This is a genomic window from Alphaproteobacteria bacterium, from assembly GCA_016699735.1.
Classification (GTDB): Bacteria; Pseudomonadota; Alphaproteobacteria; order Micavibrionales; family Micavibrionaceae; genus JAGNKE01.
On sequence record CP065008.1, the window covers coordinates 2,180,068 to 2,410,753 of the forward strand.

The window sequence follows — 230,686 nt, forward strand, 5'->3', positions numbered from 1 at the left end:
AGCAAGCCTTGCAATAGGGACACGGTAAGGCGAACAGGAAACATAATCAAGCCCGACCTTCTCGCAGAACGCGATGGAGGATGGATCGCCGCCATGCTCACCGCAAATCCCGAGCTTAAGGGTAGGATTGGTCTTGCGCCCGCGTTCCTTGGCAATCTCAACCAGAGCACCGACACCCTGAATGTCGATGGACACGAACGGATCACGCTCGAAAATCCCCTTCTCGGTATAGGCGGGCAGGAAGTTCGCAGCATCGTCCCGGCTCATGCCGAGCGTCGTTTGCGTCAGATCATTGGTTCCAAAGCTGAAGAAGTCCGCGCACTCGGCGATCTGATCCGCCGTCAGAGCCGCACGCGGCAGTTCGATCATCGTCCCGGTGATATACTTGACCTTACCCTTTTTCTCGGCAAAGACCGCGTCTGCCGCCTGATCGACGACCTTCCGCATCAACTCCAGTTCCTTGCGCGTGGACACCAGCGGAATCATGATTTCAGGAATCACACTCTCGCCGCCCTTGGAGACATTAAGGGCCGCTTCAAAAATCGCCCGGGCCTGCATCTCGTAGATTTCGGGATAGGTCACGCCCAGACGGCACCCGCGGTGCCCCAGCATCGGGTTTGTCTCTTTAAGTTCCGAAAGCCGCTTCATGACATCGTCCAGATCAAGCTTCGCAGCCTTGGCGAAAGCGGTGACATCGGCCTCCTCGTGCGGCAGGAACTCGTGCAAAGGCGGATCGAGCAGGCGAATGGTGATCGGTAGCCCCTTCATGATGGTAAAAAGCTTCTCGAAATCGCCGCGCTGGGCGGGAAGTAGCTTCCCAAGAGCAGCACGACGGCTGGCTTCATCCGCAGCAAAAATCATCTCCCGCACGTTCTGGATACGGTCAGCCTCAAAGAACATATGCTCGGTCCGGCACAACCCGATCCCCTCCGCCCCGAAATCGCGGGCCGTCTGAGCATCCAGAGGCGTTTCCGCGTTAGCCCGGACAGCCATGCGTCTTTGATCGTCCGCCCAATCCATCACAACTTTAAAATCATTGGACAATTCGGGTTGGATCGTTTTGACGGCGCCGAGAATCACCTCCCCGGTTGATCCGTCGATGGTGATCGTATCCCCCTCGCGGATTTCGATGTCGCCCTTGCGGATGATCCGGCTGTGCACATCGATATAAAGCTCACCTGCCCCGGCGACGCAGGGCTTGCCCATCCCGCGAGCGACAACCGCGGCGTGGGAGGTCATGCCTCCACGGGACGTGACAATCCCCTGCGCGGCGTGCATTCCATGAATATCTTCCGGGCTGGTCTCCTGACGGCAGAGAATGACCTTCCCGCCCTCATGCGCCTGATGCACGGCATCGTCAGCCAGAAACACAACGCGCCCCGAAGCCGCGCCGGGCGAAGCCGGCAGTCCGCGGGTAATGACCTTTTTCTCCGCCTTGGGATCAAGCGTGGGATGAAGCAGTTGATCAAGGGATTCCGGATCGATACGCAGCAAAGCCTCATTCTGGGTAATCAGCCCTTCCTTGACCATATCGGCAGCAATTTTCAAAGCCGCCGCAGCCGTGCGCTTGCCCGTCCGGGTCTGCAGCATATAAAGAATCCCGCTCTGCACGGTGAACTCGATATCCTGAATGTCGCGGTAATGTTTTTCCAGCTTCTCCCGCAGAACGCAGAGCTGTTTGAACACGTCGGGCATCGTCTCTTCCATGGAGGGCAGTGTGCTGCCTTCCTTCTCGCGCCCCTGTTTGGTCAGGGATTGCGGCGTACGGATCCCCGCCACCACATCCTCGCCCTGCGCGTTGACCAGATATTCACCGTAAAAGTAATTCTCGCCCGTGGACGGATCGCGGGTAAACGCAACCCCCGTGGCGCAATCATCGCCCATATTCCCGAACACCATGGCCTGCACGTTGACGGCCGTGCCCCAATCCTCGGGAATATCGTGAATTTTCCGGTACGTCACCGCCCGCGGCACCATCCATGACTGGAACACGGCGCCGATCGCACCCCACAGCTGCTCATGCGGATCGGACGGGAACGGCTTGCCGAGTTCTTCCTGGACCAGCGCCTTGTATTGTTTGACGATCTCTTTCCAGCCCTTGGCCGTAATCGCGGTATCCTGCGAAATGTTATTATCCCGCTTGTAGGTATCGAGGATATCCTCAAAATCATGGTGATCAAGGTCCAGAACGACGTTGCTGAACATCTGGATGAACCGGCGATAGGAATCCCACGCAAACCGCTCGTTGCCCGATTTCTTGGCCAGACCCTCGACCGTGGTATCATTCAGGCCGAGGTTCAAAACCGTATCCATCATCCCGGGCATGGACACCCGCGCTCCCGAGCGTACAGAGACCAGCAACGGGTTGTTGACATCTCCAAAGCTCATGCCAACCGACTGTTCGACGATTTTCAGGGCATCCTCGACCTGTTTTTTCAGGGCTTCGGGGTATTTTTGGCCATGGGTGTAATAATAGGTGCAGACCTCGGTGGTAATGGTGAATCCCGCAGGAACCGGCAAGCCCAAAGACGCCATTTCAGCCAGATTGCAGCCCTTGCCGCCCAGCAGGTTTCGCATTGAGCGGTCACCCTCGTTCTTATCCTTGCCGAAGCTGTAAACCCACTTGGTCATAAATTACTCTCCATAATACAGTCAGGAATTGCGGACAGGGTTTACCATACTTCCCCTGCAAAAATAAAGGTTTAAATTCGATTCTTCGTCTAAAAAATCCCTTAAAAAAGCGCTTTGGTCATCATCAGGCACAGATTTTCGTCAATCGGCCGAAAGTCGCCGCAGGCGACCTGTTTCCGGTCATAGCTGACCCCACTGCCGTCCGGGATATACCCCATGCGGACATAAAGCCGCTGCGCCGCCCCGAAACGGCTATCCAGCCCAACCCCTATGCCCATCTCACGGAACCCCTTCTCCCGGGCCATGTTCTCGCAATATTCGATCATGGCCCGCCCGACCCCGCGCCGCCGATACTCACGCAAAACGTTAAGATCCTGAATTTCCGGGAGTCCCGCCTTCCGAAAAAACGCATATTTCGGCTGCCAGTTGAGCAGGCAGAACCCGACGACAGCGGCATTTTCTCGCAGAAACGCGAGTAAAACCTCCATTTCTCCTTGTAGCTGCCGCTCTAGACACCTTTGGTAGTAGTCTTTCTCTATTGAGAGTCCGGCATCTTCCAAAACGCACCAAAAATCTGCAAGGCCTTTATCCCCCCTCACAGGGCAGACAAAAACGCATGAATCTTGCGGTTTCAGAGTATTCATTCTATTCTTGGCTCAAAATCAACAGGCTGACCCTAACCTGCTAGAGTTTACGATCATGAGCAAGAAATATATCCAAATGGCATTAGCATCCGCGATTCTGGCAGTGATTAGCCCGAATCCCTCATACGCCCAAGATCAGGCGGCTGAAAAAAAAGTTATGCAAACGCATAGCTACTCCATACCCGAAGATTTGAAACAGCAGATGATAGAAAATATTAAAAAAAACCGGGGGGAAAAAGAGGAGGGACAATCAACAACTTCCGATATTAATGAGCCTGAAAATAAACAAATTGATATAGAGAGCCCTTCAGACAGCAGCGGCAAAAAGACACCGAGTGCTGAGGAAAAAATATGGAAAAAGTACAAAGGGTTGGCATCAGGCCTGGACGAGGAGGAACAACCCACGGAGCAGTCTGAAGAGGATATTGAAGAAGATGACGAAACTCTAGCCGCTCAGGAGGATTCGGGGGCAGCAGATATGTCCTCAATTCTTCAAAACTACAAAAACAGCAACAATACGCAAATGCAGACCCGAAGCTTCTCCATTCCTGAGGCCATAGAAAAACACAAGGAAAAACCTGAAAAGAGTAGTGATCCTGAAACAGGGAAAGTACAGGAAGGGAATACCGAAGAAAAATCGGAAATCAAAAAACAAAAAAAAATAAGCGCAGAAAAAATGCCGAAAAATAAACAAAAAAAAGAAACAAAAATAACTATTAAGACTAACGATTAGGGACATCAGTCCAGGCATAAAACCCTTTGATAAGGGAAACCTCCATTATGTCCCTTGCTCCTTTTCCAAAAAACTGATTAAAGACCTTATGCCAAAACTGAGCACACACAGGGAACAACGCCAGGAACAACCCGGTCCGCTGGAGCGTCTCTCCGCTGCTCTGGGTTCCGATATGCGGCTGGTCAATGAGCGGATTCTCAAATGCATGGAATCCGACGTCCCCCTCATCCCCCAACTTGCGCGTTACCTGATCGCCGCGGGTGGCAAACGCATACGCCCCCTCCTGACCCTGGCGGGCGCAGCGATTTATAACGCCCCGATGACCAAAACATACCCTCTCGCCGCCGCGGTCGAATTCATCCACACCGCCACGCTGCTGCATGACGATGTGGTCGATGAAAGCGCGGAACGCCGTGGACAAAAAGCCGCCAATCTGATTTTCGGAAACAAGGCCAGCGTTCTGGTCGGCGACTATCTGTTTTCTAAATCCTTCCAGTTGATGGTCGAATGCGGCTCTCTGGAGGTTCTGTCCATCCTCTCTGACGCCGCCGCTATCATTGCCCAGGGCGAGGTCAAACAGCTCTCGACCGCAAACAATATCGAAACCTCGATGCCAGCCTATCTCGACGTGGTGCAATCAAAAACAGCCGCCCTCTTCGCTGCCTCCTGCCGGATCGGCCCCGCGATAGCAGAAGCAGGGGAAGTACATGAAAAGGCCATGCGCGAGTACGGCATGAACATCGGCATAGCCTTCCAGATCGTGGACGATATGCTCGACTATGTTGCCGATCCCCGAGTGTTGGGAAAGGACATCGGCGATGACTTCAAAGAGGGCAAGATGACCGCCCCGGTGATTTATGCGCTCGAAAACGCTGATGGCCGTGAGCGCGCCTTCTGGCAGAGAACGGTGGGAGAGAAAATTATCGCCGAAGGAGACTTCGAAGCGGCTCGCGAGTTGATGAATCGGCACGACGCATTGAAAAAAAGTGCAGATTTGGCCGCCCGCTATGTCAAGGCTGCCAAAAAATCCCTTGAGACCACACCCGAGCATGATCTCAAGAGCACACTGTCAGACCTGGCAGGATTCATCCTGACTCGGACGCACTAAATCCTTCAAGTGCCAAAAATAAAATGAATAAGCGACCCGTAAAAAAGTGCGCCTAGCCCAAGAATGTTTAGGCCGTAGGCAATCTGCGCGGGCATCTCACCCCTGACCATAAAAAAATACATGACAAGAAAAACCGGAACCGTTTCGATGAAATACACTTTCATGCCATAGATGTCAGTCTCGGGAAACAGGACGGCAATCACCGTAATAAGAACAATCTGCATGATGGAAATCGCCTTATACCAACCATCCGCGATATGGCAGAACATGATGCTGCCGCGCAGGAAGACCCATAAAAGCGCGGGAATGGAAAACCACACCAGAACGAAAAGCGCCGTGATATAGACGCCCTTGTCCATGAAGGCATAGCGCAAGAAGTCGCCCTTATCCAGCGCCACACCGAGAATCGAAACCACGTAGATCAGGGAAAGAATCGGGATGAACCGCCGGATCAGGATATCGTAAAAATCGATGGGCAGAATGTGGTCCGGCGTATCGCGCTCAAGACGGATGACATGCTTGGCTTTTGTGGACATGCCGCATCACCCCTATTTCTTCTTTTTACGCTGGCAAGGATAAGCATCTATCAACGCCATTTCCACCCCCGGCGCGGCGATGAAGTTGCGGTGCAGCTTTTTATGCTCTGCAAAATAAAGCAAGACGACAAGATGAATCTCGTTAAGAGATACGCTTTCAGGAAGGCAGAAACTCTTCGGCCCTGCAGAATCTAAGGTTCTCATAAAATTATGATAGTCGATCACGGCAGAGATATAAGCCTGACAGGCAATCTTCCCGCCCGGAACCAACTCCTCGCCCTGCTTGTCGAGGGCACAGACTTTGAGAAAATATTCGCCGGAAAATCGCGCGGCATAAGCATGACTGGAAAAAAAGCACATAACCGCAAAAAACAGGCACAGGAATAAACAGCGCAACCGGAAAATATCAGGCCGGGACTTATTCATCAGCCTTGGTTTTAAGCTTCTGGAGGATGGCAAAGGGCGAATCCTCTTCCTTCCGTTTGGCTTCGAACGCAATAATACGGGCGGGGCGATCCTTGCCATCATGTACGTGATCCTTATGGCCATCCCTGTCCTTAAATCTCTTCTTCTTGGCACGCTTGTCCCTGGAAAAATGATCCGGTCCGGAATCATCCCGCCATTTATCCTTTTTGTCACCAGAAAACTTTTTCCCCCCGCCGGGTTTTTTAAATTCCTCTCCGCCTGACTCCGGCTCCGGCCCCGCCGCCTCGGAACCTTTTACAAAATTCTTGCGTCGCAGATGCCCGTGAGCAGGTCTCCCGCCTTCAAACGCCTTGCCCTTCTTCAAACGGAACACAGCAAGCTCGGGTTTGACCTCCGCCACCTTCTCGGCCTTAATTTCAGTCGTCGCAGGAGCGGACGCATCAGTTTCGGCCGGAGCGGCAACACTGACCTCAGATACGGGCGACGCTTCGGCTTTGGCCACCTCCGCCTCAGCAGCGGCGGCAGCTTTAGCCGCAATCTTCTCGGGATCCTCGGCGGGATCATAAATTTTCATGTGGCCCATCGCTTCGAGAATTTTATAAAGCCCCTCGATCGAACAGCCCAGCCACTCGGCCATCTCATGACGGGCGCTGAATTTCCCCTTTGTCGCATGATCGTAGATCGCATTAATCACGCGATCCAGCATATCGATACGCACGATCCGCCCGCCATAGACCGGATACCCGATCGAGCGGAAGAAATCACGGTCCGCGCTGGCCTCGTCAATATCTCTGGATACGATCCCGTCCGCCGGAACCGGCGCGGGCAAAGGCCGCTCCCGGTAAAGCGACCACAACAGCCCGCGCAGCCGCACGGCGGCGGGCTTATTCAGAAGGGGCATAAAAACCAGCAAAGGCCCAAGCCTGATCTTCTTAGACCGCAACACGCCGCGCTGCTCCGCATCGAGCTTGCCGATACTCTCTTCGAGTTCCTCCCGGGGCACAACCCCCAGCGAATCGAAAAGAGCCTTACTGATAGCCTGTACGGGATCGGAATCGTTCGCCGACACCTGCGCCCCCAGAACCACGAGTGGCTCCAGAACGCTGGCGATATGCGTATTCAGCCAATGCTGTAAACTGGTCAGAAGTTCGCCCGCATCAACCCCCGCCGTTTTCTCGTTCGCTAAAATCTCGACCGCAGGCCGCAGGGCATGATCGCCCTTGACCAGCTTGGCGACAGGCTCCCCCGGCAGGGGATTTTCCGGTTTCGATTGCCAGAGGATCGTTCCGTCCGCAGAAAGAGAGAACTGGCTCGGTTTGGAGTTAAGCATCAGCAGAGAATCCTAGATTTGGGCAGTATTAATGCAGTTTATCCTTGGACACGGCAAGGCTTTTTGTATAAATTCGTGCCGGACTGGTTAATTTAGGCATACTCTATCAGGGATTTCCTCGATGAAAAGATATCTTCTCGCTTCCGCTATTATCATAACATTCGTTCCGTTCAAGGCTCAGGCCGTACAAATCGACGCCGCAGGCGCAGATCATCTGAAAAAGGTCTTCACGAACCTGCTGAACGACCAGAAGGAAATCAACGAAGCCTTCGGAACCGTAGACGTCATCTACACGGGCGAAGTCGCCGTAGAGCCGAAGGGCGAATATTACGCCGTCACCCTGCCGAAGGTGGAAATCAAACTCGATGAAAGCCTCGCCGCGCAGGTGCCTCCGCCGGCCCCGCAAGACCCCGCTCAGGCGCAGCAAACCCCTCCGCCCGCACCTGGGGCCAACGGATTCGTCCTTGACCTCGGCCAGACCGCGATCAATGCCATCCCCGATGAAAAGCCCGGCAACTGGAAAATGACCGTCGCCCTGCCCGCCACCCTATCGATGAAAATCGCCGACGAAATGGCCATCAATATCAATATCGGCCAGCAGAACACGGCGGGCCTCTTCAACGAAAGCTACGGCTACTTCACGAAGATGGACGCTCTCTACAAGGATCTGAAATTCAACGTTGTGTCCGCAGGACAGACTCATGATTTCGCCATTCCCGAACTCTCGATGAAATCGAATCTTGAGGATGAAGGCGGCTACCTGACCGGCCCCACGACCATACGAGCTTCAGGACTAGCTTTCGACATCCCTGAAGAACACGCCAGCATTAAGCTTGGCGCGTTGCAGGTCGACGCGGGACTAAAAAAATACAAGGCGCTGCCCTCCGGCGAATACAAAGCCAAAATGATCGCTTACGGCCAGAAACTGAAAACCATGATCGACAATCCCTCCGCACCGCCCAGCGGCGCCCAGATCGAGGAAATCGTCAACAGCGTCCTCGGCTTCAGCGACTTCGAGGGTATGGATGTCCGCTACAGTCTTGAAAATCTGGACATCGCCGCCAACCCGCCACAGGATGACTTCAAACCCGGCGAAGACCTCAAAGGCCTGAAAATCGCTGGCGCTTTCCTCGGCTTCGGTCTGGATCAGATCAAATCCGAAAGCGGGACGGTCAGCTTCAACTTTGGTTATAACGATGTCGCGGTGGACCCCATCCCGCCCGGATACGAGGGCATCATCCCCAACGCGGTCAATCTGGGCTTTACCGCCAACAAAATCCCGATGCAGTCGCTCTGGACCAACGGCATGAACTCGGTGAAGGCAATCAGCGCGAACCCCGAAATGGGCGCGATGGCCGGCATGGGCCTCCTTATGCAGCTTCCCATGATGCTGACAAATGCCGGAACCGAAATCACCGTGAAGGACAACTTCGTCCGCGGCCCTGAATACAAGGCTGCTCTGGACGGAACCGTAAAGGCGGATGCTTCGGCGGCGATGCAGTTCATCTCCAGCTTCAAGGGCCAGTTCGACGGCCTCGACGAGTTGCTGACGAAGGTTCAGGCGAATGCCAACAACCCGAACTTCCCGAACGCCTACGAGTTCAATGACATCGCCATGACTCTCCAATCCATGAAGGATATGGGTCAGGCCGGAACGGGCGCGGACGGAAAATCCAGCTACGCTTTTGACATTCAGGTCGGCGCGGACGGCAAGGCCACCATCAACGGCAAGGACATCCCGATGGGAGGAATGGGCGGCGCCCCGATGGGTGGCCCCGGTATGCCTCCTCCCGGAATGGAACAGCCTGCTGCACCTCCGGCCCAGTCTCCTGACAACCAGACTCCGGCAGCGGGCGATGAGGGCCAGCCTCTGCCCTACTAAGGCAAGCTTAAATTAAGGAATTAGACAGCGGGAGAAGAAGATTTTCCCGCTGTTTCTTTATCGGGCCTTTGAGGACTGAGCAAAAACCCGATAAGGCTGTTGAGCCGCAGCATCCCCTCCACCGTAAGAACGATGCGCTTATCCGAAAGCCGGACCCACCCCTCCTCGACCGAAAGTGCCAAATTCCCCGGATGGATCAATTCAAGCGGATGCACCAAGAATCGGCTTTGAAAATCATGAAAGCCGATCCCCTGATTCAAACGGAACCCGACCATCAGCGCCTCTTCCCTCTGCGCCTCGGAAGAAATGTCCTCGAAAGGATGCGATCCGTATCCGGCCTCACCCACACGCTGTAACCAGACCTCCGGCGCGGCATGATCGCGGGACGCAACCTTCTGCCCGTTGAGCACGAACCGTCCATGCGCCCCCGGCCCGATCCCGATATAATCCTGATAGGTCCAATAGACCAAATTATGCCGACATTCCTGCCCCGGCGCGGCATGATTGGACACCTCATAGGCCGGAACCCCCGCCCGCCGCATCATCTCCTGAGTCAGCAGATAAAGCTCCGCACCTTCAACCTCGTCGGGCACAGAAAATTCCCCCCTTCTGTGCCGCATGAAAAACGGGGTGTTCCGTTCAATGGTCAACTGATAAAGCGACAAATGCCCCCGCGCCAGACTCAATCCGCGCTCAAGCTCCCGCGCCCATGAATCTGGCGTCTGCCCCGGCCGCGCATAGATAAGGTCAAAACTCATCCGCTCGAAACACGACTGGGCAATCTCGATCGCCTGCAAGGCTTCCGCCGCATTATGCTCCCGCCCCAGAAACTTGAGCGACTCATCATCCAGAGCCTGAATGCCCAGAGAAACTCTATTGACCCCCGCCGACCGGAAATCCTTAAACTTCTGAATCTCTACGGAAGTCGGGTTGGCTTCAAGAGTGACCTCAAGATCATCGGCGCAACGCCAACTCCTCTTGATACCCGAAACAATCCGCTCCACGGTTTTTGGTTTCATCAATGAGGGCGTACCGCCCCCGAAAAAGATGGACACCACCTCACGGCCCGGAATCAGCCCGCTATAATACGAAATTGCCCGCTCATAAGCGCCGGCCCAGTCTTCATCGTCGATCCCCTCACGCACATGCGAATTGAAATCGCAGTAAGGGCACTTCGACGCACAAAACGGCCAGTGGATGTAGACGGCCAGGGATTGATTGCTGTTCATATGAAAAGGCCGTGGAGAGATCTACGACACGTTAAAAGAAGCTGAGTTCATAGGCGCGGCCTGAACCGCAACCCCGGCAACACCCATGGTATTATGCATAGCCTCGAAAATAATCGAGAGTGAAAACAAAGCCCCTCCGACCAGAAGCCTGATCGCCCCATGGTGAAGCGGGGTCTGCAGTGGGTTTTCGACATGGTCCTTAATCTTGAGGACACCCAAAACGCCTAGGACCAGTCCCATAAGATAGCTGATAGCCGTAAGCAAGCCGGGAAGAAGTGAAATAGACGTCGTAATGTTGCGAGCGATCGTGCTGAAATTGGCATTTCCAGCAAAGCACACCGTCGCATGCCCATACACCAGATAAAATGTAAAGACTCCAAATAATGCCTTCGCTTTTTTCCACCAGTTTATGTCCACAGCAACCTTCCCCTATCCTCAAGGCAGGTAAATTCTGGTTCGCCTCATATTCCATTGTATAGGCTTAAAGGCCATAGACAGTCAAATATATCGCCCATATGACAATATAACTTATTAAATAGTCTGAGCTGTGGCCCATAGAGAGTTCAGCCCATGCTTCCGACCAGCTTCTCAAACGCCCGCGCCCGATGACTGATCCGGTGCTTCTGCTCCGGATCCATCTCGGCAAAGGTCTGCGAATACCCCTGGGGAACAAAAATCGGGTCATAACCGAACCCTTTTTCGCCCCGCGGTGGCCAGATGATGGTCCCGTCCACCCGCCCCTCAAAGGTGCGCGAAGTCCCGTCCGGCCAGGCCAGCGCCAGCACACAGACAAAGCAAGCCGAACGATCCGGGGACTCGCCGAGTTCCCGTTGAACGCGTTCCATGGCAAGGGAGAAGTCTTTTGTTGGTCCGGCCCACCGCGCCGAATAAATTCCCGGCGCCCCACCGAGGGCGGAAACGGAAAGGCCGCTGTCGTCGGCCAGAGCCACCATTCCGCTCTGCCGCGCCGCCTCCCGCGCCTTAATGAGGGCATTTTCCTCGAACGTCGCCCCCGTTTCCTCGGGTTCGCTCAGCCCAAGTTCGGCAGAAGTCTTGACGCCCTGAACATAAGGCCCAAGCAGTTCCAGAATCTCCCGCGCCTTCCCGCTATTATGCGTAGCCACCAGCAACGGCGCGTCGGGCAGAAGCGTCCGCATAAAACCTAAATCCCCAGAACCTTGCGCTGCATCTCGGAGAGTTCCGCGCACCCACCCTGCGCCAGCCGCAGTAATCCCATAAACTGCTCCTCGGAAAACGGATCCTTCTCCGCCGTGCATTGGATTTCCACCAGAGCGCCTTTTCCGGTAATGACGAAATTCGCATCCGTCTCTGCATTCGAATCCTCGGCATAGTCGAGATCAAGAACACTCTGCCCCTCGAAAATCCCGCACGAAATCGCGGCAACAGTATCAGTGATGGGAATTTCTTTGATCATGCCAACCGTGAGCATATGCGAAAACGCCTGATGCATCGCCGCGAAACCGCCGGTAATTGCCGCCGTCCGCGTCCCGCCATCCGCTTGAATGACGTCGCAATCCACACGCACCTGACACTCGCCCATCGCCTCCAGCTTGACCACGGAACGAAGAGACCGCCCGATCAGCCTTTGAATCTCCTGCGTCCGCCCGCTCTGCTTGCCCCGCGCGGCCTCGCGGTCCATACGCTCGTTGGTCGAGCGTGGCAGCATCCCGTATTCGGCCGTCACCCAGCCGCGCCCGGAATTCTTCATCCACGGCGGAGTTTTCGTCTCGACGGTCGCCAGACAAAGAACGTGCGTATCCCCGAATTTGACCAGACACGACCCCTCCGCGTGCTTCGAAACACCCAGAGTCATCTCCACATCCCGCAACTGGTTGGGCTTGCGCCCCGAAGGTCTGTCCATAGCTTTGCATCCCGAAAAACAAAAATAAAACAACGCGAAGCGCACTCTACCCTGCCGGGGGGAATTGTCAATTTAAGGAACCGCAATTATTATAGGCAGATGATTACGGAATTAAACGAACGCTCCCGCGAAATCTTCCGCTTTATCGTGGACACTTATCTCGAAACCGGACAGCCCGTAGCCTCCCGCACGATTTCCCGTGTGGCGGGCATCGCCCTCTCCCCCGCCAGCATCCGCAACACGATGGCGGACCTTGAGGATATGGGTCTGCTTTACGCGCCCCACACCTCGGCGGGCCGCATCCCGACCCAGCACGGCCTGCGTTTTTATATCGACGGCCTCATGGAAATCGGGGGGCTTACGGCGGGTGAACGCAAGAAAATTGAAACCTCCTGCGCCTCCGCAGGCAATACGGTGAACGAGGTTCTCGAACAGGCCACCAACCTTCTTTCCGGCCTGAGTTCGTGCGCCAGCCTCGTCGTCGCCCCGAAAGCGAATACGGCAATCAGGCAAATCCAGTTCATGCCTCTCGATCCCCGCAGGGTTCTGGTGATTATCGTCATGGAAAACGGCATGGTCGAAAACCGCATCATGGACGTTCCAGAAAATGTTCCCCCCGCAAGCCTGATCGCCGCGTCGAATTACCTCAACAGCCGACTGGCCGGAAAAACCCTTCTCCAGACCCAAAAGGAGGTCACGGAGGAAATCCGGCAAAATCAGACTCATCTTGATGCGCTCACCGCCGATCTGGTGCAAAGGGGCATCGCCCTCCCGATCCAGAACATTAAAGCCAAGGGAACCGGCTACATGATCGTGCGTGGGCAGTCGCACCTGCTGGAAGATGTGAAGGCCTTGGAGGATTTACACCGGGCCCGCACCCTGCTCGGCTATCTGGAGGAGCAGGAAATGATGCTCAGCCTGCTGGAAAGCATGGGCAACGCGGAGGGCGTTAAAATTTTCATCGGAAGCGAAAACAAGATTTTCGATCAGTCCGGCTGGTCCTTGATCATCGCGCCTTACAAATCGGTCAATCAGAAGATCATCGGTGCGATCGGCGTCATCGGCCCGACCCGCCTGGATTACGACCGGATTATCCCGATGGTCGATTACACGTCCAGAATTATCAACCGCCTGCTGGGCGACTCTTGATTTAAATTAGAAAACTCTAAATTAATGCATTAAAATCGCCGGATTGAGATATAACTTTTGCCTGTTGGCCCTTTCCGCGATAAAGTAGCAAAGGTTTTTACTCGTTGGGTTCATGCTATGTCATTTAAACGCTTACCTCTTTTCACACTATTTCTGGGTTTTGGATGTATCGCTTGTCTGGCCTCTGCGCCGTCTTGGGCACAATATGACCCAAACGCTGACAAGCCGTTAGAAGAGGACAAGGGACCGGGCCTGAATCTGGTTGACCGCGGCCTCTATACCCTCCAGTTGTTGCGCGTCCCCGGGGGGAAACCCGGCGATTTTACTATTCGGGCGACAAACCCGGGCACAGTCTCGGGATGTGTAACCCTTACGGACCCTGATATTAAAGTCAAATTCCTGATGAACAAGGTGGATGTCACGCTCGAGGCCGATCAGACGTTCGAGCTAAAGGACGATGAGCCTCGTTACGGCGCTTATAGCTGCGATACCGAAACCCATACCTCGTACTTTGACGTCACCCTCAACCGCGATGAATTGATCGACCACAATTCCAAGTTTATCGGCCTGAAAAGCAAGGAATTCGGAATGTATTCCAGCGACAAGATCGACGTCTCGCAGGAAAAAATCGAACTCTTGACCCAATACCCCTGGGGATCGGAACTCATCACCTTCTGGTTCTATCCCGCAAACACCGTGATATTGCACGCTCCCGCTGCAAAATCGGGGCACGATGTCAGCGCCCTGATTGATGGCTTTGCCGAAAGCAAGGGTCTGGTGCCGCTTTCAAAAACCCTGAAGGGGCATGAGCTGCCCTACTGGGCCACCAACATGAAATATTACACAGACCCCAGAGGCGCGATCCTGAACCAACTCTCAACCCCCGGCGAAAACGCGAAGGTCGGTTCTGTGACCGCCCACCGCACGGTTTACGGTTCGGACGGTGCGGGCGATCAACCTTACGCGCTCGACATCCTCGGCAGAACCCCGGGAACCACCGACTGAAAGTTGACTTCTTAAGCGTATCCGGCTATCTGCTCCAGAACCTAGGGACTCGGAGATGAACGAGACATTGAAAAATCAACCTGAAGAATTATCCCCCGGCGAATCTGACCCGGCGGAGAGCCAGCCATCCGCCCCGCAGGAAAACCCCGCCTCCCAACCCCCGCACGTCCAGAGCTTCACCCCGCATAAAAGCGAGGAGAAGATGCGGATAGAGATGCTGGAAAGAGAAGTTGAAAAAGCCAAGGACCAGACCCTACGCGCCATGGCCGAAACCGAGAATATGCGTAAGCGCGCCGCACGGGAACGCGAGGACGCCTCCAAATTCGCCGTCACTGGCTTCGCCCGAGACCTCCTGAGCGTCGCGGACAATCTGCGCCGCGCCATCGAAGCGATAACGGGACAAACCGACCAGGCCGACCCCCGCATGAAAACCCTCCTGAGCGGCATCGAAGCCACCGAACGCGAACTGCTGTCCGTCTTCGAACGCAACGGCATCAAAAAACTGGAACCCCTGCACCAGCCTTTCAACCCGAATCACCATGAAGTCATCTTTGAGGCTCCGGTGGAAGGCTTGCCGCCGGGGATCATCTTTCAACTGGTCCAGCCCGGCTACCTGCTTCACGACCGCCTCCTCCGCCCCGCCCGTGTCGGCGTGGTTAAGGAAAACACAGGAGGACAAAAACCGGACGACTTACCCCCCGAACCCGGCCAGAACATTGATACCCAAGTCTGAAAAGTTACACCGCCGTCATAAAATTTTTGACTTCGGTTATGGCATTTTTCTGCGTTATGATATATTCATTACGCCGCGAAGAACGGAACGTAAACCTTTGGAAATCCTGCGGTGCCATGACGGGCCGCTGAGTTTTCGCTAACGAAAGAGGTATCAAATGAGCAAAATCATCGGAATTGACTTGGGAACCACGAACTCCTGCGTAGCCATTATGGATGGCAAGGAGCCGCGGGTCATTGAAAACGCCGAAGGGATGCGGACAACGCCGTCCATGGTCGCCTTCAGCAAGGACGGCGAACGCCTCGTCGGCCAGCCCGCAAAGCGTCAGGCGGTCACGAACCCCGAAAACACGCTGTACGCCATCAAGCGCCTGATCGGCCGCCGTTTTAACGACCCGCAAGTCAAGGATATGCGGAGCAAGGCACCCTTCAAAATCATCGAGGGCGACAACGGCGATGCCTGGGTCGAAATCAACGGCCAGAAGTACGCCCCCTCGCAAATCTCGGCCATGGTCCTCCAGAAAATGAAGGAAACGGCGGAGGCCTTCCTGGGCGAAACCGTGACCCGCGCCGTCATCACCGTCCCGGCCTATTTCAACGACTCCCAGCGTCAGGCCACCAAAGACGCCGGCCGCATCGCCGGTCTTGAAGTCGAGCGCATCATCAACGAACCCACAGCTGCCGCCCTCGCCTACGGCCTTGATAAAAAAACCGCGGGCACGATCGTCGTCTACGACCTCGGCGGCGGAACCTTCGACGTCTCCGTCCTTGAAATCGGCGATGGCGTATTCGAGGTGAAAGCAACCAACGGTGACACATTCCTCGGCGGCGAAGACTTCGATCTGAGAATCATCGACTATCTGGCCGACGAATTCAAAAAGGAGCAGGGCATTGACCTCCGCAACGACAAGCTGGCCCTCCAGCGTCTGAAGGAGGCGGCGGAGAAAGCCAAGATCGAACTCTCCAGCACGACCCAGACCGAGATCAACCTGCCCTTCATCACGGCGGACGCATCCGGCCCCAAACACCTCCAGATCGCGCTGACCCGCGCCAAGATGGAAAACATCGTGGCCGACCTCGTCAAACGCACCGTAGAACCGCTAAAGGCCGCTCTCAAGGATTCGGGCCTGAAAGCGTCCGAAATTGATGACGTCGTTCTCGTCGGCGGCATGACCCGGATGCCCAAGATCATCGAAACCGTGAAGGAGTTCTTCGGCAAGGAACCCCACAAGGGCGTTAACCCGGACGAAGTCGTCGCCGACGGCGCGGCCATTCAGGGCGGCGTCCTCAAGGGCGACGTCAAGGATGTCCTGCTGCTCGATGTCACCCCGCTCTCACTGGGAATCGAAACCCTGGGTGGAGCCTTCACCCGCATGATCGAGCGCAACACGACGATCCCGACCAAGAAATCCCAGACCTTCTCGACCGCCGAGGACAGCCAGAATGCCGTCACCATCCGCGTCTTCCAGGGCGAACGCAGCATGGCCGCGGACAACAAGCTGCTCGGCCAGTTCGACTTGATCGGCATTCCCCCCGCGCCCCGTGGAATCCCGCAAATTGAGGTCACCTTCGACATTGACGCGAACGGAATCGTCCACGTCACCGCGAAGGATAAAGCGACCAACAAGGAACAGCAGATCCGCATTCAGGCCTCGGGCGGTCTTTCCGACGCCGACATCGAAAAAATGGTCAAGGACGCCGAAGCCAACGCCGAAACCGATAAGAAGAAACGCGCCCTCGTCGAGGCCAAAAACCACGCCGAAAGCGCCATCCACTCCGCCGAAGCCAGCCTTAAGGAATTCGGCGGCGACGTCCCGTCATCGGACAAATCCGCGATTGAAAAGGCGATCGAATCCCTCAAATCCGCCCTTGAGGATGAAAACCCCGAAGAGATCAAGTCCAAAACCGACGCCCTGGCGCAGGCCAGCATGAAGCTCGGGGAGATCGCCTACCGCAAGGCGCAGGAAAAGGAAGCCGGCATGGCCCCGCAAGGAGCGCCGGAATCCCCGGCGGCGGACGTGGACGAAGAGGACAAAACCATCGACGCCGACTTCACCGACCTCGAAATCGAGGAAGAGGACGACGACCGCAAAAAGTCTGCTTAAAAAATCTTAAGCCAGAAGCGCCGGACAGGATAACTTTGCGTTTCCCCTCATCGGTGCTTTTGGCGTACTGTCCTCGGGGACAAGAAGGATAAGGACCGGATAATCCGATGTCGGACAAGGATTTTTACAAAATTCTGGGCGTGGAAAAAAACGCCGGCGCGGAGGACATCAAAAAATCCTACCGCAAACTCGCCATGCAGTATCACCCCGACCGCAACAAGGACAACCCGAAGGCCGAGGAAAAGTTCAAGGAAGTCAATCAGGCCTATGATGTTCTGAAAGATGAACAAAAACGCGCCGCCTACGACCGCTACGGCATGAGCGCCTTCGACGGCAGCATGGGCGCAGCCTCTCCCGGCGCGGGCGGAGATTTCAGCGGCTTCGGGGGCGCCTTCTCGGATATCTTCGAGGATATGTTCGGCGACATCATGGGCGGTCGCCGCAAAACAGGCCCGACCCGCGGCTCGGATGTCCAATACACCCTCGAAATCACACTTGAGGAAGCCTTCCTCGGCAAGGAAGCCAAATTAAAAATCCCCCTGCAGGACACCTGCGAAACCTGCGACGGCAAGGGTTCAGAATCCGGTCATTCAAGTCAGGCCTGCCCCGCCTGTAACGGACAGGGCCGCCTGCGCCAGCAACAGGGCTTCTTCACCATCGAACGCACTTGCCCCACCTGTCAGGGTGCGGGTAGCGTTATCACCAACCCCTGCAAGAAATGCGCGGGTCAGGGCACAGTCCGCAAGGAAAAGAACCTCAACGTCAAAATTCCGGCGGGCGTGGAAACCGGCCGCCGCATCCGCCTGACCGGAGAGGGCGAAGCAGGCCAGCGCGGCGGACCGCGGGGCGATCTTTACGTGCTCCTCAATGTCAAACCGCACAAGCTCTTCCGCCGCGAAGGAGCGAATCTTTACTGCCGCGTCCCGATCACGGTCACCCGTGCGGCGCTGGGCGGCGAAGTGGACGTCCCGACCATCGAGGGCAAACGCGCCAACGTCAAGGTGCCGCCGGGAACCCAGACCGGCCAGCAATTCCGCATCAAGGGCAAGGGCATGAGCGTCCTGCGCTCCGACGCACGCGGCGATATGTATATCGAAATCTTCGTGGAGACCCCCGTGAACCTGAGCAAAAAGCAGCAGGATATTCTCAAACAGCTTGATGAATCGATGGACGATGGCGCCACCAAGGGCAAGAACTCCCCCGAATCGAGCGGATTTTTCAAAAAAATGCGCGAATTCTGGGGCGATCTCAGCGATTGACGGATCAAGAGAACGGAAAAACCATGAGTAAATCTAAGGAAGAGAAAACACTTAAAATCGGCGTGGCGGGTTGCACAGGCCGCGTGGGAAAACTGGTCGTGCAGGAACTCCTCTCCGACCGCTGGAGCGGTCTGGGCGTTGAACTCTCCGGCGGCAGCATCCAGAGCGAAAGAGCGCAGAAATTCGACTTTTTCATCACCCGCGAGCCAAAGGAACTCTTTGAAGCCTCCGATGTCGTCATTGACTTCACCAGCCCCGCCGGAGCGCGCATCCACGCGGAAATCGCAGCGGAACTGAAAAAGCCGCTGGTCATCGGCGCGACGGGTATGGACGAGGAGGACGAAAGAGCGTTGCAAGTCGCCGCCGAAAACGCCCCCATCCTCTACAGCGCGAACATGAGCATCGGCACCAACATCCTTCTCGCGTACGTCGAGCAGGCTGCAGCGCGTCTGGGCATCGAATGGGACATCGAGATTTTCGAAACCCACCACAAGCTGAAGGTCGATGCCCCCTCCGGCACGGCGATCATGCTCGGAAGAGCCGCCGCCAAGGGCCGCGGGGAACGGCTGGAATCAATCGCCGCTTACGCCCGCCATGGCAAAACCGGCATTCGCGCCCCCGGCGCCATCGGCTTTGCCGTTGCCCGCGGCGGCGATATTGTCGGCGAACACAAGGTCACCTTTTTCGGCGAGGGCGAACGCATTGAATTCGGGCACATCGCCACCGACCGTTCCCTCTTTGCCCGTGGCGCCATCCGCGCGGCGCAGTGGCTCTCAGGCCAAAAGCCGGGCCTCTATTCCATGCGCGACGTCCTCGATCTTTAGGATAAAACCCGCCAGCAGTGTTTTTTACATAGATTTTACAAATCCCTGACGCGCCTTTGACCCATCTCACTTGAAAATCCTGTTCAATCAAGAAATGCAGGTTTTTCAAAAGGAGATTGCGCGATGAAAATAACGTTTACGATTATAAAAAGGGCTGTCGGGTTCTGTGCGGCTCTAATGATGCTGACAGCTATAAACGCGCAAAACGCACACGCCGATAACCCGTCAGTCCAGATCACATCACAACTGAGCCATTCATACATCATGACGGGGCAAAACCAGAAAGTCTACCTGAAGGTCGGATTGCGGGGAACAAAGCCTGACTCTGCGAAAATGCAAAGACCGCCGATCAATCTTGCGCTTGTGCTCGACAAATCCGGCTCCATGTCCGGCCAGAAAATAGAGGACGTCAAGCAGGCTGCGAAAGCGATGATCGACCGTTTGCAGTCTGGGGATACGATCTCGATCGTCATATATGACGATCGATCACAGGTTCTGGTGCCAACAACGCATTTGGAAAACGCAGAATTGATACGGCAAAGAATAGACTCGATTACGGCCAATGGCGGCACCGCTCTTTACGATGGGGTTACGGATGGCGCTCATGAACTCATGAATTATGTGTCGGATAATCAGATCAATCGGGTGATCCTGCTCTCCGATGGACTGGCAAATGTCGGCCCGCAATCGACAGAAGAACTGGGGCGGCTGGGTTTGGACCTAATACAGCAAGGCATCTCCGTCAGCACCATCGGCATCGGCGAAGGCTATAATGAGGATCTGATGTCAACGCTGGCCGCAAAATCCGATGGGTTTCACCGCTTTCTGGCGAATACGGCAGACCTGTACAGCACACTGGACTGGGAAATGGGCAAAATATCCTCTGCTGTCGCAAACGATGTCACGGTCAAACTGAAATTCGCGCGGGGTGTCCGTCCGCTCTCAGTGGGGCGGGAGGGCGTAATCAATGGTCAGGAGGTTACAGTCAAAATCAATCAGGTCTATAGCGACCATGAGATTTACGTGCTGACCGAGGCTGAAATTATGCCCGACATCGGCCAGCACATCGTTAGCCCTATCGCTGACGTCAATCTTCTATATTTTGATATGGCATCCAAAAACAATATAGATAACTGGCAATATGTAAGCACAAAAGTCACGAATGACCAGAATCTGGTGAATACTACGCTAAACCGCGACGTCCTGATCGCCGTCAATGAACAAAATGCGGCCGCCATTCAGAAAACCGCCATCGACCTTCGCGATCAAGGCAAAGTCCATGACGCGAAGGCGCTGCTGGATGAAATGGCCGAAACCCTCAAAAAGGCTGGGGAGTTATTGGCCTCCCCGCGCCTGACGAAATACTCGGAGGCCATCGAAGACAGCGCACAAAAGATCGAAGACGACGCACAATGGAACGAAAACAGGAAGCAAAACACCTCAACCATGTTCTCTGTAAGTTTTAATGTCACGTAGCCCCACCGACGAGCAAGATACGGCCTTGGCAGAGGCCGTATCTTTTTTATACTGTAGCAAGATATGAAAAAACGCCATCTCTTCGCCCTGATATTAATTCTCATCGTGCCGATGCTCACCATGGCCCGGATATGGGACGACCTCATAAAAAACGAGCAGGCCGCCATAACCTGCCGCTACGAACAGAGCCTGCTTCTACAGCAATGCAATACCGCACCTCAAATAACCTATGACAAAGAAGATCTGCCCCTGCCCGACTATCAAAAACATCTGGTCTGGGTAGGTTTATCGCTGTCCTTTTTTATCCTGGGCGCTTACTTCTTCTGGGAGTTTCTGAAAATCCTCGGCATCACCAGTCGCAAAGTCTCCTTCGTCAGCCACGTCTCACATGAACTGAAAACGCCACTGACCAACCTGCGCCTCTATATCGACCTTCTGAAAAATCAGACCGCCGAGCAACCGGAGACGCAAAAAAAACTCGCCGTTCTCGATCAGGAATGTCTGCGGCTCACGCAGCTTGTCGATAACCTCTTGCTCTTTTCGGGAGGAGATCGCCTTCACATCACCCTGAAGGATCAGGACATCGACGAAATAATTGAATCCCTCCGCGTCCGTCACGCCGATGCCTTTGCTGCAAAGAACCTCAAATTGATGACTGAATCCCAACGTGTGCGGGCCATGGTGGATCGTAGTGTTCTGGAGCAGATTTTGGTCAATCTCCTGAGCAACGCCCTCAAATACGTCCCCGCAGGCGGTACAATAAAACTGTCCGCCCGCAAGGAAGACAAAAAACTTCTGATACGCGTTGAGGATGACGGGCCGGGTATCCCCGCCGCGCTACGAAAAAAAATCTTCGTGCCGTTCGAACGCGGGGACGGATCGAATTCCCAAGAAGCCGCCGGAATGGGCATCGGCCTGCCGCTGGCCCGCAATCTGGCGCGAGCGCATGGCGGCGATCTCATTTTATTGGAAACGCCCAAAGGCGCAGCGTTTGAGGTGCGGTTATGAAAGTTCTTGTGGCCGAAGACGATCCAAATATCCTGAGCGCCCTTTGCGAAATCTTCGAACAGGAAGGCTTTGAGCCGATCAGGGCAAAAGACGGCGCGCAGGCTCTGGCCCTTTTCACGGAGAAAAAACCGGACTTCCTGTGCCTCGACATCATGATGCCGAACCTGAACGGCTACGATCTTTGCCGCAAAATCCGCGCGCTCCCCTCCGATGTTCCGATCATTTTCATGAGCGCCAAGGGGCAAGAAATCGATAAGGTTCTGGGCCTCGAACTCGGAGCGGACGATTACATCGTCAAACCCTTCGGGGTGCATGAGGTCATAGCCCGGATTCGCGCTGTGGCCCGCCGAACTCTGAAAAGCGCAAACCGTAATCCCGACCAAGGCGGATTTTCTATGAAAGACCTCACGGTCTATCCACTCCAACTCAGAGCCTTCCGCGATGGTGAACCTATTGATCTCAGCCTGCGCGAGGTTAAAATTCTCCAACTACTTTATGAAAATAAAGGCAAGGTCATAGACCGGGATGCGCTGCTCGATGCCTGCTGGGGCGAGCACATCATGCCCGAAAGCCGCACAGTGGATCAGCATATCGCCGTACTGAGAAAAAACATTGAACGCGATCCCAAAAATCCGCAGATCATAAAAACCGTCCACGGCGCGGGTTATAGATACGAAGCGGAATAACAAAGCGAACTATGCGGCTTGCTCACCTCGCCCCGCAGAAAGCCTCTCGGCTTCAAGAGCCAGGATCAGCTTCTTGCGCGGACTGCCCCATGCATAATTGTCGATGATGCCCGTGCCGCGAATCACCCGGTGGCACGGGATCAGCAGTGAAACCGGATTAGCCCCCACGGCATTCCCCACCGCCCGCGAAGCCTTCTCGGTGCAAACCGTTTTTGCGATGTCCAGATATGTGACTGTCTCCCCATTCGGAATCCGCAAGAGCGCCTGCCACACCTGCAACTGGAAATTCGTCCCGTAAAGGTCGAGCTTAAGCTGACCGCGATCCTGCCCCTTGCCGCGCCAGATCGCAAACACCTGCGCCCCCTCTCCCTCGACCGAATCATCGTCATGAACGAAGACAGCCTTCGGCCAGAACGCCTGCATCCTCTGCACCGGAATATCCCGCTTCTCCTCTATCAGGAAACCCAGCCAGCAAACCCCAAGCTGAGTCTTGGCAATCAGGATTTCCCCAAGAACACTCGGATGGAACCCATAGATAATCTCCAGCCCCAGCCCCCGGTTCTTAACCTGCCCCGGCGTCATCCCCTCGCAGGAAACGAACAGATCGTGCATCCGCCCCGTCCCCGAAAGCCCGCTCTCAAGCGCCGAGTCAAGCAAAGGCCGCCCCTCCTGCAGCAACCCCCGGGCGTGACGGACATTCATATACTGCACCAGCCGTTTAGGGCTGATCCCGACGGCCTTCTTGAACATCTTCTGAAAATGCGTCGCCTCATACCCGGCCCGGCCCGCGAGAAACTCCAGATCGGGCTGCTCCTTGGAGTGCGCGACCAGATAGTCGATCGTCTCAGCCACAACGGAAAGATTGAAATCGTTCATACTCACACAATTACGGTAAACCGCCCGAAAAACCAACCCGTTTCTTGGCAGGAACCATCTGCTAAGATGCTCGGATGAAAGAACACGACATTCACGAATTTTTCCGGCGCCTGAAGAAAGCCAACCCGCAGCCGAAAAGCGATCTGGAATATACCAACACCTTTACCCTTCTGGTCGCCGTTGTCCTCTCCGCACAAGCCACCGATGCCGGCGTCAACAAGGCCACCCGCGAACTGTTTAATATCGCCGACACGCCGGAGAAAATACTCCGCCTCGGACTTGAAAAACTCAAAGAACACGTCAAAACCATCGGCCTCTATAACACCAAGGCCAAAAACATCATCGCCCTCTCGGAAATCCTCATCCGTGACCACGCGGGAAAAATCCCGGACTCGCGGGAGGAATTAATGAAACTCCCCGGTGTCGGAAGAAAGACCGCGAATGTCGTATTGAATGTGGCTTATAAACAACCGACCATGGCGGTCGATACCCACATCTTCCGTGTCTCGAACCGCACGGGCCTCGCCCCCGGGAAAACCCCGGAAGCGGTAGAGGACGCCCTGATAAAATCCGTCCCCGCCGAATTCGCCCTCAATGCCCATCACTGGCTGATCCTGCATGGCCGCTACACTTGCAAGGCCCGCAAGCCGGACTGTGCATCCTGCCATGTCAGAGACCTCTGCGCCTTCAAGGAAAAAACCGGATAATCACCCGGAATCCAGAGCCGCAAAATGAAGCGGCCGATCCAGCAGCGCCGGAACGCAATCACCCCAGGCAACGCTGTCAACCTCGGGATCCCGCGCCCGCACTTCGGAATAAAGGACGTTCTGCGGCGCTTGATCCTCCCCGAGACTCAGATAGATATCCAGCACACAAGAGGCTGTGCGGTATTGCCAGACGACCACCGGATGATCGCTGCGGATTGATTCAGGCGCCTGAAACAGGGTCTCGACCAGTTCCGCCGGCGCCCCGTTCAAAACGGTATTATCCCTCCGCGCCATATCCCGAAGCTCGGATAGGGAATAAGAATAGGCATTCTCAATGGAATCCACTTTCGGCCCGACCGCACCGGAGTAAAAAACTGTACCGGAAAAACACACAATCACAAGGATCGCGATAACGCCCAGAAATCCGACGTTCAGAAGGTTATTCCCCCCAAACATAGGGACGGAGGGCCGACGAAAAAAAGAAAAGCCGAGGCTCTCACCCCGGCTCCCTTGATCCTGTTCAGTGAATCCCACAACGAAGTTCCTTTTCGCTAAACCGCACTTCCCTTCTGGAAGCGTTCGCCCCTAAGGGCAATCACTCGGCCGATATTACTTCGCACTCGTTCTTGCGAACATCCCGCCTTCGAGATTGGCCGGCTCCTTCCGCTCACGCTTGGAGATAATCTCCTTCGCTTTCGCCATCGCTGACGCGTCCGTGCCGGCCCTGTACTTTTCCAGGCGTACATTATCCGTCGCAGCTTTCAGCGGTGTGACTTTCCCGTCCAGAACGGCCCCGGCTTCGATCTCCAGTTCGCGGTAGGCGATGGACCCCGTAATCGCGCCGCTCGCCTTGATCGTCAGACGTCCGTTAACGGTGATATCGCCTTCGAAACGTCCGGCGATGGTCGCTTCCTCGATCTCGACGGTGCCGTAGAACGTGCCGCTTTCCGCAATCTCAAGAACCTTCGCGCCTTTCAGGGCCGCTTCGACGGTCCCTTCGACGACAAGATGATCGCAAGCCTCGATCTCGCCCGACATATTGATGCCCCGCCCGATCGTCAGCGTCCGGTCAGCCGCCGAAAGTGAGGGTGCTTCGTAAGCCTGTGGGGGAACATAGGCGCCGGGGTAAACACCCGGAACCCGGCCACCCGGCTGGAACGGACGCTGAAACGCACCGGTTCCAAGATCGCTGGGGCGAGCTTGAATCTCGACATCGCTTACATAGCTGCTCGGCCCGTAAATCGGCGAAGACACGGTCTCGCGCTGGCCTTCGCCCGCGCTCTCATCCTCGTCGGTCACGTCATCGGAATCGTCAAGCTCAAGCTCATCCTGCTCAATCTCTCTCTCCTCCGCCTTATTTTTAACAATCTCCCGGCTATTCTTCTTAGTGATGACAGAACCGCGAACCTCACGGCTTCTGGTATCTTGCGAAGCTCCCTGGCCCTGAGACTTCTGCTCTCCCTCTTGTATCTCTGACCTCACGCGATGAAACATTTGAACGTACCTTTCCACGATTAACAGTTGACTATGACAGGCACGCGAATGCGCCCACCACGAAAAAAACTCGAAACGAAAATGTTAGAATAGACAAATAAGTAACACGGGTTTTTGACACCCGCAAGAGTCGATTCCAACTTTTCCCCAAGCAAAATGATATCGTTTTGATTTTTCAGTTTTTTATTTTTTTGCCCTGATTCTTTTGCACGAAAAATACAAAAATACGAAAAATAAAGCGCAGAAAAAACGGCGAAAAATCCTTCAACTTTATACCATTCAAGAAAAGTGTAAGAGAAAGCACACTGCTCGGACTCGGTTCCCATCATCGGACAGGCTCTTGGAAAATAACGCTCAGCGGAGACGACCGGACTCACACACAGCTTTCCATGAATCCTGTTCTCAATCGCCACTGTGCGGCCCCCTCTTTTAAAGCGCTTGCGTTTTTAAAAGCTTATTCTAATGAACAAGGGAACACCGAAACAAACACTATTTATTCTGCGAAGCGATAGAATGACTATTATTATTTAAATACAACAGCTTATCCATGAAAATGATCGTAGATTTTCTGCGCCACGGCCCGTGAAATCCCCTCCACTTTCATCAGATCCTCAATCCCCGCCGCGGCCACGGCCTTGGCTGATCCGAAATACATCAACAGCGTCTTCTTCCGCCGCGCCCCGATCCCCGGCACATCGTCCAGAGGAGAAGCCACCATCTGCTTCTGTCGCTTGCCCCGATGCCCCGCAATCGCAAACCGGTGCGCCTCATCCCGTAACCGCTGCAAAAAATGCAGTACGGGATCGTTAACCGGAAGCTGAAACGGCGTCCGCCCTTCAATATAAAACTTTTCCCGTCCGGCGTTCCGGTCCGGCCCCTTGGAGATAGCCACAAGAACAACTTCGCCCAGCACCCCGCACTCCTCCAGCACCTCGCGGCACACATTATATTGCCCCTGCCCCCCATCGATCAGCAGAAGATCAGGCCACGATGTGCGTCCATTCTCTTCTTGTTCCTTGAGCGCCCGCTTGAACCGTCGCGTCAGAACCTCGCGCATCATCCCGTAATCGTCGGCCGCATCGGCCTGCTTGATGTTAAATCGGCGGTAAGCATTTTTCTGAAACCCCTCCGGTCCGGCCACGATCATCGCCCCCACCATGTTCGTTCCGGAAATATGACTGTTATCGTAAACCTCGATCCGCTCCGGCGGCTCCGCCATCCCGAACAAATCAGCCACCCCCGCCAGCATCCGCGCCTGCCCAGCCTGCGAAAGCAAATGCCGCGTCAGAGCCTCCCGTGCATTCCCCAGCGCAAAATCAATCACCTTCCGCCGCTTTCCGCGCAAGGGAAGATTGATCGAAACCTTATACCCGCTCTGCGCGGCCAGCGCCTCCTCGATCACCCCCTTGCGTGGAATTTCATGACTGACCAGAACATTCTTAGGCACTGGCTTGCCCTGATAAAACTGGGCAAGGAACGCGGCCAGAATATCCTCAGGCTTTTCCTCTGAATCATGGCGCGGAAAATAGGACCGATTTCCAAAACTCTGCCCGCCCCTGAAGAAAAACACCTGAACGCAGCTCTTCCCCCCCTCATGATGTAAGGCTAGAACATCCAGTTCCGCCTCACCCACATCCCCAAACTCCTGACTCACCTGTACACTCGTCAGCGCTCGAATACGGTCACGGATCGCAGCAGCGCGTTCGTAATCCATCGCCGCGCTGGCCTCTGTCATCACCGTCTGCATCCGCTCCTGAATCTGCCGGCTCTTCCCGCTCAGGAAGTCCCGCGCACCCTGCACCTGCTCACCGTAATCCTCCCGGTTCACCAGCCCGACACACGGCGCGGTGCAGCGCTTGATATGATATTGCAGGCACGGCCGCTCCCGCTGCGCGAACGTACTGTCGCTGCAATTCCGCAACAGGAACGCCCGCTGCAGGATCGCCAGCGTCCGGTTGACGTCCGCCGCTCCGGCAAACGGCCCGAAATAACTGCCTTTTATGTTTTTAGCGCCTCGGTGCTTCTGCACCTGCGCGAATTCATGGTCCTCACGGATCAGGATAAACGGAAAGGATTTATCGTCGCGCAGCAAAATATTATAGCGCGGCTGAAGCGACTTAATCAGGCTGGATTCCAACAGCAGCGCTTCCGCCTCCGTATGCGTGGCGATGAACTCCATCTTTTGCGTCTGCGCGATCATCCGCTGCAAGCGGATCGGCTGCTTGGCAAAATTCAGGTACGAAGCCACCCGCTTTTTCAGAGCCTTGGCTTTACCGATATATAAAACCTCGCCGTCCCCCGCGATCATTCGGTAAACCCCCGGCGTCAGCGAGAGCGTCTTCACCGCCTCCGCGATAATCCTTAATCCGGCTTCGATCGAAGGCTTGGGGCTCTGTTCGCTCATGACGGGGTGATTCGCATAAAAATTATCTAAATACGCCGATCGCACTCTGATGCGAAGACTAGCACACACACAAGGCCCGGAGCCAGACGGCGAAAAGGCGCAGAGATAAATTTGCCTTTTTTAAAATATTAGTTGCAATATATCAAGTATCTCAACAAAAGGAGAAAGCCATGCCCCTTATAGAAATCAGAAATCATAGGACACAGGGAATAATCTGCGCGGGAGAGTTTCCCTCAATGATTGAATGTTTGGAAAAATTGTGCAGGGAAAAATTCGACCTTTCCGGCGCCGATCTGTCCGGCCACAACCTCTCGAACGCTAATCTGGACGGCCTCGTGATGCAGAGCGCACAACTGAAGGGAGCAAACCTCACGGGCGCAAACCTCTCGGAAGCCGATCTGAAACAATCCGACCTCCGCGACGCCACTCTCTGTGATACGTGCTTTTGCGAATCGAACCTCACCGCGTGCGATTTTTCCGGCGCCCGCTTCGGCGCAACCGACATCGCGCAGGCCATACTCTCCGGGGCAGTATTCTCGACATTGTCTGCGCTGGATCTGGACTTCCAGAGCGCACAGACGATGAGTGACTGCGCCTTCATCCAGCCCGACGGAACCGCCCTGCCCTTCGGCACCCCTCCGATTGTAATAAAGGGCGTGACACATACCCCCGTAATCATCATAGGGCAGACCGTAAAAATCGGCCATCTGACCGCCCCGCTGGAAAAAACGATCCCGCTGATGCAGGCGCTGTTTACTGATACCGTAGGACGGAACGCAAGAACAAAAGGCACGGATTTTTTTGCCTTTTTTGACAATCATGGATAAGATAATGTAATAATAATGCAACCATTTATTTCGTGTGGGTATTGACTCCGTGCGCACTTTATCGCATGGAAGGGGAGTACAACTGATGTATGTATATTTTGCGCCCGGCAGGCGTTTTGCCGTGTATTTTGAGGTTGCAAGGGAATTGGGGGCATACCCCCTTTTTTCTCTAAATACTTGCAAGGGCGAAAGAATAATTGATATTCCATATATTCAAATAATTGTGACACCGGGAAGATTATTAAGGGACAAAACGGGTGAGGAACATGAAACAGGAACTGGAGGATCTGATCCGCCTTCTGGCCGAACTGCAGAAAATTGACGCCGAATTTCCGTTGCAATACGCGGTCTGCCTCTGCGAAATCGCAAGGGCGGAGGGTCTATCCCTGACCCAGCTTTCAGCAAAGACCGGAATGCCCCTCTCCACCGTCTCGCGGATCGTCGGTGCCCTGTCAAAATACCGCCAGAAGGGCAAGCCCTACGGCCTCGTCAAGGTCACGGTCGCGCCAACCGAGCGCCGAAGAAAGGAAATCAGCCTGACCGCCCGGGGCCGCTCCGTCATCGAAAACCTCTCAAAAACCTTGGAATCCTTCCGCACCCGCCCTCCTTCCTGAGAAAGCCATAAGGCCAAGACATTGCATCCACTGCGCTTCTGTGCTTAATTTGGCGGACCATTCAAGCGGGCCTGTGGCGGAATGGTAGACGCTGCGGACTTAAAATCCGTTGTCCTTCGGACGTGAGGGTTCAAGTCCCTCCAGGCCCACCAAACATATATATTTCTGAAAAAATTATGGGCGCTCGAAGTGATTGACAAGAACGACATAAAATTTTCTTGGAAAAGTGGGGCAGAATATACTTTTATGCTGCCTAATGGTTATCTCACTTATAAGAACGCTATCTGGACAAAAAAAGATCAAGTGTTAATTGACGGTAAGCCTATAAAAACAAACAGGGCATCGACAAAGAAGACGACTTCTCACCAATTTGAACAAAATAACAACTCGTACAAAATTTTATTTGAGAAAAGCGGCTTAATATCAAATCATTCATGGAAATGCTCCCTTTATGTCAACGAACAGCACATAAGGTCATTAAGAGTTTTTCTTAAAGGGGGTAATAAGTACATAGGTATCATCAGTATTATTTCAGGTATTTTTTTTGGAGTCCTAACCTCTAAATTTCCGGATCATACATTGGCAATCATCGCTGCACTTATAGTCGTAATAATAATACTTCAAAAAAATAAAGCACACATAACCTATGAAGTAATAGAAGAATAGCTTGACCATCCGCGCATTTTTTTCATAACACACAAAGTGCTATTTCAACTTCCTCCCACCACCCGCACACACCCCTTGATCTCGGGGATCTCCGGCCAGCAAACCTCATCCCCGCGCCGCACCGCGCCCTTCGGATGCTGCTGGGGCGGATGCACCGAATACATCTCAGCCGGACATTCCCGCCCGAAAATACATTCATGCCTCTCGCGCACACTCACATTCTCCAATACAATCTCCGGCACATAATCACTTTTCGCGTTCGTATTTTTCAGATAAAGCGCATACCCGCTGGACTTCACCCCGTATTCGAACCGCACGTTCGTCAGCGTGATACGCTCCACCGGATGTTGCGGGTCGGCAAAGAACCCCGTATTGTTCGCCACGATCACGGAATCGCTGATATCAAAACTTTTGACGCCCATATAATCCTGCAGCGCGTCCCCGTGAAATTCCCCCTTCTCGTAAGGCCAGTTATTCCACCCGCCAATAAGCTTCACCCGCTCCAGCGTCACGACCGGCAGCCGCCCGTCATCGTTCCCGACGATTAAGGCATCCAGCCCGTGTCCGCCCCCCGCGTCGATCACCGCGTCACGCCCGGTAATCGCTTCCGCGTTCTTGATCCTTAAAATCGCGCGCTTCCCCCCATCCTCCAAAGCGGGCTTGTCCGACTGCGCCGTGCCCGTAAACACCACGTGCCCCCCGTTAAGGATCAGCGCATACCCCGAAAAATCAGACAGCGTGATGACGGCGGACTCCCCCTGCAGATTGATCCGCTCCGCCCCCGCCCCGCTCAGGGTGATTGTTCGGTAGCCCTCAACCGTCCCCGCATAAACCGGAACGCTGAACAAACAGAAAAAAACAAGAAGCAATCGCGGCATCGTTTCAGCCTGTAAGGGATAACGTGGACTTTTAAGGGCCGGAAGGCCCGCCAGTGGGCGGAGCAAGACTCCTGCGGGCCAGATCAAGATCGGGGCGTTCGATAAGCTGCCCGCCGAGAATCGTGGCATCGGAAGCATCGGCAACAGAAATACCGTTATTATTCAGGGTCGCAACCTCGCCCGCAAGCTTATCCTGCGAGCCATAATTCCCGATCACGACAACGCTCCGCCCCTTGTCCTGCAGATAATCGTCCAGACCCTTTCCGGCATTCGTAACAGCCGGAATGTCCTGATAAGTAAGATCCCAGACATGATATGAACCCCGCTGGACAAGAATGGAACGGCTGGAACTCAGATCGGCCCGCGACCCCAGCAAATCGCCGCCCGCCGTATCGTCCATCCGCTCGATCAAATCCCCGACCGTCATCGCCCCGACCGAGTTGAGCAAAAGCCCCTCCCGCCCCAGATCGTTGGCAATCACGGGAACACCCTTCGATGTGGCAGTGGTAATAAGGGAATGCATCGCACCGTAAACCTCGACATCCAAAGCCTTCTGTTCGGGCGGATAGGACTCATCCGTGGTTCCCGCCAAAACCGCCTGAATGGTATTTTCCGACCGCTCGATGATGGCGTCATGCACTTCCGGCGATATCCGCCCATCCGCCAGCAGCCCTCCGGCGATCTCCATATATTCTTGTGAATTCGAAATCCGCGAAAGCTTCGTGAAATCTCCGGCGCTCAGCGTCCCGGCGGCCACCTGATCAATCAGGGGCTGCAAGCGCGGCGAAAACTCGACGGAGACCGCCTGCACCCGCCCCGGATTCTGACGGATCGTCTCTTCCATCAACCCGAACGTGGACGTGATGGAGCCATGCTCCTCCCCGAACACGATATCATTGCCCCCGGCAACCTTTTGATTGATATAGGTCTGCGGTTCCACCCCTTGGCCCCTTTTCTTCTCCGGCTATTATATAACCCCTGCCCCATTCTGACAAACTTTTAGGCGTATATTATCATCGAAACAAAAAAATCCTTCTGCTATGGTCATTTAAACCCTGCTGGACAATTCAAAAAGGACCATAAAATGAAAAGAATGCTCCTGACCTTTGTATTAACAATAACCACACTACCCCTTCTGAATCATAAGGCGCACGCCGAAGACCCGGTCCCGCCTCTGGCGATCAAAAGAGCGCCCGACAAAAATGGCCACTGCATCGACGTCTATGCCGAATACCCCGAAAAATTTATGGGCCTGCCCGCCGCGCATCCCACGCTCACCGGGCCTTATTTCGACGGTTTCTATATCGCGGCCAACATCGCTTCGGTCAAAAGTGACACAGCCCCCGGCCAACTCAATTCCTTCTTTTGCCTGTCCGAAAAGGCGTTGGAATACACCTACCTCACGCTCCGCTACGGAACGAGGCAGGCGGACGGAAACTGGAGCCCGGATTCAATAATCATGGAATATAACCGCCTGAACGAAGTCCTCGCCGAAAGCGATGCCGCAGCAAAGGCGCAATAGAAAAAACGCTGACAGCACTTTTAATATACGCTTGAATGCCTGTGAAACCCCTCCTCTACACCCTCGCTCTATCGCTGCTCGCCGTCCTTGCGCTGGTACCGGACCTGTTCCCCCTGCCCACCCCATACGCCGACAAGATGCTCCACGTCCTGATCTGTACCCTCATCCTGATCTGGGCATTTTTTACCTTCAAATCCCGCAAATCCATCGCCATCGTCTGCGGCGCACTCGCCAGCGGCGGCATAGGTCTGGAGTTCATACAAAGCTTCATCCCCGGCCGCGAAGTCTCCCTCGACGACATGGCGGCGAACCTCGCCGGAATTTTCAGCGGTCTCTTAATAGGTTATCTTCTCAAAAGCGGCGTGGAGGCGGGAAAGCGCGACCTCAATCAATAATCATACCGCAGCGACAACATCACCCGGTTATTATCGTAATCGTTCGCGTCATTCTCGAACTTGCGGTTAAGATAATCATACTTCACCCCCGTGCTGATATTGGCCGTCGGCTTGTAAACCACGCTCAGACCCGCACGGTAAAGGCGATTGTCGTTATTCCCCGTCCCCTCATAGGTGTTATCCGTAAACCCCGCCATCCCCTCCAGCAGGATATTCTCGCGCAGAGAATGAGCAATCGAAACATCCGCGCTGGTCTGCACGATGGAAGACGCCCCCGCCTGTGTCGTTTCCACAAGCTGCCGGTCCACGCCCGCCTCGATGGAGGTCAGCTCCGTAACATTCCACAGCAGCGACCCGCCGTAATTCGCCGCGCCCACATCATCGAACCCGCTCTCGAAATTTTGCCTTATATAGCCCGCATAAACATCCCCGCGCAGCTTGCCCGTGAAATTCACCGCCACCCCGGCCCGCGCATTATAGGATTCGGAATCCCGGAAATCCGCGCTATCCTGATCGTACCGCCGCCGATCATAACCGAAGGCCGCAAACGCCTCGTAATTATCGCTGATCCCGTACGCCAGCCGCACATCGAATTCATCCTGCGCCCGGTCGCGGGTGCTGTTATCAATCACCGTAGCCCCGACCGAGGAATCCTCAAACGTGTAATCCCGGTGCGTCGCCGAGGCATTCACCCGCAGGATATTCAACTCCCGCGCAAACCCGACGAACACCGTCTTCACATTATATTCCGTAGGCTCATCCCCGCCGGGATCCTCAAGCTGATCGCGCTCCTGATGCTTCTTTTCATATTTCGCCAGCGCCTTGATATACGTCTCATAATCAAGGTCGTACTGCCCCGACACATAAAAGGCAAAATCGTCATAGTTCTCGGAAGAAAAATCCGCATAGCGCCCGAAACTGCCCTGCGCCCCCGCCTCGATCCCGTGCAGCCCCCAGTCTGAATTGATCCGCACCTCTGGCCGCGCCACGGTAATCGCGTCGTGGTCCGCATCCGGCTCACGGAAGATATTGTCGTCATAGGTTTGCATAAGGGTAAAAGAAGGCCGCACGATAAATGTCCCCAGCCGTCCTCCCTCCGGCGTATAGTGCGGGCTGGTGCGGTATTTCACGTTGCTGACGAGGTTCTTGTTATAAGCACGCGCCACCGGGGGCACGGATATTGCACCCAGCACGGCGAGGCCGGAAACGGCGGCGGCAAGCGTTGTTTTTTTCATACAGCTAAATGTTGCAACTAACTGGAAACACAGAAAAAAATGGAAAGCAACACAGAGGACTCTACCCCCAACCTATACCAAACCTCAACTCTTGTCCACACCCCACCCACTTGTACCGATTGAACGAAAGACAGATATCCCCATGAGCGAACCGGCCCGGAAAATGGAATTTCCCCTTGCGGGGGGGCAGTCAGATTGTATAGTACCCCTGTCAGCAACAGAGGGTTCTGTTCACGGCTGGCCTTATGATGATCAAGGCCGGAAAGCTAAGGATTTTGATGATATGGAACGCAGACGGCTCGACAGGCGCAACAGCTCGGACGATATCCAAATCCCCAATATCCTGGAGATTCTGAAAATCCTCTACCGCCGCCGCTGGATCCTCCTGATCCTCATGGCACTCCCCATGATCGCAACCCTCTTTTACCTGAAGCAGAAGCCGGACGTCTATCAGGCCACGGCCTCCGTCGTTCTGGAAACGCAGGAAATCAACCTCACCGACTTCAACGACATCCTGTCCGAGATGAAATTCGACAATCTGACCGTGCCCACGCAGGTGCAGGTCATCTCCTCCCCCGGCCTGATCCGTCAGACAATAGAGACTCTGGGCGTGCAGGAGGACGAAAAGGGCAGACTCTATATTCCCGGCGAATCCGTAACGCCCCCGCCCGCAACCGACGCAGATGCCAGCACGGGGCGCTACCACCTCATAAAGAACTTTCTCGGCAATATGGAGGTCAAGCAGCAAGGCACCTCCCGCGTGATCGAGATTTCCTTCCGCTCCTTCGACCCGCAGCTGGCCGCCGAAATCGCCAATACCCATACGAAACAATATGTCTTCTCAAGGGAGCAGGACAAAAAACGCATCGCCGAAAAACTCGACAAATGGCTGACCGATGAAATCCGTGACCTCAAGGAGGAAAGCCTCAAGAAATCCCGCGCCGTCCAGCAATTCCGCGCCGAGAACGGCATGATTCAGGGCAAGAACTCGCAGGAGCTGATTTACGAGCAGATTTCCGATCTTGCGGGGCAGCTCGCGGAAATCGACAACCGCGTCCTCGATCTTCAGGCCCGCAACGAAATGGTCCAAAGCGGCAGCACCCACGGTATTACGGACATCGTGGAATCCCGTCTCGTGCAGGATTTGAAATCCCGCGCCAGCGCCGCAGCGCAAAAACTGCAATCCTTGCGCGCCGAACTCGGCTCCAATCACCCCGAAGTCATCGCCGCCCGCCATGAAGTCTCCCAGATCAATGGCGATATCGCCCGCGAAGTGGCGAACATCAAAAAATCCATCGAAAACGAATTGATGACGGTCACCAAGCAAAAATCCCTGCTCGAAGCCAATCTCGTCAAACTCCAGAAACAGGCGGACGAGCTTCAGGAAAAACTGATCACCCTTCAGGCGCTCCAGATGGAGGAGCAATCCAGCAGCAAGCTTCTCGACAATTTCCTCGCCCGGTCCGAGGAAATCAAATCCCAGATCGACTTCACCCGCCCGGACGTCTCGATCGTCTCGCTGGCGGATATCCCCGGCGACCCCGTAGGATCGAAAAAACTCCTGATCATGCTGGCCGTCACCGCCTTCTCCGGTTTTTTTGCGATGGCAGTGATTATGTTCCTTGAAGTTGGGCATCAGGGCATCAAGACCCGTGAAGATATCTACAAACTCTCCGGTTTTGAGCTTCTGGGAACCCTGCCCCGCGCCCGTCTGCCGATCTCCGACGTCCTGAAAAAAGACCGCTCGCATTACGTCGAAGAGATTAAACGCATCTTCATCCACCTGAACGCGCAGGAAAACGGCAAGACCATCCTCTTCACCTCCGCCCGACGCGGCGAGGGAAAAACGACTGTCGCCGCCTCCATCGCCTATTATATGAACAATATCGGCCTGAAAACCCTGCTCATCGACGCCGATACGCTGGCCCCGGTGATTGCCGGAGTCGCGATGGTCCGCGAACATCCCGGCTTCTTCGAATTGATGGCGGGTAAAAAATCGCTCCAGGACGTCATCGTCAAAGACAAGCACGGCCTCTCGATTATCCCGTGCGGCGAACCCAACCCCTATATCTCCGACCTATTGCTGGCCGGGAAACTCGAAAAGCCCCTCGAAATCCTGAAAGATCAATACGACTGCATTATTTTTGATGGCTGCCCGGTGCTGGGGGTTTCCGATGCGGAAATTCTGGCCGGAATGGTCGATCAGGTCGTGGTAGTCCTTGAATCGGGCAAGACCCCGCGGGAGGAATTCGTAAAAGCCGCCGAAATCCTCCGCAGTCTGGCCCGCAATATGCCCAACGTAATTCTGAATAAGATCAAATTATCCGATATGCAGGCTCATTAATTGCTGCTCTATGCGTTAATATAGGGATTCGCAAGGGTCCTTGCTTCTGGTCTATAGTCATCATCTGTTCGAATTTTGAGGCAACGCCATGCTGAAAAAACCTGTCCGCATCTATATAGTCTTGTCCGCCATAGCCCTGCTTCTCGGCGTCACTTTCTCCGCCAGCGCCGAAGACGGGAACGGCTACATGGACCGGATGCTGAAGGCCATGTCCGGGCAGGAAGCAGCGGAACCCGCACCGGACTTGACCGCTCAGGATTCATGGGTGGACGAAGCCTCGCAGCGGGAAATAGACTCCGCAAGCGGTCACGCGGCTTTGCCGCCCCCCGCGCCCCTTCTGCCGGAAACCGCTAACTCCAGCTCCGAAGAACCTCTTGAACCGCTCTCCGCCCTCGAAAGCCCGGAACCTATGATTATCGCCGCCCACGACGATGATCTTTTCCAACGCGCTCCGCAGGATATCCAGCCCTCTTCGGGCAGTACGATCATCGCCACCCCGACAGGCACAACTGAACCCGCAGCCGCTGAGCCGACGGAAGAAACTGTCTTGCCCGCCCCGTCTGGCTCTGACGGAACACTCAATGTCGGCGACCTGCTTCGCATCACCGTGTTTGGCGTCGAGGAACTGACGAACACCTACCGCATCGACGCCAAAGGCATCCTGACCGTCCCCCTCGTCGGCGAATTGCAGGCAAAGGGAAAAACCCGCGAAGAACTCCAGAGCGAAATCGCCCAAAGCCTGATCGAAGGCGGCTACTACAACAGCCCCAGCGTGACGGTCGAAATCATGGAACTCTCGCCCTTCTATATCCTCGGCGAAGTGAAAAACCCCGGCCGCTACCCCTACGAACCCGAACTCGACATCTTCAAGGCTATAGCGATCGCCGGCGGCTATACCCCCCGTGCCGCAAAGGACAAAGTCATCATCATCCGCAACATCGGCGGACGCAAGACCGAGATCGAAGCCACAGAGTCCACGGAAATCTTGCCAGGGGACTCGATAAAGGTTAAACAGAGATTCTTCTGAGTAACGATGATTCGTCTGCGTAAAGTCTGCATCTCGAGTGTTGGAATAAGAGTATTCTGCTATGCTTTTGGCACCGGAAATCGCGCCCTCGCGCAGAAAATCCGCACTGCGTCTCATATGGGTGCGCCGTAATTTTGTTACAGGCATAACGCTGTTAGTCATTTTGCTCGGTAGCTTGATCGCCTCTTTCCATCCCGTGCGCTACACCGCTACGGCAACCTTGTCCTTAACGCCTTCGAAGAGCGTTGCTGAATGGCTTGCGCCGAAAAAAATAACGAATATGATTATTTCCATAGTTCATTCCGATAATTTTCTGCTGCCCTTGATCGAAAAGCATCAATGGCATCAACGCGCCGCCTTCAATCCATCCCTCAACCCGCAGGAAACAACATACTCCCGTATTCTTCAAACCTTTGAGCAAGCCAAAGCCGCGCCTCTGAACCTAAAAATCGCCGAAAAGATAAAAAGAGACACAGCCATTAAGGTAAAGCAGGACTTCACGGTGCAAATCGCCTTCACCTCGGCAACCCCGGACCTCGCTCCGAAAGTGGCGAACGCCATGACGGAAAAGCTTGCCGCTCAAGAATTGCTTCTAGGTTCCATGAAAATTCGGCAATTAGCAGCGCAACCGGAATCCTTTTCCGAGCCCCAGATATCCGCAACGCTTGGATTTTCCGGCCTCTTGGGAATCTTCACTGGCATTGCTCTTGCATATCTTATGGCTCTGACACAAACAAAAAAACAGGAAGCGGCGTATGTACGGTGATTTAACCTATTCGGATTACACGGTGGAACTTGAGGCCAAAAGGCGTCCGCTGGTCCGCGAAGTCGTAAGTATGCTGATCCTTTTCTCCGACCTGATCGCCATCAGCGCAGCCTTTCTCTTTTCCATGCTGGCCTCACCCCTGTTCAGGAACGTCCTTTTTCCGGGTGAGAAATTAGTAAACTTTTCGGATTACGCCCAAATCCACGATTCCTTCTTCGTATGGATGTGCCCGCTGGCCCTCCTGATGTTTTTCATCAAGGGCCATTATACCCAGCGCGTCCCGTGGTGGAGTCAGGTCCAGCACGTCCTCGTGATCTCCTTCTTCAGCCTCGTAATCGACGGCTTTATGCGCTTGGCCATGCACGTCACGCTCTCATTACCTCTGGTTCTCATCAGTTGGGTTTTGGTGTTCGCTTTTATTCTGATCGGCCGACAGTTAGTCTTCCGTCTAGCCAAAAACAAGGATATCTGGGACATACCCACCGTCCTGATCGGCGATACCGACACGGTCACCGACACGCTGTTCGCCTTTGCCAACGACGATTATACGGGTTATCAGGTCCACACCATCTTCCTGCGCGACGGTAAGGCGAAAGATTTCGATCTCTCAAGCGTCCCCGCAAAATACGGTAAAATAAGGGTCATTCGTAATTCTCTCTACTACACCAATTACATCGAAAACAACCTTGACCATTTCTACGTGGTCGCCCTCGAGACTTTCCGGGGCGAGGAACGCGATACCCTGATCAACAACCTCAACCGCCTCAATGCCCTTTATGCCGTAGTTCCGCCGATCTCACGCCTGAGCCTCTATGAAATGGAGCCGCGCTACTTCTTCGGCCACGACGTCATGCTCCTGCACAGCAAGCAGGCGATTTTCGCCCCTCTGGGCCGTTCCCTGAAACGGGCGATGGATATCGCCGTGTCCGGCACGGCCTTGCTCCTGCTCTCGCCTGTCATCCTCGGCGTTTCGGCGATGCTTAAGATCGAAGGCCAAGGCGGATCGCTCTTCTACGGCGGCTACCGCATCGGCCGCTACGGCCAGCGCTTCCGCTGCTGGAAATTCCGCTCGATGGAACCGGACTCCGACCACCTGCTCGAGAAAGTTCTCGCCGAAGACCCCGCCACCAGCAACGAATGGGAAAAATATAGAAAACTCAAGAACGACCCCCGCGTGACCACGCGCACCGCAAAGCTGATCCGCAAGACCAGCATCGACGAACTGCCGCAGCTCTGGAATGTGTTTGTGGGTGACATGAGCCTCGTCGGCCCGCGCCCGATTCTGGAAAACGAGATCGGCTATTTCGGCCATTCCCTCAATGAATATCTCCAGGTCCGCCCCGGCATCACGGGCCTGTGGCAGGTCAGCGGCCGCAACGAGACCACCTTCGAACGCCGCGTCTACTGGGATGGATGGTATGTGCGGAATTGGTCGATTTGGGGCGACATTGTGATTATGCTGAAAACGCTCAAAGTCGTCCTCACCGGCCACGGCGCTTACTAAAGCGGACCCGCCTAAATTTTATACAAACGCCGTTGGTTTTCCTCGGCCTCGGGCAATCGCCCGTAAGGACCGACAGTAATATTCTCCTTAAGGATTTTCGCCGGATTCCCGGCCACGATGCACCCGGCAGGCACATCCTTCGTCACCACGCTCCCCGCCCCGACAATGCACCCATCGCCGATGGTGACTCCCGGCATGATGATGCTCCGCGCCCCGATGAAGCAATTCTCCCCGATCCGCGTATCCAGATAAAGCCCCCGCGTCATGTCATGGCACAAGACCGCCACATCGAACGCGATATACGTCCGCGCCCCGACATGAAGCCCTTTGGGATTCGTCCGGTCGAACTTGACCGACAGCGAAAACGTGCAGGTCGGATGCAGATCCATCCCCCAGAATTTCGTATACATCAGCTTCTTCCCCTGCACGAGGAAACGGCGGATCGGCAGAATTTTATTCAATGAAGGCATCGGAAAACCTCTCGTGGAAAAAATTACGCCGCCAGCTTGTCCTTACGGTCAGTATTCGCCGGTTCCATATCGTACCCGGTGATAAACTTCCGCACCGCTCGCACATATTCCGCCGGGTCGATATTCACCGTCTTGCGGGGCCGCGACCGCGCCTCTTCAACGGCTCTCAACAGATCGTTCTCATCCTTGGCAACGGAGATCAATCCCATCGCCTCGAACGCCCCCGTGATATCTTTCTGATGATCGTCGTAATGTTCCTTGAATTCCGGCTTGCGCGCCATCGCGACAACGTGCGCCCCGGCCTTCAACGCCCCTAGGATCGACCCCGACCCGCCGTGACAGATAACAACATCCGCATTCTCCATCCGCCGGTTCAACTCCTCGAACGGACAGCTCACAAAACACTCCATACCTTCGAAGTTCGTGGTACTCTCGCCCACTTGCGCCGCAACTTGTTCTTGAATCTTCTTATCTTGTAACAACTTTTCAACCCCCCGCACCATCCGGTCGAACGGCATAATCGTCCCGACGGTAATAAGTATCCCCTCCCGCTTTCTCTTGTCTTTCAGGTCTTGAACGATAAACGGCGAACAATACTGCGCCCCCGGCATTTTCTCGACCATCCCCGGCCACTGCACGAGAGTCAGTCCCGCAAACCGTGCCGCCAGCTTCCCGAACAGCGAGACCTCCGTCACCCTTGCAATCGACTCGATATAAATAATCTTCCGCCGGAAAATCCAGCCCCAGACAATCGTGGCAAAGGCCGCGCCCGCCCCGGTGCTGATGATGATATCCGGCCGCTCCCGGAAAAAATGCACGGTCGAGGACAGGGAATTTGTGATCCCGCTCTTGAGAAACGGCCACAACCCTTCCGTCTTGCGCTGCCCAAACGCGAAATGCGGCACGAACAGGGCGCGGTGTTCTGCGGTTAGGCTTTCTCCCAGCGATGTCTTCTCGGTCAGGAAATAATAGGACGGAAATTCCTCCCGCAGTGGAGAAAGCTGCATGAGCTGCCGCAAATGCCCCCCGCCCGAAGCCGCGAAACAGACCTTCTCCGTCCGGCGGTAACGCACATCCTTAGCCGCCGCCAGAGCCTCTTTCAATCCGGCCCTGTAAGCGTCCAGAATATTCCCCCTCTTGAAAAGATCAAGGCTCCCCTCAGCCTGCAACGCCGCAATATTGCTTTTGTATTTCTCCTGATGCGTCAGAAGATTTTCCAGCCCCGCCGCGATATCCGCGTCGTTGAACGGATCGCACGCATACCCGATCAGGCTCGGATCGAAATACCCCGTAATCGCCTGATTTTTGTTGAACAGCAGCGGCAGCCCGCAAAACAGCGCCTCTGCAAAAACAAGCCCATACGTCTCCTCCTTGGAGGGCAGGACGAAAGCGGCATAATTTCGCAAGACATCCCTGAGTTTGCCATTAGCCACCGGCCCGCAAAGGCGGATGAAATCCTCCGCTTTATGTTGCCGGATATACCGTGCCAGCTTGAGCATCACCGCCGGCGACCCGCGCCCATAAATATCCAGCGTTGCCCCCGGTCTCTTGGCCCGCAGGGTTTTCATCGCCGCGACCATTCCCGGAAAATTCTTCCGCTCCCAGACATCCAGATGAAACACACTCACCAGCCGATCCTCCGAAACCACCGGAGAAGCGCTATAGGAGTCAAACCCCGGCACGACCGGAAGAGTCCGGCATTTATGCTTGCTCATCCCGACGGTTTTTTCGAACGGCTCAATGGCCCATGGCGCATAGGGGAAAAACAGCACGGCCTCGCGCGCAATCTGCCGATAACGCTCCCGCAACCCTTTCTTGCGCTTGAGGATACGGACATCCGTTCCCCCCTGAATATCGCAGATCAGCGGACACCCGTGCATTCGGGCGAGTTCGTGCCCGATCACGCCCTCGACCGTGAACTTGTGCGCCTCGATCAGGTCCGGCACGATCCCCCGCCTCTGCAAATCGGCGGCAATCCAGACCGCCAGCTCCGGCAGCCGCTTCTCCCACAAAATCCCCTTGGGCAAAGCCCCATAGGCAATCGCGATCCGGTCCCCACCGAATTCAACCGCCGAAATCCCCGACCATCCGTTCACCCTGTTGATCGAATAAACGACGTGCCGGTATTCCGGCGTCCCCTCGACCAGGTTAATGACCGCCCGAGTCTTATTTGCGTCCAGTGCGTCGGGAAAATCGGCGGAAATATGAACGATGGTCTTTCGCGGCGCGGGGTTTGCATACAGATCGGCCATGACACTTTTCCTCAGTTTAGACTATAAACGCTCTTGAATTCGGCTAGAATGCTACGCAAGACTTCAAAAGATTTCAACCGGACCGATACTGCAAATACTATGCCCGCACTGAATAAGCAAATTCTTCTCAAACGCTTCGTGGCTGTTTTTGTGGCCATGAACGTCTTTTTCCTTCTCTCGACTTTTCGGATCCGGGAATACACCTCGACGGCAATAGACTGGCAGATTCTGGTCAAGCTCGCCCTCTGGTTCACGGGCTTCGGCCTGGGCGTCCTTCTTTACCGCAAATGGGCCGGCAAGGTTCTGGGCATCGACAATATCCTTCTCGTCGTGATGCTCCTGCAAATTCTGGCCGCCTGCCTCTACGCCCCGCAGATGATCTACGCCCTGTCCTGTTTCTTTTCTCTTGTCTCTATTTTCATGATCCTTTTCCTCGCCTCCAGCTATCTGGACGAGGAGGAAATCCTCTATTCCGTTTTCCTGACCATCACCCTGATCTGCATCATTTCAATCATCGCCTACTACACCGTGCCCTCCTTCGCCCGCATGGGCGAATGGGTCGAGGGCGCATCCGAACGCACCCCCGGCAACCGCCTGTCCGGCGTCACCGGCAACCCGAACAGCATGGGCCTGATGGCCGCCTTCACCCTGATCATCGGCATCCACTACGCCCGCAAATACGCTTCCCGCAATCTTCTCATTTATATCGCCTGTATGCTCCTGAACCTGACCGCCCTGCTGATGAGCAACAGCCGGACCTCTCTCGCCGCGATGCTGGTCTCCCTGACCGCGGCCTATTTCCTGAACTTCACCCCTCACCGGATTCTGGCGGCTTCAACCCTGGCCTGCCTCGCCCTTGCCTTTTTCTTTCTCGTCGATCTGGAGACACTGATGGGAATGCTCTCCCGCTCCGGCAACGCCGAAGAAATCACGACCGCAACAGGCCGCACCCATATCTGGGAAACCGCCCTCCGCCTGATACAGGAAAGACCCCTGACGGGATGGGGCTACACAAGCTCGAAGGAGATTTTGCCCCTCCACGCACACGAAATCGGGCATGCGCCGCAAAGCACGCATAACCTCTATCTCCAGATGCTTTTTTCGATGGGCATTCCCGGCCTTGCCACCTTCTTGGCCATGTTCATCATGAAATTTTATTATGCGATGAAATTCAACGACTTCTTCAAGGTCACGATCCTGATCTTCCTGCTCCTGCACGGCCTCACGGAATCGACCATCTTCGTCGGCATGGCGGGTTCGACCACAATCATGTTCGGCCTCGCTTACTGCCTGAATTATCGGCGGGAAGAACCGAAAACCCAAAACCTTCCGGCCTGATTACGCGGCCTTCTTGTCAAGAAACAGACGCACATCTTCAAGCCGCCGATGCATCTGCGCGATCCTTTGCTTCGAAACAGCCTCATCGCTCAACCGCGCCTTCGCTCCATCCTTCAGCATCTCAAGCTCCCGCACCGCACGGTTCATGGCAAAACTCGGCAATCCGGCACGAATCCATCCGGCCAGAACCTTGTCCAGAAACGGCCCGAGTTTATGGTTGAGAAAATCATCCTTCCTGTTGCGGATGAACGCCGGAACCACAACCTTATAAATCTTCTTCAGCATCCGCTTCGCGCCGCCACCGCGAGAATCTTGTGCCTGCGCTTGAACGGCTTCACTTTTCTGCCCCACTTCCTCCAGCCTGATTTCCTTGTCCTTGCTGCTGGTCAGCGTACGGAAAGTATCCGAAGGGCCAAGCGCGGAGAAATGATGGAAATCGGGAACCATATCCAATGACCCCGCCCAGTCGTTCCATTTAAACAGGTTGATCCGCGCCGAAGTGGTCACGGCTACCCACGGCACACGGTACGAATCCGCGACGATCGCCGCGTGCATGGCTTCCGCGATGACAAGACTCGCCCCGCTGATCGTCCGCATGATTGCTGTGATATCGCCCAGCGGATCGACATATTCAATTCCCGCCCGTTCGCAGGCAATGCGCCAGAGAGGGCTGGACGCCGACTCCCAGTGCGGCACGAAAACAACCCGACCGTGCTTCGGCCCCGCCGGAAAACATTCCGGCGTCAGAATCCCGGGATCGGTGATCGCCGTGCTTTCGGGCAAACCCAAAAGCTTCGCAGTCAGCTTCCCGCGCACGAAAAAAATATTGAAAGCCTTGGTGTCGATGCGCTCAATCTTGCGGCTGTACCCGCACCCCGACCCGCAGACAATCACTTGCTCCGCATCCCCCGTATCCTCGCCCAGCACCGTCCCGATCCCGAACATCAGGATCTTGTCTTTGCGGTCCATCAATTCGCCGAAATACCGCCGCCAGAGATACTTGTTCAGCATATCCCCGAAATTCGGCACCGCGTCATACATAAACACTTTCATAACTCACTCATCCTCCATCCGGCATGATTCATGCAGCCGGATGCCTGTATGCAAGAACCAATGCCACAGAAAAACGCTTTGTGCTACGCTCAAAATGCGCTAAGCCCATAAGCTCAATAAAATACTTAGGTAAAATGCTCTCCCACCCGCGATTCAAGAAATATGCCCTGAACGCCGTCTTTCTGGCCGAGCAGGTCTTTTTCTCCGGCGCCAATTTCCTGCTCATGATCGTCCTGACCCGTTTCTACTCCGAAGTGGAAGTCTCCGCCTACGGCATCGGCCTGTCGGCCTCGCTGGTCATGCAAGGACTCCTGCGGAACTGCTACATGGTTCAGAATTCGGTCCTCCCACCCGCCATCGTCCGCAACCGCGCCGCCAAGGTCATGGGCCAACACCTCATCATCTGGCTGACCATAGCGGCCGTGGAAGTATTTCTCCTCGTCGCCCTCCTGGAGGACGGAACCGATGCCCGCGCCGTCTCCATCATGGCCGCGACCCTGTCAACCACGCTGATCTACGGTCATCTCAGCTTCGACCGCATCATGATGATCAAACACGAAAAATACCTCTCCCCCATGATCGCCGCCGGAATTTTTGCCGCCCTCGTCGCCGCCCTGTTCGCGTTGAACGGGCAGGGCTACGGCATTTCATTTTTTACCGCCATGATGCTTCTCTCGCTGTTTGCGGCGGCAAAAATTCTCTATTCCGTTATCGCCCTGGCCCGCCCGGATTTCCTCTGGGGCTGGCGCTTGGCGAAAAAAAATCTCAGGAAATACTTTTTCCCCTCCACCATGGGCTCTCTCGGCTATACCGGCTATAACCACATCCCGCTTTTTATTCTGGGCCTCCTGCCCTCGCAGGTTCCCGCCGCCATCTTCACCGCCATGCGCGGCCTGACCCAGCCGCTCCAGATGCTGATCCGCAGCATCGACATCGTGGACAAGAATTTCTTTCAGACAAAGACCATAATGACCGAACGCGATGTGCGCGACAAACTCTTCCGCCAGACCGCGCTGTACGGCCTGTTCGGCTCCGTATTCATCGTTCTGGTGGTCCTCTTAGGCGAACCGCTGATCCACCTCGCCTACGGGGAGAAATATTCCGGCGCCGGTCCGGTCCTGACCGCCTTTTCCCTCTGGGCCTTGCTGCTGACCATCTCCTTCCCGCTGGAAACGGTCATCGTGCGTAAAGGCCGCCTCAACCGCTATAACAACACCCGCCTGATCGCCGGAGCCGCAGGCACGGCTTTTGCATTATATTTATGTCCGGCGTATGGTGCTCTGGGCGGCATATGGTCATGCATCATCGGCTCCGTCGTCTCCACGGGTCTGACGGTCTGGCTCCTGCGCGACGTGATGTTTTTAAAAACGGAAATAAACACGAACGAATGAGTACAATACAAAAGCCGGAATTCTCTGTCATCGTCGCGGCCTACAACGCCGCCGAGACGCTGGAACGCTGCATCAAATCCATACAGGCGCAAACCCGGCAGGATTTCGAGATCGTCATCTGCGACGATAAATCGCAGGATAATACCCTCGCTCTGGCCAGAAACCTGGCGCAGCGGGACTCCCGTATCATAATAGTTGAAAAATCCGAAAATTCCGGCCCCGGCGGGGCACGTAACACCGCGCTGGATCAGGCCGTAGGGGAATGGATCGTCATTGTGGATTCAGACGACACTATTTCCCCCCAACGCCTCGAAAAAATGAAGGACGCCGCCGAAAAAAACGCCGTTGATATCGTCTTCGACAATCTGGTCTACCACCCCATGGGTAATGCCGGTGACTACCCCTACCTCCCCGACACGCTCACCATCTTCGGCCCCCTGCTGTTCGAAACCTACGCGGCCAGCAGCACGGTGAGCAACCCCTTACCCAACCTCGGCTTCCTGAAACCCATGATCCGCCGCACCCTGCTGGAACAAAACACCATCCGCTACGATGAAACCCTTCGTATCGGCGAAGACAGTGTCCTGATCTTCAACCTCTTCGCCGGAGGAGCAAAATCATGGTTGATGCGCGAACCCTTCTACCACTATTATAAGAACAAGAACTCCATATCCGCCGTCTTCGATGCCGAAAAAATCCGCAAGATGGCCGAATCGCTCAAAATCTTCCTCACAAAAAACGGCAGAATCCTCAAGCCTCAGGACAGGTCCGCCGTCGAAAGCCTCGAAAAAGACCTCAGATTACGCCTGAAGGCCCGCGAGGTGTTCGGTGACATGAGCTTCGCCAGCCTGCGCGAAACCTGCGCCCTCGCCTACAAGGACAGGGAGATCAGAACCTACCTCTACCGCGAACTTCGCCAACAGATTAAAAAGATCATTTCAAAATAAAACTATCTTTTTGGTCTTCTTTCAGGCAGGTTTGGACAACTCTTAACGAAAGCGGCCAGCGTTTTTGATGATTACTGATGTTCACCCGGATGAAAGGCCGCAATCTTTTATCTTGGAAATAGAAAAGCACTGTAAAGGCTATTCAGGATCGAGCCTGTCGAAAAGCCTGTTCCAACTCTTCAGCACTTTAGCGCTCTTTTTCTCCGTTCTGACCTTCGCCTTCCTCTTGCTGCAAAAATCATGGATTTTGGCCGTCCCTTTCATCGTGATCGCTGCGGGCCTTCTCACACGGATATTCATTTTCCAGCACGATTGTGGACACGGCTCCTTCTTCACCTCAAAAAGCGCGAATAATTGGACCGGCAGAGCCTTAAGCCTCCTGACCTTCACCCCCTACGATTTCTGGCGCCGCGCTCACAATATGCACCACGCAACCTCCGGCGACCTCGACCGACGCAGTATCGGCGGCATCGACACGATAACGGTCAGGGAATACAAGGCCATGTCAAAAAAGATGCAGGCCGCCTACCGCATATACCGTAACCCTCTCATACTTGTTCTTCTGGGAACCCCGTTTTACATCATGATCGCCCAGCGCATCCCTTTTAACTTTCAGACCCATTTCTATGCAGATTACAAAACGCTCTCAAACGCCTCGATTTTTAAAAGCATCATGCTGACGAACGCAGCTTTGCTGGGCGTATACGCTTCAATCGGGATCGCTCTCGGATTCAACGCAGTCTTGGCAATTTATCTCCCGGTTCTGATCCTGACCTCATGGATCGGCGGCTGGCTCTTCTACGTTCAGCACCAGTTCGAGGATACTTACTGGCAAAAGCATGAAAACTGGTCATCAAGGGAATCGGCTCTTCACGGCAGCTCCTATTACGAGATGCCCAAAATTCTCCAGTGGTTCACGGGCAATATCGGGCTCCACCATATTCACCACCTCTGCGCCAAAATCCCGAACTATCGGCTGCAGGACTGTATGGACGCCCGCCCGGAGCTAAAACAGATCAACCGTATTACCCTTAAAGACAGCCTGAATTGCCTGCGTCTCAGACTTTGGGACGAAGAGTCCCAGCGCCTCATCGGCTTCGATAAGATTTGAACTCTAGGCACCCTTGCGCTGCGCCAGAACCAAATCAACCAACCCTTGCACCTGTGCCGCTGCTTCTTCGAGTTGATCCTGATGGATCGATCTTAATACGAGACTGACCCCGAAATTCCCGTCCTGAAAATGCGGATAGCTCCCGATCTCCACCTCCGGCCAGCGCCCTTGGATTTCCGCCAGCCCCTCCGCGATCCGGCTCTCCGGCAGATCGCACGTGATTGTTTCCGACAGCACCAGCGCCCCGCCCTTGAGATTCGCCAGAACATGATCGAGCATCGCCTGCATGATCCTCGGCACCCCCGCCATGACATAAACATTCCCGAGCGCAAATCCCGGCGCCCCGGAGACGGGATTGGGGATAAGCCGTGCCCCGGCGGGCACCAGAGCCATCTTCAGCCGCGCAGGGGTCAAATTCTGCTCCCCGTAATGCGCTTTCAGCATCTCGAAAGCCTCCAGATCCTGCGCCAGCGGCGCTTTGAAAGCCTTCGCCATACATTCGGCGGTGATATCGTCATGCGTCGGTCCGATTCCGCCCGTCGTAAAAACATAGTCACATTGGCCGCTCAGAGTCACAACCGCCTCAACCACCCGCCCCTCGATATCCGGCACGACCCGCACTTCCGAGAGCGTAATCCCCCGTTCCCCAAGCTTCACGGCGATCCAGTTGATATTCTTGTCCTGCGTCCGCCCCGAGAGGATTTCATTGCCGATCACAAGAAGCGCGGCGGTATATTTCGTTTTGCTGGTGTTTTCGCTCGCAGGATTCATAGGCTTGCATCTTTACAGTTTTTGCACCAAGTTATATTTATCATGGCAAAAGCGCGGAAAACAGCGAGTATTCCCGCACAGGCGGAAAAATGAAACAAGCAATGGAAAACACCTTCACGCCCGAGGGCATCGAACTCCACACGGAAAGGGATTTCGAGGGAATGCGCCGCGCCGGACGTCTGGCCGCAGAAGTGCTGGACATGATCACCGACCACGTAAAACCGGGAATTTCCACCGAGGAACTGGACACCCTCTGCCACGACCATATCATTTCGAACGGCGGCATACCCGCCCCCCTGAATTATCAGGGCGCCGGCCCCTACCCCTTCCCGAAATCCATCTGCACCTCGGTCAACCATGTCGTCTGTCACGGCATACCCGGCGACAAAAGACTTAAGGAAGGCGACATTATCAACATCGACGTCACCGTTATCTTGGATGGCTGGCACGGCGATACCTCGCGGATGTATCTGGTCGGCACCAAAATCCCCGTCAAGGCCCGCCGCCTGGTAGATATCACCTACGACGCCATGATGGCCGGAATCACGACGATCAAACCCGGCAACCGTCTTGGCGATATCGGCGCGGCGATTCAGTCGATGGTGGAGGCTCAGAGATTTTCCGTAGTGCGCGACTATTGCGGCCATGGCCTCGGCCGCGTCTTCCACGCGCCCCCTTCGGTCATGCATTACGGTCAGGCGGGAACCGGAACGATCCTGCGCCCTGGAATGATTTTCACCGTGGAACCCATGATCAACGCCGGAAACTGGCAGACGACGCTTCAGAAGGATGGCTGGACGGCGGTCACCAAGGATTTCTCCCTCTCCGCCCAATTCGAACACTCCATAGGTGTAACAGAAACAGGGTGCGAAATTTTCACCCTGTCCCCCCGCGGCTTCACGAAGCCGCCCTATAACAACTGACTTAGGAAACTTTGCGGACTTTGGCCGGGCTATTGCACGCACTGAGAACAAAACGCTCGTCCCAGTCGGCTTTCTCGCTCACCAGATACTGCTCCATCAGCAGCGATGCTGCGGATGCGAAAGCTTTAATCGACTCTTCTCTGTTTAATTCGGACATTTCCCTGACCCACACGTAAGAGGAACAAACAACCTATCACTATCGTATAGGTAAAAAATGAATAAAATCTTACGAAATCTGTTTGCATAAGGCCAACCCATCCCGCATAGTGCTTTTAAGGGATTATTGCCAAAAAAAGACAGTAAAACAGGACGTTAAGAACTCATGCAAAACGCCCTTAAAAGCGAGGAAAAAGACCCGGAACCTCATTATACCGGCCATCGACAGCGCCTGCGCGAACGTTTCCTGAAATCCGGCCCCGACGCCTTGGCGGACTATGAACTGCTCGAACTCCTGCTCTTCCAGGCCATACCGCGCCGCGACGTAAAACCCCTCGCCAAGAGCCTTTTACAGGCCTTCGGGTCGCTTCCGGCGCTCCTGAATGCCTCAATAGCCGATCTCGTTAAAATCAATGGAATCAGCGAGAACACGGCCATTTCCATCAAGACGGTGACCGCCCTCTCCCACCGGATGCTCAAACAGGATTTGACCGGAAAGCCGATCCTGAATTCCTGGTCGAAACTCCTCGATTACTGCCGCTCGACAATGGCCCACGAAATCCGCGAACATTTCAGGATTATTTTCCTAAACAAGAAAAACGAACTGCTGGCCGACGAAATCCAGCAGACCGGAACCGTCGACCATACCCCCGCCTACCCCCGGGAAATCATGAAACGCGCCCTGGAAATCGGCGCCACCGCCCTCATTCTGGTCCACAACCACCCCAGCGGCGACCCCAAGCCCTCGCAGGCAGATATTGACATGACGCGGGAAATCGTTCAGGCTGCAAAAACATTTAACATAACGGTGCATGATCATATCATCATCGCCCGTAAAGGCCATACCAGCCTCAAAAACGAAGGCTTGATGACCTGAAGAATACGATTCTTTTAGTTTTATTATTGTATTATTAATAGGGTAAGATCGGACCATGGGTCGCACGCTTTATACGCATTTCGGACTGCTGATGATGGCACTGCTTGCACTGACAGGCTGCCAGAGCACCAAGCGCAACTTCACCCCCCTCGAATACGTCCACTACAAAACCAAGCCGCAGCTTGAAATGCGCCTCGCCAAGCAGGACATGAAAATCGGCGACCCCGTCTATATCCGCGCCTTCAAATCCGAAATGCAGATGGAAGTCTGGCTGCAGGACGAGCAGACCGGCCAATACGACCTCTTCCGCACCTACCCGATCTGCCGCGCCTCCGGCAAACTCGGACCGAAACAGAAGGAAGGCGACTTGCAAGCACCCGAGGGCTTCTACGAAGTCACGGAAAAACAGCTCAACCCGAACAGCAAGTTTTTCCTCTCCTTCGATCTCGGTTACCCGAACGCCTACGACCGTTCATTGGGCCGCACCGGAAAGGCTCTGATGGTCCACGGCAACTGCGTCTCGAAGGGCTGCTTCGCCATGACCGACAACCACATCGGCGAGATTTACCTGCTCGTTGAGGAAAGCCTGAAAAAGAACGGCGGCTCAGTGCCGGTCCATATTTTCCCCTTCGAGATGACGGAGGAAAAAATGGCCATGCGCCTCTACTCCGAATGGTACCCCTTCTGGGTCAACATGAAGCAGGGCTATGATGCATTCGAAGTCGCGAAGATCCCCCCGGATGTCCGCGTGGAAAAAAAGCAGTACGCCTTCGCGACGGACGCCCTGCCCCCGATCGGCAAGAGCTTCGCCCTCGCGCAGAAATAAAACTCTGAGCATATGCAATTCAGGAAAAATATGCCCCTGCGCGCCCTTCTTGTTCTTTTTTTCCTCGTCGTCTCGGGCCTAGTTCACGCCGCCGCTGTCCCCGAATCCCTGTCGCAGGCCGCCCTGAAGCAAACCGAAACCGAAGTCACCTACGACGGACGCTATTTCAAAATCCCCTACCCCGGCGGCGATGTTCCCGCCCATCTCGGCGTCTGCACCGATGTCATCATCCGCGCCTACCGCGCCCTGAACATCGACCTGCAAAAGGAAGTCCATGAGGACATGAAGAGGAATTTCAGCCTCTACCCCAAACTCTGGGGTCTGAAATCGACCGACACCAACATCGACCACCGCCGCGTCCCGAACTTACAGGTTTTCTTCACCCGCCACGGCCAATCCCTGCCCGTAAGCCAAAACCCGGACGACTATAAAACCGGCGACCTCGTGACCTGGAACCTGAAGACCGTCGGCACCCTCCCCCATATCGGCATCGTGACGGACAAACGCTCCGCCGATACCCTCCGCCCCCTCATCGTCCATAATATCGGGGCTGGAACCGTGCTTGAAGATATGCTTTTCTCCTATACAATCACCGGGCACTACCGCTACGCCCCCGAAGGAGAGTGAGGCAAGAGAACATGATCCCCCGTTACACCCGCAAGGAAATGGCCGCAATCTTCGAGCCGGAAAACCGCTTCAGGATCTGGCTGGAAATCGAAACCCACGCCACTGACAAAATGGCGCAAATGGGCATCGTCCCCAAAAGCGCGGCCAGGGCGCTGCGCGAAAAGGGCAACTTCGATATCAAACGCATCGACGAGATCGAGGCCGAAGTCAAGCACGACGTCATCGCCTTCCTGACCTCCGTTGCCGAATTCGTCGGCCCCGAAAGCCGCTACGTTCATCAGGGCATGACCAGTTCCGACGTGGTCGATACCTGCTTCTCCAAGCAACTGACGCAGGCCGCCGATATCCTGCTCGATGATCTCGACAAGCTGCTCACCGCCTTGAAACGCCGGGCACAGGAACACAAACACACGCTCTGCATCGGCCGTTCCCACGGCATCCACGCCGAGCCGACCACCTTCGGCCTGAAACTCGCGGGCCACTACGCCGCCTTCAGCCGCGCAAAACAGCGCCTCGAAACCGCCCGCGAGGAAATCGCGATCTGCACCATCTCCGGCGCGGTCGGCACCTACGCCACCGTCTCCCCGGAGATCGAGGAATACGTCGCCAAAAAAATGGGCCTCAAACCCGAAACCGTGGCCACGCAGGTCATCCCCCGCGACCGCCACGCCATGTTCTTCGCCACGCTGGGCGTAATCGCCAGCTCCGTCGAAAACCTCGCCACCGAAATCCGCCACCTCCAGAGAACCGAAGTCAGAGAAGCGGAGGAATTTTTCTCACCGGGCCAGAAGGGCTCGTCGGCCATGCCGCACAAGCGCAACCCGATCCTCACCGAAAACCTGACGGGCCTCGCCCGCCTCGTGCGCTCGATGGTCGTTCCGGCGATGGAAAACGTCGCCCTCTGGCACGAACGCGATATCTCCCACTCGTCCGTGGAACGCAACATCGGCCCCGACGCCTGCGTGACCCTCGACTTCGCTCTCGCACGGCTGACAGGTGTAATCGACAAGCTTCTGGTCTACCCCGAAACCATGAAGGACAACCTGGAAAAAACCGGCGGCCTCGTCTTCTCCCAGCGCGTCCTTCTCGCCCTGACCCAATCGGGCATCAGCCGCGAAGACGCCTATCGCATCGTCCAGCGCAACGCCATGAAGGTCTGGGAAAGCCGCGGCAAACAAACCCTCCTCGCCCTGCTCGAAAAAGACAAGGACGTCACCGCAAAACTTGACAAAAAAGCCCTGAAGTCTATCTTCGACTACACTCATTACACCGCGCACGTGGATAAAATCCTCAAACGCGCTTTGACCTGAACAAACGGAGGAAGCTATGAAAGGCGATAAAAAAATTCTTGAACTGCTGAACGATGCCTTGAAAAAGGAACTGACGGCGGTCAACCAGTATTTCCTCCACGCCCGGATGCTCGACAACTGGGGCATCACCAAGCTCGGCAAGCATGAATACAAGGAGTCGATCGAGGAAATGCACCACGCCGATGCCCTGATCCAGCGCATCTTGTTTCTCGAAGGTCTGCCGAACCTTCAGGCGCTCGGCAAGCTTTTCATCGGCGAAAACGTCAAGGAAGTTCTGGAATGCGACCTCAAGCTTGAGATAGACGGCGTAAAAACCTACCGCGAAGCCGTCGCCTACGCCGAAAAAGCCCAGGATTTCGTCTCACGCGACCTGTTCGCCAAAATCCTGGCAGACGAGGAAGGCCACGTCGATTACCTCGAAACCCAGCTCGAAATGATTAAAAACATGGGTCTGCAGAACTACATCCAGCTCAACTCCGAAAGCCCGCTGGACGCAGAAAAAAACTAAACGCCAAAAACCCGAACAAAACTTAGTTTTGGGATACGATGAAATCTACGGCATAGTCGATATAGATTCTGCCTTGCGCGTTGATAGTATTATCTTCATTTAGAAGCAATATGGCAGGATATCCTTTCACGGGTTCAGCACCCAACTTACGCAAGACCAGATTGATATTTTGGCCCGTCTTCTTTTGAGCACGTAAAACCTTAAAGGGTAGAATCGGAAGAGTTTTGAGGTAACCCCTCAAAGCCAAGGGGTCAGTATCATCAGAAATTGAAATGATGCTATCGGGAACAGTATTTTCAAGATCCGAAAACTCAGCAAGCAATTTTCGTGACGCTTTTTTATCCTTGGACCTCCAAATAAGGACAACTCTTCTCGTCCCTTTGGTCTTCTCGATAACATCAAGGATTTTTGTTAAAGGAACATCATAAACTTTTGTATCCTCTGCCTGTACACCAAGCGAAAAGCTTGTAAATACAAGACAAACCAATAAGATAGCTATTTTTTTCAACATCAAGATATCCCCCTAGAAACATGATAACACAACAAAAACACAAAATTTATCAAAAAAACTGGAAAGTGAGAATGATTTTCATTACACTATGCCAGCAATCACTTAAAACAGACTCGAAAAAGACTATACAAATGTTCATCTGCCTGTGCCGTAACATTAAATGTTCAGAAGTTATACGTGAAGTTGAAAAAAGACCTTCTCTTTTTGAACCGGAAAAAACACATATTAGCTTGGAGTTTGCTGAGGAAATTCATATGAAATGCTCCGGTGGAGTCGGGTTGGGCTGCGGATTATGCTTGGACTCGGTCAAAGAACTGATCGACGAACATCTAAGCGCCTCATGTAAATCCGGTACCAAAATAAAGCAACGCGCCAGAGCTTGATTTTTCCTGCTTCTCCTGCAATAAAAAAATGATATGCTGGCCACATTACAAACCTGAACGGTATAGTCTTGACCGCAGCAACAGCCACAAAAAAGGAGTGCAGACATGAAAAAAACAGGTTGTTTCAAAATTTTCTCTCTAACGATCGGGAGCATGATATTAATGAGTAGTATAACGTCACAAACAGCCAAGGCCGCAGATTCTAAGGAAACACTGCAGCTTGAACTCTCCACAGGAGGGTCAGTAGTTATAGAGCTAATGCCCGACATAGCCCCCAAGCACGTGGAAAGAATCAAGGCACTTGCAACTGAGGGGTTTTACGACAATATCGTATTTCACAGGGTAATAAGCGGTTTTATGGCGCAGACTGGCGACCCGACAGGCACTGGCACAGGCGGTTCCAAATATGAGAATCTTCCGGCTGAATTCAGCAACTATACGTACAAGCGCGGAACGGTGGGTATGGCCCGTACAGCCAGCCCGGATAGCGCGAATTCCCAGTTCTTTATCTGCTTCAACGACACAGGCTGCACAAGCCTGACGGGGCAGTATACAGTTTGGGGGCAAGTCACCTCCGGCATGGAATATGTTGACGCCATTGCCCTCGGCGAACCTCCGGCCTCACCCGACAAGATTGTGAAAATGAGCGTAGGTTCTCCAACCGCGCCAGCAGAGGCTGCCCCCGCTTCAGGCAGCGAGAACCCGGCACATTAAGAAAAATTTACCTTTATAGAATAGATAACGGCGGATTATAGGTCCGCCGTTTCTATTATGACATCACAGGACAAAGGATAATTAAATTTAGTCGTCGTCCTCCAAAACAAGCCCAAGATGTTGGTCAAGAATGTTTTCGGGAGCTTCAATTTCCTTGGCTTTTTGACGGGTTTGCGTTTGAGATTTTAATTGAGCTTTAAGGGCAAGCTTCTCCGACTCACCTTTCTCAAGCTCCACGATCTGAGCAGATTCGATGAGTTTATTGAGATAATCGTTGAGCTTTTTCAAGTCGCTCAGCGGATCCGGTGTATCCAGCCTCAAAAGACCAAGACCGGACGAAAAAAACAAAATCAGCCAGGAGTTATTGAGTTTCATAAGATTGATAAGAGCCTGCACGCGCCGTCCCGTAAGATAATCTTTCATGGCCGTCTCGTCACGGGAACGTGCGATATAGGAATTATCCCACCCATGCTGTTCAGGCCTGTACTCCGACACAAAATTAAGCTCTTCCACAACCTGAACCATACCGCCGCTGGCAACAGCAAGCGCTCCGGGAAGAACGGTTTTAAGGGTGATCTCAATACTGGTAAGTCGTCGCGGATAACGCCCCCCGGCGGCATCATGCTCCGCAGTAAAAAGATAGACTTTATAGTCTTTGTAGAGGCCGCTGATCTCGGGTGAATCAAGCATACTATTGCTGCGATAGCGCAGCCCCTTGCTTTTGGCAAAGGCCTTCCAAACCTGCTTCTGTTTATACAGGACAAAAAGGGACCAGAACCAGAAAACAAGCAAAAAAACAGTAACCGCGATCCATATAACCAAATAATAATTCAAACCTGCCTCCGGCCGATCTTATAATTATGCAAACATTAACCAGCGCATCATATTACCCTGATCGCTCGTACAAGGCCACAAGCTCCTGATCAAAAAAGCAAAAAACAGGCGGAAACTTGTTCCGCCTGTCTAGGTACGCTAAGAGCTTACTGAAGTTTAATGATACCGGATTTCTCCGTCCTGAGGTGTGTTAAAGCTGAAATGGGTCATATTCTGCGCCGCGGCAAGCCGTGGGCTGGTGGCGGCTTCTTTTCCGCCTTTATCGGCCATCTGGCCGGCCAGGATGCTCATCTGCGTCAGAAGGTCTTCGGCATGGGAGACCAGAGCCTCCGTTTTGGCCGTGCTGATGAGGTCCGTGTCGGCGTGCTGGGCAATCTTGGATTTGATGATATCCTCGTGCGCGTCCAGCGTGTCGATCTTCTGTTCCAGCTTGTGGATCGCATCGCCGAAATACCCGGCCTGCTTGTCCACGATTTCCACTTTCCGCTCAAGCGTTTGCACGACGGTGCTGAACGCATTGGCCTGATCGCCCACATTGGCCACCTTGGCCTCGATCTGGTTGATCGCGTGCGTCACGCGTCCGGTTTCGGCGTCCACGACTTCCATTTTCTTCTCCAGCTTATGGATCGCATCGCTGAAAAATCCGGTTTGCTTGCGGACAACGTCAAAACCACAACGCAGTCTTTCAAATCCTGCGCCGAGCACTATGCTGGTTCCCACGGCGGCAACCGCCGAGAACACAGCCATCATGACCGCGATGGCCACGACTGTTTCTACTTCCAAAGACATGATTAACACCTTTCTCGTTAAAGTAAGTACAGGGAAAAAGCCGGGCGTGCGAAGAGTGTAAGCAAATTGGACTTGGCAAACTCGGCCCCTGAAGGGGGGTTCCGGGACGGGCGGTAAAGACCCGCTATATTTTTATGTTAAATAATATACGATACGTTGTCGAGGATTATCGTTTCGAAATTGCCTAAACTTTTAGCCATCCCGCGGAAAACTAAAAAGGCGAAGAAAATAATAAAGGGCGCCGAAAAAATCAGCGCCCTCAAAGATGAAACGCTGACAATCCTTACTGAGGATCGTCGAAATAAATCGCGTTCAGCTCCCGCTCACCCTGCGAAAGCGGCGTCAACACTTCGCGTTTGGGCGCCAGGATCGGCGGCTCGGCTTCAATCGGCGCGGAAGCGGCGGAACTCTGGACGGCGGCGCTTTCCAGCTCTTGCTCAATATCTGAGGAAGAAGGTGAAGGCGCATCGCTGGCGGTGATCGAAACGGCCTCAAAATCATCCCCGCCCTGCCCGTGCGCGGGCAGATCCTGCGGCGCGGCGGTGGCGATGATCGAAGGCGGCTGCTCACGGAAGGAGGACGGCGCGATCGGTTCGGCAGAACTGAAAGACTCCGGAGCCTCCTCGCCCGCGTGCGGTTCCGTATGCTGAAGCGCGGCGACCTCATGATTGGCCGATTCCGGTGCCTTTGCAGCTTCATGGCTTCTGGCTTCTGCGGCCTTCGCCTCCTGATGAGCCTTCTTCGGTTTTGGCGCATAGCCCTTGTCTTTCGATCCGCTCAACTGCTTCTCAAGATGGTCGGCGGAGGTCAGGTTAAGCTCCTTCTCCGGCAGCATCTTGGCCCGCACGTAAGCAATACCGCTTCCGGCGGTGCGCTCCAGCGTATAGGGCACCCGCCCCGAATATTCGACAGTCTCCCACCCGTCTCCGCAAGCGGACAGCGTAAGGGAACAGGCAACGGCAAACAGGGCACGGCGCTTGGAAAAAGCCATGGGCAACCTTCCTTTCTGAGAAAACCACAAAGACGCAGAAAAGTCTGAAAGCAGTAAGTTTTGGGATGCCCACACTCTAAAGTCCCGCCATGAAAAGATCAAGACGGCTGAATCAAAAAAAATTGCAAGGAGAATGTGCGGGAAAAATATTAAGGCTGAGCAGCCTCTTCGCCCGCCGCCGTCTCAATCGTCGCTGGCTCCTGCGGGGAAGAAGCGTCCGGCTCAGGCTCATCAGTAACGCGCAGAGTCTCATCGGGATCCGCCCGATCAACAAACGCCAGCCGCGTGATCGGCTCCCGCTCCGTCGCCTGCGCCAGATCCATGGTCTGTACGGCACTGGCCTCCTGCGCGGGATCAGGCTCCGGCGAGGTCGCGCACCCCGGCAAAAACCCCAGACAGGCAACGGCGACGACAAGACGTAACCGCGAAAACGGATAAAAAACGGACATAACCGTGACTCCTGGCAAAGACTTGGTAAAAACTGATACGCAGTGAACAGAAACGACCCTTCGGTCAAAAACAAACAGAAAAAGAGGATAAACCGGGTGAAGAAACAAGCAACCCCTACATGATATCAGAAAACGAGAAAAACTTCACGTAGGGACTGAAAAAAGAATACAGACAGGCTTCAGAGCGGTGACAGGAAATTCCGGCGCATGGCCCGCAATTCCTGCCACACCGTGTCCTCCTGCCGGAGGAAAAGCTCGTTATAGGCTGACCCGGCAATCCCCTGCCAGGCGGAAGGATAACGGCACGCTTGTTCGCTCGACCGCTGATGCTGGAGCCTCAAGGTATACTCAAGCTTAACCGCGTCGATAGCGCCTCCCCCCATATTCAGCCCGTCGACATCGACCCCCAGCCGACTCCGGTCCCACTCATAGGCAATGACCTCGCCCCGGTCGAACCGATCACCCAGCGAACAGGTTTTTACAGGTTTGGACTCTTCGAAACGCGGAACAGCCGCCCCCGGCACATCCAGCCCCTGCAGCGCTACGGCCTGCAGCGCCGGCGCTCCCTCGTAACCAGAATATACAGCCAAATCATAGACTTGCGGCTGTTCGACAAAGTAAGTGGCCGGAGAAACAACCCCGCGCTCCTCGTAACTGGAATAGCTCACAACGGGGGGCGGAGCGACCAGCGGCGCACTGGCTTTGCTCGTAACGCACCCGGTCAGAAAAGGAAAAACAAGGATGACCAAAAGCGGTCCGGCGTTCTGGATCTCTCTAACGCCTCGATGAAAAACACGGAACCCATGCCTCATCCACAACGGCTTCATAAGAGTATTCTAACATAAACCTGAGGCTTTCTGCGAGTTTTCCCTGAAATATTCGTTGCTGCAGCGCATAAATCAAGTCTCTCTACAAACAAATCAGGACATCAATCGTAAAACAAAAAAACCACGGCCATAATCGGAATCCCCAAAATTGCTACAACGAAAGCCCACATAAAATAAGGATTCGAAAAAAAACCCATATCTTGCGGCAAAATACCGAAAAGAACAAAAATGACCTTGTAGATATGACTGGAAAGTAACGTGAGAAGAAAAAAAACACCTACATTCGCGGCCAAAAGCTTACCGCGCACATCCTTCCAGAAAGCCGTCATAATATAGACTGTCCCAAAGGCAAGAGCGCCAGGCCCAACCAGCTTTATGCTGTCATAATGCCCTGCGAGAATAAAACAAGTAGTGCCAATAATCGTGCAAGCAGCAATAAAATACCACCGCAAGGCTTTCAAAAAGGCTTCTGACATAAGAATTCCTCAAGTAACTTCAATGCTCACTACTCTACATTCAGCACACCGAAACCGCCAGAAGTAAAATAAAAAAAGCGGCCAGAAAGACCGCTTTTTTAAAGTAAAAGAAGCAAAAACTACTTCTTTTTCTTTGCGGTTTTCTTAGCCGTTTTGGCTTTCGCTGCCGCTTTTTTTGCAGGTTTCTTTGCAGGTTTCTTTGCAGTTTTTTTAGCTGGTTTTTTTGCAGCCATGTTGGTCTCTCCCTTGGGATTGCAGTGTTAGAAAAGTTAGTAAGAATGTGCGAACGCACTTCGTGTATACTACTGCAAAACATCCAAATAAAAAACATTAAAAATGGCCTGTGGGATTTTTTTTACTGCACTTGTCCACAGATAAAAGACAAAAAAACGCGAAAAAACGCCAAAATAGGGTGCGTTGTAAAAACTGAAAGTTAGATTTGTACATCAAGCCAAACAATTCCATGCGACTCAGAAAAATCCCTCCGAGTGAATCGAAGCGGTTTCTGAGAGATGCTTAATAAAACTCAGCATAGTCTTCACTCAAGCTTGATCAGACCGCAAAAAGAACTACATGGACAACAAACCAACCCTAAAGCTGTCTGCTCGAGAAGAAGCGCCAAAAATTATGAGAGTAGCCCATCAGCCCTATAAACAAGAACCTCACAAGACGCTGAGAACAACGGCTTTAAGCGAAAACAGAAGCAGCGCAAACCCTGCCAAGACAAGCAGGAAACTGGCAAGAGCATAGGCCCGCCCCTGCAACGTTTTGGCAAGATAGACAGGCCGCGGATTCTTAGCGAGGTAAACCCACTGCGCGATCGAAAACTCCTTGACCTCCTCGGGGCAGCGCAAAGAAAAAAGATACGCTCCTGTAAAAAGAAAAGAGAAGGCGATCATAAGCAGATGAACGATAACAGGAGTAATCCCGGCGGCAGAAAACTGAATGGCAGCCTGAGGATCGGCGGACGTCGCCTTGACCGCGGACAAAAGAAGGAAACACCCAGCAAGACCAAATATGGAGACAGGCATGAGCCGGAGTGAACCTATCCAGCGCAGGTTTTTCCAGTTCAGGCCACCGGGAACGATCATGCTCTCGGACTGATCGAGCGTGACCGGATGATCGGAAAAATGCGCCAGGTCAAATTTCGTTTTTTCGTCGATACGCGCTCTCTCCCAAGACGTCCCTCCCAAACGGGCACTGGCGAAATTGACACCGGAAAGATCTGTATCGGTAAGAATACTGCCGCTAAAATCCGCACCGATAAGCTTTGCCCCGCTAAGGTCAACTCCGCCGAGGCTGCAGCGGCGAAACACGGTCTCGCCATTCCCCTTGGCACTGCGAAGGCTGCTCCTTTCGTCGAACGAGACGGAATCGAATTCCGCGCCAGCAATATTCGAGCCGCTCAGATCGGCACCTGCAAAGCGGGTGCCGCTGAAACGTGAACCGAAAAGATAAGCATCCGAAAGCTTGGCGCCAGACAAAAGCGTAGGAAAACCGTTATCTGCACTACTGAAATCCACGCGGGAAAGATCAAAGCAGCTAAGATCCATATAACTGAGGTCGGCAGACCGCAAGTCGATACGCCCATCAACGAGACGGGCTGCTGCGCCGTTCTTAAAGGCGGACGCCCGATAGGCCTCCCATGCGCTCTTTCCTGATTTCAAGGCATCGAAGGCTTCGGAACTCGGCATGGCACTCCCCCACTCTACACAGCAGGACGACAAAGGGATCCGCCGCCCGTTATTTGATACATATATAATGAATACAAACAGCCTACCGCAGTAAATGGAACACTGCCAGTAATTTTTTTCTGGCAAATCAGAAAAAAGCGAGACCGATGGTCAAAAGAAAAAGCCCGCGATAACCACCTGAAGGCGGTTAAAATGATAAAGAGTAGGAGCTACTAAAAGCCGCAAATGGCTCTTTTTCATAGAAATCAGTTGATGGGAGGGGTATGCTGACCCCAGTTACGGGAGTATCACTATGAAATTCATCCTACATTTTACCGCACTCTCTCTTCTGCTTGCCTGCATATCGCGACCGTCTTGGGCAGAAGAAAGCAAGGGCGGGACTAAGATAATGCCCAAGATAGAAGTAAGACTTTCGGCCGAGATGGAGAAAAAGGAAAAAGTCTTTGCGGATTTGCGTCAAGAACTCACGCAAGAGCAAGACGCCCTGATAACGGAGATGGAGCAGACCTTTATGTCTACTGTAGAGCCGGAACTGAAAACCTTACAACTGGCTAATGACATAGCGGCGTGCGATCTCTCTGCAAATGAGAAGGAGATAGCCGGAGCCAAACTGACGGCGTTTAAGAAGCAGAATGAAAACGTCCAGGATAAAATGTGGGATATGTTTGATAGACAATACTACAAGAGGGTTGATTTTATCGATCACAACATTCTCAAACAGCACCTCGCTTTAAAATTAAAAATCGCATCGACGACGGCAGCGCAGCTAATTCGACTGCAAGCGGCTCAGACGAAAAGATCAGAACAATGCGAGAAAGGTATGAATCTATTGGACACTATAAATGTAGGGCAGGAATAAAATGGTGCACATAAGAACAATACCCCTCTTGATCACGACGCTGACTTTTCTAGTCCTATCTGTGAGTTTTTCCTGCGCACAGGATGCTTTGCCGAACACAGGACCAGAACCTGTTGTAGAGGATAATCCGCAACTGTTGACGGACGAAATGCAGTCATCGGAGGCCGAATACAGAAAACTGCGTGACTCCCTCACTGACAAGCAAAAAAAACTTCTTGAAACAATGGAAGAGGCCTATCTTGAGGCTCTGGCGCCGGAAATGGAGATCGCTCGCCTGGGGCTCCAATTAAAATCATGCAAATTCTCAAAGGACGAAAAATCTGAGGCAGCCAGTATCTTCGCTGCCTACAAGCTTCAAAAAGAAAATGAGCATCAAACGATGGTCTCAGAGGTGGCAAAGAAATATAAAAAGAAAATTAATTTTTTGGACCCAGAAATACTAAGCACGCACATTGCAACATTGCTCTTTTTCGGCAAACGCGTTTCGATTGATACGCTGAAAGAAGAAATCGCTATGCTAAAAAAGCAGAATTCAGAATCCGTCTGCGGAGCAGGAAAAGACACGCTCCGTTCATTTTCCCAATAGATTTGGAAAAGTGTAACTTTACTGCCTGTGCGCTTCCGCGAGATACCCATCAATTTTGGAAGCCTGATCCGGCTTGGCGACCTTGAGGATGTCCGCAATAACATCATCGGCGCCGGAAGAATAGGAATAAGAGGTCATCGCGCCTTGAGCTTCGGCAGGAATGCCCGGCCGCAAGGGAGGAACATTCTCTTTCGCCAGACCGTATTCCCCCAAGGTTCGCAAAAATCGATAATTGGCTGAATCACTTCTGCCCGCAGGAATTTTGGCATCAGGGAATCTCAAGGCATTAGCGATCACTGAAAACTCGCGGTGTTCCAGCATTTTGGCCAATGTGACCAGTTTTCGGACCTGCTCGTCGCTAAGCTGGTAAGCAGCATTTGTTCCGCCCGCACCACCCTCCGCCGATGGATCAAAGGTCTCCTGAGCCGCCGCTGGAAAAAATCCCCCCGGAATAATAGCACAGCAAAAAAACAGCCCCAAAAAGAAGCAGCGCAGGTTCATTTATCCCCCCAAAAAAGAAAAAGCAAAGCAAACTATAACATAAAACCGTCACAGGACTAAGTCCCCGCACCTCCGGTTTTTTCCGCCAACCGGCCAGTTGTACGAAAGAGCGCCTCAGGAATTACAAGGACTTACGCGCCCCGCCCCAGCCCTTTCTTAGTCCACTCGCCGCCACCGGACTTAGTTCCCTTAGTCCGCACCGGCCAAAAAATAACGGCTCAGGCCTCCCCCTGCTTCACACTGCGCGTGAACACCCTCGCCCGCCGCACCTTCGCGATCCGGTCGGGATGCGCGGCGTAATAACCGACAACCTCCCCCCGCCGCTTGACGATCACGCCCTTATACTCCCCCTCCTCCAGCAACCGCATATATTGGGAGAGATGCGTCTTGAAATCATGAACGGTCGTAAAGATGAGATCGTTTTTATAGGTGGCGGGCATGAAGGGATTATAGGAATATAATCACACATAGTCAAGCTTTTTCGCTTCCCCCCGACAATAAAACAGTGACGAAAGCACGCAAAATGTATTACATTGTAATACAGAATGACACGCAAGGAGACGCATAACATGGCCAGACTCGAAAACAGGGACGACACGATGCAGTTCAGGCTCTCCGCCCATGAAAAGCGGATCATCCGCAAGGCCGCGAGCAGCAAACACCAGCCGGAATCCAGCTACGCCCGCGAAAGCGTCCTGAAACAGGCGCAGATGGATCTGGCCGATAAGACGGATTACGAAATTCCGGCCAAGGACATGAAAAACTTTCTCGCCGCCCTCGACAAACCCGCAATCAGCAAGACAAAGCTGAAAGCCCTCCTCGCGGATAAAACGATTCTGGACTGACGAAGTGACGGAAAAACTGGCCGTTGGCCCGCTCCTGAAATCCTCAAAACTCGACGCCTTCAATTCGGGGAAACCCGTCCTCGACGACTGGCTGAAAAAATACGCGTGGCAAAATCAGGCGGGCGACACCGCCAAAACCTATATCGTGGAGAAGGACGGGCGCGTGGTGGGGTATTACTCTCTGGCCGCCGCCAGTATCAAAGTGGAGGAATCGACGGCCCGCATCGCCAGGGGCCAACCGCCACACCGCCCCGTTCCGGTCATCAAGCTCGCCCGTCTCGCCGTGGATGAGCGGATGCAAGGGCAAGGGCTGGGAAAGGCGCTGTTGAAAGACGCCCTGCTCCGGTGCATCGCCGCCGCCGATGAAATCGCGGCCCGCGCCGTGGTGGTGGACGCGCTGGACGATGACGTGCGGAAATTCTATTTGAAATACGGCTTCGAATCCGGCCCGGACAAGGAAAACACGCTCATGATCCTGATGAAGGACTTAAGAAAGGCGTATGAGGAGTCGTAAGCGCCGCACCGTTCGCCCTCCTTGTCACCCCCTCGAAAGCGGGGGTCCAGAAAAAAAGAAAACACAGAGACTTTTGCCTGTTGGCATCGAAGCAGCAACGGGCACAGACCCCTTTGCGCCTAAGCGATTCGACAAGCCAGAACCTCAGTAGCCGCCTTTGAATCGCAAAGACGCGAAGCGTTCCGAGCATAAGGCAACAGCGTCTCTAAAGTTCGTGTCCACAAAAAAATGGATTCCGGCCTTCGCCGGAATGACGGTGGCAAGATAAGGCATAACCATACGCAGGGTTTAGACACTGTGGAAAAGGGCGAGACATTTTCCCAAAATATAGCTTTCATGCATAAGAATCGCTCTATACTAAAAAAGTTCTTTATTTGTTCTCAATATTCAACGATGATCCTTTCATGAAAAAACTGAAAGAATTGGAGAATTTATATGACGTTCTCGATTACCGGAACGCCTTGGCCGTTCTGCAGGCAACCAACGCGCCGGACTTTTCCGAACTGATTGAAGCCTTTCTCGCCTTCAGGCTGAGTTTGGAGGATATCCAGAAAAGCGGCGGAAACGAATCCAACATACCGAAGAAGTTCTCCGCCCTTCTCTCTAAGAAGGGATGCAGAGAAACAAGCATTTCTGGTGATCTTCTGGTGAAATTGAAATCCAAGAGATCGTCAGGAAAAGGGTATGAGCAACAAGAAGTACTGATTGAAAACTTCTTGGATGGCCATAAGATCGATTTTATAAAGGGGCGTATTGCCTTCGATCTTGAATGGAACAGCAAGGATCAGACATTCGACAGAGATCTGTACGCCTTCGCAGCCTTCTATCAGGCCAATATCATCGACGCCGCCGTTCTGGTCACCAGAAGTGAAAGTATGAATGAGATTTTTAAATCGCTGGGCATAATGGGTAAATACGGAGCAAGCACGACATGGATGGGAAAGTTGGAATACAGGATTAATGCCAATCGCAGCGGGGGCTGCCCGGTTCTGGCCTTGGGAATAACGCCAAAGCTTATCAAAGACTGGCCAAATAAATAACATAAGGAATTGAAAATGTTTGAGAGCCTGCAAGGACAAAAGTTTGGAACACTTCTGGTCGACCCGCCGTGGCAATTTGCCAATCGGACAGGAAAGGTTGCCCCCGAGCACAAAAGGCTCAACAGATACAGCACCATGAATCTTAGCGAAATCTGCGCTATGCCTGTGAAAACGATCACCGCAGAAAAAGCGCATCTCTACCTGTGGGTTCCCAATGCCCTGCTCAAAGAAGGCTTGCAGGTGATGGACTCGTGGGGCTTTGAATACAAAACTAACATCATCTGGCAGAAGGTCAGAAAGGACGGAGAGCCGGACGGGCGCGGCGTGGGTTTTTATTTCCGCAACACTACCGAGATTTTGCTGTTCGGAATCAAGGGCAAAAACGCCCGGACGCTCAAGCCCGGAAGGTCGCAGGTTAATGTTATTAAAAGCAGAAAACGCGAACACTCTCGTAAACCGGACGAGCAATACAAAATTATAGAACAATGCAGTTGGGGTCCGTATCTGGAGTTATTCGCCAGAGGTCCAAGAGAAGGCTGGCACGTCTGGGGCAACCAGAGCGATGATTACTTCCCGACATGGAAAACATACGCCAACCACTCGCAAAAGGATCAGGAAGAAACGGCAACGGTTTTTTAACCGAAGATCTCTACTCCCCCTCACCCATCTCCTTGATCTCGTCATCCATCCTCTTCAACTCCTCTTCCATCACTGGGGACAGCTTAATCTCCTCCGCAGACTTCTCCATCAGGGTCGGCGGCGCTGGTTCGAACATCAGAGCCAGCGGGTTGAAAAAAATAGACGCCGCAAAAACCGCCCACGTCACGGCCCGCACGGGCAGGCTTTTCTGCGTCATGCCCCACATAAACGCGCCGAATAGTGCCCCGGCGCAAAGCATGATCGGCAACCCGATTTGCAAAAGATCGAGCCGCTCCGCCATGCCCATCAGAACGCCCGGCTCCCGCGTGATAAAATACGGGTCCATGGCCGTCGGCATATGCGGCAAAAAGACAAAAGCCAGCAACATATAAACCCCGAACCCCAGCACGCCGGTCATAAAAACATTCAAAAATAGCGCTTGCAGGCTCCGCGCGGAAAAGGGCGGCGCCTCATTAGCAGCCATAATCGTTTGTCCGTTCGCCTTCATGCGGGATCGCAGAAAGAAAGCCCCCGGCAGCACGCCGAGGATCAGCGCCGCCAGATCGGTGGCCACGCCCGGCTTGTCCCCAAAGATCGACCCAAAGAGCGGGTCAAAGTTAACCCCCGCGAAGTAAAACCCCCACGCCAGCGCAAACGGCCCGGCCATGATCGCGTAAAAATACAGCGTGGCCTTGAGAAAAGCTTTCGTCAGATCGTTCATTAGAGGACTCCCATTTCTATCTCTTCCAGCTTCTTGACCTCATCGCGCAGCTTCGCGGCCTGCTCGAATTCAAGATCCCCGGCGAAGGCCAGCATCTTTTTCTTCAGCGCCTCGATATGCTTCCGCAGTTTCGCAGGTTCGTGGAACCATTCCTCGCGCTCGTCCTCGTGCAGGCCGCGCGAGACCACCACACGGTCCGCCTGCTCATAGACGGAGTCCAGAATACTGCCGATATTCTTGCGGATGCTCTCGGGCGTGATCCCGTGCGCTTCGTTATAGATGCGCTGCTTCTCGCGGCGGCGATTGGTTTCATCAATCGCGTAGCGCATCGAGTCGGTGATTTTATCGGCGTACAGGACCGCCTTCCCCTCGAGGTGCCGCGCCGCCCGCCCGATGGTTTGAACCAGCGAGGTGCGCGAGCGCAGATACCCTTCCTTGTCGGCATCCAAAATCATCACCCGCATACATTCGGGAATGTCCAGCCCCTCGCGCAGCAGGTTGATCCCGACCAGAATGTCGAACTCCCCGCGCCGCAAGCCCTGAATGATCTCGATCCGCTCCAGCGTCTCGATATCCGAATGCATATAGCGCACCTTGAGCCCGTTTTCGGTCAGGTATTCGGTGAGGTCTTCGGCCATTTTCTTGGTCAGAACGGTGACCAGCAGCCGCCCGCCCTTGGCAACGATCACCCGCGCCTCGAACATCAGGTCGTCCACCTGCGTCGCTGTAGGCCGCACCTCCACCTCCGGGTCGATCAGCCCGGTAGGCCGCACCACCTGCTCCGCCGTAATCCCCCCCGCCTGTGTAATCTCCCACTCCCCCGGCGTGGCGGAGACATAGACCGTCTGCGGGCGCAACCTGTTCCACTCCTCGAATTGCAGGGGCCGGTTATCAATCGCGGCGGGCAGCCGGAACCCGTAATCGACCAGCGTCGTCTTCCGCGCCCGGTCGCCGTTATACATTGCCCGCAGCTGCGGGATCATCGCGTGGCTTTCATCCAGAAAAATCAGCGCGTCCTCCGGCAGATATTCGATCAGCGTCGGCGGCGGATCGCCCGCCTTCCGCCCCGTCATGTAGCGCGAATAATTCTCGATCCCCTTGCACACGCCCGTCGCGGCCAGCATCTCGAGATCGAACTTCGTGCGCTGCTCCAGCCGCTGCGCCTCCAGCAATTTTCCCTCGGCATAAAACTTCGCAAGCTGCGCCTTCAGATCGACTTTGATTTGTGAAATCGCCTGCTGCATCGTCGGCCCCGGTGTGATGTGGTGCGAATTCGCGAAAATCCGCACCCCTTCGAGGTCTTCGAATTTCTGGCCCGTCAGCGGATCGAACTCCGTGACGGCCTCCAGCTCGTCCCCGAACAGGGAGAACCGCCACGCCCGGTCCTCGAAGTGCGCCGGAAAAATCTCCACCGTATCCCCGCGCACGCGGAAAGACCCGCGCTCGAACGCGATGTCGTTGCGCGAATATTGCAGCTCCACCAGCCGCTTGATCAGTTCGCCTCGGTCGATCCGGTCGCCCACCGAAAGACCGAACGCCATCGCCATGTAATCCTCTTTCGACCCGATGCCGTAAATGCACGAGACGGAGGCGACGATGATGCAGTCCCGCCGTTCGAACAGCGCCCGCGTCGCCGCGTGGCGCATCCGGTCGATCTGCTCGTTGATGCTGGAGTCCTTCTCGATATAGGTATCCGTGCGCGGAACGTAAGCCTCCGGCTGGTAGTAATCGTAATAGGAGACGAAATATTCCACGGCATTGTCGGGGAAGAAACTTTTGAATTCCCCGTAAAGCTGCGCCGCCAGAGTTTTATTGGGGGCTAAAATCAGAGCAGGCCGTCCGAGTTTTTGAATAACGTGCGCCATGGTGAAGGTCTTGCCCGATCCGGTAACGCCCAGCAGCGTGATATCCGAAAGCCCGCTCCCGACCGCCTCCACGATCCTGCGAATGGCTTCGGGCTGATCCCCCGCCGGTTCGAACGGCGAGTCGATCCGGTACGGCTGCGAAAGATCGAATGCGGCAGGGCCGAGCAACGGGCGTTCGTTATTGGGGATCAGGGCTTTCATGGGACATCAACCGATATTGGGTTCCCTGTTTCAGGATCAAATTCACCCACGCTGGATTCGTACGCAACATCAACGCCTTTGACTTTAAAAAGCCGCGTGTTCAACAAATCAGCTTTTTCAGGATTAAAAAGAGCAATATTTAAGTGTTCTTGGTCATTCGAGTTTGAGAAAATGCTTTTATAGGCAACGCCGTCATACCCAAGGTCCTTAAATTTCTTTGCCATGACCTGAGTTAAGATATACTCGCGGTTGTCATCCTCCTCAAGGACCGGAGTACAGAACGCCTGACACACACGAAACCAAACAACTTCTTTGTCATCAGTGCTAGTTTTTAGCCCTTCAAACATTTTATCCAATTCATTCGGCTTAAATGTATCTGAGCATTTTACAATTTTGACTTGCTCTTTGACTTTAAACTCTGAACAACAAACATATGATCCAATAGACGGTCGCACTTCGCTGATTGCAATTTTCTCTGACCCAGCCAGATAGAGACATGAAGTTCCTTTAGGATTTATGCGGTTTTCCTTGCCCCCGCTTTTTAAAGGGAACATCCGATCCCTTTTATACACTCGAGCCGGACGCCTCACATCACGGAACAATAAGTATTGTTCATCAACATAATCATTAAATAATTGTGCACGCCATAAAACTTGTGAGGAATCTATCGTAAATGTCTTTTCTTTTGCTATTTCCGCAAGAATTTCTAAAAAATATAAAGTCTCCTTACTATGAACGAAACGCCTGTCTGATAATTTATCAGCCCTAAATTTTCCATATACTTCCATCATTTTAAAACTTTCTTTCAACGACTATTAAAGAACTAAAGAAGTTCTTAGAGATTTTCATTTTGGGAATCATGGCTTTTATGCCTAAAAATCTAATATTTTCAGCCCCTTAAAACAATAAAAAAGCGGCGAAAGCCAAGATCGACGCCTTTTTTCTTGCCTCCCCCGCCGGACCTCAATATTATGTCCAAAAATTTTGATCAGGGGCTGATGTTATGAGTAAATCCGAATTCCGCAATCCCGACACCGATGCCATCGACGCGCAAATGGGCCACGACACCCGCAGCGGTCTGCGTCGCAATTTTGAAACCTCAGCGATCGCACTCGGCAATGCCACCCTCTATGTCGTGCGCGGCGTCGCCAAAACGGCGGCCCTGACCTTTGCCATTGCCGTCGGCGGCGCCACCGCCATCATCGCCGGCAACCGCCTCGGCGCCATTGACGACGCCACCGAAGTCCAGATGTTCATGGACAAGTGGGGCATCACCGGAGTCACCCCCGAGCAATTCATCCAGAAGCTGGAGGAAAGCGGCTTCATGGCCCCGCCTGCAGAACAGGAACAAGAGCAGGAGCAGCAGGCTCCGCAGCCTTCGATCAACGCTGCACCGACCGTGGAAGCGTGAGTCGTTTTAAGAGAAGTATAAAACAAATTTCGGCCTTCGCCGGAATCAGAGCAGCGCTTTTGTTAAGATACGAAATTCCCTAAGAGGCAGAAGAAGGAAATAAAAATTTTCTGAAATTTGACAATATTTCGTCGCTATTAACCGACGTTGCAACACCCGTTTCCCTGTATGACTGTTGCGGTGTGGAATCATCAGTCCCATTCATACCCCTATACACCACAAGATCAGAGACCATCTGATAAATCAAACGCCGTTGCTGCACAGAAAGTGTCTGAGATTTTTGTGCAATCAAAGACAGGTATTCTTCCGAGAGATTGCCTGAAACAGAGATTTTTCCTGAAAGATTATCGTAGGAAATCCCTCCAGGATAAATTTTACGGCCAATATCTGTTTGCAGCAAAAAATGCGTACGCAGAGACCGATACAGAACATCCCACTCGCCCTTTAAAACTTGAGCTCTTTTCAGTAAAGGAGTCAAATCCGAAGTCGAGTAAATATCCCGGCCGCTCATTTTCTCTAGAATTGTTAAGAACCGCGCATCAATAAACCAACCCCTGCTGCTGGGGTCAACGCCCTCTACCTGACTCCATCGCAGGAGCAAAGCCTCAATGTCGGTATTGGTCCTTTCGGCATTCAGAAGCAGATCGTCCGCAGACAGGGCAGAAAGAGCGCCGACTGCCTTTTTAAGTACTGGATCTCCATACATCTCTGCGTGTAGATCCGCTATCCCGCCAAACCCCTTAAGATTGGGAAAGCTCTTATAAGAACTCAATATTTCTCGGGAGTCCGGAACGCTGGACAAGATGCTCTCCAATGTTGGGAATGGGGTATCTTCAGGTTGCTCAAACGTCATATGAAGAAGAACTGTCGGCATACGGCTCACTGCAACAGCTGGAATGTACGAGGTAAAGTAACTGAGCATATATAACGGGGTCGACTTCTTGGTTACAGGATCGACATAATTCGTTTTCATATTAACAAAAACAGGGTTTACATCGCTCAAAATCAAATATTTAACCTTTTTAGACAGGTTGAATATTTCGCTCCGGCTGAATTTCTGGTTGCCGTTCTTGTCCCATAAAAGTCTAAGTTTTGCAAAGGCGGCGTCTCTGTAATCAAGAATATAATCGTTGTTGGAGTCCAGAGCGATAAGCGCACTCCAGGGCTTTTGATCCTTGACTCCAAGAAGCTCATCGCTGTTATCGGGAAAATTGTTATTATTCAAATCATGGAAAAGGATCATTCCCTTTTCGTTGACCCACGAGGTTTTTTCTCCATCACCATCGCCATCAAGATCAAACATAAATCGCACCGCGGAAGCGGGCGTAATCATTTCTACGGGAGGCTTATCCCGCGAAAGAGCAAGAACATAGGCACTTGGCGCAGGTTTGGGTAAAGGAGTATAGTAACCTGAGAAAAAGAAAAGATTGATATTAAAAATCCCGTCCACGACATACGCCCGCAGAACCAGAAACGGATACCGGCAGGCATAAAGAGTGCCGCGGATGCTGTACTCTACCGCCCCTTCGCCCATGTCCTGTTGCGGCCAGACTTCAGAGGGAAGCCAGTCACTCCGCCGATAGTCGGGCAGCCAAAAAAACACACCAACGGTCAGGGCGACCATAAAAGGAATGATCAACCGCAAGGATTTTCTGAATTTAGGTTTTCGGACACTCACAACGTCGCTCATGACAATCGAAATCATAATGGCATATAAAATGACGAAGCAAGAGGCCTTTTTATTGACGGCATCCTTGTCTCGCCCATTCCCGCTTCGTTTTTACAGAGATAAGTTAAAATCCCCTAGAAACCCGCGCCTTGGAGTGATATGAAAATCTCATGACAAAAGACATCGACACCGACATCGCCATGAACTGCCGCACCTGGGCCTTCGAGGAGGCCAAGGGCGTCCTCAAGCGCCTGCGGGCCATCGGCAAGGGCGAGGTCAAAACGCCCGCCAAGGGCCATGTCGTGTTCGAGACGGGCTACGGCCCCTCTGGCCTTCCGCATATCGGCACATTCGGCGAGGTCTGCCGCACCACGATGGTCATGCGCGCCTTCCAGCGCCTTTCGGATATTCCGACCAAGCTGATCTGTTTTTCCGACGACATGGACGGTCTGCGGAAAGTCCCCACCAACGTCCCCAATCAGGAGAGATTGAGGGACGCGCTCGGGATGCCGCTGACCAGCGTCCCCAACCCGTTCGAGGGTACGCCCTATAAAAGCTTCGGCGAGAACAACAACGCCAAGCTGCGTGAATTTCTCGACGGTTTCGGATTTGAATATGAATTTTTGAGTTCGACGGAAGATTGCTACAAGCCAGGAAAATTCGACCCGACGCTTAAGCTGATGCTCCAGAAATATAAGGAAATCAGGGAGGCCGTCCTGCCCCTGCTCGGCGAGGAACGCGCCGCCACCTATTCGCCCATCTTCCCCATCGTGCAGAAAAAGGGCACGGATGAGCCGCACCCCGTCATCCTCCACAATGCGGGCCTGAAGGGCATCGACGATCTGGAGAACGGCGTGGCCACCTTCGAGGTTCTGGACGACAGCGAGTTCGAGCGCACGGGATACAAGGCGGGCGAAACCGTCACGCAATCCATCTTCAAGGGCGGCTGCAAGGCGCAATGGCGCGCCGACTGGGCGTTAAGATGGTACGCGCTTGATGTCGATTACGAGATGGCCGGCAAAGACCTCGTCACCGCCGCCGATGTCGCCGCGAATATCGTAAAAATTCTGGGCGGACGCGGCCCCGCCGGATTCCGCTACGAACTCTTCCTCGACGAAAAGGGCGAAAAGATTTCCAAATCCAAGGGCAACGGCCTCTCGATGGAGGAATGGCTGACTTACGCCCCGCATGAGTCGCTGGCCTATTATATGTTTCAGCGCCCCACCAGCGCGAAGAAACTCTATTTCGACATCATCCCGAAGGCGGTCGATGAATATATCCTCGACGTCGAAAAACTGGCGGGACAGGACGCGGCCAAAAAACTCGACAACCCCGCCTGGTACATTCATGACGGCAAAATCCCCGAAGGCCAGCACAGCCCGATTTCCTTCGCGCTTCTTCTCAATCTCGTGAACGGCGCGCACAGCGATGATCCGAAGGTGATCTGGAATTTCATCCGCCGCTACGCCCCCGACGCCAGCCCTGAAAAATCGCTTCTGCTCGACCGCCTCGTGAAATACGCGATCCAGTATTACCGCGACTTCGTCCTGCCGGAGAAAAAATACCGCGAACCGGATGCCCGCGAACACGCCGCACTCTCCGCCCTCGCCGCCGCCCTTAAAACGATGGATCAGGGCTTGCCCGCCGAGGATTACATGACCGCGGTGTTTTCAGCCGGAAAGGATAACGGTTACGAAAAGGAAAACCTGCGCGAATGGTTCCAGGCGCTCTATCAGGTGCTTCTGGGCCAGGATCAGGGGCCGCGCTTCGGCTCCTTCATTGCCCTCTACGGCACGCAGGAAACCGTGGCCTTGATCGAGGACGCCCTGCACCGCAAGGCGGATTAGTCTTAATGCATCCCCGTTTTCACGGGGATGCTTGGATTGATGAGCATTGAACAACGATAGCACCCCCTCTCCCTCCATCCCTCTCCCCCTGAAAAAAGGGGGAGAGGGAAAGGGCGTAAGCCCAAGGGAGAGGGGGAACGCCATTCAGAAAAAATTCAGAGTAAAGACAGACAATCTTCGCGCGGAACGCTTCGCGTCTTGGCGATGAAAAGCCAAAAGTACTGCTCGGGGCCATGAATCGCGAAGCCGCAAAGCGGCCAGCGCCCGCCTTTATGCTTGCGTAAAATTCAGGATTAAGATACCTGATCCCCGCGTACGCGGGGATGCTACGGGAGGTGGGAGGGACAGATTTGTGCGCCGCACAAGGATTTCCGCCAATTTTCAGCAAATTTAGCTAAAATTTTAAATAAATCTTAACCACCCGTAAACTATCATAAAATGTAAGCTGGTCTCTCCAGTAAAGGATTTTCAGGGGTGCCAGCCCAGTGTGTGGGGAAACCTTATGTTCAGTATCGACAGCGCCAGACCGGCACCCGAAACCTTGCTGCAATACCTCGAATCGTTCGAGGAGTTCTGCAGGGGCGGCCTGAATATGACCCCCCAATCCTTCCGCGAGATCAACCACGAGCTGAGCATCGGCGCCGTCATGCATATCGGCAAGCACCGTTTCAAGGTTTCGGATAACAATATGCATCTCTACTGGCAGGGTCTGGACGAGCGTGAGCACGATCTCGGCCCCGTCCATAACGCGAATATCATCCGGGATTATCCGGGCTTCCATAAATCCCGCACCCATGCGCTCGGCCATGAGGATGTCGTCTCTGACTCCATCGAAAAGGTCAAGGGCCGCCGCGGCACCTATACGGTGGTGACCCTCAAGGACGGCACGGAGGGCATCGGCCCGAACTATAACCTCGCCCTGCGGAACGCCGCTTTGAAGCTGGTTTTAAAATCCGCTTTCAACCGCGCCAGCCTGTTCTCCTACTGGACCCGCTTCTGGGGTAACGCCTGAAAATCTAGGTCGTTTATGCATCCCCGTTTTCACGGGGATACCTGATTGATGAGCATTGCCCCCCCTCTCCCTCCATCCCTCTCCCCCTGAAAAAAGGGGGAGAGGGAAAGGGCGTAAGCCCAAGGGAGAGGGGGAACGCCATTCAGAAAAAATGCAGAGTAAAGACAGACAATCTTCGCGCGGAACGCTTCGCGTCTTTGCGATGAAAGGCCAAGAGCGCAGCGTGTGTCATTTGAATCGCGAAGTCGCAAAGCGGCCTGCGCCCGCCTTTATGCTTGCGTAAAATTCAGGATTAAGATACCTGATCCCCGCATACGCGGGGATGCTTAACTTGTAAGCATTTAAAAGCAACGGCATCAGTAAAAAACTATAGAGAACGCAGGGAAAAACAAAGATTTTCGCGCCTAAAGTCTCTGTTTTCCTCTGTTTGTCCCTGTAGTAAAAAATGGATTCCGGCCTTCGCCGGAATGACAAACAAAGGGACGTAAGCTCGGAAGGCTTGGAGTCTTCGCGTCTTTGCGATGAAAAATGCGGAAAGGAGAATCCAAAAGAGTTTATTTCACCCCAGAAACATCAAACCCCGCTTCGGGAAAACCGAACTTCTCCTGATCGTACAACGCATCGCCCTTATTCAGCACAGCCCCCTCGCGCCAGTGCGTGACCACGCTCGAAAGCGCGGGCCGCGGACGGTCTTCAGGCACCGCGCCGGGCGTGCCGAGATGGATGAACCCCGCGATATGGTCCCGCGCATCCAGCCCGAGATAGGATTTGAATGCCGGATGAAAGGCCGGCCATTCGGTGATCCACTGCGCCCCATAGCCGCTGGCGTGCGCGGCCAGCGAAAGCGTCATCCCCACCGCCCCGGCGGAAAGAATTTGCTCCCATAAAGGTTTATTCCCCTTCCGCATCCGTGAGACGACGGCCACCACGACCGGAGAGCGGGAAAAACGGGTCTCCTCGATTTGCAGGCGGTCTTCCCCCGCATCGGGGTTTTCGGATTGGAAAATTTCGCGCAGCTTCGCCCCCGCCTGTACGCTCCCCTCGCCTTCAAAAACAATGAAGTACCACGGAACCAGCTTGCCGTGATCGGGCACACGCACTGCCACCGTCAGAATGCGCTCCAACTCCTCCGGAGAGGGTCCGGGAAACTGCATATTTTTGGCGGACGCGCTGCTGCGCCTCAGAAGATACTCCAGAACCTCATTGGATTTTTTTCCGCAAATGACGGACATGAATACTCCTGCCTGAAATGTAAACAGGAGACACTATAGCGCGGGAGTCAGAAAAGGAAAATTCGGAAATCAGGGACCGTTCGGAGCTTCCAGCGTATCGTAGTCCAGGCCGTCATCGCTGGTCAGCGGCGCACCCCCGGCTTTCACATCTTTCATCATCTGCCCGGCAACTTCAGGGGAGAGACGGGTCATCGTGCCGTCAGGATTCGGAAAAACGCCGTTAGACAGCATCATAAGCAACTTACGCTTTGTCTCTTCAGGATCGGCAGGACCGCTCATAACAATAACCTCTATAAAAGTCTTCCAGAACGCAAAGTTTCGCAAAGGAAGGTTAATAAACATATAATACGAAACTTGGGGGCGATTTGTCCAAAAAAACGTGCTATAGGCAGAAAATGAGCGCTCTTCCGGCCACATCTGAATCAAAAAAAGTCGCACTTCCTGACGTCCCTGCCCTCTGCGTGAACAGTCGCCTAGCCGCCCTGCTGACCACGGACGGAGAGATCAAAACCCTGCCGCTCGACCAGGCCCGCCTGCTTCTGCATAAAAAGCCCGTGATGGTCTGCCACGCGCCGTTCACGAAGGCGCGGCTGGAACTGGATGAATTTCTGGCCTTCGATGTTTTGGAATTGTTTGCCTTTGTCCACCCGGCACGTTTTTGCGTCCCCACGCCCGCCGGACTGGCGAAGGCGCTCTTCCTTCCTGCACCGGAAAATTTCGAGGACGCCCCCGCGATATTGATGGACATCGCCCTCGCCCTTTTAAAAGATTTGAAGAACGACCCTTACGCCGAAAAAACCGACCCGCTCGCGATTGCCGGAGTGATGGGACTAAGGGGAAAAGGCTGGCCGTGGACGCCCTATATTTTTTCCGCGCTGGGCGAAACATACGATCCGGCGATTGAACCCCCCTCCCGCGCCGCGCTCAATGTCTGGAAGCATCTGCCGGAATGGGCGGAGGATGCGCCGCCCCCGCCGCCCGCACATGAAGGAGTCAGCGCGGAAGAAACCACCGAGCGCCTGCGCGAACTTCTCGCCCGCGGCGACGGCAGGACGGAAGCCCGCCCGCAGCAGCTCTCCTACGCGCAGGAAATCGCCCACGCCTTCGCCCCTGTGAGCGATATGGACAGCCCGAAGATCGTCCTCGCCGAAGCGGGAACGGGCGTCGGAAAAACGCTGGGCTATCTCGCCCCCGCCAGCGTCTGGGCGGAAAAGAACGACGCGAGCGTCTGGATCTCCACCTACACCAAAAACCTGCAGCGCCAGATCGACACGGAACTCGACCGCCTCTACCCCCACCCGGAGGTCAAGAACGCCTATGTCACCGTCCGCAAGGGCCGTGAGAATTATCTCTGCCTGCTTAATCTTGAGGACTCGGCGGCAGGGGCGGCAACGTCCCACTCCCCGCGCCACACGCTGGCCGCCGGTTTAATGGCCCGCTGGACGGCGGCCACGAAGGACGGGGATTTAAGCGGCCCCGATTTCCCCGGCTGGCTGACGGGCTTGCTGGAATCGCAAGGCACTTACGGACTGGCCGACAGACGGGGCGAATGTATCTTCTCCGCCTGCGACCATTATCACCGCTGCTTCGTCGAACGCTCAATCCGCAAATCCAAACGCGCCCGCATCGTCGTGGCCAATCATGCTCTGGTGATGATCCAGTCCGCCCTCTCCATGCCCGGTGAGGATTTGCCGACGCGCTATGTCTTCGATGAAGGGCATCATCTGTTCGACGCCGCTGACAGCGCCTTCGCCGCGCATCTGACGGCACGGGAAATGAATGATCTGCGCCGCTGGATTCTGGGCACAGAAGGCGGACGCAAAAGCCGCGCACGGGGTTTGAAGCGCCGCATCGAGGATTTGATCGCCGGGGACGCCACCGCCGAAACAATCCTGCACGCCATCCTCCATCAGGCCCGCTGCCTTGCCGCGCAGGGCTGGAGCAAGCGCCTGAACGATAAAGCGCCCGACGGCCCCGGAGAAAATTTTCTCGCCGAAGTCTACCGTCAGGTTTATGCGCGGGCCGAAGGACGCGACGGCCCCTACGCGCTGGAGACCGGACTTCATCCCGCAGACCCCGATCTGATCGAGGCGGCAAAAAAACTCAAATCCGCTTTGCAGAAATTGCAAAAGCCGATGAGCGAAATGACGCGCCTGATTGCCAAAAAACTCGAACAGGACGAAGGCTATATGGATGCCGATACGCGCAAGCGCCTCGACGCCCTCGCCCGCTCGCTCGAACGCAGAACGCAACTGACGCTCAAGGGCTGGATCGGGCTGCTGACCGCCATAGAAACAGACAAGCCTTCGCCCGGATTCGTGGACTGGCTGGAAATCGAGCGCATTGATGGCCGCGCTTTTGATGTTGGCGCTTATCGCCACCACACTGACCCGATGTTGCCCTTCGCCGCCAGCCTGCGGCCCCATCTGCACGGCATGGCTGTCACCTCCGCGACCCTGCGCGACGGCAGCGCCGACGACGGCGACAACTGGCAGACCGCGCAGGAACGCACAGGCGCAAATTTTCTGGCGAAGGATCACCGTCACGCCGCCTTCGCCTCCCCGTTCGATTACCAATCGCAGACGCGCATTTTTATCGTCAATGACGTCCGCAAGGACGACCCCGCGCAGGTCGCCGGAGCTTATCGTGCACTCTTCAAGGCCAGCGGCGGCGGCGGACTGGGACTCTTCACCTCGATCCAGCGCCTGCGCGCCGTGCATAAAAAAATCGTCACCGATCTGGAGGATGCCGGTATCCCCCTCTATGCCCAGCACGTGGACGCGATTGACACCGGAACGCTGGTCGATATGTTCCGCGACGATCCCCATTCCTGCCTGCTCGGAACCGATGCCGTGCGCGACGGGGTGGACGTGCCCGGCGACTCCCTGCGCCTGATCGTTTTCGACCGCGTACCGTGGCCGCGCCCGACGATTTTGCACAAGGCCCGCCGTGAACAGTTCGGCAAGAAACGCTATGACGACATGATTACGCGCCTGAAAATAAAGCAGGCCTATGGCCGCCTGATCCGCCGCGAGACGGATAAGGGCGTGTTCGTTATCCTCGACCCGATGCTGCCCTCGCGCCTGCTCGGCGCCTTTCCGCAAGGCGTGGAGGTCAAAAAGGCGGGACTGGCCGAAATTGTTGAGAATATTCGCGGTTTTCTCTAGGATAAGCCGCGAAAGCCAGAGAAAAGACCATGGGCAGTAGTAGGAAAAGAATCAATCCCGAAGCCATACTGAGTGGCAACGGCAAGCAGACGCTGCAATACGCGACGCTCGACCGGATGCTGACCGACCACGGCTTCATCGAAGCCCGTCATACCAGTGGCGACCACACGCATTACAAGCACGAAGGCTCCGGCATCACAGTCGGCATCATCATGGGGCCGAACACGGTTGTCTACCAGAAAGCCGCCGCGCAGGCCTGTATGGATGTGGCGGCATGGGAAGCCGGACAGCAAAGCGAACGGCAGGCCCGCGTCACTGAACGGTTTTCATCCGTCGCTAAAGCCACACAGGCGGGCGCCCCGCCCGCCGAGGAGTTATTCCCGCCGGAAAAATACGAAGTCTCCGCCCCCGAAGGTCACGACGACATCAGGATCGTGCGCCTGAAGGACCGCCCGCAAATCGGAACCATCGCGGCCCCGCGCATGACCCCGCCCGAAGCACAGGCGATTGCGGCGGAACTCGATAGCCAGCAGGCCGAGTTCGAGCCGCTGCTTCGTGAGATGGTCTCGCGCTTCGAATTCAGCCTGAAAGAGGACGGCACCGCCCGCACACTCACCCTCTCGCATGACTATGACCCGGATGAAGAGCACATCATTCTCGGCCCCTACGACCCGGAAAAAGACAGTCCTCTGGAGGAGCTCCGGCAGAACAGAACCGATCTCAACTCTTACGACGCGGACGCTCTCGAATGGGTCAAGGCACGAACCTCTTTCTCCAAGACGGCGCCAAAGAAACTCCCTGACGGGCGTCTGGAATGGACGCTGCCCTTATCGCATTTCATTTCTCACGAGCAACAGGACGTCAAGCTGGTGACCACGCCGGGTGGACGGATAGCCTCCGCCGACATCTACCGCTTTCTGCAACAGATTCTGGAATTCGAGCGCGGAAGCGAGCGGGAATCGCGCCGCCTGAAAACCATTCTGGCGCAAACCTGGGGCTTGAACCTCAATCTCTCCAAGACCGAACCGCAACGCCTGATCGCCAGTCACCCCTTTGAAAAGCAACCGCTCTTTGAGATTCCGATGGTCTATCAGACCCCGTCTGTCAGCAAGCTCTACGAAGACTTCATGAGATCGACAGACGATCAGCAGGCCATCGTCTTTACCGACAATATGTTCGAAATCACCGCCGAGTGGGAGGACAGCAAGAAACGCATTGTCGAAAGTATTCATGCATTCAGAAGCAGGCTGGAGGAAGCCAAGAAGAAGTATGATGGGCTGGTCTCGCTCTTGCCGGAAATGCGGATGTCTCCGGGCAAGCAAGCACCCAGAAAGGGCGATATTGGCTACAATATGATCCACCACCCCGGACTGGGCGCACCCGTGCGGATTGAATATCTCAGCCAGGGATTGATACAGGATCCCAAAAGCCCCACCGGGCAGAGCCTGATGATCTACCCCAGCCCGCAGGATATCAGCAAACTGGAGAACCTCATGGCCGAGAAGGGACTTCTTGCCCGAGAGTCCGATAAACCCGCGCAATTCGCGCCCTGGGCGGACGGATTCGGCCCCGGCAACGGCCCCGGCCAGGGCTAGAGCCGCCTGTGGACAGCCTTATCCGAAAACTTTGGAATATTGGCAAAACCCGCACTATAATGCCCTTTGCGTTTTTGCATAATGAAGGTTACGGAGCGAAGCAGCGCTGAGATGAAACCCTTTGTCCATGAAGTCGCCGATCTCGACCCGCTGCAGGCTTTCGCGGCGATCCGCACCCTGCCCTACAGCCTGCTGCTCGACAGCGCCGATGCCAACCACCCCGGCAGCCGCTATTCCTTTGTCATGGGCTATCCGATCGAGACGATCGAAACCAAGAACGGAAATACCATCGTCACGAACTGGGATCAGCGCCTCACACTTCCCGGCGACCCGTTCGCCATCCTGCGCGAACGCATGGAATCATGGATTCAAAAGGTCAAAACCATTGCCAACCTCCCGCCCTTTCAGGGCGGCGCCGCCGGATATTTCGGATACGACCTCGGCCGCCTGATCGAGGAGTTGCCCGAGCAGGCAAAGGATAACCCCGCGATCCCTGACATGGCGGTGGGAATCTACGATCAGGTCTACGCCTTCGACCACAAGCAGAACAAGGGCTGGATCATCACCCATGCCAAGGGCGAAAAGGACGCGCAGCGCAAGCGCGAATTCTTTCTCGCCCAACTCACGAAGGAACAGCCCGATCCGGCCTACACGCCCGCTGCGCTCAACTGGACCTCCAACATCCATCAGGACGATTACCTGAAAAAAGTCGGCAAGGTGATCGACTACATCTATGCCGGAGATATTTTTCAGGCGAACATTTCCCAGAGGTTCAAGGCGACCCTGCCGGAAAATTTCGACGCCTTCGGCCATTACATCGTGCTGCGCGAGGTCAACCCCGCCCCCTTCGCCGCCTATATGAATGTGGGCGATATAAAAATTTCTTCCGCCTCGCCGGAACGATTTCTGAACCTCAACGCCCGCCGCGAAGTGGTCACCATGCCCATCAAGGGCACCCGCCCCCATGTCACCGACCCGCAGCAGGATCGCGCCTACCGCGAAGATTTATTGAACAGCGAAAAGGACCGCGCCGAAAACATCATGATTGTGGATTTGCTCCGCAACGATCTCTCCAAGGTCTGTCAGCCGGACTCGATCTCGGCGCACAATCTCTGCCAGCTTGAAACCTTCGCCAGCGTCCACCATCTCGTCTCGACCGTGCGCGGCGCATTGAAAAAGGACAAGGACGCGCTTGACCTTCTGCGCGCCTGTTTCCCCGGCGGCTCGATCACCGGCGCTCCGAAAATCCGCGCCATGGAAATTATCGAGGAGATCGAACCCACGCGGCGCGGCCCCTATTGCGGCTCGATAGCCTATATCGGCTTCGACGGCCAGATGGACAGCAGCATCCTGATCCGCACGCTGGTCTATGAGGGCAACACCGTGACCTTCCAGACCGGCGGCGGCATCGTGGCGGACTCGGACCCCGCCGCCGAGTATCAGGAAACGCTGGACAAGGCCCGCGCCCTTTTCCGCAGCTTCGAGGCGGGCCTGCAAAGCCATAAAGCCGCTCCGCCCCCCGCCGCCAAGACCGGATAGTCCTAAAAAACCGGAAAAACACTATGAAATCTGTGGGTTACCCCAAAGAACACTTCCTTTTGCAAAGGCCAATCGTTAATATCCGCCCATGATTTTGGTCATCGACAATTACGACTCCTTTGTCTACAACCTCGCCCGCTATGTCGAGCGGCTCGGCGGCAGCTATGAGGTGCGCCGCAACGATTGCGTAACGCTCGAAGAGGTCAAGGCGATGCGCCCCGAGACGATCATCCTCTCTCCCGGCCCGTGCGCCCCGGAGCAGGCCGGAATCTGCGTTGAGACCGTAAAAAAATTCGCAGCCACAATCCCCATCCTCGGCGTGTGTCTGGGCCATCAGGCGATCGGTGAAGCCTTCGGAGGCAAGACCACCCGCGCCGAAAAACCCGTCCACGGCAAAGCCACGCAGATCGAACATGACGGAACGGGATTATTCAGGGATCAGCCTAGCCCGATGAAGATCGGACGCTATCATTCCCTCGTCACGCAACTGCCGGAAAACACCCCCCTGATCGTCACCGCCCGCGCCCCCAACGGCGAAATCATGGCGATGCGGCACAAGGAGTATCCGACCTTCGGCGTACAGTTCCATCCCGAATCCGTCCTGACCCCCACGGGCATCGACCTGCTCTATAATTTCGTCATCATCGCCGATGAGTGGAACCGCAGCCGCAAGGCCATCACCCCGCAGGCTCTGGCGGGGTAAGGGCGCAGGAATATGAAGCTCTCCGACATTCAGCGTGTGACGGTCTATCTCGGCTCCTCCGGCCGCTGCCGCCCCGTCTTCAAGGACGCCGCCGCCGAACTCGGCCAGCTCATCGGGAAGGAAAAGAAGACGCTTGTGTATGGGGGCATGGATTCCGGCCTCATGGGCATCGTGGCAAATAACGCGCTGGCCGCCAAGGCGCGGGTCATTGGTGTGATTCCGAAAAACCTTCAGGACAGCGAACGCATCCACCCCAGCCTGAACGAAACCATCCTCGTCCCCGATCTCTGGGAACGAAAATTGAAGATGTTCCGCCGCGCCGACGCGGTGATCGTCCTCCCCGGCGGCTTCGGCACGCTGGATGAGATGATGGAGGTGCTGCACTGGGCCGACCTCGGGCTGCACCGCAAACCGATGGTCGTAGTCAATGTCGAGGGCTACTGGGATGATCTGATCGACTATCTGCAGACCCTGCCCGATTACAACAAGGACTTCCTGCGCGTAACGGATTCCGTTTCGAAAGTGTTCAACGTTCTCAAAAGCTGGACACCGCCCAAAACCGCCCCCGCGGAAAATGCGGAAACCTTCCCGCATTTCGAGGAAGAGATTCTGAAGGCCTCAAAGACGCATCTGGTCTTTGACACGGCAACGGTCAGGGACACGTATATTCTGGCCACCGCGCTGGGCCTCAAGCAGCTCGACAAGCACGAACGCGCTATCGGCCTTCTCAACCAACAGGAAAAATTCTCAAAGCTTCTGGAATGGATCGACCGCGCCGGACAGGAGCATTTCATCTCCGACCGCTGCACACAGCTTTTCAGTGTAGAAAAAACCTCGGCGGAATTAAAAAAGAAACTCGCGGCGCACAAACACATCAGGATTGATCTGAACACGGAAAAATGGGGACCGAGCGAGACGAAGAGCCATATCGAGCTGCGCCGTAAGAACGGCAACCCGCCTAAAGAAAAAACCTAGATAGTATGCTCTTGGGTTTTATCGATCCCGAACGCCATCTTGTTCTGGATATTTCCGATGATATGCTGCGAAACTTCCTCGCTCACGATTTTCTGGATGCTCATTTGCAGCGCGAAACGCTCCGTCTGCGGGAAATTCATCGACTGGAAGATTTCGATCAGTTCGCCTTTCAGCGCCTGAACCGCCAGTTCGTCCTGTCTTTCGCGGATACGGTCATGAATGGCCTTTTTAAGAGCGCCCTCCTGCACGAAATCGTCCAGATCGGCATAACGGGCACGCAGGTTGTTCAGCCCGATCTGCGTCATCATATCCGCCAGATCGGTAAAATCCTTTGAGGTATAGAGCGCCAGAACCTCGTCGCCGCGCTGCTCGACCAGCCCCACATAAAGCTCCCCCATCGCCTTCCGGTCGTTCGGGTTACTGCTGAGTTGCCGGGCCAGTTGATGGATGCTTTCGTTCCCCGGCGTACAGGCGAACAGCTTTTCGTAGTGTTCCACGCGCTCACGGCGATAAGCCTGGACCCGCTGCTGGATCGAGAAACTGCCGCGCTCGGCGCGTTCCCCGGGAACTTCCTGTTTTTTAAAAGTGTACCCCTGCCCCAGAAGGCGGGAGATTTCACTCGTCACCAGATCGTTGGCCAGTGTGGGATCGCAGGGATCGCCCGAAACGGCGGGAGCACGGCTGCGGTTCGTCAGATCGAAAATGCGGTCGTTGGGAAGAAGAGGAGCAGTGGAACCGCCCTGAATTAAAACGAGGGGCTGCGGACCTTGGATAAGTGCCTGCTCCCTTTCCTGAGGCAATTCTGGCGGCGAACTGCACGAGGTCAGCCAGATCACAGCCAGCAACCCGGCCCCTGCTTGTTGTAAACGCCCCATAGGAAACACCCCCTGCAATTCTGTTTTCTTCCCTCCAGTCCAGCAGAATCGGTAAATTATGTCAATATTAAAGAGCTTTAGGCGGCAGAAGCGGCGGAAATCTTGGCTTCAACAAGCTTGATCTGGGATTTGATGCGCCGTTGATCGGCCTTGTCCTTGGCCAGCCCGAGATCCTCGCGGAGGTCTTTGAGCTGCTGCGTCAGCTTGGGAGAGTCCAGTTCCTCGACGGGAATGGCTTCCTCGGCAAGGATACTGCACTTGGCGGCAGTCACATCGGCAAATCCGCCCGCGATGAAGATTTTACGCGCCGTACCCTTGTCGTCCTTGTAAAGCTTGACGACACCCGGAGAAAGCGAGGCCACCAGCGAGCAATGCCCGGCCATCACGCCGAACACGCCCTCGTCACCGGGGATGACCGCCATATGGACATCCTCGGACACCAGCTTCTTTTCGGGCGACACCAGGTCGAAATGGATTGTTCTGCTCATGCGATCTGCCTTATTTCTTATTGGGGTTCTTGAATGTTGCGGAAAGCCCTTCGGGCTTATAACCCTTGCAGCGGACTTTATCTTTTTCCTGAGCTTCTAACGCACGCGTCATTTCGTCAAAATCGGGAAGCTCCTCGTAAAACCCCATCGTATGGTGGCTGCCCCAGTTGGAGACGCCCTCACTATTTTTTGGGCCCGGACAGTACATATCAAGATGGTACAAGCGGTCATTCGGCCCGATATGCCCCATCTCCCTGTCGATTTTCGTGGTTGCATCGTAACTGCCAAGAGAAATTTCATAAAGGAAAACGCCCTCGGTATCCGTGAAGAGATAACGGTAATATCTTTTGTCTTCGCCTTCAGGAGTTGCGTATTTCAGGGCGTACCCCTTCTTATCCTTATAAGTCAGAATTTTTGCTAGCCTGTACCCCTTATCAAGATGCGGGCTGTCTTTAAAAGTATCCCATTGAGCGAGAACTTTATCGACGGTAGCATCCGCAGCATACGCCCGCTGAACCGAAACAAACGTAACGACAAAAACCAACGCAAATAAGACTGTTAGATGTCTCATGACGGCTCCCGCCTCAACTTTAAGCCGCTTCCTGCGCCATTTTTGTGGCCTTCTCGACGACCTGCTCAATCGGGCCGACCATGTAGAACGCCGCCTCCGGCAGATGATCGTATTCCCCCGCGACGATGGCCTTGAAGCCCTTGATCGTGTCTTCGAGGGAGACGAAGGCACCCGGCGTTCCGGTGAACACCTCAGCGACGTGGAACGGCTGCGAGAGGAAACGCTGGATCTTCCGCGCCCGGGCAACCGTCAGCTTGTCATCTTCGGAAAGCTCGTCCATCCCCAGAATGGCGATGATGTCCTGCAGGTTTTTATAAGATTGCAGCGTCTTCTGCACCGAAGTCGCCACGCCGTAATGATCTTCGCCGATCACGCGGGGATCGAGAATCCGCGAGGTGGAGTCGAGCGGGTCAACCGCCGGATAAATCCCCTGCTCCGCGATCTTCCGTGACAAAACCGTGGTCGCGTCAAGGTGCGAGAAGGTCGTCGCCGGCGCCGGGTCGGTCAGATCGTCCGCCGGAACGTAAACCGCCTGAACCGAGGTAATGGAGCCCTTGTTCGTGGAGGTGATGCGTTCCTGCATCGCGCCCATCTCGGTCGAAAGCGTCGGCTGATAACCCACCGCCGAAGGAATACGGCCCAAAAGCGCCGACACCTCGGACCCCGCCTGTGTAAACCGGAAGATGTTATCAAGGAAGAACAGAACGTCCTGCCCCTCGGCATCGCGGAAATATTCCGCCATCGTCAGAGCGGACAGCGCCACCCGCGCACGCGCACCGGGAGGCTCGTTCATCTGGCCGTACACCAGCGCAACTTTTGAATTTTTATAATCGCCGACCTTGATAACGCCGGATTCGATCATCTCGTGGTAAAGGTCGTTCCCCTCCCGGGTCCGCTCACCGACGCCGCCGAACACCGACACGCCCCCGTGCCCCTTGGCGATGTTGTTGATCAGTTCCATGATCGTCACCGTCTTGCCGACCCCGGCGCCGCCGAACAGGCCGATCTTTCCGCCCTTCGCATAGGGGCAGAGCAGGTCGATAACTTTAATGCCGGTCACAAGAATTTCGGTCTCCGTCGCCTGATCCTTGAAGGCGGGCGCTTCGCGGTGGATCGGCCAGTATTCCTTGGTCGTAACCTCTTCGCCTTCGTCAATCGGCTGTCCGATGACATCGAAAATCCGGCCCAGCGTTTCGGGACCGACCGGAACAGCAATCGGCGCACCCGTGTCGATGACCTTCGAGCCGCGCACGAGTCCGTCGGTCATGTCCATAGCAATAGCGCGGACGGTGTTTTCGCCCAGATGCTGCGCGACCTCCAGAACCAACTCCTTGCCGTTATTATCGGTATGCAGCGCGTTCAAAATTTCGGGAACCTCGCCCTCTTCGAACTGAACGTCCACGACCGCGCCGAGCACCTGCAGGATTTTCCCTGTGGCTTTGGCTTCGACCGCTTTGACGTTCTTTTCCGTTTTTGCTTTGGCTTTTGTGTCTTTGGCCATTTTTTTCTCCATACTCACATTGAACTGTTAAAAATCTGAATTACTGTTTCGACGGCTCGGGCGTTTCCGGTTTCACAATCAGGGCCGGATCGATGATCAGAGGCTTATAATTCTCAAACGCCGATTCTTCGGGGGCAACGAAGGACGCTTTCGCCTCCTTCAACTGCTCCTGAAACTCGGGAACCTCCATTAATTTTGCCAGCACATCCTCTGCCAGTTTTCGCCCGGCCACGCTGTCGCTCGGATAATGAACACCCGCAATCTCGCGCCGCGTCCCGATCGCCCACGCATGGGCCATGTAAATATCCTTATGCTTCTCATCAAGCATGGCAAGGATAAGGCCAACGATGTGGGATTGTCCGCCATGACCGGACGGATACGCAGGATGGCCCGGATTCGGGATCACAGTTTTCAAATCCGGCGCAAGAAAATCCGGCCTGACCCGAAGGAATTCTTTTTTGTAACTAATAATGAAAACCCCAGCATCGACCACAACCTTGGTTATAAGTTCCTCGGCTTCAGGATTTTTCTCCGAGGAGAAAAGCCCTACCTCTTCATAAGAAACCAGAGGGGTCGGCATATCGTTTTCAAAAACGATAATCTTGATGGTCTCAGGTGTGCGAAGATTCGCTGCAAAATTTTTCAACGTCTCAAGCTCGGCAGAGGTTTCAGGACTATCGTTAGCGGGAAACGTAGGGACTTCAAATGCAGTATCCTTGGGCAGAAAAGCCGGCCCCATATGAAGAAAACGCAGCACTTCAGGATCCCAACTGGAATCTGGATAAATCGCCTGAGCAGTACCTTCAGGGATTTTCGGCAAGAGCTTAACGGCCTCAGGCTCCAGAGCAGGAGGAGCTCCCTTCGCAACCTGCGGCGAAAAAAACAAGACCGCGGTTACAGCCAAAGTCGAAAAAAGCAGAACCAGACGGCCCGTCATGAATCGTATTTTGTCCAAAATTTTTCCCCTTGGATCATACATAGGATCACACCGCCTCCGCCCCGGAGATGATCTCGATCAGCTCCTTGGTGATGTAAGCCTGACGCGCCCGGTTGTATTGAAGCGTGAGGTCATTGATGCGCTCACCGGCATTTCGTGTCGCGTTATCCATAGCGGTCATCCGCGCCGCCTGCTCCCCGGCGGAACTGTCCAGCATCGCGCCATAAATCTGAATGCTCAGATTACGCGGCAGAAGTTTGCTCAGGATCATATCCTCGTCCGGCTCGAAACTGTAGGGCGAAAGCAACGAAGCCGCAACCGGCTCCTCAGCCTTGACGGCTTTTCCTTTAGCCGTACTCTTGGCGCCCTGCTGCCGGGCCTTAAAGGGGATAAGCTGCTGCGTCACCGGAGTCTGCGTAAGAATCGATTTGAACTCGTTATAGATCACGCTGCAGACATCGAACTGTCCGGCCTCGAACCGCGCCAGAATAAAATCCGATATTTTCTGCGCGACGGCAAATTCAACGGTATTCTTCCCGAACACATCGCGGAAACTCTCGACGATCAGGCTGCCATACTCGCGGCGGATCATGTCGCGCCCCTTGCGCCCCACGCAAACGATCGAGACGTCCTTGTTCTCGGACCGCAAGGCCGCAATTCTCAGCTTGAGCTCCTTCACGGCATAGGCGTTGAACCCGCCGCACAAACCGCGATCCGCCGTAACGAGAACCAGCAGATGCCGCTTGTCGGAACCCGTTCCGGCCAGAAGTTTCGGGCTGGCCGGGGTAATCGTGACATTCGAGGCCAGACGAGCAAGCATCTCGGACATGGAACGGGCGTAAGGCTGGCTGGCCTCGGCCTGTTCCTGTGCGCGGCGCAGCTTGCTGGCCGCCACCATCTTCATGGCGGACGTGATCTTCCGGGTGGATTTCACCGATTTGATACGGTCCCTGTAATCGCGTAAGCTCGGCATTGCTTCTTAATTCCTCTTAACGCAACAGCGCTTATTTTAACGGGCCGAAGCCCCGACCCTCATCAACACGCAAAATTATGCGGCTTCCTTTTTACCGATAAAATTCTTGGTAAAGTCAGCAAGAAAGGCCTTGAGCTTCTCTTCGTTCTTTTCTTCGATTTTTTTCTCGGAGCGGATTGACTCAAGAATGTCAGGGGAGCTTGCGCGCATCTGCTCAAGCAGACGGCTCTCATATTCCTCGACTTTACCCATATCGACCGTATCGAGGTAACCGCGTGTTCCGGCGTAAATAACCACAACCTGCTCTTCAACGGGCATCGGGCGGTACTGAGGCTGCTTCAGAAGGAGCGTCAAACGCGCTCCCCGCGCCAGAAGCCTCTGCGTACTGGCATCGAGGTCGGACGCGAACTGCGCGAAGGCCTCCATCTCGCGGTACTGCGCGAGTTCAAGCTTGATCGTTCCCGCAACCTGCTTCATCGCACGGATCTGCGCCGCCGAACCCACCCGCGAAACGGACGCGCCGACGTCAATCGCGGGGCGGATACCTTTAAAGAACAGACCCGTCTCGAGGAAGATCTGCCCGTCGGTAATCGAAATGACGTTCGTCGGGATGTAGGCGGAAATGTCCCCGGCCTGCGTCTCGATGATCGGCAGCGCGGTCAGGGAACCGCCGCCATGATCGTCGTTCAGCTTCGCCGCACGCTCCAGCAGACGGGAGTGAATGTAGAACACGTCCCCCGGATAAGCTTCGCGGCCCGGCGGACGGCGCAGCAAGAGAGACATCTGGCGGTAAGCCACCGCCTGCTTGGACAGATCGTCGTAAATGGCCAGCGCGTGCATCCCGTTGTCGCGGAAATATTCGCCCATCGTGCATCCGGCGTAAGGCGCCAGGAACTGCAGCGGCGCGGGATCGGAAGCGGTAGCCGCAACGACGATGGAATATTCCATCGCGCCTTGCTCTTCCAGCTCCTTCACGAGCTGCGCGACCGTCGAGCGTTTCTGCCCGATAGAAACATAGATACAGTAAAGTTTTTCTTTTTCGTTCTTGGACTTGTTGACCGACTTCTGGTTGATAATGGTGTCTACAGCCACGGCGGTCTTCCCGGTCTGACGGTCGCCGATGATCAACTCCCGCTGCCCGCGCCCGATGGGAACCAGCGCGTCGATAGCCTTCAGGCCCGTCTGCATCGGCTCGGAAACCGATTTACGCGGAATGATGCCTGGCGCCTTGACTTCGATCCGGCTCGTGGAGGACGCCTTGATCGGCCCCTTGCCGTCCAGCGGATTGCCCAGCGGATCGACGACGCGGCCCAGAAGTTCCTTCCCGGTCGGGATTTCGACGATTTTCTTGGTCCGGCGCACGATATCGCCTTCCTTAATTTCCCGGTCACTGCCGAAAATAACGACCCCGACATTGTCGGATTCAAGGTTCAGCGCCATACCCACAACGCCCTTCTGGAATTCGACCATCTCCCCGGCCTGAACATTATCAAGGCCGTAGACCCGCGCAACCCCGTCCCCGACGGACAGGACTTTGCCGATCTCGGCGACGTCGGCCTGAGCCTCGAAGTCGGCGATTTGTTCTTTCAACAGTTTGGTGATTTCTGAAGCGCGAAGTTCCATTACACTACCTCTTTCAAGTTTTGTTCTGCATTCTGATTGGCGCTCCGGGTCAAGGACGCACCAAGGGATTCAAGTTTCCGGCGGACGGAATCGTCGATCATCACCGACCCGATCGTTACGACCATCCCCCCGATGATCGAGGGATCGACCGACGTCTCAAGCTTCACGTTCTTGCCGAGCGCCGTGGAAATTTTGGTCTGAAAACCGTTTTTCTGCTCTTCGGACAACGGCTTGGCCGTCTCGATACGGACGGCAACCTCACCGCTTCTCTCGGTTTTGAGTTCAAAAAACCTCGCAATCACGCCGTCGAGAAGACCGATCCGACCATTGCGGATGAGGACGTTAATAAAATTGCGTGTCAGAGGAGAAAACCCGCCCTGATCGGCGATGCCGTCCATAATTTTTGTCTGCTGGCTTTTGGGGATCAGAGGGGAAGCCACAAAACGCCGAAAATCCTGCGAATCTTTCGCCATTTCGGCGATTTGACCGAGATCACCGGAAACAACCTCAAGAGACTTCTTTTCTTCGGCCAGGTCCAGCAGGGCGGACGCATAGCGGAAGAGGATGGCGGATTCACCTGCACCGGACTTGGCCAATTCTTTCGTATCCCTATATTACCAGCGGTTTTGCACAATTTTTTTACGAGGGGAGAATTAGCATAAGCAACCCGCCCTGACAAGCCCCCCGGCAGAGCCAAAAGGTTAATTATTTAAGCAGAAAAGCAAATTCACGGCATGATCATCGAAAGCAGGGCCGGATCGATGATTTTCCACCCCCAGAAAGGGTACTGCTGCGGAGATAAAGCCATCGCTGCTCCCCGGAACAGGATCAGATGCGCGGTATAGATTTCCAGCGTCCGCCGCCCGGTGAACATCAGCAGATACCGCAACGGTCCCAGCGCCCGGGTCAGTTTCGGATAGGTCGCAGGCTTAAAGCGCCAGAGGACCATAGCAACCAGACCGAACCCGACAAACAGAGCCAGCGCCTGACTGGCCTCAGGAATATTAAGGGTCAATCCCTGAGAAAACAGGAACAGGAAAAACGACAGGAATACGAACAGATAGAGATACCGTTTATCCATCGACATTTTATCTGGAAAACGCCTCATCTGACCAAAGATGACAAAGAAAAGGATAATCGAGCCATATTCGAACATCAGGGAACTCGGAAGCGTTCCCAAGAGCAGTAGGAAAAATATCCCGCGCATATGCTCCGGGCTTTCCAGCGCCTTGCGGGCCACAGCGTCGCGCACGTAACGCGCCGCGATAATGGTGAACAGGATATTGAGGGGGAAAATAGTCCCCCCCGACACCATGGCGCTGAGCGTCACCAGTCCGGCGCAAACCCACAAGCGTTTGGGGATCGCTGTTGTTTGGGCATACCCGATCAGGAAAAACCAGATCGGGATGCAAAAACGCCCCAGAACCCGGAACCAGACAACCTCGACATTGTTCGTCCCCGGAACATACGGAAAGAAAAAATGCCCCGTATGGTCGATGATCATAAGGATCAGCGCCAATGTCTTGAGCAGGTCGTAAGAGGTGATTTCCGGGGGAAGGGCTTTAGCTTGGGACATACTATGCCAGATCATTGCAACTGCTCAGACTATATCTTGCTAAACTGCCCTCGAACAGGGTCAATAACGAAGAAACGGGTGAAACAGTTTCTCCTCAAAAGAACCAGGAAATAAGACCCGGTGGCGCCCAGTGCCAGTCCAAAAACGCATAAGTGTCGGGATAAAGCGCCATACAAATTCCCCGGAAGATCAGGATATGCAGCACGTAGATTTCCATCGTCCGCCGCCCCATGATATGGATGAGGAAGGTACCGGGGCGCGTCAAGACCCTCGTCAGGGCAGGATAGTCGGCAGCCTTGAAACGCTCAAGCAAGGCCGAAATTGCAAACAGACCGACAAACAGCACACCCACCTGCGCCAGAGTCAGGCTAGGCATAAAAACCCCCTGCAGAATCCCAAAGAAAAACACACTCGAATAGGCAAAAAGTTTGGTATGCCAAGGCTTCAACCTCTCCTTCAGGACTGCGCGGTTGCGGGCAATAAACCCCTGCAGGACGAACATGATCCCCAGAGTCCCGTACTCGAACAGCAACCCCGTTGGTACCGCAGCAAACAGAAGCAGCAGAAACCAGCCCCTGAGATTCTGGGAACTTTGTGTGGCCCGGATGGCACAGCCATGACGGGTTTTGCGGATCAGCGCGATGGTAAAAAGAATATCAAGCGGAAAGACATATTGCCCCGCCACCAGCGCGGAAAGAGTCACGATCGCCCCTCCGAGGAGGATTTTTGGAGAAACGGCATCCGTCCGGGCATAGCCGATCAAAAAGAACCAGATCGGCACACACAGCCGCCCCAGAACCCGGAACCACATTTCATCCGGGTAAAAATGATGGCCGACATGGTCGGTGATCATCAGGATCAGGGCCAGAGCCTTGAGCAAATCGTAAGACGTCAAATGGCTGGTTCGCTGAATCATGAATGCGTTGCTCTTCACAGGGTATCGACTTTCAATTCCTAAAAAAAAATCTTACACTACACATCCGCTTAATATAATCTTGCGTTAGGACAAACAAACGTGAAAAAAGACAGTTTATCGCCCCTTCTGTATATCATCATCCTGATCGAGGGCTATATTGTTCTGTCCACCGAGCTTCTGGCGATACGGCAAACAATTCCATTCGTAGGCACGGGAACCGACACGGTATCAATCATAATCGCCGCAGTACTCATGCCACTGGCGATCGGCTATTATACAGGCGGAAGATTCCGCCCCTGCAAGATATACGGAAATTATATCTCCTTGCGAAAAAAGCTGACATTCAATCTTATACTCTCGACGGTTATTCTCCTGCCCGGAATGTCTCTGGTCTTCATGGAATGGTTTTTCCAGAATTTGCTGGTAGACATCGGAATTACATCTCGCATAGTGCAAACATCTCTTTACGCAACTTTTTTTGTAGCAATTCCCGTTTACTTTCTGGGTCAGACCATCCCGCTTGTCAGCAATTACTTCACGAAAACAAAACTTTCGGAAATCACAGGACGAATGCTCTTTTTCTCGACCTTGGGTTCGTTTTTGGGGGCGGTGTTTTCCACTCTGGTCCTGATGGCCACGATTGGAGTCCACCACACGGTTTCATTAACCTTCGTCCTTCTGTCCATCGTCGTTATCCTTCTGCAACGACGCAAACTGTCCGAGCCGGTTTTTTTATCACTCAGCCTGACAGTGATCGGACTCTTTCTGAATTCCAACCATGTGATGAGCGACAAAAGCATCGTCTATAACAACCAGTACCAGATGGCCCAAATTCTTCATAAAGGCGAAGAAAGGCATCTGCTTCTGAATTCAAACTGGTCTTCAATGTACGACGATTACGGACGCAAATACCCCTACATTGAGTTTGCAGAACGTCAGGGCATAGATCCTATAAGAAACTCCGAGACTCCAAGAGACATCCTCGTCATAGGGGCGGGAGCGTTTACTCTTGGATTTGAAGACGAAAACAACAACTACATTTACATCGATATCGACCCGGATCTTCTAAAAACAGCCGAAAAATATATCCTCAAGGACAAGCTGAAAAAAAATAAGACGTTTCTGGTCGAGGAAGCTAGAGCTTTCCTCACGCGCAGTAAAAGGGAAGGAAAGAAATTCGACGTCATTTTTCTTGATGCCTATCTCGGAGGAGCGAGTATTCCAGAACATCTGGTCACGCAGGAGTTCTTCATTCAAATCAAGGATAGCATGAAGAACGGCGGAATACTGATAACAAACTTCATCGCGTCTCCGAATTTCGCAGACAGGATGTCACGCTCGATTGATAACACGATCCGGTCGGTCATGCCGCATGTATCAAGGGTTGTCATGAATGAAAAACTTTTACCATTTAACGATGATGCCAATATCATGGCCAACGTGTCATATATTTACCGTCATCAGGAGGATTATGATCTTGGCGTGATTTACACTGACGACAAGAACACGGTTTATATGGATAAGCCCCAGAATATGCTCAACGCATTCGGCAAGAAATAATGACAGAAAAGCCACTTGTGAATACGTTTTTTGCGCCCCTCCAGGCGCTGAAAAAAAATATGACTGCCTACGATCTTCTGGCCCTGAACGTCGCCATCATGATCTTCGGCCATACTTGTTATTACTTTATCAATGACATCATGTGGTTAAGAATTCCCGACCGCTCTCTTGTCTGCATATGGCTCATCCCCGTCGGCTACAATCTCGGACGCCGCCCGGGAAAGACAATGTGGTTTGGAGCCGCGCTGTTGACCGCTTCAAACTACATATTATTTGAAAAAATAGACGTTAATTTTTTATGGACGATTATGCTAGTCCGTGTGCTGACAGAACCCTTGATTACTCAACTGCTGAAAAACAAAACCTTGTTTTGGGGCGTAAACATACTTTTTCTTATTTTGTCACCCATTACCAACGTCTTCTTTGAATATGGCACACTGGCGTTTATCATGGCCATGGCCGCCTGGGTCAGAAAGAACGAGGCGTTTATCGAGAATAAATTTATAAAACCCTCTGAATACTTTATCTTTGCCTTGTTTGCACACTTGATATTCACACACGTCGTTTTTCAATTTTCCTACCTGGAAACTTTTCTGACGAGCCTAGGATCAGCGGTTACATTCTGGCTTCTGTATGACATGAGAACGCTGTTGTTGAATTCTCTAAGACGCAGACCCAAGGATGTTATCGAAAAATTCTGCTACTTTCTCGGGCACAAAAGTCTTGAAATATATATCGTACACGTCTTTGCTTTCCAGCTGATCTATTACTTCCTGGTGATGAAACATTGAGTCAGAAAAGCTTGCCGACCTTCGCCTTTTCTTCAGAGTAAATCAGGAAGGGAAACCTTTTTGCAATACCTCGGAATATCCCGCGTTCATTGATCCAGTTTGCGTAAGCAACATACTCAGGATACTGCGAAAGATGATTTTCCTCCGTACGCGCCCGGAGATAATAGATAAAGCAAATTCCGAAAAACATGACCATCAACTGCAGGCTGCCTAAAGGTCCGCCTAGACTTAAAAAGGGAACGTAGACAAAAAGGCGGTTGAGCATTTTTGAGACATACTGGGGATGCTTCGTAAAGCGAAAGGGACCGGAAGTCAGAACCCCACGGTAGGTCAGGTTGGAGAAACGGATTCCGAACGTTAGAGTGGCCAGCGCCTCCGTGCACATAAAGACAATGCTAAGCACGCCCCAAACCACGAGAAGAAGAGGAAAATCAGACAGCCATGTATGCCATTCGGGATTGGCAAAAAAATCATCAAAAAAAACCTTGATCATCAGGACTTCCCAGAACGGATAATAACAGGCCAGACAGACGAGCCAGCCAACGAGCGTTGGGTCCAGTGAGCGGATATGGCTGTCGAGAACCCTGAAGGTCATAAAATATCCGATAAGGCCGAAAAGAATGTCCATAGCCCCCAGAAAGAAATAGATCAGCATGATAAACTTAAGGATGCCGTACCATGTAAAGTCAGAGGAAACTGTAAGATTGGCGTCAATAAACTCACCGTGGCCTTTCATAAGAAAAGCGATATATATTGAGAAATAGGAGAGCATCACAGGCACATAAAACGCACGAAGGCCGATCGATTTCAGATGATGGACAATGATTTTGGGATCAACCTCATCTCTGCGGCCCATAAGCAAGGCTCCAAAATGCCAAAACCCGTCCTTTGGCCTGTCCAGACGGTGGTCAAATTCGGAAAAATATATCGGGCCGCCGATTACATAGATCATAAGCAGAGGAAAAAAATAAGACAGGGCCGGGTTGAAAAATTCGTCGTGCCAATAAAGCGGGACAAAAAGATAAAAAAGCAGAATCAGAGCCAGAGAACTATAATAGCCAAGAAGTTTGGTCTTAAGCCTCTCCGTATCCTTGGCGATGGGAGTATCAAGGAAACCAACTCCCGGCCTCTTATGCACCTTGAGGATAAAAATCTCACCCAGGAGTATAGGAATCAACGCAGCGGTGATGCCGACAACCGAAAGGGTAAAGACATCCGATTCAGGCAAAACAGCAAATGTAATATTGGCTGCGGCAATAAAGAAAACACCGCCGATAAAATTCACCAAAAAACTTGAGGCTGAGGGGGGAATCTTGGCTGTCGTCATGATCTTGTCTGAAAAGGAAGCTTGAAAATCCTAGAGCTATCACAAAAACCCCTGCGGGTCGATATCCACATAAACGCGGATATTCGCGGGGATTTTATGCCCACCGACCCACTCGGCGATGGTTTTCTGGATATTGAGCGCCCGGTCCGCCCGCACCAGCAGGCGGTAGCGGTACTTCCCGCGCAACCGCGCCAGCGGCGCCGCAGCCGGACCGAGCGTTTGAATACGCTGCCCCTTCTCGTTCATACCCTGCGGCGCGGTCTTGCCCAGCGCCCGTGCCAGTTCAATCACCTGCCCCTCCTCGCGCCCCGCCACGATAATTCCGGCCAGCCGCGAGAACGGCGGCATATGCGCCTCCGCCCGTTCCGCCGCCTCGACAAGCAGAAATTCGTCGCGCTTACCCTCCGCCAGCGCCTTCATGATCCGGTGTTCCGGCATCCAGCTTTGCAGAAACACACGACCTTTTTTCTGTTCACGCCCCGCCCGCCCCGCAACCTGATGGAGAAGCTGATACGTGCGCTCCGCCGCGCGCAGATCGCCGCCGTTCAGCCCCAGATCGGCATCGACAACGCCCACCAGCGTCAGGCCGGGAAAGTGATGACCCTTGGCAATGATCTGCGTCCCCACGATGATATCCACCTGATGATCGCGGATCGCGGCGAGTTTCTTTTGTAAATCCTCGTTGCTCTCGGTTGTGTCGCTGGCCAGAACGATCGTCCGCGCATCGCGGAACATATGCGTGACTTCCTCGTAAATCCGCTCGACGCCGGGACCGCAAGCCACGAGCGAGTCCGCCTCCCCGCACTCCGGGCAGGTCTTCGGGACCGGGGCGTGATGGCCGCAATGATGACAGTGCAGCCGCCCGCTCTTTTTATGCTCGACCAGCCACGCCGTGCAGCGCGGGCACTCAAACCGATGTCCGCACGTCCGGCACAGTGTCAGCGGCGCGTAACCCCTGCGGTTGAGAAACAGCAGAACCTGCTCCCCCTGCGCCAGCGTCTCTTTCATCGCCTGTAAAAGAGTTGGAGAAAGAAAACATCCCCGCTCCGGCTGATCCTCTTTCAAATCCACCACTTTGATCTCCGGCAAACTCGCCCCTCCATAACGCGCAGGGAGATGCAGAACGCCATAGCGCCCGGTCCCCTCCGGCGGCGCCCATGTATTATGGGCGGTCTCAAGGGAGGGCGTGGCGGACACCAGCACGACCGGAATCTTCGCCAGATGCGCCCGCACCACCGCCATGTCGCGGGCATGATAAATCACCCCGTCCTCCTGCTTGTAGGCCGGATCGTGTTCTTCATCGACGACGATCAGGCCGAGATCGGCATAGGGCAAAAACAGCGCCGACCGCGCCCCGACGACGACCTGCGTTTCCCCCTCCGCCACCCCGCGCCACGCCAGCCGCCGCTGCGCCGGAGTCAGATGCGAGTGCCAGAGCGCCGGATCGCATCCGAAGCGCGAACGGAACCGATCGAGAAACGCATTCGAAAGCGCAATCTCCGGCAAGAGAATGAGAACCTGTTGCCCTTTGCGTAAACATTCCGCCACCGCCTCGAAATAGGTTTCGGTCTTACCCGCCCCCGTCACACCATCCAGCAATGTTGCTTTAAAAGCGCCTGCGCCGATCTGGGATTTTAGAATCTCCGCAGCGCCCTTCTGCGCCGCCGAGAGGTCCGGCCCCGGACGGTCGATCCCCGGATGCGTGCAAGGGTAAGGGCGCAACAGCTCGACCTCATCCAGAAGTTTCTTTTCAGCCAGCCCTTTGACGACAGAAGCCGAAGCCCCCGTCATGGCTTCGATCTCCGCCGCCCGCCGCACCTGCCCGTCCTGCATCAGCATAAGAATTTTTTTTCGCGCATCGCTCAGTCCCTTCGCATCGGGATTGGCATACGCGGACAACCGGTAGCCCGTCGCGGGCTTCGGCGGCGCAAACGCCCCCGGTGCACTCAGACTCATTTTAAGAACGGAACCCTTGGGCGAAAGCGTATAGGCGGCCACCCAGTCGATAAAATCGCGGTGGATCTCCGGCATCGGCGGAAGATTCAGCCGCTCGATGACCGGCTTGAGTTTTTCAGTAGCAACCTCACCCGTCCCCGCCCCCCAGACCACGCCCGTAATCTCGCGCTGGCCCAGCGGCACGGTAACATAATCTCCGGCCTGCACCCGCACATTCGCAGGAACGAGATAGTCGTAAGCTTTATCGACAGGATAGGGAACCAGAACGGAAACAGTCCGGCTCATGCGGCCCGCTCGCCTTTTTTGCCCAGGGCCAGATCACGCGCCGCAAACGCGCAGCCCCACGCCAGCGTATACCCCGCGCCGCCCTGCCCGTAATTATGGATGACGGGAACCGCGCAGGACTTCTCGTCGCGCTCCACCCGCACCTGCGGACGCATGGGCCGCAGCCCAACACGGACATTCACGATCTCGGGATTTTTCAGCAAGGGATCGAGCGTCGCCGCCCACCCGAGAATCTCGCGGGTAAGTTCATCATTCGGAGTCAAATCCCACTCCCCGACCTCCGCCGACCCGCCGATCAGGATTTCATCGATGCGCGGATAGAAATAATTCTTCCCCTCAAACGAAGCGAAATGGAAGTTCACGCCGGGATTCTTGATGATGACCACCTGCCCGCGCATCGGGTAAATCGTTTCATCATTCACAAACTGCCGCGCATAAACCCCCGTCGCATTGACGATCAGATCGTAATCCCTCTCAAGCTCGGAAAAACCTTTAATTTCGCGCAGAGTGAAGATGCCGCCCGCCGCCTCGAATTTTTTCTTGAGAAAGCCGTAATACCGCCCCACGTGCATCAGCAAAAGTTTGGCTTGCACCCCTTTCAGATACCCGAGCGGGCATTCATCCGGCCCGATCACCCGCGCCTCGCGCAGTCGCATATACATCTCAGGAATTTCAAAATGTGGATCGAGCGTGCATTTTTTCCAGTTCACCCAGATAATCCCGGCCCCCGGATCATCCATCAGCGAAACCAGAATCTCGTCATTTCGCAGATACCAGGCACGGCTGCGCGGACTGTCTTCAACAGCATAGGGATAGGAAGTCGCCGCCGCCGCATAGGACGTCATCTTTTCGAAGGGATCCCGCGAGAAAATATGAACCGCGCAACCCGCCTCCTGCAGCGCCAGCCCCGTGGTTAACCCTGTAATTCCGCCCCCGATGATTGCTATTTTCATAACCCTATTGCCCTCAACGCATAAAGTGACTAAACTGCCCTGATAAGAAAAAAGTTTTACCAGAGCCAGCATGATAAGTGAACGCTTCAGGAACATAAAGCAGAGTTTGAGTGATGCGTTCACACGCCTGATGCACGGCGGTCCACCGCAGAAGCCGCCCGCGGTCTATTACGATGTGGACCGGCAGGACTTGAAGGCTTTCGTCACCAACGACTCCATCGAAAATTGGGGCAAAAGAATGCCCAGCCTGACCATGGCCCGCTACTGGGACGCCTGCGCGGACAGAATCCTGGGCGGCACGAAAATGATGACCGAAAAGGAAGAACTCCACAAAGCGGCCGATGCGGTCAACGCCATGGCGCATATCGCGCAGATCATCCGTGAAACCGGAAACTTCGAGCCGTTCATCCGCCTTCCGGCGCAGGAAATCGACCTGCTCGCGGAATGCGAAACGCCCCTGCACATCCTCAAGCACCGCACCTACAGACCCGGCGACAAAAGAAACCACCCGGACACGCCTGGCAATATAGACACGCTTTACTTCAAGGCTGTGCCTTTGTTTGCGCCCTATGGAGGCAAGAACATGGTCATGATCCCCAGAGAGCACCTCGAAGCCGTTGTCGAACCGCTTCTTGAGGATTTGGGCATTGACGCAAAAACCCGCAACACAGCCGCCGTCGGCTGGGAGAAACTCGGAGAACTTCTGACCGACGTCAACCGCTACGATTTCACGGCCATCGACGCCAGCGGCCCGTATATGCTCAGAACGCATATGATCGGTCTGGCCATCGCGCTGAGCAAGGCCGGAGAGGGCGAAGGCCCGGTCCAGGTTCCTGAAAACACCATACATGGCCTTGAATACACGCTGCATCATCTGAGTTATTCGATCAACAGACTCAGGAACAGTTCGTCTCTTCATGCCAACGGCTCGGATAACGCCAAGGCTCTTGAAATTCTTCAAGCTGCCCAACGAAACATACAGCAGGAGTTTGCCCCCTGGTTCGAAAAACCCGGCCAGCAACCCGGCGACTCTTACGCAATGGATTGATAAGGAAAAGAAACATGAAACTCATACCGGATTCTTTAAAGAAAGCCTTCTCAAAATTGTGGGGACAAGACGAAACTCCGTCCTTCCCCGCGACCGTGGATATCGATCGCAAAGACCTGACCCTCTGCGTGATCGATGAATTCGACACGGCAAAAAGAAGCAACGCATTCATCGCCCGCCGCTGGGGTGAAATCGCGGAATTCGTCGAGGATGGCCTCTCCTCCGCCCGTCCCATGAACGAGCAGGAAGCCGGATTCGTGGGCGCCATCCTCAGCGTCGAGCAGGCGATGCACATGGCCGGGACATTTGATCCGAAAATCAGGGTTTCCCGCGCAGCTGTGGAAACGCTGGTCCGCGACGCGGGCATAGCATATGTGGCCAAGAATAGCCTCATGGCTCGGACGGGCGACCTGCCCCTCGGCCCGCCCGATATCGAAAATCTTCCGCCTGCATCAAGAGACATTCTGGCCGTAACCTTTGCCATTTCACCTGAAAAACAGGCGCTTCTGGACAAGCAGGACCGTCTGGCCATGTTCGTGTTGAAGACCCGTGACGCACTCGGCCCCTATGTGCCGGAAGCCGGAATCGATAACCGCCCCGCCGCCGAATTCTGAAACTTCAACCTTGAAAACCGCCCCCGATCCGCTTACCAATAGGCAAGGTCACACACGCCTTTGAGGGAGACAGCGTATGAAATTTTTCGTGGACACCGCGGATATCAACGACATCAGGGATTTGGCCTCCACAGGCCTGCTCGACGGCGTGACCACCAACCCCTCCCTCATCGCCAAGTCGGGCAAAAAGTTTATCCCCCTCATTAAGGAAATCTGCGAGATCGTCTCCGGCCCCGTCAGCGCCGAAGTCGCCGCCACCGATTACGAGACGATGCGAAAGGAGGCCGAAGTTCTGCGGAAAATTGCCGACAATATCGCGGTCAAAGTCCCCCTCACCCCGGCGGGCCTCAAGGTCTGCAAGGAACTGACCGATACCGGAACGATGGTCAACGTCACCCTGTGTTTTTCCGCCGCGCAGGCCATCCTCGCCGCCAAAGCCGGAGCGACCTTTATTTCCCCGTTCGTGGGACGGCTGGATGATGTCGGCGCGACGGGCCTCGACCTGATCGCGGAGATTTGCACGATCTATAATAACTACCCCGACTTCCACACGCAGGTTCTGGTCGCCTCCGTCCGCAACCCGCTGCACATCACCGAAAGCGCGAAAATGGGCGCGGATGTCTGCACCTGCCCGCCCGCCGTGATCCGCCAGCTTTACAACCACCCGCTGACGGATAAAGGCCTCGCCGCATTTGTTGAGGATTGGAAAAAGACCGGGCAGAGTATCTTGTGAGGCAATTTGACAGATTGATGCGCTCGTCTAATATCCTTCTATGAAAAAATATCACCGCGCCTTCTACAAATCGCCGTTCCTGATTCTCTTTCAGGATCGCCCTCATTATGCCTACGCGCTTTTTAATGCCGCGCAACAAGCCCTCGCTCTGGGGCACAAAACCATCAGCGTGATCGAGTTCGGCGTGGCGGGCGGGAACGGCCTCGTGTGCATCGAGCGGCACACAGAAAGGCTCAGCCGCCTGCTCGGCATCAATTTCGAGATTTACGGATTCGACACGGCAACGGGCCTTCCCCCGCTGCAGGATTATCGGGATGTCATGCACCAATGGAAAACAGGCCTTTTCACCATGGACATCGACCTGCTGAAATCGCGGCTGAAAAAATCAAAGCTGGTGATTGGAAATGTGAGCGATACGCTCAGCACGTTTTACAAGGACTATTCCCCCGCTCCCGTGGGCGCGATTTTCTTTGACGTGGACCTGTACTCCTCCACCAAGGCGGCGCTTAAAATTTTTGAGACCGATCCCTCGAATCTCATCCCGCGTGTTCGGTGCTATTTTGATGATATCCTGGGCAACGAACTATCGTTGACGAATGAGTATATGGGCGAGAGGCTGGCGGTGGATGAATATAATGCGGCGAACCCAAACCGGAAAATTACGCCGGCGTACCACCTTCACGCACGGCCCTATCGCAAGAAGTGGCATCTGAAATCCTTCGTTCACCACTGTTACGACCATCCGCGCTATTCGGATTTTATCGCCAGAGCGGATCAGGCCATGCCCCTGCGGAAAGCATGATGGAATTGCAGAATACTAATGCACGCTCCCGCCCGTCGTCTCCGACAGGCGCGAGAGGTCCGAATCCGTAAACCGCACCCCCTGCCCCTCCAGCGCCGCGAGCAAATTGAGCATCCGCACGCAGCGGGGCTGCGCGAAATTATCGTCCTCGAATTTGTTGAGATCGCCGCAATCGCGTTCGGATTCATGTTTGATCCGAGCGTTCGTCCATTGGATGAGCAGGATCATCTCGGGGCCGCGCCCCTCCCGTATCGCCCGCTTTAAAAGCTCACGCTTCAAGTCCTTGGAGGACCGTATACTCATTCTCCGCCACACATTCCTTCCGAATATTAGTATACCTGAATTTTCGGCAAAATGGAAAAAAGACTTTTGTGAAAAACACCGGAAAACAAGTGCCGGACAGGGTTTTCCTGTGGTACCATGAGGGGATGAAAGAAACCAAAAATACGCTTACGGCCCCCCCGAAAATCAGCGCGGATGAAATCCTCCGCTACCTGAAGGAACACCCTGATTTTCTTCAGAAAAACCCCGAGGCGTGTGATCTCCTGATCCCCCCCGCGCAGGTGCAGGGCCGCGGCCTCGCCGACTTCCAGACCTATATGATCGAGCGCCTGAAGGCCGACAAGCAGGAATTCGAAAAAAACACCAAGGAATTCATCGAGAACGCCCGCTCCAACATGAACAACCAGCAGCGGATTCATAAATCCGTGCTGTGCCTTTTGGAGGCCAACAGTTTTGAGGATTTCATCCAGACCATCACGCTGGATATCACCTCGATTCTCGACGTCGACATTTCCGTTCTGGTCGTAGAAACCAGCAGCCGTGAAATCCCCCACGTCCATCAAAACGGCATTAGAATCGTCCCCGAGGGCACCATCGACCGCTGGATGAAGGGCAAAAATGTGATGCTGCAGGAGGATATCTCCGGCATCGAGGCAATTTACGGCGGCGGCGCGACCCTCGTGCGCTCCCAGATTCTGCTGCGCGTCGATATCTCCATGGACACGCCCCCCGCCATCATCGCCTTCGGCAGCCGCGACCCGCATTTGTTTCAGGAGGGACAGGCCACCGACCAGATTTGTTTTCTGGCGCGGGTCATCGAGCGCTGCTTCCGCATATGGCTGAACATCTGATTATCAAACCGCAAATCCTCGCCCTCTGCGCCGCCGACCTTGCGGAAAAACTCAACCAATGGGGCGAATGGCTGCGCGTCGAAAAGAATCTCTCGCGCCACACGCTGCGCGCCTATGGCGGCGATGTCGGGCATTTTGTGTCCTTCCTGTTCGAACATCTGGGAAAGAATCCCGGCCTGAACGACCTCTCGGAAATTTCGCTGCGCGATTTCCGTTCCTGGATGTCACGCAAGGCGATGGAGGGCGCCTCGAACGCCTCCCGCGCCCGTTCGCTCTCGGGCATCAAGAATTTTTTGAGCTGGCTCGACAAACAGGGAGTCATGCACAACGCCGCGATTAAAACCGTCCGCACCCCCAAACAGGCGCACAAACTCCCCCGCCCCCTGCATGAGCAGCAGGCCCGCGCGGTGATCGAAAACGCAGGGCTCGCCGAAAAACAGGACTGGATCGGCGCCCGCAACATGGCGCTCTTTATGCTGCTTTACGGCTGCGGCCTGCGGATCGACGAGGCGCTGTCTTTAAACACCGAACATCTGCCCCGCGACGGCCTCCTGCGCGTCATCGGTAAAGGCCGGAAGGAAAGGCAGGTGCCCGTCCTGCCTTTGGTGGATAAGACCCTGCGGAATTATATCGCTGCCCGCCCGGTCCCGGCGGAAAAGGGCGAAGCCATTTTCATCGGCGCCAGAGGCGGCCGCCTCAATCAGGGCGTTGCACAAAGGGCCATGCGCGAGGTGCGCGGCCTGCTCGGCCTGCCGGAGAACGCGACCCCGCACGCCCTGCGGCACAGCTTCGCCACACATCTTCTGCAGAACGGCGCGAATTTAAGGGAAATACAGGAACTGCTCGGCCATGCATCCTTGAGCACAACGCAGCGCTACACGGAAATCAACGCGGAAGAAATGCTGAAAATCTACAAGGCCGCGCACCCGCGGGCGTAAGAGACTTCACAAGGAACGACCGGAGCACCCTAGCCGAGGGTATTGTGCGCGTGTTCGTGCTCCTCGCCGTCGCCGGCCAGATCCCACTGACCTGAAGATCCAGGGGGACGAGCCGCACCGCCCTGCGAAGACAATCCAAAATCCCGCCCGCCGGGACGAAAAGAGTCGTACTCGCATCCCTCATCCCCGGTGCGGACTCCCGTGCCCGCCGTTCCGGTCACAAGCTCGGCATTGCCCAGCCCGCCGCCAGAAGAAACAGGAACGGGAAGACTCCGGTCGGGATTGTATCCGCCGTTACCTTTTTCGCCTCCGGCAACCGGAGGCTTACCATCGAGGATGTCAGCCGTCTCGTCAGCATTCCTCCCGAACCAGTCGCCGAAATCGCCCACCAAACGCCTGGGGCCAGTACCGCTGCTCTTACCGACAGCAGCCGGAGCCTCCGCAGGAGTCCCGGCACCGATTTTATCTGATTTTTCCGGCGTACTCTTAGACCAATAACCAAACTCTCTCATGGAAAGACTCCCGGAAAAAACTCAGCCGATATCCTGGCTGAGATGCCAGTCGTCCCATGTGCCGGGCTCTTGGGCAGTGGTCGAAGGTTGCGCCGTTCTGGAAGCGGTGGATGGCTGTACATGGGTGATCGGAATCTCCACAGCGACTTCGGTGCCGCCCGTAACTTCAATTCTTTGAGCATCCGCCTGCGGAGCCGCCTCGCCGCCCTGCTGCATCTGGGCACCTGTCCCTTCCCAGTCCGCGAGGAAAGATTTGCCGCCTTCAACGGGCCACTTAGAACGATCATCAAAATTATTACCGGACATAAACATCACTCCTTTTTACCAGTGCGTTTCGTAATTACTTGTCTTTCAAGAATAAAACCTCCCACTCTAAAACGCCAGAAATCTTTGAAAACAAACGGTATTTTGAAAGAATATTGCTTTATTCTCCCTAAACTGTTTGCAGCACAGGAAAAACCCGTGTTAAATTAAAGGCATTGAATATGAGGTTGGGGGATAAAGTGAATAAACAGGATTATTGGTCCGCGCTGGGACGGGCCTTTTCCTTCGCTATGATCATGAACGGCACGGACGTGGACGCGCAAACCGCCCCGCCGCCGCCGCAACCTGTGCCTCTGGACAACTACCTCAACGGCGTCACGCAGAACAAGGGGATCAAGGCCGGAACCTTCAGCGACGCGGACCGCCAGAAACTGGAGGCGCTGCGAACCGAATACCCGAACGTCCAGTTCGTCAAGCTTGGCCAGTTGGAAAAGTACCTGACCGTATCCGCCAACCATGCCGCCTTCAACCCCGCGCGGCAGGAGTTGACCATGACCCTGCTCAACATCGCCGAATACCGCAACAGCCTGCGGAATATTTATATCACCCCGTTCGCCTCCTGGCCCACGCACACGGTCATCGCCTTCAACGGCACGAAACCCTCGGCGGACGATATCTGCGCCTTCGTCCCCAACAACGATGTCGCGGAAGCAAAATCCATCAGAATGATCCGCGACGCCGTCGGCAAGGATTTCAGGATCGACTGGGACAAGGCAAAGCAGACTCCGGCCTCCGGCACGCCGGAGGAACACCTCGTTTCGCAGCAGATCATCCCCACCAAACTGCCCACGCAGCTTTTCGATGCCCGCAAGCTGACCTGCGTCGTGGTGGATATGCCGGACTCCAGCGCGATGCGCCGCCTCGCCGAAGCCCCCGACGGCGCATGGGTGACGGTCATGAAGAACGGCCAGCTCGTGCACGATCCGGTGCCGCAGCCCGCCAGCGCCCCGGCCTTCAAAACTCAGCACACATTTTATAGACTCAAGCCATTCAAAAAAATGTGCTTCATCCGCTTGAGAATAAAACCATCCGGTTTGAATGATAAGCTCAGTATTCACATGATCCCCGTTCTATTCCAGCCTCGCGCTTTAGCCCATTTTTTATAGATGCTTTTTAGTGTTTCTTTATTAACCCCGATGAGTTTTTGGACGTCCTCATCTGAAATTCGAATACCATTTATCATTTCATTGAGTGAGTTATTGATAAGAACACACTCATCGGAAGAGTCCGAGGAATCATCAATATGTGGCCATTGATCCAAAATATGATTGCTCGATTCTTCAGAGACGCCCAAACGTGTCCTCGCTCCCCTACCAAGAAGCGGGCGAACTACTTGTATAACCTTTTTAACGAGGTCCACTTCTTCATCAGAAAGGCTATTTTTTATCATAAAAAAATAATTAAATATTATATGCAGACTACATATGTATCTGCCGCTTATGCACCGCGAGCGCGGCCTCTTTCACCACTTCGCTCAGCGTCGGGTGCGAATGGCAGGTCCGGGCGATATCCTCCGCCGTGCCCTGAAATTCCATGACGCTCACGACCTCGGCCATCAGCTCGCCGACATTCGGCCCGATCATATGCGCGCCCAGAACGCGGTCGGTCTTGGAGCAGGAGAGAATTTTCACAAACCCCTCGGTCATGCCCATCGCCCGCGCCCGCCCGTTCGCCATGAAGGGAAACTTCCCGGCCTTGTATTCGACGCCCGCCGCCTTGAGCTGCTCCTCGGTCTGGCCCACGTTGGCGACCTCCGGCCATGTGTAGACCACGCCCGGAACCAAATTATAGTCGATATGCCCGCTCTGCCCCGCGAGAATTTCGGCGAGGATCACGCCCTCATCCTCCGCCTTGTGCGCCAGCATCGGCCCCGCTATGACATCGCCGATGGCGAAGATGCCCTTCACGTTCGTTTCAAAATGCGAATCCACCGCAATCCGCCCGCGCTCGTCACGCGCAACGCCGACCGCATCCAGCCCCAGCCCGTCGGTATAAGCCTTGCGCCCGATCGCCATAAGAACGACTTCAGCCGAAAGCGTTTCCGCCTTCCCGCCAGCGGAAGGCTCGACAGTCAGATCGACGCCCTTCTTGGAGGTCTTCGCACCCGTAACCTTGGAAGACAGCTTGAACTCGATCCCCTGCTTCTTGAAGATCTTGAGCGCCTCCTTGCGGATGTCCATGTCCATACCGGGCAGGATATTGTCGAGATATTCGACCACCGTGACCGAAGCGCCCAAACGCCGCCACACGGTGCCAAGCTCCAGCCCGATCACGCCGCCGCCAATGACGATCAGCGATTTCGGCACAGCGGGAAGTTCCAGCGCACCTGTGGAGGAGACGATCTGTTTTTCATCAATCTGTATGCCCGGAAGCGTAATGACATCCGACCCCGTCGCGATGATGATATTCTTCGCGCCGTAAGTCTCCTGGCCCACGCGCACTTTCCCCGGCGCGGTGATTTCGCCCGTGCCCTCAATCCGCGTGATCTTGTTCTTCTTGAACAGATAGTCGATCCCCTTGACGTTCGTGTCCACCACCCCGTCCTTGAATTTCATCATGGTCTTGAGATCCAACTCCAGCTTGCCGGTCTTGATGCCGATGCCGGAAAAATGCACGGCGGCATCCTCGAATTTTTCCGAGGAATGAAGCAAAGCCTTGGAGGGGATGCACCCGACATTCAGGCAGGTTCCGCCCAGCGTCTTGCGCTTCTCCACGCACGCCACGCTCATGCCCAGCTGAGCGCAGCGGATCGCCGCCACATAACCGCCCGGCCCCGCGCCGATCACGATGACATCGAATGAATTGGACATGACTTAAACCTCCGCCAAGGGGTGAAATTTCGTGCCCGTGTTATAGAACAGCGGCGCGGGAATGAAAAGCCCGTCTTCGTGGAAAATTGACTATGGAAAATTAAGGATTAGGCGGATCGAAAGTCCCGTGTTGCTCTTTCCCGTCCTGATCGGCCGTCATCAGAATAATCATCCGTTGCTGCTCGCCCATCGCGTTGTCGATCCCGCGGTAGACCTGAAAGAAAAATTCATCCGGCCCGTCCACCAGACCCTTGAGCTTGTCGCGGAAAAAATCGATGCTCCGGCGCTCCTCGACTTCATCAAGAGCGTGTTCGTCCACCTCAAGCTTGGCCAGTTCCTCCGGCGGCAATGTCTCGGCATAATCAAGATAGCCCCGAATATAATCCGCCGCCCGCACGGAAACCTTCTGCTGATCGACCGTGAACGCGATCATCGGGTCCGCCCGCAGTCCGCTCAGCCCGATATGAAGAGTATTCTGCTCGCCCGCTCCGGGCCCGGTCGCCACGCCCCGGAAAGTTGCCGGAAGGTAAATTTCGTTGCCACCAGCTTGAGGAACGCCAGCATTATCATAAAGTAAAATCGCCGACCCTCCGCCGTTGCCGAGATCAACACGGTCATGCGTCGTGAAGGGCGAAGGCCGGAACGTGCGCTTGTCGAAGACGATTTTGGTAATGTTATTCGTTATATCTCTCCCCTGCCTACAGCCTGATATCAAGGTCTTCCTGCGGCTCCACCCGTTCATACGGATCGATGCCCCCGGCCTCGAACACATCCCGGATCGTCGTTTGGGGAGCGATGGATTGTCCGCCAAACTTCATCAGCCAATAATAATGGTCGTGCTTGATCGGCTCAAACGGGAACGCGGTATCCTGAGGTATTGGAACCGGATAATAGCGCAGCGGACGCCCGGTGATGGCGGCACCGATCCCCATCATCTCCTGCACGGTTTCGCATACATAAATCTGGTCCATTTCGCCGCGCCGCTCAAGAAGATCGATCAGGGCGCCATGGGGGTATATCTGTCCTGCCGTCGTCTGCCGCGGTCGGTTCTGGATAATCATATGGACATTCTCCATACCCGGAACGCCCGCGTCCTTAAGCGCAAGAACGCCCGCGATTTCCTGCAGCCCGCCGATCCCGTTCGCCTGCGCCACCACGATTTTCGGCATCCGGTAATTCAGGGCAAGCTTGTGGAGTTCAAGAAGCTGTTCGATCCGCACGAAAATATCCGGCGCCACGACCGCGTGCCCCTCACCCCTGAAGGCAGTCATTTCCCGGATCGGCCAGCCCTCCGTTTTCATGGCGTAGGGATCCTGGACACCCTGCACGGACGTATCAAACCCCTCACGGTTCAACTGCAGTCCTCCGAAGACGTGCCAACCCATCGGGTTCTGCGCCCCCATCCCGCTCATAAGCCCGTAACCGTTCAAGCCCCAGTTCACTGCGGCGCTGTAGGCATCCTCGTTATCATCAGGATGGGCAGAACTCGCCGAGAGCAGAAACGTGACCATCGGCTGGTCGGTCTCCGGCAAGGGCTTATAGGGACTGCTGGCATATTCGCTGACCGGAACATGGCACAAGCTCATATTCTGGATAAAGCGGGCCGCGCTATCGACTTTTTGCGCCCGGTTGTAAAGGCGGTGCGGATCCTGCGTCACCATCGCCGCCCTTTTGAGATGGTCGAAGATAACCTCGACTTCGGGGCGCTCCTTGCCCGGCGGCGAATAGATGACCATCGGATGCCCGTTCACAAACGGATCGCGCAGTTGCTTCGCCACATAAATGCTTGAGGGCAGGAAAACGCGGGACATCCAGAAATTCTCGCCCTCCGCCAGCGGCACTTGCGGGAAAAAGAAGGCGGGCGTACTCCGGATCGTGCGCCGCACCTGATCGAAGCTGGCGACGGGTTTAGGGACAACATCAAGCTTTAAGTCCTGCTTTTTCAGCGCATCGGGCAAAGGACTGCCTTTGGGAAGCGGCCAGGGACAGAGCACAGACATATTTTTGACCGCTCCGAAATCATTCATCAGGTTCAGCGGTTTCTTGGGAACTTTTCCAGCCCGGGCCAGAAGCATGACGGCCCCGGAAATCGCCAACCCTTCTGCAATCCACGGATCGCAATCCTCTTCAATCTCCGCAACGGTTTTAAGCGAACCTTCCGGCTTCTGGAAATGCCGTTGCGTTTTGTGCATATGGTAATCCGGCCTCGGATCGAAGACGATCTCCATCTTCGCCTTGTTCTTGAAGGCATAATAGACAGGATCATCGGGATTTTTCTGCGCCAAAGGAGCCACAAGGATCACGCAGTTATCCGTCAGTCGCAAGTCAACAGGGCCATTCATTTCTGAAAACGCCTGTCTCAACTTGTGGTACCCGTCCTCCTTGCGCCCCATGCGCTGCGCCACGGGCTTGGTCTCCGACCCCGGAAATTCGGAAAACGGATGCGTCAGATGCCGGACCGGCATCATGGTCATCGTATCACGGATACGCTCATCCGCTAGGCTTTCTCCGCCATCCGCCACCATGATAAAAGCCGTTTCCCGTGTCAATCCGATCTTGGCCAGTTCAGAGTCCAAAGACGGCTCCGCCAGCTTGTCCTTGAGGGTGGCCTTGAGTTTATCCAGCGCATTGCCGCCGAAGCTCCATGTCAATTCGGGCGCGTGCTGGCTATGCCCGAGAAGCTCATTGGAATGCCGCACAGTCATATCCAGCCTGTGCCTCCCGACCGTGCGCTGGATATCCTCCTCTTTCTCTTCACTGCTCGTTTCGAAGAAAAGACTTTGATAAAGCGGGGGAAGAATGGAGAGATCACGGCCCAAGTGATAGCCCAGCGCCATGACCTTAGCGATCCCGCCCTTGGGCGCCTCGCTGACCACCAGCCGCCCCTTGATGCCCTTCCGGAGAAGCTCGTCGTTCAGCCAGTCCACGCCTTCCTCGTATTGAAGGTCCAGCATTTCTAGCAACGGCGTAAATCGCTCGGTCGAGTTGTCGATAAAAACCGCATGGCCGGATTTAAACTGGCCCTCCATCATCATCCTGAGCGCCTGTACGCTCTGCGCCAGCGAAACCATATCCCCCTTGGCGTGGAGAAACAGGTTGTTCGACCGCTGATGCAGCTTGCCAAAATCCTCGGGATGCCTGAAATGCGGATCGGCCCCGGCGACCGCAACGTTGGTGATCGACGACAGCGAACACCCGCGCATGAACGAGTCCTTGGCTATCACAAGATTCGTATGCAGCGGATGCACGGACGTATGGGCCTGAAGGATCAGGGAATCCTGGCCGAGTTTTTGTTCCTCCGGGGTGATGTAATACAGCTCAGGCTTCGAATCGAGATTGCGGTCATAGGTTCTCTCGTAGGAACCCGGATAAAAGGCATGAATCTGCTCAATCCATTGCAACCCATGACGCGTGTCAGGATCAAGATGAAGCTTATGGCCGCTCAGCAGACGGGCAAGAGTCCCCTCGATTTCCTCAAGAGACCTGTGTATACGCGAAAAACTGTCAGCAGACGCCCACATCCCAAACCGTTATTATATCCCGCATTTTACGCTGTTCAGCTTAATATTCTTTACCATATTTTTTGTTAGGGAGAAAAGAAAAAGTTCCTTCTCGGTAAAATTTGGCAAAAAAACACAAATAACGCTGTATTTACAAAGCATTAAACCGTATCGTAGCCCATAGTTAAAGACAACGAGTCATCAACCCCGCCATGCCCGCCAACCCCTTCAAAAAAATGGAAAAAGCTCTGGAGATCGAGAGCAAAAGCACCCACCCCGTGCATAAGGTCGGCGCACTGCTCTGTGGGCAGGATATCGGCAAATCGAACTTCGAGCGCGGCCACGCGAATTTCTGGCCCACCCCCCTCGCGGAAAAATTCGCCCCCGACGAAAAGCTCGGCAACGCCAGCACGACCGTCCACGCCGAAATCGCCGTGATCCTCAACGCCCCCGGCACGGAGGGCGCGGACCTTTACGTCACCGACCTGCCCTGCCCCAACTGCGCGAAATCCATCGCGGAGGCGCGTATCGGCACGGTCTATATTGACTCCCACGCGCATGAAACCCCGCTCGGCAAAAAGATGGAGCCGTATTTCAACGGCATCTCGCGCCCACTCCTCGAATATGCGGGCGTGAACCTGCTGGAAATGAACCGGGAAAAGCGCACGATCCAGCCGTGGGTCGAGATTTCCGAAAGCGCGGTCATCCCCGTCGAAAAACCCGTGGAGATGACCCTGATCGGCCCGAAGGACATGACGGCAGAGAAATTCGAAAAGCTCATCGCCCACGCGCACGAGCGTTACGGGGACGAGCCGTTTGTTGTGGGATTCGCACACACGCGCCTCGGCTCCCGCGCCGCGCTGACCGTCCGCCCGCACCGCGCCATCGGGCTGGATGAAGAGCGGGAGGCCGCCCTCGCCCCGCTGCTGGAGAAATACAGCCTGACCCTCCAGCCGCTCGACCGCGCTTTGATTACGGCGGCGCGTTACGGCCTGACCATCGAGCCGGAATTTTTATACTCCGCCCACGTGCCGACTGCCCGCGAATTCGTGAACCTCATCGGCGCGAACATCACGCGCATCCGCATCGGCGATGAAACCAAGGGCCGCGATGAATGGAGCCTGAAGGCTTTGGGGCAGGTGCGGGAGAGAGGGATTTTGGAGGTTGGATGAGCAGGCGCTGGAATATTAAATGTATAACCCTGTATTATAACGAAAATAAATAAGAGGTAATAAAAAATGTATTTTAAGCGGATCCAGATTGAAAATTATGGCCCGTTAAAGGATTTGGATATTAACTTCCCTTTTTATAACACTGGAAAACCAAAGCCATTAATCATTGTCGGTAAAAATGGGAGCGGAAAAAGCATTTTTTTATCCCACTTAGTAAACGCACTTACGTTAACAAAAGCAAAAATTTACCCTAGTACAGAAGTTGAGGATGGAAAGGTTTATAAGTTAAGAAGTGCTAATTATATTACTACTGGTCAGAATTATGCTTTTATGAAGCTTCACATAAGTGATGGACTAGAATTTTACGAATGGGTATTGCGTCACTCTAAAAAAGATTTTGAAGATATTTACCAATTTACACCTGCAAGAAGAGAATGGACGCAAATTCCAGATGCACAAAACTCAATAATAGAAAATAACTTTGAACAAAAATCTGATGAACTTAAAAAATTTGTCGATGAAAATTGCAGTCTTTACTTTCCACCGAATAGATTTGAAGAACCAAGCTGGCTCAATGAGTTCAACTTGTTAAGTAAACCAGAGCATACTGATAAAAACAGGATAGTGGGTAAATCGAGTAGAAACATTATTTGTCACTCTCCATTAAAAGCAAACATGAATTGGCTTTTTGATCTCGTGCTGGACAGAGAGCTTTATGAAAAACAGATAATTAACATCCCTCTTCCGAATGAAAATGAAATAACTATACAGATGCCTGTTTTTCAAGGATACCTAGGTCCATCACATACAGTATATGAAGAGGCGCTTAAATTACTTCGTGTAATACTTAAAGATGAAAATCTGCGTTTTGGCGTAGGTAATCGTCAATCACGAGTTATGTCCATAATGAAGGAAAAAAAGACCTATGTTCCACACATATTTCAACTTTCTACAGGGGAAACTGCATTACTAAACCTTTTTCTTTCTATTTTAAGAGACTTTGATCTCAGTGGTGGCGCTCTGACAAGTTTAGAAAATATTACCGGAACAGTTATTATCGATGAAATTGACGCTCACTTGCACACTCAGCTTCAATACGAAGTCCTACCACAGCTTATATCTTTATTTCCTCAAGTTCAGTTCATAATAACCACGCATTCGCCTCTTTTCTTGCTAGGTTTAGAAAACACGTTTGGAGAAGACGGTTTTGAAATTCTAGAATTGCCTAACGGCAATACCATTAGCACCGAAAGATTTTCAGAGTTTGAAGATGCATATCAAACATTTATAAAAACAGAAAAATTTCAGAATAGTCTTGAAGCAGAAATCTTGAAATCACAGAAACCTATTGTTTTTGTAGAGGGCAACCACGACATTCAATACATTAGTAAAGCCGCGGAGCTTTTAGAAAAAAACAACCTATTATCTAAAATTCATATAAAAGATGGAGGTGGCTATAAAAACCTTGATAAGATTTGGGGTGATAACAAGTGGTCTGATTCACAGCTAGTAAACAAAAAAATAGTATTACTTTATGATTGCGATACGAATAAAACTGATGAAGACCGAAACAATATTTACAAAAGAATTATACCAATAATAAGCTCAAATCCCATAAGTAAAGGAATAGAAAACTTATTCCCAGAAGCGGCGATAGATAAAGCGGAAACCCATAAACCTGATTTTATTGATATAGAAGAAGAGACACAAAGAAGAGAAAGAGGACGAGTAATTGCTATCCCTAGAAGGAAAAGTATTAATAAAGATGAGAAAGCAAATATATGTAACTGGCTATGCGAAAACGGTGATGAAAGCGACTTTTCAAACTTTATAAAAGTTTTTGAAATTATTGAAGAAGCCTTATCTTTATCAGATACAGATAGCGTTTAGACTGAACAAGGCACAAGGAGCGCAGTGTACAGAACGTACATAAGCGGCGAAGCAGCGCCGTTCAGGCTAAACGATCGAAGCTCTAGACATCCAACAACAAACGCTGCGGATCCTCGATCGCCTGCTTGATGCGGACCAGCGAGCCGACAGCCTCGCGGCCGTCCACGATGCGGTGGTCGTAGGATTGCGCCAGATACATCATCGGCTTGGCCACGATTTCGCCTGTCTTGGGACAGACCACGGGCCGCTTCTGGATCGCGTGCATCCCGAGAATCCCCGACTGCGGCGTATTCAAAATCGGCGTGGAGAGCAGCGAGCCGAACACGCCCCCATTGGTGATCGTGTAGGTGCCGCCCACCATCTCATCAAGGCTCAGTTTTCCATCCCGCGCACGGGTGCCCAGATCGGCGATTTTCGCCTCGATCTGCGCCATGCTCAAGCTGTCGGCATCGCGCAGAACAGGAACCACGAGTCCCTGCGGCGTGGAAACGGCAACGCCGATATCGTAGTAATTTTTATAAATGATCTCGTCGCCCGAAATCTCGGAATTGAGCGCCGGAAAATCTTTCAGCGCCTGAATCGCGGCCTTCACGAAGAACGACATGAAGCCCAGCTTCACCCCGTGCTTCTTCTCGAACGCGTCCTTGTACTCGTTGCGGAGATCCATGACCGGACCCATATCGACCTCGTTGAACGTGGTCAGCATGGCGGCCGTGTTCTGCGCCTCCTTCAAACGGCGGGCGATCACCTGCCGCAACTTGGTCATCTTGACTTTTTCCTCGCGGGGTCCAGCCTCTCTGGCCTTGACCGGAGCGGCGGGCGCAGGAGCGGCAGCAGGAGCCTTCGCAGCAGGAGCGGCAGCCTTTGCGCCGCCCTTGAGAAAAGCCTCGACGTCTTCCTTGGTCAGGCGCCCGTCCTTGCCGGAAGCGGGAACCTGCGAAGCGTCGATATTGTTATCGGCCAGAAGTTTCCGCACGGCGGGAGAGGTTTTCGCATCCTCGTCCGCAGCCGCGACTTTCGCAGGTGCGGGCGCAGCCTTGACCGCCTTCGGCGCGCTGCCCTTGTCATTCGCCACCGCCCCGGCTTCGAATTCGCCCAGAACCGCGCCAACGCCAACGCTCTGCCCCGCAGCGGCCATGATCTTGACGATCACACCATCGGCGGGTGCGGGCACCTCCAGCGTCACCTTGTCGGTCTCCAGTTCCACGATCGGCTCGTCGGCCTTCACCGCCTCGCCCTCTTTTTTCAGCCACTGCGCCACAGTGGCTTCGGAAACGGATTCACCCAGGGTCGGCACGAGAATTTTTGTCATTTCTAAATGTCTCTTCGTTTGATCATCGGAAAGGGCGCGAACACCCCGCAATCTTAGACCTTTTAATTACTCCCTGATGGGTCGAAACGCAAGGGCTAGAGTTATGAAATCGGGAGAAACATACAGGAGTCACAGGGGTATTCTGAAAAATATAATAATAAAGTAACGGCCCGTCCCCGTCATTCCGGCGAAGGCCGGAATCCACCCCTGCCGCCTTTCTGGATCCCCGCATACGCGGGGATGCCTTCAGGGCACGAGCGACACCCTCACAGCATTCCCGCGCTAGCGGGAATCCAAATGTATTGAGACATCAGACAAACAGGGCAAGACGGAGAACGAAGGCGCGGAACCCTTGGCGGCTTTGCGATTCAAAGCGACCAGCAAAGATGTGGCTTTTGAATCGCGAAGACTCCAAGACGCGAAGCGGTCTGTGCTGTCCTTGTTATTCCGGCGAAGGCCGGAATCCATTTACAAAATAACGACAGAGATAAACAGAGGAAAACAAAGACTATTAGTGCAAACATCTCTGTTTATCTCTGTAGTAATAAAATTGGAGAAAAAACTTAAGGAATTTTTATATTTTTCACGGGAACTGCACAACCTCAACATAGACCAAACGTTCCCCCTCCTTCACACATAAACTCACCGAACATGTCCTTACAGAACCCTCGAAGCAAACCGTTTCAGAACCCGTAAATACGCCCTTGCGAAAATAACAGGTGTATCCGGTCTGATCTGTCGCAAAAAATCCCCCTATCCTCGTTCCTTCCTCTTTGATAACGATGACATCATTTTTCTGCAAAATCTCGTAGTCCTTCAAAGAGGACTTGCTAAGCTGGAAAGGGTCATCCAGTAAAGTCCTCCAGTTTCCGGCTGCTCCATCAAAAGCTGGGGTGCTGACCCAAACCCTCTCCATTTTAAACTTCTCTATGCCTACATGATCCTTGACCAGAACTCTGGCAGTTTCATCAAGCCGCTTGGCGGCATAAGAATCTCCATAGGTTTCAATGTAAATAACCCAAATGACAGAATAAACAGCGCAAAAGAGAAAAAAGACAAATCCCAAACCAAGGATCCACGCGCATATCTTGACAAGCAAAGATAAAAGGTGAAAGACGGGCCTAAGCCCTTTGCAATAAAGCGGAACTTCTTGAGCGTTTTCATGCATAAGGACCACGCACATTTTTAAACTCTAAAAATGCTGCCACCCGACAGCTTTAAGCGGCACCTCTTCATCCGCCGCATCAAGAACACGCACCCCTGAGATTTTGGAGGAAAAACGCCCCACAACCTGCGGCACATAACCAAGTTTTTTCAATCCGGCGATCAGCGGCTTCACCTGATCTTGCGCCGCCGCTAAAACCAGCTCGTAATCATCCCCGCCCGCCAGCGCCTGCTCGGGCTTGAGGAACCCTGTATCAAGCGCGGTCGCAACCTCCTTGGAAAACGCCAACCCACCCTTGCCGAGATGAATCTCCGCCCCCACGCCGGAGACAGTACAGACATGGCCAAGATCGGCCAGAAACCCGTCGGAAATATCCACCGCCGCCCGCGCATGCTTGCGAACCAGAGAAGCCGCCTTGATGCGCGGCTCCGGCACCCGGTGCCGCCCCACCGCCTTGGGATAGGCCTTCTCCTGCCCCTTCCAAAGCGCCTCCAGCCCCAGCGCGGCATCGCCGATGGCCCCCGTGAGGATGACGGCATCCCCGTCCCTCGCCCCGCTGCGCCGCACAGCCTGACCCGCCGGAACCAGCCCCAGCGCCGTAATGGAAATCGACAGCGCCCCGTGGATCGAGGACGTATCCCCGCCCGAACAGAACACGCCGAATTCCTTCTGATCCTTGAGCAACGCCCCGGTGAACGCCTTCAGCCAGTCCGCCTGCGGCCGTTGCGGATAGGCGATGTTAAGCTGATAGGAAAGCGGCTCCGCCCCGCAGGCCGCAAGGTCCGAAAGACTGACCCGCAGCGCCTTGCGCGCGATATTTTCCGGCGCTTCGTCCTTCATGAAATGCGTCCCGGCATTCAGCGTGTCGCTGCTCACCACCAACTCGTAACCTTCAGGAATTTTCAGCACCGCCGCATCGTCCTGCAGCCCCGCGCATTCCTCACGCCCCATGGTGAGCGCCACGAAATAATCAGCGATAATCTCGAACTCATGCATGGGATTTACCCCTCCCGCCCACGAAACTGGAAATGATTGACCGGCCCGTGCCCGTGCCCGACATTGAGCGCCTCGGAATGGCGCAACGCCTCGGTGATATAGGCTTTAGCAAGCTTCGCCGCCTCCGGTAATTCATGCCCCAGCGCGACAAAGCAGGTCAAAGCGGCGGAAAGTGTACAGCCCGTCCCGTGCGTGTTGTTCGTCACGATGCGCGGCACGGAAAAGGTTTTAACCTGCTGATCCGAATACAGAACATCGGTGGCCTGCGAGTCGCTGAACGCATGGCCGCCCTTGAGCAGCACGGCTTGACAGCCCAGCCCGCATACATTCGCCGCAAGTTCCTCAAGGTCGTCGGAATTCACCAGCTTCTCTCCGGTCAGTTTCTCCGCCTCGGGAATATTCGGTGTCAACACATCACACAGCGGGATCAGCTTGTCCTTCATGATATCGACGGCGTGATTGGAAATCAACGCATCGCCGCTGGTCGCCACCATGACGGGGTCAAGCACCACAAAGCGCGGCTTGATATCCTCCAGCAATTCCGCAAGCATCGTGATCGTTCGCGCATTGCCCACCATCCCGATCTTGAGCGCATCCACATCGATATCCTCGAAGATCGCACGGATCTGGGCCTCGACAAAATCCGCCTCCAGATGAAAAACATCCAGAACGTGCCGCGTATTCTGAACCGTGAGGGACGTGAGCGCCGCCATGCCATAACAGCCCAGCGCCGTGAAGGTCTTGAGATCGGCCTGAATACCCGCCCCGCCCGACGGGTCCGACCCCGCGATGGACAGGACGTTCGGAATCATGACGCCCGCCGCGCTTCGACGTCCTGCCGCGCCTTCGCAACGGCGGTGACAAACGCCCGCGCCGCTTCCTCGGGATCGACGGCCTCGGAAATCGCCCGCATCATGGCCACGCCCTGCGCCCCGGCATGGATAGCCTCGCCTGCCCGCTCCGGCGTAATCCCGCCGATGGCAACGACCGGAACGGGAGAATTTTTGATCAGCGCCGAAAACCGCTCCGCCCCCAGCACGACCTTGCCCTTGTCGGTCTTGGACGCAAAGAACGGCCCGGTCCCGGCATAATTGACGATTTTGGGGTTAAGATCCTTGAAATGCTGTTCGGCATAGGAACTCATACCGATAATCGCATCCGGCCCCAGAAACTCCCGCGCCTCCTTCGGCGTATCGTCCTCATGCCCCAGATGCACCCCCGCCGCCCCGCACTGCATGGCGATCTCGGGATAATCGTTGACCAGAAACGGCACGCCGAAATCGTCGGCCAGCGCCTTCAGCCGGACCGCCTGCGCGAACACGGGCTCGAACCCGTCCTCCTTGTTGCGGAGTTGCAGCAGCGTGATCCCGCCCTTCAGGGCAGAAAGCACAACGGAATCAAGGCTGCGCCCGCCACAGCTGTGCGGATCGGCAACGAAATAGACGGAGAGGTCACAATTCTGGGCCATGTCACTGATAATAATAAAATTTCCAAAGAAAAGCGAGTCAGACTCCGATAAAGAAAAAGTCCATAGTCGAAAACTACTTTGTAAGCCATTTCAAATAGGGATTGTTATGGAGCCTCTTATCGTGCTTGACATATTTGTAGGCAACAAAAACCCCAAAAAGAAGAAGAAAAAAGCCCAACAGAAACCTCTGCCAAAAATACTGAATGTGTGAAACAACCTCTTCATCGGAATAGTATTGGGGGCAAGCCAACGGATCGGGATAAAGATTATTGTCCTTGCCCAACCGTGCCCGCACAAGATAAGGCTTTTTCTGATCGAGAAACATATCTTTTAAGTGAACAAGACTGATTTTTCCTGTTTCAGGCATCTCCCCTCTGTAAAGATTTTTGACTTTGAAAGTAGTCACGATAAAACCCATGACGGTGGTTTCTCGACTGATAATCTCCCCCTCAAAAATATATTCGAGGTTCGATACATATTCGGCGAGCTCCTTTTCATTCGGGTGATAATGTGGGTTGCGAATACGGCACCCATAGTCATAGTCCCTCGCAAAAACCACGCCCGGATATATCAATATTAAGGCAAGAACAGAAAAAACAAAAAAACTCCGGGCAAAGGAAAAAACCACAAAGCTGCCCCCACATGACAAAGAGTATCTTCGCCAAATAAGTAAAGAGATATATTTCATAAAAAGCATAACAAAAACAAACCAATAGATGGCAACATAAAATAGTCACAATAGATATTGGTAGCAAAAAAACGAAGAACAGAAAAGAGCCGCAAGAGCTGTGCAGAGAATTATCCGCGCAAAGCCTCGTCCACCAGCCTAGCCTGCTCCGCGACATGGCGGTTATGCAGTCCGGTCGCCGGTGCCGCCGAAGCCTCCCGCCCGACATAGCGCGGACGCAGGCATTTGTGTTTCATTTTCGCCAGAGTCTGCTCGATATAAGGCTCCACAAAGCTCCACCCCCCCTGATTTTTCGGTTCTTCCTGACACCAGACGACTTCCGCGTTCTTGAACGGAGAAAGCTCGGCCCCCAAGGCATTGAACGGGAACGGATAGAGCTGCTCCAGGCGAAGAATGGCGATATCGTTGATTTTGCGCTCACGTCGCTCCTGCAACAGATCATAGTAAACCTTCCCGGTGCAAACCACGACGCGCCGGATTTTCTCAGGTTTGGCCAAAATGTCGCGGTCGTCGTCCCACAGCACACGGTGAAACGAACTGCCCACGCTGAATTCGGACAGCTTCGAGACGGCCAGCTTGTGGCGCAGCAGCGATTTGGGCGTCATAATGACCAAAGGCTTGCGGAAATCGCGGTGCATCTGCCGCCGCAGGATGTGGAAATAATTCGCCGGAGTCGTGCAGTTGGCAATCTGCCAGTTATCCTCGGCGCAATTCTGCAGGAATCGCTCGGGACGGGCGGAGGAATGCTCCGGCCCCTGCCCCTCGTAGCCATGCGGCAGCAGCATGACAAGGCCGGACATCCGCAGCCATTTGCTCTCTCCCGAGCAGATGAACTGGTCGATGATAACCTGCGCCCCGTTGACGAAATCGCCGAACTGCGCTTCCCAGAGGACAAGGGTCTTCGGATCGGCCAGCGAATACCCGTACTCGAACCCCAGCACGGCCATCTCGGAGAGCGGACTGTCGTAAATCTCGCATTTCGATTGCTTCGGCTTGATATGCTTGAGCGGGATATGCTTGTTCTCGGTGGACTGGTCGTACCAGATCGCATGGCGGTGCGAGAACGTGCCCCGCCCCACATCCTGTCCCGTCAGACGGACATTCAAGCCCTCATTCAGAAGGGTTCCAAACGCCAAAGCTTCCGCCGTCGCCCAGTCAACGCCCTCGCCGCTGCTCAGCATCTGTTTCTTCGCATCCAGAACGCGCTGCAGCTTGGTGTTGATCTCAAACCCCGGCGGCACGTCGGTCAGGATTTTTCCGACTTTTTGAATATCGGCAAGGGGGACTTCGGTTTTACCGCGCCGATCCTCGCCGTGCGCGACAGTCAGACCCGACCACGCCCCCTCAAGAAAGTCCGCACTGTTGGGTTTATAGGTGGCGGAGGCTTTAAAATCCCGCTCAAGCTGCGCGTTGAAATCATCGACGAATTTTTTACCTTCTTCGGCCGTGATGACTCTCTCCTCAACCAGTTGCCGCGCATAGATCGAACGCGTGGTTTCCTGCTTGGCGATTTTCTTGTACATCAGCGGCTGCGTGAAGGCCGGCTCGTCGCCCTCGTTATGCCCGAAGCGCCGATAGCAGACGATGTCGATGACGACATCCTTCTTGAACTCCTGCCGGAATTCGATGGCCAGACGGGACACATGGACCACCGCCTCGGGATCGTCGCCATTGACATGGAAGATCGGTGCCTCGAGCATCTTGGCCACATCCGTAGGATAAGGCCCGGAGCGTCCGTAAGCCGGAGTCGTCGTAAAGCCGATCTGGTTGTTGATAACGATATGGATCGTCCCGCCCACGCGGTAGCCCGGAAGCTCGGAGATCATAAGAGTTTCAGCGGTAATGCCCTGCCCCGCGAACGCCGCATCGCCGTGAAGAAGCAAGGGAAGAACCTGCATCCGCTCTTTATCGCCGCGCTGTTTCTGCTTGGCGCGCACCTTCCCGATCACAACCGGGTTGACGAATTCGAGGTGCGAGGGATTGGCGGTCAGCGACAGGTGAATGACATTCCCGTCGAAATCACGATCATTGGAAGTCCCCAGATGATATTTGACGTCCCCGGACCCCAGAACATCGTTAGGAACGGAGGAGTTGCCCTGAAATTCGGAGAAAATGGCAGTGAAGGGCTTGGTCATCACGTTAGCCAGCACGTTCAGCCGCCCGCGGTGCGCCATGCCCAGGCAGATTTCCTTTAGGCCGAGCTGCCCGCCGCGTTTCATGATCTGCTCAATCGCCGGGATGAGAGCCTCGCCCCCATCCAGCCCGAATCGCTTCGTCCCAGTATGCTTTTTATGCAGGAACTGCTCGAACGCTTCCGCCGCCGTGAGGCGTTGCAGGATCGCCCGCTTGCCGTTCACGGTGAACTCGGTCTTGTTATAATGCTCGCGGTTTTCAATCCGCTCCTGAATCCACTCCCGCTCATGGATATTGCCCAGATGCAGGTACTCCACACCGATCGTTCCGCAGTAAATCTGCTTGAGCGCATCCAGAATTTCGCGCAGCGTCGCGCTCTCCAGTCCCAGCATCCCGTCGAGGAAGATCGCGCGGTCGTAATCCTGCGAAGTAAAACCGAAATAGGACGGATCCAGTTCAGGACTGACGGTTTTCTCCTTGAGTCCCAACGGATCGAGATCCGCCAGCATATGCCCCCTAAAACGGTAAGAACGGATCAGCATCAGCGCACGAATGGAATCCAGCGCCGCCTGCCGCGCTTGCTCGGGGTTAACCCCCTTCGCAGCCTGCCCTTTCTTCGAACCCGTTGCGATATTCAGATAATCGTTTGCCGGTTGGTCGGGCACGGCACCAAACGCCCGCAACTGCTTGACATTTTCCTTCGGTGTCCAGCTAGCGCCGGACAACTCCAGAAGCAGATCGGCTTCCGTATCGTTCAGACCCTTGAAGAAGCTCCGCCAGCTTTCGTCAACGCGTGAGGGATTATTGAGATACTCCCCGTAAAGATGCGCGATATATTCCGCGTTCATCCCGGTCAGAAACGTCATATCCTGCTGCTTGGCCTGTGTCATGGAAACTCCCGCCGTGCCTGTTGAAAATCCTTCATTAGGACATAGCGCACCCCGCCCGCGAGGGCAAGCCGCTTTAGCGTATATCCGTCATTAGGGAAAAACTTATTCGACCTTTTTCAGGGCCGCCTGAATCAGGCCGATGGCGGTGTCCTCGGCGGCGCTGACATTCATCGGATGATTTTTATCGTCATTGGCGAACGAACCGACGACCTTTTCCATTACCCGTCCGAAGAATCCCTTTTTCTCGCGCACTTCGCCGAACTCGCCGTAAGCCTGCGCGACGGAGCTGGCAACCTCGATCAGCATTTTCTTGTAGCTTTTGAACTCCTGCGCGGACACCACCGGCTTGAGAACGCGCAGCGCCTTCTCGCAATCCGGCGCCACGTTGAACGCCCCCTGCGACCATCTCATCCAGTGATCCTTGCGGCGAAGAATTTCGCGGGCGACCTCGCTGACCAGCGGCGAGGCTTCATGCAGCCTGGCAATCTGCTTGATGCAGGCTTCCAGCGCCTCCATTTCGCGCTCATCATCCACCTCGCCCTCTTCGTCCTCCGTATGGCTGACATTGATCCCCACCCGGTAAGGCAGGCTGATCAGAAGTTCAGCATCTTCAGGCGTAAAGGCGGCGAGTTGCGACATGAAAAGAGTCTCCCGTTGTTTTTTTTGACCGAAGATCATCGGACCAATATCCTCTAGATATAAGTAATATTCAGCGCCCCGGCGATCGAACGCAGCGCCCGCCGCTCATGGGCACTGATATTCAGGAACTGGTCCCAGGTCTTGACGGAAATTTTCTTCTGTGCCGCCAGCTTTTTGTCTTTTTTGTAATCCATAAACAGCTTGAGCTTGGCGATCATACCCAAATTCTGCTGCTCACGGAACGCCATGGCCACCGACTCGCCGATCTCAATCAGATGCTGCTTGAAGGCGTTGACTTCCTTCTGATCGACGACGGAGGAAAGAACGTCGATGGCCTTGTGACAATCATCCTCGACCTTTTCGAGCGTCCCGGACCATTCCGGCCACTTGTTGCGCTTGCTGATCGTCTCGCTGATAATATATTGCACGGTTTCGGAACCGAATACTTCCTGCGCGTAGCCGCTCAGGATGCTGGACAGCGCCTGCATCTCCTGCTCATCCGATTCGTTGCCCCCCGTATCGTCGCTCTTGCTCACGCGCAAGCCAACGCGGTAGGGAAGGCTGACCACCATATCGCGGTCGTCGGGGTCCATTTGGTTAAGAAAACTCATGCCGCAAAGCAATCCTCTTAAGATTGATTTTCAGCGCTAAGGATACACTGAAAAGACAGGGATATCCAAACAGTTTTTAAGGGCACAAAACACCAATAATAATTGCAGTCCATGCTCATACCTCCGAGGGAGAAGACAAGGCTTTAATTCCATAATGTATTTAAAGAAAATTTAAATCAAATTGAGGATAATGAAAGCATGAGAAGCCTCCTTTACAAAATCCCCTTATATCTGATGCTCTGCGCGGCCGTAAGTCCGGCGTTCAGTGAAGATCGTCCGGCGGCGCGACAGCCTCTGGCCGGACGGATGGAAAGCAACTGGAAACTCGGCAGCGAGCGCTCTCTGCTGATGAACGAATTCTGGATCCCGGTTGTCCAGAATGTGGAGGACGGCTCGGTCGTCTACGCCGACCTGCGGATGATGGCCGACGATCAGGAGAACCGCGAGTTCAACATCGGTATTGGCTACCGGAAAATGATACTGGAAACCTTGATCGGACGGGGAATCGCCGGAACCCATATATGGCTTGACCGCCGCTACACCGAACGCGGCTCCGCCTTTAATCAGGTCACGGCAGGCGCCGAATGGTACGCGGATGATTGGGAGCTTAAACTGAACGCCTACCTGCCGCTCAACGACAGCCATAGCTATGGTGAGGGCACATCGGGCGCAACTGGCAGCGGCTCCTTTGCCGGAACCCAGATCATCTTCCAGGGAGGTGGGCAGGGCATCATCGAAGAAGCCCTTGCGGGCGTGGATATCGAACTTGGCTATAAGCTGCCCCTGCCTGAAGGCATAACCGACAGCACAAGAATTTACGGCGGGCTTTATCACTTTGAAGGCGACGAATCCAATGACGTCAGCGGCTGGCGCACCCGCATTGCAAGCGACATCACCTCCGACATCCAGCTCGGCGCCCGCTTTCAGAGCGACGATGAACGCGGCTCGCAGGGCTTTCTGGAAGCCGCAGTACGCCTCCCCTTCGGCCATAAGAAAAGCTATCAGACAGAAGGCTTGCGCGCCCGCCTCGACGAAAGCCCGGAACGCGATGTCGATATCGTAACCAACGAAGCCGTCAGCGGTAGCGGCAACGGAGGCACCATACCTCTGCTGAATACGGCCACGGGAACAATCCAAACAGTGATTCACGTCGATAACACCGCAGCCGGCGGGGGCGACGGATCAGCAGAAAATCCTTTTAATACCCTGGCCGCCGCACAGGCCGTCGCAAGTATGAATGACCTGATTTACGTTCATCGCGGCGACGGCACGTCAACAGGACAAAATGCTGGAATCACGATTGACGATGACGGACAGATGCTGATCGGTGAAGGCTCAGCCATCACTTCTTCCGACGGACTCTTTACAATCGCAGGGGGCGGCTCCCTCCCCGCTGTCATCATCCCGGCGGGCACCGCCCCCGTGATCTCCAACACCAATCCCAATAGCGACGGCGTGACCGTCACCGCCGATAACGTCTATCTCACCGGTTTCACGGTAGACGGCGCGGCCCGTGACGGTATCGTGGTCGAAGGCGATGCGGCCAGCGCACAGAACGTCACGATCTCAAACGTCACCGCCACCAACAACCGCATGGGGATTTATATCCACGGCACAAACGGCGGCGACGTCTCGGCGATGATCGAACAATCCGTGACAACAGCAAACAGCCAGCACGGCATCGCCGTTTATGACGACACCGCCGGAACCTTCGAGGTCGATCTTGGCGGCGGGAGCTTGGGCAGCGCCGGATTGAACGTCCTTGCCGGAAACACGCTCGAAGACCTCGCCGTCGAGTATGACGGCCGCGCCCTCTCCGCTCAGAACAACTGGTGGGGACAGGCCGGCGGCCCCGATCTCGACGATCCCTCCGACGGCTTCCGCCCGCAGATTTACTACGGCGCCCCGATAAACGATGATCTGGCCGCAAACTGGGACTTCGATACCGAATGGACCACGAATGCCACCGCCTACGACCGCTCCGCCAACGCCAATAATGGAACGCTCAACAACCTCTCCCTCGCCGATCAGGTCGCAGGCCAGAACGGTGAAGCGCTCGACTTTACCCCCGGCCCGCAAACGGAAATTCTGGTCTCCGACTCCGCGTCTCTTGATATCAGCGGAACACAAATAACTCTGGCCGCATGGGTTCGTCCTCAAAATCTCTCCTCTGGGACCGATGAGGTGCTTTTCGGCAAGGCTTGGACGAATGGCGCTTTTGTGTCCCCTTATTATCAATACGGGTTTGAGATCGACACCAACGGCGGCGATTCATTTGACTTTATTTTCGGAGATACAGGGAGCGGCTTTCACTATCTTCAAATGACCAATCTGCCTGCCGTTCAGGATGTATGGCAGCATGTCGCCTTCACTTATGACGGCGCGAATGTGCGCGGCTACATCAACGGCGTTCAAAGGCAGGTTTGGGCTGAAACGGGCTCGATACAAGCTCGCAGCGACCTTTTGAGAATTGGCTCGGACTTCCAATCCAACCAGCATCTCGACAGCCAGCTTGACGATGTGAGGATATATGACCGCACCCTTACCGCCGCGGAAATCTTCGGCCTCTACCAGATGGATACGACCAGCACAACCGACGTGTCAGGATCGCTGAGCGCCGCACCTTAACTGCCAAGCTTGCGGTCACCCGCTTTTTTTTCATAGAGTGGAATCTGAAAAACGACAGACTCCGATATGAAAAAAGCCCTATTGCCCCTGATGATTTTTACGCTGGCCCTGACACCGCTCAAGGTCGCGCTGGCCTGTGTTGATAATTTTCTATGGTCGCCAAAGCGTTTTTGGACCATCGATTATCAGTTAGAGTTAATCCAGAAATCAATCGCCACAACACCGGCCCAGCTTTATGAAGAACAATATAAGCACTTAGAGGTGAGCGAAGATTTAACTCAAGAAAAAGAAAAATTAGCGATGAAAGAACTGCTGACTGGCGATGTCCAGAAGGCAGTGACAATGTTTTTGGATTTGGAAAACTCTAACCCCGAATACGCATTTGCCGCTTCCCTCGGAACGGCGTATGAGCTGAGCGGAGACAATCAAAATGCCCTGAAATGGATAAAAGAGGGCGTGAAAAAAAACCCGGCTTCACATTACGGAACCGAGTGGCTGCACGTGGCTATCCTTGAAGCCAAAATCAATCTGGAGAAAGATCCCGGCTATTATGCGGAAAAATCTGTTCTGGATATGCCCAAAAGGCTTCCCGCAGACCCAGACGATATCTTTGCCAACTTCAACGGCCAGAATTTTAATCGTATGCAGGTTGAAACGGCGTTGGCCTACCAGCTTTATGAGCGTACACTCTTTGTGAAACCTGAAGATGTCGTTGTTGCGGACCTCTTGTATAGCCTGTCCAGAATCTCAGGGAATAAAAACGATTTTAAGTCCGCCTTCGCTTTTCTCCGCCTCGCGAAAGAATACGGTTTCAAGGATGAAAAACGGTGGAAGGACTCGCTGAGTTGCTTCAAGGAAAAACAATACGCCATAGAAACGCTGCAGCCCCTGATAATGACGGGACTGGCAGGCACCCTTTTCCTGCTGACGATCTTGTTCGTCTGGAAAGACCGCAGAAAGCGGGGGGCTTAATTAAGCCGCCATCGCCTTCACGACCGCATCGCCGAGGCCCGCAGGGCTGTTGGAGACCACGAACCCGGCCGCGCGCATCGCATCCATCTTCGCGGCGGCGGTATCGTCGCCCCCGGAAATGATCGCACCCGCATGGCCCATGCGCTTGCCCGGAGGGGCGGTCGCACCGGCGATGAATCCGGCAATCGGCTTTTTCTTCTTGAGCGACTTGTAGTATTCGCAGGCATCCAGCTCCGCCGTTCCGCCGATCTCGCCGATCATCAGGATGGCTTCCGTTTCCTTGTCCTTCATGAACATCTCAAGGCAGTCCACGAAATTCGTGCCGTTCACCGGATCGCCGCCGATACCGATGCAGGTCGTCTGACCCAAGCCCACCGCCCCCGTCTGCGCGACCGCTTCGTAAGTGAGCGTGCCGGAGCGGGAGACGATCCCGACCTTGCCGCGCTTGTGGATATGGCCGGGCATGATCCCGATCTTGCACTCGCCGGGCGTAATCACGCCGGGGCAGTTCGGCCCGATCAGGCGGGTGTTGGAACCCGACAGCGCCCGCTTGACCTTCACCATATCAAGAACCGGAATACCCTCGGTGATGCAGACCACCAGTTCGATCTCCGCGTCGATCGCTTCAAGGATCGCGTCAGCAGCGAACGGCGGCGGAACGTAGATCACGGAGGCGTTGCATTTGGTTTTCGCCTTGGCTTGCGCCACGGTATCGAAGACCGGCAGGCCCAGATGCTTCGAGCCGCCCTTACCGGGCGTGACGCCGCCGACCATCCGCGTGCCGTAGGCAATCGCCTGCTCGGAATGGAACGTCCCCTGCGCGCCGGTGAAGCCCTGACAGATGACCTTGGTTTTTTTACTGACGAGTACTGACATTTTCTTGGTTCTCCTTAAAAATAACAAAAACTTTTACCGCAGAGTCGCAGAGGGCGCAGAGTTATTTCGCGCCCAAAGCCATCCGCTTAATCCCGTCTTTGATGAGTACGGAATTAAAATTCATAATCAGTCCGAGCTTCATGCCGGATAATTTCATGTAACTGAGAATCTGCGCCTCATGGATGGGCAATATTTTCTCAACCGCCTTAAGTTCCAGAATAACTTCATTCTCAACGATAAAATCTGCCCGGAAAACGGTGTCTATTTTCAAGCCTTTATACTCGACAGGAATCGGCTTTTGCCTTTCAAAGTTCAATCCCATGCTTTTCATTTCAACTGCCAGCGCTTCCTCGTAGATGCTTTCCAGAAGACCAGGGCCGAAATATTTGTGGACCTCAATGGCAGCCTCAATAATTTTATGAGTTAGCCGAGCACCAAGATCAGGAAACTGAGTTATGTCTGTCATTGCATTTTTTTCATTTTTTAACGCAGAGGCCCACAATCGATAGCTTCTTCACCACGCAAACCTCTATCCTGACCACAAGTTCTGTTATTTAAAAACAGTGAAATAGCGTAAAAACAGCAGAGCAAAAATAACGCTCCGAGTGCTATAGGTAAAGAGGCTTGCACACAATAGCTATGACTCCATCTCTCTGAGAACTTAATAGCATTAAACTTACAACCACCGTATGAGAGTAAATATATACCTAGGTAAAAAGAACACGCTATAGCTACTAAGAGGATTAGGTTTTTTAGCCGTTCTCTAAATTTTGAGCTTTTAACATTTTCACTTTTACTGACTTCCTGAATTGAAAGAGGAACATTTTGTTTTCTAAATGCTCGTAAAAGTTTAAAAACAAAAGCAATCAAGACAGGAACTAGAGAATACATAACAGCAAAATGAGGTGGATAAAGTCTATGACTAGAATTCAAAAAACCACCCGCCAAACTAAATACGCAAGCCGTAGCCAAGAGCACACCTAAGCCAAAGTGCCATCTTTTTTTGCCAAAAAAGAGAAAGTAGGTAGCGATTGCAGAGAGAATAAAATAAACGCTATGAGTTACACTACAATGATATAAAAAAACCAGAATATCATTCTCGCCATGAAAAGCAGTTACTGCATCAGGAAAATCTGCAGAAGGATCATGCTCGACAGGCACAGGCTTAGGAGTCACCGGAAAAGGCGAGCCTAAAGGAGCATTTGGGATATCATCAAAAATCCCGCTATCCGCAATTTTGAAACTATCGCTGCTGCTGTTGCCCATAACTTGCTTCTAATTTCACTTTACCTCTGCGTTCTCTGCGCCTCTGCGGTTAAAAAACTGGATCCCCGCATACGCGGGGATGACAGAAGCATCAAGCCGCCAGCGCCTTCTTCGTGGCGTCCACCACCTTCTGCGCGGCATCGGCCAGATTGTTCGCCGGAATGATATCGAGGCCGGACTTGGAGAGAATCTCCTTGCCCTTCTCGACGTTCGTGCCTTCAAGGCGCACCACCAGCGGCACCGAAAGCTTCACTTCCTTCGCCGCCGCGATGATCCCCTCCGCGATGATGTCGCACTTCATGATCCCGCCGAAGATGTTGACCAGGACGCCCTTCACGTTTTTATCCGAAAGGATGATCTTGAACGCCGCCGTCACCCGCGCCTTGTCCGCGCCGCCGCCGACATCGAGGAAGTTCGCGGGCCGCCCGCCGTAAAGCTGGATGATATCCATCGTGGACATGGCAAGACCGGCCCCGTTAACCATGCAGCCGATATTCCCGTCAAGCGCGACGTAGGAAATCTCGTGCTTGTGCGCCTCGCGCTCCTTCTCGTCTTCCTCGCTCTCATCGCGCATGGCGGAGACTTCGGGCTGACGGAACAGGGCGTTGTCATCGAAATTCATCTTCGCATCCAGCGCCATGACCTCGTTGCCGGCGAGAATCATCGGGTTGATCTCAAGAATCGAGCAGTCCAGCGCAACAAACGCCTTATAAAGATTGCCGAAGAATTTGACCGCGCTCTTTTGTGCCTCGCCCGACAGGCCCAGCGCAAACGCCATCTTGCGCGCATGAAAGCCGGAGAAGCCCGAAGCCGGGTCGATGGCGACCTTCACGATCTTCTCGGGGCTGTTATGCGCCACTTCCTCGATATCCATGCCGCCCTCGGTGGAGACGATGAATGTAACGCGACTCGTCGCCCGGTCGAGCAGGACCGAACAGTAATACTCCTTATTAATGTCCACCCCGTCGGTGACATAAAGACGCTGGACCTCCTTGCCTTCCGGCCCGGTCTGCTTGGTGACCAGAACCTGCCCCAGCATGGCTTCCGCCGCCGCCTTGACTTCATCGAGGGTCTTGCACAGCCGAACCCCGCCCTTCCCGGTCGGATTGTTCTTGAACTTACCGGCCCCGCGCCCGCCCGCATGGATTTGCGATTTGACCACATAAAGCGGCCCCGGCAGGGTCTTCGCGGCGGCTACAGCCTCCGCAACGGTCATGGCGGCAACCCCGTGGGGCACGGTGACGCCGAATTTTTTCAACAGTTCTTTGGCCTGGTATTCATGGATATTCATAGGAATGTTCTCCGTTTGGATCCGAGGGGTGCCGGATGCACCCAAAAAGTGTAATGTCGAATCAGGTTTTAACACCCCCTCGGACTTTTGAAAACCGTCAAAATGAGGGTTTTTTGCCCCCTCCCCCTCGAAAATCGGGAAAAACCAGCCTCGGCGCACTTAAATTTTGACAAACAATTAGCGCATACCCTAAAATGTCTCCTAAGTGTGTAAATCCGCCTTGCGTGCCGATAGGGTGATAAGCCAGCACAGGTGCGGCGGAAAATCGGGTTTAATCTTGTAAAGCCGTAAGCCAAGAAACGGCGGGAAACATAGAGGAAAATAACATGGCAGGCTCCAATAAACCTCCGGCATATGGTACGCGCGAACAGGTGGAGAGGGACAATCAGGTTTGGGATCGCACTTATAACCCCCAATCGGAACAGCCAAGAGGCACCGAAGCCGAAACGCAGCCGGATTTTGTCGATGTTGACACCGCCAAAAACGCGGCCATGAAGGACGCGGACCCTGTCGCTCATAGCGAGGGTAGACTTGAGGACGCCTCTTTATCGGCGTTGAGAATTTTCTCTGTCGGCGGCTTGGTCGCCTCTCTGGGCCGCGACAATTTACAGCCCCAGACCCGCACCGAAGCCACTCATGACCCGACCGAAACCGGAATCTACGGTCACGCTTCCAACAGCGATGTTGAAAAGCAGATGGAGATTGCAAACGAATCCATGAAGCTGGATTCCCAAGGTGTCCCGCTCTCCGATGGAAAAATCGCAACCATTTATTCGCAAATCCGCGCCGATCATCTCGCAGAAGAGAAGAAGAGAAAGGATGAGGAAGAAAGGTTCATGGCATATGTCGCTGCTGAGGCTGCAGCCGATGCCATAGATGAGATGTTTGACTTCTGGGACGACGATGACGACTGGTACGAACCCACCATGACCGACGCGGAATGGGAAGATGCTCTTACTCAACTGAATGCAGATAATGCGGATTTCAACATAGGAGCCCAGCAAGCTCGTGACGCAATCGACACCTATCTGAACGACACCGCACCGGCCAACCTCGCGGCTTTGCAGCAAGCCGATGCCGGTTTCCACGACCAGGCAACGCTGGGCGACTTGCACGCGCAAGCTGACGCAGCCCCAGGGACTCCTGATGCAAGCGCAGCAACCGCTGCTATTGCCGCACGCACAAACGCGGCAGGACTTGACGCAGACGGACACGCAGCTCCGCAGGGGAGCATGACCTTCAAAATAGAGGATGCAATCAACAGCACCTCTCAGGCTATGCAGCTGAACAGAAATGTGAATGGCCAGTTCCAGACATATGTCAACGATATGGTTTCGCAAGCAAATGCCATGCGCGACCGCACGATGACCATGAGCGGATCTGAAGCTAAGAGCATGATGACCGACAGTCTCAGGCAAGAAAAGTCGATGATTCAGCGTATGTCCGGGGATGACGCTAAAGCGGCTTTGGTTGCCCGCACGACTGGACAACTCGAACGCGCCGTTGCTTCAGGAGACCAGGCCGAGATTGACAAATGGCGGACTCGCTTGGATAACGCAAATAACATGACGGGTGACCAGGCAAGACAGGCGCTAGTCAGGGAAGCAGACAGTAGGATTGACCGAGTTCGGGGAATGGACAATGATGAGGCCCAGAAGGCGGTCCGTGCACAGGCACAGACTCTTGTAACAAGTGCCGAACAGCTTCAGTCTCAAGCCAACACTCTTAACGCGAATATTACAGCATCGACCGAACTCGCTGGCAAATTACAGACCATGCAGACGGAATATAGCAGATGGCTTGAAGAAGCCAGCCGCGACGGGCTGAGCCATGAAGAACTGGTGGAACAACAGCGCAAGAGAGAGGAAATTATCACAACAAACAACGAACTTGCAGTGTTGAACGGAAAGAATCTGTCCGATCTTCAGGAGGCAGAACGGCGTCTTCAGGCCGCATCGGCAAATTTCGAACTGAACGGCAGTAGGTCACTGGCGGCACGACAAGCACTGGCGAACACAATTCAGCAAGCACAATCTGCCGCTCTGAATGCCCAAGTTGCAAGCGATCAGGCTGCTGAAGCCGTTGATCATAATGCGGATGTCACCGCCGCCGCCGCCGCTCCGGGAATGAGTCCGAGAGATGCTGCGCGAATGGCAGCAGCGGCAGGATCCAGCGCATCCGACATGGGAGTTAGCCATGAGCAAAGACGCGGATTCTTTGATCAGTACGTAGCTTTGACTGAAGATCAAAAGCGTGACCCGGCCGCTCTGGCACATATCCAGCAAAACTTGGGTTTAACGGACACTCAGTTAGCCTTCCTAGCGCAAAGAGCTGAATCTAGGGGCGGATTTACTCCGCAAAAAAGAGCCTTTATTGAAGAGTTCAACAAGCTGCCCCCTGCACAAAAGCAGGATCCAGCCACTCTGCAAGCACTAGGACAGAGGGCCGGATTATCAGCTGCGGAACTTGATCATATGACTCAGCGTATTAATGAACGTTTCCAGCAAGGTTGGAACGGTCAAGGTGATTGGCAGTGGGGCAGAGGTAGAGGCCGACCAGCGGACAGCGCCCAAGCCCCCGCCAACCCATCAATCAATAATGCGGCTTTGGCTGCTTCACCACCAGCCAACAACCTTACGACCAATGCTCCGAATATAACTGCAGATGACGCTCTTGCTATGAGCCTTGCACCTCCTAAATTTGACTGGTCAACCGGCGGTGCATCCCCATCAGTACCTTTGTTTGGGTTTACCCCCTTCAATGTAACTTACGTACCGGTGACTCCGATTGCGGACCCCGGCTTTTCGAACGACCCGAAAATGAGCACTGATAATGGAGTAACGGCCGGAAACTACGACTGTTTCTGCACCAGCGAAGCCTTCACGAACTATAACCCAACCCCAAAGGATACAGGCGGCGTAACACCGAGCTACAGCAAGCCTTGGTATTCCTCGGCTTGGGATGCGACCACGGGATTTGTCTCAAACATCTGGGCCAGCTTGGACAACAAACCTGCAACGCCAGCCTCTACCGACCCACTCGCGCAGGCAAACCCGACAATGCTCGCCGCGAACAGCCCCAACACCACAAAGGCGGTTCCGGGAGCTTCTGCGGGCGCGGGCGGAGGCGGCTTGGCGTAAAATTGACACAGGCCTTGGAATCTGTGTAATATAGGGAAAAATGAAGGCGCACCGTAAAAAACCGCGCCGCATTGGGATAAGATAATAGGGTGATGACTATGGCGAATGACGTCCAAAATCCAACGGTAACCGCTGCACCGCAGCCCGTAACGCCATCTGGTGACACGGGCTCTGTCCCGGCAACGCCCCCTGAAAGTCAGCCCATAGCACCCCAGGATCCTCTGGCTATAGAGGCACAGCAACCATCAACAGCCGCCGCCGCCGATCCCAACGCCATAGAAAGCGACATTGTAAAACGCCGGAGGGAAGAAGAGCGGCGCAATATGTTGCGAAACCAACAGCAACAAGAGCAAAACGGCGGCCTAATCCTTCTTCTAGCCATGCTGTTCGGAGCACTCGAAAACGGCAATGAAGGTCTGAAGGACGAGAACACCTCAAGCAGCTTTGCGAAATGGCTCGGCCTCGACGTCGGTACGTTCCGGCAAACCGTATCGGATGTGAGTTCGGGACGCCTCTCCGCCCAAGACGCCGCCTCCAGAACATATGGCTCGGTCAATCCGGCTAACGTCGATTATTCGAGGGCACCGAGCGTCCCCGTAGCCGACCTGCTCCGCACCAATCGCGGCCCGACCCTCCTGAACCCGGACCTCGTTCAGGCGATGCAGAAAAATACCACGATCAACAATTACGTGCAGATGACCTTCGCCGCCGCCCAAAGACACGGGCTGGACGGCAACCTTCTGGCCAACCAGCTCTGGCAGGAATCAAGATTTAACCCCAACGCCACCTCCGGCGCAGGCGCCAAGGGCATCGGTCAATTCATGCCCTTCCACCAGGGCAAATGGGGATTGAATACCGAAGCCGATTTCCGCGACCCAACCAAATCCATCGAGGCCTCCGCCCGCTTCATGCGCCACCTGACCGACCGCGTCGGCAGCCAGCAACTCGCACTCGTCGCCTACAACGGGGGCGAAAAAGCCGTTGAATGGGTCTCCAGCCGCACCCCCGGATCGAGGATCACCGTCGAGGATTGGATGAATTTCGCCGGCCAGCAGCGAGCGCAATTAGGGGTCGGCAGCGCGAATCTCTGGCGTAACCAGACATTCGATTACGTGACTAAAATAGACTCCAACTACTGGAGCCGCGATTTAATCGCCAAGGCGGAAAGACAGGGTCAAACAACGACTCTAGCCGCCGCCGGCTTCCCCAACGGCGTCGATCAAACCACGCGGCCCCCAAGCGCTGGACGTGACGGCCTGACCCCCGTCTACACGGCGACGCAGGGTGCCGGCGGCACCGATCAGGTGGCCCTCGCCGCCAGAACTGAAACCCCAGCACCGGGTATCACCCCCAACCCGACGACGGTCAGACCCACATAAACCGCCATATTTCGGGATTGATCGGGTTAAGACTCTGTTCATATTTTTTACATAAAATATCTGTACCCTTGCGCGGACGCCCGCGCCCTGTATGATCGTTTTTCACAACCCGAAAAAACCCGATGAAAGCCGCACAGATTTTCGCACTCGCGTTCCTTTCGCTATCGTTCGTTTTGCCCCTTCCGTCCCACGCCATCGAACGGAAGCCGCCCCTGCACATCAAGGTCAAAGGCGCGAAAACACAAAAAGCCCCCGCCTCCGGCACCTCTTGCCCGCTCATCATCATGGGCAGAAGCCTCAATTCAAAATACGGCATCAAGGTGAACCTGATCCGTCAGGACCGCAACGCCGTTCATCTGGCCACCGCCCTGCGCGGTCATTTCCTCAAAAAAGGCCGCGACCCGCAATTCATCTCCGCCCTTTATGACGCCAGCGTCCAGACCGGAACGGACTTCGAATTGCTGATCCTCAAGGCCATGATGGAAAGCAATCTCGGCCAGCTCAACTTCGCCGAAAGCTCGACCGCCCGCGGCACGTTTCAATATATTGAGTCCACCTGGCTCAACCTCATCCATAAATACGGCGCAAAGGCGGGCTACCCCGATTACGCGGAAGCGATTAAATTGAACGGTTCCGGCCTGCCCTCTTTCGAGGCCGGAAGGGAGCGCCTGAAAACCGAAATCCTCGATTTACGCTTCGATCCTTACGTCTCCGCCCTGATCAAAAGCTATCAGATTGCAGAGGAAAGCGGCGAAATCAAAAAATTCAGGAAAAACCGCGCCATTACCCTGACCGATCATTACATCGTGCATATGCTCGGCCTCGGCCTCGCCGAAAAACTCTATAGCCTGAAAAATGGACGCTCGAAGAAAAAACTCGCCGACCCGGATAACCCGGACTTTCTGGCCGCCGCCGAAAACAACCGCGTATTTTTCTACGATGAGGACGGAGAAGCCCTGAACGCCGCGCAGGTCTTCGAACAGTATGAGAACCGCGTAATGGCCGCCCGCCTGCGTCTGGCTAAAATCATGGCGGATTACGGAAGCGCGAACGGCTGCGGCCGTTTTGAGCCCGTCCCGCCCTACGAACCCGCCACGCAAAGCGAAGCCGCCAAAGAGGCCGCCCAAAAAGACCTGCATCTTTCATTTATGCTCGACCCGTTGACGCCGCAAGAAACCGCCGCGCCGCCGGAATCAAAGCCGCAGGAGAACATCTGCAGACCGGAACAGGAACTCGCCCTGCTCAGCCTGCCCGAAAGCGCCGCCGGAGAAATAACAGGAGAAATGACAGGCGAAGAGGTGCCGCCCTTTACTCCGCCGCCATCCGGCCTTTGAACAGATGCTCGACCCCGGCCCGCTCCTCGCGCAATTCCTTTTCGGTCGCGTCGATCCGCGCCTGTGAGAATTTCTTGATCGAAAGCCCCTGCACGATCTCATAAGCCCCGTCTTTACACGTCACGGGATAACCGAAAATCACGCCCGGCTTGATGCCGTACGATCCGTCTGAGGGCACCGCCATCGAAACCCAGTCGCCGCGGGGAGTCCCCAGCGCCCAGCTTTTCATATGGTCGATCGCCGCCGCCGCCGCCGAAGCCGCCGAGGAGGCGCCCCGCGCCTTGATGATCGCCGCCCCGCGCTGCTGCACTTCGGGGATGAAAGCATTCGCGTACCAGTCCTTATCCACCAGCGTCAGCGCGCTTTTGCCGTCCACTTTGGCGTGGTGCAGGTCGGGATACTGCGTCGAGCTGTGATTGCCCCAGATAATGACCTTCTTGATTTTAGTGGTATGGATGCCCGTCTTCTCCGAAAGCTTGCTGATCGCCCGGTTATGATCGAGCCGCACCATGGCCGTAAAGCACGACGCCTTCAGGTCCGGCGCGTTCTGCTGCGCGATCAGCGCGTTGGTATTGGCCGGATTGCCGACAACCAGAACCTTGACATTGCGCTTGGCGTGTTCGTTCAGTGCCTTGCCCTGCGGCGCGAAAATCGCCCCGTTCGCCTCCAGCAAATCCTTGCGCTCCATCCCCGGCCCACGCGGCCGCGCCCCGACCAGTAAAGCATAATCGACGTCCTTGAAGGCCACGTTGACGTTATCGGTGGCGACAACCCCCTCCAGCAGCGGGAACGCGCAATCCTTGAGTTCCATGATAACACCCTCCAGCGCAGGCAGCGCGGGCGTGATCTCCAGCAGATGCAGGATGACGGGCTGGTCCTTGCCCAGCATCTCCCCCGACGCGATACGGAACAAAAGAGCGTAGCCGATCTGTCCGGCTGCGCCTGTAACGGCAACTCTGACGGGAGCTTTCATGGGAAAAACCTTTCGTGAAATAAGAGAATAGTGAAAACTTCAACGGGAAGAATCCTAGCCGTTCCCCGCGATTCGGGCAAGGGTGGATAAGGACCAACAAATAGCGAGAAACTTGCAAACAAAGTCTCTCAAATCTCTAAAACCTAAATCGTTATTGAAAACGTACGGCCAGGCCCATTTGTCTCAAAAATAACTTTTTCCAAAAAATCCCTGCCCAAAAATCCGTCTCTCCAGCCCAAACCGAAATCAAATTCAATAATGCTTAAATCGGGAAGATATAAACATGGCACAAAAAGCTCGCAGGTAAGGTCGGCGTGATACTGTTTGGCTTTAACCTCACCAGTAGCTGACCTCAATGGCTTGCGCCCGATAGGAACAAGACCAATTTCCTGAGCGATGACAGGACTGATAGCAGTTCTGGACGCTCCACTATCGACAAGCATACTGAGCTTGCGCTTTGAACGCTCTGCATCTTCTTCGTTGTATGTGCTCAGGGGTTTGCTGATAAAAACATCAATATAAACCCCGTTTTTTGGATCAAACGGACCCGCAATCCGAGGCATGAGAAAACCACCCTAAATCTACAGGCTTTTGAGTAACCTCTTGTACAGAAAACAGGCCATCTTCATACGTGTTCACAGCATAAACCATGGCATCTCTTATAGTATCAAAGAAGGCAACAGGCTCTTCATGCCGCATAACCGCAAAACGCCCGACATGAGTCTTCATAAGATTTGGAAGAATCTTTCTAAATGCCTCATAGTTCCTATCTACTTCAGCTTGCTTCTCTGCGAGTGCAATGGACATGGCGTTAACTAGAAGTGTTGTTGATTGGCACAAACACCGACCATTCTAACAAAATTGTAAAAATTAACCAACAGCCCAAATATAATGGTGCTACTTATCCTCATACATACGCCTTTACATTATATATCTAGATCAAATTATCATTTAAAAATAACATATTAATATAATATTTTTAATTTACAGTCTCAACATAAAGAGCAACTACAGGTAACGGCGGCCCCTGACGAAGCCGCCGCTCTTTAAATCTCAGAAAATCAGCCTCACTTCACCCGTGAATACTGGATCTCCATCATCTTGTATTCCGCGCCGGTTTTCGGGTCGGCGGAATGCATCGTATAGCTGAAATGATCGGCGTCGATGAACTTCGTCTCGTTGCGGAAGCTGCGCTTGCCCCCGGTCATGGGGCAACTCGCCGTGGCCTCTTCCTTGATCGTCTGGGTCGCCTCGTCAAACGTGCCCGTGCCGGTCATCATGCTGGTCGCAAAGCTGTCGTACCAGACATTCTGGAACTGCTGCGCGATATTGTCATACCCGGTCAGCGCCTCGCCGTCGAAGGGAACATCCTGCCCGTTCATTTTCATCGTGCCCTTGACCGCCATCTTCAGGAACCGTCCGCCGAACACCATCGTATTCTCCGACGTGCCGGAGGATTGTTCGACCGGAGCATCCGCCGTCATCTGCATGGTGGACGTATAGGTCCAGGAACCGACCAGCGTTTCCAGCTTCTTGTGCATCTCGCCCGGCTGCATCATCGCCATCATCTTGGCCATTTCCTCGGCGCTCGGTCCGGCAGGAGCCGCCTCAGTCGCAGGAGGAGCGGCTTCTGTGGCAGGAGCCGCCTCGGTCGCAGGAGCGGCGGTTTCTTCCGCAAAGCCCAGCGTGGGAACGGCAAACGCCAGCGTTCCGGCCAGCAAGGTTGTGACAAGCAGTTTTTTCATGGGCAATTCTCCTTGAAGTGAAGTGGAAACAAATCTTTTATGAAACGTGAAGGAGACTAGCACCCTTCGGCAGGAGATGACAAGAACACAAGATTACTCAACCGTCCGGCAGGATGGCGCCTGCTCGGGGCACATTGCCTCGGGCGGGCAGGGTTTAGGCGGCTTGTAGCACTCCGCCCGCGCCTTCAGCGGGTCCATATAGCGGATACATTCGACCCGCGCATTGATATCGTTCGCGTACTTTGTCCCCTGCGTAACATAATCCTTGTTCACGGCGCCTAGGTAACAGCCTCCGCCGACGATCCGGCAATCGGAGTCCGTGGAACACATCGTCCATTCAAAGGGCATCTGCGCGAACGCGGGGCCGGAGAGAAAAAGTACAAGCGCAAAAATCAGAAACCGCATGAAAGAATTCCCTTATTTCTTCGCCACGCCCAGAAAATCAAGCTGCCACTCCAGTTCTTCCTCGGTCATCGGATAGTCCGTGCCGCCCTTCGGATATAAAAGATTTTTTGGCGGCACCTGCGCCAGATCGCGTTGCAGGGTCAGCGCCGTCCGCATCGACAGCCCCGCTTTCCAGCAGAGCGCCACGATCGGCTTGGCCGACCGCGCCTCAAAGAGATCCTTCAGCGTCGCCTCCGCCACCCCGGCCAGATGCGCCAGCGCCGCATACACGAAATCGGTCTCCCGCACAGCCAGCGCATCCGTGATGGCCTCATCGGTCAGCTCACCCTTCTTCGCCATGCGCTTGACGCGCTGCTCGACTGTTTCCGGCTTTTTGGAATCCCCGCGGATGAAATCCAGCCGCCGCCGGAAGACCTCGGAGATTTCCTCCGCCATCGCCCCGTCGAAATCCGGCCGCTGCATGAGAAGGTCGCGCACAGCCGCATCCACGAATTCCGCCAACTCTTTCGCCAGGGCGAACGGCAGAAAGGGCCGCACGGCCACCGACTCCTGCCAATCCTTGTAGTCCCGCGCCCGCTCGACGATTTTCTGCAAAGTCTCCAGCGCAATATCCGCCCCGCGGTTACGCAGCAGCACCTTCCCGCCGGTGATATCATCCACGTTAATGACCGCCGCCGAGACCATTTTGCTGACGGTGCTGCGCCCCGCAATCGCCTGAACAACCCAACTCGCTGGATGGCTCTTGAGGATATCGAGCAAATCGCGGTCCGACAGCGCCGCGCAAAAGCGCAAAATCGGCTCGGACACATCCCGCTCCACATCCCGCGCCAGTTCCGCCGCCACTTTCGGCGGCGCATAGGCATGATCTTTCAGGGTGCTGGACAGCGCCAGCCGGATTTTCAGAACCTCATCCAGCGCCAGTGTCCCCAGCGCCTGCACCGCGAAGGCATAAAGCTGCGACTGCTTGTCCGTGCTGATGGAAGGCAAAAGCGACACCAGCCGCGCCGCCAGCGCCAACCGCACATCCGGGCTCTGGTCCCGCGCCAGAAAGGGCGAGACATGGACGGGCATGGTTTCATTATTGGCCACCGCCTGCCGGACGCCCGCATCCGGGTCATTCTGCGCGAGGAAATAGAGGATTTCCGGGTGCGTCTTGCGGCTCTTCGCCAGACTTAAACGCTGCGGAACGGTCCCGGTCGTCGCGATGTTTTTCTCGCGCTCGTAACGGTTCGCCCGGTCCTTCTTCTGCCACGTAAACACACTCAGGAATTTTTGCATAAACCACACTAACCGATCGGAGAATAAAAATCATCTCCCCGCATAAAAACAAATCAAAAACCCTATGCAAAATTCATGACAGGTTGAATCGTTTGTGTTTTTCAGTATGTTGAAAGAAGAATTTATAAATTGAATGGATCACAACGGAGCAACCCCCTCATGACCATGAAGCTTTTCTATACGCCCACATCCCCCTACGCCCGCAAGGTCCGCATCGTCGCGCTCGAAAAGGGCTTACAGGATAAAATCTCTGAAGTCATTGCTCCTCCCTCCGATAATCCGCCGGAATTGCAGAAAACGAATCCCTTGGGCGCGATTCCCGCCCTGCTTCTTGAAAACGGGGAATCCCTCTACGACAGCATGGTGATCGGCGCCTATCTTGACTCTCTTTCAAAGAACAATCCGCTATACCCCTCCTCCGGCATCGAAAAATTCCGCGCGATGCGGGCCGAAGCCTTGGCCAACGGAGTCATGGAATCGGGCGTGGCGATTGTTTACGAACGCCGCCGAACCGACACCGGAATCTCCCAGAAAATCGTCGATAAACACCTCAAGGCCATCGACCGCTGCCTGCCCGTCATGGAAAGCGAAAGCGCAGATTTCGGCGCGGCCATCGACATCCGCCAGATCGCCTTCGGCGCCGCTCTGGGCTACATCGCCTTCCGCCTGCCGGAGGTGAACTGGCCCTCCAAAGCCCCCAAACTGGCGAAGTGGTATGAAACCTTCAGCCAGCGCCCGTCGATGACGGCGACGGAACCGAAGGATATTTAGAACCTGCAAGCCCACCCAACCAAAACCGCTTTCGGCTTGACAGAAAAAAGCCCATTCATGACAAAATGAAAACACGTTAGGCGTGCGAAAAGGTGTGTGCTCCTGAGCCAAGGCTTGCTTTGCCTCAAAGGTGCCGAAGGCAAAAGACTGACTTACCGTGGGACTAAAATCAACGCGTAACCTTGCTCGCAATCAAAAACACTAACCAACAAAAAAGAAAAGGGGGAGCCGCTGGACTCCGCCCTAAACTTTGATTACAATTCACGACTATGGACCCGCTAATGGTTTAGTGCTCAAGTTACCCACCTGCAGCAATGGGGTTCGATTCCCCACAGGCCCACATAACTCAGTTTACGATCCCTTCCATAAGGATCGTGAGAGTTTCAAATTTAAGCCCCTTCCATAAGGGCTTTTTAGTTTCTTTCAGTTTCTCCTTACGGAGAAATGGAGCGGGATTTACATCCGCACCGAGCAGGCCACTTTCGTTACCACGGGGTGGCCTGTTCTCTTTCATCGTTGCCAATAAATAGTCAACGACGAATCAAATTATCACGAAGCTGCGATAATAAAAAGATAAAAAATTAATCCGAAAATAATCTTAGTCTGTACCGTCAGATTCCAAGCTTTCCTTGGCTTCCAGAGATTTTTTACCCGCTTTATCCTTCAAAGACTTTGGCAGGGTGTTCAGCATGGTTTTTAAAACCGCATCACGGAGCTTTTCATCTTCGTTACTCATGGCTAGAGACAATAAATTTAGGCGTAGTAAGAATCATTAGCTAAGCATATAATTGTGAATATATTCCTGTTTCGAATTTTTTCTTTCCTGCCTCCACATCGCAGAAAACCCGTGCTTACAGGTCTTTAGAAAAACTGCGATTATTGCCCTAAGGATACCCCTCGCTCTGCATTTCCTGCAGGCGGGAGATGGTGCGCTGGAACTCGAAACTGTGATCGTGCCCGGCATAAAGCTTCTCGGGCCGCGTCTCAGCCGAAATCACCACCCGCACCCGCTTGTCGTAAAGCGCGTCGATGAGGTTCATCAGCCGCTTCGCCTCGTTCCGCCGATCGTATTTCAGCGCTGGAACGTTTTCCAGCAGGACCGTATGGAAATTCCGCGCAATCGTCACGTAATCCTCCGCCCCCAGCGGCTGCTCGCAGAGTTGCGAAAAGGTAAACCGCGCCACGCCCTTGGCCGTCCGCACCGGAAGCCGCCGCCCTTTGACGAACAGCTTTTCCTCCAGCGCCGGCGCCTGTCCGGTCAAAAGGCCGAACAATGCGTCCATCTTCTGCTCGGTCGCCCGCCCCAGCGGCGTGAAATACGTTCCCTCCTCGGCCAGCGCCCGCGCCCGGTAATCGTGCGGACTGTCCAGATGCACGATCTCCATCTTTTCTTTCATCAGCGCGATAAAGGGCAAAAACCGCTCGCGCTGCAAGCCGCCCTCATACAGCCGATCCGGCGGCCAGTTGGAGGTCGCCACCACGACCACGCCCTTTTCGAAGAGCAGCCGGAACAGCCGCCCGAGGATCATCGCATCCGCCACATCGGTAATATGAAATTCATCGAAGCACAGCACTTTCGATCTCTGAAAAATCAACTCGCCCAGCGAAGGCAGCGCCTGATCCACCGCCCCGCCGTTGATCGTATCCTCTGACCGCCGCGTATGGATGTAATCATGCACTTCGATCATGAATTCGTGAAAATGCACCCGCCGCTTGCCGATCGCCAGCGGCAGACAGGAAAAAAACAAATCCATCAGCATGGATTTGCCGCGCCCGACCCCGCCATGCAGGTAAACCCCGAGAGGAGACGCCTCCGCCTTGCCCTTGCCGGAAACCTTCTCGAAAAAGCTCATCCGGGGCTTTTTCTCCGCCTCCAGAAGTTCATCGTAAAGCCGTTGCAGCGATTTCACCGCCGCGCCCTGCGCCGGATCGAGATGCAGTTCTCCGCGCAGCAGCTTTTCCGAATACAGGCTAAGCGGCGTGTGTGTCATTGTGCGGTTTATTCTCTGGGTTTGCATCGGAGTGCGGCGCGACCATGCGGATCATGAGAATGGAGAGTTCATAAAGCCCCATCAGGGGAACAGCCAGCAGAATTTGACTCAGAACGTCCGGCGGCGTCAAGATCGCCGCGACGGTGAAGATGAGGATAATCATATACCGCCTCTGCTTCGCAAGCCAGTCCGGTGTGATGATTCCCACAAATCCGAGCAGGGTGAGGAACACCGGCATCTGAAAACACAACCCGAACGCGAAAATCAAAGTCATGATCAGGTCGAGATACTCACTGACCCGCGCCTCTAATTGTATCGGCAGCACCGCCTCCTCCGCACTCACCTGAAAACTCAGAAAAAATGGCCAGGCCATCGGAAGAACAAAATAATACACACAGGCCGCGCCAAGAAAAAATAATACGGGCGTCGCGGCCAGAAACGGCAGAAACGCCCTGCGTTCTTTTTCATAAAGACCGGGCGCAATAAAAATCCAGACTTGAATCAAAAGAACAGGAAACGTGATGAAGATACCGGAAAACAACGCAACTTTCAGATAGGTGAAAAAAGCTTCGGTCAGGTTCGTATAGATAAGCCGGTTCGTATCTCCCGGCCCCATCGCCTCCGCAAGTGGCGTCACAAGAAAATTGTATATATCACTGACAAAGAAATAACAAATGAGCGTACTTAAAAACATGGTTGAAAAAACCCAGATAAGTCGCCTACGAAGATCAAGCAGGTGCCCCATCAACGGTTGTTTTGTATGCTCAAGAGTTTCATTTTCCAGATTCACGGAAGTCATGCATCACCCTCTTCCGTTTTTTTCATAACAGGATTCTGCGGGGCCGCAGGAGGATCCTCCTCCGCATCGGCCTCCGCCTCGTTAAAATCCTTCTCCTCGAAATTCACGGACTTACGCAGATCGTCCAGATCGGCCTCCCGCATCAGATCATCGAACTGCTGCGACAGCGCATATTTAACGTAATGAATCCGCCGTACGACCCGCCCGAAAAACACCATGACCTTCGGCAATTCCTCCGGCCCGATCAGGATCACCGCGAGCGCCGCGATCAGCAAAAGCTCCTGCCAACCCACATCCAGCATCGAAATCTCTCATCCAAACGCGAAAATAAAACCCAGCGCCGCTAAAGGAACAAATCTACGCATAACTTTAAGCCAGCCACATACCCCGGCACAACCACCAAAGCGTTGGCAACGATGGCCATGTTCAAAAGCATGGATTTCTCATCGTCCGTGAGATCGTCATAGCTTTTAAGCTCCTGCTCCGCCTGCCCGGTTTCCTGAACGGAGGCGTAAAACTCCCACATCAGCCCGTAAATCAGCATGGGAATCAGCACCCACCCGAATTTCCCCGCCCAGTCGGGATGAAAGAAACCAATCACAAACACGAAGGAAAAACAGCAGGAGATGGCCGAGGCGCAAGCGGCGCGGGGGGTTTTTTTCCAGTCTTCGAAAATGCCCGCCACCGTGAAGGCAAAGAGAACGACGAGGTAAAGCGATGCCCACCACGGCACGGAAAGCGTGCCTACATCCATGGATTATTCTTCGTCCCTGACCTTCGCAGGGTCTTTCTGAGAAACGGATTTTTCATGACCGATTTGCGGCTTTTCGGGGTCGCCCTCCTTCAAGCCCTTCTTGAAACTGTTGATCCCCTTGGCGAGGTTTTCCATGATGCCCGGAACACGGTTGGCACCGAACAGCACGAACACCAGCAGGATAATAATCAGGATTTGCAGCGGACCGGGGGACATCAGGTCACCTCCTCAAGGAGTTCTTCCACGGCGTCATCCTCGGATTCCTCGTCGGCGGCGCGTGACAATCCTTCTACCCCGTCTATCCGCTTCTGTCCAGAGAACAGGTCGGCTTGAGGAATAGCCTCGATCGCCGGACGCCGATCCAGAAGCCCCGCCGCCTTCAGATCGTCCATCCCCGGCAGGTCCATGAGCGATTCAAGGCTGAACGCATCCATAAAGCCGGTCGTCGTCACCCATGTCAGGGGCCGACCGGGTGCCTCGCGCCGCCGCCCCGGCTTGATCCAGCCCATTTCCATCAAGGCGTCCAGCGTCCCCTTATGGGTCTGAACACCGCGAATATTCTCGATCTCCGCCCGTGTGATCGGCTGGTGATAGGCAACGATGGCCAGAGTCTCCATCGCCGCCCGTGAAAGCTTCCGCGCCACCTGCCGTTGAAGGGTCAGGCTCTCGGCAAGGTCCGGCGCCGTGCGGAACGCCCACGCCCCCTCGCGCTCGACGAGTTCAATGCCGCGCCCCTCGTATTCCTTGCGAAGCGCCATCAAAAGACCGCCGACATCCGATCCCTCGGGCATCCGCTCATGCAACTCCCGCGTCGCCAGAGGCTCCGGCGAAGCGAACAACAAAGCCTCAAGGAGGCGTTTATTCATCGGATCAGCCATCAGCCACCTCCGCTTGCACCGGAACGCTCCGCACGTAAATAGGCCGAAACAGCCCATCCTGCCGGATTTCCAGCCGCCCCTGCTTCGCCAGTTCCAGACCCGCCGTAAAGGTGGACGCCAGAACCGAGCGTTTATAAAGACTGTCCTGCAAATCCTCGGGGAGGAAACTCTGCAGCGTCGCCCACACGCTCTGCTGTCCGCTGCGGGGCAGTGCGCCGAGCATCTTCGAAAGCCGCTCCAACGCCTCGTCGGAAGACATCAGACTGAAGGTCGGCATATCGTAGGTTTGATTCTCCTGCCGCGCCCGAATATCGCCGTAAGCCTTGAGCAGGTCATAAAGATTGACCTCCCAATGCGTTGTGACTTCGGTCCGCACACCTTCGGTCATGCCGCGGGCAAAAACCTGCTGCCCCAGTTTGGGCAGGGTAAATAGCTGTTCCGCGCATTTTTGCATGGCCTCCAGCCGTTGCAACTGGAATTGCAGTGCCCCGGCCATTTCCTCCGCACTCGGCTCCTCGGAATTTTCGTCGCGGGGCAGATAAAGCCGAGACTTGAGATACGTCAGCCACGCCGCCATCACCAGATACTCGGCGGCGAGTTCGAGATTCAAAGCCTTCGCCCGCTCGATGAAAACAAGATACTGGCGCACGAGTTGCAGGATCGAGATTTTCGCCAGATCGACCTTCTGCTTGCGCGCAAGCTCCAGCAAAATATCAATCGGCCCCTCATAGCCATCGATATTGAGCAAAAGCGTATCGACCTCGTCCGCCAGACGCGGCCCCGTCACCCGCGGCGGGTCTTCCGAAAAAGCCACAGCCGCCGAAGAACCGGAAACCTCCGGCGCGGCAGGAATAGACTCATTGATGGCAGCATCAGCACTCATGCCGCTATGTTCCCGCTTTCCGAGGCGTTTTTCAAGCGGATAAGCGCGTTTTGGCTGATTTTAGGCAGGTTTTCCGCCAGTTTTTCCATGACATCGAACTCCCCCTTGCAATAAAGCGCCAGATCGCACCCCGCCTTAAGGCACGCCGACGCCCGCTCAGGCAGGGAACCATAGGGGTCCAGCGCCTTCATATCGAGGTCGTCCCCCACCAGAAACCCGTCAAAACCGATCTCCTCCCGAATGATGTCCGAAATGATCCGCGAAGACAGAGTCGCCGGATTATCCTTATCCAAAGCGGGATAGACAATATGCGCGGTCATCCCCCACACGGCCTGCCCCGCCTCCGACCGGGCGACCTGCTTGAACGGCGCGAAATCCGTAAGCCTTAATTCCCCCGCATCGACCTCGACCACCGGAAGCTCAAGATGACTGTCCGCCTTCGCCCGCCCGTGCCCCGGAAGATGCTTGATCACCGGAGTAATCCCCGCCTTGAGCAAATGACGGCAGACGGACAGCCCCAGCCGCCCCGCGATGGCCGGATCCGACGAAAACGAACGGTCGCCGATCACATCGTGGCACCCCTCGAAAATCAGGTCGAGAACAGGCGTGCAATTCACGTTAATGCCGAGTTCAATCAGGCTTTCGGCAATCCGCAGCGTCTCGAACCGCAAATCCTCCAGCGCCTCATCCGGTTGTGTTTCATAGCGTTCGCCGAAATGCCGGAACGATTGAAAGTCGCGCCAGTGCGGCGGCCGTAATCGCTGCACCCGCCCCCCCTCCTGATCGATCAGGACCGGACAGTCGCGCCCCACAGTTTCCTTCAGAGATTGCACAAGCGCATAAAGCTGCTGCGGGTTTTCGCAATTCCGCGCAAAGAGAATAAAACCCAGCGGATCGGCGGACCGGAACAGGGATTTTTCAGCAGGAGTCAGAACAGGTCCGGCAGGCGCGAAGGTCGTGGCCAGAGCCCTCTCCGCCCCCCGGCTGAAATCGGTTTTCCCCGCAATCATTTTTTGACGACCAGACAGCCGACCGGCGTAATCGCCTTGATCTCGCGGCAAATCTCATCCGCGCTGTCCTTGCTGATCGGTCCGGCCTGAATCCGGTAGAAGGTGCCGCGGTCGAGGCTGGCTTCCTGCACCCGGTATTTCAGCTCACTGATGGTGGCGCCATATTTCTTCTGCAGCTTGCGCCACTCTTTTTCCGTCGCTCCGCGGTTCTGGATACTGGCCAACTGGACATAATAGGTGCCGGACGTTGCCTTGAATTTCGGCGCGGAAGACAGGCCCGACGTCGGCTCGATCTGGCTCATTTCCTCGGCTTTTTCCTCGGTCGTCGCCAGATTCTCGGGCGCAGGGGCCGGGGCAGCCTCCGCCTCGGGATCGGGCTGCTGGATATCGATAGCCCGCACATCAATCGGCGGCGGCGCGATCTCGGCCTCCCTCACCTCAGGAACGGCAGGGGTATCCGCCCCCTTTTCCTTGTTCAGAACGCTCTGCACGAAATCCTTGGTTTCGGGGGATGTCCCCGCCCGGTGCAGGGTCATCGGATCGACGGCCTCGCCCGAAGCGGGTTCAGTCGCGGCGATCTGCTGGCTGTTCTCGTCGATTTTCTGGATCACATCCTGCGGCTTCACCTCGCCCTCGGCGGAACGGTAAACCTCCTCGCCCAAAGCCTCCTGCATGGCCTGCTCCTTGCTCGGCATCGCCTCGTCGGGAGAATCAAGCAGGTTTTCAATCTCGTCCTTCTGCCCCTGGATCGGCGCCTCGCCCACACGCGCCAGAATCGTGCTCTCGCTGTTGGGGATATCCATCCCCCCCCGTTCCTCCGGCTCACTCTTGATCGGACGCAGATCGGCCTTCACGATGGGAATCTCCCCGCGCCGATTATTGGCGGAGGGATAGGACATAACAATCACCCCGGCGAACACCGCCCCGACCAGCAACAGCGCCGCCGTCGTCAGCCCCGGCCCGAACCGCGAACCGCCCTCGTCGTCAATGGCCTGCGGCCTTTTCGGGCTTTTCAGGTAATGGTCATAGCCGTACTGCTGGAAATGGTTATCCTTAGTCATAATATGCTCCGTTGAGGGAAGGTATGCGGCATGGGCGGTATCAGTGCGAATCAACTCGGGGTGTGACCCACGATTATTACCGCAAATCCCAGTAAAGGTCAAAAAGCCTTTCATGCTCCCGTATGGCGTAACGGTCGGTCATCCCGGCGATGTAATCCGCCACGATCCGCGCCCGCAGCGCGTCATCCGCCTCCGCCCCCGCCTCCAAAATCCGCGCCTGCCAGTTATCCGGCAACAGCAGATAATTCTTGTGGAAAGCTCCAAACAGGTCGGTCACGATCCGCTCGACCTTCAGCCATATCCGCCGCATCGTGTAATGGCGGTACATCCGCTCGTAAAGAAACCCGCGCAGCGCGTCCACATGATCCCGCATAGTCTCAGAGAACGCCACCATCGGCCGCCCCGCCATGCGGATATCCTCCGTCGTTTTCGGCTTGAGCGCCGCCAGCCGTGCCCGCGTCTCGGTCAAAACATCCTCAACCATCGCGCCGATCATGGCGCGGATCATCTCCTGCACGAGGTAACGCTCCTCGATCCCCGGATAGTCGCGGCGCACCGAATCGATAATCCCGCCGAGCAGGGAGAGCTTTTCAAGATCGGCAATGGTAAACATCCCCGCCCGCAGCCCGTCCTCGACATCGTGGTTGTTATACGCGATATCGTCCGACAGCGCCGCGACCTGCGCCTCGACGGAGGCATAAGTGGACAGCCGCAAATCCGTCTGCGCCTGCAATTCCCGCACGGCGATATGCGGCGGCGTTGTCAGCGGCCCGTTATGCTTGACCACGCCCTCCAGCGTCTCCCACGTCAGATTCAGCCCGTTCCATTTCGGATATTTGCGCTCCAGTGTCGTCAGGACGCGCAAGCTCTGGTCGTTATGATCGAACCCGCCGTAATCTTTCATGCAGGCCTGCAGATACTCCTCCCCGATATGCGCGAAGGGCGTATGGCCAAGATCATGGGCCAGCGCAATCCCCTCCGCCAGATCCTCATTGACCATCAGCGCCCGCGCAATCGACCGCGTGATCTGCGCGACCTCAAGCGTATGCGTCAGGCGCGTGCGGTAATGATCCCCCTCGTGATAAACGAAGACCTGTGTTTTGTATTTCAGGCGGCGGAACGCACTGGAATGGATGATCCGGTCGCGGTCGCGCTGGAAAGCCGTGCGGTGCGCGCTGTCCGGCTCGGCATGGATGCGGCCATTGCTCTCATCGGGCCGACAGGCATACGCCGCCAGCGGCAAGGCGCAGTAATTATAGGCGGTGGCGTCAGGGTGACTCATAATTCCAATAGGTCCATGTATAGAGAAGATACCAAGTCCAGTAAGGCACGATATAGTTCATAATCCAAAAAAGTATTAACAAAAAACCTTTTAGAGCCAAAACCAGATATTGGCAAAAGCTAAGGCACCAACTTTCAATTTTTCATTCTTCTAAATCTCTTGCCATCCCTTTTTCTTATATTGTTTAACTACTATTCTGCGAGCAAAGAAGGGATAAATTAACCATGACACTCCCCCCGTAGGAAAGAGCAGAAGAAGACTGATAATTGCGTGTAACCACGCCCTTTTATATAGAAAATATATTGGACCAAATAACAAACACCATAGAAATGCTTCTTTTACGACTTCAATGCGTTGGCTAATTGGATTACGGAATTTCATAGCTGCCTATTTTAGCTTGAGGCAATATCGTTTCTGGCGCTGAAGACTCCCATCTATCTACCTTGCCCCTAAGCATATCAAAGCGTTATAATAGCCACTATGACCCTAAACATCGACAACTCCGCCGTAAAGCAGCTTTAGTCATGAGTAGTCTTACGATTTATGTTCAGATGCTTAATGAAGGAACGCCCGTTTATCGCCCGGTATCAGCTGAAAAGCTCGGAGATTCACGATTTCGGATACTCTCCGAGTGCGATCACGATGAAGTTTGGCAATTTGAAACAGGCTCAATCGTTATCGGCGAACCCCAAGAATTAAGCACAGGAATAAAAATTGTCGCTGTTCGAATTGCTGAAAATTAAAGAAAAATAGCCTATAATGCTCACATGACCCTAAACATCGACGACACCGCCGTAAAGCGCATAAACGAACTCCGCACCCAGCAGGGCAAGACCGCCCTCAAGCTCCGCATCACCGTCGATGGCGGCGGCTGCTCCGGCTTTATGTATAAGATGGAACTGACCGACAAGGCGGGCAAGGACGACACAATCTTCGCCGACGCGGTGGTGACGGATGCCATCTCCCTGCCCTTCCTCGCCGGCTCGACCGTCCGCTTCGATCAGGGACTCATCGGCTCGGAATTTAAGATCGAAAACCCGAACGCCGTCTCCGGCTGCGGCTGCGGGACGTCCTTTTCGGTGATCTAAAAAATGAAAAACACACTTCTAACCCTTGTTGTGTTTTCATTTTTTCTCTCCGGCTGCGCGACCAACTATTACGTCAACGAAGACCATTACACCGCGCCGAAAAATTATGAAAAAATTTCCGTCAACGTCACCAACCCGGAGCATGAAGCGTAAACATTACTTAAGATTAAAGTGACCTTGATTGATTTCTATCGTGCATAATATTAAGGCTATGAGATTGTAAAAAAATTGTATAAATAATTCATTCAACGTGTGTGGGATTTATGACAAAATACCTACAATGCAGACAATGCAACTGCTTGTTTGGAAGCAGCTTCAAAAGCTGCCCTGACTGTGGCCTTTCTGCAAAAAAAGCTCATTATCGTCCATACGTTATGTTTTGTACAAATTGCGAAAAGATTGCAGATGGCGAAAAACCAGGCTCAAGCCTAATTACTTTTCTATTGCTAATAGCATACATTATCCCCGGACTGATTTATATGATTTGGCGTGGTAAAACTGCAAAAAAATGCAGATCCTGTGGCTCCAAGCAAATGGTTCCTCTTGACAGCCCCCGCGCAGTTCGCATGAGATCGTCTTAACCCCTATCAAGGCTTGAAATCGTTTTAGAGAAAAACTCAAAAAACTACCTGCTCCGCCGTCACGCCGAACCCGGCATACCTCGCCATAAAAATATCTCTGGCTTTACCTGCGTCTCAACATCTTAAAAATGCGGCTCAGGAACACTCTCGGAGGAGTTGCTATCGCTGCGGGCAACATGAACAACATCCCGTCCAAGCCACAGTTTTTCAGGACCATGTTTGTGAATAAAAACAGCTTCACTATCCGCAGCAGCAACTTGAACCTGAAATTCATCGCCATAGACGGCCCCCTGCCCAACCAACGCACCGCCGTCATTTTGAACAAGGCGAATGTCCGCAATCTCTTTCATTCTCGTGTCTATGACCCGCAGGTGTTTGCCATCAGCCTGTTCAGTGATACTGCAGGTATCCTCAGGATAAAAATGAACATCCCGCGTGTGGTACGCCAAGGGCGCTCCGAAGACAACAAGAAGACCAGCTCCGGTCGCCGCAGCAAAAGTCTTTTTTCCCATCATTAACCCCCTAAAATCACAAGATTTATATTGATAGGGAAAATAACAAAAAACTTATATTTCAACAAGAAAAAATCCCTGATTTCATTTCAAAAAACCAGCCCCTTCCTTAACACCACCCGCTCCGCTATCACCCCGCCCTGATCCTCTTCATAACGCCCCAACTCCCCGAACCCCGCATGGTGCAGAACCCGCAGCATCGGCTCGTTCCCCGCCCCACAGATCGTGAGAAAACCCTTATACCCGTCCTCCGCCGCCGCTAGGCCGCAGAACGCCTCCACCATCGCCCGCCCCAGCCCGCGCCCGCGCAAAGGCGCATCGACCGCGACGGCAGACAGAATAAAATAGCGCGGCAGTTCCAGCCCCAGCTCCCGCGTCAGGAAGCTCCGCCCGTACGGCCCGCCGCAGCAAAACCCCGCCAGCGCCCCGCCTTCGCCCTCCAGAACCGCGAAAATGGAGGCGTCCAGCACCCGGTCACGCAGGAAATCGTGCGCCCGCGCCTCTGTCCAGACTTCCCCCCGTTCCGGAGCGTGAAAAGCTGTGCAGTAAAACGCCGCCAAAGACCTCAAATCTTGCTCTTCAGGTACGATTTTCTTAAGATTTTTCATGGTACGATGGCTGTATTACTTTAAATGATTTGAACAGAATATACTGTTTCAGCAATTTTATTGAGGGGAATTATACCGTGGGCTTCATCCGCCAAGTGCATCTGAACCCGACCAGAGCCAAATTGAGCCTGACCTTCAAGCTGCTTTTTATCTTTAGCATCGTCATTGCCGGATCTCTGATCATATTTCATCCGACGGAACAACTGATCGGAAAGTCCATGTGGCTGTATCCCCTCATTTTCATCATGCGCTGGCTGTATGTCCTGAGCGGTCCGGTGATGACGGGCTTTTACTTTGCCAAGGCCTACGGCGTGAAGGCAGGGCTTTATGCCTTGGCGGGTCCGTGCGTGATCGGTGGCATCGGCCTGATCCTGTGGGTAAATATTCTGCTGCTCAAGCGCATTGATTCGGGCACCGTCCTGATCCCCGTCATCCTCTGGCTCGGCGCGGGCGGCTGGGCGACTTACCTGATGCTGGCAATCGGGAAGTAAATACGCATCTTGCCCTCCCGCACCAAGCTGCTATCCTTCCCCCCATGAAAATTGTCACCTGGAACGTCAACTCGATCAACGTGCGCCTTGAACACGTCAAGCGCTACCTGCGGGAGTCCGCGCCGGACGTGCTGATGCTTCAGGAAATAAAAACCGAAAACTTCCCCGCGCAGGAGTTCGAGAATCTCGGCTACAAAGGACGCGCCGTCGGCCAGAAGGCCTATAACGGCGTCGCCATCCTCTCAAAACATGAGATCGCCGTGATCGCGGAGCGCCTGCCCGGCGGCGAGGCGGACGCGCAATCCCGCTATATCGAGGCCGACATCAACGGCCTGCGGCTCATCAACATTTACGCCCCGAACGGCAACCCCGCGCCGGGGGACAAATACGACTACAAGCTGCGCTGGATGAAGCGCCTGACCGCCCGCCTGCGCGAACACGTCTCCAATGACCAGAACTTCGTCATCGGCGGCGATTTCAACATCATCCCCGATGAGAAAGACTGCTTCGACCCGAAAGCATGGCAGGATGACGCCCTCTTCCGTCTCGAATCAAGACAGGCGCTCAGGACGTTGGAAAATATGGGACTCTACGATGCCTTCCGCGTTTTCGATACGCGGGCGCACCAATATACCTTCTGGGATTATCAGGCCGGCGCGTGGCAGAAGGATAACGGCATCCGCATCGACCATTTCCTGCTCTCCCCCGCCATGGCCGACCGCCTGCAATCCTGCGTGATTAACCGCCTCCCCCGGGGTTGGGAAAAGGCCTCCGACCACACGCCCGTCGAACTGACTCTAAATATGAATCTTAATAAAAATGATTAGCATGAGCGCTCAAAGATTTGTGTTTCTTGCCTCATTCCTGACTCTGTCGGCCTGCGCGACCCAAACTTTGCCCCCGCCGCTGGATTACTATAAGGAAAAAAAAATCGCCGCCCCGGCGGACAGTCACTTTACGCACTGCTCCCAGTACGGCTGCAAACGCCTGACCCCGCTCACCCTCGACCCGCAGGACTGGGCCGGGATAGAGACCGCCTTCGGCCCAACCGCCCTAAGCGCCGCCGAGGAACGCGAAAAAATAAAACAAACAATAGGATATCTCGAACGTCTGATCGGCCCGCGCACGGGAACGCAGACGGATGTTGCCGGAACCTTCCGCAGGATCGGCCAGGGCCAGCTCGACTGCGTGGACGAAAGCACGAATACGACCTCCTACCTCCTCCTCCTGAAAGAAAGAGGGTTGCTGAATTTCCATGACGTGGGCGGTCCCGACACACGCTTCCCGCTCATCCACGCCGGACGCTGGCCGCACCAGACCGCCGTGATGACCGACAGGCAAACCCAGACCGCCTACGCCGTGGATTCGTGGTTCCACGACAACGGCAAATCCGCCGAAATCGTCACCCTCGAAAACTGGAAAGAAGGGTGGAAACCGGATAAGGAATTCCGCTAGTATCCTGAGATAATGCCGGAAATAGAAATAACCGTCGCACAGAATTTTCTCATCGCGCTCCTTATCGGGGCGCTGGTGGGGATCGAGCGTGAAAAAAGCAAAGCCGTCGAACCTGAACACTCTTTCGCGGGCCTGCGGACCTTCATGCTGTTTGCGCTGGCCGGGGCGTTGGGTGCCCTGTTCGCCCGACATCTGATGTCACCATGGCCGTTTATTGCGGTGCTTTTAGCCGTCACAGGCATCATTATCGCCGGATACATACAGGAGAACCGCTCCAGCCGCGATTCCGTGGGCCTGACGACCGAGGTTGCGGCCCTGACCGTAACCCTCCTCGGCGGCGCGGTCATATTCGGATACGCTTCGCTGGCAGTCGCACTGGCCATCTCCACCTCGGCCATTCTGGCCTTCAAGCAGCCCATGCACGCCTTTGTCGCAAAGCTCGGCAGAGACGATATCTACGCCGCGCTCAAGTTGTTGATCGCCACCTTCATCGTCCTGCCGTTCCTGCCCGATGCCCCTGTCGATCCTTGGCAGGCGCTGAACCCCTACAAGCTCTGGCTGCTGGTGATCTTTATTTCCGGCCTCTCTCTGGCGGGATACGTCGCCGTGCGCTGGCTGGGCGATACGCATGGAACCCTGCTGACGGGTCTGGCGGGCGGACTCGCTTCATCGACCGCTGTAACGCTGGCCTTTGCCCGCCGCAGCATTGAGGAAAGAAAAGCGGGGACGGACGATATTCTGGCCGCCGGAATTCTCCTCTCGTGGACGATCATGTTTATCCGGGTTCTGGTCGAGGTTGCCGTGGTAAACCGCACCCTCCTGCCGATGCTGATCGCCCCCTATGCCGTGATGACCCTCGCCACATTGGCCGGAGTCGCAATCCTCTACGCAAGAGCCGCCGCTGGTAAAGGAAAGGGCGCGGCCCCCGCAAGCGAGGTGGACGTCATCAACCCGTTCAGCCTCACCTCGGCCGTCAAGTTCGGCGCTTTATTCGCATTAGTCCTCCTGCTGGTTAAAATGACACAAACCTACTTCCCCACCACCGGACTCTACGCCGTCGCGGCGCTCGTCGGACTTTCGGATGTGGACGCCCTGACCCTCTCAATGGCGGAATACGCGCAGAAAGGCGGCAGCGCGCACACCGCCGTAAACGCCATAGTCATCGCCTCCCTGAGCAACACAATCGTCAAATGCGCCTTCACCGGTTTGCTAGGCAGTCCCGCCCTGTGCAAACGCATTATGGCCGCCACCGCCCTGATCATTCTCTCGGGTCTCGCTTCAATCATCGCCACCTAAGAAAATCAGCCGCACCGCTGTTGAAAACTTCGGTCAAAGGCGTGATTTCCTTTCAGTCCCGTGATAACCTGATTCCGCCATGCGGTTTTCGCCTTGTGGTTCTTTAATGTGTTCACTCAAGTCTTTCTTCCGCGGTCGCCCTCATGAAAAAAATCCCCCTGTTGCGCTCCCCTTCCGTAAAACTGTGCCTGGCCACCCTCGCGCTTCTGACGGCCTGCGAAACCTCGCGCCCGCTTGTAAAAACCGAACTGGCCCAGCGCGTCGCCGCCCCGGCCTGGATGATCCGCCGTGAAATCCCGGCGGGCAGCTACCTCCTGACCGCCTATGAGCGTATCCACGATTACAATTCGACCGTAAATGTCTACATCGAGGGCAATGGCCCAACGCCCGAATACCCCACCGCCCTTCACCTCGCCACCAAGGACAAGACGGATAACATCATCTATCTCGCCCAACCCTGCCAGTATAGCGGCCTGATCAAAGACGACGAGGAATGCACCCTCTCAGGCGAACAAGCTTACGCCCCGACATCGCTCGAGGCCATGAACGCCGCCCTGGATGAAATCGCGAAGCGCTATAATGTGAGAGGCTTCCACCTGATCGGCTATGACGGCGGCGCCACGATTGCCGCCAACCTCGCGGCAAGCCGCAAGGATATCCTGTCCCTCCGAACGGTGGCGGGGATTATGGATACCGACGCCTATAACGACGCCCACGGCTGGCCGCGCACAAAAAACGCCCAGAACCCGGCCCTCAAAGCGGCAACACTTTCCAACCTGCCACAATACCACTTCATCGGCGGACAGGATGCCCAGGTGCCCCCCTCGGTGCTTCACGGCTATTTTCAGGCGCTCCCCCCCACCCGCTGCGTCCGCTATGAATTAATACAGGAAAACGAGCATGAAGACGGCTGGGTGGAGAAATGGCCTGACCTCCTCAAGCGCCCTGTCAACTGCAACGGCGCGGTTCCTGAGGATTTCAACGCCCTCGACCTCGTCGCGCAGGAGGGTCCGGCCCCCTACGAAACCGTGAGGGAAATCCCTGAAAAACCTTAATTTTCAGTGGTTTTAACACTCTGCCTATTGTATTGAGACCCGCCGATCGTCTAATCTGGCCCCAACAGCAAAAAAGCGGGAGGATGTGCGTATGAAACGCACAACAAGATACAATCAGTTAATAACTTTAATTATGGCAATGAACGTACTCGCAGGTTGTGACTGGAGTTCGGATTCAGATTATTTGAAATGGAAACTCGTCGGAACCAAAAAAAAAACCTACAGCATACAAATTCAGGGAACTGCGATATTAAAGAAGGATTTGTTTGGACTGGACGAATCACGCCTGTCAAAAGGAAGCCCAGTCACCCTAAGCGTAAAGAATGAATCCTTCATAGTCGTCAACAAGAAGGATAAGGAGACTTTTGAATTACAACTGGTTTCTGGCAACACGTCCTTCTCTTCCTTTCCTGATCTTAATGATAGTTTTTACGGTCAGGATGCCCTGAAATCTATGTTTGAGACCAGAAGCGGAATAGAACTCTCAAAATTTGAAATGGGTCCGAAAGGCTCAAAAGAAGCTCCAGACTTCAACAGATTCCTCTCATTGAATATGTACCTCCGTTTACCAGAAGATACTCTCCTTCAGGAGAAAAAAAGCGGCCTTTCTCGCCTCAATATCTTTGGGGAGGACGAACTGTGCCTGAATCTCTACAACCGTAAAATCAAGGAAAGAGAGGAAAATATCTCTATAACCCTCGAGAGCATAACAAAAACAAAAGACGGCGACATGATAGCGGAAATGAATTACAGGATTGTCGAAAAAGTTCTGACCGAGTACCAGGAGGGGGACTTTGCAAAGAGACGGTTTATCAAAAGATTCAATGATGCAAATATATATACAGACAGAAAACTGAAGCTGAATGACGACGACGAGCAAAAAACTTTCATCTGCGAGTACAAAGGAAAGCACTTCTTCAACATGACCAAGGGCTGGCTGGAGGCGGCCGAAATCGAGCAGTCGATACAATTGATTCGCACGGATGTGACAGTGAAAGCCTCCGAAATATTCAGGGTAAAAACGGCAATAAGACCCATAAATAGAGAGATTGTTGTTCTGGATGAGATTGACGATGCTTTGATTCGCGATGAAATCGGAGAGCATGAAAAACGAAAAAAAAACAAGCCGACAGTCACCGATATGCTTGACCTTCTCGACGGAGGGACCGCAAGCGAAAAGCCTATAGAACAAAAAAACAAGAGCGACAGCAAAGAGTTACAATAGCCTACGACAAGATTATTGGCATATGTCGGACGAATGATTTATTCTGATGGGAGTGCTTTTTAAATAGAGAAACCCATGCGCTGGGCTCAGATTTTATTTGGTTTGTCGATACTGAATGCCGCATCATTTTTAGGTTCGGCAACCGTCCACGCCGACCCCACGGAAGTCCCCGACAACGCCATCGAACAATACCTCTCCGAGGACATGAAGACCGTGCCGGATGGGGTCTACATCCCCTACCCCGAGGATGTGGAGGAGTTTAAGGGCTCTCCGCTCTACAAGTTCCTCGAAAAAATGGCACCGGGAGTAAAGGAGTCCCCCGCCCCCTCCGGCGGCAAATGCGGTGTGAACAAGAAACTCTTCGAAAACGTCTGACGGCAAAAAAGTAAATCAGTTGATCGCCCCGCGCTTCGGCCCGCTGGAAAACGCGTACTTCACCGCCTCCGCGCACTGGATATGGATCGGATTGAGGATCGGGATAGAGGTCTCGTCTGCGGTAATCACCAGCGGCAGCTCCGTGCAGCCGAGCACCAGCCCGTCATAACCGGAATAACGCGAAAGCATCTCCTTAAATCGGCCCCGGAATGCAGGATCCATCCGCCCTGCGGAAATCGCCGTTTGCATCTCCTGAATGGCGGCCCGATCATCCTCAGAAGGAATATCAACATCCAGTCCGAAAAACCTGAGTCGCTTGGCAAAAAACCCGTCTTCCATCGTAAATTTTGTCCCGAGGAGCAAAAGTTTTTTATAATCCCGCGCTTGCGCCTCCCGCGCCGTGGCCACGACCAGATGAACGACGTGCGCCCCCAGCGCAATCCCTTTATCCGCAACCATATCGTAGGCTTTATGCAACGTGTTGTTGCAGATCAGAATACAATCCGGTCCCATCCGGTCCAGAGTCAGAAGCTCCTCGCGCAAAAGATCGGGAATCTCGTCCCACCCGCCCGGTTCGGTGTAGCGGGATTTGATGGCATGATAGTCGATACTGTAGAGAATAATCCGCGCACTGTGATGCCCGCCCATCTTCGCCGCGACCAGTTCGTTCAGATAGGAGTAATAGAGCGGCGTCGAAGGCCAGCTCGTCCCGCCCAGTAGACCGATAATTTTCATAGCTTTACTTCTCCTCGTTCTGAGCCCAATGGCAAAACAGTCTCAAAAGCCCCAACCAAGACAGGCTATGACTCCCCGCCAAATTTCTCAACCCCTTATTTGATAGGGTCTTGCTCACAATCAGGAATTCACCGGAATTATTTGACGCCACATATAACGAAACATGAAAACCCGAAATTCTTGCACTTTTTCGTAAAGACAGGTAACTTTGCAGGGCTTGGAGAACATAACCGATAATAATCACGGGAGGCTCCATGCTGAACAGACTAAACGTCCTGATTGTTGACGACGAACCCGACATCGCCACCCTTATTGAATTTAACCTTAGAAGGATGTTGAAGGCCGAGGATTTGAATATCGTGGTCGCAAACAACGCCAACGAAGCCCTCGGCGCAATACAACACAACGGACACCCGCCATATGATATTATCCTGAGCGACTACAATATGCCCCCCGGTATGAACGGATCGGAAATGACCGCAGCCATTCGCTCCGAACACGGGCACCTTTCAACTCCCGTAATCTTGCTGACAGCAGGCTTCGATTTTCAGGGAATTAAGCAACAGGCTTTGCAAAACGGCGTAACCGAAGTCCTGCCCAAACCGTTTCAACTAAAAGACTTTAAAGCCGCACTGGAAAGAAACCTCCCTGAGGGAGCGTTTACGACCTCAACCCCACAACCCCACGAAACGTCAAGTCAGCCGAACGAGGAGCGCCCACACACTATACCCGCCCTGGCGATCTAGAAAACAAATTTATTAACCACCGATGGCGGGGCACACGGATGATCCCACCCCTAGCCGGAGGGTATCGACGTTACCTGAATAAGACTTACCTTTTCAGATAACGGCTTCCCTGAACAAGTCGCTTTTTTGTAAGGCAAAAGCCTATTTCATTTGATCAAACTTATGTAAAATATATATAGTAATACACACGTGCACTTTTTTATATGGTGTAAAAAATGAAAAGGATGTTTGGAATTTTTTCGGTGATCTTCGCCTCTTTGATCGCGCAGAGCCTGTACTACTACCCCCTGCTGCCGGAAACGGTCGCGCAGCATTTTGACAGTCAGGGAAAACCCAACGGCTGGGCCTCCCGCGAGGTGTTTTTTGCCATTTATCTCGGCGTCACCTTTCTGGTGATGGGGATGTTTCTGGTCATCGGCTGTGTTCTGCAAAAAAGCCCGCAATATATGAACATCCCCAACAAGGACCACTGGCTGTCCCCGGAAAACCGCGACGAAACGATTCGGACCATAACGGGCGGAATGGCCTTGATCGGCGGCCTCGCCGGACTTCTTTCTCTGGTCGTAGGGCAATATGCCATCCAGAAAAACCTCACGCCGGGGCCGATCGCGATGGACGCCTATATCCTCTGGCTGGTGCTGGGTTTCGTGGGGATCACTCTGGTCTGGAGCATCTCCGTGACCGTAAAATATATGCGCCCCCCGCCAAAGCACCTCTGAGTTGAGGCATAGGACAGCCTCCTAGAACGCCTCCGGCGGCAGGGTATGAAGATGCTCCCATCCCCGGCCGGGGGGAATCTGGTTCGGATCGAGCGGGCTTAGCGCGGAGACGTCTGAAACCAGACGATCGAGACGGGGCAGGATATCCTGCGCGAACCCGTCCAGGATTTTCTGCACGTTACCCGGCATATCCTCCTGCAGCAACAAGGGATAATTATGCACGACCTCCCGCAGCATCGTCTGCACCTGCGCGAGCAGGGTCAGCACGAAATCGGGATCATCGGAATCAAGCTTGCCTTCCCCGAAAAACTCAAAGGTTTTAGCCGCCTTTAAAACCGGATCGCGCAAGGCATGGGTCAGAATTTGCGAGAGCGCATCCGCAGGCTCGGCCACCGCCCCATTATTCGAGAGAGCGTTAAACGCCTGCAGGCAGGTCGGCGAGGCTGCCGCCTTCATGGCCGCGATCTGCGGTTCGGTAAAATCCCGCACGGAAAGTGTGACCTCAAGATCTTCAAGCCACGCATCGCCCTCGGTCAGGCGGTACATCTCCCGCGCAAGATCATAGACCTGTTCCCGAAGATCAGACGCCATCGGCATGAATCGGCCTTTCAGGAAAAAACATTAAAAAACCTCCGGCGGCAGGGCACGCAAATGCTGCCAATGCTGCGCCTCGGCGATTGTGCCGGGGTCGATGCCCGTCTTGCGGGCCAGATCGTCGATCAGCCCGTCCACCTGCGGCAGAACCTCGGTCCGGTAAGTGGTGATGATCTCGCCAACCGAAGGCGGCATTTCCTTGCCCAAAAGCAGCGGATAATTCTGCACGATATCGCGCAGCGCATAACGGGCACGGACCAGAACGCCAAGAGAGAAATCGGCCTTCACGTCGATCAGGTCGTCGCCCAGAATCTGGATGCTCTGGGCGGAGTTGCGGACCGGATCGGTAAAGGCGTGCGTCAGGTTATAGGAAAGGGACAGGGGAACGGTCCGGCCCTTGCCATCGGTGATATTGGACAGGCAGGTCGGCGTAGCCGCCGCCCCGATGGCCTGCAGCTGCGGCGCATTAAACTGCCGCGCCGAAAAGGCCCGTTCCAGATCGAACCGCCAATCGCCGTCGGCGGACAAATCCCTGAGCTGCAGGTAAAGAGAGGTCGCCTGTTGTTTGAATGCATCTTTCATGCAGAGAAAATAAGGGGAAAAAGTGTAAAAAAGCAAGGTTTGTCTAAAAAACCACTTATATTCCAATAACATTCGGAATACTTTGCCTTCTCTCCCCGAAAATAGCTAAAATAGGAACACAAACAAACAAAGGGACGCGGGTATCATGCGGGATATGTTTACAGAAATGATGGAAGGACTCTCCGACGCCGTCGCGAACGCCGCACCGGATACAAAGGAACACATCCTTTATATAAGCCGGGTTTGGGAGGAGACAGCCAGAGCCGCCGCCGCCATGGAAGTACGGATCGTAGGACAGTATGTTGACAATTACGACCCCCGCGGCAACACCCCCCTGAATACAGTGGTCAATGAAAGCCGCGACAAGCTTGAAACCATGATGAAGATGATCCTCGCCGCCTGTGTGGACGATCCCGGGGAAGGCGGATTTCCGAGCAATTTTATAGAAAAAATCAGATACCTGGCGTCAGAAGACAACGAAGACGTCCTTACACCCGAAATGATCGAGGAGATCAAGGCCTATAGCCAACAGCCCCCGCTGACGAACGACTTCCGCATACCGAAAGGCATTTCTGTTCTCGACGAACAACTGGCTTCTCTGACGCTGCGGGACTTCTCAAGACGGCTGCAACAGGGTTACGACCGGGCGCCGACTTTAGCGCTGGTGCAATCCTAGGATTTTTCGCTGGTGCTGCCGCCTTCACTGAACTGTGATAGGGTAACTCCCATGGGGTACTTTAGATTTATGGACAGTAAGTGGATTCCTTCTATGCTGGAAGGCTGCTTGCGCGTGGGGAATGCAAGATATTACCGCCTTTTGGAACTTGTTTCCGGAGATGAATGGATAGGCGACAAAGCGGAAGCTACTGCCGTGGGAGATACTGGGCCATTGTCCATCACACCAAGCAACAGCGACCCAAAAACTCTCCAAATGTTGGAGGATAACCGCATAGCAAACATTTCCCCTGGATCGTCATTTATTGTTAAAGATGGAGTAAAAATCATCAGTTATGCACACTGTTACATATTCTCTTTTTCAGTAGGAGTTTTAGAAAATTTAAAATCAATCATGTGTGATACTACAAGACCCCAGTATGCATACAATGGTTGCCTAGAAATACTTGATATTGAAGGCCTATGTGAGTGTTTATGGTCAAAAGGTAAAGTTGATGAAAAGCCTCTGCAAGAGTTTTTTACGAAGATGGAGCATGGTGCGGTTAAATATTCAGGGCAATTAAATGATCCATGGTCTGCACCAATTCAAGCAGACCCATTCCTAAAGGCGCAAAAATATACTTCCCAATCAGAATATAGAATAATTTTTCATAGTCGCCCTGAAACTAAAGGGGATCATAAGACGATTTTATTTCCCGATGTTGATAAGTTTTTTAGAATAGCTTTTCAAGATTTAACCTCTTCACCGCCCTCAAAGAAATCGCAGAAAAGAACAAAAAAAGAAACTGTTACCCATCTCGCTAATATTCAAAAAATTATGAAAAAACAAAGTGATAAAGAATCGCAACTTTTTATAGACCGTCATGATAATGCACTAGAAGAAAGTGCCCGTATGCGAGCAGAATTTAACGAAGAGTTCGTTGCACATCATCTGCGCCCGCTTATTGAGGCTTATTGGGCTCTTCGGTCCCATCACCCTTCCGAAGAGTTGGACCGTGCGCTTGATCCATATCTATTATCATCCCAACTTTACCTGCCGCTTTCAGAATATTTATTCGGCCCAAATTATATGTCTTGGGATAATGAATATATGTGGGAAAGTATGAAAAAAAACACGCCAGAGCCATGTCTATTTGAGCAGCTTATTAATGATAAAACTGTTCTTGATTAATATTATCAACTGGTGCTGCCGCCGAGGATTGAACTCGGGACCTCGTCATTACCAATGACGCGCTCTACCACTGAGCTACGGCAGCCCGCAGGGGGCATGAAAACCCGCAAAAAGTGGAGGAAACCTACCCAATAAATCCCCCCCTGTCATCTGTTTTTTTGGCCGCGCCCCTCAGCCGCGGATAAGAAGCGGCGCAGGCCTAATTCATGTCGGGATCGGCAGGCCCGCGGCGCAACGCATCCTGCGGCCGGTCGATAATCCGCTGCGGCAGGCGGCCCCAGACAATCGCCAGCTCCTCGACCGCGTGAGTGATCGCCGCCGGATCATTATCGTTCACCCCGCCCTTCGTATGCTTCAGGTACCCCGACACCAGCCCGTCCGCCAGCGCCAGCCGCGCATGTTCCACCGGCGTCCCCGGCGGCAGGCGCGAAGGGTCGATATCCGGCAGGGTCTGCAGACTCGCCGCCGCACCGAGCAGCCCCACGCTCTTGCAGAACGCGAGGAACAAATTCGGCTGGGACAGAGGAAGTCTTTTGGCGCTCATGATCGTCACCCGGGAATCGTGTCTGAAGAGCCTTGAGTATTAACGAAATCATCGCGGAAAGCAAATCGCGGCCCCGCGCCGTCATGGCCCCGCCAGAAACGCCAGCGCCCGCTCATAGGCCTCCGCCCCGGCTCCGCCGTGTCCTTCCACCCACGCGCCCTTGTCGCTGCACGCCCCGATGACTGCGGACAAATTGCGCCCCGAAAGCACCTGCCCGGAAGAAAGCTCGACAAACCGCCCGTCCGCCTGCTCCGCGATCCGGCAATCGCGCGGATACGGATACCCGACCGGAAGGCTGAGATCGTGCAGCGCCGGATGCGTGAACCCGTGCCCCTGCCCCGGATAGACGTAAAGATTGAGCGGCGCCTTCGGGCGGACGGCCTTCACCTTCTGCACAAGCGTCTCGCACAAGGCGGCGGGCGTAATCTCGTCCGCCCCGCCGGAGTGAATCTGCACAGGCCGACCGGAGAGCCGCAGATCCTTGAGCGTCAACCCGCACCACGGATAAAACGCCAGATGGGACCGGAACGGATCGTTTTGATAGCCATAGCGGCGGTGGATGGATGGAAAGGCGGAATAAAGCGCGGGCAAAGCGCCCTTCGACAACCCCGCCACCGCGATGCGGTCCCTGTCAATCTCGGGCCACCTCAAAAGATACCGCTGCGCCGCGTAAAGATCATTGAGGATCGAAACCTCGCTCACCGCCATCTGGTCGTCGGTGATTTTATCAATCCCCCGCCCCTTGAAACTGTCCACCAGCAGAATCGCCTGCCCCTGCGCCAGAATCCGCTTGGCGAAATCCCATTCCAGCGACCCGACGCCCAGCGAGCTGTGCAGCACAATCACGGCGGGCACAGGCGCCGCGCCCTTTTGCTGCGGCAAAATAAGGTACCCCCGCCCCTTCACTTGCTTGAGAGTCGGACCGCCCACCTCATCCAGCCAGCGCGGCGATGCCGTGGCAAAGGAAACCCGCTCCGTCCCCGGCGGCTTGCCCGCGCAGGCACAGAGAAAGAGGAGAAGAATGAAAACCGTAAACCGCATAAAAACCTCAACGCAAGACGGCAGCACTATAGAGCGCCTCGCGCCCGAGGCAAGCCCTTCATGAAATTCCTTGCCCCCCTTACCCCCCATGTGCCAGACTCACCCCAAGAGATAAAAACGAAGGGGAGCAACCGCCATGATGGAAAAACTCCACGTTCTGATCGTCGATGACGACCCGAACAACCGCGACCGGATCCGCGACTTCTCCGAAGCCCTGCTCTTTGCCAATGAACTCAACATCGAAACCGTGAACAACGCGCAGCAAGCCCTGCAAAAACTTCAGGGCGTCGGCGGAAATGAGATCGACCTGATCGTCACCGACAACTCCCTGCCCGGCCTTTCGGGCGCCGAAATGGCGCAGCAAATCCGCAAGAATAAATATTTCGGCGGCGTCCCCATCGTCATGTGCACGGGCGACCCGGAATTCGAACGGGTGAAGAAACTCGCCCTCAACAGCGGCGTGAACATGGTCATGCACGTCCCCCACTCCGCCGAGGAACTGCTGGAAACCTATAAAAGCGTCCTGCCCCCCGAGGCCTTCGAGCGCCCCGGCGGCTCCGACTCCAAATCCCACAAGCCCAACATCGTGGACACCCGCGACCCCGACCCCGGCCACCACCCCAAACCCGGCTGACGTCTCTTTCCGGCAACACCTGTAATAAAAGTGCGGGAAAAGACTCCAAAAACCCTTAGTGTCTAGGCTGAAATTCTGTATCCTCAAAGGGATTCTGAAGATCAATTTCGTATCGGTTTCAACCCCATGAAGGCACGGAAATCCGACAGGCTTGAAAAACGGGCGTCCGCTTTGCGCGAAAACCTGCGCCGCCGCAAACCCAAGGACGCCGATCCGGCCAAGCCGACGACGAAGACCAAAGGCAAAAAGACCGGAAAGGAGGACGGATCATGAAGAAAATCCTGAAAAACGCGCAGGCGCAGCAAGAGGCGCAAACCGCGGACCTTTACGCCCCCGGCCTGCTAGCCGACCACCAGATCCGCCATCTGGCCCTGAATGAGGGCATGATCGAGCCGTTCGTCGAAAAACAGAAACGAAACGGCGTGATTTCTTACGGGCTTTCCTCCTACGGCTACGATGCCCGCACCGCCGACGAATTCAAGATTTTTACCAATGTTGACAATGCCTTAGTAGACCCCAAGGACTTCTCGCAGCAGAGTTTTGTTGACAGACGAGTCGATATTTGCGTTATTCCCCCCAACAGTTTTGCGTTGTCCCGGACGGTCGAATACTTCCGTATCCCGAAAGACGTGTTGGTGATCTGCCTGGGGAAAAGCACCTATGCACGCTGTGGATTGATTGTGAACGTCACGCCGCTGGAGCCGGGATGGGAAGGCCATGTGACGCTGGAGATTTCAAACACGACGCCTTTGCCGGCGCGGGTTTATGCGAATGAGGGCATCGCCCAGTTTTTGTTTTTTAAAGGGAGCAGTATCTGTGAAACAAGTTACGCCGACCGCAGCGGAAAATACATGGGACAGCGTGGAGTCACGCTCCCCAAGCTTTAAGGCCGATCCGGCCGCTGCCATCGTCCCGCCGCCCGTTCCGGCCTCCCCGCTGGATAAGATCCGCATTCGTGGCGGCCGCGCCCTGAACGGCGAAATCAGCGTCAGCGGCGCCAAGAACGCAGCTCTGAAACTCATGTCCGCCGCCCTGCTGACCGGAGAATCCCTCTTTCTTGAAAACGCCCCCAACGCCCTGCGCGATATCGCCTCCCAGTCCGACCTGCTTGAATATCTCGGCTGCGCGGTCAAGCGCGAGAGCCGTCTGATGGCCCTCAACGCCAGCACCGTCGACAATTTCACCGCCCCTTATGATTTGGTCCGCAAGATGAGAACCTCAATCCTCGTCCTCGGCCCCCTTCTGGCCCGCTTCGGTCAGGCGAAAGTCTCCCTGCCCGGCGGCTGCGCGATTGGCACACGGCCCGTAGACCTGCACCTCAAGGGTCTTGAGGAAATGGGCGCAATCATCAGCATCGAGGAAGGTTACATCAACGCCAAAGCCCCCGCAGGCGGACTGCAGGGCGCAACCATCCGCTTCCCCAAGGTCTCCGTCGGCGCGACCGAAAACCTGATGATGGCCGCAACCCTTGCAAAAGGCACCACGACCCTCGTCAACGCCGCCCGTGAACCGGAAATCATCGACCTCGGCGAATGCCTCATCAAGATGGGCGCAAAGATCAGCGGCCTGGGCTCCGACACGATCACCATCGAGGGCATCCCGCACCTCTCCGGCGCACGGCATGAAATCCTGCCTGACCGGATCGAGGCCGGAACCTATATCATCGCCGCCGCCATGACCGGCGGGACGGTCCGTCTCAAAAATGCACGCCTGGAACACCTGACCGCCGCGCTCGGCCACCTCTCGCAGGCCGGAATTGAAGTCGACAAGGACCGCGATGCGGTCATCGTCCACCGCAACGGCCACAAGCTGCGCGGCGTCGATATCATGACCGAACCCTATCCGGGCTTCCCCACCGACCTTCAGGCGCAGTTCATGGCCATGCTGACCCTCGCGCAAGGCGCAGGCATGGTGACGGAAACCATCTTCGAGAACCGCTTCATGCACGTCCCCGAACTGGCCCGCATGGGCGCCGATATTACGGTGCAGGGCAACTCGGCGATCATCCGCGGCGTCGAAAAACTCAAGGGCGCCGAAGTCATGGCCACCGACCTGCGCGCCTCCGTCGCCCTCGTCCTCGCCGGACTGGTCGCCGAAGGCACCACGACCGTCAACCGCATCTATCATCTCGAACGCGGCTACGAGGATATCGCCGGCAAGCTCTCCGCTTGCGGCGCGGACATCGAGCGCGTGGGTGGGGAGTAATCATGTCCAGAATTGACGGCGCAGGCGGCCCCGCATGGCCCTCCTCCCTCCCCGAAGATCAGGGTTCTGAGGGCGCAGGAAAATCTGAATTCGACAAGGCTTTGGACCGCCAACAGCAGGGACTTCAGGTGAACCCGCTGGCGCAAACGCCCCCGTCGGAACTGCAAGCCGCAGAAACGGGCGAAGACGACCCCGATAAACGCGTCCAACCCGCGGCAGAATCCGGCGCAGGCGGTAATCAGGACCACGGCAAAGACGACCCGCACGCGGGCCTTGACTGGCGCATTCGTGAACAACTGGGTCTTTAAAAAACTGAAACCCGTCAGGGATCTTTAGGCTCGGCCTCAGGTTCAAGAATCACGGTCGATGTCGGCCCCTGACGCAGGAGAATATCGCGCTGCTCGGCAGGAACTGGCAAAACTGAGGCTTCATGCTGCAATTCCATGAAACGCTTGTGCGCGAAAAGCTTTTCTTCGTTGGTCGTCCCGTAATTCAGATAAGCGGTCGAATACGCGGTCAGCCACGCCGCATTGCCGGGATGCCGATCCGCCCCAGAAGCTTAACGCGCCGATCATAGACGCTGAACGCCAGAGCATTCATCTCCATAAGATCAGACTTGCTAAAACCACTCGTATAAACAATAGACACGCCGCACCCCTTTTTTTATAAAACAACAGTCCTTTCGCATTCTAGCGGCAGGCACTATGAAAAACAAGTTTCCGGCGCTCAAAAAAGCATAAGGCCATATGAAAACCCGCAGCAAAATTGCCCTCGCCCTGCTCCTGCTCGCCCTCCTCGGCGCGGGGTTTTACGCCTATTATGCCATGATCCCCGGCAAGGCGGACCTGAACGAAATCCGCGCCCGCGTCTGGCCGAAACTGCAAAACGAACTCGACGCCTTCGGCCTCGCCCCCGGCGGCCCCCTTTTTATTCGCATCTTCAAACAGGAGAAGGAGCTGGAAATCTGGGGCATAGAAATAAAATCCGCAACGTTCAGGAAATTTAAAACCTACCCGATCTGCACTTACTCCGGCAGTCTCGGCCCCAAACAGCGCGAGGGTGACTTTCAATCGCCGGAGGGATTCTATGATGTAACAAGGGACCGCCTGAACCCGCGCAGCAATTTCCACCTCGCCTTCGATGTCGGCTATCCGAACGCCTATGACAGGGCGCAGGGCCGCACCGGAAGTTTTATCATGGTCCACGGCGCGTGTATGTCCATCGGCTGCTTCGCCATGACGAACGAGGGGATCGAGGAAATCTATCTTCTGGTGGAATCGGCGTTAAACGGCGGGCAAGCCTCCCTCCCCGTCCATATCTTCCCCTTCCGCATGACCGACGAAAACATGAAGGCGCATGAGGGGGATAAATGGATCACCTTCTGGAAAAACCTGAAGGAAGGCTACGATCTGTATGAGACTTCGGGCGAGCCTCCAAAGGCAGAAACTGTGGGGCAGTCATATTCTTTTATCGGACGAATATAGTGGAAAACAAAAAAATTAAATGTTTTCAGATAGATAATATTAAATTTGTCCTCTTTTTGAGGCTATGTTATGGTTTTCTATGGGTTGGCAATCAGTAAGTGATAGGGCTGTTGGCACTGAGTACGAAGCGTCTTCTAAAGAACTGGTTCAAAAAGTCGAGACGCAACTTCAGGCCATAGAGAGATTTCTTGAGGAATCGCGGCAAAGCGCTGCGTCCGATCCGCATCTGGGCGCAATGCGCGCTGACATTGAAAAAACCTATAATCAGGCAAGGCAAAGTCTGGCCTATCTGGGTGAGGAAAGTAACACAGGACAGATCAGCACTTTCCAGCAGATGGGTGGTGTAGCATCGGTGTCACAAGGCCTTTTGCTCGTGGTGGATCCCAGCGATAATCGGGGAACAACAGCAATCAAGGACTATGAGCGTGCACTCAATGTTCCAAACGAAGACGAAGCCAAGGCTATCACCGATCCAGATGCGCTCAAAGCCTATATCTCAGAACGCCGGACAGGATTTGCCAACAGGGTTGATGAGTACACAACCGAAGCATCTCTCAACGCTCGCCTCTCTGAAGCCTCAACCGAGCACTTGAAATCCCGCGCCAACCCCGCCTACACCCCCGATCCCGCCCGCTCCTTCGAGGCAATAGCAGGAGAGGGTGCGGCCGGAAGGCGGATGGTCAGCCTCAACAGTGGCAGCGGCAGCATCGTCAGCCTTGATCCGGTCGACAAAGACGCTTTGGCGATGTACGGCGCACTTGATGCGCTGAAACGCACAGCGCCCTCCAGCCTCGACACGATGAGTCCTGAGCTTGGTAATGAAATTGCCGAAATCAATATGAACGTGGTGGGCCGCGCCCACATAGGAAAATACGGGGATACGTTCAAAATGCGCCCGGGGCAGGATGAAACGATCCAGTCTGGCCCGCAAAATGTCGATCCCCGGGCCATGGTATATTCCGTCGGAAGAACTGCAGGTGTGACCTTCAATCCCCTTGACCCGACGATGAATTACAATGCCATGGGGGACATAATAGAAGGCAGTAAAATGCCCGGAAACACCTACAACCACTACAGCCAGTTCTTTTCCGAAGGAATGAGCGCACAGGGAGATCATACCGCTCAGCGCGGCACGGCGCTTATGGAACTGATGCAGCGCAGCGGCGGAGAACGTGTCCCGTCATCGGAAATCTACCAGACTTTGGGCCTCGACCCCAAAGGCCCGAATTTCTCGGCAACACCGGCCTCAACCAGCCGCAGGATTGAAGAAAATATCAGGGATATCGACAGCAAGGTCGCGCTGCTGGAACAGGTGGTCGCCAACCCCACAGGCGCGGACATTCAGAAAACACTGGCTGAACGGAACATGACAGTGGACAGCCTGCTCGTGGACCTGAAAGAAAATGTCGGCCGCAACCCCTACCAAGGCACAACCGACGCCGAAGCCTATCAAAAATCATACGACGCCGCGAACATCGACCGGCGTGTAGAGGCTTTGCTGGGAGTGCCTATAGACCAATCGCAGAATACACGTTTTAATTCATCCCCGGCTTTACAGGCGCTCAGCCGCAACTTCGAACACTTTCACCCGACGCCCCCGAACCAGACGTCTGTGCCGCAGACAAGGGACGGCGCCAATCAGCTGGGAGAAGCGCTCGAAGCCAGAGGCGGCGCGATTGTCATGGACAACCATCTCAGGCCTGAAGCGGTTAACTTCCTGCGTGACAGCTTGCCCGAAATCGCCAGCCGGGGATCGGCGAAAATCCTGATCGAAAACGCCGACAACACCAGAACAGTGGAAGCAGGCGCCTTGGTCGTGCTCAACCAGAACAACCCTCTCGAACAGTACTACGCAACCGGCGACGCCTCTCACCTGCAGGGTCTCAAATCCTCATACACCGCGCATCTGGAAAATATCGCCGAAAGACGGGCTCTCACACCCGCAGAACAAATTCAACTCGGACAACTGCGGGAACGCGACGCGGCAACCATCAGCCTGATCGAGGAAGCCTATACGCAACACGGGATCAAATGCGAATTCCTCGGCGGACCGCAGGAAGGCAAGGTTATGGAGAATTACGGCCTGGAAGCCCGCGGGGTAAGCACTGATTTCGGATGGGACCAGCAAATCAGGGCCGCCAGAAAAGAAGTAGACCATGTTATCGTCTTCGGCGGAGGCAACCACTTTGCCGAAGACTTGTCGGGCCGCGTTTCAAGCGGGCGCAAACTTCTTGATGAATCGCTCGGTTATCCCACTTTTTCCGCCGGAGACACACAGGGCCGCTTCAAAGGCAATTACCATGTTGATCCCGGCCCCGGCGACCGCTGGGTATCCACTCCCGAAACGCCGGCAGCACCAAAACCATCCCCGACAGCCGAATTTGAACTGCGCGCCGCACCGGGCATGAAATAACCGCGCAAAAACAAACATCATAAATGATATGAAAATGGTGCCCGGCGGGCAGGCCTCCCTCCCCGTCCACATCTTCCCCTTCCGCATGACCGACGAAAACATGAAGGCGCATGAGGGGGATAAATGGATGAATTTCTGGCAAAACCTGAAAGAAGGCTACGATCTCTTTGAATTGACGGGAGAACCGCCGACCGCAGAGCCGCTGGGGGAGAGGTATGGGTTTAGAGGGAGGATTTGAAAATAGACAAAACCCAATCCAAAACCCTTAAAAACCAGTTCCTTGGAGCGGCTTCTTTAAATTCATTAAAGCTAGTATAGAAACTTTTTAATGCAGTTATTTCTTCTTTTCCCTTTTCGTCTTTCTGCGAAACGAACGAAAACTCAATAAATCCCTTAAACTCATAGACTTGTTTGTCAAACGTCCTGACGACCTCCCCCTCAAAATACAACGGGTAATTTCCATCTGTAATAGTTCTAACAGGATTTAAAGAATTTTTAATTACTTCTGAAGGAACAAAATCGATGATAAACCTCCTGACCCCCTTAGGGATGAACCCACTGTTCCCAGGATGGCAAATCCCCTGATTCACTTTATTGGTGCAGTCGTTAAGACTTTTGTGTTTTTCAGTTCCTCGGAAAGCACACTGCTTATGTTCGAAAACCTCCCAAACCCTGCAATCCTGAATGTGACAAGCACAATCAAGTGGTACAGACGTCCCTAGGATAGGCACAGTTTTGCATAATTTATGATTCTTACAAAACTGTTTATTCTTCACAGACAACGGAAACGTCGTAAAATGAAGTTTCCTTAGCTCCACACTCGATTGACCCTTATTTTCGACAAAAATCTTGTCATTTTCCCACAACACGGCGATGGAAACGCTGTTCTCAAGCTCGACTTGCCTGCGGCTTATTTCGTTCTGCCCATAACCCAAATACACCGCAGCCAACAAAGTAAGCGCCAGCAGGACAATTTCAATAACCCTTAAACAATCCTCGCGCCAATATTTGGAAAAACATTTCCAAAAACCACAAGAACTGCATTCTGACTGTGTATTGCTATTATCTCCGTCACTCACAACCTAAACCTATAATCCATAAGGGTTAAACCGCTCTGCATCTGCATCGCAGAAACAAAAATCCACGCAGCACACATCAACACTCAGAAAAGGGAAAACAAAAATGGTGCCCGGGGGCGGGATTGAACCACCGACACAGGGATTTTCAGTCCCCTGCTCTACCGCTGAGCTACCCGGGCATCGGGGAAAAGCGGTCGTAAAGATCGAATACGGCTTATAAAAGAATGGCGCCGCGCTGTAAAGCCGTTTTTGGCCCGCCCCGTGCAAAGCCCCGGAAATCCTAAGGGCCAAGACCCAAAGATTTTATAAAGTCAGCGAAAACACGAGCTTTCGAGAACCGCATCGCAGAATACTTAAGGATATTTGAGAAGCGGAAGCGCAGAAAGGCCGTGTTTGCAGGTCTTTAGAAAAACTTTGGGCTTGGCCCTAGATATTGAAACCCTCTAATCTCTCGGAAAGCGGCGGCGTCCGGCGCTTGCGCGTGACCTCCATAAGCCCGAGGCTGGTCAGCCCGTGAATCTGCACCGTGCAGGGATCGCCGTCGAACGATTTCTCCAGCGCCCGGATCAACTCGTCCTGCTCCTTGCGGCTGTGCATCTTAAGAAAGTCGATGATGATGATCCCCCCAAGATTCCGCAAGCGCACCTGCCGCGCAATTTCCTGCGCCGCCTCCACGTTCACGGCCAGCCGCGAGCGTTTGTCCCCGCCCTTGTTGATGTCGATAGCGGTCAGCGCCACAGTCTCCTGCACGATCAGATTCCCCCCGCCGGGCAAAAGCGCATAATCCTGAAACAACCCCTCGATCTGCCCCAGCACGTCGCGATATTCGAACAGCGCGAGGTCTTTGGCGGCATCCTTCAACTCAATCGGCACCACCCGCGGCACCAGATCGGGCGCGAACACGGAACACCACTCCTCCACCTGCTTGTAATGATCCATGGTCACAACCTCGATCCGCTCGATCGGCTCGACCGCCTTGTCGCTCAAAATCCGCTGAATGGAGTCCGGCCCCGCCATGATGAGCGCGGACTCATTCCCCTCGAAAAACTTTTGCAATTCGCCCCAGATGCTTTTAAGGATTTTCGCCTCCCGCACAATGATATCGGTCTGCAAGTCTGCAGCGGAGGAGCGCAGGATAAACCCCTTCATCCCGTCATCCAGCGCATCCAGCATGGTCTGCAGCGCCTTTCGCATATCCGGCTTGCGGATCCGCGAGGAAATCCGGTTGGCATCCATCATCGGACAATAGATCAGATGCCGCCCCGGAATGGCGATATCCATGCTCATCTGCGCCGATTTCTGTTCGGCCGCCAGTTCGAAATCATGCGTCCGGGGAAGATACGCAGCCTTCGCCTGAACGGCAACCATGTCGCCGGACTTGAACATCTTGCCGATGGCCTGATCCCCGCCCTTGACGATCGCCCCGTCCTTGCCGCGCACCCGCACGTCCTTATTATAGAGAATCCCGTCATAATGCTCGTCGAGTTCGACGAACACCGCATCCAGCCCTGCATCCACGCGCTTGACCTTCGCCCAGTACACGGACCCCCACCGCACGGCCTCATGCGCGGGATCGACCTCAACCCCCTCCAGCCGCCCGTTCACGAGGGCGGCGGACCAGATCCGGTTCTGATATTCTTCGATAAGGATATCCACATCGGGAACTTTCGGGTTGTATCACTGAGAAGAGAGAATACTAAAAAGTCGTTAAGATTATGTTATCCGAAGAAACCGTTTCCGGCCAGAAGCTGTTGCACATCATAAAGCGACAATCCCACGACATTGGAATAGGAACCTTGCAGGAAACTGACAAACACCGCCGCCCGCCCCTGGATGGCGTAGCCTCCCGCCTTGCCCTGCCATTCGCCGCTTTCAATATAAGTGTCGGTCTCGACGTCGTTCAGGGTTTTGAATTTGACGACGCTATCGCAAAGCCTGATCCGCCGCGCCCCCTCAGGCGTCATCAGGCAAATCCCGCCATAAACATGATGCCTGCGCCCGGAAAGCAACGCAAGACAGGCCCGCGCCTCCGCCTCCGTCTCCGCCTTGGGTAAAATCCGCCGCCCACACGCCACCACCGTATCGGCCGCCAGAACAAAAGCCCCCGCGGACTCTTTAGAAGAAAGCGCGGCCTCCGCCTTGGCCACAGCCAGCCGTTGCGCCAGGTCACGCGGCAATTCGCCCTTCAAGGGCGTTTCGTCGATTTCTGTAGGAACAACTTGGGCAGGTGAAAGTCCGATCTGCGCCAGCAGGTCCAGCCGCCGGGGCGATGCGGATGCGAGGATCAGCTTATTTTTCACGGAAGATAATGCGGCCCTTGGTCAAATCGTAGGGCGTCATTTCAACCACGACAGAGTCCCCTTGCAGGACACGGATGCGGTTTTTCCGCATTTTTCCGGCGGTATGGGCCAGAATGATGTGGTCATTCTCCAGCTTCACCCGGAACATCGCGTTCGGGAGGATTTCGGTGACAACACCCTTAAATTCGATCAACTCTTCTTTGGCCATGAACTCGTCTATTGATTAAAGTCTTGAGGACCGTAACGTTCTACACCCTTGCCGCGCCGGAAAGCAACGGCAAATTCAGCAAAAAAGCCGGATACTGCACAAAAAGGATAAAAAATCAGCGCCAAGCTAGAACTTTCCCGCCATGAAGAACGCAAATCAGGGTAAAAAGCCGCCGCGCCGTATCCAAATCCATCTGAATCTTTTCCCGCAGCCGTTCCATCAGCATCTCCGCCCCCTCATTATGCAGCCCCCGACGCCCCATATCGATAGCCTCGATCCGCGAAGGCTTTCCCTCACGCTTGGCCTCATCGTAGCTCTGCACGATCATAAAATAATCGCGGATCAGCTTCTGATAGGGTTTGATGGACAAAACCAGCATCGGCAAATCATGACCCGCCTCATTGGCGATGCGGAACACGAGCCGATTCTCCTCGATCGACAGGTCAAGGTCATAGGGGCCGAGGGAGTCGTTGACCGGTTGAAAAAAACTGTCATGTTTCAAATCGCGCAGCGCCGTTTCATGATCGCGCTGGATAAGGCTTTTATCCTCAACACCGCACAGCCCCCGGAGGGAAAAAGTGCGAATACGGCTGTTAGGGGCTGATTTCATTTTTATTTTCCTGATATGCCCGCTGTGGATAAAGCCCGCCGGAACGCCTCGATCCACCGCCCCGTTTCCTCGGGCCGGGTTTTAAAGGCGCTGCGGTTGACGATTAATCGAGACGATACGTCCAGAATTTTTTCAACCTCGACAAGCTGATTGGCCTTGAGTGTTGACCCGGAAGAGACAAGGTCCACGATCCGGCGCACAAGACCCAGAGTCGGTGCAATCTCCATCGCGCCGTTGAGCTTGATGCATTCCGCCTGCACACCGCGCTTGGCGAAGTGCCGGGCCGTAAGCGAAGGATATTTCGTCGCAACACGGATATGGCTCCATTTGGAGGGGTCTTCGGCCTTGAGATCCTCCTCCCGCATTGCCACCGACAGGCGGCATTGGCCGATGCCAAGGTCCAGCGGCGAATAAAGTTCCGAATAATTGAACTCCTCAATCGCATCGCTGCCGACCACGCCGAGTTGCGCCCCGCCATAAGCCACGAAGGTCGCCACATCGAACGCCCGCACACGGATCAAATCCAGCGCCGGATGGTTGGTTGTAAACCGCAGCTTGCGGCTGTCCTCATCGAAAAAATCCGCCTCAGGCCGGATATCGCAGGCCACCAACAGCGGCGCCAGTTCCTGCAAAATGCGCCCCTTCGGAACGGCAAAAATCAGCTTTGGTGGAGATTCGGATTTCATGGGAATGACTTACGGAAAAAAACAGGCCACGGCAAGAGTTTTTGCCGCATTGCACCATCATGAGCCTCCGCGCATAAAAATGCAAGCCGGAGCGTCGATCACCCGCCCATATGCGCGAGATGATACAGAGCCGCACACGCCGCCTCCCGCACACTGAACTTTCGCTCGACAAGACCGGAGATAAGGTTCTCGATCCGCACCTCGATCTCCTTCTTCCGCGCCTTCTCAGGCGCATGAGGGGTGATCAACACCTCCCCCTCCGGCGTCGCCAGAATAAAATCCGGCCTGGTCTGGATGACATAACATTCCCCATCTACGGCCTGCTGCCGCAAAAACGCCAGAGGATCGACGATGCTCTGGTTCGTCTCGGCAAACTGCACCAGCCGTTTGTGAATCGCCCGCATCTCCGCCATTTCATTAAGCTCCCTGAGCGTGACTTTCGGCGGGATGAAAGTATTTTCCAGCGCCGCAAACCCCGCCTGCGCCACGCGGCTGTCGGGAATACCGATATCCGCAACCACGATAGGACCGCAATGCGCCGATCCGGGCAAGAGAACATGGCCCAGCTTCTTACGGCAGAACGTGACCGTCAGCTTGGCATGAGGCGTATGAAGGGCAGCCGCCCCTGTCGTGCCGTTCACCCCGCTCGGAATATCCACCGCGATGACCAGCGGCTTCGCTTTTTCTATTTTCTGGAAAACCTCAAGAACGGGCGAACGGAATTCCCCCTTGAACCCCGTCCCGAACACCGCATCGACCACCAATAAATCGGCGGTTATCGCGACATCCTCGAACCGCAGCACCTCCCCGCTCCACAGCTCCGCCGCCATTTTCGCATCCCCTTTGAGGGTTTCCAGCGGAACGCAGCTTGCCACCGCCACCGCCCACCCCTGCGCTTTCAGGAGCGCCGCGATGATAAACCCGTCCCCGCCATTATTCCCCGGCCCGCAGAGAACAAGGGTGTTCGAGGGCTGCACCCGTTCGATGATGATATCCGCCGCCGCCTGCCCCGCATTCTGCATCAGGGTAAAACCGGAAATACCGGATTCAATGGTGATCCGGTCGGCCTCGGACATTTGGGCGTTGGTGAGAAGTTCAGAGGGTTTGTTCAAAAAGTCATATTCAAAATTCATAAGCAGACAATCCCTGACCAGATTTTGAAATTCTGTCGGTATGATTTGAAAATAAAGCAGCACTTTTTCCCTGAAAAAATCATCATGTAAATGCCATTGACTACCGCCACAATAAACTGAAAGAAGCCAACACATCACATGGGCACGGGCATATTTTTTTTTCATAAACATACGAGCGTAAATTCACCACCTCCCCCGGAAACAAATTCTGGCTCTCGTCGACCCTGCAATTCTGCTCGAAAATAATCTGTCTAAGCGCGTTGTAATGCCGGTCAGCCCTCGAACCGTAATCCGCCTGCGAAATATACCCCAGCTCCGCAATGGTGACGGATTGCAGGAAACTGACGATCTCTTGCGGAATATGCGGCCGACCCATGGATTTGACAATAAACCTTCTTTTCTGAAATGATCGACAAAAAACCACACAATTATAAACAGAACAGGGACAATGACGGCAAAAGATTATCTCTCCAGAACCCTTGGCGCCCTTGGCCGCGCTTGGTCGCGTTCACCCGCTACATTTCTTGACCATGACATCAGAGACCCGCAAACCATCGCAAACCGCATGGTCGAAATGAACATGGGGGAGAACGAAGTGCGGCAATTCCCTGAAGCCATCCAGAGTTATAAAAAGGTCGATCCCCTGCAGTTGACGCTGGCGATGCGGACCTTGATGGAAAACGGCAGCGAATTGGCGGCAAAATACAGGCACCGAAGCCTGAGCATCGCCATGGGCGATTACCACGATATGGGCGAAGATTACACGCTGGCCACCATTCAATATACGATTGCCTACCTTCATGGCGACGACAAGAGCTTCTATCATATGGCGAATGAGGTTGAGGTGCGAAACCGCCCACGCGACCAGCAAGGCTATGAAAAAGCCATAAAATACCTGAGCTTCATCCCGGATGACGAAAAAAGCCTGCCTCTGATCGCGCAGGAGCTTCCTGAACTCGGAGAGGGCGCCTACCCGGCCGCTTATTACCAGGAAATCGTCAAGGCGATGCACGACCACCCGGAGCTCAAGCAGGCAATCCGGGCTGACTTCCTGCTCTACCGCGCCGCCGCAGCCGTTCACCATGGTCTCGATCGCAGCCGGGCCTGGGGAATGCATCTGGACGGCCAGAGAGCCGGCCCCACCGATCAAGCGTTAAAAAACCCTGTGATCCGCGATGCTTTCCAATATGATCGCCACACAAAGGAATTTTAGAGGCGCTTCCGTATCGCCGCGCCCCTACCATCGGCACGCCCGCCGGATCCGCAGTGACTGCAGCGGTGAATGGCTTGTATTTGACAATAAACCAGAATTTCTGAAATGATCATACAAAGAACGTGAATAAGGCACGGGTTGAATGTCCGCCACCGACTACCTATACAGAACCCTCGGCAGCCTCCGCAACCTCTGGCCTGCAGGCAAGCCGCACACTTTCATGGATCATGAAGTGTCCGAGTCCATGGCCATAGCCGACCATATGCTGGCTCGCGGCTTGGATGAGTTCGAGGTCGCTCAATTTATCGACGTGAGCTGCAACCACCGGAAGGTTAAATTTCCTGAATTTATCGGCGCTTTGAGAAAACTCTCCGACGCCGGAAGCCGGGTCGCGGACCAATACCGCAACACAGGCGCAGCCTTACAGATGGGTGACCGGCACGATATGGTCGGAGATTACGAACTGGCGGCGGTAAACTACATTCTGGCCTACCTGCACAACGACGACCGGGGCTTCATGCATATGGCCAAGGAAATCGAAGGCCGCAACGCCCGCCGCGACGCCGACGGATACGCAGACGCCATCTATTGGCTGGCAGAAAGCGAAGGCGACCCCGCACAGTCTTTGCAGGAAATGCTGGATATCAAGCTGAGGACAAATCTGGCCATCAACGTCTACCCTGAAGAATATTATCAGGATTTGATCAAGGTTATGAACGAAAACTCCGACATTCGTAAAGCCGCCCGCGCCGATTTCCTCGTCTATCGCGCTGCCGCCGCAGTTCGTCTCGATCTCGACCGCTCTCGTGCCTGGAAAATGCACCTCGACGGCCTGCAGGAGGGGCCGACCGATCAGGTCTTTAAGAACCCCTATATCCGCGACACTTTTGTCCGCGAACCCGTGACAAAAGATATATAGAAGTCCGCCCCTACCATCGGCACGCCCGACCGATCCGCATATACTCCCCGGGCGTATCCACCTTGCTTTGCAGACGGTTGATTTCATTTTCCGTTTCCTTGGCCACGCGCTTGATCGAAGAATCCATATACGCCTTTAATTTCTCTTTCTTGTCGGACGAACGCTGTAACTCATACGGCCCCCACCCCTGATACTGTCCGTAATTCGCAATACCGGCCCGCACGGACTCTTCAAACTTTTTCAGGTTCTTCTGTGTGATATCGCGGTTGATGGTGACATGGCGCATTTCATGATCCATCAGGGTCTTGAACTGGCACTTGCTCCGTGTGCTGGATTTGCCGAGGAAAATCGTCTGCTTCAGGATCAGGACCACATCCACCTTTTCCGGAATCAGGCAGGCCTGCCCCGTAAAGCTTTTCATTTTCTCCAAAAACTTAAGCTGGAACTGCACATCCATGAAAAACTCGGTGACGCCCAAGGCCTGAAGGTACGGACTGGCCGCCTGCCCGCCATGATAGCTGCGGAATTTCTGGGTAATCTGGGCATAGGACAAATCGGTGTTCAACTCGGGATCAGGCATATCAAGCCGGACAGAGACCTGCGCCCTCTCACCCGCCGCCGCGCAATCCAGTTCACCCATCTCCTGATATCTCAGAGCCGCGAAGACCAGGCCGACGATAAGAAGAAAATAAGACAGCTTGTTGATCATCGCAAAACCGCAGAACGGACCCTTCCTAACCCAAAGTCTTCAGGGAAACACTCTACCACCCCTTGAAGCCGCGGAGACTCCAAAAAATAATGGCCAAAATAAACTTCAGCACCCCCTTAAACAACATAAAATACTGATATATATGACGTTTTTTATTCGTATCTCTGTAAAAATTAACGAAAATTTTAGTCAATCCTTACGCGACTTTAATATTTTTCATATTAAAATTAACCCAGAGGTAGGCTTTAAGGCCCGCAAAACGCGGCAAAGCCGGAACCGGATAGAAGTTAAAAAGACGATTGATTTAATAAATTAAAGAAACGCACGGAACGCCGACAAGGGATAAAGGGCAAAAGCCATGACAGTCAAAGTCATCGAGGATTTCACGGAACATCTCGCGCAGCCGCAGCGCCTGACCCTGCCCGTTGAAGGTCCGCAGGTTGATCTGCCCTCCAGCCTTTACGTCCGCGACGCGGACCTCGCCCGCGACGGATCGGATCTCGTCCTCGAAACCGCAGAAGGAACAATCATGGTGGAGGGCTACTTCGCGCAAGCAACGCCCCCCGCCCTCGTCGCCCCCGATGGCACGATGCTGACCCCCGAACTCGTGCAATCTTTCCTGACCTCCGAAGCCAGATACGCCGACAACGCGCAGGGCATGACGGATGTCAGCCCGGTCGGCGCCGTGCAGGAAATCAAGGGCGAAGCCACCGTAACCCGCGCCGACGGCAAGGTCGAGGCTCTGGGCGTCGGCAGCCCGATCTATCAGGGCGACATTATCGAAACCAGCGAAGACGGCGCCGTGAATATCATGTTCATGGATGAAAGCACCTTCGCGGTCTCCAGCGATGCCCGTCTGGCCATCGACGAATATGTTTTCGATCCGACCACGCAGGGCGGATCGTCCAATTTCTCCGTCCTTAAGGGCGTGTTTGTCTTTACCTCCGGCCTGATCGGCCGCGAAGACCCCGACGATGTGCAGATCGACACCCCCGCCGGCTCCATTGGCATCCGCGGCACGATCATCCTCGGCAACGTGGACACGGGCGAAATCACCGTGATCGAAGGCGCCATCGTCCTCACCGACTATAGCGGCAATTCGGTCACCCTGTCCGACCAGTACGAAACCGCCCTCTTCATGCCTTCCGAGAACCGGATCGAGTTTCTGGGCAAGCTCAGCGCCGAGGACATCAGCAACCGTTACGAGGATGTATCCTCCGTCTCCTCCGACCTCTTCTCCACCATCCGGGAAGACGCCAACGCTGAAACAGGAGACAAGGAATCATCTCTGCAAAACGAATTTTTACTGACGGACGAAATGGTCGCCCCGGACAGCGGCTCAGGCACCCTGGAAACCGATCTGGTCAACTACGCCATGTCAGAAACCGTGAGCAGCGAAGACCCCGCAGCCCCCCCGGTCACCACACAAACCCAAGACCTCGTCGATCCGCCCTTCATGATTACGGTCGAAAAATTTGCTTTCGCCGAGAACGTTGCGGGCGCACCGGTAGCGCGCTTGTCGGCGCTGAACGCCGATTTCGCCGTGATTTTACTCGCCAGCGTCAGCCGCAACTTCTATGACATCGTCCGCGAAAGCGCGACGACCTTCCTCGTCTCACTCAAGCCCGGCGTGTCCATGGACTACGAAGACCCGGTAAATATCATATACTTTGGAACCGACCTGCAGGGCGGTTACGCCGCCAACATCACGACTACGGGCATGACCAACGTGGACGAAGCCACAACCCTGACCGGGGACGCGCCCAATAACGTCGGCAGTTCCAACTATTTCGCGGCATCGGATAATAATGACTGGTCCTACGACTTCAGCAAAGCCTTCTATGACCCCGAAGGCCAGATCGCCTCTTACAATGTGATCTCGGCGCCCGTAAACCCCGGCTTCGCCAGCTACTCTTTCAATCCCGTAACGGGCTTGATGCAAATCCAGATGAACAACACGCTCGACGGCTCCGATGAAGTCATCACCGTGCAGGCGCTGGACGCCTCAAGCAATATTCTGGCCACGACGACCATTACCTTTGATACCATAATCCAGGACAACTTCACCGGAATGATGGTCTCGAACAACGAGACCTTTAGCTCCTCGGGTGCGATCAGCGATACGGTCAACGTCAGTTCGAACTTCAACAATGTTTTCACCGACGATGGTAACGACAATATCATCGTGGCGGGGAACAACAGCAATATTATGGCGGGCGATGGCGACGATTCGATCAACCTGGTGGCCGGAAACTTCACCTTCCTGCATGGCGGCTCGGGTCACGACACGTTTGTTCTGGCGGAAATGGATACGGTCAAGGCTTACGGCGGCGATGACAGCGATTATTTCCGGCTGTCCTCCACGGCTGTGAACGACCTGGAGACATACACCGCCGGCCTGATTCTGGATGGCGGCAGCGATAATCTCAGCAGTTCTAATGCCGGCGACATCATGATCCTGGATACGGCAGGCGGCATTGACTTCACAACCATTGATGACGCGATTATCAAAAATATCGAAACCCTGAGATCGGATAACGGCCTTGCAAATACCATAACTCTGGATTACACCAGCGTTGTCGCGATGACGGATAACGACAAGATCCTGATCATCGACATGGACGGAAACGACACGCTGAACTTCACCAACGGCTCGGGCAATACCTTCTATTCCGCGGGCCAGACCAACAACGCGGGCGAGACATACAACGTCTATACCGACGGCATTGTCACCCTGCTGATCGATAGCGAGGCCGGGGCCGTCGCCGTGGCTTAAACAACGATCAAGCCGAAAACTTATAAAAGTAAAAACTGTAGAAAACCGCCCAGCAGATTGTATTAACAATCAAAGCAGTCTTCACGCTCATCCGTTTCAGGAGAAAATATCCAACCGCCGCCGCAAGGCTGGTGACCAGCAAAAACCGCACCCCCCGCGCAATGACCGAATAAACTGCAAAAAGAACGGGGGAAAGCCCTATCTCCCCGCCCACGACCGCATAAATCTTATAGGGAACGCCGCTCAAACTCCCCGCCTGCATGACCACCAGCGGATGGCCTTCACGCATCGACTCCCGTGCGCCATCAATAAGCGCCGGACCGATCGCCGGAACGGTATCCAAAAACAGGCGGGCCGAATCAGAAGCGTACGCTCCATAGAGATACATCACCAACCCTCCGGCCAGAGCCCCCGCAATCACGAACGGGATATTCCTGTATCCTTCCCGGCGATTGACCAGGACGAGATAAGTCAACCAGATGTCGGGCACAAAAAAGAAAAAGGTCGCTTCGCCAAACCCCCAGAGCAAACTGATCGTACGCATCCGAAGCGGGGAAAGGGTCATCAAGAATAACTCTTCGCAACCGCCCGCTGCCATCCCGCATAAAGAACGTCCGCTTGATCGGCCGACATTTGCGGCTCGTAAACCGAAGCCGCCGTCCAATGCGCGGCGCTGTCTTCAAGACTCTTGAAGACTCCTGCCCGTACGCCCGCCAAACAAGCCACCCCCCACGCCGTGCTTTCTTTAACTTTTGGCACCTCGATCCGCCGTTGCAACTGGTCGGCAAGGAACTGGCACATAAAACGATTCGCAACAAGCCCCCCATCAGCGCGTACAGCCGAAATCGCGCACCCCCCATCATCCTCCATGGCCAAAATCAGGTCACGCGTCTGATAGGCTTGCGCCTCCAGCGCCGCCCGTACGATCTGCGCCCGCGAACTGTCCCGCACAAGGCCGCAAATCACGCCCCGCGCCTCCGGTTTCCAGAATGGCGCCCCCAACCCGGTAAAGGCTGGAACGAAGTACACCCCTCCGGTGGAATCGACCGAGAGTGCCAAAGCTTCAGTTTCGGCAGCGTTTTTAATCAGCCCAAGATTATCCCGAAGAAACTGAATCGCCGTCCCGGCATTGAAGATCGCCCCCTCCAGCGCATAATGCGTCCGCCCGTCCACGCGGTACCCCACCGTAGTCAGGAGGCGGTTCGCAGACTCCCGGCAATCCGTCCCCGTATTCATCAGGGCAAAACACCCCGTGCCGTAGGTCGCCTTCACCATCCCCGGCGAAAAACACCCCTGCCCGATCAGCGCAGCCTGCTGGTCTCCCGCCATCCCGTAAATAGGACATTCTTGGCTAAATTTATCGTCAATTATTTGGCCACAATCAGCCATGTTGTCCAATATAACTGGCATAATCTCAAGGGGTATATCAAAAAGCTCCAAAAGATCGTTGTCCCATTTATTTTCATGGATATTATACAGCATGGTGCGCGAGGCATTGGTGGCATCCGTGGCATGGACCCGCCCCTGCGTGAGATGCCAGAGCAAAAAACAATCGACCGTCCCGAACGCCAGATCGCCCGACCGCGCCAGCGCCTCCGCCCCCTCGACGTGATCGAGAATCCATTTGATCTTGGTCGCGGAAAAATAAGGATCGAGCAGCAGCCCGGTCTTGCGGGTAATGATCTCCTCCACCCCCGCCCGCTTCAAATCCGCGCAGAGTCCGGCCGTACGTCTGTCCTGCCAGACAATGGCGTTATAGATCGGCTCCCCCGTCTTGCGGTTCCACAGGATGGTCGTCTCCCGCTGATTGGTGATCCCCGCCGCCGCGATCCGCCGCACATCCTTCTTTAAATCCTTGGTCACCGAACGCATCGCCCACAGCGTATCCTTAAGGATATCGAATGGCCTCTGCTCCACCCACCCGTCCTGCGGGTAATGGAGCGTCAACTCCTTTTGCCGCAACGCGACCACCTCGCCCATCGCATTGAAAACGATGGCCCGCGAACTGCTGGTCCCCTGATCGATGGATAAGAGATAATCCGTCATGACGATGCCGGCCGAAGAAGAATCAAAAAATGAAAAACGAGTCACAAGACTCTGGAAGGAAAGGACGAACGTCCGAATCTATTTTACTATGGCCGCAAGGGCGCTGGCAACATTCTGCGCGGTCTCATCCGTAACTTGTAAACCGAGTTTTGTCCGCCGCCAGAGAACGTCATCCTCGGTCAGCGCCCACTCATGCTCGGCCAGATAGCGCAACTCGGCCTCGTAAATATGCTGCCCGCAATACTCACCGAGTTCCTTGAGGCTCTGCGCCTCCCCGACGATCATGTCGATCCGCGTCCCGTACGTTTTAACATAACGGGAAACCAGCTCCTCGGGCAGCCACGGATACTTTGATTTTTGCAGGCTCAGAAATTCGGTAAAACTCTTGCCCTTGAAATCCCCCCCGATCAGCGGCTGATCCGCCGTCCAAGGGTCGGCCACAGCCTTGATCAGGTTGAGCGATAAATCCACAACCTTCTCCGCCAGCGACCGGAAAGTCGTGAGCTTGCCCCCGAAAACCGAAATCATCGGCGCATCAAGCTTTTTGTGATGATAAAGCCTGTATTCTCGGGAAACGGAGCTGACCTCCTTCTTGCCGTCATCCAGCAGGGGCCGTACCCCGCTGAAGGTAAAAAGCGCATCCTCCGGCAGGATCGGTTTCTTGAACGTTTTGTTGTAAGCCTCGCAAAGATAAGACATTTCATCCTCGGTCGCCATCGCGTCCTTGGGGTCGCCCGTATATTCGGTCTCGGTCGTCCCGACAAGGGTAAAATCCTTCTCGTAAGGAATAACGAAAACCCCGCGCTTGTCCGGCTGCTGCAACAGATAGACGTGCTTTCCCTCGATCTGGCGCGGCAGGATGATATGGCTCCCCTGCACCAGCCGCACTTGGGGAAGATCGGGATCGTTCTCCGAAAGCCCCGTGCCTTCCAGAAAACGCCGCACCCACGGCCCGGTCGCATTAATCACGCAGGACGCCTTCACACTGGCATCCTGCCCCGTCCGGCGGTCATGCAGTGAGATAATCCACGAACCGCCCTCGGCCTTCAGCCCCGTGCAGATTGTACGCGTGCGGATATCCGCTCCGTTTTCCGCCGCATCGACGGCATTCATGACCACAAGGCGCGTATCGTCGCCCCACGCGTCGGAATAAAGGAACCCTTTCTTGAATTCCGGCCGGAGATGAGCGCCGAAAGACTGCAGCGGAAGATTATTCACCTGCCGCGCCGGCTTGAAGCGTGTTTTTCCGGCCAACCGCCCATAGAGCCAGAACCCGAGCTGGATTTTCCACAGCGGCCGCCCCCGCCCGTCCAGCGGCAGCACAAACTCCATCGGCCGCACCAGATGCGGCGCCGTGCGGTGCAAAATCTCGCGCTCCCGCAGGCTTTCCTTGACCAGCTTGAAATTCCGGTATTCAAGATACCGCAACCCGCCATGGATCAGCTTGGTGCTGGCCGAGGACGTGCCGCTGGCCAGATCGTCCCCCTCGACCAGAACAACGGTCAAACCGCGTCCGGCGGCGTCACGGGCGATCCCCGCGCCGTTAATCCCGCCCCCGATAATGCACAAATCATAATGCTGGTCTGTCATGGCCCGATCAGATTACATGATCGTCCCTGCGCTGAAAAGCAAAAGGGAAAAAGAAAATTAAAACTTTAAGAGTTTTATTTATCGCCCTTTTTTGAAACGATAATTCTCATTTTCGCCTCAAGTAGCGCTGCCGAAAAAGGCTTTTTGATAAATCCTGTGACCCCGCATTTTTTTGCTTCTGTCACGGAATTCATATCCCCCCGCCCCGTCACCATCAGGAACGGCGTCTCGGGATCGACGCTGCGGACCTGCCGGAGAAACTCAACCCCCGTCATCCCCGGCATATTCCAGTCGCAGAGGATGAAATCGACCAGATCGAAGGCGGAATCGAAGAAACTTAACCCCTCCCGCCCGTTTGAAGCTTCGAAAATCTGCGTGACCCCCAGTTCGCTGAGCATATTCCGCATCATCGCCCGCGCCTCACTCTGATCCTCGACGATAAGAACTTTTAAATCTCCAAGTTTCTGCGCGGCTTTAGCCATAAGATATTTCCTTAATAAAATGCATGGAGTTAATGAACCTGGTCCGAAGTGGAAACCCAGTGCGGTTTGACCTCGTCCGAAATATTGGACGCCGCATCGGGGAAATTATTGTTAAGTGTTTCAAAAAGCGTGAGAACCAGACGGTTATAATCGACCGGTTTGGGAATGAAGATTGCCGTTTCAGGAACCTCTATGGGCGCCATCTCCCCGCTGCCCGGATAGCCGGACATAAAAACAACCTTGATTTCGGGCCTCAGCGAACAGAGCAAAGTCGCCAGCTTCACCCCGTTCATCTCCGGCATCATCACATCCGAAAGCAGAAGATCGACATCCCCTTCATAATCGTCCTGAACGACCAGCGCCTCATTGCCATTCGATGCCCGCAGAACCGTGGCCTCCATCTTTTCCAGCATCTCGGAGACGATCCTGAGCAAATCCGGCTCATCCTCCGCGACCAGAATCGTATAACCCTTGAGCTTGAGCGTTGCCGGATCGCGGACAGTACCGCTCAGAACCTTGGACACCGACGCCTCGCTGAGCGGCAGGAAAACACTGATCGCCGTCCCCTCCCCCAGCCGGGAATCGACGCCGACCCCCCCGCCCATCTCGCGCACCAGCCCGTAGACGATCGAAAGCCCCAGCCCTGTCCCCTTGCCCTGCGGCTTGGTGGTAAAGAACGGATCGAATATCTTTTCCAGAACTTTCGGCTCGATCCCGGTTCCGGTATCGGAGACGGTCAGCTTCGCAAAACGCTTCTCCTGCGTTCGCTTTTTAACCTTTTCGGGCAATTCCGAGCGCCCGCAGCTCCGCAGATCGACACTCAGCGTCCCGCCCCCCGGCATGGCATCCCGAGCGTTAACCACAAGATTCATCAGGATTTGCGCGAGTGCGTCTGGCGTCCCGCTCACCCGCAAATCCGGCTCACTCGCCCGCACGGAAAAACGCACCGATGCCGGAACCAGAGGATCGAGGAGGATTTTCTGATCCTCCAGCAAATTCGACAAATCGAAAACATTTCGGGAAACAACCTTGTGGCGGCTAAAGGTCAGCATTTTATTGGTCAGCGCCGCCCCACGCTTGGCCGCACTCTGGATTTTTAGCAGATACTGGGCCACCTCCGACTGCGGATCCAGCCCCTTCGCCGCCATCAGCGAAAACCCGTCGATGATGGAGAGGACGTTGTTGAAATCATGTGCCACCCCGCCCGCCAGCTTGCCCAGAGCCTCCAGTTTCTGCCCCTGATACGCCTCCGCCTCGCGCAGCATCAGTTTTGTCGTATCGGTGAACACCCCGACGAACAGGTCGATCCGCCCCAGGGAATCCCTGACGGCCGAAAGCTTCATCGCAAACCAGCGCGTCTCCCGTCCATTCTTGACGGAAAACTCGATCTCCGCATCCTTGCCCACGACCACGGCCTGAATCAGAGAGGTGGCGATCTTCTCATTACGCGTGATGTCGGGCAAAACATCCCAGGATTTCCCGATCATCTGCTCCGGTTTCAAGCCGAAAAAGTCGCAGAACGCATTATTGACGAAGATGAACGGATTCCCCTCCACCTTCGGGTCGCTGACCACCAGCCCGTTGGTGGCGAACTGCATCGCTTTTTGCAGCCTGTAGTTGTTTTTATTAAGGTAAAGCAAGCTCTCCTCGCGCCGCCGATCGCGGCTGATATCCGTCATAACGAACAGCGTATGGCTCTCCGCCAGCGGCTTGGCCTCGACCACACACAGCGTCCCGTTCTCCAGCGCGACAACTTCGCGGAAATTGATGATTGAATTCGCGCCTGAACCCTCACCCAGCGTATTCTTGAGACTGACATCGACATCGACCGCATGATCGAAGAGATAGTCGATCAAATGCGGCAGCCGAAACCCCTTCCCGTCCGCACCTGCGCCCTTCAAGGCCGGAACGAAACCATACGCAACGGCGTTGGCGTACACCATCCGCCCCTCGGCGTTGAACATGATTTTACCCAGCGTATGGCTGTCCAAAGCCGCTTCCAGCACCTTGCGGTCGCAGCAATCCTGCGACGAAGGGCGTGAGCGTAAAAAAAACCGACTGAACATAGGCAGAGACCGCAAAGAAGAAAAAAGAACTACCCAAAATTGAAAACCAGACAACGCGGCCATGCAAGGAAATTGTTTCTTTGACATACACCCGTATATCGGCAAAAGTGATTTTACCGATTCGCTTTCTGCGTATAAAATAAGCAAGCGTTTTTTCAGATTTTCCACAGAATCATTTTCATGCGTATTCGATCCTTCCGGTGTTGGCAGATCCTGCTTCCGGTTTTGACCGGAACGATGCTGCTCGTCCCCGTCATGGCCCGCGCCGATGCCGCCTTCGAAACGCCCTTTCTCTCACAGCCTCTGGGTTTGAACACCACACCGGAAATCGAGCAGGATTCACAACAGGGAAAAAAAGCCGCAATCGCCAACAAAAATCATAAAAACACAACGGATCGAACTATAAATAAAAGTGCTGATAATATAAGCATTGAAAAGAACTTATACCTCCAGCCATTCAGCAACGCCCCGCAGCAAATTAGACAGGCCGCAAAAGAGATTTATACAAATAATCCACAGGCTCAATCCCTGCAGTTTCAACTGATTTCATACGGCCTGCGCGGCCCCGATCTGCGCCTGATAACCGCCGACCTGCGCCGCGCCGATACCCATCAGGGCAGCCCGCAGGAAATCTGGCGCAACGCCGAATTCACACGCGAAGGACAGGAGGCGGAGGAAACAACCCTCTGGCCGATGCGGCCCTATCTCTGGCTCATTCAGGACAATCAACTCGGATGGGAAGACGGGGGCGAGTCCGGCCTCCTCGCCCGCTCCTCCCTGATCGCCGAGGCCCGCGCCCCGGAAATCCTCAACCTCCTCACGCTCGGCGCCGCCTTCCGCCTGAACATCGCCGATAATCTGCACAGGATCGACGCGCCCCGCGCCCCCCTCCCGGTCCGCAGCGATGTGGAGAAATTCGCAGACCGTACAATCGGCCTCGAGCGCCTCTATGCGACAAGTTTCCACAGCCTGTCCCCCGAATGGCACACAGCCCTGAGCGCAGGCTATCTGGAGGAAATGGTGGCGGGCGTGGGCGGCGAAATCATCTACCGCCCGTTCAAATCCCGCTTCGCCCTCGGCGCGGAACTCTGGCAAACCTTCCGCCGTGATCCCGAAACCACGCTCAACCTCGGGCTGAATGGCGACCATGTGCTCACCGGGCATATCAACGCGTGGTACGACTGGCCGGAGCCGGATATAACCCTCCACCTGCAGGCCGGACGCTATCTGGCCGAGGATATCGGCCTCACGGCGGCTCTGGAGAAGGATTTCGTGAATGGCGCGAAACTCAAGGGCTTCATCACGGTCACCGACGGCGCGGATTCAGGCAATTTCGGCGAGGACACAAACACCACACAGGGCGTCAGCCTCTCCCTCCCGCTCGGCGGCGTTCCGCATATGCCGGACGGCAGCGCGTTCAGGCTCCGCGCCGAGCCCTTCGCCCGCGATACAGGCCAGACCGTGGACAAACCCGTCAGCCTCTATGAACTGACCGAACCTTTCACCCTCGGCCACATAGCAAGGTATTGGGAGAAGGTGGTGGAGTGAAAACGCAACGACCAAAACAAAGTACTTATAACTCTGGCTGGGTTCCCGCCTCGGAATTAAAGACTTCACCACTAACCAGAGTTCTGCGAAGTTCATGAAATTTTTCTTGCTCTGGAGGATGAACAACCGCCCCAGCCTCCAAACCTTCTCTATCGCAATTAATCTGCATTAAAGACATTTCGCCAAATTGTGGATAGCGTGTCTTAGGAAGCAAGGATAAATCTAGAGCGTCCTCCTCCGTACCGTATGCAAGAGTCTCTCGGCGATACCCCTTAGTAAACGGACCGTTGGTAATCCAGTCCGAGGCCTCCCCCGGACCATTACAGAGGGATACGCACTTTTGTTCAAAGCCTCATCCCTTCTGACATAGGCCTTTTTTGAGGCCTCCTGAACCTCTGTCTCAAGAAAAGGTTCCCTCATATGGTGAAGCTCCAATGCTTCGCAAACATTCCCGATATAGATGGCCCCCCGCAAGGCATCACTGGGAAAAAGAGTTCTGTGGCCGTGAATGACATAACCGTCCGCTTCTGCGTTCTTGGGAAAAACGTCATCGACGATGCAGTTCTTCAGAATTTTCAATCTGTAACGGTCGTCATGCGCCGCCCTAGCCGAAACGACAGAAGCGATATCTAGATTGTATTCCTGCATTTCAGAAAGCGGTTTAAAAATAACGCTATCCAAAGCATCATAGAATTTTTCTGCAATACCTTGATCGTAGTTTTTATAGTCAGGAGCCGGAGGCAGTTCGCCGCGCCTTTGGTCCAGCCAGTGCATAAAACGATTATCGGAATGTGCAGATAAAGCTTCTGTAAATTTAGTATCATCCTCTATGATATCGAACACGTAATCTCTGATTAAACTTGACCCGATTTGAGGATCAACACGAAAAGCCTCATCCAGGACGTCTTCAAAATCGGCATCTAAATCCCAGAAGACCAGCGGCCGACCAACGGCGTGGACAAATCCTGAATGCCAATATCCGCTATGGTTATTATCAGCATTGAAATACGTTCTGGCATCTTTTACACCACAACCGATATGTGAAGGCGCGAGTCTCCGTCTATAAGACAACTCTTCATCCCCCTCTTCTTTACCTAAAATTACAGACACAATTTCATCTTGTGTCATCGGGGTTACAACCTCAGGGCCATACGAAATGAACTTGGATGTCAGGGGAGAGAATCTGTCCAAACGATCTATGAAATACAAAGGCTCTGTATCTCTAATATACAAATCAGACACTCAAACTATCCTCTCAAAAAAAATAACTAAACCCCAAACTCCGGCGGCGTAAAATCCACAACCCGCCCTGCGGGCTGATAGGGCTGCACATACATCCGATCATGATAGCGTTCGGGAACCTGCTCCGCCAGTTCGGGCGAAACGGTCAGAATTCCATCATTCACAAAGCGCGCCTTGTTCTGGCGCAAAATCTCGGGATCCTCAGGATAAACATAATTTGCCATCACCCCGTGCGCGAGTTCAAAATCCAGCTTGCTGTCCTGATTCTCCGCCCGGATCGCCGCCAGTAATGCCCCCATCCCCGCCATGTGGAAAGACTGCACGGGATCGTTACTGCGGAAAATTCCGCCATTCGCCCCCTGCACGGGCATCAAGTAATCGAAGGCATGATCCTTAAGCTCCTGCCCGTCGATCCGCACGGTCGTCACCCCCTGCTCGGCCAGCCAGCTTGCAAACCCCTTGGTCCCCGCGCGCAACGGCGAAAGCGTGGACAGCACAGCCCCCGGCGCCTGCGAATAAACATAAGAATGAACATTCCCGATCAGCGTCTCACCCGCCTTCGGGAAGTTCGAGGAAATCGTATACGGCACGATCACCTTAGGGGAATCACCCAGCGCGATAACGGGCGATTTCAAAATCGGCTTGATCCGGTCGGGAAGCTGCGGCTGATCGTTCCAGTAAGTATAGACCACCGCCGTTGGAAACCACTTCCCCGCCTCGTCCTGCACCGCCATCGCCATCGCCAGCTTGTTGGTGCCCGGCTCGCCCAGCCGCCCGACAAGCTGCTCGGCCCGCTTGGGCGCATGAACGGCATCGAACAACCGCTCATGAATACCTTCGAACGCGCTATCCTGCGTCACGACGACAAACTGCTGCGCGGGCGTAATTCGCGCAATCGCGGCCTTGAGCGCCTCCTGCCCCTCTTCGTCCAATCGGTTTTTATGCGGCGAGAGTTGCTCATAGATTGCCACGGCATCGCCGAGACTCAGCGCATTTTCGCCGGAAGGAGGGTGTGAATCGAACATCATGAATTCCCGCTAAAAAAACTTTACTCCCTATATTATAGACAACAATGCCGGATAGACGTCAACATTTTGATAATTTTATTGCGCCGCACAACAGATTTCATAAAAGGAAGTCGCCCCGGCGCAAGCCACCTTCACCTCTCCCCGCCTGCGGGGAGAGGGATCAAGGGTGAGGGGAAAACATTGAACATATTCCCGCTTTCGCAGGAATGACAAAAGACTAAAATCGTTGTGATCGTTGTGCCCGTTGTGTTTTAAAAAACTCTGCGCCCTCAGCGCCTCTGCGGTCAAAAAAACGAAGTCGGGCTTCACAATAAAAAACCGCCCGAAGGCGGTCAGTTTTTGTATCTTTTTGGTTTGGTTTGAGGCTGCCTGGCCGTTCCGGCTCTAATATTTCTATAATTCCCTCACGCCCCTGGTTATTCGTATTGGGTCATCTCTTATTCGGTTAGGAGCAGAAATCTATGCGTGGTGCCGCGCATTCTTACTCTCTATCTTCAGAATAGCTAAAATTTTATGTAAATTGCAAACATTATTATTTATCTAATATTTTCAGCAACTTAGAGAAATCAGCAGGCGGCGGCGCCTCAAACGCCATCTCCTCCTCCGTCCGGGGGTGGATAAACCGCAAAGCGGCGGCATGAAGTGCCTGCCGGGGAAATTCGCAGATTTGCTCGATTTCATCGGCTTCATACCCGCCCTTCTTGAGTTTGGCCACCAGCGCCGTTTTCTGCGGCCCATAAAGCGGATCGCCGACCAGCGGATGCCCCAGAACCTGCATATGCACCCGGATCTGGTGCGTCCGCCCGGTCTCCAGTTCGCACTGAACCAGCGAACAGGCCTCCTTATACTTGGCCTGCACATGGTAATGCGTCCGCGCATCCCGCAACCCAGCCCCGCTGGTGCCCATCTTCAAACGGCTGTTCCGGTCTCGCCCGATGGGTCGGTCCACAACTCCCTTAATCGGAAAAGGCACACCAAGCACAACCGCATAATATGTGCGGCTCAGACTCCGATCCGAAAGCTGTTCGGCCAGAAAGCGATGCGCCTTATCGTTCTTCGCCACGATCATCAGACCGCTGGTGTCCTTGTCCAGCCGATGCACGATCCCCGGCCGCACCACACCGCCGATCCCCGACAGACTCCCCGCACAATGGTAAAGCAAGGCATTGACCAGCGTGCCCGTCCAGTTCCCCGCGCCGGGATGGACCACCATCCCCGCCGCCTTGTTGATGACCAATAAATCCTCGTCCTGATAGACGATATCCAGCGGCAGGTTTTCAGGTTCGGGAACGCAGGCCACAGGCGGCGGCAGATGGACGGTCACCGCGTCCCCCGCCTTCATTTTGTGCGAGGCGACCATCAGCGGCGCCTCATTGAGGAAAACTTTTCCCTCCTCCATCAGCGCCTGCAGACGGGTGCGCGAAAGATCGCCGGAAAGCGAAGCCAAAGCCTTATCGGCCCGCTGTCCGGCCAGTTCTGGCGGGACGGTAAATTCCAGCAGCCCTTCCCCGGACTCTTCGTCCGGCGCATCTTCGGGATCATCAGCCTTCATGGCAATACCGCTTCGGGTTTAATACACGGGTCTTTATAGTCGTCCGGCCCGTTCCCTGCAAATATCCAGCCATCCTGCGTGGTATGAAGCGTATCCCCCTCCTCTTCGTCCGCTGCGCCGCCCGCGCCGTCTCCTTCCGGCGTCTCGATCGACTCGGCGACTTTCTTGTTCAAAAGCTCAAGCCCGGAGAGAGATTTTTCCGGCACGGGCGCTTCGGGCAAATTGGCCGCCTTTTCCTCCGGCGCCTTGACCTCCGCCTCCGGCAAAGCGCCGACGGTCAGATCGGCCTGCGAAAGACTGGCCTGAGTGAGCCTGACCGTATCGGGCATAGACTTATCCGAAACCGCCGGAGCAGGTGGCCCAACAGCCTCATTCATCCCCGCAAACTTCTGATAAATCTCGGCATGGGGAACCTCAGTGGTCCCGGCCACCAGATACCGCCCATCCGAACCGATAACAAACTGAAACGCCTCCCCGCCCAGTCCCTTGAAGAAACTCTCGCCTGACAGCGTGACGCCGCGGGGGGTGAGCAACAGCATATGGACATAATCCATCTTCCCGATGATCGTTCCATCCGCCTCCATCAGCGGCTTTTTCGTCCCCTCTTCGCCCTCGGCCAAAGGAACCCGGGCCTGCAGCATCAGCGCAATCAGCCCGTTCGGATGCACCCCCAGATCAATCGCGGAGTAATGATAGGCGCCGTTATAAAACCTCTGCCAGCGCATCTCCCCGCTCGATCCGTCCAGAAGCATCAGCCAGCTTCCGGTAGTCCCCGCATCGACGGGCAGCGCATCACCAAGCGCAAGAACCGTATCGTTCGCGTAAGCGACTGATCGCTTGATCTGCGAAGCCTGCCCCCGGCTGAAGGTCTGCTGCCAGATCAACGCGGCATCCGCCCCCGTCTTCATGATCCATCCGGTCTTCTTGCCAACCTCGTTCTCGACATAGCCGCTGGCCAGAATAACTTCCGTCTTGTCCGCGCCGGAAACCCCGCTCGAAACACCGAGAATCTCAGAGTTCGCGCCCATCACATAGGCCCGCTTGGACAGAATTTTTCCCGTCTCGTCCAGCAAGTGAATTTCAGGACTTTTCGAAAGGACAGGCTTTTCCTTCGTCCCCATCTGCTTTTCAACGGTCACCGAGAGGATGATCCGCTTCCCGTACACACTTAAGGCCATATCCTTGGCCACCAGATCGCGCTTCGAATCGCGAAGGACTTTCTGCGCCTTGAAAGCGCCTTCCCGGTCGAAAAATCCGAGCCAGATATTCTTGGTCTCACCCGCCTTATGCCGGTTCGCCGCCAGAACGATCCGATCGCCGATCTTGAGGATTTTGACAACCTCCGTCACCGCGCTGACCTGATGGTATTTCTGCCAGGTCACGCGGCCTCTCCGGTCGAACCCCGCCAGCATGATGATCGGCGTAACACCCTCCAGCGGCACCATCTCCCCGGCGGCAAAGACCGTATCGTCACCCAGATCAAGGACAGATTTAAACCGCTCCTGCCGCGGACCTTCGCCCACCCCGGAATCCCAGAGGCTGTAGGAACCGAAACTCGGTTCAAACAGCGAGGTCAAAGTTTCAGGAGTCGGCTCACAGACCTCCTGCGCCCGCGCAACTCCCGGCGCAAGCCCACAAATCACGACGAGCATAAAACGCAGAAGGATAAATCTGTTGAGCATTCGGCAGGTCACAGGTAGAATCGCAACCCTAAGTCTAGAACCCGTCAGGACAAATGTCTATGAAAGTTCTGATCCTGTCAGACGCTTGGCACCCCCAGATCAACGGGGTCGTGCGGACCTATGAACATCTCTCGCACGAACTGGAAAAACGGGGCCACGAGGTGCAGGTCTTCGGCCCCGCGCATTTTCCGGCCACCATGCCCATGCCCTTCTATCCCGAAATCCGTCTGGTCATCAAACCCTACCGCCGCCTCAAGCGCATGATCGAAGAATATGCGCCCGATAAAATCCACATCGCCACCGAAGGTCCGCTCGGTTGGGCCGGACGTAAATATTGCCTCAGGCACAAGCGGAGTTTCACGACCTCCTACCACACGCAGTTTCCCGATTACATCGCCAAGCGCTTTGCGTGGCTGATCCCCCCGCTCTATAAAGCCGTTCATCAATCCGCCATACGCCTTGTTCGCAATTTCCACAACGCCTCGCAAACCGTCATGGTCTCAACGCCAAGTCTGGAGCAGCAGTTGCGGCAATGGGGATTCACCGCGCCGATGAAACGCTTTTCCCGCGGGGTGGACACCGCCCTCTTCCACCCCGGCCCAAAGACTCTCTTTCAGGATTTGAAAAAACCCGTCGCCCTCTATGTCGGCCGCATCGCCATCGAAAAAAACCTTGAGGGTTTTCTGGAGATGGACTGGGAAGGCTCGAAGGTGATCGTCGGCGACGGACCGGTGCGCCAGCGCCTGAAAAGGAAATATCCCCATGTGCATTTCGCGGGGACAAAACAGGGCAAGGAACTGGCCGCCCACTATTGCTCGGCGGAGATATTCGTCTTCCCGTCAAAAACAGATACGTTCGGCATCGTATTGCTGGAATCCCTCGCTTGCGGACTGCCCGTAGCCGCTTATAATGTCACCGGACCGAAAGATATCATTAAGGAGCCATTTCTTGGCGCTCTGGATGACCAGAACCTCGCGGAAGCGGCCCGAAAAGCCATGGCGCAGGGCATCCCTGAAAAATGCACGGAATATGCGGGCAAAAACTTCAGCTGGGCCAGCGCAGCGCAGCAATTTCTGGAGGCGCTTTAACCCCCCCATAGTGTATATTCGAACTTTGTATTTGCACTCTTGGCCCCGCACCGCTTACACTCCCAACCTTAAACGATAAAAGACTTGAGAATGGCCAAAATACTGCTCGCCGAAGACGACCCCTCAATGCTCAATTTCCTTGAAATTGCGCTCAGAAGGGCGGGCCACGACGTCCTCCCCGCTTCCGACGGGCTGGAGGCGCTGGAGGTGCTCGAAGACGGGGAGGAGTTCGACCTCCTCCTGACCGACATCGTCATGCCCGGCATTGACGGCATAGAACTGGCTCAGAAAGCCATGCAGATCCAGCCGGATTTGAAGGTCATGTTCATCACCGGCTTCGCCGCCATGGCCGTCAGCACCCACAGGGAAGAAATGAAGAATACCAAGCTTTTATCCAAACCCTTCCACCTCAGCGACCTCGTCAGCCAGATCGAGGAAATCCTGGCCACGTAATGATAACGGACAAAGATTATGGTCCGCCCCGCCGGAAACGGCTTGATCTTTTCGGGGTTTTTGTTTACCTGATAGCTCCTATCGCGCATAAGAGTGGGCGGTTAGCTCAGCGGTAGAGCACTTGCTCGACACGCAAGGGGTCACAAGTTCAATCCTTGTACCGCCCACCATTCCTCTTTCTGGCGCGGAAAAATCCGCTAGCGCCATGAAAGGCAAAGCTAAATTCGGGGTTCTAAACCCCTCATTCCGCGCATAGTGGAGATTGTCGGCAAAGGCCAGTTTCAGCACCGTGCGCTTGCACTCAATGCGGTCGAAACTCCAAAGCTTCCAAGGGTTTGAAAGAAACGTGAGCGCCGTTCTAAGTGACTGGTCGAAACTCCTGAGCGGTTGACCGCCGGACGCGATTTTTTCCGCCAGAGCCAGCTTCTCCTTGGTCAGCTTTTCAACGCGCTCTTCGAGCGCATAGGCGACAAGCTGGGTCTTGGCCTCAACGATCCGGTCGAGCAGCATTTCAATCTGGCCTTCGGTGTCCTTGAGTTGCCCGCGCAGCGCTTGCAAGCGGCTGGCGCTGTTCTCGCGGCGCATGTCCCAAGCGCGTTTGAACGTCGCGACCGCAAGGTGGAAGAGGTCTGCGGAGGGCGTGAGCGTTTTGAGGAGGGCTTCGAACTCGCCCTCGATCTTGGCCCGCTGGATCGACTTGCCGTACACTTCGCAGCCGCGCTTGGGGCAGAGATAGTAGGCATACAAGCCGCCCTTGCTGCCCCGCGACCATGAGGCCGTCAGCGGCGACCCGCAGCAGCCGCAATGAACGAAGCCGCGCAACGGGAAATCCTTGCTTAAATCCTTGCGGGCCGGAGCGCGTTTATCGCCGTCGAGGCGGGCGATAATCCGGTTATGCGTCTCGACGCCGATGAGAGGCTCATGCAGCCCCTTGCGGAGGGACACATCCCAGTACGGCGCGGCAATCAGCCCCGCATAGACGGGGTTCCTGAGCATCGCGGCAACGCGGGTTTCATTGACTCGGCCCGTGCGCTTGCCGGAGCAGTTGCGCGGCCATTCGGGATGACTTTCAAGAAAACGCTGGACCTCGGCCTGAATCTCGAATCTGCGGGAGGCATAGCCTTCCAGCGCTTCGCGCACGATGGGAGCGAAGGTTTCGTCGGGCACAAGGACGCTGCCCGAGCCTTTGACCTTTTTGTATCGGTAGCCGATGGGTGCGCGCGTGACGGCGTAGCCGCGTTCGACCCGCGAAGTCATTTTCTGGATCACTTGGATACGGTTTTCTTCGCGCTCCAATTCTCCATGCGAAACGGTAATCGTCTCGTGATGCCTGCCGTGCGGCGTGTTATCGAATCTGAAATTCGGGCTGGCGACCACCGCGCCATATTCATCGAACGTGTCGCGCAGTTCCCAGTAAAAGCGTGTGCGGCGGGCAAGGCGCTTGAGATCGTCGAAGATCACCACGTAACGCTTGCGGCGGTTGGATTTGAGGTGTTTGAGAACGCTCACCATGCCGGGGCGCGTCATGAAATTGTGGAAGCCGGACTTGCTGTCGTAAAAGACAGCCTCGACAGGAACGCCGAGTTTCGCAGCGTGGCGGCGGCAAAGATGTTCCTGGCTTCCGCTGCCATCGCCTTCGTCTTCCTGTTTCTTGCTGGATACGCGCACGTACAACAGGGCGGCATCGACGTTCTGGGGATTCATGATTCCTCTCTTTCCAGCCGCCCGTTTGCAACGGCTTCAAATTCTCCTTCAATGCAATGATGGAAACAATCTAGCTCATCCCCCGGCGCATCCGAAGAAATTTCCGCGTATTCGGGAAGAGCGAAGGGGATAGAATTGACGCCCCAGCCAAGATCGACGAACGCGCACATGATACGCCAGACGATATGGATGTACTCGGTCTTCTGATCTTCGGTCAGATCGGTATGGGCGAGGAAATGCGCGAACTCCTGCGCGTCGAACTGAAGGGCGAGGTTGCCGTGAGGCGGGCCTCTTTCATGGGTGGGTGGTTTGGGATCGGTCATGGCGGATATCTTTCATCATGGGGTGAAGCACGCCCGCGTTCCTGCGGGCGTGCGGCGTTGGGTTCAGAGCGCGTTGCGGTATGCATCGGTCAGGCTCTCTTCATGTTGAGGTTCAGGTTCCGGGGCATGGTCGCGACGCATGACCTTGACGGCTTCATAGGCTTGCCGCGCCAGTTCCGCGATCCGCAGCAACTCGCTTCCTGAGAAGCTGTACGAATCTTTCAGAGCGCCATCGTTGGCGTGATAGGTGCGGGCCAGCATCGTCGAATAGAGGACGCCGTTCTCGCCTTCGTTTTCCCAGATGGTGGCCTTGAGCGCCCCGTCGCGGATGACTTCGAGAGGCTTGTTCTTCGCGAGAGTGTTAGGCGGATGTGCATTCATGCTTGGTTTTCCTTATCTGTTTGGGGAACAAAAAAGCGGTCCCGTTGCGCTTCAAAACACGCAAAACGGGGCCGCTGATTTGTAATTAGAACATAACACGAACATTTGTCTTCATGCAAGAAAATATTCCTAATACGGACGATTACTTGCGACGGCTGGCACCCTTGTTTCGCGGTTGATCTTTCGACTGCGCGTCCCGCTTGGCTTTGAACGCCGCGAGGTCCGAGCGTTCATCGTAAGGGAGTTCGGGATCGCCTTCCTTTTTGGATGTGTGCGATTCTTCCCGCGTGATTTCCACCCGGTGTTCCTGTCGAAGCGCGTTCGTGCGGGTATAGGCATCCCGCGCGAGTTCCGAGACGCGCAGGAGTTCGGTACCCGAGAAGGAGTGACTATCCCTGTATGCACCCTCATCGTCCTGCCATGTGCGAGAGAAAACGGTGCTGAAGGCGGGGCCGTTCTCGCGCTCGTTCTTCCAGATGGTCGCCTTGATGTTGCCGTCTCGCAGCACGTCCTCAGGCCGATTGGATTCGGGCTGCGGAGCCTTCGCGGCTTCTTGCGCCGGAGCTTGCGTGTTCACTTGGGCGTTGCCGGGATCGTGGGTGCGGTCTGTCATGGTCGTCTCCTTTCATTTGTGGGCTATTCATTCGCGGGCCATTCATTCCCGCGATTGCGTTTCACGCTTGCGGTTTGGTTTGGCGTCCGCACGGCGCTTTTCGATGAAGGTTTCGCGGGTTTCGATTTCGCGGAAGGTGAAGGTCACGCGCATCTGTTGCGGCTGTATCGGCGAGTAGGCTGGCGTTTGCGTCAGCGCGTCCTTGTCTTTCTTGCGGGCGGCGCGGTGCTCATCCCACCAAGCGCGATTGAAGGCGGCGCGGTCCGGTCCCATCGAGAGCGCCGGAGATGGCTTCAGGACGGGCTTGGGTTGTTCGCGGCGGATCATGCCGGAGCCATCATCTTGGCGGCGCGAAAGCTCAAAGCGGCGCTGCGCTTCACTCTTTCCCAGATCGCGCTTTTGCGCGGCAATCAGCGGATCGCGGGCATTGTCGAACGCTTCGCGGGAGGGCGGAGCGGATTGGTAGAACTTCGGCTCACCGCCCGGAAGATCGGCGCGGTGCGCGTGAGAATAGCTGCCAAGGCCCGAGTCCTGCTTCATGGTTGGCGCTGTGTCATGCATTGTCTTGCCCTCTTTCACCGGAGCACCGACCATTCACCGCCCACATATTGCGGATAGTGCGCGAAGCGGTGCGGAACAGACTCGCGCTTGACCGAAAGCCAGCGTGTCCGCCCGAAGCCGAGTGTAACGCGCACTTTGTCGGCGGGAGGGTGATACGGGTTCGGATGAAACCGCCCTGCCATGAAGGACTGCTGATAATACGGTTGGCGCTGCGCGAAGACCGGATGCTGGAGCGCATCGGCGAAAATGAAGGCCGCATCGGGCCGCGCATTCAGGACTTCATCGGGCGTTTGCAGCGGGCGCATCTGCTTGGAGCGGTGATGTTCGGCTTGCTTGTAATGACCAAAGGCGATACCTGCACCGAGCGGGTCTTCGCCTGTGAGCAGCGATTGCAGAATCCGGCTTTTGGCCAGACGGCTCTGGCCCTGCTGGAGCGTGTCGTTGAACTCCAGCGTCTGGGTGCCGAGCATCGTCGAGACATCCTTGGCCGAGCCAATCTCGCGCAGAGCGAAGTAGATTTGCAGCGCCGCGCTTGAGGTGATGATCGTCTTGGCGTTCGGCCCGAGCGCATTCATCTGTTCGGTGGACTGGAAGACGGCCCACGGGCGGATTCCAATGCCTGCTCCATAGGTGAAGAGCTTGACCACGAGCGGGAAGTTATTGAGCTGGGCGCATTCATCCAGAATCCAAGTCTGTTGCGGCGCGGACGGGGCGCGGGATTTGTAGATCATGGCGGAAACGAAGATCGCCTTGATGACCGGAGCCCAGGCATCGACGAACTCAGCGGGCGGCATCAGATAGACCTGCCAGCGTTGCTGGAGGTCCGTGAGCGCGTCCATATCGAAATCATAGGGCGGAGAGACGGAACCCATCAGAACCGGGTCCGAGAGGCACGAGAGCGCCTTGAAGACTTCACCCAGTATCCCCTGAAACCCGCCCGCATTGTCCTTGCGCGAACGGTTGATCTCTTCTTCCACGCGCACCGCGACCGGAAAGGCGGACGTGTGCATGAGGTACGCGAAATCCAGCCATTCCTCGCCCGCGCCGGGGATCAGGTTGACCGCATGGTAGAGATCGGGAAGCGTGAGCGTTCCGTGCTTTTCAACCAGCGTGAGGATCGTCCCTTCGAGGATATCCCGCGCCCGCATCTCGAAATACTGGGCATTGGCCGAGCCGGAGAGCGGGATCATGTTCTCGGTGAAGACTTTCACGTCCGAAACCAGCGTGTTTGATCCTTGCCGGATGTAGGAGACGGGGTTGAGCCGATTGCGCGGCAGCCCGTGCAGCCCCAAAGGGATTCCAGTAGGCGCAGAACTTCTGATCGGGAGTCTGGTCCTGCGAAATCGCCGCCAGCTCGCCCTTCATGTCGAGCGCCAGCAGCGATCCGCCGCTGAATGTCCCTGAGCAGAGATTATAGGCGAGGACATCGCGCAGCTTGCCCGAACGCGCCCCGGCGGTGAGCAGAAGCCCGCCCGCGCCGTGATACCAGAGCGGCTGACCGTCGAAAAAGCCGACGAAGAGAGATGTAGGCGTTTGCCGGAAGAACCCGGCATCGGCGAGTTCGCGCCTTTCGGCAAAAGCGGCGCTGCCATAGCGATAATGCTCATTGCGCTCATGGATCATCATGGGGACTTCCAACAAAAAAGCCGGACGGCATGAAAGCGGTCCGGCTCATAAGGTTGAGGCACGGCTTGGCTTTCAGAAGATCATGCTGAGAACGCCAAGGATCATCAGGCCGAGGATGATGGTCCCGGTCACAGCATCCCAGTCGATGACCTTCTTGTGGGTTTCGAACGGGCGGATGTGATAGCCCTGTCCGGTTTTCTTGTGCTTGGTGAACATAATTTTCTCCTTTCTGCGGTGTTGAGGGGATCAAAGGAACCGGGCGGCAATCGCGAGGCCGCCCATGACGAGCGCGGTTGAGATTGACGCCCGCGCCGAAAAGAAAATCAGCAGCGCAACAATCAGCCACCAGACGAAGGCGGCGATGTCTTCGAAGCCAACCCCATAATGGCTGACGGTGAAACGCTGGACCCAGCCGACGCTGCGGTCATAGGCAACGGGCGTGGCGAAGAACGCGACGACGACCGCGATGACGTTGGACAAGCCGATGACCGACGACATGAAGATCGAACGGCCAACCTGATTTTGGTTTTGCTGTTGCCAAAGCTGCATGACGCGACTCCTTTCGTGAGAAGGAGCCTACGTCAGGCGTAGAGCGGTTTTAGGGGGATACGCCAACTCTAACCATGTTTCTGTGGCAGATTGCCGCCCGCAAGTGATAGAATTCCAAAAGACTAGAAGACATTTAGATGCGGTCTTTGAGGCTTAAACAGACGATCGAAGGCCTGCTTGCGGAAGTCGTTGGAAAGCGCGCAAGAGAAATACTCCATTTGTGTGCTGCCAAGTGGTCCTTCGCTACTGCGCTGGAGCGCGAGTAATCAGTTGTGACAATCGCATTGTTGAGGATTGAGATAAGATGATGCCTTCTGCGAAGTTTTTTTGCCAAGCTGTGGCCTATGTCCATTTGGCTCAAATGATCCCGTGGGTACAGGACGTAGGCCCCAGTCCTGTGAAGGAGGCTATCATGAATAAAATGCTGCCAGCTGTGCATATGATCGCCGTGGTGTCGGCATTTGACCATGGTCTTGAGGAGTTCATCAATTCCAATGCCATTGAATGGCCGCGGAAATTGCCACGAACACTCAATAATCGTATTGATGTTTTAGCACAGAGCTTCGACGAAAAGATAACTGCGCGTCTGCACGAGGTTCGAAAGTGGCGGAACAAGGTCGGGCACATTGAGGCAGGCAAAGCGCTTGAATTCATTACCTGGGATATGTTGAAGGAGGCTATCGATCATATGTTTGATGCCTTCTTGGTGTTGGGCTATTTTTCAGAAAAGCCCGTTTTCGAAGGAAAATATCAGCGCATTCCTGAATTGTTTCTCGACGCTCCCGGTCCCAGCGGCGAGCGGGTGCGCCATATGCATCTGCTCCAAGTTTTGTTGAATGGCGAACCGTTTCTAGAAACCGAATCCAACATCAACTACGGGTCGGCTCAATCCGAGCAAGCGGATCGTAAGATAGGCTAAGTCTCACGACGGTTTCTGAGTTCCGCCAAAAATTGTGTGTTTCGCCATTGGCCTATTTGCTTGCCATTCTACATCAGTATTGGGTCAGGGCAGACTCCAGAACCCTAAACAGCGCAGGATCGTCGCCAGAATCCGCACACGTTCCTTCGCCTCACCGCGCACATAGGGTGTGATGTGCGGAGGGCATGGGGTGCAACAGAAATCGCGGAACCAGTCGCGGATGTGCGGCACTTCGAAGACCTCCATGTCTAGGAAGACCGTGCGCCCCGCTTGATCGACGATGCAGCCGCGCAGATCGCGGTACTGATCGGTCAGGAAATCCAGCCAGTGATAGCTGGAGATGTTTAGGACAAAGCAGAAGTCGCGCAGCCTGCGGATGAAGACGGGATTGGAGAGTTCCCGGTCCGTGACCAGCCGGACTTGGGTGCAGGTGTTTTCGATAATGCAGAGCGAACACGATCCAGCGGAAAGACTTCGGCGGCTTGCTGTGAAGAACGTGGCCATGACCGCATCCCTTGCGCGGCCCAGCCCAAACGGTGGACCTGTTCAGGGATATAGGTAACATGGGCTACCATGTCAATACGTGGGCTACCACGTTATGGCGAGGGATCGTCCCCTTTGTCGCCATGCTGCTCCAGAAACTCGATAAGGGCTTGTTCGGTCAGGTCTTTCTTCTGCATCCCCGTGGCCTTGAGGAAGGCATCGACACGTTCGGACGTGTCTTTGCTGATCCGCGCCTGATAGCGGGCATCATACCGATTCACCTCGGCATGGGGGGATAACGCGGGATCGGGGAGTTCGTCACGTTTGCGGTGGGGGCGTTGCTTTCCAGTCTTCGTCTCTGTCAAATCCGGCTGCGGTATATATTTGAACCGCGAAATTACATGCTTGTTGAAATCATAAGTGAATTCGATTCTAAAGAATTTTGAGGTGACCGTGCAAGAATAATAGGACGGGTTTTTCTTGAGCGTTCTTTCGACAATGATGGGATCGCCAGTCGGTCCCTGTTCGCCTTCTTTCTTGCGGTAGGCATCGAACCCCGACCATTCGCCTTCGACATGGGCGCGTCCGCTGAAGACATCGGCAATGGCCGTCATCAGGAGATTGCGGACGGCAGGATCGGGACGGAAGCTCAGGACCAGACGCCCCTCAAGCTGTCCGGTGGTTTCATCGACGCCGCCCAGCAGGGCATAAGTGAGTGCATACCCGTCCAGAACCGTGTGCTTCACGAGGGGCGCAAAATCGCTGTCCGGCTGATCCCAATCTTCGAGCAGGCTGCACGGGATAAGCCAAGTGTCGGGGGCAATCAGGATCGGCGCAAGGGTCCGTTCCCCGTCAAGCGTCTCCATCCCGTCAGCATGGGAGGAACTCTTCGGGCCATGTCTTCTTGTCTTGATCGCCATGCCGGACTTTCAGGAATCGGCAGCGCATCGGCAGCCGGATGTTGGGATACCATCTTTCGGACAATCGCGCCAAGGGGGTTGGGTTGGCGCAGGGAAAAATGAAGCGCAAGCCTCATCGGGCTGGGCGTGTAGTACGAAGCATTGATTGTAGTACGGCCCCGGTTTGCCAAAGTGGAGGACCGCAAGATGTGCGTTGTAGTACAACGCCATCTTGGCAAGGGAGGCCCGCTAGCGCGCCTCCCGTTGCATCCCTCCCGGCCTGTGGCGCTCATCCGGCATTGAGCCAGACCGCGCCATCAAGCGTATCGCCGCTTGACCACGAGCGGGAGACTTCGCTCTCCCTGCACCCATCGCTCAGGGGCTTTCGCGCCCCTTGAAACCCACTCGTCAGGGTGCTGGCCCCCGACACCCGCCATTCAGGAAAGCCTCCGTGCTCTCCCGAAACCCTCATGGCAAACGGATGTCCGTTTGATCGACAATCAGGGGAGCCTTCAAGCTGCCCCCGATCCCCCCATGACCAACCGTGCGCCGTTTGGAGTCCGTCAGAGGCTTTCGCGCCCCTGAACCTACGACTCGCTTGCCGAAGCTGGACCCACGGCCAGCGATCCGCCGCTGGAGCACGTTCGCGGCGATCCGTCTTCATGCCCAAACCTTCCAGCCACGTGCTATCGTTTGCCGATGAGAACCGGATTCGTTCGCCTGACGCCATGACCGATACGCGCACACCCGAGCAGCGGCGACGGATCATGCAATCGGTCAAAACCGCAGATACCGAACCCGAGTGGTCCGTTCGAAGGCTGCTCTTTTCTCTTGGCTACCGATACAGGCTGCATCGAAAGGACTTGCCCGGATGTCCAGACATCGTCCTGCCTAGCCGTCGCAAGGCCATTTTCGTCCACGGTTGCTTCTGGCACGGCCACTCGTGTTCGAAGGGCCGTGCGCCGAAATCCCGCAAAGACTATTGGGGACCGAAAATCGCTGCGAACCGGGAGCGCGACGCCCGGAACCTGTGCAAACTGAACGATCTCGGATGGGCAACGGCGGTTGTCTGGCAGTGCGAACTGGCCGACAGGGACGCTCTGGCCGTGCGTCTCAAAAGCTTTGTTGAAGACAAGACAAATCGGGGCGACAAAACGTGAACGAATTTGTAGGATGTCTCTCATGACGATTCGCAAACCGAAATCCGGCAAAGCGCCGCCGAAGTCTTCAAGACCGATAGGGATCGACCTCTTTGCCGGAGCGGGCGGCATGAGTCTGGGATTCGAGCAAGCGGGGTTCGATGTCGCCGCCGCTGTGGAAGTCGATCCGATCCATTGCGCCATTCACAAATTCAATTTTCCACGGACGGCTGTGATCCCGGTATCCGTGTCCGCTCTGACAGGCGACGATATCCGCAAGCAGGCAGGAATCGGGGACAAGCGTGTCGCCTGCGTCTTCGGCGGTCCGCCCTGTCAGGGGTTTTCCCTCATCGGACACCGTGTCCTCGACGATCCCCGGAACTCGCTGGTCATGGACTTCGTGAGGCTCGTTTCAGAATTGGAGGCCGACACCTTCGTTTTTGAGAACGTCAAAGGGCTTACGGTTGGCAAACACCGGGCGTTTTTGGACGAGCTTGTCGAAGCCTTCGAGGCCCGTGGATACAAAGTGCGCCTTCCGTGGCGCGTATTGAATGCCGATTGCTTCGGCGTTCCCCAGCACCGCGAACGTCTGATCATTATGGGCGCACGAAACGGCGCAACCCTCCCTGAGTATCCATTGCCCTCGACAAACCCCGCAGACGGAAAACGGAATATACCCGGTCTATCGCAGGGACCGACTTGCGGGGATGCGATCGGGGATTTGCCGGATGCCGAGCGCTTCGCGAGTTTGGTCGAACACGATGCGATCGAAACGGCAAAGTTCGGGAAACCGTCCGCCTATGCCGCCGAGATGCGCTGCCTAGCGAACGATTCCTGGCACTACGGTCATGTCAGGGACTGGAATCCCGCTGCGTTGACGTCGAGTTGCCGGACGGCGCACACCGATATTTCCAAGCGCCGCTTTTCGGAAACCGAACCCGGCGCGGTCGAGCCGATCAGCCGCTTCTTCAAGCTTGCGCCCGGCGGCCTCTCCAATACTTTGAGAGCGGGAACGGACGGAGCGCGGGGCGCGTTCACGAGTCCGCGCCCGATTCACTACAAGTACAACCGTTGCATAACCGTCCGCGAGATGGCCCGCCTTCATGGGTTTCCCGACTGGTTTCGGTTTCACGCAACGAAGTGGCATGGCGCACGGCAGATCGGCAATGCCGTACCGCCCCCGCTTGCCCGCGCTGTCGCCGGAAAAGTCTTGGAAGCGCTCAACGTCAGGGCAGAGCGACCCGAAGGCGTCATGGAACTTGGCGATACGACTTTGCTCTACATGGAGCTTTCTGAGGCGGCTGAACACTTTGGCGTTGTAAAGCCATCGTCGAAACGCGACCGCAAGAGCGGCGCAAAAAAACGCAAACAGCATGAGATAGAGGCGGCCCGAACACGGCTGAGGGTCGTAAATGGCTAAGAAGGAAAAACCGGAAAATCGGTATAAGGTGCTGATCGAGCGTATCTTCTTCAGCCACTGGACGAAGGGTGCGACCGAGTTCGAGTTCGAACGCGAAGAGATCGAAGCCGTCGCCAAAGAGCTGGATATCGCATTGCCGAAAAATCTCGGCGATATCATCTACAGCTTCCGGTTTCGGGTGCCTCTGCCCGATCGCATTCTTGAAACGCAGCCGGAAGATCTTGAATGGACCATCCGGGGAGCGGGCAAAGCCAAATACCGCTTCCAGTTGGCGAAAGTTACGCGGATCGTGCCCAACCCCAATCTCGTCAGCATCGCCATTCCCGACGCCACGCCCGAACTGATCAGAGCCTATGCGCTTGGCGACGAGCAAGCCCTTCTCGCGATCGTCCGTTACAACCGTCTGATTGACACGTTCCTCGGGCTGACGACCTACAGTCTCCAGAACCATCTGCGGACTACAGTAAAGGACATCGGCCAGATCGAAATCGACGAGCTGTATATCGGCCTCGACAAACATGGCTGTCACTATGCGATCCCCGTCCAAGCCAAAGGCGGAAAAGACCAGATCGGAATTGTGCAGATCGGGCAGGATTTGGCATTCGCAGCCGAGTCCTTCCCGAATATGAGGTGCAGGCCGATTGCCGCGCAGTTTATGGGCGGCGGTGTGGTGGCGCTGTTCGAACTGACCCTCGAAGGCGACGAAGTGAAAGTTGTCGAGGAGCGGCACTATAAACTTGTGCCTGCCGACCAGCTCGATCAAAGCGCCATCACCAACTACCGAACCTGATACCAGTCCCTTTATTCCAAGGTTTCGCGTTTCGCTTTGCTTGCAGGCAGCCCCGATCTAAAAATCCTTTCCCATGTATCTGTCGGCGGACCGGGCGTTGCGCCCGACCGCAGGGATAAGGAAAGGATGAAGTCATGATCGTGTTTCCCGAATCCTACCGTTCGGACAGCGAGGAGCGGCTGATCGGGCGCATCAGGGACAATCATGCGATGACCGAGGGCCAGCGCGTCGCGGAAATCCGCAAGCGCTTGCGGGCGCTGATTGCAGGCCGGAAACCGCTCGACGCGGCGCTCCTTGTGCGCCACGCGCAGACGCTGCGGACCATCCTTCAAGTCTCCAGCCTCCGGCGCGAAGAATTCAATACGCCTGCGGCCCTGTTCGCGGCGATCATCCTGCGGGCGCCGTTGCCGGGAATCGACGATCATGAGCGCGAATTGCTGGGTCTGCACTCCGCAGAGTTTGTAAAAGTCGTCGAGACCTTTGACCGCCAACAGGCGAAAGCGGCATCTGCGGAGTCGGCTTGAGCCTTTCTTCTTTCTGGTCCGCAGAGCGGCCCGTTGATTGATCCGTAGACGTTTGTTTTGGCGCGTCCGGCGGTGCCGGACCGGGCTCTCGTGAACGGAACCGCCTGAAGCGTTTCCGCCATCCGGCATCCATCCCTCGCGCAAAGTCTGAGTGAAGAAAAAACTTAGGGCGTTTCGCCCTCGGCGCGCTTCAAGGACAATCGGCGGTCTCCCGAGGCTCCTCCGCTGCGCTCCGTGCGCCCGCCGCAGATTCTCCTTTCCGCTTGCACACCCCCTGTTCGCCACGAGGCAGGGTTGCATGAGCAACCCATTTCCTAAGAAAGGAAACCCTCCGATGACGGACCTCTATCTCTGGGGCAAACACCCCGCCTATGCCAACGGCCAATGGATCAAGCTGGAGCGCAACGCCAGCCCGAACGAAATCGACTCGCGCAAGGCGCAGGGCTTCGAACTGGCCGAGCTTGAATTGGGCAAGCACCCCGAAACCTTCAAAGACGAAGAAAGCGCAGTCCGCATTTATGTCGCGTGTCTGGCCGCTTACAATGACGGCATTCTGCACGGGCGCTGGATCGACGCCACGCAGGGCGAGGAGCACATCCGGGACGCCATCAAGGCGATGCTGGCAAAATCCCCGATCATGTTTGCCGAGGAATGGGCGATCCATGACCATGAAGGGTTCGAAGGGATCGGCATCAGCGAATACGCCGATATGGCCAGCGTGTGCGCGATTGCCGCCTTCATCGACGAATACGGCTCCGTTGCCGCGAAACTGATGGAGCATTGCGGCGACCTTGAAGACGCCAAGGAGACCATGCGCGACCGCTACGCGGGCGTTTATTCATCCGTGGCCGACTTTGCACAGGAATTGACCGAGGAAACCACGCAGATTCCCGAGAACCTGCAATATTACATCGACTGGGAAAGCATGGCCCGCGATCTGGAAATCAACGACATCCTCGCCCTCGAAACCGGATTCGAGGAAGTGCATATTTTTTGGCGTCACTAGGCGGAAAATGAGGGAGCCGAGGGCTTACCCGCCCTTGGCATCTTTTGCGGAGTGCTTCAGGGGCTTGGGTTCGGGCATTCCAAGGTTTTCTATGGGCCGTGTCTTGACGCGCTTGTGGTTCTCGAAGGCGAGAACGGTTTCGAACGGCACCTCCTGCTGCGTCAGGGTATAGAGAATCTTGCCGCCCGCATTGCTTTTGGCGACGGTGAAAAACCCGGCAAAAATAAGCTGCACCTTGTTGTCGCCGAAGACGGGATTGAGCCCCGCGCTCGAAATCTGCCCGTTCAGCCAGACGAAGCGGATGCGCGTGGCGCACCCGGCCTCGATATCGTCCTGATCCAGCGGCAGCGGAAATCCTTCTTCCCCGAAATTCCCCAGCCCTTCGATATCCGTCTTCGGATCGGGCCAGCATTTGGTGTAAACCGGATTCTCAAAGCGGTCCGTTGTCGCAAGCAGGATCGGATCGTCAATCTGGCTCATGTCGATGGGTGCATACCGGAGTATGGTGGTATCCAGCCAGACGGTCTGTCCGTCATTCTTCTCCAGAAATTTGTGAATCGCGCCCTCGGGATTTGCCTCAAGGACGTGAACGGGATCGGAGAAGGCCGGATATTTCTCAAGCTCCGCTTTTTCCTGCGCGGTAGGCGGTGCGTCTTTCGCTTGAGCAGCGTGGGCCATTTGCGGACTGCAAAGAACAACCGCGCCCGCAGCCAGCAACAGAGAATAACAGATCGAAGACAACACTATTCGGTTCATATCGGAACTCCTCACTTCACGTAACAAATATCCACTCACAATAAATCACCGGATCGCAGTCAAACAAAAATAGTTCGCAACCAAGAGTCATTTTTCTTGCTTCTCTATTCTTACTTTTTTTAAGATCGTCTTCGCAACATTTTGCGTATTCTGATTTCATTTTTATTTTTTGCGCGGCGATCAAACGATCACTGCACCGCGTTCTTTTATATTGTGGGGGTTATTTCATGCGTTCAGGATTTTCCGCGCCCGTCTCATTCTTGCGCCTGCTGGCTGTTCTCGGGGTCTTGGGAATTTTGACCGCTCCGGCCATCTCCGCGCAGGCGGGCGACTGCGGCACCTCCTATACGTGCAGCGATGTGACAAACTGGTGGTATCCGGCCACAAACCCGAACGTCAGCTATCCGCAGAATCCGCTTTACGGCAGCTTCACGTCCGCCCGCGATTTCTATTCCTGGGCGAACTGCGACGGGTTTGTCACCAAATCCTCCGTGACCGATACATGGGACAATAAAGCGACCAAGCAGCCCAATACGCAATGCACGACCAAACAGTTCACGAGCAACGACATCAACGGCAACGTGCAGTACAACAGTTCAGCCCCGCAGGCGATCCAGCAAATCCATGGAGGAAGCGCGGCAACGGACAATCAGGGAGCAGCCAACGGCTACTACAATAACGCCCTTGTGGACGACACGCTCTGGTTCACGAGTCCGGGCGCCAGCGCAGGAAACCCCAAAGAGGTGCCGTTCCGGCTGTGCTTCAAATACGGCACAACGCCCGGTCCCAATCCCTACAATACGTATGGAGACGCGGAAGTCTCAACCCAGCTCACCAAGTTCGCTTATCTGGGCACTCTGGCCCAGATCAATTCCTCATGGACATCGGGGACCAACACGATCAACCGGGGCGCGGCCCCGAACTGGACGACCGACAAATGCAATACGGGCAAGTGGACGCTCACAGGTCCGGGCGGCGGCGCTTATTCGCGCCTGACCCTCAATACGATCGGGACGCGCTATTATTACGCGCCGCCGATCCATCAATACCGGCGCAACGGCAAGGTCGATGGCAATTTCCAGATTACGGGGATGCCCGCAGGCGTGACCTGCAACAGCGCTTCGGGCGTGTTTCCGGGCTGCGATTTTCCCGCCGATCCGCTGGAGACACCCGGCGAGGACCGCAAGAAAGAGCCGGATAATTCCTGCAACACCACGGCTAACCCGATCAACTTCGCCTACGGCTTCAAGCTCCAGACCGAGAATGATTACACGGGTCCAAGCCTGCTGCAATTCACGCGCATCTACCGCAGCAACGGCGACTGGCTGAATTTCAATCTCGGCAAATACTGGCGGCACAACTACGACCGCACGATCACGCTGGTCACCGGGCCGCAATCCAAGGCCGTCGAGATCACCACTGCCGAAGGCACGGCCTACAAATTCCGCTCCGATGTGGCCGTCAATAACTGGCAGGCGCTGGACTCGGATGTGAAGGCGACCTTCACCGAGCTTTACGACGCCACGCCCACCCTGATCGGTTATCTCTATACTGATGAAAACAAGACCAAGGAAACTTACAACACCAGCAGGAAGCTCACCCGCATTGAAACGCAGGGCGGCGAAGCGCTCAACCTGACCTATGACGGATCGGGGCGGCTCTCAACCGTGACGGACGAGCACGGGCGCAGCCTGACGCTCACCTATGACGGCTCAAGCCGAGTCTCCACCGTCGTCACGCCGGACGGCACCTTCACCTATACCTATGGAACGAACAACAATCTGACGCAGGTCACGAAGCCCGACACCAAGACCCGCATCTACCATTATGAAAACACCACTTTCGTCAATGCGCTGACCGGCATCACTGACGAGATGGGTGTGCGCTATGCGACATGGGGCTATGACGCGCAGGGCCGCGCCAATTCCTCCTCCCATGCCGGGGGCGTGGACGATTACACCCTGACTTATAACGCCGACGGCACGATCACCGAGACCAACCCGCTCGGCAAGCAGACGATCTATACCACCACGGTCATTAACGGCCTGCGGAAAATCACCAAAGTGGACGGGGTGGCCAGCGCCCACTGTCCCGCCGCGAATATGGCCTATACATATAATTCCAGCGGCTACCTCGCTAGCACGACCGACTGGGAAGGCAACCTCAGCAATTACACCACCGACGCCAACGGTCTTGAAACCGCCCGCGTCGAAGCTGTCGGAACGGCGGAAGAGCGCACGATCACGACAACCTGGGATACAAGCCTGCGCCTGCCCGATGTCATCACCGAGGCTGGAAAGACGACCGACTACGCCTACGATTCCTTTGGCCGCATGACCTCCGTGACGGTCAAGGATACGGCGACAAACGAAACCCGCACGACGACCTATACCTACTGGAGCAATACGACCGGACCGGGCGGGCAGACCATCTTGGGCCGCTTGAAGGAGATCGACGGGCCGCGCACGGATGTCACGGACAAGACGACTTTCACCTATGACGCCAGTTTCCGGCTGATCAAAACGACGAACGCGCTGGGCCAGTTTACGGAAACAACTTCGTTCGATGCTGCCGATCGTCCGCTGATTGCCAAGGATGAGAACGGGATCGAAACCCGCATGACTTACGATGCGCTCGGGCGTCTGAAGACCGTCAAGCGGGCCTTCGGCACCGCGCTCGAAGCGCTGACCACCTTCACCTATAACTTCAACGGCGACCTGACGCAGATCGACTCGCCCAACGGCGCGACCGTCACCTACACCTATGACACTGCCCGCCGTTTGACGGGCATGGCGGACGATCTCGGCAACACGGTCACCTATACGCTGGACGATGCCGGGAACATTCTGACCGAGACCCGCAAAGACCCGGCCAACGTCCTCAAATACACGCACAGCCAGACCTTCGATGAGATGTCGCGGCTCTTAACCAGCGTCGGGGCTGGAGCCGGATGGACGCGCTCTTATGCCTATGACAAGAACAGCAACCAGACGACTTATACAAATGCCAACAACCACGCGACGAACTTCGCGTTCGACGGACTGGACCGGCTGGTCACAGCGACGGACGCGCTCTCGGGCGTGACCACCAACACAATCAACGATCTCGACCAGACCACCGGCATCAAAGACCCGCGGAATAATTCTACGACCTATGCCTACAACGCCTTCGGAGACGTGACCCAGATCGTCAGCCCCGATACGGGCACGACGATGTTTGTCGTGAACAAGGCGGGCAGCATGACCCAGCGCGCCGATGCGCGGGGCGTGGTGACGAACTATACCTATGACGCGCTCAACCGGCTGGCGACTGTGGCCTATCCGTCCGATACCACGCTCAACATCACCCTGACCTGGGACGACAACCCAACGCCCGGAAACTGCGGCACGTCGATTGGCCGTCTGTGCCGCGTCGTGGATGCGGCGGGCACCACGGATTACAAATACAACGCCCTCGGCCAGTTGATTGAAGTCAAGGAAGTCCGTGGCGCACTGACCTTCACCACCGCTTACGAATACGACCTCGCCGGAGTCCTGAAAAAGATCACGCTGCCTTCGGGGCGGCAGGTGACCTATACGCTGAACGGCAACGGGCAGGTGACGAACGTTTCTGCCCCCGTCAACGGCACGGCCACGACTCTGGCCTCTTCGATTGCCTATCTCCCTTATGGCCCGATGACGGGTCTGACTTACGGTAATTCAAAGACGCTCAGCGCGACCTACGATCAGGATTACCGCCCGACCAACCGCACGGTGTCCGGGGTCTTTAACCACGCCTACGACACCGACAATGACGGCAACATCACGCAGAAGGGTGTGCGAACCTATACCTATGACGTTCTGGAGCGCCTGAACGCTGAGGCCGGGGGCACGGCCACGAGCTTCACCTATGATCCCATCGGCAACCGCCTGACCGAGACTTATGGAACTCTTACCAGCAATTACGCTTATCCCTCGACAAGCAGCAAGCTGACTAGTGTGAACACGTCTAATTACTCTTACGACGCCATGGGTAACGTCATAAATGACACGGTTTTTGATTATTCATGGAATGCAGCTGGCTTACTGAAGCAGACAAAAGTTGCAGGGACAAGTGTGGTTGCAGGAACGTACACGTCTAATTTTAACAAGCAGAGATCGAAAAAGGTCACAAGCTTAAACACATATAACTATATTTATGGGCTGGATGGGCTGCTTTATGGAGAATACGACAATTCCGGCAATCTGATTCGCGAGTATGTCTGGCTGCACGGCGAACCCCTTGCCCAGATCGACAAGTCGGGCGGGACGGAAACCGTCACCTACCTGCATACGGATCATCTGGCAACGCCGCGCTACGGCACGAACACGGCAGGGTCAACTGTCTGGACGTGGGATTCCGGTGCTTTTGGCAGAGAAGTGCCAACAGCTACAGCTGTTATCAATTTACGTTTTCCTGGTCACTATTATGATGAGGAGACCGGAAGGCACTACAACTGGAACAGATACTATAACCCGGCCACCGGGCGCTATATCTCCAGCGATCCTATTGGCCTCGCGGGCGGCCTCGCCACCTACAACTACGTCAGCGCCAGTCCGGTTATGTTCAGCGATCCGGAAGGGTTATTTGATGACAGCCCCTGGCCACAGCCACAAACGGAGACGGAAACAGACCTGCCAAGAAGCATCGCTAACGCGATTCCAAAAGTGTTGCGGTACTGTAGATTGGCCGGTGGTGTAATTGTAATGGTTATAATGCCAGTCAATGAAACCTGTGCGACTGCTCCGGAAAAATTTGGACCACGCGAGTGTGGGGCAGGATTTGACTGCAAGGATATTTATAAAGAAATTGAAGAAGCTCTCAACGAAATCAGAGACAGATATATGCAGATGTTCCGAGACCCTCTTAATCTTTACAATCGGCGTCGCTTGCTCTCAGATAGGACGAGTAGACGCGAAGGAACTTGGGAGGGACATCAAATAGGTTTCAACAATACAAAGAGGCGGATAAAAAAGTGGGTGGACTTAGCGGAGCATTATGGCTGCAAAGATTATAACAAGGAAGCCTTGGAATGGCTAAAAAAATCAGCGCCAGAAAAACCAATGATTGAAAGGATAAAGGATATAGGATCGCAAAAATCTAAACAGGAAGAGTGATGAAAATGATTGATATTTCTGAACTCGCAGACAAATACGTAACCTACTCGTCGTTAGATGAAGACAAAAAGGAGCAACATCTGTATGAAGAGTCCCTATTTATTTTGCAAGAAATGGTAAATAATGAACCAGAGACAGCATGGAATGTCATTTTAGAGATTATAAAAAGAACAGATAATAAATGGGTCTTAACTTTGCTAGGATGTGGAGAGCTAGAAAGCTTACTGGGAAGGCATTTTGATCAATTTATTGACCGTTCTGAAAAAGAAGCACGTGGGGACAAAAAGTTTGCTTTTGTGGTTTCATGTGTTTGGCAGAACAGGATGTCGGATGAGCAATATGCTCGGTTAGATAGGCTGGTAGAGGAGCTTGGTTTAGAGCGGGAGTAAATGCTGAATCAGCAAAGTTCGATTACCTATCTGCCCTTCGGCCCCCTAACGGGCCTGACCTATGGCAATAGCAAAACCCTGAGCGCCAGCTACGATCAGGATTACCGCCCCACGAACCGCACCGTTTCGGGCGTCTTCAACCATGCCTACGACACTGATGCTGACGGCAACATCACGCAGAAGGGTGTGCGGACCTACACCTATGACGTTTTGGAGCGCCTGAACGCCGAAGCCGGAGGCACAGCGACCAGCTTCACCTATGACGGGATCGGCAACCGCCTGACGGAAGTGGCGGGCGGCACGACGAATTACACTTACCCGTCCACGAACAGCAAACTCTCCTCCGTCGGGGCAAACAGCTACACCTACGACGCCATGGGCAATGTCACGGGCGACACGGCTCGCACCTATGTCTGGAGTGCGGCGGGGCTGCTCAAGGAAGCGAAGATCGGCGGCACCACCGTCGGCGCGTATACCTATTCAACCAATAACCAGCGCACGAAGAAGGTCGCCGGGGGAACGACGACCCATTACGTCTATGGCTTGGGCGGGTTGCTCACTGGGGAATACGACAATAGCGGCGTACTGATCCGCGAATATGTCTGGCTGAACGGGGAGCCGCTGGCGCAGATCGACAAGTCGGGCGGGACGGAAACCGTGACCTATCTGCACACGGATCATCTGGCGACGCCACGCTACGGCACCAACGCGGCGGGCAGCACGGTCTGGACATGGGATTCCGGCGCGTTCGGGAAGGAGGCGGCGACGGGCACCGCGACCGTCAACCTGCGCTTTCCCGGCCAGTACTATGACGCCGAATCCTCGCTCTTCTACAACTGGAGCCGCTACTACAATCCGGCTACCGGACGATACATAACAAGTGATCCAATAGGGCTGGAGGGAGGACTGAATACCTTCAATTACGCCGCCCAGTCACCGCTAACTAGCATTGATCCAGAAGGGCAAGAAGAGATCGACATAAATCAGCATATAACGTCTATAATTGAAGAACAGATTTTTGGCGTAAACGTTTGTGGATGTATTTTGAAAACGTTTATGGGTATTGATGATTTGATCTTGGTAGGAACTGCTATTGTTGGGTCTGATGTAGGAGGTTTTGAAAAGAAAAGAGTAACGATCGGAGAAGGCGGCCCATCAGGCAACAAGACTAGCTCGTTGAGTAAACGGCAACATAAGAAAATTGTAGAATTAAGAAAAAAACTAAAATTAGGAAAAGAACGTACTCGCAAGATTCAAAAATTACGAAAAGCACGTGAAATAGGTCGAAAGCTAGCCAAATTCTGGGTTCCAGGACTTGGGTTAATACTTGTCGTGTATAACGTATATGAGTATACTGAGTGTGCAATAAATTGTGAGGTCGTCAACCGAAAGGGGCCGATTTGTGCGGCTAAAGAAGTAAATTAATATGAGTGTAAAGAAAATATGAAGTGGTACGGAACATTACATTCAGGATAATATGATAAAAGAGATTGTCTTTGAGGATTTTCTTTTAGTTATAGAAGAGAACGCGGATTTTATCCCTGCTAAGATTGATGACCGGACAAGATTGTGCGAAGACCTTAGAACTTACGGCGATAGTGCCGAAGAATTGCTTGCGATGATTCAAGAAAAATATGGAACGGATTTTAGCAATTTTAAGTTTTCAGATTATTTTCCTTCTGAGGCTTCTGCAGATTTATTCTATTATGAACTTACGAATTTTCCGCCGAGCAACGTCATTTTGAAAACTATATGCAATATAACATTCAAACCACTATGGTGCATATTAAGTAGAAAAAGAGAATTCAAGACGATAACTGTAGGCGACCTGTATTCTGCTGTCGAAAGGGGAAAGTGGGTATAGTAGGCTGGATGCACAAACAGGCGACGTTTTTCAAAATAAATCGACCACCAGTACAGCGGCCCACAGGATAAGCGGCAGTCCCGTACTCAATGCCTCACCTTTTCCTCCAGCCGCAGCCGTCCGTCCAACACACACCACGTCTCATAAAGCCGGTATTCGTGCAATCCGAGGAAGGTTTCGCGCAGCCGTTCGAGCGGTTCACGGAGCTTGCCCTTGCGCTTGGTTTCCAGCGCCTTTCGGAACTTGCCGAACGAGCGCCGCGTCTTGAGCGGATGCAGATCGAGCGCCAGCACCAGCGCCTCAAGACGTTCGATCCGCGCTTCGCGGTCTTCATCGGCGCGGGCAGTTATACCGTAACCGGATGTCATCGCAGGCATACGCCCTCCTGCATGGATGGAGTCCGGCACCATACGCCCCTTATGACTCCCGCGCAGGGGGATATGCGATTTTTTCTATCGTTCCGGCTCGTTTGTGTGAGCGCGGGACCGTTCCGGCGCTTGCACGGACTCACGGCGGCTTTCGAGGAAGGCCCGCTTACGGTCCGGGATGTCCGGCGGCGGTTGCGCCGCCTGCTCAAAACGGGCGCGGTTGTCGGCCAGAGTGCGTTGCTGCTCTTGCAGCCGTGCAATGTCCTGTTTGTGGCGCTCTTGCATTTCCCGCCGCGCTTCGAGCTGGGCGAAGATCAATTCATCCTTTTCCCGCCGATCCCGCAACAGGGCATCGTAAGCCTCTTTCTCATTCTCTTCTCGCAGGCGGCGGTGTTCACCTCGGAGCTTGTCCCAGAGGCCTGCTATCCCCGTGCGAAAGCGGTCCTGCCGCGCTTGGGTGTCCCTGATCCGGCGCTCTTCAATCCCATCGAACAGGGCTTGCCGTTCGGCGGTCTGCCGTTCGATCAGTTCGCGCTTTTGCGTTTCCGTGCGGACGTGGTGCGCGTCGATCCGCTGTTGCAGCTCCGCTTGCCAGCGGGTGAGCGCGGGCCGCATCTCTTGTGCACATTGCGCCTTGGCTTCGTCGATGGAGGACAGCGCATCAGATTCGCCGAGCCGCGCCCGCACATCCTTGGTCTTCACCCCCGCCCATCTGGAGAGGGCATAGGCTTCACCCGTATGATCGACGGCGAGATATCCCCTTCGGTCGCCACGGGCCAAAGTGAAGCCCCGTTCCTTCAGGGCATGGACAAGAGCCGCCTTATTGTCCGAAACCGCCCAGGCATCCTGAAGCGCAATCTTGATCGTGCGCGGGTCGCGTCCTTGCCGCTGCGCCTGCTGCCATTCATCCAGCGTGAAGTTGCGCGGATCGCTGCGGCTCTTGTCCGCCAGACCGTCCGGCATCCGCCAGCCATGTTCGAGGTAAAGCTCGCGGGAGAGGTCTTGCAACTTGCGGTGCGTGAAGGAGAGTTGGACAGCTTTCATTTCGTCCGTGTCGATCCGGCTCCAGACCACATGGGCATGGCGGCGTCCCTCCTTCTCGTGGAAGATGACGACGCGGGGCTGATCGGTGAGGCCCAGCTTGGTTTCGGCGCGGGCAATGGCATCCTCGAATACATCCGTATGCACCCGCTCTAGCGGCGGCGGGTTGAAGGAGAGCGAGAACAGAAACTGCTTGCAGCGCGTTCCCTTGCTCATCGCATGAGCCTCTTGGAATGCCCCATGCACGTCATCGGCAGCGAAGCCTCGCACTTCATAGACCTCGACGTTCTCATTCTCGGGAGAGAGAAGATGCGCGGCGAGGTTTCTGGCCCCGCCGCGCTGGTTGCCGACAAGGATCATGGCCCGGACCCCGCAGGCGGAAAGCCCAGAGCCGTCAGCAGGGCATCGCGCATCATGCGGATGTCCCGGCAGGCTTGCTCCAGATCGTCGATCAGGGCGGGCGTGAGGACGATCACCCCGATATGCGCCGCCTTTGCGATCTGGTTGAGGTTATTGGCCAGCCGCGAGGCTCCCAGCATTCCCAGCACCTTGGCCAGCAGCGCCTGATCGGCGGCAGGCTTGCGCCGGAGCTTGCGGGGGGACGTGCCATCGCCCAGCAACCGTTCCCGGATATAGACGCTCAGGGGCTTACCCTTGGCTTCCAGTTCCAGCCGTTCCCGCTCTTCCTGCGTCAGGCGTATGGAGAACGGGTGCTGTGGCTTGGCCTTACGCGCCGATTCAAGGGCTTGGCCCTTGGCGGCGGCCAGAAATTCGCCGAGGACACCGCCCGTCTTGGTCGGGGAGCTTGTCATGGGGACATCTCCTCGAACGGGATATCATGGCTTTGAAGGTGCTGGTCCCAATCGGCTAAAGTCTGAAACAGGAGGTTCAAACTTTCCCCTGTTTGGCCCACCATTTTCTTAAGCCACCCCTCCCTCGGCGTTTGAAGACTCAAAAATTCTTATCTTTTTGCCTTTTTTGCGTAACCTCGTTAAAATATGCCGCAATAATATTTTACAGGGGTGCCTCGTGTCCGAAGAGTCTCACAAATTTGACAGTGTCTCCGAAATCGGTGCGCTCGAGTCCCTGCTGGTGCAGGCAAAACCTCATTCTTCCGGCAAGGGCAAGGCAATAAGCCTCTCCCTGCCCGCCTCCGAAAAGGCGGCGTTCGAAGCGGCCCTCGATAGGCACAATCAGGGCATCGTCCAAGTCACCAATGTCCCCGCACTGATGGCAAAACTTCAGACCCTTGCCGCCGACCATTATGTGCAGGAGGAGGACGGCTCGTTCAGTGTTATGCACCCCTCCGCCCCGGCGGACAGACCGACATTCGCGAGCTTCAGGGAAGCGCTTCTCGATGCGAAGGAAAAGGAACAGATTTCCCCCGGCAATTTGACCCTGCTGAAATTCATGATGGCCGCGGAAGAAACGGATCAGGCCATCGGTATCGCGGATGCCCACACACAAATTCACGGCTACACTGATTTCTCCTACCTCGGCAGCGGCACCTTCACCATTGCCTTCCGCGCACGCGAACAGGACACGGGCCGAAGCCGCATCGTCAAATTTTCCGGCTGGGGCGGTGAGCTTCAGGCCAAGGGCGCCTCTATCCCCGACAATATCAAGCCCGCTTTGGACAGTCCCTCCAATCTGCCGGAGGACTGGTTCCTCTTCGCCTTCCCTGAAGTCGTCCCGCTGGAAAAAGTCGCTGATGAACTCGGCCGCGGCACACGCATAGAGGTGACGTACCGGGAACCGGACGGTAAGGAAACCCCTGAATTTTATAAAACCCACGGCACGATAGACATCGTCCACGCGATGTTCGTCAACAGCATGAGCGAAGGCTACTTCCCCTCCGATACCGTGGAGGGCAACACAGCCCTCATGCCCGACGGCGGCCTCAAGGCCTTCGACATGGGAATGATCGCCCATAAGGATAACGCGTCCCTCAACCCCTTCGACCCCGAAGCCGCCGCAAAACACGAGAGCGAGTTCGGCGCCCTCGGGACGCCCTTCCATCATCTCGACCATAACGGGGTGCCGACCGATATCGCCGCCTTCCAGCCTGAACGGTACCGGCAATTCGTCCGCAATGATTTTCGGCAGGATATGCGGGCGGAGATGGCGTGACCACTCGCCGTTCTTCCATGACATCAATAGTCGGGTAACAAATAAAATAGGGAACGACAGACAATGCCCAAAAACACAATTTGCCTCTGGTACGAAGGCGCGGCGGAGGAAGCCGCGAATTTCTATGCCAAAACCTTCCCGGACAGCGCGGTAAAGGCGGTTCACCTCGCGCCCGGCGACTCCCCCGGCGGAAAACAGGGCGACGTGCTGACGGTCGAATTCACGGTGCTGGGCATCCCGTGCCTCGGCCTCAACGGCGGCCCGATCTTCAAGCACAGCGAAGCCTTCTCCTTTCAGGTCATCACAAAGGATCAGGAGGAAACCGACCGTTACTGGAACGCGATCGTGGGTAACGGCGGGGAAGAAAGCCAGTGTGGCTGGTGTAAGGACCGCTGGGGTTTATCGTGGCAGATCACCCCGCAGATCCTGCTCGACGCAATCACCAGCAAGGACAAGGCCGCCGCCAAACGGGCCTTCGACGCCATGCTGCAAATGAAAAAGATCGACATCGCGCTCATCGAGGCCGCGCTGCGCGGTCCGGGTCAGGACAGTCAAAAATCTATAAAAGCCTGTTAAAAAGACTAAATTCCTAAATATTTCCTCATAAAAACCCTTGTTCTGCCAGTAAAACTTGCGCCCCCGCGCAGGATTACATATAATGGCCTTAAATAATAAAAGTAAAAAAAGCCGGACGAACGATCAGGCAGGGGTATAGGGTGAGATGAAGCAGGAAAACATCGACAAGCTGAGCCGTCTGCTGGACAAGCCGGCCATCAGGGTCGAGCAAATCTCCGAAGAGGATATCAAATCGGTTCAGCGCATCCTGAAGGCCGAAGGCCTGTATCAGGGAAAGATCGACGGCGATTTCGGCGGCGGCACCTCCCGCGGACTCCTCAAGGCCTTCGAGCATAATCCTTCACTCATCAACTCCCTCTCCCCCGCCTATCTGAAACTGATGCAGGAGAACGGCTACGGCAAACAGTTGCAGGAACTCGTCGCCGGTAACGCACGAATCACAGCCGATCTGGTCGCGGACACGAAAAAACTTCTCAATGATCCGAAATACGCGAAGCACCATTCTTTTCAGCAATCGAACCTTTATCTTCTCGGTTATTACGGCGATGAGATCGACGGCATCAAGGGCAAAAACCACAAGGACGCGATCAGGGAATTCAGGGAAAAATACCCCTCCGCCTCGCCAGCAGAGCCCGCACAAACGCCGACGCCCGCGCCCGCACAAATCCCGGCCCGGGAAAAAAAGCCCGATCCGCCTCCGCAACCTGTCGGTGAAACGCGCCTCGCCCGCGAAGCCGGGGAAAGCACTACAACGGTATCGGCAGCGCCGGCAGCAGCATCACCTTCACCGGCAGCGCCCGCCACAGCAGGAAAAACATTAAAAACACCAACAGAATCAGGCCCGCCCGTAACCACCGGGGCGCCGCCCCAGACCGTCGTGACCACTGGGAACGGCACGGTTCTGACCAGCGCCCCCGTTCGGGCAGCGCCCGAGATCCGACCCGCCCATCTGGGTCCGAACCCGGGAAGTGCGGCTCCGGCCCCAAACCTGGCCAATCTGTCTCTAAGAGCCACCCACGATTTCATTCAAAGCCGTGCCATCGACCCCATTTACGCACCTCTCTACCCGGCGCAGGTGGATACGGATACGGAAGGCGCGGGCAGCAATAAAGGCGGCCTGAGCGCATGGCAACGCTTCAAGAATTTCTTCAACGGAAAATCCGAGGGAGCGCCCGAGCAGCAGTCCGTAGCCCCGCAAACCGCCCCCGCGCAGGATATCCAAAGGCTCTGGGGTATGATGGAACAGGCAAGAGACGCGGGAATGACGGCGCCGAAAGCCGATACGGGCTACGAACCGTACGAGCCGATCCTCGCCCTCATCCGTCAGAAGGAAAGCGGAGACAATTACGATATCGGTCATAACCATGTGGACAAGGGTTATTCGCGGATGACGATTAACCAGGTCATCAAGGATCAGGAGGACTGGTGCAACCGCCGGCGTGCCGCCGGACTGGGAATATACAGCTACTTCGAAGGCCGCGCCAGTTCCGTGGCCGGAGCTTACCAGATCAAGCACTCCACTCTGTTAAGCCTGGTAAAAGAGCTTGACCTTACAGGAGATGAAAAATTCGACAAGGCGATGCAGAATCGTCTGGCTACGGCGCTTTTGAACAGAAGGGGCTACGATGATTATCTGGCGGGGGAAATAAAGACCAACGCAATGGTCCGCAACCTCTCCGGCGAATGGGCCTCCTTCCCTGTAGGTCCGTCGAACGAAAGTCGGTACAATGACAGAAACAACAAGGCGCTGATCGGCTACAAGCCCACCCACGACATCCTTCAGTATGTCCGGTCGGAATTTCAGGAGCAGGCCGGAAACCCGTCCGCAGGCACGCAATTCGCCACCAACATCCCGCGCCCCGAGACGGTGCAACCCGCAACGCCCGCCGCCGCCACCGAAGACGCCGGAACGAAGCCACCCAAAAGGGATCATCATTCGGTGCTGGGCACGGATATAAGGTTTACCTAAAATTTTTTAGTATATTGTTTATATGGATCAGGAACTCTCTCAACAGCAGCGTTACGCGGGCTTCATCGCCCGGGCGCAGCCATGGCATAACGGCCACCAGAACGTACTGGCTGACATGGTGGCAGACGGTTTTCAGCCCGTGATCTTCCTCGGCTCCAACAATGCCGACCGCAACCCCGATAAAAACCCCTTCACCTTCGCCGAGCGCGTAAGCATCATCGAAAAGGCCTGCGAACAGCTGCGCCACCCCGATGGCCGCACCGTCAAACCGATCTTCGTCCCCATCTACGATCACGAGCGCACCCCCGAAGAAAAACCCTACATGGAGGGCGGCGACAAGCGCGTCCCCCTCAACAGTGCGTGGTTTGCCGAATTCGTGGATTTCTTCGACAAAAGCGGTATCAAGCCGGAGCAATTCACCCTCTTCTACTCCGCCAAGGATCAGGACAGGAAGAACTATATCATCTATCCCTTCTATGCTGCGAAGGGAAAGGAATTTTCCTTTGACGGCATAACGCAAACAACCGTCTTCCCCGCCGAAGACCTCTCGCTCGCCTTCGAACTCTATGGCGCAAAACGCAAGGAGGCTCCGCTCACGGCGGAAAATGCCACCGACATCCGCTCGGATTACGCGCAGACCCGCAGCCTTCTGGTTCCCGGCACGGCGGAGCTGATCGACGACATTCTGCGGGAGGAGCGCAAGAAGAACGTGGTTTACGACGGTCAGGATATTTCGGACGCGGACTTCGCCGCCGACCCGCTGCAGGTTCTCCGGCACGAGCGCCGCATCCGCGATTTCCATTTGCAGAAACAACCCGCCGACCCCACCTTCCACAAGCGCGTCCTGTTAATCGGCGGCGCGGGGTCGCTCGGCCTTCCGGTCATCGAAAATCTTCTGGCGAACGGCCACGATCTGGTCCTCAATCACAATGCCATGCGATTTGAAAAATTTCTGAACGACGTCGAAGCTATCCGGGCACGATACCCCGGCAGGACGATCGAGTTTCAACAGTCCGACCTGCGCGACCCCCGCACGGCCACGCCCGAATACTGGCGCGAGACCTATGAAAAATTCGGCATAAACGCCGTCTTCAACATGGCGGGCATCATCGATGAAAAGCGCGACATCGGCCTGACCTTCGATGCCGTCAACTACCGCCCCGTCAAGGCCATGGCCCAGGCCGCCGTGGACGCAGGCATCGACCGCATGGTCTATGTCTCCACGATCACAGCGGGCAACCCCGAAGCCGAAGCCAACGCCCGCTCGGAAACCGAGCCCCTCACCTACGCCGGATCGAAACGCAAGGCAGAACTGGCGCTGGAAGAATTTTCCGACCGCCTCAACTGGATTTCCGTCCGCCCGATCACGGTCTTCAACCCGAAAACGCCCGACTGGGGCCGCC

233 protein-coding genes, 4 tRNA genes and 3 pseudogenes (2 of these 240 running past the window's edge) are annotated in these 230,686 nt (G+C 54.8%); 109 read left to right on the top strand and 131 right to left on the bottom strand.

All coding sequences use genetic code 11. From position 1 onward, the window contains the following. Positions 1-2,631, bottom strand: partial view of a pyruvate, phosphate dikinase gene (locus tag IPN28_10845; protein ID QQS56748.1) — the 5' portion only. The gene continues 75 nt to the left of window position 1, outside the view; 2,631 of the gene's 2,706 nt are visible here — the first part of the coding sequence; the start codon lies at positions 2,629-2,631; the stop codon falls past the left edge of the window. A gap of 101 nt (positions 2,632-2,732) precedes the next feature. Continuing rightward, positions 2,733-3,119, bottom strand: coding sequence for a GNAT family N-acetyltransferase (locus IPN28_10850; GenBank protein QQS56749.1), 387 nt, complete (start codon positions 3,117-3,119; stop codon positions 2,733-2,735). A gap of 211 nt (positions 3,120-3,330) precedes the next feature. Between IPN28_10850 and IPN28_10855 the strand changes: the two genes are divergently transcribed. After that, entirely contained in the window at positions 3,331-4,008 is a 678-nt protein-coding gene (locus IPN28_10855) for a hypothetical protein (GenBank protein QQS56750.1), read from the top strand. A gap of 88 nt (positions 4,009-4,096) precedes the next feature. Then, complete coding sequence (locus IPN28_10860; GenBank protein ID QQS56751.1) at positions 4,097-5,116, top strand: polyprenyl synthetase family protein; 1,020 nt, start codon at positions 4,097-4,099, stop codon at positions 5,114-5,116. Between the two features lie 5 nt (positions 5,117-5,121). Here the strand turns inward: IPN28_10860 and IPN28_10865 are convergent, their stop codons facing one another. Genes IPN28_10865 through IPN28_10875 form a run of 3 tightly spaced genes read right to left on the bottom strand, consistent with a single transcriptional unit; the run spans position 5,122 to position 7,408 of the window. Further along, the gene (locus IPN28_10865; protein QQS56752.1) at positions 5,122-5,652 is read right to left on the bottom strand and encodes a hypothetical protein; all 531 of its coding nucleotides are present in this window, start codon (positions 5,650-5,652) and stop codon (positions 5,122-5,124) included. Between the two features lie 12 nt (positions 5,653-5,664). Beyond that, the gene (locus IPN28_10870; protein ID QQS56753.1) at positions 5,665-6,012 is read right to left on the bottom strand and encodes a hypothetical protein; all 348 of its coding nucleotides are present in this window, start codon (positions 6,010-6,012) and stop codon (positions 5,665-5,667) included. A gap of 58 nt (positions 6,013-6,070) precedes the next feature. After that, entirely contained in the window at positions 6,071-7,408 is a 1,338-nt protein-coding gene (locus IPN28_10875) for a hypothetical protein (GenBank protein ID QQS56754.1), read from the bottom strand. Positions 7,409-7,529: 121 nt separating this feature from the next. Between IPN28_10875 and IPN28_10880 the strand changes: the two genes are divergently transcribed. After that, positions 7,530-9,290 (top strand): hypothetical protein, encoded by a 1,761-nt coding sequence (locus tag IPN28_10880; protein ID QQS56755.1) that lies wholly within the window; start codon positions 7,530-7,532, stop codon positions 9,288-9,290. Between the two features lie 20 nt (positions 9,291-9,310). Here IPN28_10880 and IPN28_10885 read toward each other — a convergent pair whose 3' ends face one another. The 4 genes from IPN28_10885 to rph form a co-directional block, all read right to left on the bottom strand. Then, complete coding sequence (locus tag IPN28_10885) at positions 9,311-10,519, bottom strand: coproporphyrinogen III oxidase (protein ID QQS56756.1); 1,209 nt, start codon at positions 10,517-10,519, stop codon at positions 9,311-9,313. Between the two features lie 21 nt (positions 10,520-10,540). Then, the gene (locus tag IPN28_10890; GenBank protein QQS56757.1) at positions 10,541-10,858 is read right to left on the bottom strand and encodes a hypothetical protein; all 318 of its coding nucleotides are present in this window, start codon (positions 10,856-10,858) and stop codon (positions 10,541-10,543) included. A 224-nt stretch (positions 10,859-11,082) separates the two neighbouring features. Beyond that, entirely contained in the window at positions 11,083-11,676 is a 594-nt protein-coding gene (rdgB, locus tag IPN28_10895) for an RdgB/HAM1 family non-canonical purine NTP pyrophosphatase (protein ID QQS56758.1), read from the bottom strand. Positions 11,677-11,681: 5 nt separating this feature from the next. Further along, complete coding sequence (rph, locus tag IPN28_10900) at positions 11,682-12,401, bottom strand: ribonuclease PH (GenBank protein ID QQS56759.1); 720 nt, start codon at positions 12,399-12,401, stop codon at positions 11,682-11,684. A 99-nt stretch (positions 12,402-12,500) separates the two neighbouring features. Between rph and hrcA the strand changes: the two genes are divergently transcribed. From hrcA to IPN28_10945, 9 genes are all read left to right on the top strand, one after another. Continuing rightward, a complete protein-coding gene (gene hrcA, locus IPN28_10905) occupies positions 12,501-13,550 on the top strand; it encodes a heat-inducible transcriptional repressor HrcA (GenBank protein ID QQS56760.1) in 1,050 nt (349 codons plus the stop codon). A gap of 117 nt (positions 13,551-13,667) precedes the next feature. Continuing rightward, on the top strand, positions 13,668-14,555 hold the full coding sequence (locus tag IPN28_10910) for a hypothetical protein (GenBank protein QQS56761.1): 888 nt from the start codon (positions 13,668-13,670) through the stop codon (positions 14,553-14,555). Positions 14,556-14,610: 55 nt separating this feature from the next. After that, positions 14,611-15,288, top strand: coding sequence for a nucleotide exchange factor GrpE (gene grpE / locus IPN28_10915; protein QQS56762.1), 678 nt, complete (start codon positions 14,611-14,613; stop codon positions 15,286-15,288). A gap of 157 nt (positions 15,289-15,445) precedes the next feature. After that, positions 15,446-17,392 (top strand): molecular chaperone DnaK, encoded by a 1,947-nt coding sequence (gene dnaK / locus IPN28_10920; GenBank protein QQS56763.1) that lies wholly within the window; start codon positions 15,446-15,448, stop codon positions 17,390-17,392. A gap of 107 nt (positions 17,393-17,499) precedes the next feature. Then, positions 17,500-18,651 carry a molecular chaperone DnaJ gene (gene dnaJ, locus IPN28_10925; protein ID QQS56764.1) on the top strand — a complete coding sequence of 384 codons (1,152 nt, stop codon included), beginning with the start codon at positions 17,500-17,502 and terminating at the stop codon, positions 18,649-18,651. 23 nt (positions 18,652-18,674) lie between these two features. Further along, a complete protein-coding gene (locus tag IPN28_10930) occupies positions 18,675-19,475 on the top strand; it encodes a 4-hydroxy-tetrahydrodipicolinate reductase (GenBank protein QQS56765.1) in 801 nt (266 codons plus the stop codon). Positions 19,476-19,598: 123 nt separating this feature from the next. After that, positions 19,599-20,951 carry a VWA domain-containing protein gene (locus tag IPN28_10935; protein ID QQS56766.1) on the top strand — a complete coding sequence of 451 codons (1,353 nt, stop codon included), beginning with the start codon at positions 19,599-19,601 and terminating at the stop codon, positions 20,949-20,951. 63 nt (positions 20,952-21,014) lie between these two features. Beyond that, the gene (locus IPN28_10940; protein ID QQS56767.1) at positions 21,015-21,959 is read left to right on the top strand and encodes a HAMP domain-containing histidine kinase; all 945 of its coding nucleotides are present in this window, start codon (positions 21,015-21,017) and stop codon (positions 21,957-21,959) included. Then, positions 21,956-22,645 carry a response regulator transcription factor gene (locus IPN28_10945; GenBank protein ID QQS56768.1) on the top strand — a complete coding sequence of 230 codons (690 nt, stop codon included), beginning with the start codon at positions 21,956-21,958 and terminating at the stop codon, positions 22,643-22,645. The genes IPN28_10940 and IPN28_10945 overlap by 4 nt, the downstream gene beginning before the upstream one ends. Before the next feature lie 9 nt (positions 22,646-22,654). On the opposite strand, the gene IPN28_10950 is transcribed toward IPN28_10945, so the two are convergent. Then, positions 22,655-23,521 (bottom strand): methylated-DNA--[protein]-cysteine S-methyltransferase, encoded by an 867-nt coding sequence (locus IPN28_10950; GenBank protein QQS56769.1) that lies wholly within the window; start codon positions 23,519-23,521, stop codon positions 22,655-22,657. 74 nt (positions 23,522-23,595) lie between these two features. Between IPN28_10950 and nth the strand changes: the two genes are divergently transcribed. Continuing rightward, the gene (gene nth, locus IPN28_10955) at positions 23,596-24,228 is read left to right on the top strand and encodes an endonuclease III (protein QQS56770.1); all 633 of its coding nucleotides are present in this window, start codon (positions 23,596-23,598) and stop codon (positions 24,226-24,228) included. On the opposite strand, the gene IPN28_10960 is transcribed toward nth, so the two are convergent. The 4 genes and pseudogenes from IPN28_10960 to uvrC form a co-directional block, all read right to left on the bottom strand. Beyond that, positions 24,229-24,762, bottom strand: coding sequence for a hypothetical protein (locus IPN28_10960; protein ID QQS56771.1), 534 nt, complete (start codon positions 24,760-24,762; stop codon positions 24,229-24,231). 75 nt (positions 24,763-24,837) lie between these two features. Further along, positions 24,838-25,302, bottom strand: a pseudogene (locus IPN28_10965) (polymer-forming cytoskeletal protein). A 440-nt stretch (positions 25,303-25,742) separates the two neighbouring features. Further along, positions 25,743-26,135 (bottom strand): hypothetical protein, encoded by a 393-nt coding sequence (locus IPN28_10970; protein QQS56772.1) that lies wholly within the window; start codon positions 26,133-26,135, stop codon positions 25,743-25,745. Positions 26,136-26,263: 128 nt separating this feature from the next. Continuing rightward, positions 26,264-28,126 (bottom strand): excinuclease ABC subunit UvrC, encoded by a 1,863-nt coding sequence (uvrC, locus tag IPN28_10975; GenBank protein QQS56773.1) that lies wholly within the window; start codon positions 28,124-28,126, stop codon positions 26,264-26,266. A gap of 236 nt (positions 28,127-28,362) precedes the next feature. Between uvrC and IPN28_10980 the strand changes: the two genes are divergently transcribed. The 4 genes from IPN28_10980 to IPN28_10995 all read left to right on the top strand — a co-directional run bounded on the left by IPN28_10980 (position 28,363) and on the right by IPN28_10995 (position 30,233). Continuing rightward, positions 28,363-28,953 carry a pentapeptide repeat-containing protein gene (locus IPN28_10980; protein QQS56774.1) on the top strand — a complete coding sequence of 197 codons (591 nt, stop codon included), beginning with the start codon at positions 28,363-28,365 and terminating at the stop codon, positions 28,951-28,953. A 266-nt stretch (positions 28,954-29,219) separates the two neighbouring features. Continuing rightward, positions 29,220-29,567: a helix-turn-helix domain-containing protein gene (locus IPN28_10985; GenBank protein QQS56775.1), complete on the top strand. Its 348-nt coding sequence runs from the start codon at positions 29,220-29,222 to the stop codon at positions 29,565-29,567. A gap of 67 nt (positions 29,568-29,634) precedes the next feature. Then, positions 29,635-29,719, top strand: a tRNA-Leu gene (locus IPN28_10990). Positions 29,720-29,756: 37 nt separating this feature from the next. Beyond that, positions 29,757-30,233, top strand: a complete 477-nt coding sequence (locus tag IPN28_10995) for a hypothetical protein (GenBank protein ID QQS56776.1) — start codon at positions 29,757-29,759, stop codon at positions 30,231-30,233. A 44-nt stretch (positions 30,234-30,277) separates the two neighbouring features. Here the strand turns inward: IPN28_10995 and IPN28_11000 are convergent, their stop codons facing one another. Together IPN28_11000 and IPN28_11005 are read right to left on the bottom strand one after the other, a co-directional pair. Continuing rightward, positions 30,278-31,111, bottom strand: coding sequence for a hypothetical protein (locus IPN28_11000; GenBank protein QQS56777.1), 834 nt, complete (start codon positions 31,109-31,111; stop codon positions 30,278-30,280). A gap of 31 nt (positions 31,112-31,142) precedes the next feature. Then, complete coding sequence (locus IPN28_11005) at positions 31,143-32,051, bottom strand: hypothetical protein (protein QQS56778.1); 909 nt, start codon at positions 32,049-32,051, stop codon at positions 31,143-31,145. A 144-nt stretch (positions 32,052-32,195) separates the two neighbouring features. Here IPN28_11005 and IPN28_11010 point away from each other — a divergent pair, with 144 nt between their 5' ends. Both IPN28_11010 and IPN28_11015 read left to right on the top strand, forming a co-directional pair. Continuing rightward, entirely contained in the window at positions 32,196-32,633 is a 438-nt protein-coding gene (locus tag IPN28_11010; GenBank protein QQS56779.1) for a hypothetical protein, read from the top strand. Positions 32,634-32,668: 35 nt separating this feature from the next. Beyond that, entirely contained in the window at positions 32,669-33,028 is a 360-nt protein-coding gene (locus tag IPN28_11015; GenBank protein ID QQS56780.1) for a VanZ family protein, read from the top strand. Here the strand turns inward: IPN28_11015 and IPN28_11020 are convergent. Then, the gene (locus tag IPN28_11020; GenBank protein QQS56781.1) at positions 33,022-34,263 is read right to left on the bottom strand and encodes an outer membrane beta-barrel protein; all 1,242 of its coding nucleotides are present in this window, start codon (positions 34,261-34,263) and stop codon (positions 33,022-33,024) included. The genes IPN28_11015 and IPN28_11020 overlap by 7 nt on opposite strands. Before the next feature lie 283 nt (positions 34,264-34,546). Here IPN28_11020 and IPN28_11025 point away from each other — a divergent pair, with 283 nt between their 5' ends. The 4 genes from IPN28_11025 (at position 34,547) to IPN28_11040 (ending at position 39,904) form a co-directional block, all read left to right on the top strand. Next, positions 34,547-36,607 (top strand): polysaccharide biosynthesis tyrosine autokinase, encoded by a 2,061-nt coding sequence (locus IPN28_11025; protein QQS56782.1) that lies wholly within the window; start codon positions 34,547-34,549, stop codon positions 36,605-36,607. A gap of 88 nt (positions 36,608-36,695) precedes the next feature. Continuing rightward, positions 36,696-37,634 carry a polysaccharide export protein gene (locus IPN28_11030; GenBank protein ID QQS56783.1) on the top strand — a complete coding sequence of 313 codons (939 nt, stop codon included), beginning with the start codon at positions 36,696-36,698 and terminating at the stop codon, positions 37,632-37,634. Between the two features lie 67 nt (positions 37,635-37,701). Continuing rightward, positions 37,702-38,400: a hypothetical protein gene (locus IPN28_11035; GenBank protein QQS56784.1), complete on the top strand. Its 699-nt coding sequence runs from the start codon at positions 37,702-37,704 to the stop codon at positions 38,398-38,400. Then, complete coding sequence (locus tag IPN28_11040) at positions 38,390-39,904, top strand: exopolysaccharide biosynthesis polyprenyl glycosylphosphotransferase (protein ID QQS56785.1); 1,515 nt, start codon at positions 38,390-38,392, stop codon at positions 39,902-39,904. Before IPN28_11035 ends, IPN28_11040 begins: the two co-directional genes overlap by 11 nt. 11 nt (positions 39,905-39,915) lie before the next feature. Here IPN28_11040 and IPN28_11045 read toward each other — a convergent pair whose 3' ends face one another. Both IPN28_11045 and IPN28_11050 read right to left on the bottom strand, forming a co-directional pair. Beyond that, the gene (locus IPN28_11045) at positions 39,916-40,374 is read right to left on the bottom strand and encodes an acyltransferase (protein ID QQS56786.1); all 459 of its coding nucleotides are present in this window, start codon (positions 40,372-40,374) and stop codon (positions 39,916-39,918) included. 23 nt (positions 40,375-40,397) lie between these two features. Further along, the gene (locus IPN28_11050) at positions 40,398-42,626 is read right to left on the bottom strand and encodes a glycosyltransferase (GenBank protein ID QQS56787.1); all 2,229 of its coding nucleotides are present in this window, start codon (positions 42,624-42,626) and stop codon (positions 40,398-40,400) included. Positions 42,627-42,725: 99 nt separating this feature from the next. On the opposite strand from IPN28_11050, the gene IPN28_11055 reads away from it, so the two are divergent. Next, on the top strand, positions 42,726-43,964 hold the full coding sequence (locus IPN28_11055) for an O-antigen ligase family protein (protein QQS56788.1): 1,239 nt from the start codon (positions 42,726-42,728) through the stop codon (positions 43,962-43,964). On the opposite strand, the gene IPN28_11060 is transcribed toward IPN28_11055, so the two are convergent. Then, a complete protein-coding gene (locus IPN28_11060; protein QQS56789.1) occupies positions 43,965-45,017 on the bottom strand; it encodes a polysaccharide pyruvyl transferase family protein in 1,053 nt (350 codons plus the stop codon). A 134-nt stretch (positions 45,018-45,151) separates the two neighbouring features. Here IPN28_11060 and IPN28_11065 point away from each other — a divergent pair, with 134 nt between their 5' ends. The 3 genes from IPN28_11065 (at position 45,152) to IPN28_11075 (ending at position 48,466) form a co-directional block, all read left to right on the top strand. After that, on the top strand, positions 45,152-46,408 hold the full coding sequence (locus tag IPN28_11065; GenBank protein QQS56790.1) for a hypothetical protein: 1,257 nt from the start codon (positions 45,152-45,154) through the stop codon (positions 46,406-46,408). Further along, positions 46,405-47,355: a glycosyltransferase family 2 protein gene (locus IPN28_11070; protein ID QQS56791.1), complete on the top strand. Its 951-nt coding sequence runs from the start codon at positions 46,405-46,407 to the stop codon at positions 47,353-47,355. Before IPN28_11065 ends, IPN28_11070 begins: the two co-directional genes overlap by 4 nt. Before the next feature lie 67 nt (positions 47,356-47,422). After that, on the top strand, positions 47,423-48,466 hold the full coding sequence (locus tag IPN28_11075; GenBank protein QQS58617.1) for a fatty acid desaturase: 1,044 nt from the start codon (positions 47,423-47,425) through the stop codon (positions 48,464-48,466). Positions 48,467-48,469: 3 nt separating this feature from the next. Here the strand turns inward: IPN28_11075 and IPN28_11080 are convergent, their stop codons facing one another. Continuing rightward, positions 48,470-49,237, bottom strand: coding sequence for a competence/damage-inducible protein A (locus IPN28_11080; GenBank protein QQS56792.1), 768 nt, complete (start codon positions 49,235-49,237; stop codon positions 48,470-48,472). A 101-nt stretch (positions 49,238-49,338) separates the two neighbouring features. Between IPN28_11080 and map the strand changes: the two genes are divergently transcribed. Next, the gene (map, locus tag IPN28_11085; GenBank protein ID QQS58618.1) at positions 49,339-50,160 is read left to right on the top strand and encodes a type I methionyl aminopeptidase; all 822 of its coding nucleotides are present in this window, start codon (positions 49,339-49,341) and stop codon (positions 50,158-50,160) included. Position 50,161: 1 nt separating this feature from the next. Here map and IPN28_11090 read toward each other — a convergent pair whose 3' ends face one another. Next, positions 50,162-50,317: a hypothetical protein gene (locus tag IPN28_11090; protein ID QQS56793.1), complete on the bottom strand. Its 156-nt coding sequence runs from the start codon at positions 50,315-50,317 to the stop codon at positions 50,162-50,164. Between the two features lie 165 nt (positions 50,318-50,482). Between IPN28_11090 and radC the strand changes: the two genes are divergently transcribed. The 5 genes from radC to bfr are packed head-to-tail and all read left to right on the top strand — an operon-like array spanning position 50,483 to position 54,464. After that, positions 50,483-51,193, top strand: a complete 711-nt coding sequence (gene radC / locus IPN28_11095) for a DNA repair protein RadC (GenBank protein ID QQS56794.1) — start codon at positions 50,483-50,485, stop codon at positions 51,191-51,193. 55 nt (positions 51,194-51,248) lie between these two features. Beyond that, on the top strand, positions 51,249-52,019 hold the full coding sequence (locus IPN28_11100; GenBank protein ID QQS56795.1) for a murein L,D-transpeptidase: 771 nt from the start codon (positions 51,249-51,251) through the stop codon (positions 52,017-52,019). Between the two features lie 30 nt (positions 52,020-52,049). After that, entirely contained in the window at positions 52,050-52,646 is a 597-nt protein-coding gene (locus IPN28_11105; protein QQS56796.1) for a DUF1287 domain-containing protein, read from the top strand. 11 nt (positions 52,647-52,657) lie between these two features. Beyond that, positions 52,658-53,956: an adenylosuccinate lyase gene (locus IPN28_11110; GenBank protein QQS58619.1), complete on the top strand. Its 1,299-nt coding sequence runs from the start codon at positions 52,658-52,660 to the stop codon at positions 53,954-53,956. Positions 53,957-53,972: 16 nt separating this feature from the next. Beyond that, positions 53,973-54,464: a bacterioferritin gene (bfr, locus tag IPN28_11115; protein ID QQS56797.1), complete on the top strand. Its 492-nt coding sequence runs from the start codon at positions 53,973-53,975 to the stop codon at positions 54,462-54,464. Positions 54,465-54,486: 22 nt separating this feature from the next. On the opposite strand, the gene IPN28_11120 is transcribed toward bfr, so the two are convergent. Then, positions 54,487-54,978 carry a hypothetical protein gene (locus IPN28_11120; protein ID QQS56798.1) on the bottom strand — a complete coding sequence of 164 codons (492 nt, stop codon included), beginning with the start codon at positions 54,976-54,978 and terminating at the stop codon, positions 54,487-54,489. 533 nt (positions 54,979-55,511) lie between these two features. On the opposite strand from IPN28_11120, the gene IPN28_11125 reads away from it, so the two are divergent. Beyond that, positions 55,512-56,072, top strand: a complete 561-nt coding sequence (locus tag IPN28_11125) for a peptidylprolyl isomerase (GenBank protein QQS56799.1) — start codon at positions 55,512-55,514, stop codon at positions 56,070-56,072. A gap of 87 nt (positions 56,073-56,159) precedes the next feature. Here the strand turns inward: IPN28_11125 and IPN28_11130 are convergent, their stop codons facing one another. The 7 genes from IPN28_11130 to IPN28_11160 form a co-directional block, all read right to left on the bottom strand. Beyond that, positions 56,160-56,762, bottom strand: a complete 603-nt coding sequence (locus tag IPN28_11130) for a hypothetical protein (GenBank protein ID QQS56800.1) — start codon at positions 56,760-56,762, stop codon at positions 56,160-56,162. Positions 56,763-57,062: 300 nt separating this feature from the next. Next, complete coding sequence (locus IPN28_11135) at positions 57,063-57,695, bottom strand: hypothetical protein (protein ID QQS56801.1); 633 nt, start codon at positions 57,693-57,695, stop codon at positions 57,063-57,065. 283 nt (positions 57,696-57,978) lie between these two features. Beyond that, positions 57,979-58,686, bottom strand: a complete 708-nt coding sequence (locus IPN28_11140; protein ID QQS56802.1) for a hypothetical protein — start codon at positions 58,684-58,686, stop codon at positions 57,979-57,981. A gap of 149 nt (positions 58,687-58,835) precedes the next feature. Further along, the gene (locus tag IPN28_11145) at positions 58,836-59,135 is read right to left on the bottom strand and encodes a hypothetical protein (GenBank protein ID QQS56803.1); all 300 of its coding nucleotides are present in this window, start codon (positions 59,133-59,135) and stop codon (positions 58,836-58,838) included. 179 nt (positions 59,136-59,314) lie between these two features. Beyond that, entirely contained in the window at positions 59,315-59,962 is a 648-nt protein-coding gene (locus tag IPN28_11150) for a hypothetical protein (GenBank protein ID QQS56804.1), read from the bottom strand. 101 nt (positions 59,963-60,063) lie between these two features. Next, entirely contained in the window at positions 60,064-60,438 is a 375-nt protein-coding gene (locus IPN28_11155) for a hypothetical protein (protein ID QQS56805.1), read from the bottom strand. Between the two features lie 662 nt (positions 60,439-61,100). Beyond that, positions 61,101-62,132 carry a pentapeptide repeat-containing protein gene (locus IPN28_11160; protein ID QQS56806.1) on the bottom strand — a complete coding sequence of 344 codons (1,032 nt, stop codon included), beginning with the start codon at positions 62,130-62,132 and terminating at the stop codon, positions 61,101-61,103. A gap of 292 nt (positions 62,133-62,424) precedes the next feature. Here IPN28_11160 and IPN28_11165 point away from each other — a divergent pair, with 292 nt between their 5' ends. Then, positions 62,425-62,991, top strand: a complete 567-nt coding sequence (locus IPN28_11165; protein QQS56807.1) for a hypothetical protein — start codon at positions 62,425-62,427, stop codon at positions 62,989-62,991. Positions 62,992-63,019: 28 nt separating this feature from the next. After that, the gene (locus IPN28_11170) at positions 63,020-63,577 is read left to right on the top strand and encodes a hypothetical protein (GenBank protein ID QQS56808.1); all 558 of its coding nucleotides are present in this window, start codon (positions 63,020-63,022) and stop codon (positions 63,575-63,577) included. Positions 63,578-63,595: 18 nt separating this feature from the next. Here the strand turns inward: IPN28_11170 and IPN28_11175 are convergent, their stop codons facing one another. Beyond that, positions 63,596-64,078, bottom strand: a complete 483-nt coding sequence (locus tag IPN28_11175) for a hypothetical protein (GenBank protein ID QQS56809.1) — start codon at positions 64,076-64,078, stop codon at positions 63,596-63,598. Positions 64,079-64,296: 218 nt separating this feature from the next. Next, a complete protein-coding gene (locus IPN28_11180) occupies positions 64,297-64,518 on the bottom strand; it encodes a hypothetical protein (GenBank protein QQS56810.1) in 222 nt (73 codons plus the stop codon). Between the two features lie 129 nt (positions 64,519-64,647). On the opposite strand from IPN28_11180, the gene IPN28_11185 reads away from it, so the two are divergent. The 4 genes from IPN28_11185 (at position 64,648) to IPN28_11200 (ending at position 67,116) form a co-directional block, all read left to right on the top strand. Then, positions 64,648-64,923 carry a DUF1778 domain-containing protein gene (locus IPN28_11185; GenBank protein ID QQS56811.1) on the top strand — a complete coding sequence of 92 codons (276 nt, stop codon included), beginning with the start codon at positions 64,648-64,650 and terminating at the stop codon, positions 64,921-64,923. A 4-nt stretch (positions 64,924-64,927) separates the two neighbouring features. Then, positions 64,928-65,437 carry a GNAT family N-acetyltransferase gene (locus tag IPN28_11190; GenBank protein ID QQS56812.1) on the top strand — a complete coding sequence of 170 codons (510 nt, stop codon included), beginning with the start codon at positions 64,928-64,930 and terminating at the stop codon, positions 65,435-65,437. 404 nt (positions 65,438-65,841) lie between these two features. Further along, entirely contained in the window at positions 65,842-66,477 is a 636-nt protein-coding gene (locus tag IPN28_11195) for a restriction endonuclease (protein QQS56813.1), read from the top strand. A gap of 15 nt (positions 66,478-66,492) precedes the next feature. After that, complete coding sequence (locus tag IPN28_11200) at positions 66,493-67,116, top strand: S-adenosylmethionine-binding protein (GenBank protein ID QQS56814.1); 624 nt, start codon at positions 66,493-66,495, stop codon at positions 67,114-67,116. A 10-nt stretch (positions 67,117-67,126) separates the two neighbouring features. Here the strand turns inward: IPN28_11200 and IPN28_11205 are convergent, their stop codons facing one another. The 3 genes from IPN28_11205 to IPN28_11215 are packed head-to-tail and all read right to left on the bottom strand — an operon-like array spanning position 67,127 to position 70,694. Continuing rightward, positions 67,127-67,837, bottom strand: a complete 711-nt coding sequence (locus IPN28_11205; protein ID QQS56815.1) for a hypothetical protein — start codon at positions 67,835-67,837, stop codon at positions 67,127-67,129. Further along, positions 67,837-69,903 (bottom strand): excinuclease ABC subunit UvrB, encoded by a 2,067-nt coding sequence (uvrB, locus tag IPN28_11210; protein ID QQS56816.1) that lies wholly within the window; start codon positions 69,901-69,903, stop codon positions 67,837-67,839. The genes IPN28_11205 and uvrB overlap by 1 nt, the downstream gene beginning before the upstream one ends. Beyond that, positions 69,900-70,694 (bottom strand): RES domain-containing protein, encoded by a 795-nt coding sequence (locus IPN28_11215; GenBank protein QQS56817.1) that lies wholly within the window; start codon positions 70,692-70,694, stop codon positions 69,900-69,902. The genes uvrB and IPN28_11215 overlap by 4 nt, the downstream gene beginning before the upstream one ends. A 212-nt stretch (positions 70,695-70,906) precedes the next feature. On the opposite strand from IPN28_11215, the gene IPN28_11220 reads away from it, so the two are divergent. Next, complete coding sequence (locus IPN28_11220; protein ID QQS56818.1) at positions 70,907-71,314, top strand: hypothetical protein; 408 nt, start codon at positions 70,907-70,909, stop codon at positions 71,312-71,314. A gap of 79 nt (positions 71,315-71,393) precedes the next feature. Here IPN28_11220 and IPN28_11225 read toward each other — a convergent pair whose 3' ends face one another. Further along, a complete protein-coding gene (locus IPN28_11225) occupies positions 71,394-73,004 on the bottom strand; it encodes a hypothetical protein (GenBank protein QQS56819.1) in 1,611 nt (536 codons plus the stop codon). Positions 73,005-73,153: 149 nt separating this feature from the next. On the opposite strand from IPN28_11225, the gene IPN28_11230 reads away from it, so the two are divergent. Both IPN28_11230 and IPN28_11235 read left to right on the top strand, forming a co-directional pair. Next, positions 73,154-74,830: a lysine--tRNA ligase gene (locus tag IPN28_11230; GenBank protein QQS56820.1), complete on the top strand. Its 1,677-nt coding sequence runs from the start codon at positions 73,154-73,156 to the stop codon at positions 74,828-74,830. Between the two features lie 502 nt (positions 74,831-75,332). Further along, positions 75,333-75,842, top strand: a complete 510-nt coding sequence (locus IPN28_11235; protein ID QQS56821.1) for a hypothetical protein — start codon at positions 75,333-75,335, stop codon at positions 75,840-75,842. Positions 75,843-76,396: 554 nt separating this feature from the next. On the opposite strand, the gene IPN28_11240 is transcribed toward IPN28_11235, so the two are convergent. After that, positions 76,397-77,074, bottom strand: coding sequence for a nitroreductase (locus IPN28_11240; GenBank protein QQS56822.1), 678 nt, complete (start codon positions 77,072-77,074; stop codon positions 76,397-76,399). Positions 77,075-77,143: 69 nt separating this feature from the next. Then, the gene (locus IPN28_11245; protein ID QQS56823.1) at positions 77,144-77,353 is read right to left on the bottom strand and encodes a hypothetical protein; all 210 of its coding nucleotides are present in this window, start codon (positions 77,351-77,353) and stop codon (positions 77,144-77,146) included. Between the two features lie 116 nt (positions 77,354-77,469). On the opposite strand from IPN28_11245, the gene IPN28_11250 reads away from it, so the two are divergent. From IPN28_11250 to IPN28_11270, 5 genes are all read left to right on the top strand, one after another. Further along, positions 77,470-80,241, top strand: a complete 2,772-nt coding sequence (locus IPN28_11250) for an ATP-dependent DNA helicase (protein ID QQS56824.1) — start codon at positions 77,470-77,472, stop codon at positions 80,239-80,241. Positions 80,242-80,270: 29 nt separating this feature from the next. Further along, positions 80,271-81,836 (top strand): hypothetical protein, encoded by a 1,566-nt coding sequence (locus IPN28_11255; protein ID QQS56825.1) that lies wholly within the window; start codon positions 80,271-80,273, stop codon positions 81,834-81,836. A 111-nt stretch (positions 81,837-81,947) separates the two neighbouring features. Continuing rightward, positions 81,948-83,375, top strand: a complete 1,428-nt coding sequence (pabB, locus tag IPN28_11260; GenBank protein QQS56826.1) for an aminodeoxychorismate synthase component I — start codon at positions 81,948-81,950, stop codon at positions 83,373-83,375. Between the two features lie 88 nt (positions 83,376-83,463). Then, complete coding sequence (locus tag IPN28_11265; GenBank protein QQS56827.1) at positions 83,464-84,078, top strand: aminodeoxychorismate/anthranilate synthase component II; 615 nt, start codon at positions 83,464-83,466, stop codon at positions 84,076-84,078. A gap of 12 nt (positions 84,079-84,090) precedes the next feature. Beyond that, positions 84,091-85,053 carry a TIGR00730 family Rossman fold protein gene (locus IPN28_11270; GenBank protein ID QQS56828.1) on the top strand — a complete coding sequence of 321 codons (963 nt, stop codon included), beginning with the start codon at positions 84,091-84,093 and terminating at the stop codon, positions 85,051-85,053. Here the strand turns inward: IPN28_11270 and IPN28_11275 are convergent. The 10 genes from IPN28_11275 to IPN28_11320 all read right to left on the bottom strand — a co-directional run bounded on the left by IPN28_11275 (position 85,050) and on the right by IPN28_11320 (position 94,513). Continuing rightward, entirely contained in the window at positions 85,050-85,928 is an 879-nt protein-coding gene (locus tag IPN28_11275) for a hypothetical protein (GenBank protein QQS56829.1), read from the bottom strand. The genes IPN28_11270 and IPN28_11275 overlap by 4 nt on opposite strands. A 77-nt stretch (positions 85,929-86,005) precedes the next feature. After that, positions 86,006-86,416 carry an ATP synthase F1 subunit epsilon gene (atpC, locus tag IPN28_11280; GenBank protein QQS56830.1) on the bottom strand — a complete coding sequence of 137 codons (411 nt, stop codon included), beginning with the start codon at positions 86,414-86,416 and terminating at the stop codon, positions 86,006-86,008. A gap of 10 nt (positions 86,417-86,426) precedes the next feature. Then, positions 86,427-86,987, bottom strand: a complete 561-nt coding sequence (locus IPN28_11285) for a hypothetical protein (protein QQS56831.1) — start codon at positions 86,985-86,987, stop codon at positions 86,427-86,429. 19 nt (positions 86,988-87,006) lie between these two features. After that, positions 87,007-88,500 (bottom strand): F0F1 ATP synthase subunit beta, encoded by a 1,494-nt coding sequence (gene atpD / locus IPN28_11290; GenBank protein ID QQS58620.1) that lies wholly within the window; start codon positions 88,498-88,500, stop codon positions 87,007-87,009. A 28-nt stretch (positions 88,501-88,528) separates the two neighbouring features. After that, entirely contained in the window at positions 88,529-89,443 is a 915-nt protein-coding gene (locus IPN28_11295) for a phosphatase PAP2 family protein (protein ID QQS56832.1), read from the bottom strand. A 28-nt stretch (positions 89,444-89,471) separates the two neighbouring features. Continuing rightward, positions 89,472-90,398, bottom strand: coding sequence for a F0F1 ATP synthase subunit gamma (locus IPN28_11300; protein QQS56833.1), 927 nt, complete (start codon positions 90,396-90,398; stop codon positions 89,472-89,474). Positions 90,399-90,473: 75 nt separating this feature from the next. Beyond that, positions 90,474-92,021, bottom strand: a complete 1,548-nt coding sequence (locus tag IPN28_11305) for a F0F1 ATP synthase subunit alpha (protein ID QQS56834.1) — start codon at positions 92,019-92,021, stop codon at positions 90,474-90,476. Next, positions 92,021-92,617: a F0F1 ATP synthase subunit delta gene (locus tag IPN28_11310; GenBank protein ID QQS56835.1), complete on the bottom strand. Its 597-nt coding sequence runs from the start codon at positions 92,615-92,617 to the stop codon at positions 92,021-92,023. The genes IPN28_11305 and IPN28_11310 overlap by 1 nt, the downstream gene beginning before the upstream one ends. Positions 92,618-92,748: 131 nt before the next feature. Beyond that, positions 92,749-93,597: a hypothetical protein gene (locus IPN28_11315; GenBank protein ID QQS56836.1), complete on the bottom strand. Its 849-nt coding sequence runs from the start codon at positions 93,595-93,597 to the stop codon at positions 92,749-92,751. A gap of 94 nt (positions 93,598-93,691) precedes the next feature. Then, entirely contained in the window at positions 93,692-94,513 is an 822-nt protein-coding gene (locus tag IPN28_11320; GenBank protein ID QQS56837.1) for a hypothetical protein, read from the bottom strand. A 99-nt stretch (positions 94,514-94,612) separates the two neighbouring features. Here IPN28_11320 and IPN28_11325 point away from each other — a divergent pair, with 99 nt between their 5' ends. Both IPN28_11325 and IPN28_11330 read left to right on the top strand, forming a co-directional pair. Continuing rightward, positions 94,613-96,073, top strand: a complete 1,461-nt coding sequence (locus IPN28_11325; GenBank protein QQS56838.1) for a fused MFS/spermidine synthase — start codon at positions 94,613-94,615, stop codon at positions 96,071-96,073. After that, complete coding sequence (locus tag IPN28_11330; protein QQS56839.1) at positions 96,073-96,864, top strand: hypothetical protein; 792 nt, start codon at positions 96,073-96,075, stop codon at positions 96,862-96,864. Before IPN28_11325 ends, IPN28_11330 begins: the two co-directional genes overlap by 1 nt. A gap of 1 nt (position 96,865) precedes the next feature. On the opposite strand, the gene IPN28_11335 is transcribed toward IPN28_11330, so the two are convergent. The 3 genes from IPN28_11335 to IPN28_11345 are packed head-to-tail and all read right to left on the bottom strand — an operon-like array spanning position 96,866 to position 101,385. After that, the gene (locus IPN28_11335) at positions 96,866-98,191 is read right to left on the bottom strand and encodes a hypothetical protein (protein QQS56840.1); all 1,326 of its coding nucleotides are present in this window, start codon (positions 98,189-98,191) and stop codon (positions 96,866-96,868) included. Between the two features lie 39 nt (positions 98,192-98,230). Next, entirely contained in the window at positions 98,231-100,432 is a 2,202-nt protein-coding gene (locus tag IPN28_11340) for a primosomal protein N' (protein QQS56841.1), read from the bottom strand. Beyond that, positions 100,429-101,385, bottom strand: coding sequence for an FAD-binding oxidoreductase (locus tag IPN28_11345; GenBank protein QQS56842.1), 957 nt, complete (start codon positions 101,383-101,385; stop codon positions 100,429-100,431). Before IPN28_11345 ends, IPN28_11340 begins: the two co-directional genes overlap by 4 nt. A gap of 70 nt (positions 101,386-101,455) precedes the next feature. Here IPN28_11345 and IPN28_11350 point away from each other — a divergent pair, with 70 nt between their 5' ends. The 4 genes from IPN28_11350 (at position 101,456) to IPN28_11365 (ending at position 104,582) form a co-directional block, all read left to right on the top strand. Next, on the top strand, positions 101,456-102,433 hold the full coding sequence (locus IPN28_11350; protein QQS56843.1) for a hypothetical protein: 978 nt from the start codon (positions 101,456-101,458) through the stop codon (positions 102,431-102,433). A 14-nt stretch (positions 102,434-102,447) separates the two neighbouring features. Further along, on the top strand, positions 102,448-103,047 hold the full coding sequence (locus IPN28_11355) for a hypothetical protein (protein ID QQS56844.1): 600 nt from the start codon (positions 102,448-102,450) through the stop codon (positions 103,045-103,047). 76 nt (positions 103,048-103,123) lie between these two features. Further along, positions 103,124-103,780, top strand: coding sequence for a fructose-6-phosphate aldolase (fsa, locus tag IPN28_11360; GenBank protein ID QQS56845.1), 657 nt, complete (start codon positions 103,124-103,126; stop codon positions 103,778-103,780). 40 nt (positions 103,781-103,820) lie between these two features. Next, positions 103,821-104,582, top strand: a complete 762-nt coding sequence (locus tag IPN28_11365; GenBank protein ID QQS56846.1) for a hypothetical protein — start codon at positions 103,821-103,823, stop codon at positions 104,580-104,582. A 15-nt stretch (positions 104,583-104,597) separates the two neighbouring features. Here IPN28_11365 and IPN28_11370 read toward each other — a convergent pair whose 3' ends face one another. Next, positions 104,598-104,885 (bottom strand): hypothetical protein, encoded by a 288-nt coding sequence (locus IPN28_11370; GenBank protein ID QQS56847.1) that lies wholly within the window; start codon positions 104,883-104,885, stop codon positions 104,598-104,600. A 125-nt stretch (positions 104,886-105,010) separates the two neighbouring features. Here IPN28_11370 and IPN28_11375 point away from each other — a divergent pair, with 125 nt between their 5' ends. Further along, positions 105,011-105,715, top strand: coding sequence for a DUF484 family protein (locus IPN28_11375; protein QQS58621.1), 705 nt, complete (start codon positions 105,011-105,013; stop codon positions 105,713-105,715). Next, complete coding sequence (locus tag IPN28_11380; protein ID QQS56848.1) at positions 105,700-106,653, top strand: tyrosine recombinase XerC; 954 nt, start codon at positions 105,700-105,702, stop codon at positions 106,651-106,653. The genes IPN28_11375 and IPN28_11380 overlap by 16 nt, the downstream gene beginning before the upstream one ends. A 29-nt stretch (positions 106,654-106,682) precedes the next feature. On the opposite strand, the gene IPN28_11385 is transcribed toward IPN28_11380, so the two are convergent. Both IPN28_11385 and IPN28_11390 read right to left on the bottom strand, forming a co-directional pair. Beyond that, complete coding sequence (locus tag IPN28_11385) at positions 106,683-107,165, bottom strand: hypothetical protein (protein QQS56849.1); 483 nt, start codon at positions 107,163-107,165, stop codon at positions 106,683-106,685. A gap of 21 nt (positions 107,166-107,186) precedes the next feature. Then, positions 107,187-107,471: a hypothetical protein gene (locus tag IPN28_11390; GenBank protein ID QQS56850.1), complete on the bottom strand. Its 285-nt coding sequence runs from the start codon at positions 107,469-107,471 to the stop codon at positions 107,187-107,189. Positions 107,472-107,668: 197 nt separating this feature from the next. Here IPN28_11390 and IPN28_11395 point away from each other — a divergent pair, with 197 nt between their 5' ends. Beyond that, positions 107,669-108,595, top strand: a complete 927-nt coding sequence (locus IPN28_11395) for a hypothetical protein (protein ID QQS56851.1) — start codon at positions 107,669-107,671, stop codon at positions 108,593-108,595. A 312-nt stretch (positions 108,596-108,907) separates the two neighbouring features. On the opposite strand, the gene IPN28_11400 is transcribed toward IPN28_11395, so the two are convergent. The 3 genes from IPN28_11400 to IPN28_11410 form a co-directional block, all read right to left on the bottom strand. Beyond that, complete coding sequence (locus IPN28_11400) at positions 108,908-110,299, bottom strand: dihydrolipoyl dehydrogenase (protein QQS56852.1); 1,392 nt, start codon at positions 110,297-110,299, stop codon at positions 108,908-108,910. 100 nt (positions 110,300-110,399) lie between these two features. Beyond that, positions 110,400-111,041 carry a hypothetical protein gene (locus tag IPN28_11405; protein ID QQS56853.1) on the bottom strand — a complete coding sequence of 214 codons (642 nt, stop codon included), beginning with the start codon at positions 111,039-111,041 and terminating at the stop codon, positions 110,400-110,402. Next, positions 110,998-113,820: a hypothetical protein gene (locus IPN28_11410; protein QQS56854.1), complete on the bottom strand. Its 2,823-nt coding sequence runs from the start codon at positions 113,818-113,820 to the stop codon at positions 110,998-111,000. Before IPN28_11410 ends, IPN28_11405 begins: the two co-directional genes overlap by 44 nt. A gap of 191 nt (positions 113,821-114,011) precedes the next feature. Between IPN28_11410 and IPN28_11415 the strand changes: the two genes are divergently transcribed. Together IPN28_11415 and IPN28_11420 are read left to right on the top strand one after the other, a co-directional pair. Next, a complete protein-coding gene (locus IPN28_11415) occupies positions 114,012-114,971 on the top strand; it encodes a hypothetical protein (GenBank protein ID QQS56855.1) in 960 nt (319 codons plus the stop codon). Between the two features lie 66 nt (positions 114,972-115,037). Then, positions 115,038-116,861: an AAA family ATPase gene (locus IPN28_11420; GenBank protein ID QQS56856.1), complete on the top strand. Its 1,824-nt coding sequence runs from the start codon at positions 115,038-115,040 to the stop codon at positions 116,859-116,861. An 82-nt stretch (positions 116,862-116,943) separates the two neighbouring features. On the opposite strand, the gene odhB is transcribed toward IPN28_11420, so the two are convergent. The 9 genes from odhB to IPN28_11465 all read right to left on the bottom strand — a co-directional run bounded on the left by odhB (position 116,944) and on the right by IPN28_11465 (position 126,763). Continuing rightward, complete coding sequence (gene odhB, locus IPN28_11425; protein ID QQS56857.1) at positions 116,944-118,173, bottom strand: 2-oxoglutarate dehydrogenase complex dihydrolipoyllysine-residue succinyltransferase; 1,230 nt, start codon at positions 118,171-118,173, stop codon at positions 116,944-116,946. Positions 118,174-118,756: 583 nt separating this feature from the next. Beyond that, positions 118,757-119,341, bottom strand: a complete 585-nt coding sequence (locus IPN28_11430; protein QQS56858.1) for a hypothetical protein — start codon at positions 119,339-119,341, stop codon at positions 118,757-118,759. Positions 119,342-119,365: 24 nt separating this feature from the next. Next, positions 119,366-120,334, bottom strand: coding sequence for a thiamine-phosphate kinase (thiL, locus tag IPN28_11435; GenBank protein ID QQS56859.1), 969 nt, complete (start codon positions 120,332-120,334; stop codon positions 119,366-119,368). A gap of 5 nt (positions 120,335-120,339) precedes the next feature. Beyond that, positions 120,340-121,146, bottom strand: coding sequence for a bifunctional hydroxymethylpyrimidine kinase/phosphomethylpyrimidine kinase (gene thiD, locus IPN28_11440; GenBank protein QQS56860.1), 807 nt, complete (start codon positions 121,144-121,146; stop codon positions 120,340-120,342). Beyond that, the gene (gene thiE / locus IPN28_11445; GenBank protein QQS56861.1) at positions 121,143-121,802 is read right to left on the bottom strand and encodes a thiamine phosphate synthase; all 660 of its coding nucleotides are present in this window, start codon (positions 121,800-121,802) and stop codon (positions 121,143-121,145) included. The genes thiD and thiE overlap by 4 nt, the downstream gene beginning before the upstream one ends. Before the next feature lie 73 nt (positions 121,803-121,875). After that, positions 121,876-122,430 carry a hypothetical protein gene (locus IPN28_11450; GenBank protein QQS56862.1) on the bottom strand — a complete coding sequence of 185 codons (555 nt, stop codon included), beginning with the start codon at positions 122,428-122,430 and terminating at the stop codon, positions 121,876-121,878. Positions 122,431-122,600: 170 nt separating this feature from the next. After that, complete coding sequence (locus tag IPN28_11455) at positions 122,601-125,489, bottom strand: 2-oxoglutarate dehydrogenase E1 component (GenBank protein QQS58622.1); 2,889 nt, start codon at positions 125,487-125,489, stop codon at positions 122,601-122,603. A 126-nt stretch (positions 125,490-125,615) separates the two neighbouring features. Next, positions 125,616-126,152 carry a hypothetical protein gene (locus IPN28_11460; GenBank protein ID QQS56863.1) on the bottom strand — a complete coding sequence of 179 codons (537 nt, stop codon included), beginning with the start codon at positions 126,150-126,152 and terminating at the stop codon, positions 125,616-125,618. Positions 126,153-126,205: 53 nt separating this feature from the next. Then, complete coding sequence (locus IPN28_11465; GenBank protein ID QQS56864.1) at positions 126,206-126,763, bottom strand: hypothetical protein; 558 nt, start codon at positions 126,761-126,763, stop codon at positions 126,206-126,208. Between the two features lie 198 nt (positions 126,764-126,961). Between IPN28_11465 and IPN28_11470 the strand changes: the two genes are divergently transcribed. Together IPN28_11470 and IPN28_11475 are read left to right on the top strand one after the other, a co-directional pair. After that, on the top strand, positions 126,962-129,391 hold the full coding sequence (locus IPN28_11470; protein QQS56865.1) for a DUF1565 domain-containing protein: 2,430 nt from the start codon (positions 126,962-126,964) through the stop codon (positions 129,389-129,391). Between the two features lie 66 nt (positions 129,392-129,457). Then, positions 129,458-130,363 (top strand): hypothetical protein, encoded by a 906-nt coding sequence (locus IPN28_11475; protein ID QQS56866.1) that lies wholly within the window; start codon positions 129,458-129,460, stop codon positions 130,361-130,363. On the opposite strand, the gene sucD is transcribed toward IPN28_11475, so the two are convergent. The 4 genes from sucD to sucC all read right to left on the bottom strand — a co-directional run bounded on the left by sucD (position 130,364) and on the right by sucC (position 133,796). Continuing rightward, positions 130,364-131,239 (bottom strand): succinate--CoA ligase subunit alpha, encoded by an 876-nt coding sequence (sucD, locus tag IPN28_11480; protein QQS56867.1) that lies wholly within the window; start codon positions 131,237-131,239, stop codon positions 130,364-130,366. 61 nt (positions 131,240-131,300) lie between these two features. Continuing rightward, positions 131,301-131,705 (bottom strand): GxxExxY protein, encoded by a 405-nt coding sequence (locus IPN28_11485; GenBank protein QQS58623.1) that lies wholly within the window; start codon positions 131,703-131,705, stop codon positions 131,301-131,303. 17 nt (positions 131,706-131,722) lie between these two features. Then, complete coding sequence (locus IPN28_11490) at positions 131,723-132,505, bottom strand: hypothetical protein (protein ID QQS56868.1); 783 nt, start codon at positions 132,503-132,505, stop codon at positions 131,723-131,725. 91 nt (positions 132,506-132,596) lie between these two features. Then, positions 132,597-133,796, bottom strand: a complete 1,200-nt coding sequence (sucC, locus tag IPN28_11495) for an ADP-forming succinate--CoA ligase subunit beta (protein QQS56869.1) — start codon at positions 133,794-133,796, stop codon at positions 132,597-132,599. A gap of 326 nt (positions 133,797-134,122) precedes the next feature. On the opposite strand from sucC, the gene IPN28_11500 reads away from it, so the two are divergent. From IPN28_11500 to IPN28_11510, 3 genes are all read left to right on the top strand, one after another. Next, entirely contained in the window at positions 134,123-136,936 is a 2,814-nt protein-coding gene (locus IPN28_11500; protein QQS56870.1) for a hypothetical protein, read from the top strand. Positions 136,937-137,034: 98 nt separating this feature from the next. Beyond that, complete coding sequence (locus IPN28_11505) at positions 137,035-138,315, top strand: lytic transglycosylase domain-containing protein (protein QQS56871.1); 1,281 nt, start codon at positions 137,035-137,037, stop codon at positions 138,313-138,315. A gap of 122 nt (positions 138,316-138,437) precedes the next feature. Then, positions 138,438-139,649 (top strand): hypothetical protein, encoded by a 1,212-nt coding sequence (locus IPN28_11510; GenBank protein QQS56872.1) that lies wholly within the window; start codon positions 138,438-138,440, stop codon positions 139,647-139,649. Here IPN28_11510 and IPN28_11515 read toward each other — a convergent pair. From IPN28_11515 to IPN28_11540, 6 genes are all read right to left on the bottom strand, one after another. After that, complete coding sequence (locus IPN28_11515; protein ID QQS56873.1) at positions 139,624-140,622, bottom strand: malate dehydrogenase; 999 nt, start codon at positions 140,620-140,622, stop codon at positions 139,624-139,626. The two genes, IPN28_11510 and IPN28_11515, sit on opposite strands and share 26 nt — an antisense overlap. 143 nt (positions 140,623-140,765) lie before the next feature. Continuing rightward, a complete protein-coding gene (locus IPN28_11520) occupies positions 140,766-141,185 on the bottom strand; it encodes a clan AA aspartic protease (protein QQS56874.1) in 420 nt (139 codons plus the stop codon). Next, positions 141,160-141,429, bottom strand: coding sequence for a hypothetical protein (locus tag IPN28_11525; GenBank protein ID QQS56875.1), 270 nt, complete (start codon positions 141,427-141,429; stop codon positions 141,160-141,162). The genes IPN28_11520 and IPN28_11525 overlap by 26 nt, the downstream gene beginning before the upstream one ends. A 260-nt stretch (positions 141,430-141,689) precedes the next feature. After that, on the bottom strand, positions 141,690-142,367 hold the full coding sequence (locus IPN28_11530) for a DUF1579 domain-containing protein (protein QQS56876.1): 678 nt from the start codon (positions 142,365-142,367) through the stop codon (positions 141,690-141,692). Positions 142,368-142,460: 93 nt separating this feature from the next. Continuing rightward, positions 142,461-142,772 carry a hypothetical protein gene (locus tag IPN28_11535; protein ID QQS56877.1) on the bottom strand — a complete coding sequence of 104 codons (312 nt, stop codon included), beginning with the start codon at positions 142,770-142,772 and terminating at the stop codon, positions 142,461-142,463. A gap of 12 nt (positions 142,773-142,784) precedes the next feature. After that, complete coding sequence (locus IPN28_11540; protein QQS56878.1) at positions 142,785-144,050, bottom strand: DUF2336 domain-containing protein; 1,266 nt, start codon at positions 144,048-144,050, stop codon at positions 142,785-142,787. 159 nt (positions 144,051-144,209) lie between these two features. Between IPN28_11540 and IPN28_11545 the strand changes: the two genes are divergently transcribed. After that, on the top strand, positions 144,210-144,821 hold the full coding sequence (locus IPN28_11545) for a glutathione S-transferase N-terminal domain-containing protein (protein QQS56879.1): 612 nt from the start codon (positions 144,210-144,212) through the stop codon (positions 144,819-144,821). Positions 144,822-145,419: 598 nt separating this feature from the next. Here the strand turns inward: IPN28_11545 and IPN28_11550 are convergent. The 12 genes from IPN28_11550 to IPN28_11605 all read right to left on the bottom strand — a co-directional run bounded on the left by IPN28_11550 (position 145,420) and on the right by IPN28_11605 (position 153,860). Continuing rightward, entirely contained in the window at positions 145,420-145,557 is a 138-nt protein-coding gene (locus tag IPN28_11550) for a hypothetical protein (protein QQS56880.1), read from the bottom strand. Positions 145,558-145,705: 148 nt separating this feature from the next. Continuing rightward, positions 145,706-146,812, bottom strand: coding sequence for an AFG1 family ATPase (locus IPN28_11555; protein QQS56881.1), 1,107 nt, complete (start codon positions 146,810-146,812; stop codon positions 145,706-145,708). Continuing rightward, on the bottom strand, positions 146,793-147,611 hold the full coding sequence (gene tatC, locus IPN28_11560) for a twin-arginine translocase subunit TatC (protein ID QQS56882.1): 819 nt from the start codon (positions 147,609-147,611) through the stop codon (positions 146,793-146,795). The genes IPN28_11555 and tatC overlap by 20 nt, the downstream gene beginning before the upstream one ends. Beyond that, positions 147,608-147,913: a hypothetical protein gene (locus IPN28_11565; GenBank protein QQS56883.1), complete on the bottom strand. Its 306-nt coding sequence runs from the start codon at positions 147,911-147,913 to the stop codon at positions 147,608-147,610. Before IPN28_11565 ends, tatC begins: the two co-directional genes overlap by 4 nt. Positions 147,914-147,954: 41 nt before the next feature. Then, positions 147,955-148,365: a hypothetical protein gene (locus IPN28_11570; protein ID QQS56884.1), complete on the bottom strand. Its 411-nt coding sequence runs from the start codon at positions 148,363-148,365 to the stop codon at positions 147,955-147,957. A gap of 3 nt (positions 148,366-148,368) precedes the next feature. Next, positions 148,369-148,581 carry a twin-arginine translocase TatA/TatE family subunit gene (locus IPN28_11575; protein ID QQS56885.1) on the bottom strand — a complete coding sequence of 71 codons (213 nt, stop codon included), beginning with the start codon at positions 148,579-148,581 and terminating at the stop codon, positions 148,369-148,371. Further along, complete coding sequence (gene scpB, locus IPN28_11580) at positions 148,581-149,243, bottom strand: SMC-Scp complex subunit ScpB (GenBank protein ID QQS56886.1); 663 nt, start codon at positions 149,241-149,243, stop codon at positions 148,581-148,583. Before scpB ends, IPN28_11575 begins: the two co-directional genes overlap by 1 nt. Beyond that, positions 149,236-150,126 (bottom strand): segregation/condensation protein A, encoded by an 891-nt coding sequence (locus IPN28_11585; protein ID QQS56887.1) that lies wholly within the window; start codon positions 150,124-150,126, stop codon positions 149,236-149,238. The genes scpB and IPN28_11585 overlap by 8 nt, the downstream gene beginning before the upstream one ends. Next, positions 150,123-151,136 carry a beta-N-acetylhexosaminidase gene (nagZ, locus tag IPN28_11590; GenBank protein QQS56888.1) on the bottom strand — a complete coding sequence of 338 codons (1,014 nt, stop codon included), beginning with the start codon at positions 151,134-151,136 and terminating at the stop codon, positions 150,123-150,125. The genes IPN28_11585 and nagZ overlap by 4 nt, the downstream gene beginning before the upstream one ends. Continuing rightward, the gene (locus IPN28_11595; protein ID QQS56889.1) at positions 151,133-152,197 is read right to left on the bottom strand and encodes an SPOR domain-containing protein; all 1,065 of its coding nucleotides are present in this window, start codon (positions 152,195-152,197) and stop codon (positions 151,133-151,135) included. The genes nagZ and IPN28_11595 overlap by 4 nt, the downstream gene beginning before the upstream one ends. 76 nt (positions 152,198-152,273) lie before the next feature. Continuing rightward, positions 152,274-153,479, bottom strand: a complete 1,206-nt coding sequence (locus IPN28_11600; protein ID QQS56890.1) for a deoxyguanosinetriphosphate triphosphohydrolase — start codon at positions 153,477-153,479, stop codon at positions 152,274-152,276. A gap of 150 nt (positions 153,480-153,629) precedes the next feature. Continuing rightward, positions 153,630-153,860: a DUF2628 domain-containing protein gene (locus IPN28_11605; GenBank protein ID QQS56891.1), complete on the bottom strand. Its 231-nt coding sequence runs from the start codon at positions 153,858-153,860 to the stop codon at positions 153,630-153,632. 143 nt (positions 153,861-154,003) lie between these two features. On the opposite strand from IPN28_11605, the gene IPN28_11610 reads away from it, so the two are divergent. The 3 genes from IPN28_11610 to IPN28_11620 are packed head-to-tail and all read left to right on the top strand — an operon-like array spanning position 154,004 to position 154,720. Beyond that, positions 154,004-154,222, top strand: coding sequence for a hypothetical protein (locus IPN28_11610; GenBank protein ID QQS56892.1), 219 nt, complete (start codon positions 154,004-154,006; stop codon positions 154,220-154,222). Positions 154,223-154,246: 24 nt separating this feature from the next. Beyond that, positions 154,247-154,567 (top strand): iron-sulfur cluster assembly accessory protein, encoded by a 321-nt coding sequence (locus IPN28_11615; GenBank protein QQS56893.1) that lies wholly within the window; start codon positions 154,247-154,249, stop codon positions 154,565-154,567. A 3-nt stretch (positions 154,568-154,570) separates the two neighbouring features. Continuing rightward, positions 154,571-154,720: a hypothetical protein gene (locus IPN28_11620; protein ID QQS56894.1), complete on the top strand. Its 150-nt coding sequence runs from the start codon at positions 154,571-154,573 to the stop codon at positions 154,718-154,720. A gap of 550 nt (positions 154,721-155,270) precedes the next feature. Here IPN28_11620 and IPN28_11625 read toward each other — a convergent pair. Both IPN28_11625 and IPN28_11630 read right to left on the bottom strand, forming a co-directional pair. After that, entirely contained in the window at positions 155,271-155,660 is a 390-nt protein-coding gene (locus tag IPN28_11625; GenBank protein QQS56895.1) for a hypothetical protein, read from the bottom strand. Between the two features lie 89 nt (positions 155,661-155,749). Beyond that, positions 155,750-156,268 (bottom strand): GNAT family N-acetyltransferase, encoded by a 519-nt coding sequence (locus tag IPN28_11630; GenBank protein ID QQS56896.1) that lies wholly within the window; start codon positions 156,266-156,268, stop codon positions 155,750-155,752. Between the two features lie 77 nt (positions 156,269-156,345). Between IPN28_11630 and IPN28_11635 the strand changes: the two genes are divergently transcribed. From IPN28_11635 to IPN28_11665, 7 genes are all read left to right on the top strand, one after another. Beyond that, entirely contained in the window at positions 156,346-156,759 is a 414-nt protein-coding gene (locus IPN28_11635; GenBank protein QQS56897.1) for a hypothetical protein, read from the top strand. 44 nt (positions 156,760-156,803) lie between these two features. Continuing rightward, positions 156,804-157,586, top strand: coding sequence for an exodeoxyribonuclease III (xth, locus tag IPN28_11640; GenBank protein QQS56898.1), 783 nt, complete (start codon positions 156,804-156,806; stop codon positions 157,584-157,586). Between the two features lies 1 nt (position 157,587). Further along, positions 157,588-158,214 carry a hypothetical protein gene (locus IPN28_11645; GenBank protein ID QQS56899.1) on the top strand — a complete coding sequence of 209 codons (627 nt, stop codon included), beginning with the start codon at positions 157,588-157,590 and terminating at the stop codon, positions 158,212-158,214. A 12-nt stretch (positions 158,215-158,226) separates the two neighbouring features. Continuing rightward, positions 158,227-159,510: an MgtC/SapB family protein gene (locus IPN28_11650; GenBank protein ID QQS56900.1), complete on the top strand. Its 1,284-nt coding sequence runs from the start codon at positions 158,227-158,229 to the stop codon at positions 159,508-159,510. A 143-nt stretch (positions 159,511-159,653) separates the two neighbouring features. Continuing rightward, positions 159,654-160,565 (top strand): hypothetical protein, encoded by a 912-nt coding sequence (locus IPN28_11655; GenBank protein QQS56901.1) that lies wholly within the window; start codon positions 159,654-159,656, stop codon positions 160,563-160,565. A gap of 91 nt (positions 160,566-160,656) precedes the next feature. Beyond that, complete coding sequence (locus IPN28_11660; GenBank protein ID QQS56902.1) at positions 160,657-161,790, top strand: hypothetical protein; 1,134 nt, start codon at positions 160,657-160,659, stop codon at positions 161,788-161,790. A gap of 75 nt (positions 161,791-161,865) precedes the next feature. Continuing rightward, positions 161,866-162,165 carry a hypothetical protein gene (locus IPN28_11665; GenBank protein QQS56903.1) on the top strand — a complete coding sequence of 100 codons (300 nt, stop codon included), beginning with the start codon at positions 161,866-161,868 and terminating at the stop codon, positions 162,163-162,165. Between the two features lie 15 nt (positions 162,166-162,180). Here IPN28_11665 and IPN28_11670 read toward each other — a convergent pair whose 3' ends face one another. Then, positions 162,181-162,900: an amino acid racemase gene (locus IPN28_11670; GenBank protein ID QQS56904.1), complete on the bottom strand. Its 720-nt coding sequence runs from the start codon at positions 162,898-162,900 to the stop codon at positions 162,181-162,183. A 254-nt stretch (positions 162,901-163,154) separates the two neighbouring features. Between IPN28_11670 and IPN28_11675 the strand changes: the two genes are divergently transcribed. Together IPN28_11675 and IPN28_11680 are read left to right on the top strand one after the other, a co-directional pair. Beyond that, positions 163,155-163,646: a response regulator gene (locus IPN28_11675; GenBank protein QQS56905.1), complete on the top strand. Its 492-nt coding sequence runs from the start codon at positions 163,155-163,157 to the stop codon at positions 163,644-163,646. 215 nt (positions 163,647-163,861) lie between these two features. After that, the gene (locus tag IPN28_11680) at positions 163,862-164,365 is read left to right on the top strand and encodes a DUF1648 domain-containing protein (protein ID QQS56906.1); all 504 of its coding nucleotides are present in this window, start codon (positions 163,862-163,864) and stop codon (positions 164,363-164,365) included. 21 nt (positions 164,366-164,386) lie between these two features. Here the strand turns inward: IPN28_11680 and IPN28_11685 are convergent, their stop codons facing one another. Together IPN28_11685 and IPN28_11690 are read right to left on the bottom strand one after the other, a co-directional pair. Continuing rightward, the gene (locus tag IPN28_11685) at positions 164,387-164,962 is read right to left on the bottom strand and encodes a hypothetical protein (protein ID QQS56907.1); all 576 of its coding nucleotides are present in this window, start codon (positions 164,960-164,962) and stop codon (positions 164,387-164,389) included. A gap of 24 nt (positions 164,963-164,986) precedes the next feature. Further along, positions 164,987-165,541 carry a hypothetical protein gene (locus IPN28_11690; protein ID QQS56908.1) on the bottom strand — a complete coding sequence of 185 codons (555 nt, stop codon included), beginning with the start codon at positions 165,539-165,541 and terminating at the stop codon, positions 164,987-164,989. A 145-nt stretch (positions 165,542-165,686) separates the two neighbouring features. Here IPN28_11690 and IPN28_11695 point away from each other — a divergent pair, with 145 nt between their 5' ends. After that, complete coding sequence (locus IPN28_11695; GenBank protein ID QQS56909.1) at positions 165,687-166,217, top strand: hypothetical protein; 531 nt, start codon at positions 165,687-165,689, stop codon at positions 166,215-166,217. Between the two features lie 69 nt (positions 166,218-166,286). After that, positions 166,287-167,387: a hypothetical protein gene (locus IPN28_11700; protein ID QQS56910.1), complete on the top strand. Its 1,101-nt coding sequence runs from the start codon at positions 166,287-166,289 to the stop codon at positions 167,385-167,387. 10 nt (positions 167,388-167,397) lie between these two features. Here IPN28_11700 and IPN28_11705 read toward each other — a convergent pair. The 3 genes from IPN28_11705 to IPN28_11715 all read right to left on the bottom strand — a co-directional run bounded on the left by IPN28_11705 (position 167,398) and on the right by IPN28_11715 (position 169,062). After that, a tRNA-Thr gene (locus IPN28_11705) sits at positions 167,398-167,472 on the bottom strand. A 114-nt stretch (positions 167,473-167,586) separates the two neighbouring features. After that, positions 167,587-167,931: a hypothetical protein gene (locus tag IPN28_11710; protein QQS56911.1), complete on the bottom strand. Its 345-nt coding sequence runs from the start codon at positions 167,929-167,931 to the stop codon at positions 167,587-167,589. An 81-nt stretch (positions 167,932-168,012) separates the two neighbouring features. After that, positions 168,013-169,062 carry a dienelactone hydrolase family protein gene (locus tag IPN28_11715; GenBank protein ID QQS56912.1) on the bottom strand — a complete coding sequence of 350 codons (1,050 nt, stop codon included), beginning with the start codon at positions 169,060-169,062 and terminating at the stop codon, positions 168,013-168,015. Positions 169,063-169,108: 46 nt separating this feature from the next. On the opposite strand from IPN28_11715, the gene IPN28_11720 reads away from it, so the two are divergent. From IPN28_11720 to IPN28_11755, 8 genes are all read left to right on the top strand, one after another. Continuing rightward, entirely contained in the window at positions 169,109-169,606 is a 498-nt protein-coding gene (locus tag IPN28_11720) for a response regulator (protein QQS56913.1), read from the top strand. 126 nt (positions 169,607-169,732) lie between these two features. Then, the gene (locus IPN28_11725) at positions 169,733-169,879 is read left to right on the top strand and encodes a hypothetical protein (protein ID QQS56914.1); all 147 of its coding nucleotides are present in this window, start codon (positions 169,733-169,735) and stop codon (positions 169,877-169,879) included. Continuing rightward, on the top strand, positions 169,876-170,493 hold the full coding sequence (locus IPN28_11730) for a dCTP deaminase (protein ID QQS56915.1): 618 nt from the start codon (positions 169,876-169,878) through the stop codon (positions 170,491-170,493). The genes IPN28_11725 and IPN28_11730 overlap by 4 nt, the downstream gene beginning before the upstream one ends. A gap of 49 nt (positions 170,494-170,542) precedes the next feature. Then, complete coding sequence (gene murA, locus IPN28_11735) at positions 170,543-171,811, top strand: UDP-N-acetylglucosamine 1-carboxyvinyltransferase (GenBank protein ID QQS58624.1); 1,269 nt, start codon at positions 170,543-170,545, stop codon at positions 171,809-171,811. A gap of 2 nt (positions 171,812-171,813) precedes the next feature. Further along, positions 171,814-172,119, top strand: a complete 306-nt coding sequence (locus IPN28_11740) for a hypothetical protein (protein QQS56916.1) — start codon at positions 171,814-171,816, stop codon at positions 172,117-172,119. A gap of 438 nt (positions 172,120-172,557) precedes the next feature. Then, positions 172,558-173,295 (top strand): murein L,D-transpeptidase, encoded by a 738-nt coding sequence (locus IPN28_11745; protein QQS56917.1) that lies wholly within the window; start codon positions 172,558-172,560, stop codon positions 173,293-173,295. Positions 173,296-173,374: 79 nt separating this feature from the next. Further along, positions 173,375-175,708: a hypothetical protein gene (locus tag IPN28_11750; GenBank protein QQS56918.1), complete on the top strand. Its 2,334-nt coding sequence runs from the start codon at positions 173,375-173,377 to the stop codon at positions 175,706-175,708. A gap of 28 nt (positions 175,709-175,736) precedes the next feature. Beyond that, positions 175,737-175,946: a hypothetical protein gene (locus IPN28_11755; protein QQS56919.1), complete on the top strand. Its 210-nt coding sequence runs from the start codon at positions 175,737-175,739 to the stop codon at positions 175,944-175,946. Here the strand turns inward: IPN28_11755 and IPN28_11760 are convergent. The 9 genes from IPN28_11760 to IPN28_11800 all read right to left on the bottom strand — a co-directional run bounded on the left by IPN28_11760 (position 175,930) and on the right by IPN28_11800 (position 182,100). After that, the gene (locus IPN28_11760; protein QQS56920.1) at positions 175,930-176,787 is read right to left on the bottom strand and encodes a hypothetical protein; all 858 of its coding nucleotides are present in this window, start codon (positions 176,785-176,787) and stop codon (positions 175,930-175,932) included. The two genes, IPN28_11755 and IPN28_11760, sit on opposite strands and share 17 nt — an antisense overlap. 104 nt (positions 176,788-176,891) lie before the next feature. After that, positions 176,892-176,966 (bottom strand) — tRNA-Phe (locus IPN28_11765). 247 nt (positions 176,967-177,213) lie between these two features. Continuing rightward, entirely contained in the window at positions 177,214-178,443 is a 1,230-nt protein-coding gene (locus IPN28_11770) for a ribonuclease E/G (GenBank protein ID QQS56921.1), read from the bottom strand. Positions 178,444-178,505: 62 nt separating this feature from the next. Next, positions 178,506-179,075 (bottom strand): septum formation protein Maf, encoded by a 570-nt coding sequence (maf, locus tag IPN28_11775; GenBank protein QQS58625.1) that lies wholly within the window; start codon positions 179,073-179,075, stop codon positions 178,506-178,508. A gap of 1 nt (position 179,076) precedes the next feature. Continuing rightward, complete coding sequence (infA, locus tag IPN28_11780) at positions 179,077-179,295, bottom strand: translation initiation factor IF-1 (protein ID QQS56922.1); 219 nt, start codon at positions 179,293-179,295, stop codon at positions 179,077-179,079. Positions 179,296-179,410: 115 nt separating this feature from the next. Beyond that, entirely contained in the window at positions 179,411-179,905 is a 495-nt protein-coding gene (locus IPN28_11785; GenBank protein QQS56923.1) for a UPF0262 family protein, read from the bottom strand. Between the two features lie 2 nt (positions 179,906-179,907). After that, entirely contained in the window at positions 179,908-180,591 is a 684-nt protein-coding gene (locus tag IPN28_11790) for an ATP phosphoribosyltransferase (GenBank protein ID QQS56924.1), read from the bottom strand. Positions 180,592-180,689: 98 nt separating this feature from the next. Then, positions 180,690-181,724 (bottom strand): NAD(P)H-hydrate epimerase, encoded by a 1,035-nt coding sequence (locus IPN28_11795; protein QQS56925.1) that lies wholly within the window; start codon positions 181,722-181,724, stop codon positions 180,690-180,692. A 100-nt stretch (positions 181,725-181,824) separates the two neighbouring features. Continuing rightward, positions 181,825-182,100, bottom strand: coding sequence for a hypothetical protein (locus IPN28_11800; protein QQS56926.1), 276 nt, complete (start codon positions 182,098-182,100; stop codon positions 181,825-181,827). A 72-nt stretch (positions 182,101-182,172) separates the two neighbouring features. Between IPN28_11800 and IPN28_11805 the strand changes: the two genes are divergently transcribed. Both IPN28_11805 and IPN28_11810 read left to right on the top strand, forming a co-directional pair. Further along, positions 182,173-182,937 carry a hypothetical protein gene (locus tag IPN28_11805; GenBank protein QQS56927.1) on the top strand — a complete coding sequence of 255 codons (765 nt, stop codon included), beginning with the start codon at positions 182,173-182,175 and terminating at the stop codon, positions 182,935-182,937. 142 nt (positions 182,938-183,079) lie between these two features. Then, a complete protein-coding gene (locus IPN28_11810; protein ID QQS56928.1) occupies positions 183,080-183,856 on the top strand; it encodes a hypothetical protein in 777 nt (258 codons plus the stop codon). Between the two features lie 10 nt (positions 183,857-183,866). Here the strand turns inward: IPN28_11810 and IPN28_11815 are convergent, their stop codons facing one another. Next, on the bottom strand, positions 183,867-184,565 hold the full coding sequence (locus IPN28_11815) for a hypothetical protein (protein QQS56929.1): 699 nt from the start codon (positions 184,563-184,565) through the stop codon (positions 183,867-183,869). Between the two features lie 358 nt (positions 184,566-184,923). Between IPN28_11815 and IPN28_11820 the strand changes: the two genes are divergently transcribed. Beyond that, positions 184,924-187,341, top strand: coding sequence for a FecR domain-containing protein (locus tag IPN28_11820; protein ID QQS56930.1), 2,418 nt, complete (start codon positions 184,924-184,926; stop codon positions 187,339-187,341). A gap of 7 nt (positions 187,342-187,348) precedes the next feature. On the opposite strand, the gene IPN28_11825 is transcribed toward IPN28_11820, so the two are convergent. The 5 genes from IPN28_11825 to IPN28_11845 form a co-directional block, all read right to left on the bottom strand. Then, entirely contained in the window at positions 187,349-187,906 is a 558-nt protein-coding gene (locus IPN28_11825; GenBank protein ID QQS56931.1) for a hypothetical protein, read from the bottom strand. Continuing rightward, complete coding sequence (gene glpK / locus IPN28_11830; protein QQS56932.1) at positions 187,906-189,387, bottom strand: glycerol kinase GlpK; 1,482 nt, start codon at positions 189,385-189,387, stop codon at positions 187,906-187,908. Before glpK ends, IPN28_11825 begins: the two co-directional genes overlap by 1 nt. Positions 189,388-189,465: 78 nt before the next feature. Further along, complete coding sequence (glpD, locus tag IPN28_11835) at positions 189,466-190,977, bottom strand: glycerol-3-phosphate dehydrogenase (protein ID QQS56933.1); 1,512 nt, start codon at positions 190,975-190,977, stop codon at positions 189,466-189,468. 74 nt (positions 190,978-191,051) lie between these two features. After that, complete coding sequence (locus tag IPN28_11840; GenBank protein ID QQS56934.1) at positions 191,052-191,459, bottom strand: response regulator; 408 nt, start codon at positions 191,457-191,459, stop codon at positions 191,052-191,054. Positions 191,460-191,488: 29 nt separating this feature from the next. Next, entirely contained in the window at positions 191,489-193,525 is a 2,037-nt protein-coding gene (locus tag IPN28_11845) for a response regulator (GenBank protein ID QQS56935.1), read from the bottom strand. Between the two features lie 180 nt (positions 193,526-193,705). Between IPN28_11845 and IPN28_11850 the strand changes: the two genes are divergently transcribed. Next, positions 193,706-195,073, top strand: coding sequence for a YjbH domain-containing protein (locus tag IPN28_11850; GenBank protein ID QQS56936.1), 1,368 nt, complete (start codon positions 193,706-193,708; stop codon positions 195,071-195,073). A 222-nt stretch (positions 195,074-195,295) separates the two neighbouring features. On the opposite strand, the gene IPN28_11855 is transcribed toward IPN28_11850, so the two are convergent. The 4 genes from IPN28_11855 to IPN28_11870 form a co-directional block, all read right to left on the bottom strand. Next, positions 195,296-196,201, bottom strand: a complete 906-nt coding sequence (locus IPN28_11855) for a hypothetical protein (protein QQS56937.1) — start codon at positions 196,199-196,201, stop codon at positions 195,296-195,298. Between the two features lie 140 nt (positions 196,202-196,341). Further along, positions 196,342-197,343 carry a hypothetical protein gene (locus tag IPN28_11860; GenBank protein QQS56938.1) on the bottom strand — a complete coding sequence of 334 codons (1,002 nt, stop codon included), beginning with the start codon at positions 197,341-197,343 and terminating at the stop codon, positions 196,342-196,344. A gap of 532 nt (positions 197,344-197,875) precedes the next feature. Beyond that, positions 197,876-198,895 (bottom strand): RluA family pseudouridine synthase, encoded by a 1,020-nt coding sequence (locus tag IPN28_11865; GenBank protein QQS56939.1) that lies wholly within the window; start codon positions 198,893-198,895, stop codon positions 197,876-197,878. Further along, entirely contained in the window at positions 198,892-200,577 is a 1,686-nt protein-coding gene (locus IPN28_11870; protein QQS56940.1) for a hypothetical protein, read from the bottom strand. Before IPN28_11870 ends, IPN28_11865 begins: the two co-directional genes overlap by 4 nt. 59 nt (positions 200,578-200,636) lie before the next feature. On the opposite strand from IPN28_11870, the gene IPN28_11875 reads away from it, so the two are divergent. The 4 genes from IPN28_11875 (at position 200,637) to IPN28_11890 (ending at position 202,892) form a co-directional block, all read left to right on the top strand. Continuing rightward, a complete protein-coding gene (locus tag IPN28_11875; protein QQS56941.1) occupies positions 200,637-201,665 on the top strand; it encodes a glycosyltransferase family 1 protein in 1,029 nt (342 codons plus the stop codon). A gap of 90 nt (positions 201,666-201,755) precedes the next feature. After that, entirely contained in the window at positions 201,756-202,118 is a 363-nt protein-coding gene (locus tag IPN28_11880; protein ID QQS56942.1) for a response regulator, read from the top strand. A gap of 95 nt (positions 202,119-202,213) precedes the next feature. After that, positions 202,214-202,288 (top strand) — tRNA-Val (locus tag IPN28_11885). Between the two features lie 217 nt (positions 202,289-202,505). Further along, the gene (locus IPN28_11890) at positions 202,506-202,892 is read left to right on the top strand and encodes a hypothetical protein (protein QQS56943.1); all 387 of its coding nucleotides are present in this window, start codon (positions 202,506-202,508) and stop codon (positions 202,890-202,892) included. Here the strand turns inward: IPN28_11890 and IPN28_11895 are convergent. From IPN28_11895 to IPN28_11935, 9 genes and pseudogenes are all read right to left on the bottom strand, one after another. Continuing rightward, positions 202,776-203,375, bottom strand: a pseudogene (locus tag IPN28_11895) (recombinase zinc beta ribbon domain-containing protein). The gene IPN28_11890 and the pseudogene IPN28_11895 sit on opposite strands and share 117 nt — an antisense overlap. Beyond that, positions 203,352-203,822, bottom strand: a pseudogene (locus IPN28_11900) (recombinase family protein). The pseudogenes IPN28_11895 and IPN28_11900 overlap by 24 nt, the downstream one beginning before the upstream one ends. Then, entirely contained in the window at positions 203,819-204,145 is a 327-nt protein-coding gene (locus IPN28_11905) for a hypothetical protein (protein ID QQS56944.1), read from the bottom strand. The pseudogene IPN28_11900 and the gene IPN28_11905 overlap by 4 nt, the downstream one beginning before the upstream one ends. Positions 204,146-204,208: 63 nt before the next feature. Beyond that, positions 204,209-204,526, bottom strand: a complete 318-nt coding sequence (locus IPN28_11910; protein QQS56945.1) for a hypothetical protein — start codon at positions 204,524-204,526, stop codon at positions 204,209-204,211. Positions 204,527-204,668: 142 nt separating this feature from the next. After that, positions 204,669-205,139, bottom strand: a complete 471-nt coding sequence (locus tag IPN28_11915; protein ID QQS56946.1) for a hypothetical protein — start codon at positions 205,137-205,139, stop codon at positions 204,669-204,671. A 42-nt stretch (positions 205,140-205,181) separates the two neighbouring features. Next, a complete protein-coding gene (locus IPN28_11920) occupies positions 205,182-205,733 on the bottom strand; it encodes a hypothetical protein (GenBank protein ID QQS56947.1) in 552 nt (183 codons plus the stop codon). Further along, entirely contained in the window at positions 205,715-206,992 is a 1,278-nt protein-coding gene (locus IPN28_11925) for a type IV secretory system conjugative DNA transfer family protein (protein ID QQS56948.1), read from the bottom strand. Before IPN28_11925 ends, IPN28_11920 begins: the two co-directional genes overlap by 19 nt. 406 nt (positions 206,993-207,398) lie before the next feature. Continuing rightward, on the bottom strand, positions 207,399-207,542 hold the full coding sequence (locus tag IPN28_11930; GenBank protein ID QQS56949.1) for a hypothetical protein: 144 nt from the start codon (positions 207,540-207,542) through the stop codon (positions 207,399-207,401). Between the two features lie 30 nt (positions 207,543-207,572). After that, positions 207,573-207,875, bottom strand: a complete 303-nt coding sequence (locus IPN28_11935) for a hypothetical protein (protein ID QQS56950.1) — start codon at positions 207,873-207,875, stop codon at positions 207,573-207,575. A gap of 412 nt (positions 207,876-208,287) precedes the next feature. Between IPN28_11935 and IPN28_11940 the strand changes: the two genes are divergently transcribed. Next, positions 208,288-208,794, top strand: a complete 507-nt coding sequence (locus IPN28_11940) for a hypothetical protein (protein ID QQS56951.1) — start codon at positions 208,288-208,290, stop codon at positions 208,792-208,794. Between the two features lie 84 nt (positions 208,795-208,878). Here the strand turns inward: IPN28_11940 and IPN28_11945 are convergent, their stop codons facing one another. The 3 genes from IPN28_11945 to IPN28_11955 form a co-directional block, all read right to left on the bottom strand. Further along, positions 208,879-209,298: a hypothetical protein gene (locus tag IPN28_11945; protein QQS56952.1), complete on the bottom strand. Its 420-nt coding sequence runs from the start codon at positions 209,296-209,298 to the stop codon at positions 208,879-208,881. Between the two features lie 92 nt (positions 209,299-209,390). Continuing rightward, a complete protein-coding gene (locus IPN28_11950; protein ID QQS56953.1) occupies positions 209,391-210,197 on the bottom strand; it encodes a hypothetical protein in 807 nt (268 codons plus the stop codon). Positions 210,198-210,465: 268 nt separating this feature from the next. Continuing rightward, positions 210,466-210,840, bottom strand: a complete 375-nt coding sequence (locus tag IPN28_11955; protein ID QQS56954.1) for a hypothetical protein — start codon at positions 210,838-210,840, stop codon at positions 210,466-210,468. A 64-nt stretch (positions 210,841-210,904) separates the two neighbouring features. On the opposite strand from IPN28_11955, the gene vsr reads away from it, so the two are divergent. The 5 genes from vsr (at position 210,905) to IPN28_11980 (ending at position 215,055) form a co-directional block, all read left to right on the top strand. After that, positions 210,905-211,336, top strand: a complete 432-nt coding sequence (gene vsr / locus IPN28_11960; protein ID QQS58626.1) for a DNA mismatch endonuclease Vsr — start codon at positions 210,905-210,907, stop codon at positions 211,334-211,336. Positions 211,337-211,358: 22 nt separating this feature from the next. Continuing rightward, the gene (locus tag IPN28_11965) at positions 211,359-212,735 is read left to right on the top strand and encodes a DNA cytosine methyltransferase (GenBank protein QQS56955.1); all 1,377 of its coding nucleotides are present in this window, start codon (positions 211,359-211,361) and stop codon (positions 212,733-212,735) included. Next, on the top strand, positions 212,728-213,525 hold the full coding sequence (locus tag IPN28_11970; GenBank protein QQS56956.1) for an endonuclease: 798 nt from the start codon (positions 212,728-212,730) through the stop codon (positions 213,523-213,525). The genes IPN28_11965 and IPN28_11970 overlap by 8 nt, the downstream gene beginning before the upstream one ends. 134 nt (positions 213,526-213,659) lie before the next feature. After that, positions 213,660-214,049, top strand: coding sequence for a hypothetical protein (locus IPN28_11975; protein ID QQS56957.1), 390 nt, complete (start codon positions 213,660-213,662; stop codon positions 214,047-214,049). 334 nt (positions 214,050-214,383) lie between these two features. Next, a complete protein-coding gene (locus IPN28_11980) occupies positions 214,384-215,055 on the top strand; it encodes an antirestriction protein ArdA (protein ID QQS56958.1) in 672 nt (223 codons plus the stop codon). A 24-nt stretch (positions 215,056-215,079) separates the two neighbouring features. On the opposite strand, the gene IPN28_11985 is transcribed toward IPN28_11980, so the two are convergent. Beyond that, the gene (locus IPN28_11985) at positions 215,080-215,811 is read right to left on the bottom strand and encodes a hypothetical protein (GenBank protein ID QQS56959.1); all 732 of its coding nucleotides are present in this window, start codon (positions 215,809-215,811) and stop codon (positions 215,080-215,082) included. 227 nt (positions 215,812-216,038) lie between these two features. Here IPN28_11985 and IPN28_11990 point away from each other — a divergent pair, with 227 nt between their 5' ends. From IPN28_11990 to IPN28_12005, 4 genes are read left to right on the top strand one after another with little or no spacing between them, the layout of a single operon-like run. Beyond that, the gene (locus tag IPN28_11990; GenBank protein ID QQS56960.1) at positions 216,039-220,946 is read left to right on the top strand and encodes an RHS repeat protein; all 4,908 of its coding nucleotides are present in this window, start codon (positions 216,039-216,041) and stop codon (positions 220,944-220,946) included. Next, positions 220,946-221,335 carry a hypothetical protein gene (locus tag IPN28_11995; GenBank protein ID QQS56961.1) on the top strand — a complete coding sequence of 130 codons (390 nt, stop codon included), beginning with the start codon at positions 220,946-220,948 and terminating at the stop codon, positions 221,333-221,335. Before IPN28_11990 ends, IPN28_11995 begins: the two co-directional genes overlap by 1 nt. Beyond that, positions 221,336-222,760 carry a hypothetical protein gene (locus IPN28_12000; GenBank protein ID QQS56962.1) on the top strand — a complete coding sequence of 475 codons (1,425 nt, stop codon included), beginning with the start codon at positions 221,336-221,338 and terminating at the stop codon, positions 222,758-222,760. 52 nt (positions 222,761-222,812) lie between these two features. Next, the gene (locus tag IPN28_12005) at positions 222,813-223,199 is read left to right on the top strand and encodes a DUF1493 family protein (GenBank protein QQS56963.1); all 387 of its coding nucleotides are present in this window, start codon (positions 222,813-222,815) and stop codon (positions 223,197-223,199) included. An 86-nt stretch (positions 223,200-223,285) separates the two neighbouring features. On the opposite strand, the gene IPN28_12010 is transcribed toward IPN28_12005, so the two are convergent. The 3 genes from IPN28_12010 to IPN28_12020 all read right to left on the bottom strand — a co-directional run bounded on the left by IPN28_12010 (position 223,286) and on the right by IPN28_12020 (position 225,375). Next, entirely contained in the window at positions 223,286-223,576 is a 291-nt protein-coding gene (locus tag IPN28_12010; GenBank protein ID QQS56964.1) for a hypothetical protein, read from the bottom strand. 75 nt (positions 223,577-223,651) lie between these two features. After that, positions 223,652-224,968, bottom strand: a complete 1,317-nt coding sequence (locus IPN28_12015) for a relaxase/mobilization nuclease domain-containing protein (protein QQS56965.1) — start codon at positions 224,966-224,968, stop codon at positions 223,652-223,654. Beyond that, a complete protein-coding gene (locus IPN28_12020) occupies positions 224,965-225,375 on the bottom strand; it encodes a hypothetical protein (protein QQS58627.1) in 411 nt (136 codons plus the stop codon). The genes IPN28_12015 and IPN28_12020 overlap by 4 nt, the downstream gene beginning before the upstream one ends. A gap of 262 nt (positions 225,376-225,637) precedes the next feature. On the opposite strand from IPN28_12020, the gene IPN28_12025 reads away from it, so the two are divergent. The 4 genes from IPN28_12025 to IPN28_12040 form a co-directional block, all read left to right on the top strand. After that, positions 225,638-226,738, top strand: a complete 1,101-nt coding sequence (locus tag IPN28_12025) for a hypothetical protein (GenBank protein ID QQS56966.1) — start codon at positions 225,638-225,640, stop codon at positions 226,736-226,738. A gap of 63 nt (positions 226,739-226,801) precedes the next feature. After that, on the top strand, positions 226,802-227,314 hold the full coding sequence (locus tag IPN28_12030; protein ID QQS56967.1) for a VOC family protein: 513 nt from the start codon (positions 226,802-226,804) through the stop codon (positions 227,312-227,314). A 145-nt stretch (positions 227,315-227,459) separates the two neighbouring features. After that, positions 227,460-229,283 carry a hypothetical protein gene (locus IPN28_12035; protein ID QQS56968.1) on the top strand — a complete coding sequence of 608 codons (1,824 nt, stop codon included), beginning with the start codon at positions 227,460-227,462 and terminating at the stop codon, positions 229,281-229,283. A gap of 22 nt (positions 229,284-229,305) precedes the next feature. Continuing rightward, positions 229,306-230,686 carry the 5' portion of an NAD-dependent epimerase/dehydratase family protein gene (locus IPN28_12040; GenBank protein ID QQS56969.1) on the top strand. 680 nt of this gene lie beyond the right edge of the window, so the window shows 1,381 of its 2,061 coding nt (coding positions 1-1,381); it begins with the start codon at positions 229,306-229,308; the stop codon falls past the right edge of the window.

Coding starts and splice junctions, on each gene's coding strand:
- IPN28_10850 (QQS56749.1), bottom strand. CDS start 3,119: ATGGAGGTTTTACTCGCGTTTCTGCGAGAAAATGCCGCTGTCGTCGGG.
- IPN28_10855 (QQS56750.1), top strand. CDS start 3,331: ATGAGCAAGAAATATATCCAAATGGCATTAGCATCCGCGATTCTGGCA.
- IPN28_10860 (QQS56751.1), top strand. CDS start 4,097: ATGCCAAAACTGAGCACACACAGGGAACAACGCCAGGAACAACCCGGT.
- IPN28_10865 (QQS56752.1), bottom strand. CDS start 5,652: ATGTCCACAAAAGCCAAGCATGTCATCCGTCTTGAGCGCGATACGCCG.
- IPN28_10870 (QQS56753.1), bottom strand. CDS start 6,012: ATGTGCTTTTTTTCCAGTCATGCTTATGCCGCGCGATTTTCCGGCGAA.
- IPN28_10875 (QQS56754.1), bottom strand. CDS start 7,408: ATGCTTAACTCCAAACCGAGCCAGTTCTCTCTTTCTGCGGACGGAACG.
- IPN28_10880 (QQS56755.1), top strand. CDS start 7,530: ATGAAAAGATATCTTCTCGCTTCCGCTATTATCATAACATTCGTTCCG.
- IPN28_10885 (QQS56756.1), bottom strand. CDS start 10,519: ATGAACAGCAATCAATCCCTGGCCGTCTACATCCACTGGCCGTTTTGT.
- rdgB (QQS56758.1), bottom strand. CDS start 11,676: ATGCGGACGCTTCTGCCCGACGCGCCGTTGCTGGTGGCTACGCATAAT.
- rph (QQS56759.1), bottom strand. CDS start 12,401: ATGGACAGACCTTCGGGGCGCAAGCCCAACCAGTTGCGGGATGTGGAG.
- hrcA (QQS56760.1), top strand. CDS start 12,501: ATGATTACGGAATTAAACGAACGCTCCCGCGAAATCTTCCGCTTTATC.
- IPN28_10910 (QQS56761.1), top strand. CDS start 13,668: ATGTCATTTAAACGCTTACCTCTTTTCACACTATTTCTGGGTTTTGGA.
- grpE (QQS56762.1), top strand. CDS start 14,611: ATGAACGAGACATTGAAAAATCAACCTGAAGAATTATCCCCCGGCGAA.
- dnaK (QQS56763.1), top strand. CDS start 15,446: ATGAGCAAAATCATCGGAATTGACTTGGGAACCACGAACTCCTGCGTA.
- dnaJ (QQS56764.1), top strand. CDS start 17,500: ATGTCGGACAAGGATTTTTACAAAATTCTGGGCGTGGAAAAAAACGCC.
- IPN28_10930 (QQS56765.1), top strand. CDS start 18,675: ATGAGTAAATCTAAGGAAGAGAAAACACTTAAAATCGGCGTGGCGGGT.
- IPN28_10935 (QQS56766.1), top strand. CDS start 19,599: ATGAAAATAACGTTTACGATTATAAAAAGGGCTGTCGGGTTCTGTGCG.
- IPN28_10940 (QQS56767.1), top strand. CDS start 21,015: ATGAAAAAACGCCATCTCTTCGCCCTGATATTAATTCTCATCGTGCCG.
- IPN28_10945 (QQS56768.1), top strand. CDS start 21,956: ATGAAAGTTCTTGTGGCCGAAGACGATCCAAATATCCTGAGCGCCCTT.
- IPN28_10950 (QQS56769.1), bottom strand. CDS start 23,521: ATGAACGATTTCAATCTTTCCGTTGTGGCTGAGACGATCGACTATCTG.
- nth (QQS56770.1), top strand. CDS start 23,596: ATGAAAGAACACGACATTCACGAATTTTTCCGGCGCCTGAAGAAAGCC.
- uvrC (QQS56773.1), bottom strand. CDS start 28,126: ATGAGCGAACAGAGCCCCAAGCCTTCGATCGAAGCCGGATTAAGGATT.
- IPN28_10980 (QQS56774.1), top strand. CDS start 28,363: ATGATTGAATGTTTGGAAAAATTGTGCAGGGAAAAATTCGACCTTTCC.
- IPN28_10985 (QQS56775.1), top strand. CDS start 29,220: ATGAAACAGGAACTGGAGGATCTGATCCGCCTTCTGGCCGAACTGCAG.
- IPN28_11000 (QQS56777.1), bottom strand. CDS start 31,111: ATGCCGCGATTGCTTCTTGTTTTTTTCTGTTTGTTCAGCGTTCCGGTT.
- IPN28_11010 (QQS56779.1), top strand. CDS start 32,196: ATGAAAAGAATGCTCCTGACCTTTGTATTAACAATAACCACACTACCC.
- IPN28_11015 (QQS56780.1), top strand. CDS start 32,669: ATGCCTGTGAAACCCCTCCTCTACACCCTCGCTCTATCGCTGCTCGCC.
- IPN28_11020 (QQS56781.1), bottom strand. CDS start 34,263: ATGAAAAAAACAACGCTTGCCGCCGCCGTTTCCGGCCTCGCCGTGCTG.
- IPN28_11025 (QQS56782.1), top strand. CDS start 34,547: ATGGAACGCAGACGGCTCGACAGGCGCAACAGCTCGGACGATATCCAA.
- IPN28_11030 (QQS56783.1), top strand. CDS start 36,696: ATGCTGAAAAAACCTGTCCGCATCTATATAGTCTTGTCCGCCATAGCC.
- IPN28_11040 (QQS56785.1), top strand. CDS start 38,390: ATGTACGGTGATTTAACCTATTCGGATTACACGGTGGAACTTGAGGCC.
- IPN28_11045 (QQS56786.1), bottom strand. CDS start 40,374: ATGCCTTCATTGAATAAAATTCTGCCGATCCGCCGTTTCCTCGTGCAG.
- IPN28_11050 (QQS56787.1), bottom strand. CDS start 42,626: ATGGCCGATCTGTATGCAAACCCCGCGCCGCGAAAGACCATCGTTCAT.
- IPN28_11055 (QQS56788.1), top strand. CDS start 42,726: ATGCCCGCACTGAATAAGCAAATTCTTCTCAAACGCTTCGTGGCTGTT.
- IPN28_11060 (QQS56789.1), bottom strand. CDS start 45,017: ATGAAAGTGTTTATGTATGACGCGGTGCCGAATTTCGGGGATATGCTG.
- IPN28_11065 (QQS56790.1), top strand. CDS start 45,152: ATGCTCTCCCACCCGCGATTCAAGAAATATGCCCTGAACGCCGTCTTT.
- IPN28_11070 (QQS56791.1), top strand. CDS start 46,405: ATGAGTACAATACAAAAGCCGGAATTCTCTGTCATCGTCGCGGCCTAC.
- IPN28_11075 (QQS58617.1), top strand. CDS start 47,423: ATGATTACTGATGTTCACCCGGATGAAAGGCCGCAATCTTTTATCTTG.
- IPN28_11080 (QQS56792.1), bottom strand. CDS start 49,237: ATGAATCCTGCGAGCGAAAACACCAGCAAAACGAAATATACCGCCGCG.
- map (QQS58618.1), top strand. CDS start 49,339: ATGGAAAACACCTTCACGCCCGAGGGCATCGAACTCCACACGGAAAGG.
- IPN28_11090 (QQS56793.1), bottom strand. CDS start 50,317: ATGTCCGAATTAAACAGAGAAGAGTCGATTAAAGCTTTCGCATCCGCA.
- radC (QQS56794.1), top strand. CDS start 50,483: ATGCAAAACGCCCTTAAAAGCGAGGAAAAAGACCCGGAACCTCATTAT.
- IPN28_11100 (QQS56795.1), top strand. CDS start 51,249: ATGGGTCGCACGCTTTATACGCATTTCGGACTGCTGATGATGGCACTG.
- IPN28_11105 (QQS56796.1), top strand. CDS start 52,050: ATGCCCCTGCGCGCCCTTCTTGTTCTTTTTTTCCTCGTCGTCTCGGGC.
- IPN28_11110 (QQS58619.1), top strand. CDS start 52,658: ATGATCCCCCGTTACACCCGCAAGGAAATGGCCGCAATCTTCGAGCCG.
- bfr (QQS56797.1), top strand. CDS start 53,973: ATGAAAGGCGATAAAAAAATTCTTGAACTGCTGAACGATGCCTTGAAA.
- IPN28_11125 (QQS56799.1), top strand. CDS start 55,512: ATGATATTAATGAGTAGTATAACGTCACAAACAGCCAAGGCCGCAGAT.
- IPN28_11130 (QQS56800.1), bottom strand. CDS start 56,762: ATGCTTGATTCACCCGAGATCAGCGGCCTCTACAAAGACTATAAAGTC.
- IPN28_11135 (QQS56801.1), bottom strand. CDS start 57,695: ATGTCTTTGGAAGTAGAAACAGTCGTGGCCATCGCGGTCATGATGGCT.
- IPN28_11140 (QQS56802.1), bottom strand. CDS start 58,686: ATGGCTTTTTCCAAGCGCCGTGCCCTGTTTGCCGTTGCCTGTTCCCTT.
- IPN28_11145 (QQS56803.1), bottom strand. CDS start 59,135: ATGTCCGTTTTTTATCCGTTTTCGCGGTTACGTCTTGTCGTCGCCGTT.
- IPN28_11150 (QQS56804.1), bottom strand. CDS start 59,962: ATGAAGCCGTTGTGGATGAGGCATGGGTTCCGTGTTTTTCATCGAGGC.
- IPN28_11155 (QQS56805.1), bottom strand. CDS start 60,438: ATGTCAGAAGCCTTTTTGAAAGCCTTGCGGTGGTATTTTATTGCTGCT.
- IPN28_11160 (QQS56806.1), bottom strand. CDS start 62,132: ATGCCGAGTTCCGAAGCCTTCGATGCCTTGAAATCAGGAAAGAGCGCA.
- IPN28_11165 (QQS56807.1), top strand. CDS start 62,425: ATGAAATTCATCCTACATTTTACCGCACTCTCTCTTCTGCTTGCCTGC.
- IPN28_11175 (QQS56809.1), bottom strand. CDS start 64,078: ATGAACCTGCGCTGCTTCTTTTTGGGGCTGTTTTTTTGCTGTGCTATT.
- IPN28_11180 (QQS56810.1), bottom strand. CDS start 64,518: ATGCCCGCCACCTATAAAAACGATCTCATCTTTACGACCGTTCATGAT.
- IPN28_11185 (QQS56811.1), top strand. CDS start 64,648: ATGGCCAGACTCGAAAACAGGGACGACACGATGCAGTTCAGGCTCTCC.
- IPN28_11195 (QQS56813.1), top strand. CDS start 65,842: ATGAAAAAACTGAAAGAATTGGAGAATTTATATGACGTTCTCGATTAC.
- IPN28_11200 (QQS56814.1), top strand. CDS start 66,493: ATGTTTGAGAGCCTGCAAGGACAAAAGTTTGGAACACTTCTGGTCGAC.
- IPN28_11205 (QQS56815.1), bottom strand. CDS start 67,837: ATGAACGATCTGACGAAAGCTTTTCTCAAGGCCACGCTGTATTTTTAC.
- uvrB (QQS56816.1), bottom strand. CDS start 69,903: ATGAAAGCCCTGATCCCCAATAACGAACGCCCGTTGCTCGGCCCTGCC.
- IPN28_11215 (QQS56817.1), bottom strand. CDS start 70,694: ATGATGGAAGTATATGGAAAATTTAGGGCTGATAAATTATCAGACAGG.
- IPN28_11220 (QQS56818.1), top strand. CDS start 70,907: ATGAGTAAATCCGAATTCCGCAATCCCGACACCGATGCCATCGACGCG.
- IPN28_11225 (QQS56819.1), bottom strand. CDS start 73,004: ATGAGCGACGTTGTGAGTGTCCGAAAACCTAAATTCAGAAAATCCTTG.
- IPN28_11230 (QQS56820.1), top strand. CDS start 73,154: ATGACAAAAGACATCGACACCGACATCGCCATGAACTGCCGCACCTGG.
- IPN28_11235 (QQS56821.1), top strand. CDS start 75,333: ATGTTCAGTATCGACAGCGCCAGACCGGCACCCGAAACCTTGCTGCAA.
- IPN28_11240 (QQS56822.1), bottom strand. CDS start 77,074: ATGTCCGTCATTTGCGGAAAAAAATCCAATGAGGTTCTGGAGTATCTT.
- IPN28_11245 (QQS56823.1), bottom strand. CDS start 77,353: ATGAGCGGTCCTGCCGATCCTGAAGAGACAAAGCGTAAGTTGCTTATG.
- IPN28_11250 (QQS56824.1), top strand. CDS start 77,470: ATGAGCGCTCTTCCGGCCACATCTGAATCAAAAAAAGTCGCACTTCCT.
- IPN28_11255 (QQS56825.1), top strand. CDS start 80,271: ATGGGCAGTAGTAGGAAAAGAATCAATCCCGAAGCCATACTGAGTGGC.
- pabB (QQS56826.1), top strand. CDS start 81,948: ATGAAACCCTTTGTCCATGAAGTCGCCGATCTCGACCCGCTGCAGGCT.
- IPN28_11265 (QQS56827.1), top strand. CDS start 83,464: ATGATTTTGGTCATCGACAATTACGACTCCTTTGTCTACAACCTCGCC.
- IPN28_11270 (QQS56828.1), top strand. CDS start 84,091: ATGAAGCTCTCCGACATTCAGCGTGTGACGGTCTATCTCGGCTCCTCC.
- IPN28_11275 (QQS56829.1), bottom strand. CDS start 85,928: ATGGGGCGTTTACAACAAGCAGGGGCCGGGTTGCTGGCTGTGATCTGG.
- atpC (QQS56830.1), bottom strand. CDS start 86,416: ATGAGCAGAACAATCCATTTCGACCTGGTGTCGCCCGAAAAGAAGCTG.
- IPN28_11285 (QQS56831.1), bottom strand. CDS start 86,987: ATGAGACATCTAACAGTCTTATTTGCGTTGGTTTTTGTCGTTACGTTT.
- atpD (QQS58620.1), bottom strand. CDS start 88,500: ATGGAGAAAAAAATGGCCAAAGACACAAAAGCCAAAGCAAAAACGGAA.
- IPN28_11300 (QQS56833.1), bottom strand. CDS start 90,398: ATGCCGAGCTTACGCGATTACAGGGACCGTATCAAATCGGTGAAATCC.
- IPN28_11305 (QQS56834.1), bottom strand. CDS start 92,021: ATGGAACTTCGCGCTTCAGAAATCACCAAACTGTTGAAAGAACAAATC.
- IPN28_11315 (QQS56836.1), bottom strand. CDS start 93,597: ATGTCCCAAGCTAAAGCCCTTCCCCCGGAAATCACCTCTTACGACCTG.
- IPN28_11320 (QQS56837.1), bottom strand. CDS start 94,513: ATGATTCAGCGAACCAGCCATTTGACGTCTTACGATTTGCTCAAGGCT.
- IPN28_11330 (QQS56839.1), top strand. CDS start 96,073: ATGACAGAAAAGCCACTTGTGAATACGTTTTTTGCGCCCCTCCAGGCG.
- IPN28_11335 (QQS56840.1), bottom strand. CDS start 98,191: ATGACGACAGCCAAGATTCCCCCCTCAGCCTCAAGTTTTTTGGTGAAT.
- IPN28_11340 (QQS56841.1), bottom strand. CDS start 100,432: ATGAGCCGGACTGTTTCCGTTCTGGTTCCCTATCCTGTCGATAAAGCT.
- IPN28_11345 (QQS56842.1), bottom strand. CDS start 101,385: ATGAAAATAGCAATCATCGGGGGCGGAATTACAGGGTTAACCACGGGG.
- IPN28_11350 (QQS56843.1), top strand. CDS start 101,456: ATGATAAGTGAACGCTTCAGGAACATAAAGCAGAGTTTGAGTGATGCG.
- IPN28_11355 (QQS56844.1), top strand. CDS start 102,448: ATGAAACTCATACCGGATTCTTTAAAGAAAGCCTTCTCAAAATTGTGG.
- fsa (QQS56845.1), top strand. CDS start 103,124: ATGAAATTTTTCGTGGACACCGCGGATATCAACGACATCAGGGATTTG.
- IPN28_11365 (QQS56846.1), top strand. CDS start 103,821: ATGAAAAAATATCACCGCGCCTTCTACAAATCGCCGTTCCTGATTCTC.
- IPN28_11370 (QQS56847.1), bottom strand. CDS start 104,885: ATGAGTATACGGTCCTCCAAGGACTTGAAGCGTGAGCTTTTAAAGCGG.
- IPN28_11375 (QQS58621.1), top strand. CDS start 105,011: ATGAAAGAAACCAAAAATACGCTTACGGCCCCCCCGAAAATCAGCGCG.
- IPN28_11380 (QQS56848.1), top strand. CDS start 105,700: ATGGCTGAACATCTGATTATCAAACCGCAAATCCTCGCCCTCTGCGCC.
- IPN28_11385 (QQS56849.1), bottom strand. CDS start 107,165: ATGAGAGAGTTTGGTTATTGGTCTAAGAGTACGCCGGAAAAATCAGAT.
- IPN28_11390 (QQS56850.1), bottom strand. CDS start 107,471: ATGTCCGGTAATAATTTTGATGATCGTTCTAAGTGGCCCGTTGAAGGC.
- IPN28_11400 (QQS56852.1), bottom strand. CDS start 110,299: ATGTCCAATTCATTCGATGTCATCGTGATCGGCGCGGGGCCGGGCGGT.
- IPN28_11405 (QQS56853.1), bottom strand. CDS start 111,041: ATGAACGGGTGGAGCCGCAGGAAGACCTTGATATCAGGCTGTAGGCAG.
- IPN28_11410 (QQS56854.1), bottom strand. CDS start 113,820: ATGTGGGCGTCTGCTGACAGTTTTTCGCGTATACACAGGTCTCTTGAG.
- IPN28_11415 (QQS56855.1), top strand. CDS start 114,012: ATGCCCGCCAACCCCTTCAAAAAAATGGAAAAAGCTCTGGAGATCGAG.
- IPN28_11420 (QQS56856.1), top strand. CDS start 115,038: ATGTATTTTAAGCGGATCCAGATTGAAAATTATGGCCCGTTAAAGGAT.
- odhB (QQS56857.1), bottom strand. CDS start 118,173: ATGACAAAAATTCTCGTGCCGACCCTGGGTGAATCCGTTTCCGAAGCC.
- IPN28_11430 (QQS56858.1), bottom strand. CDS start 119,341: ATGCATGAAAACGCTCAAGAAGTTCCGCTTTATTGCAAAGGGCTTAGG.
- thiL (QQS56859.1), bottom strand. CDS start 120,334: ATGCATGAGTTCGAGATTATCGCTGATTATTTCGTGGCGCTCACCATG.
- thiD (QQS56860.1), bottom strand. CDS start 121,146: ATGATTCCGAACGTCCTGTCCATCGCGGGGTCGGACCCGTCGGGCGGG.
- thiE (QQS56861.1), bottom strand. CDS start 121,802: ATGGCCCAGAATTGTGACCTCTCCGTCTATTTCGTTGCCGATCCGCAC.
- IPN28_11455 (QQS58622.1), bottom strand. CDS start 125,489: ATGACGTTTCTGACCGGGATGAACGCGGAATATATCGCGCATCTTTAC.
- IPN28_11460 (QQS56863.1), bottom strand. CDS start 126,152: ATGTCGCAACTCGCCGCCTTTACGCCTGAAGATGCTGAACTTCTGATC.
- IPN28_11465 (QQS56864.1), bottom strand. CDS start 126,763: ATGAGTTTTCTTAACCAAATGGACCCCGACGACCGCGATATGGTGGTC.
- IPN28_11470 (QQS56865.1), top strand. CDS start 126,962: ATGAGAAGCCTCCTTTACAAAATCCCCTTATATCTGATGCTCTGCGCG.
- IPN28_11475 (QQS56866.1), top strand. CDS start 129,458: ATGAAAAAAGCCCTATTGCCCCTGATGATTTTTACGCTGGCCCTGACA.
- sucD (QQS56867.1), bottom strand. CDS start 131,239: ATGTCAGTACTCGTCAGTAAAAAAACCAAGGTCATCTGTCAGGGCTTC.
- IPN28_11485 (QQS58623.1), bottom strand. CDS start 131,705: ATGACAGACATAACTCAGTTTCCTGATCTTGGTGCTCGGCTAACTCAT.
- IPN28_11490 (QQS56868.1), bottom strand. CDS start 132,505: ATGGGCAACAGCAGCAGCGATAGTTTCAAAATTGCGGATAGCGGGATT.
- sucC (QQS56869.1), bottom strand. CDS start 133,796: ATGAATATCCATGAATACCAGGCCAAAGAACTGTTGAAAAAATTCGGC.
- IPN28_11500 (QQS56870.1), top strand. CDS start 134,123: ATGGCAGGCTCCAATAAACCTCCGGCATATGGTACGCGCGAACAGGTG.
- IPN28_11505 (QQS56871.1), top strand. CDS start 137,035: ATGGCGAATGACGTCCAAAATCCAACGGTAACCGCTGCACCGCAGCCC.
- IPN28_11510 (QQS56872.1), top strand. CDS start 138,438: ATGAAAGCCGCACAGATTTTCGCACTCGCGTTCCTTTCGCTATCGTTC.
- IPN28_11515 (QQS56873.1), bottom strand. CDS start 140,622: ATGAAAGCTCCCGTCAGAGTTGCCGTTACAGGCGCAGCCGGACAGATC.
- IPN28_11520 (QQS56874.1), bottom strand. CDS start 141,185: ATGCCTCGGATTGCGGGTCCGTTTGATCCAAAAAACGGGGTTTATATT.
- IPN28_11525 (QQS56875.1), bottom strand. CDS start 141,429: ATGTCCATTGCACTCGCAGAGAAGCAAGCTGAAGTAGATAGGAACTAT.
- IPN28_11530 (QQS56876.1), bottom strand. CDS start 142,367: ATGAAAAAACTGCTTGTCACAACCTTGCTGGCCGGAACGCTGGCGTTT.
- IPN28_11535 (QQS56877.1), bottom strand. CDS start 142,772: ATGCGGTTTCTGATTTTTGCGCTTGTACTTTTTCTCTCCGGCCCCGCG.
- IPN28_11540 (QQS56878.1), bottom strand. CDS start 144,050: ATGCAAAAATTCCTGAGTGTGTTTACGTGGCAGAAGAAGGACCGGGCG.
- IPN28_11545 (QQS56879.1), top strand. CDS start 144,210: ATGACCATGAAGCTTTTCTATACGCCCACATCCCCCTACGCCCGCAAG.
- IPN28_11550 (QQS56880.1), bottom strand. CDS start 145,557: ATGAGTAACGAAGATGAAAAGCTCCGTGATGCGGTTTTAAAAACCATG.
- IPN28_11555 (QQS56881.1), bottom strand. CDS start 146,812: ATGACACACACGCCGCTTAGCCTGTATTCGGAAAAGCTGCTGCGCGGA.
- tatC (QQS56882.1), bottom strand. CDS start 147,611: ATGACTTCCGTGAATCTGGAAAATGAAACTCTTGAGCATACAAAACAA.
- IPN28_11565 (QQS56883.1), bottom strand. CDS start 147,913: ATGCTGGATGTGGGTTGGCAGGAGCTTTTGCTGATCGCGGCGCTCGCG.
- IPN28_11570 (QQS56884.1), bottom strand. CDS start 148,365: ATGGATGTAGGCACGCTTTCCGTGCCGTGGTGGGCATCGCTTTACCTC.
- IPN28_11575 (QQS56885.1), bottom strand. CDS start 148,581: ATGTCCCCCGGTCCGCTGCAAATCCTGATTATTATCCTGCTGGTGTTC.
- scpB (QQS56886.1), bottom strand. CDS start 149,243: ATGGCTGATCCGATGAATAAACGCCTCCTTGAGGCTTTGTTGTTCGCT.
- IPN28_11585 (QQS56887.1), bottom strand. CDS start 150,126: ATGAGTGCTGATGCTGCCATCAATGAGTCTATTCCTGCCGCGCCGGAG.
- nagZ (QQS56888.1), bottom strand. CDS start 151,136: ATGATTGCGGGGAAAACCGATTTCAGCCGGGGGGCGGAGAGGGCTCTG.
- IPN28_11595 (QQS56889.1), bottom strand. CDS start 152,197: ATGACTAAGGATAACCATTTCCAGCAGTACGGCTATGACCATTACCTG.
- IPN28_11600 (QQS56890.1), bottom strand. CDS start 153,479: ATGAGTCACCCTGACGCCACCGCCTATAATTACTGCGCCTTGCCGCTG.
- IPN28_11605 (QQS56891.1), bottom strand. CDS start 153,860: ATGAAATTCCGTAATCCAATTAGCCAACGCATTGAAGTCGTAAAAGAA.
- IPN28_11610 (QQS56892.1), top strand. CDS start 154,004: ATGAGTAGTCTTACGATTTATGTTCAGATGCTTAATGAAGGAACGCCC.
- IPN28_11615 (QQS56893.1), top strand. CDS start 154,247: ATGACCCTAAACATCGACGACACCGCCGTAAAGCGCATAAACGAACTC.
- IPN28_11620 (QQS56894.1), top strand. CDS start 154,571: ATGAAAAACACACTTCTAACCCTTGTTGTGTTTTCATTTTTTCTCTCC.
- IPN28_11625 (QQS56895.1), bottom strand. CDS start 155,660: ATGGGAAAAAAGACTTTTGCTGCGGCGACCGGAGCTGGTCTTCTTGTT.
- IPN28_11630 (QQS56896.1), bottom strand. CDS start 156,268: ATGAAAAATCTTAAGAAAATCGTACCTGAAGAGCAAGATTTGAGGTCT.
- xth (QQS56898.1), top strand. CDS start 156,804: ATGAAAATTGTCACCTGGAACGTCAACTCGATCAACGTGCGCCTTGAA.
- IPN28_11645 (QQS56899.1), top strand. CDS start 157,588: ATGAGCGCTCAAAGATTTGTGTTTCTTGCCTCATTCCTGACTCTGTCG.
- IPN28_11650 (QQS56900.1), top strand. CDS start 158,227: ATGCCGGAAATAGAAATAACCGTCGCACAGAATTTTCTCATCGCGCTC.
- IPN28_11655 (QQS56901.1), top strand. CDS start 159,654: ATGAAAAAAATCCCCCTGTTGCGCTCCCCTTCCGTAAAACTGTGCCTG.
- IPN28_11660 (QQS56902.1), top strand. CDS start 160,657: ATGAAACGCACAACAAGATACAATCAGTTAATAACTTTAATTATGGCA.
- IPN28_11665 (QQS56903.1), top strand. CDS start 161,866: ATGCGCTGGGCTCAGATTTTATTTGGTTTGTCGATACTGAATGCCGCA.
- IPN28_11670 (QQS56904.1), bottom strand. CDS start 162,900: ATGAAAATTATCGGTCTACTGGGCGGGACGAGCTGGCCTTCGACGCCG.
- IPN28_11675 (QQS56905.1), top strand. CDS start 163,155: ATGCTGAACAGACTAAACGTCCTGATTGTTGACGACGAACCCGACATC.
- IPN28_11680 (QQS56906.1), top strand. CDS start 163,862: ATGAAAAGGATGTTTGGAATTTTTTCGGTGATCTTCGCCTCTTTGATC.
- IPN28_11685 (QQS56907.1), bottom strand. CDS start 164,962: ATGCCGATGGCGTCTGATCTTCGGGAACAGGTCTATGATCTTGCGCGG.
- IPN28_11690 (QQS56908.1), bottom strand. CDS start 165,541: ATGAAAGATGCATTCAAACAACAGGCGACCTCTCTTTACCTGCAGCTC.
- IPN28_11695 (QQS56909.1), top strand. CDS start 165,687: ATGCGGGATATGTTTACAGAAATGATGGAAGGACTCTCCGACGCCGTC.
- IPN28_11700 (QQS56910.1), top strand. CDS start 166,287: ATGGACAGTAAGTGGATTCCTTCTATGCTGGAAGGCTGCTTGCGCGTG.
- IPN28_11710 (QQS56911.1), bottom strand. CDS start 167,931: ATGAGCGCCAAAAGACTTCCTCTGTCCCAGCCGAATTTGTTCCTCGCG.
- IPN28_11715 (QQS56912.1), bottom strand. CDS start 169,062: ATGGGGGGTAAGGGGGGCAAGGAATTTCATGAAGGGCTTGCCTCGGGC.
- IPN28_11720 (QQS56913.1), top strand. CDS start 169,109: ATGATGGAAAAACTCCACGTTCTGATCGTCGATGACGACCCGAACAAC.
- IPN28_11725 (QQS56914.1), top strand. CDS start 169,733: ATGAAGGCACGGAAATCCGACAGGCTTGAAAAACGGGCGTCCGCTTTG.
- IPN28_11730 (QQS56915.1), top strand. CDS start 169,876: ATGAAGAAAATCCTGAAAAACGCGCAGGCGCAGCAAGAGGCGCAAACC.
- IPN28_11740 (QQS56916.1), top strand. CDS start 171,814: ATGTCCAGAATTGACGGCGCAGGCGGCCCCGCATGGCCCTCCTCCCTC.
- IPN28_11745 (QQS56917.1), top strand. CDS start 172,558: ATGAAAACCCGCAGCAAAATTGCCCTCGCCCTGCTCCTGCTCGCCCTC.
- IPN28_11750 (QQS56918.1), top strand. CDS start 173,375: ATGGGTTGGCAATCAGTAAGTGATAGGGCTGTTGGCACTGAGTACGAA.
- IPN28_11755 (QQS56919.1), top strand. CDS start 175,737: ATGAAAATGGTGCCCGGCGGGCAGGCCTCCCTCCCCGTCCACATCTTC.
- infA (QQS56922.1), bottom strand. CDS start 179,295: ATGGCCAAAGAAGAGTTGATCGAATTTAAGGGTGTTGTCACCGAAATC.
- IPN28_11785 (QQS56923.1), bottom strand. CDS start 179,905: ATGAAATCAGCCCCTAACAGCCGTATTCGCACTTTTTCCCTCCGGGGG.
- IPN28_11790 (QQS56924.1), bottom strand. CDS start 180,591: ATGAAATCCGAATCTCCACCAAAGCTGATTTTTGCCGTTCCGAAGGGG.
- IPN28_11795 (QQS56925.1), bottom strand. CDS start 181,724: ATGAATTTTGAATATGACTTTTTGAACAAACCCTCTGAACTTCTCACC.
- IPN28_11800 (QQS56926.1), bottom strand. CDS start 182,100: ATGGGTCGGCCGCATATTCCGCAAGAGATCGTCAGTTTCCTGCAATCC.
- IPN28_11805 (QQS56927.1), top strand. CDS start 182,173: ATGACGGCAAAAGATTATCTCTCCAGAACCCTTGGCGCCCTTGGCCGC.
- IPN28_11810 (QQS56928.1), top strand. CDS start 183,080: ATGTCCGCCACCGACTACCTATACAGAACCCTCGGCAGCCTCCGCAAC.
- IPN28_11815 (QQS56929.1), bottom strand. CDS start 184,565: ATGATCAACAAGCTGTCTTATTTTCTTCTTATCGTCGGCCTGGTCTTC.
- IPN28_11820 (QQS56930.1), top strand. CDS start 184,924: ATGACAGTCAAAGTCATCGAGGATTTCACGGAACATCTCGCGCAGCCG.
- IPN28_11825 (QQS56931.1), bottom strand. CDS start 187,906: ATGACCCTTTCCCCGCTTCGGATGCGTACGATCAGTTTGCTCTGGGGG.
- glpK (QQS56932.1), bottom strand. CDS start 189,387: ATGACGGATTATCTCTTATCCATCGATCAGGGGACCAGCAGTTCGCGG.
- glpD (QQS56933.1), bottom strand. CDS start 190,977: ATGACAGACCAGCATTATGATTTGTGCATTATCGGGGGCGGGATTAAC.
- IPN28_11840 (QQS56934.1), bottom strand. CDS start 191,459: ATGGCTAAAGCCGCGCAGAAACTTGGAGATTTAAAAGTTCTTATCGTC.
- IPN28_11845 (QQS56935.1), bottom strand. CDS start 193,525: ATGTTCAGTCGGTTTTTTTTACGCTCACGCCCTTCGTCGCAGGATTGC.
- IPN28_11850 (QQS56936.1), top strand. CDS start 193,706: ATGCGTATTCGATCCTTCCGGTGTTGGCAGATCCTGCTTCCGGTTTTG.
- IPN28_11855 (QQS56937.1), bottom strand. CDS start 196,201: ATGACACAAGATGAAATTGTGTCTGTAATTTTAGGTAAAGAAGAGGGG.
- IPN28_11860 (QQS56938.1), bottom strand. CDS start 197,343: ATGATGTTCGATTCACACCCTCCTTCCGGCGAAAATGCGCTGAGTCTC.
- IPN28_11865 (QQS56939.1), bottom strand. CDS start 198,895: ATGAAGGCTGATGATCCCGAAGATGCGCCGGACGAAGAGTCCGGGGAA.
- IPN28_11870 (QQS56940.1), bottom strand. CDS start 200,577: ATGCTCAACAGATTTATCCTTCTGCGTTTTATGCTCGTCGTGATTTGT.
- IPN28_11875 (QQS56941.1), top strand. CDS start 200,637: ATGAAAGTTCTGATCCTGTCAGACGCTTGGCACCCCCAGATCAACGGG.
- IPN28_11880 (QQS56942.1), top strand. CDS start 201,756: ATGGCCAAAATACTGCTCGCCGAAGACGACCCCTCAATGCTCAATTTC.
- IPN28_11905 (QQS56944.1), bottom strand. CDS start 204,145: ATGACCGATCCCAAACCACCCACCCATGAAAGAGGCCCGCCTCACGGC.
- IPN28_11910 (QQS56945.1), bottom strand. CDS start 204,526: ATGAATGCACATCCGCCTAACACTCTCGCGAAGAACAAGCCTCTCGAA.
- IPN28_11915 (QQS56946.1), bottom strand. CDS start 205,139: ATGACAGACCGCACCCACGATCCCGGCAACGCCCAAGTGAACACGCAA.
- IPN28_11920 (QQS56947.1), bottom strand. CDS start 205,733: ATGGTCGGTGCTCCGGTGAAAGAGGGCAAGACAATGCATGACACAGCG.
- IPN28_11930 (QQS56949.1), bottom strand. CDS start 207,542: ATGTTCACCAAGCACAAGAAAACCGGACAGGGCTATCACATCCGCCCG.
- IPN28_11935 (QQS56950.1), bottom strand. CDS start 207,875: ATGCAGCTTTGGCAACAGCAAAACCAAAATCAGGTTGGCCGTTCGATC.
- IPN28_11940 (QQS56951.1), top strand. CDS start 208,288: ATGAATAAAATGCTGCCAGCTGTGCATATGATCGCCGTGGTGTCGGCA.
- IPN28_11945 (QQS56952.1), bottom strand. CDS start 209,298: ATGGCCACGTTCTTCACAGCAAGCCGCCGAAGTCTTTCCGCTGGATCG.
- IPN28_11950 (QQS56953.1), bottom strand. CDS start 210,197: ATGGCGATCAAGACAAGAAGACATGGCCCGAAGAGTTCCTCCCATGCT.
- IPN28_11955 (QQS56954.1), bottom strand. CDS start 210,840: ATGAAGACGGATCGCCGCGAACGTGCTCCAGCGGCGGATCGCTGGCCG.
- vsr (QQS58626.1), top strand. CDS start 210,905: ATGACCGATACGCGCACACCCGAGCAGCGGCGACGGATCATGCAATCG.
- IPN28_11965 (QQS56955.1), top strand. CDS start 211,359: ATGACGATTCGCAAACCGAAATCCGGCAAAGCGCCGCCGAAGTCTTCA.
- IPN28_11970 (QQS56956.1), top strand. CDS start 212,728: ATGGCTAAGAAGGAAAAACCGGAAAATCGGTATAAGGTGCTGATCGAG.
- IPN28_11975 (QQS56957.1), top strand. CDS start 213,660: ATGATCGTGTTTCCCGAATCCTACCGTTCGGACAGCGAGGAGCGGCTG.
- IPN28_11980 (QQS56958.1), top strand. CDS start 214,384: ATGACGGACCTCTATCTCTGGGGCAAACACCCCGCCTATGCCAACGGC.
- IPN28_11985 (QQS56959.1), bottom strand. CDS start 215,811: ATGAACCGAATAGTGTTGTCTTCGATCTGTTATTCTCTGTTGCTGGCT.
- IPN28_11990 (QQS56960.1), top strand. CDS start 216,039: ATGCGTTCAGGATTTTCCGCGCCCGTCTCATTCTTGCGCCTGCTGGCT.
- IPN28_11995 (QQS56961.1), top strand. CDS start 220,946: ATGAAAATGATTGATATTTCTGAACTCGCAGACAAATACGTAACCTAC.
- IPN28_12000 (QQS56962.1), top strand. CDS start 221,336: ATGCTGAATCAGCAAAGTTCGATTACCTATCTGCCCTTCGGCCCCCTA.
- IPN28_12005 (QQS56963.1), top strand. CDS start 222,813: ATGATAAAAGAGATTGTCTTTGAGGATTTTCTTTTAGTTATAGAAGAG.
- IPN28_12010 (QQS56964.1), bottom strand. CDS start 223,576: ATGCCTGCGATGACATCCGGTTACGGTATAACTGCCCGCGCCGATGAA.
- IPN28_12015 (QQS56965.1), bottom strand. CDS start 224,968: ATGATCCTTGTCGGCAACCAGCGCGGCGGGGCCAGAAACCTCGCCGCG.
- IPN28_12030 (QQS56967.1), top strand. CDS start 226,802: ATGCCCAAAAACACAATTTGCCTCTGGTACGAAGGCGCGGCGGAGGAA.
- IPN28_12035 (QQS56968.1), top strand. CDS start 227,460: ATGAAGCAGGAAAACATCGACAAGCTGAGCCGTCTGCTGGACAAGCCG.